This window comes from Devosia sp. Z11_6, assembly GCF_058133665.1.
On record NZ_JBYUNQ010000001.1, the window covers coordinates 281,980 to 507,298 of the forward strand.

Below are 225,319 nucleotides of genomic sequence, written 5' to 3' on the forward strand. Positions count from 1 at the left end.
CCACCGATGTCCAAGAACGATTATTCAACCGCGATCAGCCAGATCAATGCCATTCAGCGGCTGGCCAGTTTCTCAGGCGGCGCCGAGTTCCTCGACATCTATGAACGGTTTGTAGGTGAGGACGGCAAGTACGCCACCTATGGTCCAGATGTGAACGGGCAGAACGCCCGCATGCGCCGAGATGACGGCATCCATTTCTCCTCGGCAGGAGCGGACAAGCTTGCCTTTTACGTCAGCCAGTCACTGCGCACCTTTTACCGCGGTGGTGGGGTGAGCGTGGCGGTTGCCGATCCGCTCGCCGGCACCGATGCCGCGGCGATGCTGCGGCCTCCTTTTCAGGGCTTGGGGCAAATCCGGCTGCTTGAAGTGGCAGGGGCCATTATCCCGCTTAACCGCGCCCCGGCTCGCGCCGGCGATCTGTTAACGGCAACCGGTGCGCCGAGCCCCACGCCAGCGTTCACGCTCGATCAGTTGATGAATGCCCCGATGGGGCGGGTGGATGCGTTCGGCGTGGGCATCAATCCGGAAGCAGTACCAGCCGATAATGGCGCAAGCCCGCTCTAGGATCGCTACTTCAGAGCGGGCCTGATCTAATCGAGGAAACGCACCGCGCCGATATAGGGCAGGTTGCGATTGCGTTGCGCGTAATCGATGCCGTAGCCGACAACGAATTTATCGGGGATGTCGAAGCCGATCCATTTGGCGTGCACATCGGTTTCGCGGCGGCTCTGTTTGTTGAGCAGTGCACAAACCTCGACGCGCCGGGGATGGCGGGTTTGCAGGATTTCGAGCACATGCTTGAGCGTGTGGCCGGTATCAACGATGTCCTCGACCACCAGCACGTCGCGGCCCGCGATCTCGCCACGCAGATCCTTGAGGATGCGCACTTCCCGGCTCGACTGGGTGGAGTTGCCGTAGGAGGAGGCTTCCAGGAAATCCACTTCGACCGGCAGATCGAGTTCGCGCACGAGATCGGCGATGAAGATGAACGAGCCGCGCAGCAGACCCACCACGACCAGCTTGTCGGTGTCGGCGAAATGCGCCGAGATTTCCTTGGCGAGAGCTTCCACGCGGGCAGCGATGGCCTTGGCGGAAATCAGTTCGTGGACAACATAGGCCGGGGAAGTCATTGGCGGGGTCCGAAGCAGGTTGATGAGGCGGGATCGCTCCCGCCCACCAGAGTTCAGCGGGGCAGGGCGGTCTTGCCCATGAGATCGAGATCGATGGCGCGAGCGGCCTGACGACCCTCGCGAATCGCCCAGACCACGAGGGACTGACCACGCCGCATATCGCCGGCGGTGTAAACCTTCTCTACGCTGGTTTTGTAGCTGAACGTATCGGCAAACAGGTTGCCGCGCTTGTCGAGTTGCGCGCCCAGCTGGGTCAGCATACCCTCCTGGACCGGACCGGCGAAGCCGATTGCGAGCAAGACCAGATCAGCCTTGATCACGAATTCTGTGCCGGGGATCGGCTGGCGCGCGCGATCGACGCGGGCGCATTCAACGCCGGTGACCTGGCCCTTGGCATTGCCGATGATCTTCATCGTCCCAGCGGCAAATTCCCGAATGGCGCCTTCAGCCTGGGACGAAGAGGTGCGCATCTTGACCGCCCAGTTGGGCCAGTTGGTCAGCTTGTTTTCCATTTCCGGCGGCATGGGGCGCACATCAAGCTGGGTCACCGCAATGGCGCCCTGGCGGAAGGATGTGCCCACGCAGTCCGAAGCGGTGTCGCCGCCGCCCACAACGACCACATGCTTGCCCGCGGCACTCAGCACAGCGTCCTCGGGGATGGGCTCGCCACCCAGGCGCCGGTTCTGTTGCACGAGGAAAGGCATGGCAAAGTGCACGCCATTGAGTTCAACGCCTTCAGCAGAGACGTCACGCGGCTTTTCGGCGCCACCGCACAGCAGGATTGCGTCGTGACGCGCCTGCAGGTCGGATAAGGGTCGGGTAACCCCGATATTCTCGCCATAGTGGAAGGTGACGCCTTCGGCGGTCATCTGTTCGACCCGAAAGTCGATATGGTCCTTTTCCATCTTGAAGTCTGGAATGCCATAGCGCATCAGGCCGCCAGCCTTGGGCTCCCGCTCATAGAGATGCACATCGTGCCCGGCGCGCGCCAATTGCTGGGCTGCGGCCATGCCGGCCGGGCCACTGCCGACCACCGCGACCGACTTTCCGGTCTTGATGGCTGCGACCTGCGGCTTGACCCAGCCTGAGCGGATGGCCTTATCGGCGATAGCCTGTTCCACGGTCTTGATGGTGACCGGGGTGTCCTCAAGATTGAGGGTGCAGGCTTCCTCGCAGGGCGCCGGGCAGATGCGGCCGGTGAACTCGGGGAAGTTGTTGGTGGAGTGAAGGTTGCGTGAGGCTTCCTCCCAGTCCCCGTGGTAAACGAGGTCGTTGAAATCCGGAATCTGGTTGTGCACCGGGCAGCCCGTATCGCCGTGGCAGAACGGAATGCCGCAATCCATGCAGCGCGCGGCCTGATCGGCAACGCGCCCTTCGGTCATCGGGATGGTGAACTCACCAAAATGGCGCACCCGATCGGATGCCGGCTCGTAACGCGGTTCTTCGCGTTCGATCTCAAGAAAGCCTGTAACCTTGCCCATATTAAGCCTTAGCTGACCGTCTATCGATGGTCGTCAGAAGTGGATGTCGCCGTTGACGATGCCGAACCTGCCCTAGCGTACTGCTGGCGATCCGCGTCCCTGGCCGGTTACGTCCTGGCAGCTGCCGTCAACATAGGTGAAACGGCGCAGATTAGGATGCACAAAGCCGTTGGCCATCTGGCTTTTGATCGAACGCAGGGAGGCGTAGTAGTCGCGCCGGCAATCCGCCAAACTAAGTCCGGGTCGACCAAAGGTCAGCTCGATGCGCTGCTCGCCATCGGGCGACAAGAACTGAGCGACGATGGCGATTTCCTTTTCTGCAGCGGCGACGGGCCAGGTGGTCAAGCAGAGGGAAGCGGCGAGTACAACGATTCTTAACATGATCCTTGTCCCTTATTCCGCTGCCACGACGGTGTTGGTGCCGGCGCGGCGCTTTTCCATTTCAAGGATGGCGCGGCGATATTCCACCGGCATTACCTTGACGAATTTCGGCCGCATCTCGGCCCAGTGGTCCAGCACATACTTGGCGCGGGTCGAGCCGGTATAGTGCAGGTGGTTGGAGATGAGCTGGTGCAGGCGCTCATCGTCATGCTTGGTCATATCGCCTGAAATATCGACGCGGCCATGCCATTCCAGATCACCGCCATGGTGATGCAGGCGCTGCATGAGTGATTCTTCCTCCGGCACCGGCTCCAGTTCGACCATCGCCAGATTGCAGCGCGAGCGGAAGGTTTCGTCCTCGTCGAGGACATAGGCAACGCCGCCCGACATGCCGGCCGCAAAATTGCGCCCGGTCTGGCCAATGACGACAACCACGCCGCCGGTCATGTACTCGCAGCCATGATCGCCGGTGCCTTCGACGACGGCGAGGGCGCCGGAGTTGCGCACGGCGAAGCGTTCACCGGCCACGCCGCGGAAGTAGCATTCGCCCGAGATGGCACCGTAAAGCACCGTGTTGCCGACGATGATCGACTTCTCCGGGATGATGCCCGTGGTCGGGGATGGACGCACGACGATGCGCCCGCCCGAAAGACCCTTGCCGACATAGTCATTGGCATCGCCCACGAGATCGATCGAAATGCCATGGGCGAGGAAGGCGCCAAAGGCTTGGCCGGCAGTACCGGTGAGCTTGATGGAGATGGTGTCCTCAGGCAGGCCTTCGAGGCCATAGCGCTTGGCCAGGGCGCCCGACAGCATGGCGCCGGCCGAGCGGTCGCGGGAGCGGATGGGCAAGTCGATCTGCACCGCCCTGCCATGTTCGAGAGCTGGCTGGGCCAGTTCGACCAGCTTGCGATCGAGCACGGCTTCCAGGTGGTGATCCTGTCGCTCGGACTGGAACAGCGTGTCGCCGCCCAACGGCTCGGGCTTGAACAAGAGGCGCGACAGGTCGACGCCCTCGCTCTTCCAGTGCTCGGGCATGGGCTTTTGCACGATGAGGTCGGAGCGACCAACCAACTCGTTGATCGTGCGGGCGCCCAGCTGTGCCATCAGACCGCGCAGTTCTTCGGCGATGAAGAAGAAGTAGTTGATGACGTGCTCGGGCGTGCCCTTGAAGCGCTTGCGCAACACGGGATCCTGGGTGGCAACGCCAACCGGGCAGGTGTTGAGATGGCACTTGCGCATCATGATGCAGCCAGCGGCAATCAGTGGTGCGGTCGAAAAGCCGAACTCGTCGGCGCCCAGCAGGGCACCCACCAGCACATCGCGGCCGGTCTTAAGGCCGCCATCGACCTGCAGCTTGACGCGGGCGCGCAAGCGGTTGAGCACCAGGGTCTGGTGGGTTTCAGCGAGGCCGATCTCCCACGGACCGCCGGCATGCTTGAGGGAAGTCAGCGGGGACGCGCCGGTGCCGCCATCATAGCCCGAGATGGTGATGTGGTCTGCGCGCGCCTTGGCAACGCCGGCGGCCACGGTGCCGACGCCGACTTCCGAGACGAGCTTGACCGAGATATCGGCGGTCTCATTGACGTTCTTGAGATCGTAGATCAGCTGCGCCAGATCTTCGATGGAATAGATGTCGTGGTGCGGCGGGGGTGAGATCAGCCCGACGCCAGGGGTCGAGTGGCGCGTCTTGGCGACGATCCAGTCCACCTTATGGCCAGGCAACTGGCCGCCTTCGCCGGGCTTGGCACCCTGCGCGACCTTGATCTGGAGCTGGTCGGCATTGACCAGATATTCGGTGGTGACACCGAAGCGGCCGGACGCAACCTGCTTGATTGCCGAGCGCAGCGGGTTTGACGAGCCATCCTGGAGCGGCTTGTAACGGTCGGGCTCTTCGCCGCCTTCGCCCGTGTTGGACTTGCCGCCGATGCGGTTCATGGCGATGGCAAGCGTGGTATGGGCTTCGCGGCTGATCGAGCCAAAGCTCATTGCGCCGGTGACGAAGCGCTTGACCAGATCGACGGCTGGCTCGACTTCCTCAAGCGCAACGGCGGGGCCGAGAGGCTTGAAGTCGAGGAGGTGGCGAATGGCGAGATAGCCGTTCTCGGCCGTGTTCACGCGCTGCGCGAAGCTGTTGTAACGGTCCTGGGCCGTTTCGGGGCTGTCTTCGCGCGTCCGCACGGCGTGCTGCAGATCGGCCACCACATCGGGCGACCAGGCATGCTTTTCGCCACGGATGCGGTACATATATTCGCCGCCCACATCGAGCGACTTTTGCAGCACGATGTCGTCGCCGAAGGCGCCGGCATGGCGGCGGACGGTTTCCTCGGCGATCTCGAGCAGACCCACGCCTTCGATCGTGGTTGCCGTGCCAAAGAAGAAGCGCTTGACGAACTCGCTGCTGAGGCCAACTGCGTCAAAGATCTGGGCGCCGCAATAGCTCTGATAAGTCGAGATGCCCATCTTGCTCATGACCTTGAGCAGGCCCTTACCGACGCTCTTGATGTAGCGGTAAACCACTTCATGGGCGTCGACTTCGGCCGGGAACTCGCCTTCGGCATGCAGGGCCGCCAGCGCTTCGAAGGCCAGATAGGGGTTGATGGCTTCGGCGCCATAGCCAGCCAGCATGGCGAAGTGGTGCATTTCGCGCGCTTCACCGGTTTCCACAACGAGCCCCGAAGAAGTGCGCAGACCCTTGCGGATCAGGTGATGGTGCACAGCAGCGGTCGCCAGCAGCGCCGGAATGGCGATGCGTTCGGCCGAAACCAGGCGGTCCGAAAGGATGATGATGTTGAATTCGCCCCGCACCGCGGTTTCAGCAGCCTCGCAGATGGTGGCAAGCGCCGCTTCCATGCCCGCCGCGCCCTCAGCAGCCGGGTAGGTGATATCGAGGGTCTGCGTGCGGAACTCGTTGTCGGCCATGTCGCCAATGGCGCGGATCTTTTCGAGATCCTCATTGGTCAAAATGGGCTGACGCACTTCAAGGCGCTTGTGATGCGAGGCGCCTTCAAGGTCGAACAGGTTCGGCCGCGGCCCGATGAACGAGACGAGGCTCATCACCGATTCCTCGCGGATCGGATCGATGGGCGGATTGGTGACCTGGGCGAAGTTCTGCTTGAAGTAGGTGTAAAGCAGCTTGCTCTTGTCCGAGAGCGCCGAGATGGGCGTATCGGTGCCCATGGAGCCAACGGCTTCCTGACCGGTCGTCGCCATGGGCGTCATCAGCAGCTTGATGTCTTCCTGGGTGTAGCCAAAGGCCTGCATGCGGTCGAGCAGCGACTCCGAGGTGGTCGGCGCCTTGGGCTGGGTTTCGGGCAGGTCTTCGAGCACGATCTGGGTGCGGGCGAGCCAGGCCGAATAGGGATTGCGAACGGCAAGGCTCTGCTTGATCTCGTCATCAGAGATGATGCGGCCTTCTTCAAGGTCGATCAGCAGCATGCGGCCGGGCTGCAGGCGCCAGCGCTCGACAACATCTTCCTCGGGGATGTCGAGCACACCCGATTCGGAGGCCAGTACGACATGGCCTTCCTTGGTGACGAGGTAACGGGCGGGGCGAAGGCCATTGCGGTCGAGCGTTGCCACGACATAGCGGCCATCGGACAGCGACATGGCAGCGGGACCGTCCCAGGGCTCCATCAGGGCAGCATGATATTCGTAAAAGGCGCGCCGGGTGTCGTCCATCAGCGGGTTGCCGGCCCAGGCTTCGGGGATCAGCATCATGGCTGCATGGGGCAGCGAATAGCCGCCGCGCACGAGGAACTCGAGCGCGTTATCGAAGCAGGCGGTATCGGACTGGCCCTCATAGGAGATGGGCCAGATCTTGGTGATGTCTTCGCCAAACAGGGGCGAAGACACCGAGGCCTGGCGGGCAGCCATCCAGTTGACGTTACCCCGGATGGTGTTGATCTCACCATTGTGGGTGGTCATGCGATAGGGATGCGCCAGCTTCCAGGAGGGGAAGGTGTTGGTGGAAAAGCGCTGGTGCACCAAGGCAATCGCGGACTCGAAGTCCTCGTCATGCAGGTCGGGGTAGAAGGCCTTGAGCTGGTAGGCGAGGAACATGCCCTTGTAGACAATGGTGCGCGCCGACATGGACACCACGTAAAAGCCGTTGTCCGTGTCGCTTTCGGGGATCTCGCGATAAACCGTGTTGGAGATCACCTTGCGCACGATCAGGAGCTTGCGCTCGAATTCATCGATGGTGAGGCCAACCGGGCGGCCGATCACCATCTGCTCGATGATGGGCTGGGTCGCAATAACGCCGGCCGAAAGGGCGGAGTTGTCGAACGGCACGAGGCGCTCGCCGAGCAGGGTCAGTCCTTCGGCGGCGAGGCAGGCCCGCACGGTCTGAGCACAGCGGTCCCGGAGGGCGGGATCGTTGGGATAAAACAGCATGGCCACGGCGTAGAACTGCTTTTCGGGCAGCGGGAAAGGCAGAACCTTGCTGAAGAAGGCATGGGGCGTTTGAACCAGAATGCCCGCGCCATCGCCCATCAGCGGATCGGCGCCCACCGCACCGCGGTGCTCAAGGTTCTCAAGGATTTCCAGGCCCTTTTCGACCACTTCGTGGCTGGGCTTGTTCTTGATATTGGCAATCATCCCGATGCCGCAGGCATCGTGCTCATTGGCTGGATCGTAAAGACCCTGGGCCGCCGGCCGGCCGGTATTGAGAGCAACAGGGTGACCATTCTCGATCAGAGTTTTACGAGTGCTGGCTGGGCTCGTGACGGGAGAAGTGGGTCCGTTCCGGTGGAGTGCCATGGTCGTATCCTTGCTCTGTCGGCCCAAGCGGGCATGTCGCTATGTCGTGTGCATCCTGGGTGTGCCGGCAGACCAGCGGGGCGGATGCGTCGTCGTCCTCTGGTGGGCGCGTTGCTCGAGCGGGTCGTACCGGGTACGGCTCGGAAGAGCAAATACGTCCATGCGTGGGAGCGGCGCTGCATCCAAATGGCCGCTCATTCGGGCTTCGAGACTGGCCTGAACGGGCGTTCGGCGTCTCGGATTTATCCCCGCCTGTCCGTTTCCGCTAATGGCATAGCGGGCCAGCCGGATCGGCGTGCGTGCTGGCCGGGGAGACCGGGGCGACGCGTCAGAAAGGACAGACGTGCTGCCCTATCGCGGTCACAATTGCACAAATGGAAACCGGGGGTCAAGCGGGATATGAGCGGCTTGGGACAGCCAAGTAGGAAATTGCCAACTTCAGGATAGGAAAGCTGCGCTTAGGAGGTGGCGGCTCTCCGGGGAGAAGAGCCGCGTGAGCTAGGCAGACCGCGGAACGGGGGCTACTCAAGATGAGATTTAAGGAACCACAGATCCTTGTCGAGCTCGCGCGAAAAGGCGGTCAAAATATCGGCTGAAGTGGGGTCCCCGGCCTCTTCGACGGTGTCGATATCGTCGCGAATCTGGTTGGCGAGTTGGGCGTAGCGCTCAGTCAGTGCCGCAAGGTGGTCTGGGACTTTGCGAATCTCGGTGGGATAGGGCGGCAGGCTCGTGGAGGCGGCAACCACTTGGCTGGTGCCCAAGGCAATGCCATCCAGCTGCGCCACCCGTTCGGCGATCACGTCAGTATGGGTGTCGATGGCGGCGCGGAATGGATCGAGCATTTCGTGCACCGCGATGAACTGCAAGCCTTTGAGATTCCAGTGCGCCTGTTTGGTCAGCAGCGCCAGATCGATAGAGTCGGCGAGACGGGCATTGAGCAGCTCGATCACCGCGGATTTGGAGTTGGACTTCAATTCTACCGAGGGGATGGCCATGGGTTTGTCCTTGAGGTGAGGGGCAGATGGCTGCCGTGTGTTCCAAGGGAAACCGGAGTGACGCGGTGAAGTTCCGGCTGGGGGTAAATGAAAAAGCGCAGCCCGGGTGGACTGCGCTTCTTGGATCGTTCCGAACGGGTCGGATTAGTTGACCGACTGGTCCTCGATCGTAGGCTGGCTGGTGCCGCCGCTGATCTGGATGGTGCGCGGCTTCTTGCTTTCGGGCAGTTCGCGCTTCAGTTCCAGATGCAGGAGTCCGTTCTCGAGCGTGGCACCCTGAACCTCGACATAGTCGGCCAGCTGGAAGCGGAGCTCGAAAGCGCGCTCGGCAATGCCGCGATGGAGGAATTCACGAGCCTTTTCAGTGCTCTCGGCGGGCTTTGCGCCCTTCACAACCAGGCTGTTTTCCTTGGTCTCGATGGCGATATCGCCGTTGGAGAACCCAGCCACGGCAATGGAGATGCGGTAGGCATCATCGCCGGTCCGCTCGATATTGTAGGGAGGATAAGTTTTTGCTTCCTGCCCGCTCAGGGTATCGAGGCGGTTGAAGAGGCGGTCGAAGCCGACGGTGGAGCGGTAGAAGGGGGAAAAATCGATGGTCTGCATAGCACATTCTCCTGAAAGCAACGTGGTGTTCTCGACCCTTGCTATGTGGCTCCCAAAAGAGGCAAGCCGTTGATTTTGCTCGGGTGAGGTCCCCGGATAGCCGGCGGACGAGCTATATCTAGGCGCCCGGTTTGGGGGTTCAAGAGCCTTGCAAAGCGGGCGCTGCAAATTTTTTTGCCCCGCAATGGCCATGTAGATGAACGCATTCTGAACGCGGTTTTGCATCCCCGTTCAGGATGGGGGGCCCATAAGGGGGCATGTGCTGGCCAAAGCCGGCGCTACGCAACTGCGGGCTTGTCACCCGCCCCCCGCACGGGCCCGCAGCGTAAGGGAGCCAGCATCTCGCAAGAGGTGCTGGCTTTCTTTTGTCCAGCGCCTATATAAGCCCACCCCTCCGGCCGGCTTGCCTCCAGCACCGGCCCCTCCGGCATGAAGGTTCTGGCATGACCATTGTTGTGGATCCCAATGGGCCCAAACTGGCCAGCGACCCAAACAATCCGGTCCCCGAAGGGGGGCGCGTCGGGTTCTTCCGATCCCCCGACGGGGTGCGGTTGCGCTATGCGATCTGGCCCAAGGGCGTGGGGCCGCATCGGGGCACGGTGTGCCTGCTGCAGGGGCGAACCGAATTCATCGAGAAATATTTCGAGACCATCGCCGATTTCCGCTCGCGCGGCTTTGGCGTCGCGACCTTTGACTGGCGCGGGCAGGGTGGCTCGGAACGGCTGATCGGCAATCCCAAGCTGGGATATGTCGACAAGTTCTCCGATTACTGGAGTGACCTCAAAAGCTTTCACAGCGAAATCTTGCTGCCCGATTGCCCGCCGCCCTATTACCTCGTGGCCCATTCGATGGGCGGGCTCGCGGCGCTGTTTGCCGGGGTTAATGACCGGCTGATGTTCGAGCGCATCTTTTTGTCCTCGCCCATGGTGGGGCTGGAATCGCCGCCCTTCGGCACCGCGGGCGCTGCACGGATCCTGAGCGCAATGAGCTTTCTTGGGCTCGGACGGCTGCCGCTGCGGCGGCCGCAGGACAAGGCTGCCTCGAAAATGGCGTTTGCCGACAACCCGCTGACCGGGGATCCCGAGCGCTTTGCCCGGAGCATCGCGGTGCTCAAGGCCCACCCCGAACTTGAAATCGGGGCGCCAACGATCCAGTGGACGGGGGCGGCGCTGGCGGCCATGGCTGTGGCACAGCGCGATGACTTTCCCGAAAAGCTGCGGGTGCCCCTCCTGATCCTGGCGGCAGCGCGGGACCGGGTGGTCTGGACACCGGCGACCGAGGAGTTGGGCCTGCGCCTGCGCACCGGCCGGCATATGGTGGTGCCGGGGGCCCAGCATGAGCTGTTCATGGAAACCGACGCGATTCGCGCCCAGGTGTTCGCCGCCTTTGACGCGTTCATCACCGAGCAGAGCTGACCCAGGGCTCCGTCGCGCTCAGGCGCGATTCACCAGTTCGAGCGCAGCATCCAGCAGCCGGGGGGAAGCCGCGGCCACCACATTGCCCCCACCGGTGGGCTCGCTGCCGTCCCAGCAGGCAATGGCGCCGCCCGCTTCGCGGATGATCGGCACCAGGGCGGCAATGTCATAGGTGTTAAGGAAAGGCTCGACCACCAGATCGGCATGGCCGGCCGCGAGCAGGGCATAGCCATAGCAATCCATGCCGAAGCGCTGCAGACGGGTGGCGCCGGCCACAGCCTGCCATTTGGCTTGCAGCTCGGGCGTGCGGAAAAGCTCGGGCGTGGTGGTGAACACGCGGCAGGCGGCAAGCTCGGTTTGCCCTGAGCTGCGCAGGGGTGCCTGGGTCTGGCCGCGGCGATAGCTGGCCTGGCCAGGCACCGCCAAAAATGTTTCCCCGATAAAGGGTTGCGTCATGATCCCGGCGACCGCCACCCCGTCCACGGCAAAGCCGATCAGCGTGCCCCAGACGGGGGCACCCGAAATAAAGGCCCGGGTGCCATCCACGGGATCGATGATCCAGGAAAAGCGGTGCTCGCCCGTGTTGCCCCATTCCTCGCCAATGACGGCATGATCGGGAAAGGCTTCAGCGATCACCGCGCGAATGGCGGTTTCCGCTGATTTGTCGGCCTCGGTAACCGGGTCAAAACCGCCGGCGAGCTTGTTGTCGACCAGCAGGGGCGTGCGGAACAAGGGCAGGGTGCAGGCCGCGGCGGCATCGGCGGCGCGGAGCAGGGTGGCTTGGATGGCAGCGAAATCAGGCGTCATGCAGGAGGTCCGGGGCACGACCTCGTGGCTGGGGCTCACCAGGAGGTCTGGGGGAGACGCGGTGGTGGTAGCATGAAGAGGTGAGGGGAGGAACTGGGCGGCTCGTCTAACTCCGCTCCCCGCGAGACCCCTCTCGCTAAAAACACGAGGGTGCTGTTGGATCGCGGGACTTAGTCACGCCAAGGGCACAGCAAATGGGCTGGTACAAGCTCGTGTTTGTGGCACTTACCTTGTTCATGTTCTCGCCATTGGCGTTCGCCGTAGTGCTGAAACTTGCCCTAAGCTTAACAATCCAAACGCCGGATGTGCCTCTTGGATGATGTCACAGCTTAGCACCTGAGCCCAGTGACCGCTGTTTCGACCAACTATATGGCGCGGAGGTCAAACCAAGTTGGAGCCGCTCTAAACCAAGGCGCCGTTTACGTGAAGGTAGGAGGGTTCAAACTGGGCATAGGCCTGGAGCCGCTCGTAGTCCAGAATACGGATTTCTCCTTCAGCCACCTCAATCAGTCCATCATTTGCCAGCTGACGCGCCGCTAGTCGCGCGCTGGTGGAAGTGACGCCCAGCGCGTCGCCTAGCTCCGCGTCGGTAAGCGGAAGCGACAATTTGTTGTACGCGCCAAGCCCCACTGCTTGGTACCGAAGATGCAACTCGCAGATAATGTGGGCAAAGTGCTCGGCCACTTTGAGCCTTCCGGCGGCAGCAACCCAGGTGCGGTAAGTTGATGCGGTCACCAGAGTGTCACGCCAACACAGGTCAGAGAGCGTTGGAACGGCATGAAGCAAGGGCCGCAGGTCGTCGTGTGCAATGAGCGCTATATCTGCGTGCTGGTGCGCGGCCAGGGAGAAGTCCAGGCCCGGCAGCACTAAACTCTGTAAATCCGGGATATCGCCTGCAATGTGAAATCCGATAATCTGTCGCCTCCCATCAGGAAAGACCTTGAAGCTTGAGACCAGTCCAGAAAGGATCAGGATGCTGTCGGTTGGCTGTTCTCCTTCTTTACGGACGGTCTGCCCGCGCCAAACCTCACGTTCCCGAATGGGGAGGGCTGCAATCGCAGCCCGGTCCCTGGGAGAGACGGCCCCAATGCTCTGGAGGCGTCGAATCAACAAATCTGTGTGCTGCTGCATCGCGAGCGCCTTGAGAGGCTAGCAACGTCGGCGGCGAACATTCGCCACCGGACCGAACCTCTAGCTAATTCATTAAACCGCCATCCATGTCGTTACCTTAACATACCTCAATATTTGAGATTATTACTGCGGCCTTGAGCATGCTGATCTGCGTAGTCGATTAGAGAAAAGGGCTGGCCAAAACAGCCATTGCACGCCTTAGCACTATCTAATCGCCTACTTTAGGCCTATCATTACTGGATCGCAGGCCGATTTTCTTGGGCGCCTGCGGCTGAGAGTTCAATCCGCTCCCGCCTTTTATTGTGGGAGCAATGAGCATGCCTCGTTTCTTTTTTCACGTCATGGACGGCCGAGCTATTATCGACACCGTGGGTGTAGAACTGGCTGGTGTTACCGAGGCCCGCGCTGAAGCTGTGCGGGCAGCCGGCACTATCCTGAGCTCCGAGGCAACCAAGTTCTTGGAGGGACGAGGCAGGTGGTGCATGTCGGTAGCCGATGAGACGGGCGCAGTCTGTTTTACTCTCCGCTTCTCAGGTGACAACCACGAGGACTAGCCAGGCCCGTCTGGCGAATGGATGAGACCGTTCGGTTTTTCTATCATATGTTAGATACATCGGCAGTGAACGGTGGTGGGTGGGGCCGACAAAGTGAGGGGCCATGTCGCTAAACATCCTTATTCGTAAACTGGAAGGTTATGCGGCTCTGTCCGATGAAGACCGGAGCCTGGTCAGGGAGGCAGGGTCAGGCAGCCGGCTCGTTAGTGCCAAGCGCGACATCATCCGAGAAGGCGACAACCCCAGCGATGTTCATCTGGTCGCCGAAGGGCTGGCCTGTCGCTATAAAATGGATCAGAGCGGGCGTCGCCAAATCGTCGCCTACTTGTTGCCTGGCGACTTCTGTGACCTGCGTGTGCATGTTCTGGATGCAATGGATCACTCCATTGGGGCGCTGACGGACTGTCAGGTTGTCGATATCCCGCGCGAAACGATCGACAATCTTTTCGAACGCCCAGGACTGAAGCGACCACTGTGGTGGGCGACCTTGGTTGATGAGGCGACCCTGCGGGAGTGGCTGCTGAACATGGGCACCCGGGAGGCGGACCGGCGCATCGCGCACCTATTCTGCGAGATTCATGCCCGTCTCAAGGCCGTCGGCCTCGTTGCAGATGGTAGCTTCAAATTACCTGTGACGCAGGCGGACCTGGCCGATACGGTGGGACTCTCGGCTGTGCATGTTAACCGCACCCTTCAATTCCTGCGGGCCAGCGAGATGATAACCATCCGGGGCTCCGCAATCGAAATCCTCAACCACACTGCACTGGAACAGTTTGCCGGGTTCGATCCAGCGTATCTCCACATCCGCAGGCGCAACAGCGTTGATATATAAGCGCATGGGACTCTGGGCTCGGTAAAGTAGTGAACGGCAGCCGTTCAGTTCCTCGCTCCGCATCGGAGCGGTTTAGCGGCTCCCCTGTTAGTGCTCTCGACGCCGCGGTGCGCTGCCGGCGAAAACGCTGTCCATCCAGACTGGCGGTTCGCACAAAGGTATTCGTGGGCCGGTTTGATCAGGGATGACCATCCTTAAACGTCCGCTTCTCTAGAATGCGCTGAGCCGGATTGGTGGGTTGGGTGGCTGCTGGGGCAAGGGGGTAGCGGCCCGACACTGGCACTAAAGATGAAAGTGGCCGGCGGATTCAGGTTGGTAAAGTACCCGTTCGATGCGGATCTGCTGTGGGCGATCGGACACCAGCCAGTCGATGGCATGGCCCTCACCATAGCCCAGGATTGCGGCGCCGAGGTCGGAGAGCACCGATAGTTTGCCCGAGTTTTTGTCCGCGTCTTGCGGATAAACCAGCGTCACGTCGCGCTGCTCGTCGTTTAGCTGCAGCACGAGCCTGGAATTCATGGTGACGACATCGCGCGCGACGCGCCGGGGATCGACCACAACGGCTCGTTCGATCTCGTGTTCGAGGTCCACAATGGCCGGTCCTTGCTCGTAGGCCATCAGGTCCTGGAGGCGGGCTTTGTCCATCTCGGTGATGTAGATCTCGGCGGCTTCGGCCATGGCTCCGTCACGCAGGCGCTGCAGATAGCGGGCAGAGGTCATGGACAGGGCGGTGAGCCCTGGTGTTTCCCGATCGACCACAAAGCCGCAGCGCTCAAAGGCCTTGAGCGAGCGGGTGTTGTCCGGATGGATCTTGGCGATGACGGTGCGGGCGCGCATATCGAGAAAGGCGAGCTTCAGCCCTTCGCGGATGGTGCTGGCGCCGAGCCGGCGACCCCAGTTGTCGTGATCGCCGATCACCAGGACGATTTCGCAATCAGGGCCGGTCTTGACCAGGCGGACGAAGCCCACGGGCCGATCAGTGCGATCATGGGCCATGAAGAAGCGTCCGCCCTGGTTGAACAAATGGGTCAGGATCGGCAGCTGCGTTCGGTCCACGGCCTGGGTGATGAAGCGGGACACGCTGCTTGAATCACTGAGATAGCGCGTGACGCGTTCATCTTCCAACCAGCGCATCAGGATCTGGGCGTGGGTCCGCGTGATTTCCGGACGCAGCGCCACAAAAGGCTTGTTCATCTTCGCCACCTTGGTCGCAAGAATGAAAGCCTGTCACGGTGATGGCCGTGCTGGTTCTTTCGGGTCAGAGCTGAAAAACAGGAAAGCACACCATAGCAAGGATGTACCCGCCAAGGCCAGCGCCGGGGTGCTCACGCGGAGGGTCAGGCCCCGGGCTGCGACCTAGGGACGCGCATTTGCATGGCCCTGGCATCCATGTGGGGCCTGTTGCCTTATAGGTGCAGCGGCACGCCGTGCCCCCGCATCATGATGAGGAAACCAACCGTGCTAGACGAAATCTGGTCGACCGCCCTGAGTGAATTTTCGGACGTTCCAGACGTTTCGACCATTACGCGCATTGCCATGCGGTTGCTGCTCGCTGCCATGCTTGGCGGGATCCTTGGCTATGAACGTGAACGCAAAGGCAGAAGCGCAGGGGTGCGCACCCATATGCTGGTTGCCGTGGGGGCGGCGCTGTTTGTCATCGGGCCGACCCAGAGTGGCATGCCGATCGAGGATATGTCGCGGGTCTTGCAGGGCATTGTGCAGGGGATCGGCTTCCTCGGCGCCGGCGCGATTATCGTGCGCACGGCAAAGAACCAGGTGGAGGGCCTGACCACCGCCGCCAATATCTGGGCCACCGCGGGCATTGGTGTCATTGCCGGTTTGGGCCTCGAAGCAACCGCGGTCCTGTCGGCGGCTGTTATCCTCATCATCCTGGCGGCCGTGCCACTGATTTTGCCGTCAAAAGCCGATAACGGCGATAGCCAATAGGCAAGCGCCAGGCCCGGAGCGGATACGGGGGCTGGTGTGGTCTGCAGATTTTATTTACTCGCCGCTCCCTGCGGTTTATCTGCACGGTGGTGGCAGGAACATCCTTGCGGCACAAACGAGTAGGCGAAAGCGGTGAACGATAGGCCAGGGCGGGCGAAGGGAGGATCGGAGCGCGTTTCCTTCCGGCGACCACTGGTCCATGGGGGCCTCGAAACCCTCGCCGCTCACTATGTGCGCCAATCGTTCAAACCCCATTTTCACCCGCAATACCTGATTGGGGTGATCACAGCCGGCGTGCATTCGGTTTGGTGCCGGGGTGAGCAGCTCAGCGTGAGCGCGGGAACCGTCATGACCATGCGGCCAGGCGACGTGCACCACGGCAATGCGGCGGTCGAGGGTGGTTGGGGGCAACGGATGTTCTATGTCTCCGAGCAAACCATGGGGGACATCCTGGGGAATCCGGAAGGCCGCGAGGGCGTGCCCCTCCCGGACTTCAAGCTCTCCAACCGCCGTGATCCGTCCCTGTCAGCGCGGCTGGAACGCATCCACCAGGTTGTGCATGCGTCGCGGCTGGCGCTGTCCCGGGACACGGCCCTCGACGCCCTGGGGGATGTGGTGGCCAGGCTTGCCGGTAACACTGCCCAAACAGAAATGGCGATTATTCTTCCGGATCACCGCGCCCGAGACCTTGTCGACTACCTCCATGCCCATGTTGAAGAGGATGTCGGGCTCGACGTGCTGTCCTCGCTGGCCGAATTGGGTCGGCGGCAGACGATCGACTTGTTCAAGCGCCGCACCGGATTGCCGCCCCATGCCTACCATATCGGCTTGAAGGTGCGCCTAGTGCAGAACCTGCTTCGCGAAAGGCACTCGCTGGCTGCGGCGGCGGCCCAGGCGGGCTTTGCCGACCAGAGCCACATGACGCGGCACTTCACGGCCATAGTCGGCACCACACCGGCGGCTTATGCGCAGGCCTGACCGGGGCTGCACTTTTGTTCTATAGCTCGCCTGCGCCATCGCCTACCCACTGACAGCTAGACCGTGAGCCACAGTGGCGGGTCGGAGTTGAACGAGGGTAAAGACGATGACGGACAGGGTCCATGCGGCGGCAACACATGATCGCCGCTCCACCGGCTTGGCCGACCTGGCCGTGCTGGGCGTGGCGGTGGTTTGGGGGGCCAGCTACCCGGTCAGCAAAGGCGCATTGGCCTATGCGCCGGTTCTGGTCCTGATTTTCTACCGGTTTTTCGCCACTGCCTGCATCATGTCCATGCTGGCGCGGCGCGAACTGGCCTCCGCGGCGCGGGCGGACCTGGTGCGGGCTGCTGTGCTCGGCGTTATTCTAGCAGTGATCTTTATTGCCGAGATCGCAGGCCTTGCCCAGACGAGCGCAACCAATGCGGCTTTGATCATTTCCTTGAGCACGCTCTTTACTCCGTTTCTGGACTATGCGCTGGCGAGGCGCGTGCCGCCCCCCATCGTCATTCTTGGCGCGGTTATCGCCTGCGCTGGCGTTGGCTGCCTTGTGGGTGGACGGACCGCATGGTCGCCCGGGGATGGGCTTATTCTCCTTGCCGCCATGCTTCGGGCGGTCATGGTGGTTGCCACCAAGCGATTGATGGCGGGGCGCGCATTGTCGTCCGTGGCGCTGACTGCCACGCAAGCAGTTATGGTCAGTGCAGTCGCGCTGGCGATGCTTTGGAGCACTCAGGGACTTGGCGCGCTTGTTGTGGCGGCCGGCCCGAGCTTTTGGGCCAGCGTCGCCTTTCTGTCGCTGTTTTGTACGATCGCGGCGTTTTACGTCCAGAATGCTGCGGTTCGCCGGACGAGCCCGACCAGGGTTGGCTTTCTGATGGGAACCGAGCCGCTGTTCGGTTTTGCGTTAGCGCATCTCCTTTTGGCTGAGCCTGTAACCGCATCGACGCTTGTTGGTGCAGCCCTGATCGTGGCTGGGACATTCCTCGGCATGGCAGGCGAACGCCGGGAATTGATGCAGCAGGATGCCCGGGCAGGGTGACGGGTGCGGGTGAGGCGCCGGCCGGTCCGCTATTCGGCGGCGAGTTTCTGGGCGGCGGTGTGGGGGGTGAGGAGGGTGGGGAGGTCGAGAGTGATGAGGGCGGTGATCAGGTGGTCCATGAGGGAGCGCATGGTGTCAAAGCCGCTGTTTCGGTCCAAGGTCGCTTCGTTCATGTAGAGGTGGCGGCTGATTTCGATCTGGAGGGCGTGCACGCCTTGCTGGGGGCGGCCATAGGCGCGGGTGGAAAAGCCCCCGGCATAGGGGCGGTTGCGCGCAACGCGCAGGCCCGCCGCGCTGAAGATGGTTTCCACCATGTCGATCAGGGCCGGGGTGCAGGTGGTGCCATAGCGGTCGCCAAGCACAATATCGGGGCCGGAGCGGTCGCTCGGACGGTTGATGCGCGGCATGGAGTGGCAATCGATCAGCACCGCGACGCCGAAGGTGCCAACGGCTTCGTTGAGCAGCTTTTGCAGCGCGGCATGGTAGGGCTGATAAATGCCCTCGATACGCATGCGCGCGTCCTCAAGGGTCAGCCGGTCGCGATAGATGGGCTTGTTTTCGGCCACGACGCGCGCGAGCGTGCCAAGGCCGGCCGCCACGCGCGGCGAGGTGGTGTTGAACCTTGGCCCAAGGGGCTCGTCGAACATGGAGGGGTCCAGTTCCCAGGGCTCACGATTGACGTCGAGATAGGCCCGGGGGAAATGCGCCCGCAGCAGGGGAGCCCCGAGATGGGGCGCGCGGGCAAAGAGTTCGTCGACAAAAGCATCCTCGGACTGGCGGATCGAGAGATTATCGAGCCGGGTCATGGCAAGGAAGCGTTCGGGATAATTGCGGCCCGAATGGGCCGAGTTGAACACCAGGGGCGCCACGAGGCGGCGCGGCCGGATCGTTTCAAACGCTGGCTGATCCCAATAGTCGGACCGCACAGTCCCTCCCGATAGGCTTGGGCGCCGTTCTGCGACGCGGCGCCGTTTACCCCCGCAATGTGGCCCGTGGCACGCGGCTTGTCCAGTTGATCAAGATAATTGTAACGGCCAGCTGCCCGGTTTGCGTTATGGCTAACCTGGCATAAACATCCGTGGGATAATTTGCGACTCAGTGGCGAATTGGCCGGAGAGAGTGATGAGACGAATTCTGCTGGCGGAAGACGATAATGACATGCGCCAGTTTCTGACGCGGGCGTTGAAAAACGCCGGCTATGAGGTGGTTTCCTTCGATAATGGCCTTTCTGCCTATGAGCGGCTGCGCGAGGAGCCGTTTTCGCTGCTGCTGAGCGATATCGTGATGCCGGAGATGGACGGGATCGAGCTGGCGCGGCGCGCCACCGAACTCGATCCAGACCTGAAGGTGATGTTCATCACCGGCTTTGCCGCGGTGGCGCTCAACCCCGACAGTGACGCGCCCAAGGATGCTTCGGTTCTGAGCAAGCCGTTTCACCTCAAGGATCTGGTGAATGAAGTGGAGCGGCTGCTGGCCGCGTGATCAAACACGCTGGGGCGGCGCCTGAGCCGCCTTTGAATGGGGTGCTGGAATTGCCGTCGCTGCGCGCAGATCTGGGCGCAGGTGGAGGCGGAAAAGCGGGGGAGCATTTTCTCCCCAGCGACGCGCGCGAGGCCCCTTGACCACAAAGCAAGTTTTGTGGTCTATCCGCGCCATTGGGACGGCCAAGCGGCGGTTCCTTCCCGGAGAGATGGGCGTATAGCTCAGCGGGAGAGCACCTCGTTGACATCGAGGGGGTCACAAGTTCGATCCTTGTTACGCCCACCATCTCTCTAGTCTACTTCGCCGATGGCGATGGGAGTATAGCTCAGCGGGAGAGCATTCGCTTCACACGCGAAGGGTCACAAGTTCAATCCTTGTTACTCCCACCATCCGCCCCTTCTTCGCGCCGGGGCGGCCTGCAAACAGCAATGACCTGCGCTTCCGGTGCTCACGTAGTAATCTACGTTGCGCGCCGGTTCTCGGACATTACTGTTTTCGACTCGCCCCGACCCGAAGCTGGGGCGGATGGTGCGTGACGACGAGCATTGATTCGCCGGTTTCTTGATGACTGCTGTCTGCGCCTGCCCTGCAAAGGGGACAACACGCGCCGCTTGCGCCGGGGCACTTGCTTCCTCCCCCTTGAGGGGAGGGATTGAGGGAGGGGGTCGTCGTGGCGGGCACAATGCGGCCACGACGCTGACCCCACCCCAGCCCTCCCCTCAGGGGGGAGGGAGGGCAGGAGCCTCGGTTCCGGCATGTGTTGGGGAAAGAGAAAGAACTTGGCGGCAGGTTCTAGCGGCTGATGAAAAGAGCTTGCGCGGGCTGGTGGGGCGGGAGCAGAAATGGGGGATGGCAAAGCGATTTCCCCAGCTCGAATCCCACCATCACAAGTTCATTGCCGCCCAGCACATGTTCTTTACCGCTTCGGCGGCGCCGACGGGGCATGTGAACATGTCGCCGCGGAGCACCGACATGTTCCGGGTGCTCGGGGACAATGACGTGCTCTATCTCGACCGCACCGGCAGCGGCAATGAAACGGCGGCGCATCTGCGGATCGATCCGCGGCTGACCATCATGTTTTGCGCGGTAGACGGGCCGCCGCTGATTCTGCGGCTGTATGGGCAGGGGCGGGTGATCCATCGCGAGAGCGAGGAATATGCCACCCTGTTGGCCGAGCAGTTCGGGGGCGAGGCGCCGCTTGGGGCGCGGCAGATGGTGCGGCTCGAGGTCGAGCTGGTGCAGAGCTCGTGCGGCTATGGCGTGCCGCTGTTCGATTATCGCGAGGAGCGCCCGCAGATGGATAGCTGGGCGCGGGCCAAGGGCGTCGATGGCATCGAGGATTATTGGCGCGAAAAGAACCAGGTGAGCCAGGATGGCTTTCCCACGGGGCTGTTCGAGGCGCCGGTCACCTCGGCTTGAACGGCTCGGAGGGGTTGGGCCTGTCGCCAGGGCGGCTGCAGCACTATATGAAAGCCATGTTGAAATTTTGGAACAAGCGGGAGAATGGCATGGATGCTCATGCATTTCCGGTCACGCGGACCGATGAGGAATGGCGCCGGCGGCTGACGCCCGAGCAATACCAGGTGATGCGCAACCACGGCACCGAGCGGCCGGGGTCCTGCGCGCTGCTGCATGAAACGCGGGCGGGTGCGTTCACCTGCGCCGGTTGCGACCAGCCGTTGTTCGAATCGACGCTGAAGTTCGAGAGCGGCACGGGCTGGCCGAGCTTCAACGATCCGCTGCCCGGTTCGGTCGAGACCTCCGAGGATCGCTCCTACGGCATGGTGCGCACGGAGTGCCATTGCTCGCGCTGCGGCAGCCATCTGGGGCATGTGTTCCCCGATGGTCCCCCGCCCACGGGGCTACGCTATTGCATCAATGGTGTGGCGCTGAATTTTTCGCCTGCCGAATAAGACATAAGAGCCCTGGAGTGATCCGGGGCTTTTTTGTGCCCGGCCTCGGGGGCACGCCCTCGTGGTTCGAGGCTCGCGAAGAGCTCGCACCTCACCATGAGGGCTACTGGGAACTCGATGCATCAACAGGCCTCATGGAGAGGTGCGCTTTTGGCGCCTCGAACCCAAGAGGGCGTGGCCCTAAGTTCCCCTTGGTTTGGCGCGGGCGGTGGGGCGCGCCCCGGCGGGATCGTCGGGCCAGGGGTGGCGGGGATAGCGGCCCTTGAGCTCCTTGGCGACATCGCGCCAGGAGCCGGCCCAAAAGCCCGGCAGATCGCGCGTGGTCTGGATCGGGCGGTGGGCGGGCGATAGCAGCACGAGAACCAGCCGAATGCGGCCATTGGCGATGGTGGGATGGCGGGTGAGGCCAAACAGTTCCTGCACGCGAATCTCGATCGCAGGGCCGCCTTCGGCGGTGTAGTCGATGGGCACGGCATTGCCGGTCGGGGCGGTGAAATGGCTGGGCAGCAGGGCTTCGATTTCCTGGCGCCGCGCGAAGGGAAGCAGCAGATCGAGCGCGGTGCGCAGCTGTTCGCCGGTGATTTCGGAGAGTTTGGTCAACCCGTAAAGGGCGGGGGCGAGCCAAGTCGCGGCGCTGTCGGCAAGGGCCGCCGCGCTGAGGTCGGGCCACTCGTCGCCCAGCGTAGCGTGCAGGTAATTGGCGCGGGCGCGCCAGGCCTTTTGCTCGCGGCTCCAGGGAAGGGCATCAAGGCCACGCCGGGCTGCTGCTTCGGCCAGCAGGGCAGCGGCAGCTTCCGGATCATCGACGGGCACGGGTTCATCGGCGAGGCGCAGCGCACCGAGGCGCCGGGTGCGGCGCGCGCGGATGCTGGCGCTGGCCTCGTCAAAGCTGAGGGTGGTTTCGGTGGTGATCTTGTCGGCAAAGAGGGCTTCGAGCTCGGCACGCTCCAGCGCAGCGGCGGCGCGGATGCGGGCGGTGGCGGCGGCGCCGGTCAGGTCGGTGACGACGAGAAAGGGCACGGCGGCGAGAGCTTCGGTGGCGTCCATGCTGGCCTGCCGGCCATTGGCGAGGCGAAAACGGCCGCGGGCACCGGCAGCCTGGGCGACGCGGTCCGGGAAAGCGCGGGCGAGATGATGGCCGACCGATTGCGGTTCGGTGTTGTCGACGCTGCTGCCGGCGGATTTGGCCCAGCGGGTGGCGAGGGCGCGGGCATCGCGGGCGCGGGGTGAGCGATCGAGGCGAAAGCGATCGAGGCGATGGGCTAGATCGATGCCGTCGCCGCCAAGGCCGCGTTCGCCGAGCAGCACGGCCAGTTCGGCGGCGGTTTGTGCGTCGTTATCGGCGGCACCTTCGACCACCATATGGGCGAGCCGGGGATGGAGCGGCAGGCGGGCCAGGGCCTTTCCCGCGGCGGTAAGGCGGCCTGCCGCATCGAGGGCATCGAGGCTTTGCAGCAGGGCGACGGCCTCGCTCCAGGCCGGGGCGGGCGGGGGATCGAGAAAGGGGAGCTGGCTGGGATCGGCGACGCCCCAGGCGGCGAGATCGAGAGCAAAGCCGGCGAGGTCAGCCGCGAGGATTTCGGGAGTGTCGAAAGGCTGGAGCGCGGCGTTCTGGCCTTCGTTCCAGAGGCGGATGCAGTGACCGGGCGCGGTGCGGCCGGCGCGGCCACGGCGCTGATCGGCACCGGCGCGGGAGACCCGGCGGGTCTGAAGGGTGGATAGCCCGGTAGCGGGCTCATAAACGGGTACGCGTCGAAAACCGCTATCCACGACAATGCGGATGCCCTCGATGGTGAGCGAGGTTTCGGCGATGGAGGTCGCGAGCACGATCTTGCGCTGGCCGGGCGGGGCGGGCTGGATGGCGCGGTCCTGCTCGGCCGGGGTGAGCTGGCCGTAAAGCGGGGCGAGACTGGTGTGGGGCGGCAGGTGCTCGGCGAGGCGTTCGGCCGTGCGGGCGATCTCGCCCTGGCCGGGCAGGAAGACGAGCGCCGAGCCCTCATGCTCGCGCAGGGCCGCGAGGACGGCTGACGCAACGGCGTCTTCGAGGCGGGCGAGGGGATCGGGCTCGCGATATTGGGTGGTAACCGGAAAGGCGCGGCCGAGGCTTTCGATGACGGGCGCATCGTTGAGGAGGCGCGCGACGGCGGCGCCATCAACGGTGGCGGACATGACGAGGACGCGCAAATCGGGGCGAAGCGCGGCGGCATCGAGGGTGAGGGCGAGGCCGAGATCGCCATCGAGGCTGCGCTCGTGGAACTCGTCGAAGAGGACGGCGGCGATGCCGGTCAGTTCGGGATCGTCCACCAGCATGCGGGTGAAGACGCCTTCGGTGACCACTTCGATGCGGGTTTTGGGGCCAACCCGGCTATCCATGCGGACGCGATAGCCGATTGTGGCGCCGACCTCTTCGCCCAGCAGGCGCGCCATCTGGGTCGCGGCGGCGCGGGCAGCAAGCCGGCGCGGCTCAAGGACGATGATGCGGCTATCGCCGCGCCAGGGCGCATCCAGAAGGGCGAGGGGCACGCGGGTGGTCTTGCCGGCGCCGGGGGGCGCCACCAGCACGGCATAGGGGCCGGCGGCCAGCGCGTCGTGAAGGGCTGGGAGGGCTTGGTCGATAGGGAGGGGCGGCAGGGACATGGCCCGGGTTGTGGCGCATGGCGGGGCTGGGGGCAAGCGCTGCGAAAAGATGGGGGCGTGTCGGCAAGGGCGGCTGGCGAGCGTCAGAGGGAGGGGGCAGCGTGAGGCTGCCGGGGTTGTGGGGACGAAGAATGATTATTGCTGGCTGGATCATGACGGGGCTGTTGGCGCTGTTCATGCTGGGTGCGTCGGTGGCGCCAAAACTGCTGGGCTCGACGCTGGCGCTGGAGCCGCTGCAGGCGGTGGGATGGCCGCCTAAATATCTGCTGCTGATTGGGGTGATCGAGGCGGTGTGCACCGTCCTGTTTGTGATCCCACGCACTTCGCTGCTGGGGGCGGTGTTGTTGACCGGGCTGCTGGGGGCGGCGCTGGCGGCCAATCTGCGGGTGGATAATCCGCTGTTCAGCCATACGCTGTTTAGCCTCTATCTGGGGGTGTTTGCCTGGGTGGCGCTGTGGCTGCGCGAGCCGCGGATCAGGGGGGTGTTTCCGTTGACGTGAGGGTGTTTTAGCTTGGGTGGTCCCGGCACCTCGATTGTGGAGGGGCCTGAACCCCCACCCCGGCCCTCCCCTCAAGGGGGAGGGTGCGCAGACGCTCGGTGTCTGGTGTTCGCTGTGAGTTAGGGCGAGAGCGTGTTGCTGGACTGGTGACTGGCTGAGGGACCCCCTCCCTCAATCCCTCCCCTCAAGGGGGAGGGAAGGGATAGAGCCGAGAGGTGGGGCGTGTTGGGGGGCTGCAACGTCGTTGGCGTGCTGGCGTTGAGACGCGAGCAAGGCACGAACGGGGCAGCGATTGGTGGAGCGGGGGGAGATCCGGATTGGGCTATCGGGGTGGACCTATACGCCCTGGCGCGGCAATTTTTATCCTGAAGGGTTGCCGCAAAAGCGCGAACTGGCCTTTGCCGCGGTTCATTTCAATGCGCTCGAAATCAATGGCACGTTTTATGGGATGCAGACGCCCAAGTCGTTCGAGCAATGGCGCGATGCGGTTCCGGAAGGGTTTGTGTTTGCGCTCAAGGGGCCGCGCTATCTGACCCATATGCTCAAGCTCACCAATCCCGAGCCGCCGCTGGCCAATTTCTTTGCTTCGGGGCCGTTGGCGCTGGGGGAGCGGCTGGGGCCGGTGCTGTGGCAGTTTCCCGAGCGGTTTGCCTTCAACCCGGAGCGGATCGAGGCGTTTTTTCGCTTGTTGCCGCGCGACACGGCGCAGGCGGCAGAACTGGCGCGGCGGCATGACGGGCGGTTGCGGGCGCCGCCGCATTTCGGCGACGGGGTGGTGCGACCGATCCGGCACGCCATGGAAATCCGGCATCAGAGCTTTTGCGACCCGGTGTTTATCGAGCTGCTGCGGCGCTACGAGATTGCGCTGGTCTGCGCCGACACGGTGAGCTGGCCGCTGCTGATGGATGTGACGGCGGACTTTGTTTATTGCCGCCTGCATGGCTCGGAGGAGCTTTACAAGTCTGGGTATTCCCCCGCCCAGCTCGACAGCTGGGCCGAGCGGGTGCGGCGCTGGTCGCTGGGGGAGCCGACGGATGGGAACTTTGTCACCGGGCCGACTGCGGATGGGCTACGGCGCGATGTTTTTCTGTTTTTCGACAATACCGACAAGCTGATGGCGCCCGGAGATGCGCTAGGCTTGATGGCGCGACTCAGAGTGCAATGGGCACCACCCAATGCTGACGAGGCCAAGGCGGTGCGCATAGCAGCCCATTCGCGTCGAACCCTTCCACAAGTCTGAAAGGCAAATCCCATGGATCTGATCACCATCGCTAATGCGGATCTGCGCGTCTCCCTTGCGCCGATGGGGGCGGAAATGCAGTCGATCACCACCGGGGATGGCGCCGAATGGCTGTGGCATGGCGATCCGCAATTCTGGAATGGGCGGGCGCCGATCCTGTTTCCCATTGTGGGCAAGGCGCCGGACGATCAGGTGAGCATCGAGGGGCAGATGTTCGCGATGAGCCAGCATGGCTTTGCGCGGCGGAGCGTGTTTACGCTGGTTGAGCAGGGGGAGGATCACTGCCGGTTCGAGCTCAGGGCATCGGAGGTGACGCACGAGGTTTATCCGTTCGAGTTCGTGCTGGCCGTGAGTTACGGGCTCGAGGGGCGCAAGGTCGTGGTGGAAGCGGAAGTGCGCAATGCCGACGGGCGGCCGATGCCATTTGGGCTCGGGTTTCACCCCGCCTTTGCCTGGCCGCTGCCGGGCTGCGCGGGCGAGGAGCATCGCGCCGTGCTCGACAATGGGGCCGAGCCGGCGCGGGCCAAGCTTGAAGGGGGGCTGCTCGGCCCCGACATGCTGCCGTCGCCCTTCAATCGAGGTGAGCTGGTGCTGGAGCATGGGCTGTTTGATGAGGATGCACTGGTGTTTCCGGAAGGGGCGGGCAGCGGCATCCGGTTCGTGGCGGAGAGCGGGAAGGGTTTGCACTTCACCTGGAGCAATCTGCCGGCCTTTGCCCTGTGGAGCAAACCCAAGATGGAGGCGCCGTTCCTCTGCCTCGAGCCTTGGCACGGCATGGCGGCGCGGGTGGGCGCGGGACCGGCGCTCGAGGAGCGGCCGCTGACGCTGGTGCTGGAGCCGGGCGGGGTGGCTAGGTTCGGGTTTGCGGTGGAGATTTTGGGGTAGGGGAGGGTTGTCTTCGCCGACTTCGTCCGAGGTGTCGAGTTTTCGGAGACGCCTGAACCCCCACCCTCGATCCCTCCCCTCAGGGGGGAGGGAAGGCAGCGGTTGTTCGCACTTCTGGTGGCTGGGGTGAGATCTCGAGATGGGCCGCGGGTCAGGCCCGGGGTGACAATCGCGTGCTGGGCGGCGGCGGTGTAATGCCGGACAAAGATTATTCCGCGGCGGGGCGTTCGTCGATGAGGGCGTCGGGGCCGTTGGGGTCGCCGGGGGCGGTTTCGCAGTTGAGGTCGGGGAAGGCGACGACGCGGTTTTTGCGGAAATCGAGGCGAACAACGAGGAGGCCGCGTTCCTCGAACCAGGTGAGGAGGCGCCGGGCCCGGCTGGTGGAGTGGGTGCCGTAAAGGCGCGCCACCGTGGCGTCGGAAGGGCAGGGTTCGCCGGCAAGGGCGGCTTGCGCCAACACCAGAAAGACGCCCTGCACGTCGTCGGTGAGGGTTTCCGACATGGCGAGCGCGGCCTGCCAGCCATCGCTGTCGGCCAGTTCCTTTTCGGGCGCAACGCGGGCGACGGCGAGGCGGCGCTTGAAGGCGGGCAGTTCGGGCGGTTCGCCGGGCACGCGGCGGATGCGGCAGCGCACGAGAAAATCCTGATACAGCACTGCCGTGGTCCGGAAGGCCGCATCTGGGTCGCTCAAGAGTTCGACCATGATGGCATCGATCTGCGAATCGCGCTCGGCCTCATCGATCTCGGGGAACAGCGATTGCGGCGTCGGCTCGGCTTCCGGGCGCGCGCGGGCGACCTGGGCGAGCAGTTCGTTGGTCGAGGGCGGCGGTGGCGGCGCGGGGCGGCGCACCACGGGACGGGCGAGCTCGGGCTCGGCGGTGAAGATCAGCTCGGCTGCATCCACCGGGGCTTCAAAGGGAGTGAGCTTGGGGCTCGTAGAGCGGGCCGAGGTTTCCACTGTGCCGATAACGACGGGGAGCGGGCGGCGCGAAATGGCTGGGCCCAGGGCAATGAAATGGCCGCGGGCAAGGTCGCGGAACTGCTCGGCCTGGCGCTTTTCCATGCCCAAAAGATCGGCGGCGCGGGCCATGTCGATATCGAGAAAAGTGCGGCCCATGAGGAAATTGGAGGCTTCGGCGGCCACGTTCTTGGCGAGCTTGGCAAGGCGCTGGGTGGCGATGACGCCGGCGAGGCCGCGCTTGCGGCCGCGGCACATGAGGTTGGTCATGGCGCCGAGCGAAAGCTTGCGCGCTTCATCGGACACTTCGCCGCCAACGGCGGGGGCAAAGAGCTGCGCTTCATCGACGACGACGAGAACGGGATACCAGTGGTCGCGATCGGCATCAAACATGCCGCCGAGAAAGGCCGCAGCGGCGCGCATTTGCTGCTCGACATCAAGGCCTTCAAGATTGAGCACGACCGAGACGCGGTGCTGGCGGATGCGGCCGGCAATGCGGGTGAGTTCGGCCTCGGTGCGGGCGGCATCAACCACTACATGGCCGAACTTGTCGGCAAGGGTGACGAAATCGCCCTCGGGATCGATGATGCATTGCTGCACCCAAGGGGCGCTTTGCTCGAGCAGACGGCGCAGGAGGTGGGATTTGCCCGAGCCGGAATTGCCTTGCACGAGGAGACGGGTGGCGAGGAGTTCCTCGAGATCGAGCAAGGCACTTCCCTTGGAAACGCCGGCGCCAGTGGCGCCCATGTCGATCTGAACCTTCATTCCTGCTCCGGGTAGGCGCGGGTTCGTGCCGGTGGCGGGACTCGCGCATAGGGGGACGAAGGGCTTCCCTAGCATATCGGCCCGGCGATGAAAGCCGGGCCGAGCCGTTGAGTCACAGTTTCCTTTGTCGCCTCAGAGCCGCACGAGGGTGTCGACCTTGACCGGCAGGCCGGTGGCGAAGGACTGGTTGGCGGCAATGCCGGTGAGGATGGAGAGGGCGCCGTCGCGGTGATTGGCGCCATAGCCGGGCTTGGGCGTGGCATTGCCGAAGATTTCCTCGAGCATGATCTTGTCGCCGCCGCCATGGCCGCCTTCGCCGTGCTTGACCGGCACCTGGCGCGCTTCGCCGCCCAAGGGGAAGTGGTAGAGGGTCACGCCCTTAGCGGCCCCTTCGGTATCCGAGGTCGAGCCGGCATTGATGTAGGAGGTTTCGTGCACGGTGAGCTCAAGGCGCCCACCGGTGCCGTTAATGGCGACGTTGAAGCCCTCCCAAGGGGCGTAGGCATAAAGCGAATAGGTCATCACCGCCTTGTTGCGGTAGCGGACCATGACATTCATCGTGTCTTCGATGGAAATGCCGTCGCCAAAGACGTTCTGGTCGCGCTGATAGCCATCTTCCTTCTCAGCGTCCCAATAGAGGCCCTTTTGCACCGGGTTGCTGGTGAGATCGATGGCGAAGGGGTCGTTCCTAGCCGCTTCGACGCCGGTGGTGCGGGTATAGGGGGTGAAGATGCCGCGCTCTTCCCCATTGGCGCGGCCATAGAATTTGAGGTCGCCCATGCCAAAGACAGTATCGGGCTGCGAGGCCAGCCAGAAATTCACAAGGTCGAAATGGTGGGTGGACTTGTGCACCATGAGGCCCCCCGAATTGCGCTTGTCGCGGTGCCAGCGGCGGAAGTAATCGGCGCCGTGGCGGGTATCGAGCAGCCATTCGAAATGCACGGAAGTGGGGGTGCCGATGGCCCCCTCGGCGATCAGTTCGCGCAGGGCGGAATTGTGTGGGGCGTAGCGGTAGTTGAAGGTGACGCGGACCTGCTTGCCGGTGCGCTCGACGGCGTCGAGGATCGCCTGGCACTTTTCGGGGTCGGTGGTCATCGGCTTTTCGGTGATGACGTCGCAACCGGCTTCCAGCGCCGCGATGATGTAGTGGTGGTGGGTGCGATCAATGGAGGTGACGATCACCGTATCGGGCTGGTGCTCCTGGAGCATGGCGCCGAAATCGCTGGCCTTGAAGGTGGGCACGGCCTGGCCGCCCAACTCGGTTTCGATCACGCGGTTGGTGAAATCCATGCGCACCTGATTGGTGTCGCAGAGCGCCAGCAGGCGGGAATGTTCGCGATGGGGCCCGAAGATCGCTTCATAGAACATGCGGGCACGACCGCCGGTGCCCACCAGCGCGTAAGTCTTGGCCATAGGGGAAAACTCCGGTCTTGAGGTAACGAGGCTGCTTTCGCATCTACCATACAAGATTGGGGTGTGGCACTACTTCTTTTATGGCGCGCCGCGCGATATGCACTGGGAAAGCCTGGGCAGGCAGGCCCGGCGGTGGCGTGCATCCGATCCTGCCCGGAGTTGAGCAAAGCAAGTGGTGGCTGATGTGACCCAGAACGGCGAAGAAACCATGGCGCTGCGCGTCGTGCGGGCTTTGCGTGACGACATCATCACCATGGCCCTTAAGCCGGGCGATGTGATCTCGGAAAGCGATATCGCGGCCAAATATGGCGTGTCGCGCCAGCCAGTGCGCGAAGCCTTCATCCGGCTGGCGCAGCTGGGGCTGCTGCTGATCCGGCCCAAGCGGGCGACAGTGGTCAAGAAGATCTCGCCGGTCGGTGTGCGGCAATCCCGGTTCATCCGCGAGTCGATCGAAGTCGAGATCGTGCGGCGCCTGGCGGCGCAGCCGGCACCCGGCGTTCGCGCCGAGCTCGAGGCGCTATTGGCCGAGCAGGATCAGGCCTCGGTGGCCGATGATCACCGTCGCTTCCATGAGCTCGATGAGCTGTTCCACCGCGTGCTCGCGCGGCTGGCGGGGGTGGAATATGCCTGGCAACTGATCGACGATCACAAGATGCAGCTCGACCGGGTGCGCTATCTGACGCTGGGCGTGTCCTCGAGCCAGCGCGCCATTGCCGAGCACCGGCTGATCGTCGATGCGGTAGCCGATGCCGATCCGGTGGCGGCGGAAGCGGCGATGCGGGCGCATCTGGCGCGGGCCGAAGTGCTGCTGGCCCAGACCATTGCCGATTTTCCCGAATATTTCGACGAAGGCTGAACCGAGCCGGAGGCGATTGGGCTGAGGGCGGAACCGGCGCGGCGGTTGCTCGCTTTCCCCAAGCGGGTTAAGCCGGGTCAAGGCAAGGGGAGAGTGGCGATGAAACAGCGGCGATTGGGCAAGACGGGGTACCAGGTTTCCGAGATTGGCCTGGGCTGCTGGCAATTGGGTGGCGGGTTCGGGCCGGTGGGCGATGAGACCGCCAATGCCATTCTGGATGCGGCCGATGCGGCTGGCGTCAATTTCTGGGACACGGCCGATGTTTATGGCGGGGGCCTCAGCGAAAGCCGGATCGGGGCGCACGCCAAGAACCCGCAGGTGCGGGTGGCCACCAAGCTCGGGCGCGGGGGCGGCTTGTTCCCCAACAATTACAGTTTTGAGGGCGCGCGGGCGAGCCTTGAGGGTTCGGCGCGGCGGCTGGGCGTAGCGACACTGGACCTGGCGCAGCTGCATTGCGTGCCCACCGCGGTGTTGCGCGAGGGCTCGATCTTTGGCTGGATGGACCGGTTGCAGGCCGAAGGGCTGGTGCGCCACTGGGGCGCGAGCGTCGAAACCATCGAGGAAGGGCTGCTGTGCCTCGAACAGCCGGGGCTCGCGACGCTGCAGATCATTTTCAATGTGCTGCGCCAGGATGCGGCGGACGAGTTGCTGCCAAAGGCGGCGGAACGCGATGTCGGCATCATCGTGCGGCTGCCGCTGGCGAGCGGGTTGCTGTCGGGCAAGTTCAGCCGGGATACGCAATTCGAGGCGACCGACCACCGCAACTTCAACCGGGACGGAGAAGCCTTTTCGGTGGGCGAGACCTTTTCGGGCATCCCTTATGAGCGGGGGCTGGAACTGGTGCAGGAGCTCAAGGGCCTCGCGCCCGAAAGCATGCCGCTGAGCCAGTTCGCGCTGCGCTGGATCCTTGATCACCCGCAGGTCTCGACGATCATTGCGGGGGTGAGCAAGCCCGAGCAGTTGGCCGACAATGTGGCTGCCAGCGAGCAGCGGAGCCTCTTTCCCGCGCTCAATACGCGGCTCAAGGAATGGTATGAAAAGGACGTGAAGCCCGCCATTCGCGGCGGGGTTTAGCCGGGGCGACGCTCGCAAGTTGCGAGTCGGTTGAACCGCCCGAACCCCCACCCTCGATCCCTCCCCTCACGGGGGAGGGAGGCCTTGCCCCCTAGCGGATCAGGCTTGGGCTGCTTACCTTGGGGGCAATTGTCAGGCAGTCGAGTAGTCATGTTTTCCCATCCCGCCTTTGAACTGGTCCGCGACGAACGCATCGCTGACGTAGATTCCCAAGCGCTGTTGTATCGCCACAAGAAGACCGGTGCGGAGGTTCTGAGCCTCGTCAACAGCGATGAGAACAAGGTGTTCGGCGTCACCTTCAAGACGCCGCCCACCGATTCCACCGGGATCGCCCATATTCTCGAGCATTCGGTGCTGTGCGGGAGCCGGAAATATCCGGTCAAAAAGCCGTTTGTGGAGCTGATCAAGGGATCGCTCAACACTTTCCTCAACGCCATGACCTTCCCGGACAAGACCGCCTATCCGGTGGCGAGCCAGAACCTCAAGGACTTCTACAACCTTGTGGATGTGTATCTCGATGCGGTGTTTTTCCCGCTGCTAACCGAGGATACCTTTCATCAGGAAGGCTGGCATTACGAGCTAGAGGATCCCAATGCACCGCTGGTCTACAAGGGCGTGGTGTTCAACGAGATGAAGGGGGTGTTTTCCTCCCCCGATGCGGTGATGCGCGACCTGTCGCAGCGCTCGCTTTATCCCGATGTGACCTATGGCAAGTCTTCGGGCGGCGATCCCAAGGCCATTCCCGACCTGACCTTCGCGCAGTTCAAGCGCTTCCACGAGAAGTTCTACCATCCCTCCAATACGCGGGCGTTCTTTTCGGGCGACGACGATCCAGCGCAGCGGCTCGATATTCTCGACGCCTATTTCTCGCAGTTCGAGCGGGCGGAGGTCGATGCGGAAGTTGGGCTGCAGCCGCGCTTTAATGCGCCGCGCCAGCTTCACGGCACCTATGCGGGCACCAAGGATGCCGACAAGCCGCGCGATGGGATGATCTCGGTCAACTGGATGATCGATCCCCCCGCTGATCGCGAGGAAGCGCTGTCGCATGGGCTGCTGAGCTATCTGCTGGCGGGCAATCCGGCGGCGCCGCTGCGCAAGGCGCTGACCGAATCGGGTTTGGGCGAGGGCATGACGGGCGGCGGGATCGGCTCGGGGCTGCGCCAGCCCATGGCGAGCTTTGGCATGAAGGGGATCGACCCCACCAACGCGCCCAAGGTCGAAACGCTGATCGTCGATACGCTGGCCGAAATCGCCGAGCGCGGCTTTCCGAGCGAGCAGCTCGAGGCGGCGATTAATACTTTCGAGTTCTCGCTGCGCGAAAACAATACGGGCTCTTATCCGCGCGGGATGACCTATATGTTCACCGCGCTTGCGACCTGGCTGCATGGCGGGGATCCGCTGGCGCCGCTGCATTTCGAGACGGCATTGGCGGCGCTCAAGGAGAAGGCGCAAGGGGGCCATTTCGAAGGCGAAATCCGCCGGCTGTTCCTCGACAATACTCACCGCACCACGGTGACGCTCGAGGCCGATCCGGAGCAGGGGGCGCGTGAAGCGGCGGCGGAAGCCGACAAGCTCGCTCAGGTGCGCGCCGGCATGGACGAGGTGGCTATCGCAGCGACGATCAGCGAAACCGAAAAGCTCAAGCGCCTGCAGGAAACCGCCGATGATCCGGCTGATCTCGCCAAGATCCCCACCCTGACGCTGGGTGACCTTGATCGCGAGATCCGCAAGGTGCCGGTGGAAACCGGCACGATCGGGGGCGCAAAGCTGTTCTACCATGACCTGCCGACGCTCGGGATCGTTTATCTCGATCTGGGGTTCGACCTGCATGTGTTACCTGACGAGCTGCTGCCCTATCTGCCGCTGTTTGGGCGGGCGCTGCTGCAGACCGGCACGAGCAAGCAAGATTTCGTGGCGCTGACGCAGCGGATCGGGCGCAGCACGGGCGGGATCAACCAGCATCGCGGGCTTTCGGCGATGCAGGGCAGCGCCGAGACGGCGGCGTGGTTCTTCCTTTCGGGCAAGGCGGTCGCCGACAAGGTCGAGGAAATGCTCGCCATCATGGGCGATGTGCTGCTCGATGCGCGGCTGGATAACCGCGAGCGGTTCCGGCAGATGGCGCTTGAGGAAAAGGCGGGGTTTGAAGCGCGGCTGGTGCCGAGCGGCAATGCCATTGTTGATACGAGGCTCAAGGCCGGCCTGACGCAGGCGGGGGCCCTGTCCGAGCGCATGGGCGGGATCAGCTATCTGCAATTCCTGCGCGAACTTGTCGGCCGGATCGACAGCGACTGGGCGGGCGTGCAGCAGGTGCTCGAAACCATCCGCGACACGCTGTTTAACCGCCCCCATATGGTGGTCAATGTGACCACTGACGGGGCTTTGTGGAACCAGGCGCAGAGCCAGATCGGCGCGTTCACTGAGCGCCTGCCGGCGGTGGAACAGCCTTTGCAGCAATGGCCAGGGCCAATGGCGGCGCGTTCGGAAGGGCTCGTGATTCCGGCGCAGGTCAATTATGTCGGCAAGGGCGCCAACCTCCAGGCGTTGGGGTTCGAGGTTTCGGCTGCGGCGAGCGTGGCGCTCAAATATCTCAACACCACCTATCTCTGGGACAAGGTGCGGGTGCAGGGCGGCGCTTATGGCGGCTCAAGTCGGTTTGACCTGACCTCTGGCAATTTCTCATTTCTAAGCTATCGCGATCCCAATCTGCTCAAAACGGTCGATGTCTATGACGGCGCGGCCAAGGCGCTGGCGGCCGGGGTGGGCGAGAACGATTTGACGCGTTCCATCATCGGGGTGATCGGAGATATGGACGGTTACCAGTTCCCCGATGCCAAGGGCTACGGCTCGATGTGGCGGCAGCTGACCGGCACGACCGATGCGATCCGCCAGCAGCGGCGCGACGAAGTGCTCAATGCCAGCAGCAAGGATTTCGCTGAACTGGCGGAAGCCGTTGCAGCGGTGGCGAGCCATGGGCATGTGGTGGTGCTGGGCGGGGAAGCCGCTATTACTGCCGCCAATGCGCAGCGGCCGGGACTGCTCGACGTGAGCAAGGTCCTCTAGAGGACCGCGCTCGGGCGCCGGAAAAGGGATTGCTACATGTCGCAGGCTGAAGGCTCGCTGGAGCGGCTGGTGCGCAAGGTGGAAGAGCGGGCCGCCGTCGGCGAAGCGGTGTCGATCGGCACCTTGCGCAATGTCGCGGGAGCGCAGGCGGCGGGGTCGATGCTGCTGCTGCCGGCGCTGATCGTGGTCTCGCCGCTCAGCATCATTCCGGGCGTGCCCTCGCTGGTAGGGCTCAACACGGTGCTGGTCGCGGGGCAGCTGATGCTGGGGCGCAACCGTATCTGGCTGCCGGGCTGGCTGGCGCGGCGTTCGCTGGCGCCCAAGCATGTGGGCAAGCTGCTGAGCTTTTTGTATCCGGTGAGCCGGATGGCGGACGGCGTAGTGCGGCGGCGCTGGCTGGTGTTGACCGGCACCCGGGCCCGGCGACTAGGGGCAGGGGTGTGCGTGCTGATGGGCGCGATCATGCCGCTGCTGGAGTTTATTCCGCTGTCCTCGACCATCGCCGCTTCGGTGATCGCCATATTTGCGCTGGCGCTGTCGGCGCGCGACGGTTTGCTGACGCTGGTCTGGTGGGGGTGCCTTGCCGTGCTGGTGGCGCTGGGGCTGTGGCTGGCGCCGCAGGCGATCGGGCTGGTGTTCGGGGTGGACGTGCCCGATCTTGTACCGCCGCTCGAAGGCACACCGCTCGAGATCCTCGATCCGCTGCTGCCGGGGGGAGACACCTCCGAGACGCCCTGAACCTCGGAAGGGTTGGGGCGTTAGGCAGCTACCATGCCGCAGATCCTCGACAAAAACCTCCATCTCCGGGCCATCGATGCCTTTATCGATCCGTCCACGCCCAAGGCGCGGGCGATCATCACCCATGGCCATGCCGACCATGCGCGGGCCGGGCATGGCGCGGTGCTGGCGACGCCCGACACGATCGCCATCATGAAGGTGCGCTATGGCGAGGATTGCGCGGATCAGTTCCAGGCGATTCCGTTCGGCGAGCCCCTGGCGATCGACGACATAAGGATCACCTTTTACCCGGCCGGGCATATCCTGGGGAGCGCGCAGGTGCTGATCGAGCAGGATGGGCAGCGGGTGGTGGTGACGGGCGACTATAAGCGGCTCGCCGACCGCACGGCGCAACCCTATGAACTGGTGCCCTGCGATCTGCTCGTGACGGAGGCAACCTTCGGGCTGCCGGTGTTCCAGCATCCCAAGCCGCAAACCGAGATCGGGCGGCTGCTCAATTCGGTGCGCAAGAACCCCGAGCGGGCGCATCTGATCGGCTGCTATGCCTTGGGCAAGGCGCAGCGGGTGATCGGGCTGCTGCGCGATGCTGGCTATGACGCGCCGATCTATCTGCATGGGGCGATGATCCGGCTTTGTGCACTCTATGAAGAGCTTGGCGTGCCACTGGGGGATCTGCGCCCGGCAACGGGAGTGGCCAAGGCGGAGCTGGCCGGCGCGATCGTGATTGCGCCGCCTTCGGCCATTCGCGACCGCTGGAGCCGGCGCTTTCCCGATCCTGTGACCTGCCAGGCGTCGGGGTGGATGAGCGTCAAGCAGCGGGCGCGCCAGGCGCTGGTGGAATTGCCGCTGGTGATTTCGGATCATTGCGACTGGGGCGAGCTGGGGCAAACCATCCACGAGACCGAGGCGCAGACCGTGTGGGTGACGCATGGGCGCGAGGATGCGCTGGTGTATTGGTGCCGCCAGCAGGGGCTGGAGGCCGAGCCGCTCAACATCCAGGGCTTTGAGGATGATGGCGGGGAGGGCGAGGAATGAAACGCTTTGCCCAATTGCTGGAACTGCTGGCGCTGACACCCTCGCGCAATCGCAAGATCGAGGCGCTGACGCAGTATTTCCGCGAAACGCCCGACCCCGACCGCGGCTTTGCGCTGGCGGTGCTGACCGGGGCGCTGACCTTTCGCAATGTGAAGCCGGCGCTGCTCAAGGACATCGTGCTGCGCGAAGTCGATCCCGTGCTGTTCGCCATGAGCTACGATTATGTCGGGGATCTGGGGGAAACCATCGCGCTGATCTGGCCCCATCATGGCGGCGAGGGCGAGTTGCCGTCGCTCACCGACCTGATCGAATTGTTCAACACCACCTCCAAGAGCGAATTGCCCAAGCTGATCGCGGCGCTGCTGACGCGGGCGGGGATCAATGAGCGCTGGGCGGTGGTGAAGCTTGCGACGGGAGCGCTGCGGATCGGGGTGTCGGCGCGGCTGGCCAAGACAGCTCTTGCCGAAATGAGCGGGGTGCCGCTGCAGGAAATCGAGGAAGTCTGGCATGGGCTGCAGGTGCCCTATACCGAACTCTTTGCCTGGTTGAGCGGGGAGGCCGAACGGCCCGATATCGATCATGCCGCGCGGTTCCACCCGCTGATGCTGAGCAATCCGATCGATGAGGAGAAGGATCTGACCCGCTTCAAGCCCGCGGATTTTTCGGCGGAGTGGAAGTGGGACGGCATCCGGGTGCAACTAGTGCTGGGACCGGGCACGGCATCGCTGTTTTCGCGCACGGGGGACGATATTGCCGCCGCCTTCCCCGACATTGTGGAGAATGTGACCGGGCAGGCGGTGCTGGACGGGGAATTGCTGGTGGGGCGCGATTTCGAGGCGGGCTCGTTCAACGACTTGCAGCAGCGGCTCAACAAGAAAGTGGCGAGCGCCAAGCATCTCAAGGAATCGCCGGCGTTCATTCGTGTCTATGACATCTTGTTCGATGGACGCGAGGACGTACGCGCGCTGCCCTGGACCGAGCGGCGGCTACGGCTGGAGCGGTGGCTCGAGGCTAATCCGCAAACGCGGCTGGATCTGTCGCCGGTGCTGCCGTTCACCGACTGGGACGACCTGGCGCAGCAACGGCGCGAGGGGGCGGACCAGCACGGGCATGAAGGCGTGATGCTCAAGCTCAAGACCTCGCCTTATCTGCCGGGGCGGCCCAAGGGCTATTGGTTCAAGTGGAAGCGCGACCCCAATGTGGTCGATGCCATCCTGATGTATGCCCAGCGGGGGCATGGCAAGCGCAGCTCGTTTTATTCGGACTACACATTCGGGGTATGGAAGGGCAACGAGATCGTGCCGATCGGCAAGGCCTATTTCGGGTTCACCGACGAGGAACTCAAACAGCTCGACAAGTGGATCCGCACCAATACGCTGCAAAGCTTCGGGCCAGTGCGCGAGGTGCGCAAGGAGCTGGTGTTCGAGGTGGCATTCGACTCGGCGCAGGAATCGACGCGGCACAAATCGGGGGTGGCGCTGCGGTTTCCGCGCATCAACCGCATTCGCTGGGACAAGCCGGCGAACGAAGCGGCGACACTGGAAGATATGGCGGTGTTTATCGAGGCTACTTGAGCGGTTGTATAATGCTGGCATCTACGGATGGACCCCGGCTCAAGGCCGGGGTGACAGCAGTGCGTGGGAGAAAAGGGCGGAAAAACATGTCATCACGATCCAATCACCAGCGGCTATTGGGGCTGGAAGCGCAGATGCAGGCGGCGGCGGAAGCGATGGACTTCGAGGAAGCGGCGCGGCTGCGCAATGAGATTGCGCGGCTCAAGGGAGAGGGTGGTGCTCCGGGCGAGGAGGGCGAGGGCACGGTGACGGTGGGCCAGCCGCCGCCGGGCGCGATGGGCCTCGGAACGCATGTGCCGGTGCGCCAGCCACCCAAAGGCTGGGTGAAGCCGAAAAAGCCGGATCTGTTGACCAAGAACGTCAAACCGCGGGGCGGGAGTTAGCGGCGCCAGATCGTCAGCGCCGGTCGTAGTGGAAGCGGCACTGGTTGATCCACAAGACGTCGGCCTCGACGCGGTAGACCAGCCGGTGCTCCTGGGTGACCCGGCGTGACCACCAGCCCTTGTAGTTGCCCTTGAGGGGCTCGGGTTTGCCGATGCCTGAAAATGGCGAGCGGCGGCAATCCTTGATCAGCTCGTTGACCTTGGCCAGCGTATCTGGATCATTGGCCTGCCAATACTCATAGTCATCCCAACCCGGCTCGGTGAAGAGGAGCCTCATTCAGGCCAGTCGGCACTGATGCCGCGGCCCGCTTCAAAATCGGCATTCCCCTGGGCCAGCCGATCGGCATTAGCCTGGGTGCTGGAAAGGTGGATAGTTTCCTTCCAGGATTCAAATTCCTCCAGTGACATGACCACGACCGGCGGCTTGCCGCCGTTGCGCGTGACGATCAAGGGCTCGAGGTCGGTTACCACTGCATCGATGTCGGCGGCGATGTTTTTGCGGAAGTCGGAAATGGATTTGGCGCGCATGGGCTTCTCCTTGCGCTCAACGTACGCATTTACGTACAAAAATTCAACTCAGCGCTTGTGCAGCCGCTCTTCGGCGAGTTGCTTGATTTCGCGCAGTTCGGCGATGGTGAGTTCGAGGTCGGCGCGCTGCTGTTCGAGGGAGGCGAGGCGTTGCTCGACCTTGCCGGCGAGCAGGTGGAGCTGCTCGTTGCGGTCGGCATCGTAGAGGCTGAGATAATCGGAGATATCGCGCAGGGAAAAGCCGAGGCGCTTGCCGCGCAGGATCAGGATCAGGCGGGCCCGGTCGCGACGGCGGAAGATGCGGGCGGCGCCCACGCGTTCGGGCGCGAGCAGGCCCTTGGCTTCGTAGAAGCGGATGGCGCGCGTGGAAATGCCGAATTCGCGCGCCAGATCGGCGATGGCGAAGAGATCGCGGTTTTCCGGTTCGGCGCGGTTCATTTGCTCGCCGACCCGGGATGGCTTTTGGCGTATTCCGCGCGCAGCTCCTTCTTGGAAAGCTTGCCGATCAGGGTCTTGGGCAATTCATCCTTGAAGATGACCTCGCGTGGCAGCTCGATCTTGTTGAGCCTATCGGTGAGGAAGTGCTTGAGCTCGGCTTCGGTCGCGGTTTGGCCGGACTGGAGCTTGACGAAGGCGACGGGCGCTTCGCCGCGATAAGGGTCAGGAGCGCCGATGACGCTGGTTTCCTCGACCGCGGGATGGGTCAACAGGGCTTCCTCGATGACGCGCGGATAGACATTGAAGCCCGAGCAGATGATGAGGTCCTTGATGCGGTCCACGAGGAACACATAGCCGTCTTCATCGATATGGCCGACATCGCCGGTGCGCAGCCAGCCATCGCTGAAGGCTTGCGCGTCCGCTTCGGGGTCATTGTAGTAGCCGACCATGACCTGGGGCCCCTTGACCTGCAATTCGCCATCGACCCCGATGCCCACGACCTCGCCGCTGTCGACATCGACAAAGCGAATATCGGTGGCGGGCAGCGGCATGCCGATGCTCATGGGCTTGGAGGGAACGCGCAGGGCGGCGCAGCACACGACGGGCGAGGCTTCGGTGAGGCCGTAGCCTTCGGCAAGCAGCGCCTTGGACTTGGTGGAAAATTGCGCGCGCACTTCGTTGCTGAGCGGGGCGCCGCCGGAAATGGCGACCTGCAGGCTTGCCAGCTGTTCGGGCTTGACGGCAGAGGAGCGCCCGAGGGCCGCCAGCAGCGTCGGTACCGCGGGCAGGACATTGGCCTTGGTGCGGGTGAAGAGGTCCAGCAGCGCCTTGAGCTCGAAGCGGGGCAGCATGATGACGGGGGTGCCGTTGCACAGGGGCACGTTCATGCAGGCCGTCATGGCGAAGATGTGGAAAAAGGGCAGGACGGCCACGACCTTGGAGGGCGGGTAGAAGAGCTCGCAGCCCCATTTGTCGATCTGGCTCATATTGGCCGAGATATTGGCATGGGTCAGGAGTGCGCCCTTGGGCAGGCCGGTGGTGCCGCCGGTATATTGCTGAACGGCAATGTCGCGCTCGGGGTCGATGACCACCGCGTCGGGCGTTTCGCGGCGGGCGAGGAGCTTGTTGAGCGTGGTGATGCGATCGCGCGCGGGGGAGCGCTTGAGGTCGGCAAGGTCCTTGCGCTTGGCCACCGAATAGAGGACGCGCTTGGCGAGCGGCAGCGCTTCGGGGAAGTGGCAGACGACCAGCGATTTGACGTGGCCCGATGCGGCGAGGGCCTCGGCCTTGTCAAAGATCTGCTTGAGATCGAGCGTGATCATCAGCTCGGCGCCCGCATTGGCCATGATGTGGCTGAGCTCGGGGACGGTGTAGAGCGGGTTGCAGTTGACCACGGTGCCGCCGGCGCGCAGCACGGCGTAATAGGCGATTGGATAAAAGGGCGTGTTGGGCAGCATCAGCGCGACGCGGCTGCCCTTGCCGATGCCGAACTGGTGCTGCAGCGCGCCGGCCAGGGCGATGATGCTTTTCGCCAGTTCGCCAAAGCTGGTGGTGCCGCCCAGGAAATCGAGCGCGACGGCCGAGGGGTTCTTGGCGCAGCCGGCCAGCACCTGTTCGTGGACGGGGCGCGTATCGATGGTGATATCCCAGCGGATTCCCTCGGGATAATTGGCAATCCAGGGGCGAAGCGGTCCCGGCTCGGGATTGACCATATCCATTGCTGTTCTCCTCCTGCCGTCCCGCGGGTGCGTGCCCGCTTGCGGGTAGGCGCGCCCTTTCGGGGCGCCTGTTTGCCGGCAGTTTATCCCATGGGTTTACGTTAGCGTCAAACACTTGCCCGGGTTTCTGAAGGCTGCAGCGCAGGCGCTCTACGCATGGGGCGTGGAGTTGACGTTTACGTAAGGCTGGTTAGAGTGGTTAGGTGCCCGATGGTTGCGGGTGTGCCTCAAGGAGATGTTGCCGTGGCGTTGTTGCTGATTGTGCTGTCCCTGGTCGCCATCGCCGTGCTGGCCATCCGCGAAGCGCCGCTCTGGCAGTGGGGCGTGGCGGCCCTCGTGATCGGGCTGATGTCGGGCATCGATCTCGAAGTCGGTTATCGGCTGACGGGCGCGGGGCTGGTGCTGGCGCTGCTGCCCGGGATCGTGCTGCTGCTGTTGAGCCTGGCGCCGATCCGCAAGGCCTTGGTGATGCGCCCGCTTTATGGGGTGGTCAAATCCATGTTGCCGCGCGTCTCGCGGACCGAGCAGGAAGCGCTTGATGCCGGCACTGTCGGGTGGGATGCGGAGCTGTTTTCGGGGCGGCCGGACTGGAGCAAGCTGACGGCCATCCGCCCACTGACCCTGAGCGCGGAAGAGCAGGCATTTCTGGATGGGCCCACCGAGCAGGTGTGCTCGATGATCAATGACTGGGAAGCGCGGCACAATCTAGCAGATCTGTCGCCCGAGGTGTGGCAGTTCCTCAAGGACAACCGGTTCTTTGGCATGCTGATCGCCAAGGAGCATGGGGGCCTTGGGTTTTCGGCGCAGGCGCAATCCATGATCGTGTCGAAGATCGCCAGCCGCTCGGTGGCGGCGGGGATCACGGTGATGGTGCCCAATTCGCTGGGGCCGGGCGAGTTGCTGGAAAAATACGGCACATCAGAGCAGAAGGAGCGCTATCTCCGGCGGCTCGCGACGGGGCTCGAAGTGCCGTGCTTTGCGCTGACGGGCGTGCATTCAGGCTCCGATGCCGGGGGGATGCGCGATATCGGCGTTGTCACCAAGGGGATGCATGAGGGGCGCGAAGTGTTGGGGGTGCGGCTGTCCTGGGACAAGCGCTATATTACGCTCGCGCCCGTAGCGACGCTGCTGGGCCTCGCCTTCATCCTCAAGGATCCCGAGAACCTGCTGGGGAAGGGCGAGCATATCGGCATCACGCTGGCGCTGGTGCCCTCTGATCACCCCGGGGTGGAGATCGGACGGCGCCATTATCCCTCGCGGCAGGCCTTCATGAACGGGCCGACCACGGGCAAGGACGTGTTTATTCCGCTCGATTTCCTGATCGGGGGCACGGCCTATGCCGGGCAAGGCTGGCGCATGCTGATGGAATGCCTGTCCACGGGGCGGGCGATCTCGCTGCCGGCCATTGGTACGATCTCGATCAAGCAAAGCCTGCGGGTGACCTCCGCCTATGCCCGGATCCGGCGCCAATTCGGCATGCCGGTGGGGATGATGGAAGGGGTGGCCGAGCCGCTGGGGCGGATGGTCAAGAACGCCTATGTCTATGAAGCTTCGCGGCGGCTGACAGCCTCCATGGTGGATGAGGGGCAGCGGCCAGCGGTGATCTCGGCCTTGCTGAAATATCGCACCACCGAGGCGATGCGCGACACCATCGATGATGCTTTCGATATCCATGGCGGGCGGGCGATCCAGGACGGGCCGAGCAACTACCTTTTTGGGGCCTATATGGCGACGCCGGTCGCCATCACGGTCGAGGGCGCCAATATCCTTACCCGCACGCTGATGACGTTCGCACAAGGCGTGCTACGGGCGCATCCCTTCTTGTACCGGGAGATCCAGGCGGTGCAGAACCCCGACCGGGTCCAGGGGCTGGAGCAGTTCGACCAGGCTTTTGGCGGGCATACGCGCTTCATGCTGCGTAATATCGTAGCGAGTTTCCTGCATGGCGTGACCGGCGGCTCCTTTGCTTCGAGCCCAGCCGAGCATGAGGCGGGGCGCTGGTATCGGCAGCTGCATCGCTACAGCCAGTGCTTTGCGCTGGTGGCTGACTGGACCACGGTGTCGCTGGGTGGCGCGCTCAAGGCCAAGCAGCAGCTGTCGGGCCGCATGGCTGATATTTTGAGTGAGCTTTACCTCATGTCAGCGGTGCTCAAGCGCTTCGAAGATGAGGGGCGGCTGGCCGAAGATCGGGAACTGGTGGATGCGATCATGGCGGATCGCATTGCTGCCATTGAGGGCAAGTTCGGCGAGGTATTCGCCAATTTCCCCAATCGGGTCATGGCTAATGCGATGCGGGTATTGTGCTTTCCGCTGGGGCGGCATGCCCGCCCGGCAGCGGATCGGGTGAACAACCGGTATGCCCGCGCCGTGCTGCAGCCCGGCCAGTTCCGCGACCGCATGACCACGGGCGCCTATGTGTCGATGGACCCCGATGATGTCACGGGCGTGCTGGAGGATGCGCTGCTTAAGGTCACCGAGGCCGAGGAGATCGAGGCGCGGTTCGTCAAGGCCGCGCGCAAGGGGGTGATCGAGCGCCGGCTCGACCGCGACGCCATTGCCGATGCGGTAGCGGCGGGCGTTCTCAACGACAATGAAGCGGGTATCATGCGTGCAGCCGACGCGGCGACGGAACGCGCGGTGCGGGTTGATGATTTCGATCCCGACAAATTGGCAGCGGAACCGGCGCGGAGGGCAGCGGAATGATCGAAGAGCTGATGGACACCCCCATCCTGCCCTTTGAGGGCGTGACGGGCTCGTGGCGCTTCCACAAGGATGTGGAAGATATCGGCTGGCTGACCATCGATAGCCCCGATGCGCCGGTCAATACGCTCAGCACCGCCGCGATCCTCGAGCTTGAGGAGCTGATCGGGCGCATCGAGGGGATGGCCGACAGGCGCGAGCTCGTGGGGGTGGTGCTGCTTTCGGGCAAGGATAGCGGCTTTATCGCCGGCGCCGATGTGCGCGAATTCGACAAGATGGACCTGGCGCTGCTGCCAGACGCGCTGCGGCAGGCTCATAAACTGTTTGACCGGATCGAGAACCTCAAGATCCCGGTGGTTGCGGGCATTCACGGCTTTTGCCTTGGCGGCGGGCTGGAGCTGGCGCTGGCCTGCCACTACCGGATCGCGGTCAAGGACGAGAAAACCAAGCTCGGCTTTCCCGAGGTCAATCTGGGGATCTTTCCGGGTTTTGGTGGCACCGGCCGATCCATCCGCCAGGCCGGGCCGGTAGATGCCATGAACCTGATGCTCACCGGCAAGATGCTGCGGGCGGGCCCGGCGCGCGGGCTGGGGCTCGTCGACAAGCTGGTGCGCCATCGCGACAATCTGCGCTGGGAAGGGCGCAAGGCCGTGCTGCAAAAGCGCCGGTCCACCGTGGCGCCGATCACCAAGACGATCATGGCGATGGGACCGCTGCGCGGCTATGTGGCCGACAAGATGCGCCAAAAGGTCGGCAAGAAGGCCAAGCGCGAGCATTACCCGGCGCCCTATGGGCTGATCGAGCTGTTTGAAGAACACGGCAATGACTGGCGCGCGATGATTGCGGGCGAGGTGCCGGCCTTTGTGCCGCTGATGGGTTCGACCACGGCGACCAATCTGCGGCGGGTGTTCTTTTTGTCCGAGGGGCTCAAGAAGCAGGCAGCAAAGGGGCAGCAGTTCCGGCGCGTGCATGTGATCGGGGCCGGGGTGATGGGCGGGGATATTGCCGCCTGGTGCGCGCTGCGCGGCATGAGCGTGACGCTGCAGGACCTCGACATGAATCGGATCAAGCCGGCGCTGGAGCGGGGCAAGGCGCTGTTCAAGAAGCGGCTGAAGAAACGCTTCGAGGTGGATACCGCGATGTTGCGGCTGCAGGCCGATCCCGATGGCAGGGGCGTGGCGCGGGCCGATGTGGTGATCGAGGCGGTGGTGGAGGATCTGGCTATCAAGCGCCAGATTTTTGCCGAGCTCGAGACCGAGATCAAGCCGGGGGCGATCCTGGCGACCAATACCTCATCGATCGAGCTGGAGCGGATTGCGGAGGGGCTGAGTGATCCATCCCGGCTGATCGGGCTGCATTTCTTCAACCCGGTGGCCCAGTTGCCGCTGGTCGAGGTGATCCGCTCGCGCTTCAATAGCGACGAGGAGATCGGCAAGGGCGCGGCCTTTACGGTGGCGATCGGCAAGTCGCCGGTGGTGGTGAAATCGGCACCGGGCTTTCTCGTGAACCGGGTGCTGATGCCCTATATGCTGGGCGCGGTGGAGCGGGTGGAAGCGGGGGAAAGCCCCGAACTGCTCGATGCCGCGGCCGTGGCCTTCGGCATGCCGATGGGGCCGATCGAACTCATGGATACGGTGGGGCTCGATGTCGGCCAGTCGGTGGCGACGGAGCTGGGGCATGCCGTGCCCGAGGGGTCGCGCTTTGCCGAACTGGTGCGGCGCGGCAAGCTTGGGCGCAAAAGCGGGCAGGGTTTTTACAAGTGGAGCGACGGCAAGGCGCAAAAGGGTGAAACCCCGGCCCATGCCGATCTCGCAGGTTTGGGGCGTGAACTGGTCCGCCCGCTGGTCGATACAACCGAGGTTGTGCTGGCCGAGGGCGTGGTCGCCAATGCGGATCTGGCCGATATCGGGGTGGTTTTGGGCACCGGCTTTGCGCCGTTCCTGGGCGGGCCGCTGCAGGCGCGCCGGGATGGGAAGGCGTGATGGCGCTGTTTGGAGAGCAAGATGACTGAACTGCGCAAAGTCGCGATTGTGGGGTCGGCGCGGATCCCGTTTGCGCGGGGGAACACGGCCTATAGCGAGCAAACCAATCTTTCGATGCTGGCGGCGGCGCTGGGTGGTCTCGCCGACAAGTTCGGGCTCAAGGGGCAAAAGATCGATGAGGTGATCGGGGGGGCGGTGATCAGTCATAGCCGCGATTTCAACCTCGCGCGCGAAGCCTTGCTCGATGCGGGCCTATCACCGCGCACGCCTGGCACGACAATGCAGATCGCCTGCGGCACGAGCCTGCAGTCAGCGCTCAGCCTTGGGGCCAAGATCGCGACCGGCGAGATCGACAGCGCCATTGCGGCCGGTGCCGACAGCGTCAGCGACAGCCCGGTGGTATTTGGCGACAAGTTCCAGCACCGAATGATCGATCTCAACAAGGCGCGCACCACGCGCGACAAGCTTGGTGTGTTCAAGGGGTTCTCGCTCGGGGAACTGACGCCGGTGGCGCCCTCTACCCAGGAGCCGCGTACGGGGCTGTCGATGGGGCAGCATTGCGAGCTGATGGCGCGCGAATGGGGCATTACCCGGCGGGCGCAGGATGAGTGGGCGGTCGACAGCCACCGCAAGGCCGCGGCTGCCTATGACGAAGGTTTCCACAACGATCTGCTGGTGCCCTGCGCGGGGCTCGACCGCGACAACAATGTGCGGGCGGATGCCAATCTGGCCAAGATGGCGGATCTCAAGCCGGCATTCGACAAGAGTTCGGGCCATGGCACGCTGACGGCGGCGAACTCGACCCCGCTCACCGACGGGGCGGCAGCGGTGCTGCTGGCGAGCGAGGATTGGGCCCGCGAGCGCGGGCTGCCGGTGCTGGCGTATCTCACGGCCGGGCGGGTGGCGGGCAATGACTTCGCCCATGGTGAGGGCTTGTTGATGGCTCCCACGATTGCCGTTTCCGAGATGCTGGCGCGCAAGGGACTAGGCTTTGCCGATTTCGACCTGTTCGAGCTGCACGAGGCCTTTGCCGCGCAGGTGCTGTGCACGCTCAAGGCCTGGAACGATCCCGATTATTGCCGGCGCGAGCTGGGCCGCGAGGAGGTGCTAGGGCCGATCGATCCCGAGCGGATCAACCTCAAGGGATCGAGCATCGCTTATGGGCATCCCTTTGCGGCAACGGGCGCGCGCATTCTGGGGTTGACGGCCAAGATGTTGGCCGAAGGGCAGGGGCAGCGGGCCCTGCTGTCGGTCTGCACGGCAGGCGGGCAGGGCGTAGCGGCGATTGTGGAGCGGGCGGCGTGAAGGACAATGTGGTCAAGTTTCGCCGGATCGAGAAGAAGCCGGAACAGCCGCCGCGCAAACGGCGCGAGCCGCCAGCCTGGCTGCCTTTTGCACTGCTGATCGTGGTGGCGCTCGCCATATATGGAGTGCAGCGCTCAGGTATTCTCGGCGGCTAGTTCTGCACTATTTTACGAAAATTGTAATGTTGCAGCGCCTCTGCATGGCCGGGAGGGGCGTTTACTGCCGCCTATATTGTGCGAGCCGTGGTTACGTTGACGCATAGGTCAAGGTTTTGCTTGTCAGTGGGCGGAAAGGCGGTTTACCGTCCAGAAATTGACCGGCAGGTCAAAACTGCCGGTAAACAAGGCAACCGCGGCAAAGCGGGCACACAAGAATCGACATCAGGACTTCCACAAGGAGATGGGACGAGCATGAAATTCGCGCAAACTCTTAAGGCTGTGTCAGTAGCGAGCGCCATGGCGCTGCTGATGAGCAGCGCGGCCTCCGCTGTTACGCTCAACATGATGAACGGCTCCGAGCCCGGCTCGCTCGACCCGCACAAGGCCTCGGGCGACTGGGAAAACCGGATCATCGGCGACTATATCGAAGGCCTAATGGCTGAAGACGCCAATGCCGATGCCATTCCCGGCCAGGCCGAAAGCTATACCGTTTCCGAAGACGGGCTGGTTTATACCTTCAAGCTGCGCGACGGCATTCAGTGGAGCGACGGCGAGCCGGTAACGGCAGAAGACTTTGTGTTTGCCTTCCAGCGCTTGTTCAATCCCGCCACCGCCTCGGAATATGCCTATCTGCAGTTCCCCATCAAGAATGGCTCGGAACTGGCCGAAGGGGCGATCACCGATTTCAATGAACTGGGCGTCAAGGCGCTCGACGACAAGACCGTCGAGATCACGCTTGAAGGCCCGACGCCCTATTTCCTCCAGGCGCTGACCCACTACACCGCTTATCCTATTCCCAAGCATGTGGTCGACAAGGTCGGCGATGCCTGGACGGCGCCCGAGAACATCGTCGGCAATGGCCCCTACAAGATCACCGAATGGGTGCCCGGCTCCTATGTGAAGTCGGTCAAGTCGGAGACCTATTACGATGCTGCCAATGTGCAGATCGATGAGGTCAACTATTTCGTGCAGGATGACCTGGCCGCGGCCCTCGCGCGCTATCGTGCCGGCGAATACGACATCCTCGTTGATATCCCGGCTGACCAGGCCGAGTGGATCAAGACCAACCTGCCCGGGCAGGATTTCTTCGCGCCGTTCCTGGGCGTGTATTACTATGTGATCAACCAGGAAAAAGCACCCTTCGACAATGCCGAGGTGCGCAAGGCCATGTCGATGGCGATCAATCGCGACGTGATCGGCCCCGATGTGCTGGGCACGGGCGAATTGCCCGCTTATGGCTGGGTGCCCGAAGGCACTGCCAACTATGAGGGCGTCGAGCCCTATCAGCCCGAATGGATCGGTCTCTCCTATGAAGAGCGCGTGGCGCAAGCCAAGGCGATCATGGAAGGGCTGGGCTACAACGCCTCCAACTCGCTGCCGGTCCAGCTCAAGTACAACACCAATGACAACCACCAGCGCGTGGCCGTCGCCATCTCCTCCATGTGGGAGCAGATCGGGATCAAGACTGAGCTCTTCAACTCCGAAACCGCCGTGCACTATGACGCGCTGCGCGCCGGGGACTTCCAGGTCGGCCGTGCCGGCTGGCTGCTCGATTATTCCGATCCGTCCAACACGCTGGAGCTCTTGACCACCGGCATCATGCAGGATGGCCAGATGAACTGGGGCAACAACTATGGCCGTTATTCCAACCCCGAGTTCGATGCGCTGGTGAAGTCGGCCGCTGCCGAAAGCGACCTGGCCGTTCGTGCCAAGATGCTCGGCGATGCCGAAAAGATCGCCATGGATGAAACCGGTGCGATCCCGATCTACTGGTATATCGCGCAGAACGTCGTGACGCCTTCGGTCACCGGCTTTGTCAACAATGCCAAGGACATCCACCGTACGCGCTGGCTGACCAAGGCCGAATAACAATCGCGCCGGCGCCGCCCACGAGTGGCGCCGGCATCCTCCGCCTCGAGCGCACTGCGGTGCTGCTGCGGCGGACCAGAAAGGTTCACCCATGTTCGGATTTGCTTTGCGGCGCGTGCTGTCGGCTTTGCCGGTGGCGCTGATCGCCGTGACGGCGTGTTTTTTCATTTTGCGGCTGGCCCCGGGCGGTCCTTTTGACGGCGAACGCGCATTGCCGCCCCAGACGCTGGCCAATCTGCGCGCTCACTACAACCTCGACCAGCCGCTGATCAGCCAGTATTTCATCTATATCGGCCGGCTGCTGCAGGGCGATTTCGGCCCGTCGATGGTCTACAACGACTTCACGGTGTCCCAGATGCTGTGGATCGGGCTGCCCTTCACGCTGATGCTGGGTTTCACCGCCTTCATCATCGGCACGGTGGTGGGGCTGATTGCCGGCGCCATATCGGCGGTGAACCAGAACAAGTGGCCCGACTACCTGCTGGTGATGCTGGTAATGGTTGGGCTTGTCGTGCCCAATTTCCTGATCGGCAGCATCTTGCAGTTGGTGTTCGGGGTGTATCTGGGCTGGTTGCCGGCGGGCGGCTGGCAGAACGGCTCGATCGCCCATCTGGTGCTGCCCGTGGCGGTGCTGGTGCTGCCCCATGCCGGACGTACGGCGCGGCTGATGCGCGGCTCGATGATCGAGGTGCTGGGTACCAATTATGTACGCACGGCGCGCTCCAAGGGTCTGGGCACGCGGCTGATCCTGGCGCGCCACGCCATCAAGCCGGCACTCTTGCCCGTCGTGTCCTATTTGGGGCCGGGGCTGAGCTATCTGCTAACCGGCTCGCTGGTGGTGGAACAGATCTTCGCGCTGCCGGGGATCGGGAAATACTTCATCAGCGCCGCGCTCAACCGCGACTACGGCCTCGTGCTGGGAACGACCATTTTGTACATGTTTATTATTCTGGCCGTGAACCTCGTGGTTGACCTGCTTTATGCCTGGCTCGACCCCAAGGTGAGGTTGCGCTGATGGCCGGCATCACAGGCAAGGACGCCATTCTTTCCGACTATGCCAAGGCGCTGGAGGACGGCCCCAAGGGGCGGTCGCTGACGCAGGATGCGATGCGGCGCCTCGTGCGCAACAAGGCGGCGGTGGTGTCGATCTTTTTGATCGGCTTCATCATCCTCTTCGCCTTTGTCGGCCCGTATCTGCTGCCCTGGACCTATGACAAGATCGACTGGAGCGCGATCAGGAAGCCCCCCAATTTCGAGAACGGGCACTTCGCGGGCACCGACCAGAACGGGCGCGACATGCTGGCCCGTATCATGCAGGGCACGCAGATGAGCCTGATCGTGGCCGGCGTTGCTACGCTGGTTTCGGTGGTGATCGGGGTGATCTATGGCGCGGTCGCCGGCTATTTCGGCGGCAAGGTCGACGCGGTAATGATGCGCTTTGTCGATATCATGTACGCGCTGCCCTATATCCTCTTCGTCATCATTCTCGTGGTGATCTTCGGGCGCAATCCCGTGCTGCTGTTTGTGGGTATCGGGTGCCTGGAATGGCTGACCATGGCGCGGATCGTGCGCGGCCAGACCATGTCGATCAAGGAGCGCGAGTTCGTTGAGGCGGCGCGGGCGGGCGGGGCCAAGCCCTGGACCATCATCATGCGCCATATCGTGCCCAATCTGACCGGGCCGGTGGTGATCTATGCGACGCTAACTGTCCCGGAGATCATCCTCACGGAGAGTTTCCTTTCCTATCTGGGGCTGGGGGTGCAAGAGCCGCAGACATCGCTTGGAACGTTGATCTCGTTCGGCTCGCCCGTGGCGGAAACGCTGCCCTGGATGCTGATCGGCCCGGCGGTGGTGCTGGTCACCCTCCTGCTTTGCCTCACCTATATCGGGGATGGCCTGCGCGATGCGCTGGACCCCAAGGATCGCTAAGCGCTGCCCGGCTTCGTGCCGGGCGCGCCAGAAAGGCCCTGTTTGAAATGAAGCACGTACTCGACGTCCAGGATATGTCGGTCACCTTCGCGCTGCACGAAAGCGAAGTCCAGGCGGTGCGCGAGATGAATTTTACCCTCGCCCGGGGTGAAACGCTGGCTGTGGTAGGGGAAAGCGGCTCGGGCAAGAGCCAGGCCTTTCTGTCGATCATGGGCCTATTGGCCAAGAACGGGCGCGCTTCCGGGCGCGCCATGATGGGTGATGTGGACCTGCTGGCGCTGGGACCCAATGAGCTCGACCGCTATCGCGGCCGGGACATCGCGATGATCTTTCAGGATCCCATGACCTCACTCAACCCGACGCTGCGCATCCGCACGCAGTTGGCCGAGGTGTTGGTCAAGCATCGCGGGTTCGAGCAGAAGGCCGCCACCCGCGCCGCCGTCGACATGCTTGAGCGCGTCGGGATTCCTGAACCGGCCAAGCGCGCCAACAGCTTTCCCCATGAGCTGTCGGGCGGAATGCGGCAGCGCGTGATGATCGCCATGGCGCTGCTGTGCCAGCCCAAGATCCTGATTGCCGATGAGCCGACCACGGCGCTCGACGTGACGGTGCAGGCGCAGATGCTGGAGCTGTTCAAGACGCTGACCGAGGACTTCGGCACGTCGCTGGTGCTGATCACCCATGATCTGGGGGTCGTTGCCGGGGTCGCCGACCGCATGATGGTGATGTATGGCGGCCGGGCGGTGGAAAAGGGCACGGTGGACGATTTGTTCTACCATCCGCGTCACCCCTATACGCTGGGGCTGCTGCATTCGACGCCCCATATCGCCAAGCGCGCCGAGCGGCTCGACCCAATTCAGGGGCTGCCGCCAAGCCTGGAGAACCTGCCCAAGGGCTGCTCGTTCAATCCGCGCTGCGCGTTCTGCTTTGACCGGTGCCTCGAAGAGCGCCCGCCGCTGATGGATACCGGCAATGGGCGCGAGAAAGCCTGCTTTTATGAAGGCCCGATGGCCTATGGAAAGGTCGCCTGATGGACCAGACCCCGATCAACCTCCTCGAGATCAAGGATCTCAAAAAGACCTTCTCCATTTCCGTCGGCCTGTTCAGCCGCAAGCTGACGCTGACGGCGCTCGAGAACATCAACTTTTCCATCCGCAAGGGCGAGACCCTTGGCATTGTGGGGGAAAGCGGCTGCGGCAAGTCAACGCTCGGGCGCTGCATCCTGCAGCTGATTGCGCCGGACGAGGGGCAGGTGCTGTGGCTGGGGCAGGATTTGACCCGGGTGCCGGCCGAGGAAATGCGCAAGCGCCGGCAGGACCTGCAGATCATCTTCCAGGATCCGCTGGCATCGCTTAATCCGCGCATGACTGTGGGCGACATCATCGCCGATCCCTTGCGCACCTTGCGGCCCGAGCTCAACAAGGCCGAGCGGCGGGCCCGCGTGCTCAAGATCATGGCCGCGGTGGGTTTGTTGCCCGAGATGATCAACCGCTATCCGCACGAGTTTTCGGGCGGGCAGGCCCAGCGCATCGGCATTGCCCGGGCGCTGATCACCGAGCCCAAGCTCATTGTCTGCGACGAGCCGGTTTCGGCGCTGGATGTGTCGATCCAGGCGCAGATCCTCAACCTGCTCGCCGAGCTCAAGGACGAGTTCGGGCTGACCCTGATCTTCATCTCGCACAATCTGAGCGTCGTCCGGCATGTGTCCGACCGCATCCTTGTGCTCTATCTTGGGCGAATCGTGGAGCTGGCGACGGGCGACGAGATCTATGAGGATCCCAAGCACCCCTATACGCGGGCGCTGCTGACGGCGGTGCCCATTCCCGACCCCAGATTGGCGCGACAGCGCAATGTGGATGCCCTGCGGGGGGAAATCCCCTCGCCGATCAATCCGCCTTCAGGCTGCCCGTTCCGCACCCGCTGTCGCTTCGCCAAGCCTTATTGCGCGGAAAAGCGGCCAGTGCTCGAGACCATCGAGGATGGGCGGCTCGTTGCCTGCCATCGCTGGCGCGAGATCGGCGTGCCCGAGGATGCGGTGCTGGGGCACTAGGCCCGGGGAATCGGCGCCCCGGCTTGCCGAGCCTGCCGGGGTGCGCAAAGCGGTGAAAAGAGGGTGAAAACTCTGCTTGTGCCGCGTTGACAGGGCAGGGGGAAATCCCTATGAATGCCCGCAAGTTCCGGGCGCCTAGGCGCCCCTTTTGTTTGACCCGAGGATATCAAGATGAAAGTCCGCAACTCGCTGAAGGCGTTGATGACTCGCCACCGCGCGAACAAGCTCGTCCGCCGTCGCGGCCGCGTTTACATCATCAACAAGGTGGACAAGCGCTTCAAGGCCCGTCAGGGCTAAGATCTGCTTGCTGCTGCAAGTTTCTGCAAAGCCCGCCTTGTGCGGGCTTTGTCGTATCTGGGGTGTGGAAACTGAGAATCGCCCGGCCTCAAGCTGAGGGCCGGGTGGCGGTGAAGACGGCGAGCTGGGCGGCAAAGGCGCGCCGATAAGCCGGTCGCTCCTGGGCGCGCGCGAGATAGCGGCAGAGATCGGGATAATCCTCGAGGATGCCGGCGCCACTCAAGCGCAGCAGCACATGCACCAGCATCAGATCGGCGGCGCTGAACGCGCCATCAAGCCAGTCCTTGGGGCCCAGAAAGGCAGCAAGCTGGCGCAGCCGGTGGTGGATGCGATCCTTCACCAGTGGTAGGCGCTGCTGCGACCAGCTCTCGTTGCGTTCAAGGAGTTCGGCGACTTCGAGCTCGACGATGGGCGGCTCGACCGTTGAGAGGGCCGCAAACATCCAGGTAATGGCGCGGGAGCGGGCGCCCGGTTCCTCGGGCAAGAGGAGGCCGGGATGCTGCTCGGCGATGTGCAGGACGATGGCCCCCGATTCGAACAGGGTGAGCGTGCCCTCCTCGTAGGTCGGGATCTGTCCGAAGGGATGGAGGGCCAGATGGTCGGGCTCGCGCATCTGGGCAAAGGACACGAGGCGCACATGGTAGGGCTGGCCTACTTCCTCGAGCGCCCAGCGCACGCGCATGTCGCGAGCGAGGCCCGCGCCTTGGTCAGGAGAATCGGCAAAGGCGGTGATGGTGGGGATCATGGCAGGCCGGGACCGGGTTGAGGACGCGCTAGCTCGGCACGGAGCGTAATTGGCGGCACGGACGGGGACAACATGCCTCTCCCTTGCTGGTGGCCTCCAAGGACGCAGCAGGCGCCTGCCAGCCGACAATGATCGGCCGGTCGGCAGGAGCGCTTCGCGGCGCCGTTCGTTTCACCTCTGAGCAGGCACTGGTTTGTCCATGAAGCTCGCCACCCAGAACGAGGAGCTGCCATGCTGCGCATCTATACCCGGACCCAGGATCGGCTGGTGCCCTTTGAAAGCGGGCACACCGGCGTCGTGCCGATCTGGCTAGACCTGATCAGCCCGAGTGACACGGACGTGCAGGAGGTCGAGCGGCTGCTGGCCGTTGACGTGCCCAGCCGAGCCGAGATGGAGGAAATTGAGCTCTCGGCCCGGCTTTATATGGAAAATGGCGCGATTTTCATGACCCTCACGGGTCTGGCGCATCTGGACACGGAAACGCCGATCAAGACGCCGATCACCTTCATCCTCAAGAACAATTCCCTGGTCACTGTCCGTTACGCCGAGCCCACACCTTTCCTGGCCTACACCAACCGGGCGCAGCGGGCGAAGGGGGCCGTGCACGGCTCGGGCGAGGAAATCATGCTCGGGCTCATCGAAGCGATGATCGACCGCACGGCGGACGCGCTGGAGCGGATCGGCAACGAGACCGACAATTTGTCCCACGAGGTGTTCAACACCACCAAAGCCAAGGCCAACAAGAAGACGCGCAGCCTCGAAAAGGTTATTTCCCAGATCGGGCAGAAGGCTGAGCTGCTGACGATGATTCAGGAGAGCCTAGTGAGCATGTCGCGGCTCGTGACCTATTATTCGGCAGTCGAGGATACGTCCGACGACAAGGAAAGCCGCTATCTGGTTCGGCTGATCCAACGCGATGCCACTTCGCTGGGCGAGCATGCACGGGCATCGTCGGCCCGGCTGGACTTTTTGCTTAATGCGACGCTGGGCATGATCAATCTCGAGCAGAACCAGATCATCAAGATTTTTTCGGTGGCTGCCGTGGTGTTCCTGCCGCCAACCCTGGTGGCGTCGATCTATGGCATGAACTACGAGCATATGCCCGAACTCCATTGGCAGCTGGGCTATCCCTGGGCGATTGGGCTGATGGTGCTGTCGGCCTTGCTGCCGTTCCTGTATTTCAAGCGCAAGGGTTGGCTTTAGGGTTTCAGGGAACGCCAGAGTTCAGGGCGCCTGGCTTCGGCCCATTGCAGCAGCGCGTCGAGGGCGGGGCAAAGCGACTAGCTCCACGCTGTCAGCCGGCATTCGACCTTGGGTGATACCCGGTGGTGCACGAGCTTGGTGCCGATGCCGTCGACCTCATAAGAAAAGCCCGCCAAATGGCGGGCTTTGTTGTGGTGCCGTGTCGCGCGCTTAGCTGGAGCCGGCGCCGTCCTGGCGGACAAAGGCGATGCGCAGCATATTGGTGGCGCCGGGCGTGCCCAGGGGAATGCCGGCGGTGATGGCGATCCGGTCGCCAGGTCGGGCAAAGCCTTCCTGGTAGGCGATGATGCAGGCGCGATCGACCATGTCTTCAAGGCTCGCGGCGTCTTCGGTTTGCACGCAATGCACGCCCCAACAAATCGACATGCGCCGGATGGTGCGCTGATTGGGCGAGAGAAGAATGATGGGCTTGGAGGGCCGCTCGCGGGCCGCCCGGATGCCGGTGGAGCCCGAGGCGGTGTAGGTGACGATCGCCGCGAGATCGAGGGTTTCGGCGACCTGGCGGGTAGCAGCCGAGATCGCGTCGGCGGCGGTGGCCTCCGGTTCGGTCTGGGCGGCGCGGATGATGCCGCGGTAATTGGCGTCGCTTTCCACTGCCACCGCGACCTTGTTCATGGTCGCGACCGCTTCCACCGGGTACTGGCCCGAGGCGGATTCGGCCGACAGCATAATGGCGTCGGCGCCCTCGAACACGGCAATCGACACGTCCGAGACTTCGGCGCGGGTCGGCACGGGCGAGGTGATCATCGATTCCAGCATCTGCGTCGCGACCACCACGGGCTTGCCGTAGCGACGGCACATGCGGATCATGCGCTTTTGGAGCCCCGGTACGGTTTCAAGCGGCAGCTCGACGCCCAGATCGCCGCGCGCGACCATGATGGCGTCGCACAGCTTGATGATTTCCTCGAGGCGATCGATGGCCTGGGGCTTTTCGATCTTGGCCATGACGCCGGCGCGGCCCTGGACGATCTTGCGGACATCGATGATGTCCTCGGGGCGCTGCACAAAGGACAGAGCGATCCAGTCGGCCTCGGCCTTGAGGCCTTCGAGCAGGTCCTTGTGGTCCTTCTCGGTCAGGGCGCCAGTGGGCAGCAGCGTGTCGGGCAGGGACACGCCCTTTTTGTCCGACAGCTTGCCGCCATAGACGACTTCGGTTTCGATGGCGCCGTCGCCAACCTTGGTGGCGCGCAGCTGGAGCTTGCCATCATCGAGCAGCAGGCGGTCGCCCACCGAAACGCTTTCGATGATTTCCGGGTGGGGCAGGTAAACGCGCTCGACGGTGCCGGGCGTATCGGAGCTATCAAGGATGAATTTCTGGCCGGCGGTCAGCTGGATGCTGCCTTCGGCGAACTTCCACACGCGCAGCTTGGGACCCTGCAGGTCGACCAAAACGCCAAGCGGGTGGTTCAGGGTTTTTTCGACGTTGCGAATGCGCGCCACGGTCTGGTGCAGCACTTCGTGGCTGGCGTGGCTCATATTGATGCGGAACACATCGGCGCCGGCGCGCGCCAGTTCCTCGATCATCTTTTCGTCGTGGCTGGCGGGCCCGAGGGTCGCCACGATCTTCACACGTCGCATACGTCTCATAGCGTGTCCGTTCGGTTAAACTACTGGTTCGCCGGCGGAGGATCCGTCGGCGCCGGGTCCGAAGCCGGGGGCGCATCCGGGGGCGGGACCGAATTGGCGGCAGGTGAACCCGGGGAGGCCGCCGGCGCATCGATGGTCACGTCATCCGGATCAACCACAAGGGCCGGGTCTTCCAGATTTTCCTGGCTGTCCGGGCCCACCACATCGGGAGCGCCCATGTTTTCAGTCAGCTGCAAGGTCCAGTCCGTCTGGTTCTGGGTATCGATTTCAAAGAACCCGGTGCGCTCATAGCCCCGGGCGAGGCAATCCTCAACCCCGAATATCGTGAAGGTTTCGTCACGCGTGCACATGAAGACCGCGCCGTCCCAGGCGCCGCCGCCAATATCATCAACAGCATAGATGTAATAAAAGCGCCGCTCGAGATCGCCTTGGTAAAGCACCCGGCAATCACCGGACGGGGCCTGCCACCAGCCTTCGCTCATCCAGCCGCGCTCAGCCCGGTAGCCGATCGCCACAGACACCAGATTGGCGGTTTCGTTGCAGATGCGCAGATCGGCGCGAGCCGGTGCGGAAAACAGCAGGAAGCTGGAAACCAGCGCGCCGACAAGCGTCAAGCTAAGGCGAAAGAGGTACAGGAGCATGCCGGAATACATCGGGAGGACCGTTGGTGTTTGAGCGTATGGTGACCAATAGGTCAATGCATAAACAAGCCTTTGGGCGGAAATAGGCCGCGTATTGCAGAGCAATGCTCGGGCCCGTAGCGGCGTGCGGCCCAGGGACGCAGGTGTGGATTGGCGGCGAAAGCGCTTGAACCCGAACCTGTGCTGCTGTTTGAAGCAGGGTTAAAGCGAGAAGGATGTTTTTATGGCCGAAGATAGTGTTGCCCAGGACCAGCTCCGGGCGTTCGTCGAGCGCATCGAACGCATGGAAGAAGAGAAGGCAGCCATCGCCGCCGACATCAAGGAAATCTATGCCGAGGCCAAGGGCAACGGCTTTGACGTCAAGATCCTGCGGCAGATCGTTCGTATCCGCAAACAGGATGCCAATGAGCGCATGGAGCAGGAAGCCCTGCTGGAGCTCTATATGAGCGCGTTGGGCATGGTGGCGGCACCGCCGGAAGACTGAGGCCAGAACCGGCCCGCCGCCGAGCTTGTCGGCGGCAGGGCCCGATCCATTACCGAATTGCCATAGACCAGATAGCCGCCGCCATGGCGGCTTCGTCATATCCAAGAGCCCGAAGTGCTGCAGTGACGATGCCGGTGCGGTCAAGGCCGGCATCGGCATACATATCAGCCTGAGTGGCGTGTTCCACGAAACGATCGGGGATCATCAGCGGGCGGAAGCGCAGCTTGCCATCGAGCAGGCCATTGCTGGCGAGGAAGGTGGCGACATGGCTGCCAAAGCCGCCGATCGAGCCTTCTTCCAGCGTCAGCATCACATCATGGCTTTGAGCGAGCTGCGTGACGAGTTCCTCGTCTAGCGGCTTCATGAACCGCGCATCGGCAACGGTCGGGTTGAGCCCCAGGGCCGCGAGCCGGTCGGCAGCGGCCAGAGCTTCAGCCAGGCGCGTGCCCCATGAGAGAATGGCGATGGTGCTGCCGGGGCGAACAATACGACCCTTGCCAATGGGCAGGATGATGCCGCGCTCGGGCATATCGACGCCCACCCCATCGCCGCGCGGATAGCGGAAAGCAATCGGGCCGGAGTCATAAGCCACGGCCGTTGCAACCATGTGCTTGAGTTCGGCTTCGTCAGCGGCGGCCATTTGCACGATGCCGGGAATGGCGCCGAGATAGGCGGCGTCGTAGTTGCCGGCATGGGTGGGGCCATCGGCGCCGACATAGCCGGCACGATCGATAGCGAAGCGCACCGGCAGGCCCTGGATGGCGACGTCATGGACCACCTGGTCATAGGCGCGCTGCAGGAAGGTCGAATAGATCGCGCAGAACGGGCGCATGCCCTCGGTCGCGAGGCCCGCCGCAAAGGTTACAGCGTGCTGCTCGGCGATGCCGACATCAAAGATGCGGCTGGGATAGATTTCGGCAAACTTGTCGAGCCCTGTGCCAGACGGCATGGCGGCGGTAACCGCAACAATGCTGGGATCCTCGGCGGCTTCCTGGATAAGGGATTGAGCAAAAACATTGGTGTAGGAGGGCGCGTTGGAGGGCGCCTTGGCCTGGGCGCCAGTGATCACGTTGAACTTGGACACGCCGTGATATTTGTCGGCGGCGTCCTCGGCGGGCGCGTAGCCCTTGCCCTTCTTGGTGACGACGTGAATGAGGATCGGGCCTTCATCGGCATCGCGCACATTTTCGAGCACCGGCAGGAGGTGGTCGAGATTGTGCCCATCGATGGGGCCCACATAGTAAAAGCCGAGTTCCTCAAAAAGCGTGCCGCCAGTCAGCATGCCGCGCGCAAATTCCTCGGTGCGGCGCGCGGGTTCGTGCAGGAACGAGGGGAGCTTTTTGGCGATGGTCTTGGCCGCTTCGCGGGCACCGCGATAAAGCGGGCCGGATACGAGGCGTGCCAGATAGGCGCTCATGGCCCCGGTAGGCGGGGCGATCGACATGTCGTTGTCGTTGAGAATGACGATCAGGCGGGCATCCATGGCGCCCGCATTGTTCATGGCTTCATAAGCCATGCCCGCGGACATCGAGCCATCGCCGATCACGGCCACGACATTGCGCTTGGTGCCCTGAAGATCGCTGGCGACAGCCATGCCAAGACCGGCAGAAATCGAGGTGGAGGAATGCCCGGCCCCAAAGGGATCATAGGGGCTTTCGGCGCGGCGGGTGAACCCGGACAGGCCACTGCGCTGGCGCAGGGTGCGGATGCGATCGCGGCGGCCGGTCAGAACCTTATGGGGATAAGCCTGGTGGCCGACATCCCAGATCAGTCGATCATGGGGCGTGTCGAACACGGCATGGAGGGCGACTGTGAGTTCGATGACGCCAAGGGCGGAGCCCAGATGACCACCAGTCACCGAAACGGCGTCAATGACTTCGGCGCGCAACTCATCGGCAAGCTGACGCAAATCCTCGCGGGGCAGGGCGCGGAGCTCGGCAGGGGTCTGAACGGTATCGAGCAGGGGCGTCGATGGCTTATCGGCCAATGCTGGCTTCCTTTGCCGAACTAAAAGATAGCTCAAGGTTTTACGGGGCGCCGAGAGGCTTTGCAACAAGCCGGCGTGCCTCAGCCAGCCCCTCCCCGGTTGTGGAGAGGCTGGCGGGTGAGGCTAATTGGACGCGGTAAAGCGCGTATGGGTCACGGCCAGGGGCGCATTGCTGGGGGATAGCGCCACCGCAGGGGCCAGAGCCGTGGCCGTATCGACATCACGGGACTGGGCTTCAATCAAGGCGAAGTGATCGGAAGACAGCGACGCGGGCGCGACCAGAAGGGCTGCGGCATGCTCCAGATCGGGGGCGGTCAATGCGGCAGGCGTTGGCGCGGCAGAAGCCTCGTCCTTGGCAATCATGGCGGCGAGCGCCTTGGCGACAGGTTCGCTTTGCCCCTGAACCGAGTTGAAGGTCGAGGCAAAAAGCGATGCCGTGGAGTCTCGGGCGGGCTCGCCACCCAGCGAGGCGGTCTTCACACCGGCAGCGCCCAGAGGGGGCAGGTTGGGAACCGGGGCCACGGGGGCGGCGGCAACCTGGGCTGCGGTTTCCTGCTCGATGAGTTGCTGGAGCATGTCCTGTGCCTGGCCGTTCTGGCCGAGGGGCGGCAGGTAAGCCGTCATCATGTCAGGCTCAGACGAGCGGCCGGCCTGGAGCGGCGGATGCGGGAAAGGCTGGCTCAGCGCTGCCAGGGCGACCACGGCGGTTTCGCCATTGCCCGCTGGCAGAGTGGAGGCGGTCGCCATCATGAGGGTCGGCGATTTGGTGGCCGGCACTGGTGCGTTCGAGGCGGTGACAAGTTCTGCTTCTGCCAAGGGGGCGCTTCCAACCGTGGAGAAGGGCACCGGTACCTCCTGTTCGGCAACGGCGACCGTGCTCGAGGCAAGCGCGGACATGCTCGCCGGCCGCATCATCGGAATGGGGGGAGCAACGGCGACGCGGGCAGCCGCTTGCGGGGACTGAGCGGCCGCAGCTACTGATGCAACCTGCACCGGAGCGGGGGCTGGCCTGGGCGCGGGCTGGTTGTTGCCCTTGTTGCCGCCAAAGAACATGTCGACCAAAGAATTGCCGGCGCTGGCTACCTGAGTGCCCGAGCCGCCATTGCCGCAGGGCACGGCGCGGCAACGTTGCCATTCGGCCTGGGCGAGGCGATAGCCTTCCTGCGACAAGGGCTTGCCATCGGCAGGCAAGTGCATGGTCCGCCCATCGGGGAATACGTCCTTGAGCTGCGCACGGGTCATGCGTGGCCAGGCGCGGACCGAACCAGTATCAAGGTGAACAAAGGGGCTGCCCGAGCTGGGATAATAGCCAACGCCGCCGACCTGCTTGCGCATCGCGACGGCGCGCAGCTTGGACAGCGAAATGCCCGGGATAAAGAAGTCCATGGCATGGCCCTTGGTGTGCTGGGAGTTTTCGGCAACACCGGAGGAGGTCTGGCGCAACATCTTGTTGGTCGCGGGCGAGCGATAAGCGGAAACGATGTTGACGGGCTGGGTGGCCCCCACTTCCTGGTAGACTTCCCAAACCAGGTCAAACAGGCGTGGGTCCATCTTGGCTGGTTCGTTACGACGCCAATCGCGCAGGAAGCGGTTGAGCTCGTTGAGCCCGGACTGCACATACTGCCCGTTGCGCTTGAAGACGATGCGGGCCGTTTCCTTGGTGTGGGTGTAGTAGAGATAAAGGCTGCGCTCGGAGGCGGCATTGGCCGGAACCACGGCGGCCTGGCCGATCAGGAGCGAAAAACTCAGCAGCGCTGCTGCCAGGAGTCGAGTGCCACGAAGGGCCAGGTTATCCGATTTTACCGCCACACTAAACACTGCCCGGTTGAAGCTATCTGCATTTCGGATCGTACCGGCCAAGTGACTAGAGTTTGATTAACGCTAACAAAACTCGAACACGATGGCGGCCACTCACGCCAATGTTTAAAGACAAAATCCGGGCCGAACCAAGGCGAAAATGTTGACGAGCGGTTAAGGGGCGCTCGGCTCCACGGGGAACAGGGTAGAAACCCGCCGAAAAAAAAGGCGCCGGCAGAAACTGCCAGCGCCTGACCAGAGATGGTGTTGTCCGGCTCAGGGGCCGACATCGGCAATGGTTTCGGCCATCACCGGTTGAGGGAGCGCTGCGGGCGACAAGCCGAGCGCCTGGATCAGCTTGGTGTCGTGGCCGTAGATGTCGCCATAGGATTGCAGGTTGCCGTCGGCCTGGGGCCGTAGGGTAAAATAGCTGAGATGGACAGGAATCTGTTGCTCGGGGTTTACCCAGCGCTCGCTGGAGCCAAACATGGCTTCGAGGGAGGCCCGGCTGATCTTGGTTTCGTTGGCCATCAGCGCGTCGGCAAACTCCATCGGGTTCTGCACCCGCACGCAACCATGGCTGAGAGCGCGCTGGGAGCGGCTGAACAAAGCCTTTGACGGGGTATCGTGCAGATACACATCGTGCTTGTTGGGGAACAAGAACTTGATCTGGCCCAGGGCATTGCTGGGGCCGGGGCGCTGACGCACCTTGAAGGGGAACGTGTTGCCAACCGCGGACCAGTTCACCTGCCAGGGGCTGACCACGTCGCCGTTATAGATCAGGTCCATGTTCTGGGCGTCGATATAGCCCGGGTTCCGCCAGGTCTTGGGCGCAATCTCGCCTTTAACGATGGAACTGGGGACATTCCAATAGGGATTGACCACGATGTGGCGGATGTTGTCGGAAAACACCGGCGTCTGGTTCTTGACAGTGCCGACGACGACGCGGGTCGTATAGGTTTCCGCCCCGTCCCGGTTGATGGACAGGCGGAACTCGGGAATGTTGACCAGGACGTGGAAATTGCCGAGCTCGCGCGGCATCCAGCGCCAGCGCTCCATATTGGCGATGATCTGCTCACGGGTGGCGGCGTTGCCGCCGTTGAGGGCCGCGACCGTGGCAGGGCCAGCGACGCCATCAGGTTCAAGACCCAGGCCCTGCTGGAAATCCTTGACCGCCTGCACCACGCCCTGGTCATAAACCAGGGAAGCATCGGCCACGAGGCCCAGCCGCTGGCGAATCAGGGGCAGTCGCTCATCGGTCATGCCAGCCTTGAGCACGACCCCGGTCGGAATGGGGGCGGGACGATTAGTGGCATTGTCGCTGAACTTGGCCAGTGCCGCTTTAAGCGCCAGGAATTCGGGATGGGTTGGCTCGAGCTTGGCCAGCACCTTGGCCGGATCCTTGCTGGCCGCCAATTCCACAAGGAGTGCGCCGGCATCAAGGGTCTTGGGCTCGATATCGAGGTTGGCATCGACGGAGCGAGGAGCGACGCGTCCGGTATAGATGTGGGTCGCATAGCGCAGGGTCGCGGCAGAAAACGCGGTTTCGAGCGCCGCCATGGCGACAGGATCCCCGCCCGTTGCGGGAAGCTGCAGGTCAGGCGTGAGGTAATCGGCGGGATTGAGCCCTTCGGACTCGGCCCGGGCAAACAGATCGAGGATCTGCTGGGCAGCAGGTGAGAACACGACCTGCCCATTGGCCTGTTCGCTCAGCCAGATCGGCTCGAAATAGCGCTCGCCATAAAGAAAGTAGAGCTTCTGGGCTTCGGCGTAGGCGGCGGTACCGCGGCCATTGGCTGTATAGGCGGCGGACAGGCTGGCCTTGATGGTTCGCGCCAACGCGCTTTGCGCGGGAGCGATGACAATCCGGGTTGGGGTGATACTCGCTACATCCTGCGCCAGGAGGGGAAGAGGGGCGTTGGCGGCAGCAACGGCGAGAAAACAAACCAGGATCTTGTGCATTTGTGCTCCGTGTACGAGGCGTTACGCAGCCCGGCCGTGCCTCAACCCAAGGTCCGGCGGGCCGCCCCATACATCGAAAGCATAAGCATCAAATGTTAACAGGAACAATCACTCGCAATCTTGTGAGCGAGCGATGTGGCTATGGTGCAACGGTCTGCAAGGCCTTGTGGAAAGGCCCGCAATCGCCCAGCGATCCGCCATTCTGTCGAAGCTGTGCGGTTAAGCGGCGTCGTTAATCAACTGCTCCGCGAGGCCATATTCATGCAATTTGCGATAAAGGGTCGAGCGGCCAATCTTGAGTGCGCGGGCAACACGAGACATGCGCCCGCCATGGTGCTCGATGGCAAAAACGATCAAGGCCCGTTCGATCTCGGCTAGGGCCGCCACATTGCCGGATTCATCGAGGAAGCGGTCTTCGACGGGGCTGGTTTCGAGCATTTCGCGCTGGCGCGGCGGAGCGTTATCGATGTGAACCGGCGCGGCAGGCACCGGCATGGCCGCGAGTGAAAGAATGGCGGCGTCGCGCCCTTGAGCATGGGCCATGATCTGGGGGAAATCGGCGGGCTCGAGGAAGGCTTCCTCACAGAGCACGGTTGCCCGATAAACAACGTTTTCCAGCTGGCGAATATTGCCGGGCCAGGGATAGCTGGCCAGCAGTTCCAAAGCTTCGGGAGAAATGCCGAGGATGCGTTTGCCAGCTTCAGCGGCAAAGCGCGCGAGGAAGTGGTTGACCAGAGCTGGGATGTCCTCGAGCCGCTGCCGGAGCGGGGGCACGTAGATGGGTAGCACGTTGAGCCGATAATAAAGGTCCTCTCGGAACTCGCCCGATTTAGCCAGATTGAGCAGGCGGCGATTGGTCGCCGAGATCACCCGCACATTGACGCGCTCCGGGCGGGCGGCGCCCAGCGGTACGATTTCGCCATCGGCGAGAACGCGCAGCAGCCGCTCCTGGGTGGCGGGAGGCAGTTCGCCCACTTCATCGATGAAGATGGTGCCGGTATGGGCTTCGGCGAACTTGCCGGGGGTATCGGCGAGGGCCCCGGCAAAGGCGCCTTTCTTGAAGCCGAAAAGCACGGCGTCGAGTTGGGAAGGGGAGATGCTGCCGCAATTGACGCTGATGAATGGCTTGCCGGCCCGATCCCCGCTGCCCCCGATGATGCGGGCGATCAATTCCTTGCCGACGCCAGTTTCGCCTTCGATCAGCACGGGTATGGGATTGCGGGCGGCCTTGCCGCAGAGGGTCAGGACGCGGGTCATGGCGGGAGCGCGGCCGATCAGGTCGGCAGCCGAGAAGGTCCCGGCGCGGCGGCTTTGTTCGGCACGGATCGCCGCTTCCAGCGCACCCAGCTTCATGGCGTTGCGCAAGGAGATCACCAGTCGCTCGGGGGCGACCGGCTTGACGAAATAGTCCACGGCGCCGTGGCGCATGGCGCTGACCACGGTTTCCAGCGACGGGTTGGCGGTCTGCACGATCACCGGCGTGGAAAGAGCTTCCCGGCGCATGGTTTCCATCACGGCCATGCCGTCGAGGTCAGGCATCACCAGGTCAAGAATCATCGCACCCAGATTGGGGTCTTCGCGCAAGATCTGCAGGGCTTGTTCGCCGCTGGTTGCGGTGAGTGGCTTGAAGCCGGCCTGATTGGCGACTTCGGCCGTCAGCCGCAATTGCACCGGGTCATCGTCGACCACCAAAACACGCGTCATGCAAAATCCACTTCTCTTGCCAGGCGCTCGAATCGCGCTGTGCGGTTTTGTGGAAGTATGCGGCCGGCAAATTAAGACAGCATTAATCATAATGGCGGGGCGCCATATTGCGGCTGGCACGATAGGCGGCGGGCGCCCCTTTTCATCCCGTGAGGTGCTGGCTATGGTCCGCCCCTCACCAAGAACCGCGCTGGAGAACCCCGATGACCGAACAAGCCGCGAGCCAGAAGGGGCACAATCAATTGGGTACCTTGCCGGTCTGGGATCTCAACGATCTTTACCCGGGACGCGAGAGCCCTGAGTTTGCCGCCGCCTTGCAGCAGGCCAAGGATGATGCCGCGCGCTTTGAGAGCGACTACAAGGGCAAGCTCGCTGAGCTAACCCGGGCGGGCAAGCTCACCGAGGTGATCAAGCGCAGCGAAGCGCTGGCGGATCTGAGCGGGCGCATCGGCTCGTTCGCCTTTTTGCAATATGCGCAGCGATCCACCGATCCCGACCGGGCCAAGTTCATGGGCGACACCAACCAGGCGCTGACGGATCTCTCCACGCGCATTCTGTTTTTCGAGCTCGAGCTCAACCGGATCGAGGATGCCGATCTTGACGCGGCGTTTAAGCGCGATCCGGAACTGGCGCGCTACCGCACCTGGTTCGCCGAGTTGCGCAAGGCCAAGCCCTATCAGCTTGACGAAAAGCTCGAGGAGCTGTTCCACGACAAGTCGGTCACGGCCTTTTCAGCCTGGAACCGCTTGTTCGACGAGACCATGGCCAGCCTCGAATTCGAGGTCGATGGGGAGGTGCTCAAGCTTGAGGAAACCCTGCATCTGCTGTCCGAGCCCGAGGAGAAGCGGCGCGAAAGCGCGTTCCATGCCTTGGCCAAGACCTTGCGCGAGAATGGACGCTTGTTCACCCACATCACCAATGTGCTGGCCAAGGACAAGGAAATCTCCGATCGCTGGCGCGGCTTTGAGGACATCGCCGACAGCCGGCACATGGCCAATTCGGTGGAGCGCGAAGTGGTGGATGCGCTGCAATCCGCCGTCCAGGAGGCCTATCCACGGCTGTCGCACCGCTACTACAAGATGAAGGCCAAGTGGTTCGGCAAGGACCAGCTCAATGCCTGGGACCGCAATGCGCCCTTGCCGACAAGCGACGAGCGGACCTTTGATTGGGAAACCGCCAGATCCACCGTGCTGGAGGCCTATGGCCGGTTTTCGCCTGACCTGGCGGAAGTCGCAGCGCCGTTTTTCGATAGCGGATGGATCGACGCTCCAGTGGGCAATGGCAAGCTCTCGGGCGCCTTTGCTCATCCCACGGTGCCGAGTGCGCATCCCTATCTGATGCTCAACTATATGGGCCGCTCGCGCGACGTGATGACGCTGGCCCATGAGTTGGGTCACGGTGTCCATCAAAGGCTGGCGGCGGCGCAGGGGCCGATCCTGAGCAATACGCCGTTGACCCTGGCCGAGACGGCGAGTGTCTTCGGTGAGATGCTGACCTTCCGGTACCTGCTGGAAAAGACCACCGACCCCAAGCAGCGCTTTGCCCTCTTAGCCTCCAAGGTGGAGGACATGCTCAATACGGTGGTGCGGCAGATTGCCTTTTACACGTTCGAGCGGCGGGTGCACACGGCACGTCGGCAGGGCGAGCTGCGCACTGAGGAAATCAATGCCATCTGGTTGGAAGTTCAGGCGGAATCGTTGGGTGAGGGGATCATTCCCAACGAGGGCTATGACATCTTCTGGGCCTATGTGCCGCACTTCATCCACTCGCCCTTTTATGTCTATGCTTATGCCTTCGGTGACTGCCTTGTGAACTCGCTTTACGCGCAGTATGAGAAGGCCGACGAGGGCTTTGCGGAGCGGTATTTCGAGCTGTTGAAGGCTGGTGGATCCAAGCACCATACGGAACTGCTGGCGCCATTCGGGCTTGATGCCAAGGATCCGCAGTTCTGGTCGCTGGGACTTGGCATGATCGAGCGACTGATCGACGAGCTGGAAAGCACGAGCCCCTGAACGCCTCCGGGCAGATGAACACGACGAATTTCGAGGACCAAATGGCCGCAGAAGACCACCCAGCCCATTCCCACCTGCATCCACCGCTCCAGCATGAATCGGCGATGGACTATTCCCAGCATGAGTCGACCTATGCGCGCTTTGTGACGCTGGTGAAGTGGACCACGATCTCGATCGCGGCAGTGATCGTGCTGCTCTACATCTTCGTGAGGCCGTAAGCGGCAACCTGCTCTAGTAGTGCGGAGGAGGGGGTTCGGTGCGGGGATCAGCGATAAAGCCACCCGCCCGGACTTGCTCCTCCAGCACGGTAAGCCGTCGGGTGAGCCCGTCAATCACGCGCCACTGCTCGGTAATGGTGGCATTCAAGTCTTCGATGGTCTGATCCTGGAAAGCGACGCGCGTTTCCAGTGCCTCCAGACGCGCTGACGAGTCGAGCTCAGTCGTCACGATATTCTCCCAGAAGTGTACAAGCAGGGCATGGTATGGGCGGGCGTTAACGGTCCCTTCACGAGGGCGTGTTTCCCAAAAAGGAACTCCTAAGGCCCCGCGGCCATTGGTTTGCAAGAATTTAGCAACCAGTGAGAGCCAAAATGGCCACCTTCACGGCAGTTACCCACAACTTTCCTTCGCTGCTCGATGCCGATCGGCATGACGGGATTGGCGCGGGACTGAGCGCTGCCCTCCCGCTGCTGGGTCTGGTTGCTGCCTATGGTGCTGCCGAAGCGCTTGGTGTCCAGCCGGTACTGCATGCGCCGCTGGGCCTACCGGAGTGGACGGGTGCTTTGGCGCTTGCCATCAGCCTGCCGCTTTGGGGCGCTGCCCGGTGGCTGGTGGCCGGGCGTGGCTATGAAGGGCGCTCAGCGGCGCGCTGGATTGTTGCGTTGATGGTCGGCGCGATCCTTGCACCATTCCTGCTGACCGTGGCCGATCCCTTCATGAGCACGGTTGTTTCCATGGTGCTGATGCTGATCGGCCTGGCCGCCGCCGGGCGTGCCGCAAGCGTCTCGGGCCGCGCCACGCTGTTGGTGCTGCCAGGCCTTGCGTGGCTGGGCTTTGGCGCCGTGCTTGGCTTTGGCGTTGTCGCGGGCGGCTGGTCGCCACCATTTGCGGTCACCCAGGGCGGCGACGCGTAATTGATGGCAGTGGGATTGTCCCCCGCTCCATTTCGCGCGACATGATGGCAAACAACGGGCCGCGTTGGCTCAAGGATTTGCCATGTCACCTATCCTCAAAATTGATGTGTTCACCGATGTCGTGTGCCCCTGGTGCCTTGTCGGCTCCGCTCGGCTCGATCAGGCCGTGGCGGCGCTGCCTGACGACATCGACGTCATCATTGAAAATCATCCCTTTTACCTCGATGCCAATACGCCCGCCGAGGGCGTGGATGTTGGCGAAATGCTGCGCCAGCGTTATGGCCGTGATCCTGCCGAGATGTGGGAGCGAGTGGAAAGCGAAGCGCTCAAGGCAGGGATCGAGCTTGATCTCTCCCGCCAGCCGCGGATGTATCCGACGGCAAAGGCCCACACTATCACCCGGTTGAGCAAGCCGCTCGGCATTCAGCACGAATTGGCCAATGCCATAGCCGAGGCTTATTTTCTCGAGCACCGGCAGATCTTTGACGACAATGTGCTGGCCGACATTGCGGCCTCGTTCGGCTTTGACCGGGGCGATGCGCTTGATGCCATGAATGATGAGCATGAGCTGGCAATCACCCAGCAGTTGGCTGAGCAGGCGGCAGCCCAAGGCATTACCGGGGTGCCCTTCTTTGTGTTCGGCGAGAAATATGCCCTGTCCGGTGCGCAGCCCCCTGAGGTGTTCGCCCAGGCTTTGGACAAGACCATTTCGGAGTTCTAGATGCGGATTGTTGGGAGATTGGTTGCCGGGCTGGCGGTGCTGGTGGTGCTCGGCTATGCCGCGGTTGTTGGGTATATGTATTTCAACCAGCGCAGCCTGCAGTACTTCCTTGAGGGGGAGGTGACGCCACTCGAGGCGGCGGGGATCGCTGGGGCCGAAGTGGTGGCGATTCCCTCAGGCGATGGCGTGGTCAATGGCTGGTACAAGGCGCCTGAGCCGGGCAAGCCGCTGATCGTTTATTACAAGGGCAATAGCGGCAGCTTTTCGGCCGAGAATGAGCGCTTCGCACAATGGGCGTCGGAAGGCTTTGGGTTCCTAGCATTTGATTATCGCGGCTTCCCCGCTTCCCCTGGTTCGGTGAGCCAGGATGGCATTCTAACCGACGCCTTGGCCGCGTTCGATTGGGCGGCGGAGAAGGGCTATCCCATTGTTATCTGGGGGAGATCCCTGGGTTCGGGGCCGTCGACCTATGTCGCGAGTGAGCGGGATGCGGCGGCGTTGCTGCTGGAAACGCCGTTCCTGTCGGCGGTGACGGTGGCCGGGGAGCGCTATCCGATGCTGCCGGTGTACTGGGTGATGCAGGACCAGTTCCCCGTCAATGAGTGGATCGTGGATGTGGCCGAGCCGGTGCTGGTGGCGCATGGGACTGCGGACACGACGATCGATGTTAGCAATGGCGAGAGGTTATACGAGCTTGTTCCCAACAAGGATGAGCTATGGATCGAGCCGGGCGGGACCCATGTGGACCTGTGGGAGCGGGGTATCTGGCCCGAGCATGCGCGGCCGTTCTTTGAGCGGGTGGTCCCTGCAGCCGGAGGCTGAAGGGCCAAAAGCATAACGCCGCCCCGAAAGGAGCGGCGTTATGAACGCATTATGAATGAATTCTGAACGACTTAGGTGCGGGGCAGCGTGCTTGCGCTTGGGCGAGCGGGCTGACCGGGACGTGCCGTTGGAGTTGGAGCGGGCAGACCGCCTTCACGCTGGGCGCGCTTACGAGCCAGCTTGCGAGCGCGGCGCACGGCCTCGGCCTTCTGACGCGCCTTCTTCTCGGAGGGCTTCTCGTAGTAGTTGCGCAGCTTCATCTCGCGGAAGACGCCTTCGCGCTGCAGCTTCTTCTTGAGCGCGCGCAGCGCCTGATCAACGTTGTTATCGCGAACGACTACTTGCAAAGGTCAACCGCCCCTTAAAGCCTGGTGAAATATGATTGGATGGAAGCGCCGCGACCAAATAAAGCCACGTCGCCGACCAGCAGGGCCGGTCACCGTGGGGGCTCTATAGCCCAACCCCGCGGACTTGTCCACCTTTGCAAGCGAAAAAGCCCAAGTTTAGGGCCGGTCCGGCTGCAACAGGCGATTGATATGGCCCATCTTGCGACCGGGCCGCGTTTCCAGTTTGCCATAAAGGTGAGGCTGGGTGAAGCCTTGCAGCGAAGTGGGCACCCGGCCGACCTCGTCACCCACCAGATTCTCCATGACAACATCGGCGAGTCGGGCGGGATCGCCGAGCGGCCAGCCGAGAATCGCCCGGATGTGCTGCTCGAACTGATCGGTGAGGCAGACCGCCTCGGTCCAGTGACCGGAATTATGTACGCGCGGCGCGATTTCGTTCACCAGCAGGGTAGGGCGCGACTCGCCTGGGACAACAAAGAACTCGACGCCCAGCACGCCGACATAATCGAGGGCGACGACAATCGCTTTGGCGATCATGCCGGCATGCTTGGCGAGCGCGGGGGGAATCGCCGCCGGTACGGTGCTGGTCGCGAGGATGTGGTTGCGGTGCACATTCTCGGCCGGCTCGTAGCTGCGCACCTCGCCGGAAAGGCTGCGGGCAACAACGACAGAGATCTCCTGGCTGAAGGGGATGAAGGCTTCGAGCACGAGCGGCTTGGGGGCGAGCGCAGCAAAAGCCTCGGCAGCTTCGGCGCGATCACGCAGCACCCGCTGTCCCTTGCCGTCATAGCCGAGGCGGGTGGTCTTGAGCACGGCGGGCAAACCGAGCTCGGCCATGGCGGTTTGCAGTTGATCGAGTGATTCCACTGCCCGATAAGGGGCTACCGGTATGTTCTTGGAGGCAAGGAAGGCTTTTTCGGCCAGGCGGTCCTGCGACACGGCCAGTGCCTGAGCGCCCGGGCGCAGGGGCCTCCGCTCAGCGAGAAAGGCTGCAGTCGCGGCGGGGACGTTCTCGAACTCGTAGGTGATCACATCGACGGCATCGGCGAAGGCCGCGAGCGCCACTTCATCGTCATAGGCGGCGACGGTCTTGTGGGGGGTTACCTCGAAGGCGGGACTATCGGGGTCGGGGCAGTAGATGTGGGTGCGCATGCCCAGGCGACTGGCGGCAAGCGACAGCATCCGGCCGAGCTGACCACCGCCAAGGATGCCAATGGTGGTCCCGGGCGGCAGGGGCGTGGTGTCGGGCATGATCTACTCGGTGTCGGTGGGGAAAAGCGGAACGGAAGCGGTCTGGTTGGCGCGATAGGCATCGAGCCGTTCAGCAAGCTCGTCGTCATGCAACGCCAATACGGCAGCGGCGAGGAGGGCGGCGTTGATGGCGCCGGGCTCACCGATGGCGAGGGTGCCGACCGGGATGCCGCCGGGCATCTGCACAATGGACAGGAGGCTATCCTGGCCCGAAAGTGCCCTGGAGCGCACCGGCACGCCAAACACGGGCAGCGGGGTCATGGCGGCGATCATGCCGGGCAGGTGGGCGGCGCCGCCAGCGCCGGCAATGATGATCTGGAAGCCATCCGCGCGGGCTGTGGTCGCGAACTCGACCAGGCGTTCGGGCGTGCGGTGCGCGGAAACGATGCGCGCCTCATATTCCACATCGAGCGCTTCGAGCGTTTCGGCGGCAAGGCGCATGGTGGGCCAATCGGACTGGCTGCCCATGACAATCGCAACGGCTGGTTTGGTGAGCATGGCCTCGGTCCCCCCGCGGGCTGCACAAAGGCCGCTCCTAGCCCAATTGTTGCCACAACTCAAGCGGGGGAGGGGTCAGGCGATGATGTCGGGCAGGAGAATATTTTCGAGTTGGACGATGCGATCCTTGAGCGCGAGCTTGCGCTTCTTGAGCCGCTGAATCAGCATTCGGTCGGCAAAAGCCGAGCCGGTCAGGGTGTGGATGGCAGCGTCAAGATCGGCGTGTTCCTGGCGTTTCGTGGCCAGTTCAAGCCCGAGGCCGGCTTCCTGTTCCTTGGTCAGCGGCAGCATCGAACGGCGGTTCCCCCAGGGCACGCAACATTGTTCCCCATTACCCGATCCGGCGGCGTTTTGCACACGGATTTGATCGGCGGATCTATTGTCATCGACAAGTCACATTTTATCTGGAACCTTAGCGTCGTCCAGTCAGGCGTAAGGAGTTGTCATGACGACTGAAGGCCACATCGCGGCGTTGGAGCGCCGTCATCAGGAGTTGGATCGTCAGATCCAGGCGGAGCTGCAGAACAAGCCGCTCGATGATCTCACGGTGAGCGCGTTGAAGCGAAAGAAGCTCGAAATCAAGGACGAACTCTACAAATTCAATAGCGGCATGCAGTAAGCACTGCGCTCCAACACAGTTGGACCGGGAAGGCCATGGCGGGAGCTGTGGCCTTTTTTGTTGCGCTCAGAGACCGAGGAACACCGCCCGCACGCCATCCCAGATCAGCTTGAGCGCCAGGAAGAACACGAGCCCATAGGCGATCTGGTAGAAGAGGGTGACGGAGATGCGCCGCACCAGCCAGATGCCGATCAGCACGCCGGCAACGCCCACCGGGATCAGCGCGGCGGACAGGGTGAGATTCTGGACGGAGAGCTGGCCCAGGAAGAAATAGGGGATCAGCTTGGCCGAGTTCACGGCGCCAAAGAAGATGGCATTGGTGCCCGAATAAATTGGCGGCGGCAGGCGCCGGGGCAGAACATAGATCTGGAAGGGTGGGCCGCCAGTGTGGGACACAAAGCTGGTGAAGCCGGCAAAGCCGCCCCAGAACCCGCCCCATGGCGTGGAGGGTGGTAGCCCCTCGAGCTTTTTGCGCAGTGGCAAAACAGCGTCGAGCACAAAAAGCAGGGTGATGATGCCGACAAAGAGCAGCACCATGGCGTCGGAAACCACCGACCAAAGCGCCCAGCCGATCAGCGTGCCGACCGCGGCGCCGGGCAGCATGATCTTGAGAATGTGCCAGCTGAACTGCTGGCGATAGGCGTAGATGGCGATGGCGTCCATGGCCAGCAGCACTGGCAGCATCATGCCGGCGGCATCGCGGGCCGGCATGATGAGGGTGAGGAGGGGGACGCCGACAACGCCCAGGCCGCCCAGCAGGCCGGCCTTGGACAGGCCAACGATCAGAACCGCAAGGCCGGCCACTGAAACAAAGTAGAGGTCGACCATGGAGCGGAGCTGTTCGGGGCTAGAGGATTAGTTGTCGCTGTTGCTCTTGAGGGACTTGAGCTTGGAGAACACCGAGTCGGCATCGAACTCGTTGTGCTGGTCAGAAGAGCGACGCGTGCTTTCCTCGTCATTGTAGCCTTCGGCATCGGAATGACCGCGCGCACCGGAACGCGCGAGCGCTTCCTCGGCCGTCATCAGCATGGTGCCTTCCTCGGCAACTTCGGAGCCCACAACGCCCTTGGACGCGCGGCCAACTTCGAGATCGAGATCGATCTGGCTGCACAGGCCCAGCGTCACCGGATCCATAGGGGTCAGGTTGGCCGAGTTCCAGTGGGTGGATTCACGCACCGAATCGATCGTGGACTTGGTGGTGCCGACCAGACGCATGATCTGCGCGTCCTTGAGTTCGGGGTGGTTGCGCACCAGCCACTTGATGGCATTGGGGCGCTCATTGCGACGCGAAATGGGGGTATAGCGCGGGCCCTTGCGCTTGGCAGCGGCAACGCGGACCTTGGGATCGGACAGCTTGAGACGATAATTGGGATCAGCCTCGGCCTTTTCGATCTCCTCGCGGGTCAACTGGCCATTCTGAATGGGGTTCACGCCCATGATGCCGCCGGCAACGTCGCCATCGGCGATGCCTTGCACTTCGAGCGGGTGAAGCGTGCAGAAAGCTGCGATCTGCTCGAAGGACAACGCCGTGTTGTCGACGAGCCAGACAGCTGTTGCCTTGGGCATCAACAAGGGTTGGGTCATCGTCAAATCACTCCTGGTGGCGCGGCCGGTATTCCTCCGGGCCGCTCCGCCTCTTTGCTTCATGCTGAGGGGGAATGACCACAATATATGGCGTCAGGGCCTGATCCGCAATGGCTATAACGGCGGTTCCCCAGCCCCAAAGGCCGTGAGAAGCACGATCTTGCCGGCATGGGCGCGCTGTTCCATGGCCTGATGCGCCTCGGCCGCCTCCTCGAGCGGAAAGGTGGTCAGCGCCGGACGGACGAAGCCGGGACGCTCAAGCGCGGGCAGCAGATCGGCGCGGATCCGGGCGGCAATGGCCGCCTTGGTGGCCGCGCTTTGCGGGCGCAGGGTGGAGCCGGAGATGGTCAGTTGCTTGGCCATGAGCGTGCCCAAGGAAATCTTGGCGCTGCTGCCGGCAAGGGTCGCGATCTGGACGATATGGCCACCACGGGCGCTCGCGGCAATGCTGACGGCTGCCATGGCGCCGCCCAGGAGATCAACCACCCGATCAACCCCGCGCCCCTCAGTAAGCGCCAAAGCGCGCTCGGCGATATCGTCGCGCATGCGGTCAATGGTGGCCACGGCCCCCATTTTTTCGGCATAGGCCGCCTTTTCCGGCGAGGACACGACACCGATGGGGCGAGCGCCGAGAATAGCGGAGATAGCGACGGCGGCGCCGCCAATGCCACCGGCAGCGCCATGCACCAGAACGCTCATGCCCGATTCGAGCCCCGAACGCATGACGAGGGTCTGGGTGACGGTGAACCAGGTTTCGGGCAGGGCTGCCGCCTCGGGCAGGCTCCAACCATTTGGAACGGGCAAGACCTGGCCGGCGGGGACTGCGACATATTGGGCGTAACCGCCGCCATTGGTCAGGGCCATGACGCGGTCACCGACCTGCCAGCCTGACACATCGGCGCCAAGGGCCGCGATTTTCCCGGCCACTTCGAGGCCGAGCAGGGGCGACGCGCCGGGGGGTGGATCATAAACTCCACGGCGCTGGGCGAGGTCGGGCCCGTTGACGCCGGCCGCAGCAACCCGGATCAGCACGTCGCCGTTGCCACAGGCAGGCAGTGGCATTTGGATGGGCGCAAGCATTTCGGGGCCGCCCGGCTCGGTGATAGCGATGGTGGTCATGGTAGCGGGAATGGTCATGGGGCCATGCTGGCCCATGTGGCCTTGCCCGGCAAGGGGGAGCGGTTAAGCTGCCCCGGCGACAGGAAAGGACGGCAAGATGGAAGACGAGGTAAGCGGCAAGCCCAAGAGCCACGAGATCGGCAGCGTGCTGGACGCTCTTTCAGTGACGGAGCTCGAGGGGCGCATCGTTTTGCTGGAGGCTGAAATCGAGCGGCTGCGGGCCGCCATCGCCGCACGCGGGGCAACGCGCAAGGCAGCGGAGGCGGCCTTCAAGCTCTAAGAACCTGCAAAGGGGCAGGGTTAAAAAATCTTGCGCCATTAACGGGCAATTAATCCGGACGAGTTAGGGTGTTGTTATCCAGATGGTTTTTGGATCAGAGATTTCTTCCTCTGTTTGACCCCTCCCTGTAAACTTCGAGAGCCGCCCTTCGCGGCTCTTTTTCTTTTTGCCGGCCACCATTTGGCCCATTAAGGCTGCTTTTATGCTCGCGCAGCGGCAAGCGTGACGGGCAGGGTGTTTCGTCCTATCATGACGCAGTGCGAGAGCGAGGAACGAGATGGCTGAGGCTGGCGAATCCGGGCAGGCAATATCGATTGGTCCGCGCATTGTGGCTTCGGGCGGTTTCGACCTGCTGTATCGCGAAGGCATGGCGCTGATCGAAGAGGTCGCGGGCTATCTCGACGGGCATGGGCGGGCGGAAAGCCAGTTGCTGGGGCGCGAGGCCTCGTTTTTATACGCCACCGAATCCATGCGGCTGACGACCCGGCTGATGCAGCTGGCATCGTGGCTCTTGCTGCAGCGCGCCGTCAACGAAGGCGAGATCAGCAAGGAAAATGCCCGCTCCGAAAAGGAGAAGGTCAAGTTTTCGGCGACGCCGTCGCAGCGCGGAGGGCCGGGCTATGAGCTGCTGCCCGAAGCCTTGCGGCTTTATATCGACAAGGGCGACCGGCTGTTTGATCGGGTGATGCAGTTTGACCAGATGGAGCGCGGGCGGATGCCGCAGCTCGATGGCAGCGTGGCCAATGACATTGCCGACCAGTTGTCGCGCCTCAAGGCAGCGTTCGGGCGGCCCTGACGCTCAGGCACGCGGCGCCCAGAGGATCACGGCCGCGCCCAGCAGGCAGATTGCAGCGCCCAGCAGGTCCCAGCGATCGGGGCGGATTTGTTCCACCGAAGCCATGAAGACCAGCGAGGCGGCGATATAGACCCCGCCATAGATGGCAAAGGCGCGCCCGGCGCTGTCGGTGCCGGCAAGGGCCAGGAGCCAGGCAAAGCTGGCGAGTGCCAGAAGGGCGGGGAGCCAGAGCCACGCATGCCCATGGCGCCAGGCCTGCCACACGAGATAGCAGCCGCCGATCTCGAACAAAGCGGCCAGGGCAAAGAGCGAAAGGCGCATGGTGGTGTTCCGCTGCCGGGCGCAGAAACGAAAAGCCCGGCGCAAAGGCCGGGCGAATCACTTGATAAGGGGAGTGGCTTAGATGCCGAAACCCTTGAAGCGCTCCTTGAAGCGCGAAACACGGCCGCCGCGGTCGAGCAGCTGGCCCGTGCCGCCGGTCCAGGCCGGGTGGGTGTTGGGATCGATGTCGAGCTGCAGCGTGTCGCCTTCCTTGCCGTAGGTCGAACGGGTCTGGTAGGTGGTGCCGTCGGTCATCACCACGTTGATGGTGTGGTAGTCGGGGTGGATTTCGGACTTCATCGCGGTGCCTCAAATCAAACGGGCGCCGTGGCGCCCGGAGAGCATTGAACTGGTGTTGGCGGCTTCATAGCCAAAGCCGGGGCAATCCGCAAGGGCAGGGGCGGGGCTTTTTGTCCAAGCACAAAGCCGTTGCGAGCGGGTGGCCCAGTGCATATGTAAGGCCCGCCGCGCCACCGTCGGAGGCGCCGCCAAAAGAAGTGGCTGAAGCCGAGCGATGACAGATCAAGCCGTTCCGGCAAAAGCGCCAACCCAGGCCACGCCTTCCGTGCTCAAGCCAAAGCAACTGAACCCCTTGCGGCAATTGCTGCCTTTTGTGCTGCGCTATCCAACCCGGCTGGCGCTGACCGTGCTGTTCCTGTTGATTTCGGCGATCTCCTCGCTGGCGATTCCGGCGGCGCTGGGCGGGGCGATCGATGAGGGGTTTCTGGAGCAGAACCTTGCCAATGTGGGGCGCTATAGCTGGCTGATCATCGGGATCGCCGCAGTCATGGCGATCGCGAGCGGGGCCCGGTTTTACTTCATCTCCGTGTTGGGCGAGCGGGTCCTGGCCGATTTGCGGCAGGCTTCGTTCCGGCATTTGCTCAGCCTTGATGCCCGCTATTTTGACACCCACCGGGTTGGTGAGCTGACCAGCCGCCTCAATGGCGATGTGGCAACGATCCGGGGCGCGATCGGCTCGAGCTTTTCGCTGGCCCTGCGTTCAATCGTGACCATTGTGGGTGCGGTGGCGATGATGCTGCTGACCAGCCCGATGCTGACGCTGGGCGTGGTGGTGGCGGCGCCAGCAATCCTGCTCCCGGTAATCACTTATTCACGGCGCTTGCGGCGCATGTCGCGCTCGACGCAGGACCGGTTGGCCGATCTTTCGGCCATGGCGACCGAGATGCTAGGCGCGACGCGAACGGTCAAATCCTTCACCCAGGAGGGGGTGCAGGCGCGGGCCTATGATGCGCGCAGCGAGGAAAGCTTTGCCGCTGAAGTCGCCCGCCTGACGGCGCGCTCGGTGCTGGTGGGCATGGTGATCTTTTTGGGCACCTCGGCCATCGTGTTCCTGGTCTGGTGGGGTGCCCGCTCGGTGTTCGAGGGTACGGTCACGGCCGGGCAGTTGGCGCAGTTCCTGGTTTATGCGCTGATGGCATCGGGGGCTTTGACCAATGTTTCGGAAGTGCTGGGCACGCTGCAAACGGTTGCCGGTGCAACCGAGCGATTAACCGAAATTCTCTCCACCAAATCGGAGGTCCGCGAAAAGGCGAATCCGGCCAAACTGCCGCAGCCGCCGCTCGGGACGGTGGAGTTCCGCAATGTGGCGTTTTCCTATGACCCCGAAGGTGGCGAGCCCGTGCTGCATGACCTTAGCTTCAAGGTCGACGCGGGCGAAACGGTGGCCCTGGTTGGCTCGTCCGGTTCGGGCAAGTCGACAATCCTGTCGCTGTTGCAGCGGTTTTATGATGTGACGGGCGGCGCCATCCTCGTGGACGGCATCGATGTGCGCGACGTCGCCGTTTATGATCTGCGCCAGCATTTTGCCTATGTGGAGCAGGAGCCCACCATCTTTGCCGGCACCGTGGCGGACAATATCCGCTTCGGCAAACCAGAAGCCAGCATGGCGGAAGTCGAGGCCGCGGCACGGGCAGCGTTGGTGCACGATTTCGTGCTCGACCTGCCGCTTGGCTATAATGCGGTGGTTGGCGAACGGGGTGTGATGCTTTCGGGCGGGCAGAAGCAGCGGCTCGCCATTGCCCGGGCGATCCTCAAGAATGCGCCCATCCTGCTGCTCGACGAGGCCACGAGCGCGCTCGACGCACAAAGCGAGCAATTGGTGCAGCAGGCGCTGGAATACCTGATGCGCGGGCGTACCACCCTCGTGATTGCCCACCGACTGGCGACCATTCGGGATGCCGACACGATCCTCGTACTCGATAGCGGACGCATCATCGATCAGGGCACTCATGACGAGCTGGTCCTCAAGGGCGGCCGTTATGCCGAGCTGGCCAAGCTGCAGTTCCGCGTGGACTAAGGTGCGACGGGCCGTGCCCCTTGGCGCAGCTTTATGCGCCTTTTGATTGCATTTGACCCATCCGCTGCACCCGGTGTTTGCTGGTTCCTATGTAGTATGGCGGTTCCACGTCGAGAAGATTGATCCTATGGCGTCACAGAATGATCGCCGTGCCGTGCCGCGCACGGAAACCAGGCTGGCTGTCACCATTGTTCATGGTGGCGGAGTGGCCCGCGAGGACGGCGACGTCCACAATATCTCGACCATGGGCGCCAAGATCGCCGTCCAGGCGGCCCAAGCCTTACCTGAAATTTTCTACTTGCTGATGCCGGGGCACCGTCTTGAAGTGTGCAAGGTGGTGTGGCGCAACGACAACGAAATGGGCGTGGCGTTCCAAGCGTATGGGTGAGGGGCGTTGGGCGCGTGTTCGGCCCGACAGGCTGCGCCTGCGCTGGGTGCGACAGGCTGCGCGTGCGCTGGGTGCGACAGGCTGCGCGTGCGCTGGGCTTGCTGAGCGCGACACCCAGCGGGTGCGCCGGGGCGACAAACCTTTGGTTTGCGCCGGAGCGACAAACCTTTGGTTTGCGCCGGTTAGCCTTCGGTGAGCTTGAACTCGATGCGGCGGTTGCGACGATAGGCTTCTTCTGTGTCGCCGGGATCGAGCGGGGTGAATTCGCCAAAGCCGGCGGCAACAAGCCGATTGGGCGAGACGCCGCGGGTGACGAGATACTTGGCCACAGAAATGGCGCGCGACGCCGAGAGCTCCCAGTTGGAGGGGAATTGCAGGTTCGAGATCGGGCGCCGGTCGGTGTGCCCATCGATGCGCAGCACCCAGTTGATGTCGGGCGGGATTTCCGTTTCGAGCTGCAGGATGGCATCGGCAAGGGCGTCCAGGTCGGGCGTGCCTTCGGCTTGGACATTGGCCTGACCGGGATCAAACAGCACTTCAGACTGGAACACGAAGCGGTCGCCGACCACGCGCACATCGGCGCGACCTTCAAGAATTTCACGCAGGCGGCCAAAGAAATCGGATCGGTAGCGCGCCAGGTCCTGAACGCGTTGCGCCAGCGCAACGTTAAGGCGCCGGCCAAGATCGGCGATCTGGGTGCGCGATTCGGTGTCGCGAGTTTCCGACGCCTCGAGCGCGGTTTCGAGCGCGCCGATCTGGGTGCGCAAGGCCGCGAGTTGCTGGTTCAGCAAGGCAACCTGGGCGTTGGCTTCGTCGGATAGCTCCTGCGCCTCGCTTAATTCGGTCTGCAGTCCGGCTATGGTCTGGTCGCGCCCGGCAATCCCGCTGCCGATGCCGGCCAACTGCCCGGAAAGCTGCTGGTTTTCGGCCTCGGCGCCCGAAAGGGTGGCGGTGAGATTGGCGATCTGGGCGTCAAGATCCTCGGAGTTGGCGCGTTCCAACTGCAGCAGATCGGTGAGCTCGGCAATCTGGCTGTTGAGGCGGGCAAGCGCCGTGTCGCGGCCCTGCAGTTCGGTGCCCAGGAAGAACTGGGTCAGCATGAACAGCGACAGCATGAAGATGATGACGAGCAACAGGCTCGACAGGGCGTCCACAAAGCCGGGCCAGTAATTGGCTTCCTGCCGGCGGCGCGAGCGGGCTCCCGGCATTGGCTAGTTCCGCCGTTCGGTGTCGCCCTGCGACAGGACGGCTTCGATGAGTTCGCGCAGCTTCTTGTTGGTTTCGCCCTGCTCGTTGATGTGGCGGCGCAGGTCATCCTGCTCGGTGCGGATATGCTTGACGAGGCTATCGATGCCGCGGGCGAGTTCGGCCATGGCGCGAATGGCGTTCTGCGACGAGTTTTGGCTTTGCATGGAGGTGCCGAGCCGATCGATCATGGCCTGGACCTCGGCGCCGCCGACCCCCGCATTGGCCTGCATGGCCGTGACGGGATGATCAAGCTCGGTCATCGAGGTCATCCAGTCTTCGAGATCGGTATAAAAGGCATTCTGAGCCTGGCTGGTCTGCAGATCCAGGAATCCTAGGACGAGCGAGCCGGCAAGGCCGAAGAGGGACGAGGAAAAGGCGGTGCCCATGCCCGATAGTGGGGCCGACAGGCCTTCCTTGAGATTGCCGAACAGGGACGCGCTGTCGCCCGAGGTGACATCAAGCGCATTGATGACGCCCGCCACCGAGGTCACGGTTTCCAGCAAGCCATAAAAGGTGCCCATCAAGCCCAGAAAGACGAGGAGGCCCGTAAGGTAGCGCGAGGTATCCTTGGCTTCATCGAGCCGGTTGCCCACTGAATCCAGGATGGAGCGCATGGAGGAGGGCGTGATGATCGCCTCGCCGATGCGCTCGCGCAGAATGCCGGCAACAGGGGCCAGCAGGATGGGTGGCCGGACCGTCGTGACCGTGCCGTCCTGCAGCGAGTTCACCCATTTCACTTCAGGGAACAGCCGGATTACCTGCCGGAAGGACAGGAAGATGCCGACTGCCAGGGCGAAAAAGATCATCGAGTTGATGAACGGGTTGGCCCAGAAAAATGCGACGATGGTGGAATAAAGAATGGCGCCGACCAGCGCCACGATCACCAGGAAGATGAGGATCTTGACCAGGTAAACGGTGGGACTGGAAAGATGGTAGGGATCGTATCCTTGCGTCATCTCGGTTTCCGTCGCCTCACCCGTGCACGCCACAAATCATCTGCTGTGGACAGTAAAGAGCGCCAAGGGGTGTGACAACCCTGCGAGTGCTGCAATGGGGGCGGTGTAGCAGGTTTGCCGGGCTTTTCTGCGGGCGGAGGACCCGGCTGGGCGGCTTGGCTCAGGCCGTGGTGTCGGCGGGGCCCTGCAGGCCCGGTGGCGGGGTGGCTGTTTCGGCGTCCGGATCGCGGCCGTGGAAGCGGTCGAGCGTGCGCATGACGGGCGTGACGGTCAGGCCATGCAAGATGATCGAGAGCAGGACCACGAGGGAGACAATGGCCCAGAGCTGCTCGCCGCCAGCAAACTGGCCGTGATTGAGCCCATAGGCCATGTAATAGATCGAGCCGACGCCACGAATGCCGAAGAAGGCGATGGTGAGCTTTTCGCCACCCGTGGCCTTGTAGCCGATGAGGCCGACAAGGCCGGTGAGCGGGCGCACGACAAACAGGATCACGACCGCGGCGCCGATCTCGATCCAGCCGATGCGCGAGAGCAGGCCGCCCATGATGGCGCCGCCAAAACAAAGCAGCAGCACCATCATGGAAATGCGCTCGATCTGCTCGGTGATGTCGTGCATGTCGCGCTGGAAGTCGTGGTTGCGGTGGGCGTTACGCAGGGTCAGGGCGGTGACGAAGACGGCGAAAAAACCGTAGCAATGGATCAGCTCGGACACGCCATAGGACACAAAGGTCGCGGCAATGGCGATGAGGCCATCGCCTGTCTTGGCCAACGGTTCGCCGGGCACCTTGAAGGTCAGCCAGCCAAAGATGTGGCCCACGAGCCAGCCGCAGCCAAGGCCTGCCACGATTTCCCAAAGCACGTTGTAGGTCAGCCAGTTGACGAGCCAGGGCTCGCCGGTGGCGGTGGCGATGCTAAGCGCAATGGCCAGATGCACGAAGGGGAAGGCAAAGCCATCGTTGAGCCCGGCCTCGGAGGTGAGCGCGAAGCGCACGGTGTCCTCGCCGCCCTCGTGGGGCGGGCCAACCTGCACATCGGCGGCCAGCACCGGGTCGGTGGGCGCAAGCGCGGCCGCGAGCAGCAGGGCCGGGATCCAGTGTAGGCCCAGCAGGCCGGTGCCGACTCCAACAATGGCGAGGATGCCGAGAGGCATGGTGATCAGCAGCAGGCGCCAGGTGATGGCCCAGTCGCGGAAGCGAAAGACGCGGTCGATCTTGAGGCCGGCCCCCATCAGCGCGATGATCACGACGAACTCGGTAAGCCGCTCGGTGATATAGGGGTGGGCGATTGGCGAGGTGTCGATGGGCAGCCGCAGCAAGCCGACAAGGGCGGCGCCAATCGCCAGGCACACGACGGGCAGCGACAAGGGCATCCGGCGGAGCGCTAGCGGCAGCCACGCCACAAGGGCGATCAGGAGCCCGGCGCCAGTCATGGCGACGATGTAAAGGTCGGGGGCCCAGTCGTTCATGGTGGATCGCTCCCGTCCTGGCGTAGCGTCAACGCATGATAGTGCGCTTAAGTCGCAAGGCTGGAGGGGCTTTGAGCAAATATACCGGTCGTGCAGGAGCGCAACCTTGGGGCTGCCAAGAGGGTTGTGTGCCTTGTTCACCTCACTGCCGCTGATTTTGCGCAGCACGTCGACGGAATTGAGGGGAATAAGTAAGAAGATCGGCGCAATGGCTGCAGCCGACAGCAAATCCCCGGTGGAACACAACACTAATGGCCGACCCTCGTATTCTGACTGGCACCGCTGGACTTGATATCGTTTTGCGGGGTGGGCTGACGCCTGGGCGGCTGTATCTACTGGAAGGGGCGCCGGGTTCGGGCAAGACCACGATGGGCCTGCAGTTCCTGTTCGAGGGCGTGCGCCAGAACGAGAAATGCCTTTACATCACCTTGTCCGAAACCAGCGAGGAAATCGCAGCGGTGGCGGATTCACACGGTTGGACGCTGGACAAGATCGACCTGTTCGAGCTGTCCTCGGCCGCCGATGTGCTGGGCGGCGGGCGCGAGCAAACGCTGATCCATCCCTGGGAAGTGGAACTGACGGCGACAGTCGAGCTGCTGATCAAGCGGGTCGAGGAAGTGTCGCCCAAACGCGTGGTGTTCGACAGCCTGTCGGAGTTGCGGCTGCTGAGCCAGGATTCGCTGCGCTACCGCCGGCAGGTGCTGGCGCTGAAACAGTATTTTGCGGGCAAGAACATCACCGTGATCCTGGTCGATGACCTTACCGGCGGGAATGGCGTGCGCGACGCCCATCTGCATTCGTTGGCGCATGGGGTGATTACGCTTGAGCGCAATACGCTCGAGTTTGGCGCGGCGCGGCGGCGGATCGAAGTGCAAAAGATGCGCGGCATCGACTTCATCGGCGGCTTTCACGATGTCACCATCCAGCGCGGGGGCATGAAAGTGTATCCGCGCCTCATCGCCTCCCATCACCATAGTGAATTTCCCGGTACCGCGGTGCCAAGCGGGGTGCCTGAGCTCGACGCCTTGCTGGGCGGGGGGCCTTTGCGCGGCACTTGTACGCTGCTGACCGGCCCGGCGGGGGCGGGCAAATCCACCGTCTCGATCCAGTACGCGATGGCTGCCTGCGCGCGGGGCGAGGCGGTCACCATGTACCAGTTCGACGAGCGGATCGGCACGCTGATGGCGCGGGCCAGGAGCATGGGGCTCGATCCGGGCAAATTTATCCAAAGCGGTCTGCTCAAGATCGAGCAGGTCGAGCCGGCCGAAATTGCCCCGGGTGAGTTTGCCTGGCGCGTGCGCCAGGAAGTGGAGCAGCGCCAGGTCAAGGTGCTGATCATCGACAGCATGAACGGTTATCTGGTGTCCATGCCCGAGGAAAAGCAGCTGTTGCTGCAGCTGCATGAGTTGCTGGCCTATCTCAGCCAACAGGGCGTGCTGACGCTGCTGGTCAACCCGCAATCGGGGATCATGGGGACGATGAGCACCAGCCAGCTCAACATCTCCTATATCGCCGATGTGGTGCTGTTGTTCCGGTTCTTTGAAGCCGAAGGGCGGTTGCGCAAGGCCGTATCGGTGATCAAGAACCGCGGCGGCTATCACGAAGACTCCATTCGTGAATTGGCGGTGGATTCCCATGGCGTGCGGATTGGGGAACGCCTGACGGACTTCAAGGGCGTCATGACGGGCACGCCCGAATATATCGGCGCCGAAGGCCGGCTGATCGAGAGCCGCACCGATGCACAACCGGAGTGAGGTGGTCCACGTCCTGGCCCCGCTCGGACGTGATGCCCAAAGCGTGTGCTCGATCCTTGCGACCCGCAAGTTCGAGACCAATGTGGTTCATTCGCTCAACGAGCTCGGCGAGGCGCTGGGCGACGATACCGGCGCGGTGGTGCTGACCGAAGATGCCATGGTCGGGCGCGATTGGTCCGTGTTGGTCAAGGCGCTGGAAGATCAGCCGAGCTGGTCGTCCTACCCGTTCGTCTTCATCATCGGGCGGCGCAATGCCGAGTTGTCGCCCAATGCGGCGCATGCCCTGCTGCCGCCCGAGCTGAGCAATGTAATGATGCTGGAAAAGCCGATGGGCTCGGCGACACTGCTGAGTGCGGTTGCCTGGGCGCTGGGCGGGCGGCGCCGGCAGTTCCAGACGCGCGACCATCTGCGTGAACTCGAACAAAGTGCGGCGCGGCAGCGGCTGATGACGCGCGAGCTGGCGCACCGGGTCAAGAACACCATCGCGGTGCTGCAATCGATCGTGTCCCAGACCATGCGGCCATTCCCCGAAATGGGGCCGGTCAAGGACCGGCTGGTGGAACGCTTCGCCGCGCTGGCGCGGGCGCACGATCTGTTGCTGACCACCGATTTTCATAGCGCGATGTTCCGCCAGCTGGTGGTGGCGTCGGTCAGCGTGCATGATGGGGACGGCACGCATTTCACCCTGGACGGGCCCGATTTCGAGATATCGCCACAGGCGGCGCTGTCGTTTGCCTTGGTGTTCCACGAACTGGCGACCAACGCTGTCAAGTATGGGGCGCTATCGACCGCGGCAGGCCATGTGAGGGTCAGCTGGGAAGTCACGAGCGGGGAACAGCTCGAGCTGACCTGGCGCGAACAGGGCGGCCCGCCCGTGGCTGAGCCGGCGGTCAAGGGGTTTGGCTCGCGCCTGATCCGCACGACGCTGGCGGGCCTGGGGCAGGTGACCGTCGCGTACCTGCCCGACGGGCTGGATGTGCGGTTTGTCGGCCCCATGGCGGGGCTGACCTATTCGGTGGTGCCGGATTTCGTCGCCGAGGCGCTCTAGATTGGAGCGCCTTACCGGATAGCCTGCAACTGCTTGAGCAGAGCGGGCTGGAGCGCTTCGTTGCCTGCCACGATCTGGCCGTTGGCAACCGAGCCGGTGCTGCCGGCATAATCGGAAACAAAGCCGCCAGCTTCCTTGACCATCAGCAGGCCAGGCGCCACGTCCCACGGTGCCAGACCGGCTTCCCACAGCGCATCGAAGCGCCCTGAAGCCAGCCAAGCCATATCCACCGAGATGGAGCCCGACCGGCGAAGCCCGGCGATGGCGGGGTTGATGGCGGCCACCTGGCGCAGCTGCAGCGCATCATTGGCCGTGCCCTGGGTCTTGATGCCGGTGGAAACCACCGCATCGGCCAGATGGCGACGCGACGCTACACGCAGGCGCCGGCGATCATTGAGCCAGGCGCCGCCCCCCTTTTCGGCGGTATAGAGTTCGTCCATCACGGGATTGAAGATCACCGAGGCAACGATCTCGCCGCCCCGCTCAAGCGCGATGGCGCAGGCGAAGAGCGGGATGGAATGGAGGAAATTGGTGGTGCCATCGAGCGGATCGACGATCCAGCGGTGCTGGCCGTCCGTGCCGGCCACTTCGCCGCCTTCTTCCATCAGGAACGCATAGGTCGGGCGGGCCTTGCGCAGTTCATCAAAGACGATCTGTTCGGCGCGCAGATCGGCCTTGGACACGAAATCGGCGGGACCCTTGCGGGAAACCTGCAGCGACTCGACTTCGCCAAAATCCTTGGTGAGCGACTTGCCGGCCTTGATGGCGGCCGAAACCATGACATTGAGGAGAGCTGAACGAGACATGGATCAATCCGCCCGGCGCATATAGGTGGCCTCGGTGGTATCCACCACGATGCGTTCGCCCACCGCAATAAAGGGCGGCACCATGACACGCAGGCCATTGGACACGATAGCAGGCTTGAACTGGTTGGACGCGGTCTGGCCCTTTTGCACCGGATCGGCCTCGGTGACTTCGAGCACAACATTAGCGGGGAAGCGGATGCCCAAGGGGGTGTCTTCGTGCATTTCGAGCGTGATTTTCATGCCGTCTTGCAGGAAGGCTGCGCGCTCCCCGACGAATTCGCGGGGCAGCTCAACCTGCTCGAAACTGTCCTGATCCATGAAAACCAGATTGTCACCCTGCTCATAGAGATAGGTGAAATCGCGAAACTCCAGTTCGACCTGTTCGACGGTTTCAGCGGAGCGGAAACGCTCGTTGAGCTTGGTGCCGCCAAGGATGGCCTTGAGCTCTACCTGGGCATAGGCGCCGCCCTTGCCGGGCTTGACGTGGTCTACCTTGACGGCGACCCAGAGGCGGTCCTGGTGGTTGATGACGAAACCGGGGCGGACTTCGTTGCCATTGATCTTGGCCATAAACAGATGCTTTCGGTGCGCAATTGTCGGCTTGGGCCGAGCGCAGGTTATGCGATTGGCCAAAGAACGGGAGGGTCGGGCGTGGGCAGCTTTTTGCCTTAGAACGGGACGCGGTTCAAGGGCTTTGCGGTGGAGGCGCGACCAGCTCGGGAACCGGGTCCGGTCCGGGCAGCGGCGAGGAGGGGGCCGCCGCGGCCGGGGCCTGGCCTTCGTCCAGCGGGCCTGGCAAGGATGGCGCGTCGGCTGGTGGCGGCGTTTCGGGCGCCGGCTCGGCACCGGCAGGCTCAGCAGGAGCTGGGGCAGCTGGGGGGGTGGACGGCCAGAAGCGGGCGCGCTCCTCGGCGCGAGCAAGCCCTTCGGGTGAAAGCGAGACCAGGAGACGATCAAGGGAGGGATCGCTCAAGCCCTGGCGTCGGGCGAGGGCGCGGTACATGGCCGCGTCCTCAAGGTTGAGCTCAATGCCCTCGCCAACGGCCAGGAGCTTGGCAAAGCGGTTCTGCGCCACCGGATTGCCCGCTTCAGCGGCGGTGCGATACCAGCGCGCGGCTTCCTCGACGTTCTTTTCCACGCCCTGGCCAAGATAAAGCAGGGTGGCGTAGTCGATCTGGGCGGGGACAAGGCCTTGTTCGGCCGCAAGGGCGATATAGCGGGCACCCTCGACTGGATTGGGTGGGCTGCCCGCTCCTTCGATCAACATGGAGCCGTAGTCATACCGGGCTTCAGGCAATTCGGCGTCGGCGGCTTCCTTCATCAGGGTTGCGGCTGTGACAAGGCTGGGGGTGGCGTAGATGCCTTCCACATGCAGCAGCGCCATGTTGTATTTGGCGGGAATATAGCCGCCCTCAGCCGCCTTGGCGAAGAGCTCGGCGGCACGCTTGCGGTCGCGCTCGACGCCAACGCCGTCCTGATAAAGCAGTGCGAGTTCGAAGGTCGCGAGGATGTCGCCGTTGTTGGAGGCAAGCCGGTACCAACCGGCGGCACGCTCCTCGTTCTGGGCGACGCCCAAGCCCTTGGCGAAGATCTCGGCAATCAAGGTTTGTGCCGCGGCATCGCCTTTTTCGGCGCGCGGCAGCGCGTATTCGAGGGCGGTGAGGAAGTAGCCGCGCTGAAAGGCGCCAAAGGCTTCGTCCACAGGGAGGCGGGGACCGGCGTTTGCGTCGGGAGCGGTTTCGGTTTCCGGCGGCGCGGCATCTGGCGTGGGTGGCGCTTGGGTGCTGTCGCCGGGTTCGCCGGCGGGTGGCATATCGGGGGTCGCGGCCGGCTCATCGGCTGGTGGGGCGTCCGGCACAGGCGCGGGCTCGCCAGGCAATGGCGCTTCGGTCGCGGCTGTGGGTTGGCTGGTCGCCGGTGCTTCGCTCGAAGGCGGCGCGGGGCGTGGCCTGGGCTGGGGCGGCAGTTCCTGCGCCCCGGCCGAAAGGGGCAGGAGCGCTATGGCGAGTAGCAGGAGGCCCCTGATCATGCGGTTACCCCTAAGCTTTGAGCGAGTTGCGCCAGTGCCTGGGCCGGAGAGGGGGCGGACCAGATGCTGTTGCCGAGAGCCAGGAACTCGGCGCCGCGGGCATCGGCATGGCCTTCGCTCGCGGCGGGATCGTGCAGCACAGCAGGGATTTCGAAGGTTTCGGCCCACCATTGCGCCAGATCGGGTGCGGCGGCGTCGGGCTCACCATCAAGGGCACCGAACCAGAGGTAATCCACATCGAGTTCGCCCCGGACCATGGCATCGTGCCGGGTGGATACGGGGCCGGCCCCCACGATCATGGCGGGCTTTAGGGCCTTCAGAGCGGCGCGAACATCGTCCTCGTCGCCGGTGATGTGCACGCCATCGGCACCGAGGCGCTTGGCCAGGGCCCAGTCATCCTCGAGCAGCACGGCGCAGCCGGCGCCTTGGCCGATATTGATGAAGTTCTTGGCCAGCGTGGCATAATCGGCGTCGTTGCGTTGGCCGCGACGCACAAGCAGCGCCGCAACGGGCGCCGCGCTCAGCACACCCATCAGTGCGGCTGGAGCCAACTCGGGCGTTGCAGCGGCGGGCGTGAGAAGCAAAAGCTGAGGAGCCATGGGATTCCGGAACGAGGGGACGCACCGGGGTTGTGGCGCGCCATTGGGGCGACAAAAGGGTCGCTCTCCCATAAGGGCAAACGCGCCTCATGCGCAATGGCGGCAAGCAAAGGCCGGCGGCAGCGCCGCAAAGCGCTGTCGCCGGCCGAAAAGGAGGATGAGGCGCCTAGGCGGCGATGCGATCCTGTTCGTGGGTCCACTGGCCCAGTGCGGCCAGCGAGTTCATGCGGGCGCGATGGGTAAAGGCGGCCTGAGCCTGGGGAAAGTTCTCGCGGCGGCCGGCCCAGGTGCGCAGGGCAACGTTTTGCAGCGCGCGGCCATAAGAGAAGGTCAGCGGCCAGGGCAGGCCCCCGATCTTGTTCATCGCCGAAAGGTGGGAGGTGGCTTCCTCGTCGGTCTGGCCGCCCGAAAGGAAGGCGATGCCGGGAACGGCGGCTGGCACATGCTCGCGCAGCACTTCCACGGTGCGGCGGGCAACATCATCCACGGTCGGCCGATCGCGCGAATTGACGCCCGGGAGCACCATATTTGGCTTGAGCAGCATGCCGCCAAGGTCAACGCCAGCGAGGCGCAGTTCCTTGAAGACGTTCTCGAGCACATCGCCGGTGACCTGAGCGTTGCGCTCCAGCGAATGGTTGCCGGGCTCGCCATCGCCGACGACTTCGGGCTCGACGACTGGCACGATACCGGCTTCCTGGCAGAGAATGGCGTAGCGCGCCAGGGCATGGGCGTTGGCGCGGATATTGTTGCGGGTGGGGGCAATGTCATTGATGGTGATGACGGCGCGCCACTTGGCAAAGCCGGCGCCGAGGCGGGCATATTGCTCGAGGCGCTGGCGCAGGCCATCGAGGCCCTCGGTGATCTTTTCGCCGGTATCGCCGGGCATGGGGAAGGCGCCGCGATCCACCTTGATGCCGGGGATCACATCGGCATCGGCCATGATGGCACGGAACGAGGTGCCGTCGGCAGCGTGCTGTTCGAGGGTTTCCTCGGTCAGGATCACGCCCGAGATATAGTTGCGCATGGCTTCTTCGGAGCGGAAGAGCATTTCGCGGTAGTCGCGGCGCAGATCGAGCGAGTTGGGCAGGTTGATCTTGGCAAAGCGCTTGGCGATGGTGGGCTCGGACTCGTCGGCGGCAAGGATGCCTTTTCCCGGCTCCATCAATTTTTGCGCGACGGCATTGAGCGACATTGGCATGGAAGTCCCCTCAGTTTCTTTGAGGAGGAAGTTAGACTTCTGCCTTAGAAAGTCGATTAGACGAATGGTTATGCAACCAAGGTGGAGGGGTCCGAGTTGATGGACCCCTCCTGAGGTTCAGCGGGTGAGTGCCTGGACACCGGGCAGGGGCTTGCCTTCCATCCATTCAAGGAAAGCGCCGCCGGCGGTCGAAACATAGGTGAAGCTGTCCTTGACCCCGGCATGCGCGAGGGCCGCGACAGTGTCGCCGCCGCCAGCAACCGAAACGAGGCCATTGCCGCGGGTGCGCTCGGCGGCGTGCTGGGCCACGGCAACGGTGCCGGCATCAAAGGGCGTCATTTCGAAAGCGCCCAGGGGGCCATTCCACACAAGGGTCTGGGCGGCATCGATGGCAGCGTTGATCTGCTCGACCGAACGGGGGCCGACATCGAGGATCATGGCATCGGTCGGGACCGCGTCGGCGGCGACGGTCTGGTTGGCGGCATTGGCCTTGAACTCGGTGGCGACGACGCCATCAACCGGCAGGATGATGGTGCAGCCGGCGGATTGGGCGGCGTCGAGGATGCGGCGGGCCGTGTCGGCGAGGTCCTTTTCGCAGAGCGATTTGCCGATGTCATGGCCCTGGGCAAAAAGGAAGGTGTTGGCCATGCCGCCGCCGATCACCAGGGTGTCGACCCGGGTGACGAGGTTTTCGAGGAGGTCGATTTTGGAGGAGACCTTGGCGCCGCCGACCAGGGCAATAACCGGCTTTTTGGGGTTGCCGAGGCCTGCTTCCAGGGCTTCGAGCTCGGCCTGCATGGCAAGGCCAGCCGCGGCGGGCAGCAGGTGGGCGATGGCTTCGGTGGAGGCATGGGCGCGGTGAGCGGCCGAGAAGGCGTCGTTGACATAGAGGTCACCGAGGCTGGCCATGCGAGCGGCGAGTTCGGGATCGTTCTTTTCCTCGCCGGGGTGGAAGCGCGTGTTTTCGAGCACATAAACGGCGCCATCGGGGCCGGTATCGATGCCGCGCTGGGCGTTGGAGACGTCGTTCCAATCGGTCAGGATGAAGCCAACGGGTACGCCCACGGCTTCCACAATGGCGGGGACGACCTGTTCGAGCGAATAGTCGTGGTTAAACACGCCCTTGGGCCGGCCGAAATGGGAGAGGAGGATGGCCTTGCCGCCGGCTTCGGTGATGCGGCGGATGGTGGGTACCAGGCGCTCGATGCGGGTGGCATCGGTGACCTTGCCGTCAGCAACGGGCACGTTGAGGTCGGCGCGAACCAGGACGCGCTTGCCGGCGAGATCAAAGTCATCAAGGGTCTTGAAGGAGGCGGTCATGCTGGCTCCGGATCTGTGTTGCTGGGGGCGTAGCAGAGACGGGGGAAACGGGGAAGCCGCCTTGTGGGGGCTTCAGTCGGCTCGTTCGAAGAGGCCGGGATAGTCGAGCACAAGACCCTCGCCGTCGAGTTCAAGAACGCGTTCGAAGCTGCCATTGTTGCTTTGGAAGCGGAAGTGGGTGGGGTCGAGCCGGGTGTAGAGCTGTTCTTCGCGCCGAACGGTCATGTCGTCGCCATCGATCCAGGCCATGGCAAAGCGCTGCGGCTGGTTGTCGACCCAGGCGCTGCGCCAGATCGGGAGCGAATTGGTGAGCGGGGTGGGCCAGAGATCGATGTCGAGGCAGCCATTGAGGGAGGGCAGGGGTTCGGCGCGATCGTCGGACCAACTGCCGGCACCGTTGGCGAACAGTTCCAGCACCGCGCCATCGGTGCGTTCGACGCGGATGCTGCGCGCGAGGCCGGCCTCATCGAGCTTGAGGCGGTAGAAGAGGCCGTAATCGGGGGTGATCACCGTGCCCCGGATGCGGGTGCCCGAGCTAGCGGGGATGATGTGGCAGTGCTCGAGGGTGACGGGGTCGAGGCCGCGCCAGCGGATGGACTTGTTCAACATCGCTAGCCCCTGTTGCATGCCGCTCGGGCGATACTAGCCAGCAGAAGATATTGGGGCTAGCCGCCCCCACCCTTGATCCCTCCCCGCTAGGGGGAGGGTGTCGACTGAACTATCATTGACTAAGGGGCGGAAGGTTAGAGGGTCTTGGCGAGGGCGACTGTGGTGTCGCACATGCGGTTCGAGAAGCCCCATTCGTTGTCGTACCAGGACAGGACCGAAACGAAATTGCCGTCCATCACCTTGGTCTGCTCGAGCGCCATGGTGGAGGAGTGGGGGTCGTGGTTGAAGTCGATCGAGACATTGGGCTGATCGGTATAGCCCAGCACGTTCTTGAGCTCGCCATCGGCGTAGCGCTTGATCGCGTCGTTGACTTCCTGGGCCGTGACATTGCGCGAGGAGATGAACTTGAAATCGACGCAGGACACGTTGGGGGTCGGCACGCGGATCGAGACGCCGTCGAGCTTGCCCTTGAGTTCGGGCAGGACGAGGCCGATGGCCTTGGCGGCGCCGGTCGAGGTCGGGATCTGCGACAGGGCCGCAGCGCGGCCGCGATAGAGATCCTTGTGCATGGTGTCGAGGGTCGGCTGGTCACCGGTATAGGAATGGATGGTGGTCATCATCCCCTTTTCGATGCCGAATTCCTTGTGCAACACATAGGCGAGCGGCGCGAGGCAGTTGGTGGTGCACGAGGCGTTGGAAACGACCACGTGATCCTTGGTCAGCTGCTGATGGTTGATGCCGTATACCACGGTCAGGTCAGCGCCTTCCGCAGGGGCAGACACGAGCACTTTCTTGGCGCCGGCCTGCAGGTGGGCGGAGGCCTTTTCCTTGGAGGTGAAGATGCCCGTGCATTCGAGCACGATGTCGATGTTCATCTCGCGGTGGGGCAGTTCGGCCGGGTTCTTGACGGCGGTCACCTTGATGGGGCCGCGGCCCACATCGATGGTGTCGCCGGCCACGGTCACGGTGCCGGGAAAGCGGCCATGTACGCTGTCGAAGCGGATGAGGTGGGCATTGGTTTCCACCGGACCCAGATCGTTGATGGCGACCACTTCGATATCGGTGCGGCCCGACTCGATGATGGCGCGCAGGATGTTGCGGCCAATACGACCAAAGCCATTGATGGCGACGCGAACTGCCATGGGAGGCACTCCTTGAGGAGGAAGGGAAAAGGGGAGGTGGGTTCTCTTACAGCTGCGCGGTTACCGCTTCAACAATACCTTGAGGCGTGATGCCGAAGTATTCGTAGAGTTTGTCGATCGGGCCCGAAGCGCCAAAGGCATGCAGGCCGATGAACTTGCCCTTAGGACCAAGCAAGGTGCCCCAGGAGAGGCTGATGCCCGCTTCCACCGCGACGCGGGCTTTGGCCGAGCCGATGATCTCGTTCTGGTAGGCTTCATCCTGGGCGGCAAAGAGCTCCATGCAGGGCACGGACACGACGCGAGCGGAAATGCCCTGCTCGTCGAGCAGCTTCTTGCCGGCCAGCGCTATTTCGACTTCCGAGCCGGTGGCGAAGATCACGGCCTGCGCGTCGGCATCGCCGGCGAGGGTATAGGCGCCCTTGGCGGAGCGGTTTTCCTCGGTGAACTCGGTGCGCACCGTGGGCAGATTTTGACGCGACAGGGCCAGGAGCGACGGCGCGTCCTTGGTTTCCACCGCGAGTTGCCAGCATTCCAGCGCTTCCACGGCATCGGCCGGACGGAAGACGAGGAGGTTCGGAATGGCACGCAGGGCGGCGAGATGCTCGATGGGCTGGTGGGTGGGGCCGTCTTCACCCAGGCCGATGGAGTCGTGGGTCATCACATAAATGACGCGCTGGGTCATCAGCGCCGACAGGCGAATGGATGGACGGGCGTAATCGCTGAAGACGAGGAAGGTGCCCCCATAAGGGATGAGGCCCCCATGCAGCGCAATGCCGTTCATGGCCGCCGCCATGCCGTGCTCGCGAATGCCATAGCGCATGTAGCGGCCGAGGCGGTCGGTGTCGGTGAAGGGCAGAGTCTGGGTGGTGTTGGTGAGGTTGGAGCCGGTGAGATCGGCCGAGCCGCCCAGGGTTTCGGGAACGACGCCGTTGATGACTTCGAGCGCCATCTGGCTCGACTTGCGGGTTGCAACCTTGGGTTTTTCTTCGGTGAGCTTGCGCTTGTAGTCGCTGACGACCTTGGCATAGCCCTCGGGCAGATCGCCACGGAAGCGGCGGTCGAACTCCGAGCGCTGGTCAGCAGGCAGAGCCGCGAACTGCTCGGCCCAGGCGGCGCGGGCCTGGGCACCGCGAGCGCCGGCCGCGCGCCAGGCGTCCAGGGTGGCGGCCGGGATTTCAAAGGCGGGGTAGTCGATGCCGAGCGCGGCCTTGGCGCCGGCCAGTTCCTCGGCGCCCAGCGGGGAGCCGTGGACCTTTTCGGAGCCGGCCTTCTTGGGGGCGCCAAAGCCGATGGTGGTCTTGGCCGCGATCATGGTGGGCTTGTCGCTGTTGCGCGCGTCGCGCAGCGCCGCTTCGATGGCGTCCTGGTCGTGGCCATCAACGGCCACCGTGTTCCAGCCCGAGGCCTGGAAGCGGGCCAGCTGGTCGGTGGAGTCCGCGTTGGAAACCTTGCCGTCAATGGTGATGCCGTTGTTGTCCCAGATCAGCACCAGCTTGTTGAGCTTGAGGTGACCGGCGAGGGTAATGGCTTCCTGGGAGATGCCTTCCATCAGACAACCGTCACCAGCAAGCACATAGGTGTAGTGGTTCATCACGCTTTCGCCGAACTCGGCAGCGAGCTTGGCTTCTGCGATGGCCATGCCGACGGCATTGCCGACGCCCTGGCCGAGCGGGCCAGTGGTGGTTTCGATGCCTGGGGCGAAATGATATTCGGGGTGGCCAGCGGTCTTGGAGCCCAACTGGCGGAAATTCTTGATTTCCTCGATGGTCATATCCGGATAACCGGTCAGGTACAGCACCGAGTAGAGCAGCATGGAGCCGTGGCCGGCCGACAACACAAAACGGTCACGATCAGGCCATTTGTGATCGGTGGGATCGAACTTCATGATCTTGGTGAACAGCACGGTGGCAATATCCGCGCAGCCCATGGGCAGGCCGGGATGGCCGGAATTGGCCTTTTCCACCGCATCCATCGAAAGGGAGCGGATGGCGTTAGCCAGATCGTTCTGCTGGGGTGTATTGGTCATTGTCCGCTCGTTTCGGTGGCACAAAAGGCGGGACGCAAGACCGCTTGTGCCAGCGTCCCGAGGCGGGTTCGAGGCATAACAGGTTCGACCACCCTGTCAATTGCCGTGGGTGGGAAGGCCGTTGCATTAGACAGGGCGCTGGGGCACCCTGCAGGGGCTGGAATGATCGGTCGCAGAAAGTGTTGTTGGCGATGAGTGAGAGCGAACTTCAAGACGGGATCAGCGCGGCAGTAGCGCGATTTGATCGTGCCTTGGCGCGACTCGAAACCAGTTCGGCCAATCTGCAGCAGCGCATGCAACGGCTCAACCGCATCGAGGTCGATACGCAGCGACTGGTAACTGAGCGGGCTCGGCTGGCAAGCGAGCTGGACAAGACCGCGGCCAAGGCCAAGCGCCTCGACGACAGCGCCCATGAGGTGTCGCGTCGGCTTGTGGCGGCCATGGAAACCGTGCGCGAAGTGCTGGCCAAAGCGGAGTAGGCGATGCCTGAAGTCAATGTCGAGATCAATGGCCGCCGCTATCGGATGGCGTGCGAAGAAGGCCAGCAAAAACACCTGATTGGCTTGGCCAAGCGCTTTGATGGGGAGGTGGATGCGATCAAGGGAGTGGTCGGGGAAATCGGGGATACGCGCCTCACGGTAATGGCCGGGATCGCCGTGGTCGATGAACTGGCGGAAGCCGAAAAGCGCATAGCGGCGTTGCAGGCTGAAATCGAGCAGTTGAGCGCCGCCGGCCAGCAGATCGCCGGGGAAATGGATGCGCTCGAGCAGCGCTTTGCCGGCAAGCTCGAGCAGGCCGCGCGCTCGCTCGAAATTGTCGCCGGGGTGTTGGACGAAACGGCGGTCGGCCCCCAGAAATAAGTTCAGGAGCCGTTTTTCTGGACGATGCAGTTGCCTCCGGCAGCCATCAAGCGGTCGCATAGGGCGTTGGCTTCCTGCCGGGTAGGGCGGCCTACCATGGCCGAAAAGCGCAATTGACGCCCGAAATTGGGATTGCGCACGGTGATCAGCAGCAGCTTTTCCTCACCCAGCACCTTGGAAAATTTGTTTTGAGCGGTATCGAAGCGGTTGCGGGCGACTTCGCTGGTGTTGTGCTGGGCAATCAGCACGCCCCAAGGCTGCCAGGCAGCATTGGTGGTATCCAGGTTGGGAATTTTGACCGCCGAGGCCATGTCGAGGCAGGAATCGAGGAATGGGCTTTCAGGCTCGAGGGTGAAGTCGACCGGCTCGGGCGCGTCGTTGCGCCAGTAATCGGCGGGGCGGCCGGTGATTACCGAGACATAGTTGCGCGTTTCGGCTGGTAGCCCGCCGGTGCCGGCGAGATAGCGCGAGAGGCGGGCTTCGCCACCGTTGTAAGCCGCAGCGGCAAGGCCAAGATTGCCGAATTTTTCCTGCAGGAAGCCCAGATATTCGGCCGAACGGGCCAGCGCCTGGGCGGGGTCGAAGGGGTTGTCGAGTGCGCGCAGGCGGGCGGTGCCCGGCATGAACTGGGCAATGCCCTGCGCTCCGGCGGGGCTGATGGCTTGCGGATCGAAGCGGCTTTCCTGCCAGATCAGGCGGGCAAGAAACGCTTCGGGAATCTCGTAATGGTTGGAAAAGCGGGAAATGGCGCTGCAGACATCGGCGACATAGCTGGTTTCAGCGATGCAAACCGCCTCGTCATTGAGGGTGAAGCAGGAGGGGGTGGGCTCCTCGGGCTCCTCTGGATTGGCGGACTCCGCGGCGGACTGGGTTTCCACGCCAAGCGCGGCGGGCTGCGCGAGCACCATCAGGAGCAGCGCTGTCAGCCACGCCAGGGATTTCGATCGCCATGTCGGCAAAGACTTCACCAAGTTCATGTCCCGAGCGGCCCCAGAATGCACACCGCCAGAGGGCTGCGCAGGGCTAGAATGAGTTAAAGGGCGGCAGGATCCAAGACGCCATCGGATTGGTCGACATATAGCGGGTTAATTGGCCCGCCGCGATTTGCCAGATTTTGTGCTGCGCGGCCCTTTGCACCCGCCTGCGAAAGGCTTATATGTCGAGCGCTGCCCGGTGCGTGTTGGATACCAATATCCCCGGGGCCTTATCGATCCTAAAGGGAGCTGTCCCTGACCGGGCCCGTGGGCTCGGACATACGGCGCCCACCTACGTAAGTAGGTTCCCGGGATCGCCTATCCCACGGCCAGGGTGGCACCTTATTTTCGCGACAGGCAACAAAGCGCCTTATGGTTGTTGAGCGTAACGAAGACACCAAGGCGAGCTTGCGACAAGCGGCAAAGGCCCGCCGGGCGGCGCTCCCCGCCGGCGAGCGGGCCCAGGCGGCCGAGAGTGTTACCCAGCTATTTTTTTCCGAGCCTCGGTTCGGGCTCGCCCAGGTGATCGCGGGCTATTGGCCGCTGGTGGATGAGCTGGATTGCCGGCCAATTTTGCTGCGCTTGCTCGATGATGGCCGCACCGTGGTGTTGCCGGCGATAGTCCGGCCGCACGGCCCGCTGCAGATGCGAGTGTGGGAGCCGGACGCACCGCTTTACCCGGCGGGGTTCGGCACGCTCGCTCCCTCCGAACTTGCGCCTCACGCCCACCCGGACCTGGTGCTGGTGCCTCTTTTGGGCTTTGACCGGCTGGGCACCCGGCTGGGCTATGGCGGTGGTTATTATGACCGCAGCTTTGCCGAGCGGGAAGGGCGGCCACTGATGGTCGGCCTGGCTTACAGCGCGCAAGAGTTTGACGCCATTCCCCGGGACGAGCATGACATTGCGCTGGACGCTGTGATAACGGAAACCGGCATTCGACAGTTCGGCGGCAGATAATGAAATTTCTATTCTTGGGCGACGTCGTGGGCCGTGCAGGCCGCGAGGGAATTGCCGATCGCCTGCCCGGATTGATCGAGCGCTACGGCTTTGATTTTGTGGTGGTGAACGGGGAAAATGCCAGCCATGGGCGCGGGCTGACCGAGCCGCATTTCAACGGCATCCGGGCGGCCGGCGCCGATATCGTGACCCTGGGCGATCATGCCTTCGACCAGCGCGACACCATCTCGTTTATCGAGCGGGAAACGACGCTGGTGCGGCCCATCAACATGGCGCCAGGCACCCCCGGTCGCGGGGCGATGTTTATCGAGGGCCGCAACGGGCATCGGGTGCTGGTGATCAACGCGCTCGGGCGCGTGTTCATGGGGCCAGCCGATGATCCGTTCCGGGCGGTGGAAGCGGCGATCGCCGCCTGTCCGCTGGGCGAGCAGGCCGACGCAATTATCGTGGATTTTCACACCGAGGCCACTTCCGAAATCCAGGGCATGGGGCACTTTCTCGATGGGCGGGCGAGCCTGGTGGTCGGCACCCACACCCATATCCCGACGGCTGACTTGCGCATTCTCAAGGGCGGCACGGCGCTGCTGGCGGATGCGGGCATGTGCGGGGACTACGACTCGGTGATCGGGGTGGACCCCGACGAGCCGCTGAACCGGTTCCTCACCGGCATTGCCAATGGCCGGTTCACGCCAGCCGAAGGGGAAGCGACCTTGTGCGGCGTGGCGGTGGAAACCGATCCGCGCACGGGACTGGCGGTCAAGGTGCTGCCGGTGCGGGTGGGCGGGGTCTTGGCGCAGGCGTTGCCCGAGTTCTAGCCCGCTTCACATTCGCGCCGGGCTTGCCTATAACGCGCCACCACAACAACACCAGACCCCAAGGACTGACCGATGGCCGGCCATTCACATGCCAAGAACATCATGCACCGCAAAGGCAAAAGCGATGCGGTGCGTTCCAAGGTCTTTTCCAAGCTGGCGCGCGAAATCACGGTGGCGGCCAAGATGGGCATGCCCGATCCGGCTTTCAATTCCCGGTTGCGCCTGGCGGTGACCAATGCGCGCGCCCAGTCCATGCCCAAGGACAACATCGATCGCGCTATCAAGAAGGCGATCGGCAGCGACGGCGAGAACTATGACGAAATCCGCTATGAGGGCTATGGCCCAGGTGGCGTCGCGATCATCGTGGAAACGCTGACCGACAATCGCAATCGCACCGCCTCCAATGTGCGCTCCTACTTCTCCAAGAATGGCGGCGCGATGGGGGAAACCAACTCGGTCGGGTTCATGTTCGACAAGGTTGGCGAGATCACCTATCCGGCAAGCGCCGGCAGTGCCGACGAGATCATGGAAGCCGCCATCGAGGCAGGCGCCGATGACGTCGAAAGCGACGAAGAGGGCCACTATATCTACACGAGCTTTGAGGCGATGGTGGAAGTGGCCGCCGCGCTGGAAAAGGCACTGGGCGAAGCAGAATCAGTCAAGGCCGTGTGGAAGCCGCAGACCAATACCCCCATCGATGCCGACAAGGGCGCGACGCTGATGAAGTTGATCGCTACGCTCGAAGAAGACGATGACGTGCAGAATGTTTATTCCAACTTCGAGATGAGCGACGAGGCCATGGCCAAGCTGGCCGACTAAGCCTCGACAAGGTTCCTCAGGCGCGTTGCAGGGCCTGGGGGAAGAACTGATCGGCCGCGACGATCGTCACGCGATTGCGGCCGGTTTGCTTGGCGTCATAAAGGCGCTGATCGGCAATCCGGAACAATTCGGAAAAACCGATGGCGCTGCCGAACACAGCGCCACCAATGCTGACGGACAGGGCTTGTACGGTGCCGCGCGGCACAAATTCAGCTTCATTGACCGCGCTGCGGATGCGTTCGGCAATAGCGCGCGTAATGTCGGCATCGACGCCGGGCAGGAACACGCCAAATTCCTCGCCGCCCATCCGCCCCACCAGATCTCCCGCCCGCAGCACCGAGCGGATCGCCCGGGCGATCACCGTCAGGGCAAGGTCGCCGGCATCGTGGCCGAACCGATCGTTGATCGATTTGAAGTTGTCGGCGTCGATCACCAGCAAGGCACCGCCCGGGGTGCTGTCGGCGCGCGCCAACTGCGTCGTCACCTGGGCGGTGAAGGCGCCGCGATTCAGACAAGAGGTGAGGCTGTCCGTGCGGGCGACCATGCCCAGCCGGCGATTGGCAATGGCAAGGCGCCGCAGCCGCAAGCTCAGGAGAAAAAGCAGCGGCACGCCCAGGAAGATGGGTAGCACCGTAGCGCTGATCATCGCCCGTTGCAGCGCTGCACCACCTAAATTCTCAAATAGCAGGGCATTGAACCCGACGGAAACCAGGACGCAGCCCAAGGTGCCGAACACGGTCCAGCGGGTGACGCTCGACCAGGTACGTGAGCCGCTCCCCCCGATGCTATCCTGAAAAGGGCTAGCCATTGGCTACCCACCTTTCCGGGCGCTGCCCATAGGTGGTGAGCGCAGACGCGAGCGAGTGCCCAGGGCGGGGTAACGCGGTCAGGCGCGGCAATGCACAGAAGCGTCGCGGCGCCAAAGGGGCGCAGCAAACCAGGTCACAGCTCATAAGTTAATGCCCCTTCATGAACATTGCCGAACCTAGAAGGCGCTTCTTGAAAATGGGGTTTGTGCAATGGGTGGAATTTTACGCGTGTCGCTTCTTCCACAGGGCTCCGTTGCTGCTTTGTTCACTTCTGCTTGGTAGGAGAAGCGCCTTCAGGTATGGGTGAAACATGACACCACCAGTGCGAATCATCGGCATCGATCCAGGACTGCGGCGCTGCGGTTGGGGGGTAATCGAAACCCAGGGCAACAAGCTGCAATTCATCGCCTGCGGCACGGTCACTCCGCCCACGGAAGGCGAATTGGCGCAGCGCCTCGCGATCCTTTTTACGGAGTTGCTGGACCTGCTGGAGCGGTTTGCGCCCGATGAGGCGGCGGTGGAAGAAACCTTCGTGAACTCGGGACCACGCTCGGCGCTGATCCTGGGACAGGCGAGGGGGGTGGCGCTGATGACGCCGGCCCATCGCGGCATTCCGGTGGCGGAATATGCCACCAATCTCGTCAAGAAATCGATCGTGGGCACCGGGCACGCGGAAAAGGAACAGGTGGCGCTGATGGTCAAGACCTTGCTGCCCACGGCCAAGATCAAGGGCGCCGACGCGGCCGACGCACTTGCGATCGCGATCTGCCATGCCCATCACCGGGTTGCGGCGCAACGGGCACGGATGAGCGCATGATCGGCAAGCTCAAGGGTGCCGTCGACAGCTTTGGCGATGATCATGTGCTCATCGATGTGGGAGGGGTCTGCTACGAGGCCTTTTGCTCGTCGCGCACTTTGCAGGGATTGCCCCGGGTCGGGGAAGCAACCGTGGTGTTCATCGAAACCGTGGTGCGCGAAGACATGATCCGGCTTTATGGCTTTGGCAGCGAAGCCGAAAAGGGCTGGTTCAACCTCCTCATGACCGTGCAGGGCGTTGGCGCGCGGGTGGCGCTTGGGATCCTGTCCGCCCTGTCACCATCGGAATTGTCGAGCGCTATTGCACTAGGTGACAAGGCGATGATCGGGCGGGCCAATGGGGTTGGGCCCAAGCTGGCGTTGCGATTGGTGACCGAGCTCAAGGGCAAGGCGCCGCAGGGCGGGGGCATTGACGCGGGCACGCTCGGGCTGCAGACCGCCTTGGGCGAAGGAACCGCCGGCGGGAATGTAGCCGATGCGGTTTCCGCTTTGGTCAATCTGGGGTATTCGGGGGCGCAAGCTTCCGCCGCCCTGGCGCGGGTTGTGGCCCGTGAGGGGGATGATACCGCGACCGAAAAGCTGATCCGGCTGGGCCTGCGCGAGTTGAGCCAGTGATGGTCTTTCCGAGCCGCTCCGCCGCCAGCGCTGAGCCGGCGAACATGATGTTGGAGACAGCCATGGTGCTCCCGCTAACGCAAGTCAGGGCATCCGTTTGACCGATCTTACTTCTCCCGTTGCCGGGCGCGATGAGCCACTGGATGTGGCACTGCGCCCGTCCGGCTTTTCGGAATTTGTCGGGCAGGCGGCGGCGCGTGCCAATCTTGAGGTGTTCATCGAGGCCGCCAAGAAGCGCGGTGCGGCGCTCGATCATGTGTTGTTTGTGGGGCCGCCTGGCCTGGGCAAGACCACATTGGCGCAGATCATTTCGCGCGAGCTCGGCGTGGGCTTTCGCGCGACTTCTGGCCCGGTGATCGCCAAGGCTGGGGATCTGGCGGCACTCCTAACCAATCTCGAAGATCGCGATGTGCTGTTTATCGACGAGATCCACCGCCTCAACCCGGCGATTGAGGAAGTGCTGTATCCCGCCATGGAGGATTTCCAGCTTGACCTGATCATCGGGGAGGGGCCGGCGGCACGCTCGGTGCGGATCGATCTGGCGCGGTTCACACTGGTGGGCGCGACGACGCGGGCGGGCTTGTTGACCACGCCGCTGCGGGATCGCTTCGGCATTCCCGTGCGCCTCAATTTTTATACGCCCGAAGAGCTGGTGCAGATCGTGCAGCGCGGCGCCCGGCTGTTGGGCACGCCGATGGCGCCCGACGGCGCGCTGGAGATCGCGCGCCGTTCGCGCGGGACACCCCGCATTGCCGGCCGGCTGTTGCGGCGGGTAACGGATTTTGCGCTGGTCGAGGGCTCGAGCGAGATCACGCGGGCCATTGCCGACAAGGCCTTGTTGCGGCTCGACGTGGATGCCCGCGGACTCGATCAACTGGATCGGCGCTATCTGACGATGATTGCCGATTTCTATGGCGGGGGGCCCGTAGGGATCGAGACCATTGCGGCTGCGCTGAGCGAGCCGCGTGACGCGATCGAGGAGATTGTCGAGCCTTATCTGATCCAGCAAGGTTTCATACAGCGCACTTCTCGGGGGCGAATGCTGACGGGCACAGCCTTCCAGCACCTGGGCAAGAGCGTGCCGCAGGGCTTTATCGGGACGCAAGCAACCTTGTTCGAGGAGCCCGAGGAGCCGTGAGCCGGAAGATCCGCCAGATCAGCCGGTTGCGCCATGGCTGAGCCGCATGTTTTTGCTGTTCGGGTCTATTATGAGGACACCGATTTCTCCGGCAATGTGTACCATGCCGCTTACCTCAAGTTCATGGAGCGGGCGCGCACCGAGTTGCTGCGGGCGCAAGGCATCCACCATGCCGAACTGGGCCGGGAAGGGCTGGCCTTTGCCGTACGCAGCATGCAGCTCGACTTCCGGGCGGCCGCGCACATCGATGATGTGCTGCGGGTGGAAACGCTGGTGGCAGGGGCAAGCGGCGCGCGCCTGCAGTTGAGCCAAGGCGTGTGGCGCGACGCCGAACTGCTGGTCGATACCCAGGTCGTCGTGGTGGCGATCAACATGGGCGGCAAGCCGACACGGCTGCCGGCAGCACTGCGCGCCCTGGCCGATTAGCGCGGCGTGGCGTCGCATGGCGGCGGTGGGCGGTTTGTTAACCTCTTCTTGACCATAATCGGGTCACAGAAAGAGTAGTACTTGCACCGGTGCTCTCAACGCTCCGTTAGGCAAGGCTTTTCTCTTAATTTTGACAGATTTGGGCCCCATCGCCACGGGTGCACGGGCCGGCAGCAAGAGGCCAGCCAGAAGGATCACGACATGGAAGCCATGGATGCGGTGGGCGCAGTAGCGCCGCACACGGACTTATCTATTTGGGGCCTGTTCTGGGCGGCCGACTGGATCGTGAAGTCAGTGATGCTGGGCTTGCTTGCGGCCTCGGTCTGGTGCTGGGCCATTATCATAGACAAGACCCTCACTTATCGCCGCATGCAGGCGGAGATGAACCGCTTCGAGCGCACCTTCTGGTCGGGGCAATCGCTGGAGGAGCTGTACCAGCAGCAGTCCGAGCGCACTTCGGGTGGGCTGGGCGCCGTGTTTGTTGCCGCAATGAAGGAATGGAAGCGCAGCCACGAGCAGAACGCGGCTTCTTTCGTCGGCATGCAGCAGCGGCTCGACAAGGTGCTCGATGTCGCCATTTCGCGCGAAAGCGAGAACCTCGAAAAGCGTCTCGGCTTTTTGGCCACTGTTGGCTCCGCCGGCCCCTTTATCGGCCTGTTCGGCACGGTGTGGGGCATCATGAATGCGTTCACCGCCATTGCCGCGTCCTCAAATACCAATCTGGCTGTTGTGGCCGGCCCGATTGCCGAGGCGCTGTTTGCAACGGCCATTGGCCTCGTGGCCGCTATTCCCGCGGTTATCGCCTACAACAAGCTTTCCGCTGATGCGGGCAAGATGATCGGGCGGCTCGAAGGCTTTGCCGACGAGTTCTCGACCATTCTGAGCCGCCAACTCGAAGCGCGGAGCCGCTGATATGGGCATGGGCGTAGCATCGGGTGGCGGAGGCGGCGGTCGTCGTCGCCGTGGCCGCAAGAAAGCGGTGATGAGCGAAATCAACATCACGCCGATGGTGGACGTGATGCTGGTGCTGCTGATCATCTTCATGGTGGCAGCACCGATGATGACGGCTGGCGTACCAATCGACCTGCCGCGTACGGCTGCCGGCGAGCTCTCGAGCCAGACCCAGCCAATCACCGTGGCAGTCACGCCCGAGGGCGCCATCTTTGTGGGTGAGGATCCCGTCAGTGAAGCCGACCTCGTCGCGACGGTGTCGCAGCAGGCCGTCAATGGCACCGAGGATCGTATCTTTCTTCGGGGGGACACCACCGCCAATTACGGCGCGGTGATGCGGGTCATGGGGCTGCTGTCGGCTGGTGGCTACACCAAGATCGGCCTTATCACGCAACAGGAAAATTAGTCGGGCCAATGCGCACCGGTCTTGTCGCTTCCATCGCTGCCCACCTTGCCGTGCTGACGATTGGCCTGGTCAATCTCGGCATGGCCGAGCCTATGACCGTGGTGGAAGACGCCATTGCCGTGGACCTCGTCCCCATCAGCGATTTTGCGGCGATCCGCATGGGCTCGCTCAACAGCACGGTGGTGGAAACCGACACGCCAGCCGTGGTGGAATCCGATGAGCCTGCCGAGGTCGCGCAACCAACTGGGAATACGCAAGAAGACCAGCCGACGCCGCAAGAGGCTGATCGGCCGGTGCCGATGCCCGTGACCAATTCGGCGCCTCAACCCGAGACTGCACCGGTACCGGAGCCGGAGCCTGAACCCGAGCCCGTGCCCGAACCGACCCCGGCGCCCGCTCCTGCGCCAGAACCAGAACCCCTGCCTGAGCCGGAGCCCGAGCCCGAACCGCTGCCGGAGCCCGAGCCAACGCCAGCGCCGGTGCCGCCGACGCCCGCGACGCGGCCGACGCCGCCCGAGCCGGTGCCAACGCCTGAGCCAGAGCCGACGTCAGAACCCGCGCCGACGCCAGAACCCGCGCCGGAGCCAGAACCCGCGCCTGAGCCAGAACCTGCACCCGAGCCGACGCCCGAGCCCACCCCGGAGCCCGAACCCACGCCTGAGCCTGCCGAGTCGGCAGTCGCGGCGCCGGTGCCTGCATCGCGTCCAACCAATCTCGAGCAGAAGCGCCAGCAGTTTGCGGCCGCCGAAGCAGAGCGCAAGAAGCGCGAGGAAGAAGAACGCAAGCGCGTGGCGGAAGCCAAGGCCAAGTCCGAAGCCGATGCCGATGCCAAGGCCAAAGCGGAAGCCGAAGCCGAGCGCAAGCGCCAGGCTGCGGCGCAGGCAGCCGAAAAGCAGCAAGCGGGCGAGCAACTCGATGCTTCGCTGGCCGATGATATTTCGGCCATCATCAACAAGGATACTTCCACCGGCGCCACCACCGGTAGCGGCGGTTCACCGACGCTGGGCGACACTAGTGGAACCTCGGCGACGCTGAGCCAGACCGAAATCGGTGCGCTGGTCGCCAAGATCAAGCAATGCTGGAACCTGCTCCCCAATGAGCAGATCAGCAGCGCGCAGGTGGTGGTCAATATGCGGTTGAATCAGGATGGCTCGCTGGCGGATGTGCCTCGAATTGTTTCGGTTAGCGAGCAGCCTGAAGCGATCACCATTGCCCAGAAGGCCGTGAGCGCCGTGGCAGGCTGCGGGCCCTACAGCATGTTGTCGGCGGCCTCCTATGACCAATGGCAGAATATCAATGTCACGTTGCGTCCGTGACGTCCTTGAAGCGCGCCTTTCCCCGGCAAGATGCTGGTGAATGGCATGAATGGAGACTGAAATGACCCGTTTAACCCGGCGCAGCGCCCTCAAGCTCGGCGTTGCCGGCGGGCTGGCCCTCGCCACCGCCAGCACTGCCCAGGCACAGCTCAACATCACGGTCGAGGGCGCCAATTTCCAGCCACTGCCGATCGCCATCCCCGATTTTGCCTCCTCGGACCCAAGCTTTGGGCGCGAAACGGCCGAGATCGTGCGCGCCAATCTGCGCCGCTCGGGCTTGTTCCTGCCGCTCGATCCGGCGTCGTTGCCGGTACAGATCGGGGACGTCAATGCCACGCCCGATTTCAACACCTGGCGCACGGCCAATGTGACCGCGCTCGTCATGGGTGCGGTGGACCGCGGCGGCCAGATCGCGTCTTCGGTGCGCGTGTGGGATACCCAGCAGGGCGCCCAGGTCGTGGGCAAGAGCTACAACACCGATCCCAACAGTGCGCGACGCGTCGCCCATATCATTTCGGACGCCATCTATGAGGCGCTGACCGGTGGCAGCGGCTATTTCGATACCCGCGTGGTTTATGTGGCCGAAAGCGGTCCCAAGGCGAACAGGGTCAAGCGGCTCGCGATCATGGACCAGGACGGCGCCAATCCGCAGTACCTGACCGATGGGCGCACGCTGGCGCTGACGCCGCGCATCTCGGCCAACAACGATCTGATCACTTACCTCAACTTCGAGGACGGCAATCCCCAGGTTTATCTGCTGCAGTTGTCGAGCGGGCGGCAGCAGCGGCTGGCTTCGCTGGGCGCCATGACCTTTGCGCCCCGCTTCTCACCCGATGGCGGCACGGTGGCGTTTTCCGTGGAGCAGGGTGGGGCGACCAATATTTATGCCGTGAGCACGAGTGGCGGCCAGCCGGTGCAGCTCACCTCGGGCGCGGCGATCGATACGGGTCCCTCCTATTCGCCCGATGGCAGCCGGATCGTGTTTGAAAGCGATCGCGGCGGTTCGCCCCAGATCTATATGATGAGCTCGGGCGGGGGTAATCCGCAGCGCATTTCCTATGGCCAGGGCTTGTACTCGACGCCCGTCTGGTCACCCAAGGGCGATCTGATCGCCTTTACGCGCCAGTCCGGCGGGCAGTTCAATATCGGCATCATGAACCCCGATGGTTCGGGCGAGCGCATGCTGCATTCGACCTTCCATGCGGAAGGCCCGACCTGGGCCCCCAATGGCCGCGTGATCATGTTCTTCCAAGATCCCGGTGGCAATGACGGCCCCAAGCTGCAGAGTGTCGATATCTGGGGCCGCAACCTCCAGACCATCCCCACCGAAAGCTATGCTTCCGATCCGGCCTGGTCCGGGCTGCGCAGCTAAGGCGCAAGCTTCCTATCCCGCGTCCGGGGCAGCAGAGCCCCGGCGCGTTTAACCATACTACCAGTTCACCAAGCGCTGTGGCAGGAATGCCGCAGCCGGAAAAAGCCCGCGTTTCCGCCACATTCGTGCCCCGTTAAGCTTCAATTAACCACGACTTGGAACCCGGCCTTAAGAATAAGCACGGTAAATGCCGTACCTAGAATTATTGCCTTTCAGGAGCTTTTTCCGGATGCTGTCCCTTGCACCGATCACCACCGCGTTGCGCGCCGCCGCAATGCTGCTTTTCGTCGTCGCGATAGCGGCGTGTTCGCGTACGCCCGATAACGCAATGATGACCGGCGTGGGCAATCTCGGCCCGGGCGGCGGCGCGCCGGGCAGCCAGCAGGAATTCCTGGTTTCGGTTGGCGACCGCGTGTTCTTTGAAACCGACTCTTCGTCGTTGACCACCGAAGCTGCCGCGACCCTCGACAAGCAGGCCGCCTGGCTCAACCAGTACAGCAACTACCGCATCATGATCGAAGGCCATGCCGACGAGCGCGGCACCCGCGAATACAACATCGCCCTGGGCGCACGCCGCGCTTCGGTGGTGGTGAACTATCTCGTGTCGCGTGGCGTCAATGCTCAGCGCATCACCTCCAAGTCGTTCGGCAAGGAGCGCCCTGTCGCGATCTGTAACGACATCTCCTGCTGGAGCCAGAACCGCCGCGCGGTCACCGTCGTTCAATAAGTAGCGGGCCTGGTTCACCAGACCCAAATGACCCGGCCCCGGCCGGCATCCAGAAGCGCCGGACGCCCTTTGTGGCTCCGGCGCTTTGTTTTCACCAAAGTTGGCCTTTACTCGCTTTGCCTCGATCACCATGTCGGCACCCAGCGACGCAGAGAACACACACCGGAGGCTCCCCATTGAAGATCCCCCTGTTGCAATCCAAGGGCCGCACTGCCCTGGCAGCGGCCTGTGCGCTGCTGCTGGGCACGAGCCTGCAAAGCCGGGCCGAGGCGCAAGCCTTTCCACCGGCTGAGTTGGGCGGGCTGACGCTCACCAATGCGCAGCCAACTCGGGTGCACGTGGCGCAAGCGGCCGATACCGCCCAATTGGCAGTACGGGTGCAGCAGTTGGAAGAGCAGGTGCGCTCGCTCAACGGACAGATCGAAGGGCTGACTTTTCAGCTGACGCAGATGCAGACCCTGATCCAGCGGCAGGCGGAAGAAACCAACGCACGCTTGCAGGGCCTTGGCACTGACGGCGCTGCGCCTTCAGCACCTGCCCAAAGCAGCGCGGCTCCCTCGACCGAAATTCCGCCACAGGGCGTGCAGCCGCTGCCGGGAGAGGCCGAGTTCGACCCGACCTTTGATGATGGCAGCGTTGGCACTTCCGATGATCCGCTGGCCGGCACGGGGCAGGGTGGCAGTGTGGACCTCGCCACCGGCCAGCCGCTGGATTTGAGCTATGATCCGGACGCCACCGCTACCGGGGATTCCGATGCGGATGCGCAGTTCACCGCCGGCTATGAAGCCATTGTTCGCGGCGATTATGCCTTTGCCGAAGACCAGTTCAGCCAGTTCATCGAGCTATACCCTGACAATGCCCAGGCGACGGACGCCGCCAACTGGCTGGGGGAAGCGCTGATCCAGCGTGAGGCTTATGACGAGGCCGCAGAAGTGTTGCTGGACGCGTTCCAGAAAGCGCCCGACAGCCCGCGTTCGCCCGACCTGTTGCTGCGCCTCGGCGTTTCGCTTGCCGGGGCCGACGAGCGGGAAACTGCCTGCCGGACGTATGCGGAAATCGAGCGGCGCTACACGACGCTGACCCCCGCCTTTGCGGCGCGGCTCGCGGCGGAAAAGACCAAGGCCGAATGCCCACCCGCTTAATTCCGCCGCTGGACGATCCAGCAACATTGCAGGCCTTGTTTGCGGCGGTCGCCGGCGAGCAGGCCATTGGTTTGGCGGTTTCGGGCGGTGCCGACAGTTTGGCGCTGCTGCTGCTGGCGCAGCGCTGGGCGGCAAGCCTGGGTGCCGCGGCGCCGCGCTTGCAGGTTTATACCGTTAATCACGGCTTGCGCCCCGAAGCGGGGGCGGAGGTCGCGATGGTGCTCGGGGTCGCCGAACAACTGGGTGTTCGGGCTCGCGGTCTGGTTTGGACGGGCGCCAAGCCACGCACCGCCTTGCAGGAAGCGGCGCGGGCAGCGCGCTATCGCTTGATGGGCCAGGCAATGGCTGAAGACGGCGTTGAGGTGCTGCTGACGGCGCATCATCGGCTGGATCAAGCCGAAACCGTGCTGATGCGACTGGCCCATCGCAGCGGGCTTGAAGGGCTGCGCGGGATGGCCGACATGGCGGTTGTCGAGGGGGTGCGGGTGCATCGGCCCTTGCTGGGGCTCGATCCCAAGGCGCTGCACCAAGTGGTGGGCGAAGCCGGTTTGGTGCCCGCCCAAGACCCCTCCAACCAGGACGAGCATTACGAGCGGGTGCGCTGGCGCAAGGCCATGCCGCAACTCGAAGCGCTGGGCCTCGATAGCGAAACCCTCGCCTTGTTTGCCGAGCGGATGGGGGAAGCCGACCGGGCGCTGGCCCAGATGGCCGATGGCGCGTTCCAGACCATGGTGCGGCTGGATGGTTTTGGATCCGCGCGGATCGAGCGCGAGCCGCTGCTGGCGCTGAGCCCCGCCCTCGCTGTACGGGTGCTGGGACGGGTACTCAACATTGTGGGCGGACGGCAGAAGCCGCGGGCTCTCGGGCAGGTGGAACGGCTGCAGCAGGCGCTGGCATCTGGCACCCATGGCAAGGCGACGACACTGCTGGGTTGCGTGGTGCGCGAAAAGGACGGTGCCGTCGCAGTGGCGCGCGAGCCGGGGCGGGTATTGCCGCCCGATCTGGCCTTGCCGCCCGGCGCTGAGCTCGTTTGGGACGAGCGATTCCTGATCACCAATGGCTCGGACGAGCCGGGCCTCACCGCTGGCGTGTCCGATTACCTGCCGCGGCACCGGCTCGAGGAATTCCTGGGCTTCAAGGTGACCGCGCCCGCCGAAGCCATCCGCACAGCACCCATTGTCAGGGATGCACAGGGTGGCGTGTTGTCGTTGGGAGGGTGGTCGTTCGATGAGCGAATTCGTGTGCAACTGCTGGTGGACTGAGCAAGTTTGGCCGCTTTTGTCGTGAGGGAGGCGTTAACCCGTCGCGACAAAATGACTAGACGACGAGGCGCAAGGCTAGCAGCAGTGCCCTTGTAACGCCCCAATGCCGATCATACATTCGGCGCTAACACCGGCAGCTTGGTTGCGTCGGTCTCTCCGGGACAGGTTTGATGAACGGAAACTTCCGCAACTTTGCCATTTGGCTAGTTATCCTCTTTATGCTGATGGGCCTGTTCCAGGTCTTTCAGTCTTCCACCCGCTCCATTTCGGTCGCCGACAAGAGCTACAGCCAGTTCGTATCCGACGTTGAAGGCGGGCGCGTGCAAAGCGTGACCATCACCAATGACGTCGTTTCGGGCGTGCTCAATGATGGCACCCGCTTTGAAACCGTGATGCCGGCTGGCGCCGATGTGATCAGCCGCCTCGAGGATCGGGGCGTGTCGATCACGGCGCGCGCTCCCGAATCGAGCCCGTTCTGGTCAGTGCTGCTGAGCTCCTGGCTCCCGTTCATCGTCATCATCGGCGTGTGGTTCTTCTTTATCCGGCAGATGCAGGGCGGTGGCCGTGGTGGCGCGATGGGCTTTGGCAAGTCGCGCGCCAAGCTGCTGACCGAGTCGCATGGCAAAGTGACCTTCGAGGACGTCGCTGGCGTCGATGAAGCCAAGCAGGACCTCGAGGAAATCGTCGAATTCCTGCGCGATCCCGGCAAGTTCCAGCGCCTGGGCGGCCGTATTCCGCGCGGCGTGCTTCTGGTCGGCCCTCCCGGTACCGGTAAGACCTTGCTGGCCCGTTCGGTCGCCGGCGAAGCCAATGTGCCCTTCTTCACCATTTCGGGTTCCGACTTCGTGGAAATGTTCGTGGGCGTTGGCGCGAGCCGCGTGCGCGACATGTTCGAGCAGGCCAAGAAGAACGCACCCTGCATTATCTTCATCGACGAAATCGACGCCGTCGGCCGCCAGCGTGGCGCCGGTCTCGGCGGTGGTAACGACGAGCGCGAGCAAACCCTCAACCAGTTGCTGGTGGAGATGGACGGCTTTGAGGCCAATGAAGGCATCATCCTGATCGCGGCGACCAACCGCCCCGACGTGCTCGATCCCGCACTGCTGCGTCCCGGTCGCTTTGACCGCCAGGTTGTCGTCCCCAACCCCGATGTTGCGGGCCGCGAGAAGGTGCTCAAGGTCCATGTGCGCAAGGTGCCGCTGGCTCCCGATGTGGATCTGAAGGTATTGGCCCGTGGCACGCCCGGCTTTTCGGGTGCGGATCTGATGAACCTCGTCAACGAGGCGGCCCTGATGGCGGCACGGCGCAACAAGCGCTTTGTCACCCATGCCGAGTTCGAAGACGCCAAGGACAAGATCATGATGGGCGCCGAGCGCCGCACCATGGCCATGTCCGAGGACGAAAAAAAGCTTACGGCTTACCATGAAGCCGGGCACGCGATCATTGCCCTCAAGGTGGCCGGGATCGACCCCATCCACAAGGCAACGATCATTCCGCGTGGCCGTGCCTTGGGCATGGTGATGACCCTGCCTGAAAGCGACAGTTATTCGTTCAGCCGGGAAAAGGCCTTGGCACGCCTGACCATGCTGTTTGGCGGCCGCGAAGCCGAGATCTACAAGTTCGGCCCCGAGAAAGTGACCTCGGGTGCTTCGGGCGACATCCAGATGGCGACGAGCCTGGCTCGTTCCATGGTGATGGAGTGGGGCATGAGCGAAAAGCTTGGCCGCGTGCGCTACAAGTCGAGCGAGCAGGAAGTGTTCATCGGTCATTCCATGACCCAGTCCAACAATATGTCGGACGACACGGCCAAGCTGATCGACCAGGAAGTGCGCAAGCTGATCGAGGATGGCGAGCAGGCTGCCCGCGATATCATCCGCAACCATGTGGATCAGTTTGAAGCGGTGGCCCAGGCCCTGCTTGAATATGAAACGCTGACCGGCGATGAACTGCGGGCCCTGATGGATGGGCACCAGCCGGTTCGTCCGGACGACAGCGGCCCATCGGCGCCCAAGGCGTCGGGCGTCCCCGCTGCCGGCAAGTCCCCCAAGAAGCGGCCCGATGCGCCGCCCGAGGGCGGGCTGGAGCCTCAGCCCAATAGCTGAAACTGACACCAAGGGTCGCCGCGAGGCGGCCCTTTTATGTATTGCCGGTCACCGCTTTTCCGCCGAAAAGCGTCCTTAACGGTTGTGCGATAAATTATGCGCATGACAGCGCGCAGACAGGGCAAAGCAATGGCCAGAAAATATTTCGGCACTGATGGCATTCGCGGCTTGGCCAATGGCAGCAAGCTCACCCCGGAGCTGGCCCTCAAGGTGGGCATGGCTGCGGGCCAGAAATTCGTGCGCGGGGAACACCGCAATCGCGTGGTGATCGGCAAGGACACCAGGCGTTCTGGCTACATGATCGAGAACGCCCTGACCGCAGGTTTCACCGCCGTGGGCATGGATGTGTATCTGTTGGGCCCAATGCCAACACCCGCCGTTGCCATGCTGACGCGCTCGCTGCGCGCCGATCTCGGCGTGATGATTTCAGCCTCGCACAATCCCTATGATGACAACGGCATCAAGCTGTTCCGGCCCGATGGCTATAAGCTCAGCGACGAGGTCGAAGCGGAGATCGAGAGCCTCATCGACGGCGACATGAGCCAGTTCCTCGCCCATGGCCGCGAGATCGGCCGAGCGCATCGCGATGAGGAAGCGCGCACCCGCTATATCGAATACGCCAAGCGCACCCTGCCACGGAATATCGACCTGACGGGCCTGCGCGTCGTGCTCGATTGCGCCAATGGTGCGGCCTACAAGGTAGCGCCGATTGCCCTTTGGGAATTGGGTGCTGAGGTGTTCACCATTGGCGCCGAGCCTGATGGCTTCAACATCAACTACAAGGTCGGCTCCACGGCGCCTGAAGCGGTGGCAGCCAAGGTGCGTGAAGTGCGCGCCGATATCGGCATTGCGCTGGATGGCGACGCGGACCGCGTCATCATCATCGATGAAAAGGGCCAGGTGGTGGATGGCGACCAGTTCATGGCGGTAATCGCCCAGAGCTGGATGGAACGGGAAATGCTGGCCGGCGGCGGGATCGTCGCCACTGTGATGTCCAATCTTGGGCTTGAACGTTATCTCACCTCCCTGGGGCTGACGCTCGAGCGCACCCAGGTGGGTGACCGATACGTGCTTGAAGCCATGCGCACGAAGGGCTTCAATGTGGGCGGTGAACAGTCCGGCCATATCATTCTTTCCGATTTCACAACCACGGGCGACGGGCTGGTCGCGGCCCTGCAGCTGCTCGCGGTGCTCAAGCAGCGCTCCTTGCCAATTTCGGAAGTGTGCACGCGCTTTGAGAAGGTGCCGCAGCTGCTGCGCAGCGTGCGCTTCAAGACCGGCAAGCCGCTCGAGGACAAGCAGGTGATGCAGGCCGTGGCCGACGCCAAGGCAATGCTGGGTAGCGGGGGCCGGCTGGTGATCCGTGAGTCGGGCACCGAGCCGGTGATCCGGGTGATGGGCGAGGCTGACGATGCTGCTCTGGTCACCTCGGCAGTGGGGCAAATCGAGGCCGCCATTCAGGCAGTCGCCTAGGCCACAGGACAGTCACAACCGAGTTCAGAACGCCGGCTCCGTGCCGGCGTTCTTGTTTCGATAGATAATCACCAATCGTTAGGGTTAAGCCGCAGGGTTAAGCGCCTTTTAAGAATGTTGTTCGATATTGGGCGTCAATCGACTGGTGTCGTGGCAACCGAAGGACTTCTTGATCATGCGCATGCTTTCCGCTGCGGTGCTGGTGGCAGCAGCCACTGCAATCGCCGGCCCCGCACTGGCGGCCGACTTCCCCGAATACCCGCCTGTTGTTGAAATCCCGGACGTCGATTATGGCGTGCAGGGCTCGTTCTACCTGCGCGGCAGCGCGGCGGGAAATGCCTTCTGGACGAAGGAAGCCTATGGCATCGACTGCGTGATCTGCGGTGTCACTCCCGAAGAAGAAACCTTCTCCGTTGATGAAGCCGGCTACGGCTACAGCGTCGGCGCGGGTCTCGGCTTCGAGACGGGCACCGGACTGCGCTTTGACGCGACTGTCGACTACGTTTCCAATGATGGGCTGATCGCCACCGGCGACGCCGGCGATTACGAACTGGGGCTGCGCTCCACCATCGCGCTGGCCAACGTTTACTACGACTTCTCGCTGGGCGGCGATGGTTTTGGCTACAACGCTGCCGGCGGCGCCTTTGGTTATGTCGGCGCTGGTGCCGGTGCGGCCTTCAACGAATCCTCGATCGAGGCTTCCAACGGCTTCCCGGTTCCATCGGGCGAGAACACCAGCTTTGCGGCGGCCGGCATGGTCGGCGTCGGCTATGACTTCGGTGCCGTCGTTGCCGATGTGGGCTATCGCGGCGTTTACATTGCCGATCTCGACAATGGTGCCGACTTCCCCGCCAATGTTCATTCGGAGAACAACTGGCTGCACGAAGTGCGTGGCACGCTGCGCTACCGCTTCAACTGATCGTTCAGGGCGCCACAGGCGCTTGGCAGATCCGCTCTTGGCTTCGGCGCTCCCCTGGGGGCGCCGATTGCATTTGGCGGGTAACCTGTCCTCGATCCTCTGTTGTGCCTTGCAGCGGCCTGCAGCGCAAACCGGTCGTTAGCCTCGGCTGGACTGGCCGCGGGGAGTGGCTGCGGGCTTAAGCCTCGATATCGATATCCTTGGTTTCGCGCCCGAGCAGCAGGGCGATCAAGGTCAGGGCCGCCATGGCCGTGAGATAAACGCCGACCCAGAACGGGCTGCCGTCGCCGGCACTCCACAGGGCCACAGCCACAAAGGGGGCGAGGGCGGCGCCGAGGATCGAGGAGACATTGTAGGAAATGCCAGAGCCGGTATAGCGCACATTGGCGGGAAACAGCTCCGGCAGCAGCGCGCCCATTGGGCCGAAGGTCAGCCCCATCAGCGTAAAGCCGAGGATGAGCCAGGCCATGACGCCGACAAAGCCGGCGTTGAGCAAGGGCACCCAGAGCAAACCAAAGACGGCGATGGCGAGCGTCACCCAGATCAGCGTCTTGCGGCGGCCAAAGCGATCAGCCCAGGGGCCGGACACCAGGGTGAAGATGCCGAAGAACACGACGCCAACGATCATCATCAGCACAAAGGTCGAATATTGGTAGCCAAGCCCCGGCACGGCGGCGTCGATGGCGGCGCGACCATAGCTCAGCGAGAAGGTCGTCATCAGGTAGAACAGCACATAGGTCGCCAGCATGTAGAAGGTGCCGAGCACCAGCTCGCGCATATTCTGCTGCAGGACGGTGACGAGCGGCATCTTGCGGACCTGGCCGGTCTTGACCGTTTTCTCGAAGGCACTGCTTTCCACCAGGTTGAGCCGGACCCAGAGGCCGACCACCACCATCACGGCTGAAAACAGGAAGGGAATACGCCAACCCCAGTCGAGGAAGGCCAGCGAGGGGCGGGAGGGATCATCGGAGGGCAGCATGGCCGCGATGATAAGGAAGAGGCCGTTGGCGATGATGAAGCCGAGCGGGGCGCCAAGCTGGGGGAAGGTGCCGAAGAGCGCGCGCTTGCCCTTGGGTGCGTTTTCAGTGGCGACCAAGGCAGCGCCGCTCCATTCCCCGCCCAGCGCAAAGCCCTGCGCCAGCCGGAGGACCACCAGCAATGCCGGCGCCAGCCAGCCGACCATTGCATAGGTCGGTAGCACCCCGATCAGGAAGGTCGCTAGCCCCATGGTCAGCAGGGCCGCAACCAATGTGGTTTTGCGGCCCTTCCTGTCCCCGAGATGGCCAAAGAATACGGCGCCGAGCGGCCGGGCAACCATGGCGGCGCCGAATACGGCGAAGGACGCCAGAAGGGCTGTGGTCTCATTGCCGGCAGGAAAGAACAGGTGCGGGAACACCAGAACGGCCGCCGTCGCGTAGACGTAGAAGTCGTAGAACTCGATCGTGGTGCCGACCAGACTCGCGAGCAGAACGCGGGAGCGCGAATTGGCTGGTTGAGGGGAAGCAGCCGCGGAAGTCTGGGTCATGATCGAATCCAAAAAGTGCAAGGCGACGTGCCCTGCCCACTTGTCTTTCGCTCGGCTTGCCGCTGCGGCAGGGCGAGGGAAAGCAAAACTGGCCACCCCTTACTGCCAGTGCAGGCTTGCATTCAAGACCAGAGCGCCACCTGCGGCGCTTTGAACCGAACAAGATCACTCGATGGGAGGGCCTGACCGTGGGCCGTAGCGGATTGCGACATGGTTCCCCAACAGCACTTTTCGCACAACGGCATTGACGCGGAGCGGTATCAGGCATATCTGCGGCCTCAGGACATCTTGCCCTAACGCAAGACGCATAGACCTGGGAGGGTCGCTGAAGATGGCTGCAATGCCCCTGACCGCGCCGGCGGTGAAACCGGCTAATCCGAATTTTTCGTCGGGCCCCTGTGCCAAGCGTCCGGGATGGACGGTTGAAGCGCTGGCCAATGCGCTGGTGGGTCGCTCGCACCGCTCCAAGCCCGGCAAGGCGCGCATCCAGCGCGCGATCGACCTGACCCGCGAACTGCTGGAAGTCCCCGCCGACTACCGCATCGGCATCGTGCCCGCTTCCGATACCGGCGCGGTCGAGATGGCAATGTGGTCGATGCTGGGCGCGCGCGGCGTCGACATGCTCGCCTGGGAAAGCTTTGGCGAGGGCTGGGTCACCGATGTGTCCAAGCAGCTCAAGCTCGAGGATGTGCGGGTCATCAAGGCGCCCTATGGCGAGTTGCCCGACCTTGCGCAGGTCGACTTCAACCGCGACGTGGTTTTCACCTGGAATGGCACCACTTCGGGTGTGCGCGTGCCCAATGGCGACTGGATCGCTGCGGACCGTGAAGGCCTGACCATCTGCGACGCCACTTCGGCGGCCTTTGCCCAGAACCTCGATTTCGCCAAGCTCGATGTGGTGACCTTCTCTTGGCAGAAGGCGCTGGGCGGTGAGGGCGCGCATGGCGTGCTGATCCTGTCGCCGCGCGCCGTCGAGCGACTCGAGAGCTTCAAGCCCGAGCGCCCGCTGCCCAAGATCTTCCGCCTGACCAAGAACGGCAAGCTGATCGGCGAGATCTTCGAGGCTGCCACCATCAACACGCCCTCGATGCTGTGCATCGAGGACGCGATCGATGCGATGGAATGGGGTCTGGCCCAGGGCGGGCTCAAGGCCATGCAGGCGCGGGCCGATGCCAACTATGCCGTGCTGGCCGATTGGGTCGCCAAGACCCCGTGGGTCGAGTTCCTCGCCAAGGATGAAGCAACTCGCTCCAACACTTCGGTGTGCTTCTCCATCGTCGATCCGGCGGTTACGGCGCTCGACGATGCGGGGCAGGCGGCGTTTGCCAAGGCCCTTGTGGCGCGGCTCGACAAGGCCGGTGCGGCCTATGACATCGGCGCCTACAAGGACGCTCCCTCGGGTCTGCGTATCTGGGCCGGCTCGACCATCGATGCCGAGAACCTGCGGGCACTGACGCCCTGGCTCGATTGGGCCTTTGCCGAAGAGCTCAACGCGCTCAAGGCCGCCGCGGCTTAGTCGCTCAATAGCGCGACCCCTCCCTCGATCCCTCCCCTCAAAGGGGAGGGAAGACCCGGCTCACAGGCCGGTGCCGGACAAGTTCAGGCTGGGGACGGGCGGGTCGATCAGTTTTTTGCCGGCCGCTGGCCGCACCCCATTCAGGACTACAAAAATGCCCAAGGTTCTCGTTTCCGACAAACTCAGCCCTACAGCAGTGCAAATCTTCAAGGACAATGGCGTCGAGGTCGACTACCTGCCCGATCTGGGCAAGGACAAGGAAAAGCTGCTCGAGGTGATCGGGCAGTATGATGGTCTCGCGATCCGTTCGGCGACCAAGGTCACCGAAAAGGTCATCGCCGCCGCCACCAACCTCAAGGTGATCGGCCGGGCCGGTATCGGCGTCGACAATGTCGACATTCCCGCGGCGACCAAGAAGGGCATCATCGTGATGAACACGCCCTTTGGGAACTCGATCACCACCGCCGAGCACGCAATTGCCATGATGATGGCGCTCGCCCGCCAGTTGCCCGAGGCCGACGCCTCCACCCGCGCTTCCAAGTGGGAAAAGAACCGCTTCATGGGCGTTGAGGTCACCAACAAGACCCTCGGCCTGATCGGGGCGGGCAATATCGGCTCGATCGTTGCCGATCGGGCGCAGGGCCTTAAGATGAAAGTGATCGCCTATGATCCATTCCTGACCCCCGAGCGGGCGCAGGATATGGGTGTCGAAAAGGTCGATTTGGACGAGCTGCTGGCGCGCGCCGACTTCATCACGCTGCACACGCCGCTGATCGAAGCCACCCGCAACATTCTCAATGCCGAGACGCTGGCCAAGACCAAGAAGGGCGTTCGCATCATCAACTGCGCCCGTGGCGGTCTCATCGATGAAACCGCGCTTTATGATGCGCTGAAGTCGGGCCAGGTGGCCGGCGCAGCGCTCGACGTGTTCCTTGAGGAGCCGGCGCAGAACAATCCGCTGTTCGAGCTGCCCAATGTGATCTGCACCCCCCATCTGGGGGCGTCGACCACCGAAGCGCAGGAGAATGTAGCGCTGCAGGTGGCCGAGCAGATTTCGGCCTATCTGATGACGGGCGAAATCACCAATGCGCTCAACTTCCCCTCGATCTCGGCTGAGGAAGCGCCGCGCCTGACCCCGTTCATCAAGCTGGCGGAAGTGCTGGGCTCGTTTGCCGGGCAGCTGACGGAAACCGCGATCAAGTCGATCACCATCGAGTTCGAAGGCGATGTGGCCGGCATGAATACGCGGCCCATGGTGGCGGCGGCGCTCAACGGCGTGCTCAAGCCGATGATGGGCGAGGTCAACATGGTTTCGGCCCCCCAGATCGCCAAGGATCGCGGCATTGCCGTGCAGGTGACGACCCGCGAACAGCAGGGCGCCTATGAGAACTATATCCGGCTGACGGTGGCGACCGAAAAGCAGGAGCGCAGCATTGCCGGTACCGTGTTTGCCAATGGCAAGCCGCGGGTGATCCAGGTGAAGGGCATCAACATGGAAGCGGAGCTGACCCCGTCCATGCTTTATGTGACCAATGAGGACAAGCCGGGCCATATCGGCCGGCTGGGCACGCTGCTGGGCAAGCTTGGCATCAACATCGCCAACTTCAACCTGGGCCGTACCGATCCGGGGGCCGATGCCATTGCGCTGGTCTCGATCGATGGCACGCTGTCCGAGCCGCAACTGGCGGAAATCGCCCAGCTCGAAGGCGTCAAGCAGGCCAAGGCACTGCGGTTCTAAGGACCGCAAGGTTACACGGTTGGAAAGGCGGGACAGCGTGTCCCGCCTTTTTTGTTGCTGCTAGGGCAAGGCGCGCAGGGCGCCCCATTCGGCCAGGGCAATGCCGACGATGACGAGGGCGGCGGCAGCCATGTGGTAGAGCTCAAGGCGTTCGCCCAAGACCAGCACGGCAAAGGTGGCGGCAAAAATCGGGATCAGGTTGATAAACAGGCTGGCGCGGTTGGCGCCGATCAACTCGACGCCGCGCACATAGAACATCTGCGAAACGATCGAGGGCAGCACCATGGTGTAAAGCGCGATGGCCCAACCCTGGGGCGTGACCTGGGGCAAGGCGGCAAACAGCGCACCCATGCCACCGCCCAGACCGATCTGGTAGGCAATGGCGGCAACGAAGGCACCCGAACAGGTCGCGACCAGAAAGCTGATCCAGCCGGTCGGGGGCTTGTAGCGCAGGGATACCGAATAGGCGGCGTAAGCGGCGCAGGCGAGCAGAACGAGGCTGTCGCCAAAACCGATATCGAGCGCGAGGAGCCGGCCAATCTCCCCATGGGTGGCAGTGACCAGCACGCCAAAAATGGTGAGCACCGCGCCCAGGATCTGCAGCGGGCGCACCCGGGTGCGGAAGAGGGCGAAGTTCGCCAGCATGACGAAAAGGTTGATGGTCACCTGCTCGAGGGCAATGTTGATGCCGCTCGCGTGGTAGGAGGCCATATAGACCAGGATATTGAATGTAACATAGCCCACCGCGCCGTAGAATAAGTAGAGGGGCCAGCGCGACCGGATCACCGGCCAGTCGCGTTTAAGCGACGTTCGGGCGAAGGGCAGAATCAGCAGCAGGGCGCCGCCCCAGCGCAGCACGGTGAGGGTGAAGGGGTCGATATGTCCGACGGCAAGCTTGCCGGCGATGACATTGCCGCCCCAAAACATGGTGGTCAGAACCAGCAGCAGATAGGGGCGGTCCAGCAGGCGGGCGGAAATGCCGCGACTTTGGGTTATTGGCGGCTTTGTCATCGGCGCTCGGTGATGTAAGGACAATCGGACTTAGCAGGTATTCGGGTATGGTCAAACCCGGCGCCGGACAGTTGCGCGGGCCCCCGGGTTTGGGTTGCCCCCGCGCCGGCATGATTGGTGGAGTGAAGTTTTCATGGCGAATGTGGTTGTCGTCGGCTCGCAGTGGGGCGACGAGGGCAAGGGCAAGATCGTGGACTGGCTCTCCGAGCGTGCCGATGTGGTGGTGCGCTATCATGGCGGCCACAATGCCGGCCATACGCTGGTGATCGATGGCGTCAGCTACAAGCTGGCGCTGCTGCCATCTGGCCTGGTGCAAGGCAAGCTGTCGGTGATCGGCAACGGGGTGGTGGTGGATCCCCACCATTTTGTGGCCGAGATGGCCAAGCTGCGGGCGCAAGGCGTCACGATCACTCCCGATGTGCTGCGCATTGCCGACAATGCACCGCTGATCCTGTCGCTGCACCGCGAACTCGACGCCATCCGCGAAGACAGCACGTCCGGGCTCAAGATCGGTACCACCAAGCGTGGCATCGGCCCGGCCTATGAGGACAAGGTGGGTCGTCGGGCCATCCGGCTGATCGATCTGAGCCAGCCCGAAACGCTGATGCCCAAGATCGAGCGGCTGCTGACGCACCACAATGCGCTGCGCCGCGGCATGGGTCTGCCCGAGATCGAGGCCGAAACGATCCGGCAGGAGCTGATCTCGGTAGCCGACCAGATCCTGCCCTTCATGGACCAGGTCTGGCAGGTGCTTGATGAAAAGCGCAAAGCTGGCGCACGCATTCTGTTTGAGGGAGCGCAGGGTGCGCTGCTCGATAATGATCACGGCACTTATCCCTTCGTCACCTCGTCCAACACGGTGGCAGGGCAGGCTGCGGCCGGTTCCGGGCTGGGGCCAACGGCAATCGGCTATGTGCTGGGAATCACCAAGGCTTATACGACCCGCGTCGGCGAGGGCCCGTTCCCTTGCGAGCTGGATGACGAGATCGGCGAACATCTAGCCACGGTCGGTCGCGAGGTTGGCGTCAATACGGGGCGGCCGCGCCGCTGCGGCTGGTTCGATGCGGTGCTGGTGCGTCAAACCGTCAAGACTTCCGGCATTTCGGGCATTGCGCTGACCAAGCTGGACGTGCTGGACGGGCTCAAGGAAATCAAGATCTGCGTCGGCTACGAGCTGGATGGATCACGGATCGATTACTTGCCTGCCTTGATGGAGGCACAGGCGCGGGTTACGCCCATCTACGAAACCCTCGAAGGATGGTCGCAAACCACAGCCGGGGCGCGCAGCTGGTCTGAGCTGCCGGCCCAGGCGGTCAAGTATGTGCGCTATATCGAGGAACTGATCGGGGCGCCGGTTGCCATGTTGTCGACGAGCCCCGAGCGCGCCGATACTATCCTTGTGGTTGACCCGTTCCAAGATTGAGTGTTTTTGATACAACACCTGCGGCAATTGTGAGTACCAAGTAAGCTATGGCCGACTACAAGGAGCTGCTGCGCCGGGCCATCTCGGCATTGCCCGAGAATAATGGCGCGGCTCGCCGTGCGGTTTACGAAAAGGCGCGTTCGGCACTTGTGGGCCAGTTGCGGGCCATTCAGCCACCGCTGCCGGCGCGCGACATAACGCAGCATCGGCTGCAGCTGGAAGATTGTATCCGGCAGGTTGAGCAGGAAGCCAGCGAAGCCGTAATTTCGCTGCGGCGTGATTCGGTGTTCGGGCGTCCCATGGCGCAACCAGTCGAGCCGCCGGTAGCAGCACCCGAGCCGGAGCCGGAACCGGAACCCCAGCCTGAGCCAGAACCCGAACCTGAGCCCGAACCGCAGCCCCGGTTCGAGCTGAGGCCGCGCTTTGAGCCGGCACAACCAAACTATCCAGCGTTTGAGCCGGTACAGCCCGCCTATCCCCAGGCGCAAGCGGATGGCCCAGCGCGCTCCGGCACCTCGATCGAAGACATCATCGCCGATGCCGCTGAGGCGAGCGGGGCAGAGTTGGTGCGCGAGGAGGGCCCGGTCGACGTGCCCGTGGCGGTTCCAAACGAAAACGAGGCCCAGGCGGTGGTTACGCCAGTGGCCGAGAGCGAGCCTGAGTCCGTCGAGAAGATCATCAAGCCACGGGCGCGTTGGTTGCCGTCGTTCGGGCGAGCCAAGGGAGCGCGCAAGGCCGAGGCCGAAACGGCAGGCCCGAGCGAGTTGCCGAGCGACTCGCCGCTCGATGCGCCGGTGCAGGAGCCTCAGGACCAGCCGGATTCGCTTGCCGACGACAAGCCTGCCGCTGAGGAGGGTGCCCGCCGGGGAGCGTTGCTCAATTTCGCCCGCCGCACCGAACCCGCCAGCAGCATGGGACCAAGCCCCGTTGAAGCGGCACTGTCGAGTGTGCGCGAAGTCGAAGTCGAGGCGGCGCAGCCCGACACCAGTGAAGCCGAGGGCGCCATCGAGCGGGCGATCGAGACGCTGGATCGCGAAGCGCGCGGCGAAAGCCAGGCTATTCCGGCAGAGCCCACGGAGCCGGTGGTTGTGGGTCCGGCCCGGCCGGCGGTGCCCAATATGTTTGCCATGCCCGAGCGCGCCGAATTGCCGGGCGGGGCAGGCGAGGACAATTCCGACAACTTCGTGCCAGTGAGCGAGCCGCGCAGCGGCACGGGCCTGAGCATTTTCCTGATCGTTTTTGCAGTGCTTCTGGTTGGCGTGGGTGGCGCAGGCTTTTGGGCCTGGCGCGAAGGCTATGTGGACCTCAACCAGATGTTCGGGCAGGCCAGCACGGCGGTTGCCGAAGCGCCCGAGCCAGAACCTGATCTTACGACCCCAACGCTCGACCCGGTGCCGCCCAATGGCGACATTTCCGCGACCGACCAGCCGGCAGTGCCCGGCAATACGGCGACCCAGACAGCGGCCGAGCCGACTACGGCGCTCGAGGCGCTGGAAACCGAGGACCGGCTGGAGCCGACGCCCGAGCCGGTGGTTCCCGATGGGACGCAGACCAGCCTGCCCGAACTGGGTGGTGGTGCGGACGACAAGGGCGAAGAGCGGCTGCCCGGGGAAGACCCTAGTGCGGCCGTGGCGCTCAATGATCCGGCGGCATCGGTCGACCCGGCCGTGCTGTCGGGCAGCCAGTCGCTGCTGCTGGAAGCCTCCCAGGATGGCCGCACCGGTGCGGTACCGTTCTCGGGCACGATAGAGTGGCGCGAAGGGGTCGACGAGATCGGCCAGCCCACGCTGATCGGCCAGGCCAATATTCCGGCGCGCAATCTCGGGGTCGAGATGACCATTCGCAAGAATTCCGATCCGAGCCTGCCCGCGAGCCACCTGATGGAGGTGGATTTCGATGTGAGCGACACCTTTATCGGCGGCACGATTGCGGGGCTGCCGGGCGTGTTGCTCAAGGACCAGGAACTGGTGCCCGGAACGCCGCTGGTGGGGGCTTCGGCCCGCGTCGTGGGTAATTCCTACCTGTTTGCGCTGAGTGCGGCCGAGCAGGATGCCAACACCAACCAGGACCTGCTGCGCAGTCGCAAGTGGATGGATCTGGCGGTGGTGTATGGCACCGGGCGCAATGCGATCATCACCCTTGAAAAGGATGAGCAAGCGCAGGCGCTGTTCGACAAGGTCTTTGCGGCTTGGGGACAGGGGGGCAATTAGCCCCCCCGTTTGCATCCGCGTTTGGCCGGACAGAGGCCTCGTGGATTGACGCTCCGGCGGGGCTGGCTTAGCCTTGGCGTGTCTGAAACAGGTTAGGTTCGGGAAGGTTGGCCCGGCCCCCGCTTGCGGGTCCTTCCGCTGCTGCAGCGGCCCATGACGATCACGGCGCCAGCATAGGGCGGGCGCCGATCGAAAGGGCATGGACATGAAACCACGGATTTCCGTAATCACCCTGGGCGTTGGCGATCTTGAGCGCGCGGTGCGTTTTTATCGCGATGGGCTGGGCCTGCCGACGCAAGGCATTATCGGGCAGGAGTTCGAGCACGGCGCCGTCGCGTTCTTTGATCTGGCGGGCGGATTGAAGCTCGCGATCTGGGCGCAGGACGATATTGCGTTCGATACGGGCCTTGCCCGGGAGCCGGTGTCGTCCACCGCCATGACGCTCGGGCACAATGTAAGGGAACGCCACGAGGTCGACGCGATCATGGCGAGCGCCGAGGGTGCGGGCGCCGCGATCATCAAGCCCGCGCAAGACACGTTCTGGGGCGGGTATGCTGGGTATTTCCGGGATCCTGACGGGCATCTCTGGGAAGTGGTCTGGAACCCGCAATTGCTGCCGGCGGACGAATAAAGCGCCTCCTCGCGGTGGCGGCTCAGTCCGCCACCAGCTTTCGATCCGCCAGATGATAGCGCCGGCTGGCGAGGGCGAGGATATCATCATTGTGGTGGCTGACGAGGATGGTGTGCCAGCCATGCCGGACCGTCAGCGTCTTGACGAGATCGCGGATCACGGCGCGGGTTTGATCGTCGAGGGCCGAAAAGGGCTCGTCGAGCAGCAAAACCGGCCGGGCGCGTAGCAGGGTGCGGGCGAGAGCGACGCGCTGCTTTTGCCCGCCCGATAGGGTGGCGGCGGGCTGGGCGCCAATGCCGGACAAACCGACCTCCGCGAGTGCAGCTTCAACCTGACGGGTGACCTCTGCCTTGGGCGTGCGCGCGGGCAGGCCCAGGGCGATGTTGCGGCCAGCGCTCAAGTGTTCAAAGAGGCTTTCGCTTTGCAGCAGGAGGGATACCGGGCGCTGCTCGGGTGGCAGTGGCACGAGTTGCTGGCCGTCAAGCGCGATGCTGCCGGAGGTCGGCGTGAGAAAGCCGGCGAGGAGATCAAGCAGGGTGGACTTGCCCGAACCGCTGGCGCCCGACACGGCGGTGATCTCGCCGGGCGCAGCGGCGAGGGAAAAACGATAGGGCTCGGCCGTGTTGGGATAAGCAAAACAAAGCTCGTCAACGCGCAGCACGGGCGATCCTTTCGGCAAGGCGAGGCAGGCCAACAAAGGCAATGATGGTGCCGATGAGGAGAATGGCGGCAATGGCCCCTGCATCATTGTTGCGATAGGCGCCGAGCGAGCGGAACATCAGCAGCGGCAAGGTTTGGAAATCCTGGGTGCCAAATAGGGCGATGACGCCCAGATCCCCTAGCGAAAAGCAAAAGGCGAGGGCGAGCATGACGCCTAGATCCTTGCCGATCAGGGGCAGTTCCACGAGGAAGAACTGCCGCCAGCCGCTCAGCCCGAGCGAGCGGATGAGCTTGCCCCTGGTTTTCGCAATGGCTTCGAGCGGCGGCGCGAGCGTTGCCACGGCAAAGGGCAGGGCGAGGAGGCTATTGGCAAGGATCACGACAGCGGGCGCGGCCGCGGCGGGCGCAAGGCCCAGGTCGCGGACCAGCAGGAAGAAGCCCAGCGACAGCACCACGGCGGGCACGGCGAGATAGGCATAGGCCGGGATGCCAAGCACGGTGCGCAGCGGCGGGCTGCCGGTGGCGCCGCGGCCGAGGGCGAGGGCGAGCGCCAGGAGAAGGGTGAGGAGTGCCGAGGCGCTGCCGATAAGGAGGCTGGTGAGGAGCGACCACCAGAAGCTCGGCTGGGCAAGGAGGCTGCCGAGACCGGCGCCGAGGCCATCCACCAGCACGGAGAGCAAGGGCAGGCCGAAGCAGAGGGTGGCGGTGGCGAGTATCAGCCATTGCAGCAGGCGGCTGGCGGGCCCGTCGCGCCAGGTGGTGGCTGGGGAAGAACCAAAGGCGGTGGGTACCGGGGCGAGAGCCGAGGCGGCAAAGATCACCAACGCGCAAACGGCGATTTGCGTCAAGGCGAGGCGCACGGCGCCGGCGAGATCGAAATCCTGGCGGACAGCGGCGTAGATGGCGACCTCCAGCGTCTGGTTGGCGGGGCCACCGCCCAGCAGCAGCACTATAGGGAAGCTGGTGAAGGCGAGGAGAAATATGATGGCGCCGAGCCCCGGCAGGGTGCCGCGCAGGGCTGGCCAATCGATGAGGGTGAAGCGCTGCCAGGCGGATAGGGCCAGGGACTGGCCGGTCTTGAGGCGGGCGGCGGGAATGGCGTCGAGGCGGGCGAGGATGATGCGGGCGGCGAAGGCCCCATCGAGAATCACATGGGCAAAGAGAATGCCGCCGAGCCCATAGGCGGGATTGCCCAAGGGGAAGCCCAGCACGGCTTCGGCCGCGCGATTGATCCAGCCATTGCGGCCCCAGATGGCGAGGAGCCCGAAGGCCACGACCATGCCGGGAGTGACGATGGCGGATGCAAAGAAGGCGACGAGGAGATCGCGTCCGGGGAAGCGCAGACGATTGAGCGACCAGGCCAATGCCGTGCCGACCAGCAAGGAAAGCACGGTGGTGAGCCCGGCCTGGATCGAGGTCATGCGCAGGAGGTGGGCAATATCGATGCGGCTGGGGGCGGCGGCATCGGTGGCGGCGGCAAGGATGGACCAGAGGACGAGAGCAATCAGCCCGGCGATGGCAAACGCGAGGAGGGTGGCGGTGGCGATGCGCAAGGGGCGGGGTGGGAGGGTCATGGTCCGGTGGTTGGCGCTGGCCTTGGAGCGGGTTGATGGGCCTGAACCCCCACCCTGTCCCTCCCCTCAATGGGGAGGGGACGTCCGCTGATGGCGCTGGGATGGCGGAGGGTCGTGGTGTGGCTATCAGGGACTGTGTTCCCTCGATCGACCCCCTCAGTGCGCCTCCGCTCAAGGGGGAGGGGAGGCACACTGAGGGGTTCGAAGCTTGTGGCTGTCCTGGTTTCTACTGGATGGCGGCAAGCATTTCGTCGATCCAGGCGGCGCGGTTGGCTTCGAGGTCGGTGTCGCTGATCGTCAGGGTTTTGGCGGGTTGCGGGAGGGTGCCGAAGGCGGGGTTGAGGTCGGCGCCGAGGTCGACCACGGGGAACATCCAGTTGGTGGTGGGGATGATCGCCTGGGCGGCGGGGGAGGCGAGGTAGGCCAGGAACTGACGGGCGAGCTCGGGCTGGTCGGTGGAGGCGAGCATGCCGGCGACCTCGACCTGCACGATATGGCCCTCATCAAACAGCGCCGCCTTGATGGTGTGATCGTCTTCATCGACGATGTGGTAGGCGGGCGAGGTGGTGTAGGAGAGTGCCATATCGGCTTCCCCGGTCAGGAAGAGATTGTAGCTTTCCGACCAGTCGCGGGTGACGGCGAGGATATGGGGCTTGAGGCCGGCCCAGATTTCGGGGGCACGGTCGCCATAGGCGGCCTTGATCCAGAGCACGAGACCAAGGCCGGGGGTGGCCGAGCGCGGGTCCTGGATGACGATCTTGAGGTCGTCGGGGAGCGCGATCAACTCCTCGAAGGAGGCGGGCGGGGTGGCGGTGCGGTCGGTATCGTAGACAAAGGCGAAATGGGCGTAGTCGACCGGCACGAATTGCGGATCGGTCCAGGGCTCGGGGAGGGCGAGATCGCCCAGCTCCAGAGTGTGATCGGCAAAGAGGCCGGTGGCGCGGGCTTCCCCGGCGGTGGCGACGTCGAGGCCTACCACCAGATCGGCCGGGGTGGTGGCGCCTTCAAGCTGGACGCGGCGCAGGGCGCCGATGGAGGAATCGGCGGCGATGAACTCCACGGTGCAGCCGCCGCATTGGGATTCAAAGCCTTCGGCGAGCTGGGGGCCGGGGCCCCATTCGGCGGCAAAGCCATCATAGGTATAGATGGTGAGCGCGGGTGCGGTTTGGGCCAAGGCGGGCGAGGCAGCCAGTCCGAAAAGGACCGCAAGCGCCAGGTGAGTGGTGTGGACCAAGATGGTCATCCCTTCATTGGTGTGCGGCCATGAGTGAAGGGATGGGTGTCAATGGCGGGCACGAGATGCCCTTGCCATCTCGAACTTCCTCCGCCAGCATGACCTGGTTCAGGTTCAATGGGTAATTCTCAGCTCCGGCTTGACCCGGAACACCCCAGCGAGACGCCGTGATCTTATAAGAGCGCCCCCCAAGTGCAAGAGAATTTCAGCCCAGCTGCCGACGCGCCCCTGCGCTTTGCCGGACCGATCGCCATTGTGGGCGGCGGGGCGGTGGAGAGCCAAACCCTACGTGACCTCGCGGCGGCGGGAGTGACGCTGATCGGGGCCGATGGCGGGGCGGATGCGATCGGGGCGGCAGGGCTGGTGCCTGCGGCGATCATCGGGGATCTCGATTCGCTCCAGGATCGCGCCGGCTGGGAGCGGCGCACCCGGGTGTTGCACCTGCCCGAGCAGGTGACCACCGATTTCCAGAAGGCACTGCGCTCAACGCAGGCGCCGGTGACGCTGGCGCTGGGCATGACGGGCAAGCGGCTCGACCATACGCTCGCGGCACTGAGCGCGGTGCTGCAATATGCCCCCGAGCGGCACTTGCTGCTGGTGGACGAGATCGATGTGGCGCTGGCAGTGGTGGGGCCGATTAGTTTTGAGGCGGCGGCCGGGGAGCGGGTGTCGATCCATCCGCTGGTGCCGATCGGGTTCGAGCGCTCGCAGGGGCTGCTCTATCCGATGGATGGCCTGCAGCTGGCGCCGGGCGGGCTGATCGGCACCTCCAATGCGGGCCTTGGGGGTCGGATCGAGATCGTGCCGGCTGAGCGGGTGCCGTGGCTGCTGATCCTGCCCAAGGCGCGGCTCTGGGATCTCGTCCAGGCGTGCCAAAAATCCGCCCGGGCCTGATGGCCCTGCGGTTGGTGCTGCGACATGGGGCGAAGTTCGCCTCGGTGCCGGTCGTCCGGCGGGAAATAGAAGGTGAAGCAAGCTTCGCCCCTTGCTCTATCGGAGACTCTTCGGTGAGGACCGTCCGTGGCTAGACCCGTGCCAAACGCCAGAAGCCCTGAAGCTTCATGGACCGGGGGATGAAATCGGTCCCGGATCATCCTCGTCCCGAAGGAGCTTGGGCGACCCCAAACCCATCCGATATTCCCGCACCGACCGTTCGTCGCGACCGCGCAGCTTGCCCGGGAACAAGGGGGATTGTGCCTGAGGTTTTCGGGGGCGGGGATAAGTTTGTGGGGAGCGGTGATGGCCGCCCTCGTGGTTCGAGGCTGCGCTTCGCTACGCACCTCACCATGAGGGCTCCGGCACATTCCCGCTCATTCCACGCTTCCCGAGCCCTCGTGGCTCCAGGCTGCGCTTCGCTGCGCACCTCACCATGAGGGCTCCGGAGGGTAAGGGCTTTTGGGGTGGCCATGAGTATGCCGGAGGCTCGATGGGCCCCGGGCTCAAGCCTAGGCTGGCAGCGGCGGCGGGCTCGCAGGCGTAAAAAAGCCCTCGGGGGAAACCGAGGGCTGCATTGGTTGCTTGCGGCGGTCCAGCCTTATGCGGCGTTGGAGCGGGCAGCTTCGCGCACGGCGTCTTGCACCTTTTCAAAGGCGCGCACCTCGATCTGGCGGATGCGCTCGCGGCTGACATCGTATTGCTGGGCCAGCTCTTCGAGCGTCAGCGGATCTTCCTGCAGGCGGCGAGCCTGGAAGATGGCGCGCTCACGATCGTTGAGAACATCCATGGCATTGGTCAACAGACCCATGCGTTCGGAATATTCCTCGCTTTCACCCAGGGCAGTTTCCTGGCTGGGCGTGTCGTCGACGAGCCAGTCCTGCCATTCCGAGGAGCCTTCATCGGCGCGCATGGGCGAATTGAGCGAGGCATCGCCCGACAAACGCGCATTCATCGAGACCACGTCGTCCTCGGTCACATTGAGGGTGGTCGCGATCTGCTTGATCTGGTCGGGATGGAGCGAGCCGTCGTCGAGCGCGGCGATCTGACCCTTCACCTTGCGCAGGTTGAAGAACAGCCGCTTCTGGGCAGCGGTGGTGCCGATTTTCACCAGCGACCAGGAGCGCAGGACATATTCCTGGATCGCAGCCCGAATCCACCACATCGCATAGGTCGCAAGGCGGAAGCCCTTGTCGGGCTCGAAGCGCTTGACCGCGTGCATGAGCCCGACATTGCCTTCCGAGATCACCTCGGCAATGGGCAGGCCATAGCCGCGATAGCCCATGGCGATCTTGGCAACCAGGCGCAGGTGGGACGTAATAAGCCGTTGAGCAGCGGCCGGATCGGCGTGCTCCTTGTAGCGCTTGGCCAGCATGAATTCTTCATCGGGTTCCAGCATGGGGAACTTGCGAATTTCCTGAAGATAGCGGCTCAAGCCTCCTTCGGCAGAAAGGACAGGCAGATTGGTCTGGGCCATTTATGCACCCCTTTTACTTATTCCCCCGCACAGGCGGGCGGATCGATCTTCGGCCGTCCTGGCGGCCCGGCGGAAGAAGTCAGGTCATAATATATGGCGTATTGCCGCAATTGTAAGGCCGCCGAATGCAGACGAACGGTGCAGGCAGCGCAAGGGTTGCCCGTGGTGCGGGCATTAGGGGAGGGCCGGCCCGCACTTCTCGGTTACCGGCCCCCGCAAATCCTAGCGGGCGAAGGCCTTGTCATAGGGCTCGAGCGCTTCCTCGAGCGCCACAAGGTCGGGCGGGAGCGGGGCTTCAAAGAACATTTCCTCTCCGGTCACGGGATGCTCAAAGCCGAGCTCGGCGGCATGGAGGGCCTGCCGGCCTAGCGCAACAATGGGTGCGGCGACCTCGGGAGGCAGGCGGTTGATCTTGGTGGCGTAGCCCGAGGCATAAACGGTGTCGGAAACCAGGGGGTGGCCGATATGAGCCATGTGGACGCGGATCTGGTGGGTGCGGCCGGTTTCCAGCTGGCACTGGATGCGGGTGATGTCCCAGCCTTCGCCGCCAAAGCGCTGCTCGACCATGTAATGCGTGATGGCTTCGCGGCCGTCCTTGCGCACGGCCTGCTTGAGCCGATTATTGGCGTCGCGCCCGAGGGGCGCTTCAACCGTGCCCTTGGCGGTTTCAGTGGACCCCCAGACATAGGCGAGATAGGCGCGATGCAGCGGGCCGGTGCGACCATGATCGGCAAATTGCGCGGACAGATGCTGGTGGGCCAGATCGGTCTTGGCCGCGACCATGACCCCTGAGGTGTCGCGATCGAGGCGATGAACGATGCCGGGCCGGCGCACGCCACCAATGCCCTGCAGGCTCGCGCCGCAATGATAGATCAGCGCATTGACCAGGGTGCCCGAAGGGCTGCCGGGAGCAGGGTGGACCACCATGCCGACGGGCTTGTTGACCACGATCAGCTGATCATCCTCGTAGAGGATATCGAGCGGGATGTTTTCGGGCTTGGGCTCGGGATCTTCGGGCGGCGGGGCGAGGAGGGTGATTGTTTCGCCGGCCGTTACGCGATATTTGGGCTCGCTGATCGGCTGGCCGTTAAGGGATACGGCCCCGCCCAGGATCAGGTCCTTGAGGCGGCTGCGGCTGAGCGCCGGGTGTGACTTAGCCAGAACGGCATCGAGGCGGCCGCCGGCCTGTTCGGCAGTGATAGTGAATTCGACTTCGTCGCCCTCGAAGTCGTCAGCGGTTAGGTGTTCCATGAGCGATCCTTCAAATACCGGCCCGGTGGGCCAAGATGCCGAGCCGTTGTCGCCCGAAGCACAAGCCGTGCTGGGAAAGGCGCGCCGGTCGTTCGGCATCTCCATCGGCATTCTGCTGCTGGGCTTTATGGCGATTGGCTTTGCCATTGTCTATCGGGTGATGCGCGACGCACCGCCGCCCAGCATGGCCCAAACGCTGAGCGTGCCCGCCGGGGCCGAAGTGGTTTCGGCCACCACGGGCGATGGCACCATCAATGTGCTGTACCAGCTCGATGGCGCGATGGTGCTGGCGTTGTTCGACCACGGCACGGGCGAACATATCAGTTCGGTGCAGATCGTTGCGGACGGTGCGCCCCGGCTTTAGCGCCCCTGGATTTCGCGCAGCGCTGCCATACGGTCGGTGACGCTGCCGCCGCGCCTGGCTGTGGCAATGGGCCCAGGTGGTGGTGGCGCCGCAGGAGTTTCCTCGCGCCCGTCGGCAAAGCGCTGGATGCGATCAAACAGGCTTTCTTCGGCTGGCGGGGGCTGCTGGGGCGGCTCGGTATCGGCGGCGTAAACGATGCGGCTGGTATCGGCGGCAATGGCGTCGAGCTGGGCGCGCAAGGCGGTTTCGTCGAGCCGCTCGGTATCCCAATCGGCCATGATGGTGGTTTCCACATTGTTGATGCGACGATGCAACTGGCCGAGCTGGTCTTCGAGGTTGAGCTCTTCGGCAAGCGCCGGGGGCATGGTGCCATCAGCCTGGGCGGCGGTTTGCCCGGCCATGGCGTCCAGGCTGGAGCCGGCTTCGGCAATGCGCGCCTGGGCGATCTCGATGCTTTCGGCCTCTTCGAGCGCGGCTTCTTCCAGAGCCGCCTGCTCGAGCGCGGCATGCGCGTATTCGTCGCGCAGCGCCTGGATCTCGGCCGTGCGGTTTTCAAGGTCGCGCTCACGCATGCGCAGTTGCTGGGCAAGATCGGTGGTTTCGCGCTCGAGTTCGAGCACGCGATCGCGCAAGGCCGCTTCGCGGGCTTCGAGCTCGGTCATCTTGCCGACGGCGCTGTCGCGCTCGGCCCGCATGGCGCCAAATTCTGCGCGTCGGTCATTGTATTCGCCCACCTGTTCGGCGAGACGGGCGCGCAGCCCCTCGATTGTGGTTTCGAGCCGGCGCGTTTGGAGGGCGAATTCGGCGCGCAGTTGATCCTTGTCGGCACGGAATTCTGCGAGGGTGATGGGGGTCGCGGCCTCGATGCGCTTTTTGGTGAGGCGGACAGCGCGTTTCCACACCGCGGGCAGGATGGTCACGGCCAAGAGCCCGGCAAACAGCAGGCCGAGGGCGAAATACATGATGTTTTGGATCATCATCGTGCGAACTCCGGAACCAGGCCGTCCAGATGCGGTCGACAGGAAGCTGACTTAAGCGCCGCAAAGGGTAGTGGTTGGACCATTGCTTAGCGGTTCCGGTGGTCTACGTCACGAAAAAGCCGGAGGGTGCACGCCTCCGGCTCGCAGCATCTACCAAAGCGCTGATATCAGAAAGGGTTCCAGGTGGGCTGCTGGGTGAACTTGAGATAGCCGATATTAACGCCCAGCCGCGCGCCCACGCCCGAGCGGATCGGGACCATGATCGCATTGCCGTATTTGATCACGGTCATGCCGAAGCCACCCACCACATAGGCGGAGCCATCAACGCCCGCGAAGCGGCCGAACACGTCATTGGTGCTGGAGAGATTGTAGACCAGCATCATGACCTTGGAGCCATCCCCGCCAACGTCAAAGCCCAGGCTCGGGCCCTGCCAGTAGAGTGGCATTTCGCCGGCATTGCGGGTGTAGAGGCGGCCTTCGCCATAGCGGGCGCCCGCAAACAGCGCGCCGCCAGCGTCTTCGCCCAGGATGTAGCCATTGGGCAGGCCGAACTCGGAGACGGCGCGCTCAACGAGGGATGCGAGGCCCTGGGCAGCGGAGCCGAAAAACTGGTGGCCCTTGTCGACCAACTCGTCGCCGGAATAGCTGTCGCTGAGCGAGCCTTGGGCAAAGGCAGGAGCGGCGCCAGCGAGGGCGAGGAGCAGGGTCAGGGTGCAAAGCAGGCGTTTGAACATGGTGTTCCCCCTAAAACAGGCGAGCCGGGACTTCGCAAGACTTTAAAGTTTCTCGGTCATGGTTGGTCGGGCCAGCGCTGGACAAGGGCTGGCCCGTGGATCAATGATGACGCAAACCCGTAAACAAATCTTAACCATGCTTGCCTTTGTTCTGCCGCTTTTGGGGGGCGGCGCGGCACCGGCGTGGAGCCAGTCAATCAACACGGCCGTGGTAAGCGATCCCCTTACCGGGCTGGCGCTCGGGGGCATGGATCCGGTCTCCTATTTCGTGGAAAGCCAGCCGGTGCCGGGACGCAGCGAGTTCGAATATGAGTGGGGCGGGGCACCCTGGCAGTTCAGCAGCGCGGCCAACCGCGACGCCTTTGCGCGGGCGCCGCAGATCTATGCACCCCAGTTCGGGGGCCATGCGGCGATGAGCATGGCGCGCGGCTTTTTGTCGGACGGCGACCCGGCAATCTACACGGTCTTCAAGCAGCGCCTTTATCTGTTCTATTCGGCGGCGAGCCGGGAAGCTTTTCTGCTGGCGCCCAATGCCGCGGCGCGCGAGGCACAAGCCAATTGGGCGGTCTTGTCCAAATCTCTGGTCTGGCAATAGTGCTCAAGCGCAACGCCCACTAAGGTCGGCGCAAGTGATTCGAACGCGCCCCTGATGGAGAAAACCCATGGCCGATATCATCGAGCTCAAGGCAACCGACCTTGCGGCAATGTTGTGCAGCCGGGTCTGTCACGACCTGATCAACCCGATTGGGGCGATTGGCAACGGGCTTGAGGTTCTGGCCGACCCCACGCAGGGTGACATGGCTGAAGGCGCCCGCGACCTGATCGCCAGCGCCGCCAATCAAAGCCGGGCCAAGCTTGAATTTGCGCGCCTGGCTTATGGCGCCTCCTCGACGGCGGGCACCGATATCGACACGCGCGAATGCGAGCGGGTGGCGCGGATCTATTTCGAGATTGAGAAGGCTGATCTGGAGTGGCAGGTGCCGCTGATCCTGCTTCCCAAGCACAAGGCCAAGCTGTTCATGAACATGCTGCTGATCGCGGCAGGCTCGGTGCCGCGCGGCGGCACGGTTACGGCCAGTATCACTGGACCCGCCGGAGCGGAGGTGTTTGAGTTCACCTCGTACAGTGATCCCGAGAAGCGGCAAAAGACGCTGGTGCCGTCAGGCGCGGCGGGATTGCTCTCGGGCATGCCCGAAGAGGGCGCCGTGGATGCGCGCGGCATCCAGCCCTTTTATACGGGCCTGCTGGCTCGGATGACCGATATGGAGATCAGCATCGGGCTTGAGGACGGCAAGTTCTACCTGCGTGCGCTGCCCAAGCCGCCCATCCAGGAAGAAGCTGCACCCGAGGCGCTAACCATTCCGTAGGCAGTTGCCATTCATAGTTGTTTCCGAGCCTTTGGCCGGGGAAACACATTCATGAAGTCGTGCCTGATCGTCGATGACTCGAGTGTGGTGCGCAAAGTGGCGCGCCGCATTCTCGAAGACATGGACTATATTGTCGAGGAAGCCGAGGACGGGCAGGAGGCTATCGACAAATGCCGCCTCGAAATGCCCGACGCGATCCTTCTCGACTGGAGCATGCCCATCATGGGTGGGCTCGAATTCCTCAAGCATCTGCGCGGCTATGTCGGGGGCGAGCGGCCGCATGTCGTTTATTGCACGGTCGAGAACGATATTGGCGCCATTGCCATGGCGCTCAAGGCCGGCGCCAGCGACTATATGATGAAGCCCTTTGACCGGGCCTTGCTGGAAGCCAAGTTCGACCTGGACCGCGCGCTTCCGTCGGCCGAAATCGCCTAACAGCAAAAGGCCCGGGCGAGAACCGCCCGGGCCTTTTGCCGTCTTGAGTGAGCCAGCCGCGCCTAAGGGGTGCGGGTGAAGCTTGCGCCGGCAAGGACGCAATCGGGTGCTTCGCCGATGGTGAAGGCCGGGCCAGAGCCCTGGATGGGGCAGGTCATCGGGAAGGTCGCCGAGCCGATATTGCCGGTGGCATCGGTGAAGGTCAGCGCCTCGGCGGTAGCGGTGTAGCGGCCCGATACCGAGCGGCCGCGGCGGTCGGTCATGGTAAAGCTGTCGTCATCATTGAGCACCACGGCAATGCCGCCGGCGGGGCCTTCGGCATTGGCCTCGTAGCGACCCACCAGGGCGGCATTAGCGGCGTCGCGCTGGGCGGTAGCCGAGGCGATCTGGGCTTCAAGGTCCGAGAGCTCCTTGCCGCGGGCGGCCAGCGTATTGGTCAAGTCCGTCACCTGCGGCTGCAGCTGATCGCGCTGGGTCTGGTAGCTGGCGACGTCCTTGGAGAGCTGGTCGCGCTGGGACTGGAGATCGGCGATCTGGGTCTGCAGGTCCGCCAGCTGGGTGCCGCTGGTTTCGGTCTGGGCGGCAATATCGGCCAGGCGGGTCTGGATCTCGGTTTCCTGTCCGCGGGCGGCCTGCAGTTGCTGTTCGCCCTGGGCGAGCTGGCTGGTCACCGCAGCGGCTTCCTCGGTCAGCTGAGCGACGGCGGCGCGGGTTTCGGCTTCCTGGGCGCGCGCCTGTTCAAGTCGCTGGCCAATCGCGGTCATCTGCTCGTTGAGGGCCGTAACCTGGTTCTGCGCTTCTTCGCGGGCGGCTTCTGCTTCGGCGCGGCGCTGATCGCTTTGAGCGAACTCTTCCTGGATCGCCGCAATTTCAGCGCGGCGGGAATTGAGGGTTTCAGTGGTGCTGGCCAGCTCAGCACTGACGCCATCCAGTTCGCTCTGAGCAGTGTCGCGCTGGGTGGTCAGTTCGTCCAGTTGGGCCTGGGCGGCGGTGGTTTGCTCCTGGACCGCCTCGAGATCGCCGCTTGCGGTTTCGAGGTCCGCCAACTGCATCTGCAGCGCGCTACGCTCGTCGGTCAGCGCGGACACCTGGCCTTGCAGGTCGCCATTGGTTGAGCTCGAGCTGATCCAGGTTGCCAAAAAGGCAATCCAGCCGACAATGGCAATAATGAGAATGGTAAGAACGAGCGGTTCGCGAAGACGCTGCGCGAGTGAACTGTCCATGTCGTGGGCCCCCTTGATTGGGAGCTAACGATAACCGGGTTGGGGAGTTCCGCAAGAGCAAAGGCCCGGCACATCACTGCGCCGGGCCTTGCACAAGGGAAGGGGAAAGCTTAGGCGCTTTCGGAATAAAGCTCGTTCTCGTCGGGCTCGCGCAGCACATAGCCGCGGCCCCAGACGGTTTCGATGTAGTTCTTGCCGCCCGTCGCAACGCTGAGCTTCTTGCGCAGCTTGCAGATGAAGACGTCGATGATCTTGAGCTCGGGCTCGTCCATGCCGCCGTAGAGGTGGTTGAGGAACATTTCCTTGGTGAGCGTCGTGCCCTTGCGGAGCGAAAGCAGCTCCAGCATCTGGTATTCCTTGCCGGTGAGGTGCACGCGCTGGCTTTGCACTTCCACGGTCTTGGTGTCGAGATTGACGGTGAGTTCACCCGTCGAGATCACCGACTGCGCATGGCCCTTGGAGCGGCGGACAATGGCGTGGATGCGGGCCACGAGCTCGTCCTTGTGGAAGGGCTTGGTCATGTAGTCATCAGCGCCAAAGCCGAGACCACGAACCTTGTCCTCGATACCGGCCAGACCCGACAGGATCAGGATGGGCGTCTGCACCTTGGCCACGCGCAAGGTGCGCAGCACTTCATAGCCGCTCATGTCGGGCAGGTTCAGATCGAGCAGGATGATATCGTAGTCGTATAATTTGCCCAGATCGACGCCTTCCTCACCCAGATCGGTGGTGTAGACGTTGAAACTTTCGGACTTGAGCATCAACTCGATGCTCTGCGCTGTCGCGCTATCGTCCTCGATAAGGAGTACCCGCATTATATTCCCCTTGTGATTCGTTCCTGCTGGAACAGTGAAGCCAGCGGCCAATGCTCGCCCCACGTCACCCGTACTGGATATGACTGAACCCTAAGCCCAAATAGTTAACAAAGTTTAATTCCATCACGCAATACGCAAAAGCTGGTAAGGTGAATTATATCTAACTGTCTGAAACTAAACGAAAAAGTGGCCGCATTTTTCTTAAGAAAATGGTTTAAGTAGCCCGGTCAAGTGACTCGGCGGATTCAAGCATTGCAGCGCTGGCGGGGGAGTAGGGGCGCGCGGCGAAAAATCCCGCATGAAGGGGCCCTTGCGGTAGCGATAGAGCTTTTTGCTTAACGCGGGGTTACTGTTTGATTCGAGTTTTGAGCCACCGGCATCCCCACGAGAACACGTTTTCGGGAGCCGTTAAGGCGACGGGAGATCCGGCATGAAGGCGCTGATTTCAGCCATCGAGGCAATCGACGAGATTGAGGTCTTTGGCCGCGTCAAGTCCGTTCAGGGACTGCTGGTGGAAATTGTCGGCCCGGTCCGCGAGTTGCGGGTGGGCGGACGCGTGCAGATTGAAACCAGCAATGACGGGCTACTGGCCGCCGAGATCATCGGGTTCAAGGATGGCCACGCACTGTGCCTGCCCTTCGGGCAACTGGCCGGGGTTCGGCTGGGCTGCAAGGCCGTGTTCCAGCGCAGCGACGGGGCGGTGTTTCCCGCCCATGACTGGCTGGGGCGGGTGATCAATGCCAATGGCGAGCCGATCGACGGCAAGGGGCCGCTCGGGCGGGGGGCGCAGGCCTATCCGCTGCGCCAGTCACCCCTGGCGGCCCATGACCGGATGCGCGTGGGCGAGCCGCTCGACCTGGGAGTGCGGGCGCTCAATACCTTTACCACGGTTTGCGAAGGGCAGCGGCTCGGCATCTTTGCCGGATCGGGTGTCGGCAAGTCGGTGCTGATGAGCATGCTGGCGCGCAACACCAATGTGGATGTGGCGGTGATCGGGCTGATCGGCGAGCGCGGGCGCGAGGTGCACGAGTTTATCCAGGAATATCTGGGAGAGGCGGGTATCGAGGAGGCGGTGGTGGTGGTGGCGACGTCCGACGAGGCGGCGCTGATGCGCCGACAGGCAGCTTATCTGACGCTGGCCCTGAGCGAGTTCTTCCGCGATCAGGGCAAGCGGGTGCTGTGCATGATGGATAGCCTGACCCGGTTTGCCATGGCGCAGCGCGAGATCGGGCTGGCGATCGGCGAGCCACCGACGGCGAAGGGATATCCGCCGACAGTTTTCACAGAATTGCCACGATTGTTGGAACGAGCGGGTCCTGGGACAGCTTTTACCGGCTCCGTTACCGGACTCTTTACCGTTCTGGTTGAAGGTGATGATCACAATGAGCCCATAGCGGATGCCGTACGCGGCATTCTTGATGGGCACATCGTAATGGAGCGCGGGATTGCCGAACGGGGGCGTTATCCGGCGGTCAACGTGCTCCGGTCCATCTCGCGCACCATGCCAGGGTGCGTTCCGGCCTCGTTCAGGCCGGTCCTGGCAAAGGCGCGTGAACTCATGTCCATCTATTCGGACATGGAGGAGCTGATCCGGCTGGGAGCTTACCGGAAGGGATCAGATCCGAAAGTGGACCGCGCCATCGCCGTTTTTCCTGCACTCGAGGCGTTCTTGAGCCAGGAGCGGGAAGAAACGACCACGATTGCCGAGGGCTACCATATGCTCGAGGCCATTGTTGCGGAGGCGGGTGCACCGGGCTGAAAGGCCCGCTGCTCGGAGGTTTGACTTGGTGTGTAAGGAGTACAGGTCTTGAAATCGCGTAGCGAGAGCCTCATTCGGCTCAAGAAGTTCCAGGTCGACGAGAAGCGCCGCCAGGTGACGCAGATCGAAATGATGGTCAACGACTTCGAGCGCATGGCGAGCGAGCTCGACCAGCAGATCGAGATCGAGCACAGCAAGACCGGCATCTCGGATGTGGCCCATTTCGCTTATTCGACCTTCGCCAAGGCCGCCCAGATCCGGCGCGACAACCTGCTGGCTTCCGCCAATGACATGCGTGGCAAGCTTGAAAGCGCGCAGGACGCATTGGCTGAAGCGCTCGAGGATCTCAAAAAGGTCGAGCTGCTGGAGCAGCGCGAGCATCAGCGCGACGCGGTCGAACAGCTCAAGCAAGAGCAATCCGACTATGATGAAATCGGCCGGCTGCGCTTCCGCCGCTAGCCCGAGGGGCTAGGGCACGATCACCATGCGCTGCTCGTTCCGAGCGGTAGCATAGGTGGCGGGATCATAGGCCGGTTGCGCTTCGAGCTGTTCGCGCGAGGCGTTGATGAACAGATAGCGCATGCCCGCCGTATCGGCGGAAAACACCAGATTATCAAAGCCGACGGCAACCGGCTTGGCGCCGAGGCCGAGAAATCCTCCCACATCGACGATCACGGCATCGATGGCGCCTTCGGGCGTTTCGACGACATTGCCGATGGTGCCAATCTGCTCGTCATTGATGCCGTAAACCGCAATACCGCGCAGCTGATCGGCGGTTAGGCCGGACTGGTCGACTTCGCTGAAGCCGGTGCGATCGAGCGGCGCGGCTGCTTCGACGGGCGCATCAGGCTGATCGGTGGTAAGTTCGGGGTCGATGGGCGCGGCATTGGGGTCGCCATCGACCATCTGCTCCTGTTCTTCGTCCGGCGTCATCTCGGGACCGGTGGCCGCTTCGCTTTCGCTCCAGATAAACGCGGGTGCCGCGGTCAATGCTTCGGCGGTGGTGGGCAGGACCCAGCGGCGGCTGCCGTCTTCGCGCTCGATCTGCTGGAGCTGGGTGAAGTCGACGGCAACGTCTTTCTCGCCGACGCCCAGAAAGCCGCCAACGCCGAGCACTACGGCAGAAACGCCTTGGCCGGAAGTGACCACCATGTCCTTGACGGTGCCGATCTGTTCGGCGTCGTCCTCGGGCCCGGCATAAACCGTTTCGCCCAGCAGCACCGTCACCAGAATGTCCTCACCCCGGCTGGAATATCCCTCCGACAGGATCGTGGGAGGGGTAAGGCCGCTTTGCTGAAGCTGGCTTGGCGTTCCGCTGCGCGGCGTTGCAGCGGGGGACTGCGCGAGGGCCAGAGCTGCGAGCAAGAGCGCGAAAGTCGAAGCCAGGGTCAGGGGTCGTAGCATGGCGGTCTCCAGAAAGAGGCTCAAACAGAAAGGGCCGACCCAAAGGCCGGCCCTGAAGCGCTAATCCACAGGGGATTAGTTGGTGGTGGGAGCAGCCGGAGCCATGGCGCCACCGGCAGCAGGAGCGGTGCCATCGGCAGGAGCCGGGGTGGCATCGGTGTCTGCGTCAGCTGGCTCGTCTTCTTCCCAGACGAATTCAGGAGCGCTGGTCAGGGCATCAGCCGTGGTGGGAACAACCCAACGTTCGGTGTTGTCAGCAGCGATGACAAATTCGAGAACGTCGAAGGGAACGGCCACGGACTTTTCGCCAATGCCGAGGAAGCCGCCCACGCCGATCACGACGGCAGTGATCTGGCCATCCTGATTGAACACGATGTCGGTGATGTTGCCGATTTCCTCGGCGTCATCGCCAGCGGACGAATAAACGGCCTGGTCGATCAGCTGAGAGCCCAGGTTGTCGCTGTCGACGGCAACATAACCAGACGACATTTCAAAGGTTTCAACCGCAGCGCCTGGCTCAGCTTCAACAGGAGCCGGAGCATTGGCAGCCGGTGCCGGAGCCGTAGGGGCCGAAGTGGTCGCCGGTGCGGTTTCGGTGGTGGTCGTGGTGGTTTCGTTGTTGGCAGGTGCGTCGGTGCTCTGTACCGGAGTTGCGTCCTGAGCGATGGCGCCTGCAGTCATCAGTGCTGCGAATGCCGTAGTGGCCAAAAGGGTGCGGATCATTATAGGCTCCATAGGTTCATTGTTGTTATGAACAGGGCCGTGCGGTGCTAAACTTGCGAGGTGGCGCACCGTGCGGCCCTTGATGCTGTGGTAACGCAGCTGTGTGCGAGGGGTTCCCGGATTTGCCGACATTGCGTCGCAAGCCGAGCCCGCGCTGGGGCCGATACATGGGTCAAGGCGAGGCCGCGCCGGGTGCTGGCGGGACCCACAGGCCGCGGGGCTGTTGGGAGGGGAGTGAATGTGGGCGGCGCTGATAGTCGGGCCGCGCGCGATCCTCAATCGGCGAGGGCGGTGTCGCGGTCGTAGTTGCGCATGGCCCGATGGGGCATGCCACCATCCATCAATTCAGGGCCGAAGGCGACAAAGCCAAGCTTTTCGTACATGCCCAGCTTATCGGACTGCGCGGTCAGATAAAGGCGGTGCTGTCCCGCGGCGGCAGCCAGGCGGGTGGCTTCGGCCATCATCGCCTTGGCGATGCCGCGGCCGCGCCAATGCTGGCGTACGGCAACGCGGCCGATCTTGGTGTGTTCGGGCAAGGCAATGAGCCGGAGCGTGCCCACCACTTCGCCCTCCGCTACGGCGACAAGATGGGTCGCCGTCAGATCATAGCTATCGTGCTCTTCTTCCTCGGGCACCTTCTGCTCCCAGACGAAAACTTCGCGCCGCAGCGCGAAGGCCGCGTTGCAGAGGGTGGAAAAGACCGGGACGGGCAGAATGGTGAGAGGCGATTGCATAGCAGGGCCATAACTCATGTCGGCCCCGCTGGGAACTGGCTGCGTCAGTGCGCAAAGCGGCCATGCACCAGATCATGCACGAAGCTGAGCTTTTCGACCACGGCGGGGGTGAGCACAAAGGGGTAGGCGTCAGGGTGGCCCATGGCGCGATTGAGGTTGTTGAGGAGCAGGGCGAGCGGCACCCAGTCATCAACGATCCCAGTAAAATCCTGCTGGCGATACGGGTTGAAATCGGCGTCCACGGCAAGGCTTTCGTCCTGGCCCTTGGGGCGGGCGTGCACACCAAAGGCGGCGGCCATTTCCACGGTATCGGTGATGTGGAGATAATGGGCCCAGGTTTCGGCAAAATCCTCCCAGGGATGGCAGGTGGCATAGGCTGAGATATGGGTCTGGGGCCAGCCGAGCGGGGCACCATTGGCGTAATAGGTTTGCAGCGCCTTGCCATAATCGGCCCGGTCGTCACCAAAGAGGGCGCGGAAGGGCTCGATGGCAGGGGTGTTGTCGACTAAAAGGTCCCAATAGTGGTGGCCGATTTCGTGACGGAAATGGCCCAGCAAGGTGCGATAGGGCTCGCCCATCTGGGTGCGGCGCTTTTCGCGCTCAGCGTCGTCAGCTTCCACAAGGGCGATGGTGATGATGCCGTTTTCGTGCCCGGTCATCACCGGGGCGGTGCCGGCGGGTTCGTCGGCAAGGAAACGGAAGGCGAGGCCGTGCTGGGGATCTTCCCCGCGCGTTTGCAGCGGCAGCCCGAGTTCGAGCAGGGAATAGATCAGGCGCTTCTTGGCGCGCTCAATGGTTTGCCAGCGCGCGAGATTAACCGGTTCCTCAATGGGGGGAATGGTTTCGTTGTGGCGGCAGGCGGCGCAGAACACATCACCGCCCGGCGCCGCTTCGATCAGCCAGTTACAGGCGCCGTGCTGGGCATTGGCGCAGAAGACATAGGGCTGATCGGGAAAGGCGGGCGAGGTCCAGTTGCCGCCGTCGTTCTGCACCAGGGAGACCAGGGCGTTCTTGCCGGAGATATAGCCAAGTTGATGGCCACACACTTCGCAAACGGCATTTTCGAAATAGATGGTGTTGCCGCAATGGTCGCAGTTGAACAGCTTCATGGAAGGCCCCGGAGATATGCCAGGCCTCAATGATTAACGGGGTGGGCAGTTCCACCACTTGCCGCAGGCTGGAGGAGGGGGCCGGTTAAACGCTGCCAATGGTTTTGAGGCGGATGCGGGGATGCACTTCGTTCTGGCTCATCACGACGGTTTGCGGGCGGAAACGCTCGATGATGGAGCGCACATGGGGGCGGATGCCGGGAGAGGTGATCAGCACTGGCAGTTCCCCTTGCTGGGCGGCGCGTTCAAAGGCGGTTTGAATGGCGCCAATGAACTGCTGCAGCCGCGAGGGGGCCATGGCGAGGTGGCGGTTGTCGCCTTCGCCGATCATGGCCTCGGCAAAATCGCGCTCCCAGGTGGGCGACAGGGTCAGGAGCGGCAGGTTGCCGTCGGGGCCGAGATTGGCGGCACAGAGCTGACGGGCGAGGCGCGAGCGGACATGCTCGACGATCATCTGCATGGACCGACCCGGGCCGGCGATCTCGGCGACACCTTCGAGGATGGTCGAGAGGTCGCGGATGGAGATGCGCTCGTTGAGGAGGGTCTGCAGCACGCGCTGGATGCCCGAAACGGTAATGAGGCCGGGGACGATGTCCTCGATGAGCTTTTGCTGCTCCTTTGGCAGGCCGGACAGGAGCGACTGCACATTGGCGTAGCTCAGCAGGTCCGCGACATTGGCCTTGAGCACTTCGGTCAGGTGGGTGGAGATCACGGTCGAGGGATCGATGATCGACAGGCCGCGCAGTTCGGCCTCGTCGCGCAGGGCTGGCTCGATCCAGGTGGCGGGCAGACCGAAAGTGGGCTCGGTGGTGTGGTGACCGGGCAGGTCGATGGAGCGGCCCATCGGGTCCATCACCATCAGCTGGCTGGCCCAGATCTGGCCGTGGCCAGCTTCCACTTCCTTGATGCGCACCTTGTAGTCATTGGGCTCGAGCTGCATGTTGTCGAGGATGCGCACGGGCGGCATGACAAAGCCCAGTTCGGTCGCGAGCTGACGACGCAGCGCCTTGATCTGTTCGGTAAGACGGTCGGAGCCGTTTTCGTCTTCCTTGACCAGCGACAGCAGGCCATAGCCGAGTTCAAGCTTGAGTTCGTCGATCTTGAGGCTATCGGTGATCGGCACTTCAGGAGCGGGGCCGCCGGGGCTGCCGATCTGGGGCGGGTTTGCCAGCGCGGCGAGGCGCGTGGCATCGGCCTGCTTTTCGCTCTTGGTCGCAGCGGAGCGCCAAGCCAGGTAACCGACGCCGGCGGCGATGGCGAGGAACGGAATGACCGGCATGCCAGGCAGAAAGGCCAGGAGCCCCATCACGGCGGCGGACATGCCCAGGGCGCGCGGATAGCCGGTGAACTGGGCGGAAAGGGCTTTGTCGGCGGAACCCGTGACGCCAGATTTGGACACGAGAATGCCGGCGGCGGTGGACACGATGAGGGCAGGGATCTGCGAGACCAGACCATCGCCGATGGTCAGCAGCGTATAAACATTGCCAGCTTCCTGGACGGTAAGGCCTTCCTGCATCATGCCGATCACCATGCCGGCGACGACGTTGATGAAGGTGATGATGAGGCCGGCAATGGCGTCACCGCGCACGAATTTGCTGGCGCCGTCCATGTTGCCGAAAAAGGCGCTTTCGCCTTCGAGTTCGGCGCGGCGCACCTTGGCGGTGGCTTCATCGATCAGGCCCGCCGACAGATCGGCATCAATGGCCATCTGCTTGCCGGGCATAGCGTCGAGGCTGAAGCGGGCCGCCACTTCGGCGATGCGGCCCGAGCCCTTGGTAATGACAATGAAGTTGACCAGCACCAGAATGGCAAAGACCACGACGCCGATGATGAAATTGCCGCGCATCACGAAGTTGCCGAAGGCTTCGATGACATGGCCGGCGGCGTGGGTGCCGGTGTGACCTTCCGACAGGATGAGGCGGGTGGTGGCAAGGTTGAGGCCGAGCCGCAGCATGGTGGCGATCAGCAGAACCGTCGGGAAAGACGAGAATTCCAGCGGCTTCTGGATAAAGAGTGCCGTCATCAGGATCATCACGGAAAAGACGATCGAGACTGCCAGCAGCCCATCGAGCAGGAGCGGCGGCATAGGCACGATGAGAATGACGATGAGGCCCATGACCCCTGTCGCAAGGGCAATATCGCCTGAGCGCAGAGTATCGAGCACGGCCGCGCCAGTCGGCAGCTTGAAGGCCGGGCGGGTGCGCAGGGTGGGCAGCTCACTCATGCGGTGGCCTGGTCCGGGATGGTGTCGTGCTCAGCGGGAAAAGCTTGGGCAGTTTCCCAGGCCTGGGCTGCCGCCGACGCGGTGCCGAGCTGATCGGTGCTGACAGCAAGGGTCAGGGCGGCAATGATGGCCAGGGCCAAGGCCGACGGCTCGCGCGAGGCGAGTTCGGGCTTGCCCGCAAGGGGGCTCACGGGGCCCATCATGCCACGGCCCTGCGTTCACCGGGATCGGGCACCAAAGTGCCTTCATCGGAATATTGGTTGAGCTTGTTGCGCAGAGTGCGGATGGAGATGCCAAGGATATTGGCGGCGTGGGTCCGGTTGCCCAGCGTGTGATCGAGGGTGTCGAGGATCAGGTCGCGTTCCACATCGGCCACGGTGCGGCCCACAAGGGCACGGGACATGGCTTCGGCGGTTTGCGCCAGCTGGGACGAAAGGGAGCCCGCAGATGCCACTTCATGCAGGCCCATGCCGTCGGGCAGGACGATGGCGTCGGCGGTGATGCTTTCGCCCGAGGACAACAGCACGGCGCGGTGCAGCGTATTTTCGAGTTCGCGGACATTGCCCGGCCAAGGAGCGCGGACCAGGGCGTCGCGCGCATCCTCGGCGAGGCTGCGCGGCGGCAGGCCATTGGCCTTGCTGTATTTGGCCACAAAATGCTCGGACAAGGCGATGATGTCGCCCGGCCGGTCCCGCAGGGCGGGGAGCTTGAGATTGACCACGTTGAGGCGGAACAGCAGGTCTTCGCGGAAGGAGCCTTCCCGCACGGCGTCGGCGAGGTTGCGGTTGGAGGTGGCGAGGATGCGGATATCCACGGCCACCGGCTTGCCGCCGCCGACGCGATCGATCAGGCGCTCCTGAATGGCGCGCAGCAGCTTGGCCTGCAGCCGCACATCCATTTCGGAGATTTCATCGAGCAGGAGCGTGCCGCCCGAGGCTTCCTCGAACTTGCCGATGCGGCGGGCGACGGCGCCGGTGAAGGCGCCTTTCTCGTGACCAAAGAGCTCGCTTTCGAGGAGCGCCTCAGGGATGGCGGCGCAGTTGACCGAGATAAAGGGTTTTCCAGCGCGCTTGGAGCGGGAATGAACATATTTGGCGATCACTTCCTTGCCGGTGCCGGACTCGCCGGTGATGAGGATGGAAGCGTCGGAGCCCGCGATTTGGTCGGCCATTTTCACGATGCGGGCCATGGCGGGGTCGCGGAACAGGAATTCGGAGGAATCCCGAGCGACGGCGGCGATAACGGCGGCGATCAGCTCGGCATCGGGGGGCAGGGGGATGTATTCCTTGGCGCCGGCACGAATGGCGTTGACCGCGGCCGCGGCATTGGTTTCCACGCCACAGGCAACAACGGGCACGGCGATGCGCTCGGCTTCGAGCCCGCCGATGAGCCGGGCGATGTCCATCATCACATCGACCAGCAGCAGATCGGCGCCGCGGCCGGCGCGCAGCGTCGCGAGGGCAATATCGACCGAGGGGGCATGGGCGACCTTGGCGCCGCCATCCATGGCCATCTTGGTGGCGGTGCTGAGCTGGCCTTCGAGAGCTCCGACGATGAGTAGACGCATGGCGGTGCTCCCTTATTGTGGCTTGATGACTTCGGTCATGGTGACACCGAGCCGGTTTTCGACCAGCACGATTTCGCCGCGAGCGACGAGGCGGTCATTGACGAGAATCTCGACGGCTTCGCCGACCTGACGGTCGAGTTCGATGACGGTGCCGATATCCATGCGCAGCAATTGGGACACCGGCATCTTGGTGCGGCCTAATACGACGGAGATGCGCACGGGCACATCGAAGACGGCTTCGAGGTCGGCTGCGGTGCGCTCGAGATGAGCTTCGGGACCACGAGCCATGCCGCTGGCGGCGGCCATTTCCTCAAAGTTCATGTTGTCGCTGTCGTTGGGGGCGCTCATGAATGGGGTTCCTCATGGCTGATCTGCGGGTGGCCGCCCTCGAGATAGGCGGCGATGCGCCGGTCGATGTCGGTGGAAATGGAATCAAGATCGCGCACGAGGCCGCCATCGACCCATTCGAGCCGGCCGTCGCCCAGGCGCTGTTCGGGATCGCCCATGACGATCAGGCGGCCGTTAAAGCCGGAGGTGGTCATATGGGCGGTGGCAATGTCGCGCACGCCATCGGCAATATCGGGGTGGCAACGAATCACAAGGTGCGGCACGCCTTCGAGATTGGCCATGCATTCGGCGATGAGGCCCTCGAGCTCCGCGGTGGGTTCGCGGGCCAAGAGTTGCAAGGCGAGCTTGCGACCGATGCTGGCGGCCAGTTCCACCGCTTCGCGGCGGCTATTGGCGGTCGCATCGTCCAGGGCCGCGGCCATTTCGGCGCTGCGGGTAGCAAGGGTCGCCGCAGCAGCGGCGATGGTTTGCGCGGCCATGGCGGCGGCGTTCTGGGCGCCGGCGGCAAAGCCTTCGGCATAGCCCTCTTCGCGCGCTTCGGCGACCAGGCGGGCCACGAGGTCTTCGGCCATTCCGGCGCGCGGTGAGACCGCGGCAGCACTGGGGCGCTTGCCGAGGTCGAGATCGAAGGTGAAGCGAGCGTGACTGGCCATGGTGCTAAGCGATCATCTGCTCGTCGGACTTGCCCTTGAGGATGATGATCTCACCCTGAGCGGCCAAATCCTTGGCAGTGGCGACCATGCGGCCCTGGGCTTCATCGACATCCTTGAGGCGCACGGGGCCAAGCGCTTCCATGTCATCCTTGAGAAGCTTGCCGCTGCGGGCGGACATGTTCTTGAAGAAAAATTCCTTCATGGTTTCGTTGGCGCCCTTGAGGGCGAGCGCCAGCTCGGCCTTGTCCATGCGCGCCAGCAGGGTTTGCGCCGCCGAAGCATCGAGCTTGGCCAGGTCCTCGAAGGTGAACATCAGTGACTTGATGCGCTCGGCGTCCTCGCGGCTGTTTTCCTCGAGGCCGGTGATGAAGCGGGCTTCGGTCTGGCGGTCGAAGGAATTGAAGATCTCGGCCATCTGCTCGTGGCTGTCGCGGCGCTTGGTATGCGACAGGGTCGACATGAATTCGGTGCGCAGCGTGTTCTCGATCTTCTCGAGAATGTCCTTTTGCACGGGATCAAGCCCGAGCATGCGCTGGATCACGTCCATAGCGAGTGCTTCGGGCAGAACGGCGAGCACCTTGCTGGCGTGCTCAGGCGCGATCTTGGACAGCACCACGGCGATGGTCTGGGGATATTCGTTCTTGAGATAGGCGGCGAGCACGTCTTCCTGAACGTTGGAGAGCTTTTCCCACATATTGCGGCCGGCCGGGCCGCGGATTTCCTCCATGATGGAGCTGACACGATCGGAGGGGAGGAAGGACAGCAGCAGGCGTTCGGTGGTTTCGGTGTTGCCCGACAGCGAGCCATTGGCCGACACGCTGGTGACAAACTCCACCATCAACTCGTCCAGCATGGCCTGGGTGATGGGGCCGAGGCGCACCATGGCGCGGCTGAGCTGGCGGATCTCGACCTCGTCGAGCTCATCGAAGATGGGCTTGCCGTGATCGGGGCCGAGCGCAAGGAGAAGCGCTGCAGCCTTTTCGTCGCCCCTGAGCGAGCGTTGTGGCGCATCATTGCCGACCACGAGCTGCTTGCCCATGGAACCCATGGCGTCGGTGGTGTCGAGGGATTGAGAGACCAGGGCCATGGGTTATGCCGCGCTGCTCAGCCAGTCGCGCACGATCAGTGCGGCCTGCTTGGGATTTTCCTGAACCAGACTACCCACGGTCTTTAGCGTCTGGAGCTGGCTTTCGCCCAAGGTGCGGGCATTGGCCATCCAATCGGGCGCGCCGGTAACCGATTCGGGCGCTTCGATGGGCACGAGCTGACCTTCGGGGCCCAGCGCGACAGGGGCGCCCAGTTCGGCACCGGAGGGGAGGGCGAGAGGCTGGGGTTCAGGGACCAAGGCGCGCTTGAGCAGGGGGCGCAGCACGAAGAACACGAGGGCCAGGGCGATCAACAGGGTTACGGCCATTTCGGCTGCATTCATCAAGTCGTCGCGCGTGAAGTCGAGGAGACCCGCGGCGCTGTCGGTGCCCGGCAGGTTGAGCTCGGGCCGTTCGGCAAACTGCATGTTGACCACGTCGACGCTGTCGCCGCGGCTTTCCGAATAACCCACGGCCGAGCGTACCAGGGTGAGCACCTGGGCAATCTCTTCAGCCGAACGGGGGCTGTAGGTCAGATTGCCCGCGCCATCATCGGCATAAACGCCATCCACCACCACGGCGACGGAAAGGCGCTTGATGCTGCCCGCTTCGGTGACTGCAGTCTGGGTTGTCTTGGAAATTTCGTAGTTGGTGACTTCCTCGGACGTCGTGCCCTGCTCGAGCGTGCCATCGGCGGCGGTTTGGGAAGCGCCGGGAAGTTCGTTGGCGATGGTCACCTGGTTCTGATTGGCGCCGGACTGGTTCTCCTGCTCGCGCAGCTGGGTGGAGCGGACGACCTGGCCTTCGGGGTCAAAGGTCTCCGAAGTGGTGGTGGAGCGGTTGAAGTCCATCTCGGCCGCAACTTCGACGCGGGCACGGCCAACGCCAACGATGTTGGCGAGCATGTCTTCAAGGCGCGTACGGAGCCGGTTTTCGTAGCCAAGGGTTTTTTCGGCAGCTTCGCCGGCGAGGGCGCCCTGCGCGCTGTCACCGGTGCCGGAGGCGAGGAGGGTGCCGGCATCATCGACAATGGAGACGCGGGTCGGCGAGAGACCCTCGATGGCGGAGGCGACGAGGTGCTGGATGGCGCGGATTTCGCCGGCAGCCAGTTCGCCGCGCACGGACAGGACGATCGAGGCGGAAGGATCCTTGCGCTCGCGCCGGAACAATTCGCGCTCGGGCAGAACCAGGTGAACCCGGGCGGACTTGATGCGGGCCAGCGAAGAGATGGTGCGGGCGAGTTCACCTTCAAGCGCGCGAACATTGTTGATGTTCTGCACAAAGCTCGTGGCGCCAAGCGTGTTCTGCTCGTCGAAGATCTCGTAGCCAACCTGGCCGCGAGTGGGGAGCCCGGCCCCGGCGAGATCCATGCGCAGCTTGGTGATCTGCTCGCGCGGCACGAGGATGGTATCGCCTTCGCCGCGCAGCTCGAATGGGATATTGAGGGTTTGCAGTTCGGTAGTGATCGCGGACGAATCTTCCAGCGTCAGCCCGGTGTAAAGCGGCGCCAGGTTGGGCGCTGAGGCGCGCATCATCAGGAAGGCGAAGAAGCCCAACATCAGCACCGCTACGGTGGCCATGGCAGCAAGGCGCGGCAGGCCAATGCGGTTGATGAGCTGGGTCAGGTTATTCAAGTCGGTACTCGAGGTTCACGTCACCGGCGATGAAAGCTGCCGCCCGGCAAAAATTACCTAGTGTTTGGTAAACATTGTCTTAACTTGTGGGTGCCCAGCCGTTGCGCGGGCAAAAATTGCCGGACGGGAGAGCAAGTGTGTTGAAAGTGCTGGGGCGGGTCACATCCATCAATGTGCGCAAGGTCCTGTGGGCGGCCGATGAGTTGGGACTCCCCTATGAGCGGGAGGATTGGGGCCTGCCTTTGCGCGATCCCAAGGTGCCCGAGTTCCTGGCGCTCAATCCCAATGGACAGATCCCGGTGTTGATCGATGATGGATTCGTGCTGTGGGAAAGCAATGCGATCCTGATCTATCTGGCGGAAAAGGCAGGTGACGGGCGCTTGCTGCCGGGTAGGCTGCAGGAGCGGGCGCGGGTGCTGCAATGGCTGGGCTGGCAGGCGAGCGAGCTTAATCCACCCTGGGGCTATGCGGTGAATGCGCTGATCCGCAAGACGGCGGGCTATGATGATCCCGAGCAGATTGCTGCGTCACTGCGAGCCTGGGGCGACAAGATGGCGTTACTGGACGGGCATCTGGCCAAAGGCTCGCCGTTTGTGGCCGGGGCTGAGTTCAGCATTGCCGATATTGCGCTGGGCCTTTCGGTGCATCGCTGGATGAGCGTGCAGGCGGACAAGCCCGTGTTTGCAGCAGTGCGAAAGTATTATGAACGGTTGCTGGGCCGGGAGGCGGGGGCAAGATGGATGGGGGCGGAGACGCCCTAGGGGACGGGTTGCGGGCCTTGTGCCAAGAAAACAAAAAACCCGCAGGGCGGACCCGGCGGGCTTTGGTGCTCGTTATCGGTTTGGACCGGATCAGCCCTCGCGGTAATGCTGGATCCAGGTGGTCCGCAGGCCGGCAAGTCCATGCTTGTCGATGGCAGCCTGCCAGTTCAGGAACTCGTCGACGCTGAGTGTGTAGCGGTCGCAGGCCTCTTCGAGGCTGAGCAGACCACCGCGCACCGCAGCAACAACTTCGGCTTTTCGCCGAATGACCCACCTCCGCGTATTGGCGGGGGGAAGATCTGCGATCGTGAGCGGACTTCCGTCCGGTCCGATAACGTACTTAACGCGAGGACGCATCTGTACGGTCATTTTACTCTCTACTCAACCTGACCATAGGAAGGCAGAGTAGCGATGCTGACTTAAAATTCAGCTAAGGGGAAACGAACAACAGGTTAAGAATTAGAAGGAAAATCAAGGTATTCGGGACGCAAAGCGTGTCGCGACGGGTCAGGTGCCCGGCGTGGGGGTGCGCACATCCCGGACCTGGGAAAGGGGGTATTTGGAGGTGCCGATGGTCAGCAGCGGCTCCGTGCCCGAAAAGTCCACTGCGTTCACGATCCCGACCGCCGCCGTGGTGATGCCGACAGTATTTCCGCTCAGATCGGTACCGGTGATCTCGATGGAATACAACCCAGCAGGTTGAGCTAGCCCGTTGGAGCCCTTGCCGTCCCAAGCGAACTGGCCGTTGCCCGCTGGAAGCGAGCCGTTCTCGGAGTAAACGATGCTGCCGGCGGCGTTCTTGATGTTCACCTTGGCGTTCTGCACGGCGCCCGAGGCGACATAGCCCCACAGAGCCTTGCCGCCCTTGAGCTCGGAGGAGGTGCCGGCAACGGTGACTTCCTTGCCGATATAGTTGACCGCGTCGGTTTTGCCGGCGCTCTGGCTGGCCATCATCATGGCTTCAAGGAAGTCGTTGGTCTTGAGCTGCTGTTCCACGCCAGTGAACTGCACCAGTTGCTGGGTGAACTGGTTGGTATCCAGCGGCTCGAGCGGGTTCTGGTTCTTGAGCTGGGTGGTCAGGATGTTGAGGAAGGTGTCGAAATTATCGGCAATGGTGTTGCGCGAGTTGCTGATCGCACCGGCGGCAGAGGTTGCGGATATGCCATTGACAGCCATGATTGTTCCTCAGGCGATGATGTTGACGCCGCCAGCCGCAAGGCTGCCGCGGTAAAGATTGACGCTGGGAAGGGGTAGCGGGTCGGCATCGCTGCCGCTCGGGCCGGCGCCGAACGAGCCTCGGCGTTCCTGCTCCTGCCCATTGCCCTGGCGCCCGTCGCCTGGGGATGGGTTTTGCCGGAGGGAGAATTCGAGGTTGGTCTTGCTGGCATCGAGCCCGGCCTGCTGCAGGGCGCGTTCCAGGCCACGCTGGTCGCGCTGCATCAGATCGAGGGTTTCGCTCTTATCGACGATGAGGCGGGCATTGACCTGCCCCGCTGCATCGAATTCGAGCTTGACCTCGATGCGGCCGAGCTCGGGCGGATCGAGACGGATCTGGAAGTGGGAATTGCCGGCATTGGCCTGGTGCCCCAGCTCAAAGGCGAGCTGGGGCAGGTTGAGCTGTTGCTGGGTGGTCTGGTAGCCAGGCTGCACGGGACGGAGGGCGGCGGCGGCGACCTCGGCCCGGTTGAGCGCGCTGGGCAGGCTTTTGGCCGCGGCAGAATCAAGCGGGGGTTCGGCGGCAGCGGGAGTGGGCTTGGCGTCGGTTTCCGCGGTCGGCTGGCTGTCGGTGCCGAGAGCCGGGTCGGGCTCGATGCTGGGCTGCGCGAGCGTCGGTGCTGTTGGGGTCGGCGGGGTGAGAGGCGTGGCAGTGCTGGCGGCCGGGGCAGCCGGATCGGCGGGAGGGGCGCCCGGGGTGGCGCGGGTCAGCTTCGCCAACGCGTCTTCGAGCGCGGCGGCGCCGGCGGCAAGGGTCTGCTGATCAAGGCCGGGACCGGCTTGCTTGAGGCCAGCGAGCAGTGCGGCGAGCTTTTGACCCAGCTCGGGACCACCGTCGGCGGCATCGGTGCCGAGAAGCTGTTCGGCCAGCGGCGCGAGGGCATTGGCCAGCTGTTGCGCGAAATCGCTGGTCGGTTCGCCACCGGCTGCGGGCTGGGCCGGGCTGGACAGGGAAATGCCGAGCTGGTCGGCGAGCCGGCTAAGAGCGGTGCTGGCCGCACCGAGGTCGTCGCCCGCGGGAGCCTGGCCGGCGGCGAGGCTTTGGGCGATCTTGGCGAGGCTGTCGAGCAGCTGGGGCAGGGCTGGCGGTTCCGGAGTGAGAGCGGCTTCAGCTCCCACAGCCAGCCCAAGATCTTCGGCTTCGATGTCGGTTTCGCCCGCAGTTTCGAGCCCGATCTCGAGCGCCTTGCCCAGGCTCAGGTTGAAGCTCGAGGCCGATGTGGTGCTCGGCGTGGTGCCGGCATTCGCGCCGGTGAGCAGGCTGGCGAATGCGTCAAAGGGCGAAGCGGGTGCAGCGTCGGCATCGGCGGGCGAGCCAAAGCTTCGCGTGACGCTGCCTGCACCGGTTGCGACCGAAAGGGTAAGATGGGATGCCACTTTGCCGAAAAATCCTGCAACTACTCTCCCTCAGCCATGCAAGGAGCTTGCCAGTGACCGGGCTGGGCTAAGTGCTTGTTTGCGCAGAGCTGTGTTTTGGGTTCGAGGGACATGGCTCGAGCCGGGAGGGTGCATTGCGCCGCACGGGCGGCAAAAACTGCCGGGCGGCGTTGCAGCGCATTGCTGAAAGGGCTAAGAGGCGCGGGACAGTTGTCCGCTGGCCCTTGAACCCAACCGGATGCAAGAAAGATGCTGAATTCGCTTGATATCGCCAAGCGTCCGCAAGACACGCGCGTTGTTGTCGCGATGTCGGGGGGCGTGGATTCCTCGGTCGTGGCGGGCCTGCTAGCTCGGCAGGGCTATGATGTAGTTGGGGTGACGCTCCAGCTTTATGATCATGGCGAGGCCACCCATCGCAAAGGCGCGTGCTGCGCCGGGCAGGACATCCATGATGCCCGCCGGGTTGCGGCGGCGCTCGATATTCCCCATTACGTGCTGGATTATGAAGAGCGCTTCCAGCGCTCGGTCATAGCGCCTTTTGCCAATGCCTATCAGCAGGGGGAAACGCCGGTGCCGTGCATTGCCTGCAACCAGTCGGTCAAGTTCGTCGACCTGCTGGAAGTGGCCAAGGATCTTGGCGCCGATGTGCTGGCGACGGGCCATTATGTGCAGTCGCGGCTGGGCGAGGATGGGCGGCGGCAGCTGTTCCGCCCGGTCGATGGCGACCGTGACCAAACCTATTTCCTGTTTGCGACCACCCAGGCGCAGCTCGACTTCTTGCGCTTCCCGCTTGGCGGCATGAGCAAGGCTGCCGTGCGCGAGCTCGCGCGCGAAATGGGGCTCGAGATTGCCGACAAGCACGATTCGCAGGACATCTGCTTTGTGCCGCAAGGCAAATATGCCGACATCATCCGCAAGATGCATCCCGAAGCGGTAGCCGAAGGCGAGATCGTCCATCTCGATGGCCGGGTGCTGGGGCGCCATGCCGGGATCGTCAATTATACGGTGGGGCAGCGCAAGGGCCTCGGCGTGGCAGCTGCCGAGCCGCTTTATGTGATCAAGCTCGAGCACCAGACGGGGCGGGTGATTGTGGGGCCGCGCGAGGCGCTCAAGACCCATACGGTGCGGTTGCGCGATGTGAACTGGCTGGGGCCGCGGCCGCTGGCCGAAGCTGCCGCCGGCAATGGTGCACCGGTCGAGGTCAAGGTGCGCTCGACGCGCGGGCCGCAGCCGGCCGTGATCCAGATGCGCGATGGCGCGGTTTATGTGACGCTGGTGGCCGGCGAATATGGCATTTCGCCGGGCCAGGCCTGCGTGTTCTACGCCGATGACAGCGCCACGTCCGAAGTACTGGGCGGTGGGTTCATCGCGGAAGCGGTGCCGGCGGTGTTTGCCGCCTAGTTGGCGGGGGCGGGCGTTGGCTCAGTGAAGCCCTTTTGCAGGGGTATCGCGTCTTCGGGGGCGATGTTCTGTTCTGCCTCGATCGTGTCGTAGTTGCGCCATTGCACGAGATTGGTGAACACCGTCGCTGCCACCGTGATCACGGCCAGCCCGATGAAAATGGCGAGCACCCATTGGCTGGAATTGAGTTTTCGCACGGGCATGGCAGTTGCCTTTGAAAGTGGTCAACGGGGGCGCACCCCACGGGATGCGCGCCGGGTTTAGCACCTTCGCTGCGCTTTGGCTAAGGCCCTGGTGACGCGCCGCGCCAATGCGCTCTCCTCCCCGGGCGGGGAGGAGAGCTTGTGGACTGAAGCGGTTTAGACCAGGGGCTTGAGGCCCGCTTCGATGCTCGCCCGCCGGCTTTCGAGGAAAGGCGGCAGGGAAAGGCTTTCACCCAGGGTTTCCATCGGCTCGTCGGCAGCAAAGCCGGGCACGTCCGTCGCGATCTCGAACAGAATGCCATTGGGCTCGCGGAAATAAAGCGAGGTGAAGTAGAAGCGCTCGACTTCCCCGCTCGAGCGGATGCCGAACGAGTTGACATGGGCGATCCACTGCCGGAGCGTATCCTGGTCAGGCGTGCGGAAGGCCACATGGTGCACGCCGCCGGCACCGGGCCGTGCGGGGGGCAGACTTGGGTCAACCACCACGTGCAGTTCGGCGGCGGGGCCTCCGGGTCCCATCTCGAACACATGGGTTTCCCCATTGCGCTCGCGAGCGGGATAGGTGCGCACCTTGCGCATGTTCATCACCTGCGTCAGGACCACTTCGGTGCGATCGAGGCGCGGCACGGCAAGGCTGATCGGCCCAAGGCCAATGATCTGCCGCTCGGCAGGAACGGGCGACTTGGCCCAGGGCACGACCTTGTTGGCGGGATCGAGCACGAGGCGGAAGCGCTGGCCTTCGAAATCCTCGAAATCGAGCGAGGTATGACCGTTGCGTTCCTTGATGGCCGAGGTGCCGACGCCCTGCGCCTGCAGGTGCTCTTTCCACCATTGCAGGCTGTCCTCGCTACCGACGCGCAGGCCAGTGCGGCTGACAGTGTGGTTGCCGCGCTGCTCGCGGGCGGCGTCGAAATCAAAGAAGGTCAGGTCTGCGCCGGGCGAGGCCACGCCGTCACCATAGAATAGGTGGTAAGCAGTGGTGTCGTCCTGGTTGACGGTCTTCTTGATCAGCCGCATGCCCAGGGTCTGGGTATAAAACTGCAAGTTCTTGGCCGCCTGTGCGGTGACTGCGGTCAGGTGGTGGATGCCGCCAAGCTGAAGGTCCATTGGTGTTCTCCTTGGAGTGCACACGCTCGTGAGCCGAGCCTTGGTGCCGTTGCCCTCAAGATAGGTGAAGTTGCCCGGTCCCGTCAGCCCATGGCGCCATAACGGGTTGTTGCGCCTGAGCGAACAATGGAGCCCCATCGTTTCCAGGACGAGGGGGCGATCACAAGCTGGCTAGAACAGGTTTTCACGGGTGCTTTTGGTTTGTTCACGCGTTAAGACTGGCGTGAACAGATGAGGAACGTGGATGGCGGCTTTAACCCTTCGTCGCAAGCTGGCCGTGTTGTCGGACGCCGCCAAATATGATGCCTCCTGCGCTTCCAGCGGCACCGAGAAACGCAACAGCAAGGCGAGCGGCGGCATCGGTTCGACCGAGGGCAATGGCATTTGCCACTCCTATGCGCCGGACGGGCGCTGCATTTCGCTGCTCAAGCTGCTGCTGACCAATTTCTGCATCTATGAATGCAGCTATTGCATCAACCGCTCCTCGTCCAATGTGCAGCGGGCGCGCTTTTCCGTCGAGGAAGTGGTGGGACTGACCCTCGACTTCTACAAACGCAACTATATCGAGGGGCTGTTTCTGTCCTCCGGGATCATCCGCTCGCCCGACTATACGATGGAAGAAATGGTGCGGGTGGCGCGCAGCCTGCGCGAGGACCATCACTTCGCCGGCTATATCCATCTCAAGGTCATTCCCAATGCCGCGCCTGAGCTGCTGGCGGAAGCCGGGCGCTGGGCGGATCGGCTATCGACCAATATCGAGCTGCCGACCGATCTGGGGCTGGAGGCACTGGCGCCGGAGAAAAAGCCGAGCGAGATCCGCACGGCCATGGCCCGCATCCGCGGCAAGCTGGCGGAAGCCGCGCCTGAGCCAAAGACCAAAGCCGACAAGCCCAAATATGCGCCGGCGGGGCAATCCACGCAGATGATCGTGGGTGCCGATGCTGCCAATGACGAAGCCATCCTGACGCGCGCGGCGGGGCTGTATTCGGGCTACAAGCTCAAGCGGGTTTATTACTCGGCCTTTTCGCCCATTCCCGACTCCAGCGCCAAGCTGCCCCTCAAGGCGCCGCCGCTCCTGCGTGAGCACCGGCTCTACCAGGCCGATTGGCTAATCCGGTTCTATGGCTTTGACGTGCCCGAGATCGTGGCGGGCGGGGAGGGTGGGTTGCTGGACCTGGCGATCGACCCGAAGCTTGCCTGGGCGCTCAAGCATCGCGAGCGCTTTCCCGTCGATGTGAACCGCGCCGACCGCGAACTGCTGTTGCGGGTGCCGGGACTGGGGACCAAGAGCATCGAGCGGATCATCACGACGCGGCGCCACCACAGTTTGCGCCTTGAAGATGTGGCGCGCATTGTCGGCTCGATCGATGCGGTGCGCCCGTTCATCGAAGCGGTGGACTGGACGCCGGGCGGTATGACCGATGATGCAAAGCTCAAGGCCAAGCTGACGCCGCAGCCCGAACAGTTGAGCCTGTTTGCATGATTTCGGTGCGGCTGGAGAAGCGCAACGACTTTGCCGAGTGGCGGGCCAAGGCGCGGCAGTTGTTGCTGGCGGGCGTGCGGCCCGAGCAGGTGATCTGGCGGGGGCCGGGGGAAGAAAACGGGTTGTTCGAAGCGGGCGATTCCATGCTGCCAAGCGGGGAAGGGGCGGTCGGGAGCGTGCCGCCCGCCTTTATCGAGTTGGCGCAGTTGGCGATCTGCAACAATGATCCCGAGCGGTTTGCTCTGCTCTATCGCTTCTTGTGGCGCCTGCTGGAGGATCGAGGGCTGATGACGGCGGCCTCCGACCCCGATTTGCTGCGCCTAACCGGTCTGGCTTCGGCGGTCCGGCGCGACAGCCACAAGATGAAGGCGTTTGTGCGCTTCAAGGCTGTTATCGACGATAGCGGGCTCGAGCGCTTTGCCGCCTGGTTCGAGCCCGAGCATTTTATCCTTGAACGTACGGCACCGTTTTTCGAGCGCCGCTTTGCCGGCATGATCTGGGCGATCATCACGCCCTATCGCTCGGCCTTTTGGGACGGGCAGGAGCTGTTGTTCGGGCCGGGCGGGCAGAAAAGCGACGTGCCCGAGGATGATGCGGTCGAGGGCGACTGGAAGACCTATTTCGCCTCCATCTTCAATCCTGCGCGGCTCAAGATCGGCGCGATGAAGGGGGAGATGCCGATGAAATACTGGCGCAACCTGCCCGAGGCCGAACTCATTGCTCCCATGATCCGAGGTGCCAGAGAAGCGGAGCGGGAAATGATCGAGCGGGTTTCGAGCCAACCACCGGCACGGCATCTGCGGCGCCCGACAGAGGCGCCGGCAGTCCAGGATGGGGAGCGCGAGGTCGCCTCGCTCGCCGAGGCACGCGCGGCCGTGCAGGAATGCCGGCGCTGCCCGCTGTTCGAATTTGCAACGCAAGCGGTGTTCGGGGAAGGACCCGAAGCCGCCGACGTGATGTTTGTTGGCGAGCAGCCGGGCGACCAGGAGGATCTGGCGGGGCAGCCCTTCGTGGGGCCAGCGGGCAAGGTGCTGGATGCCGCGATTGAAAAGGTGGGGATCGACCGCGAGCAGGTCTATGTCACCAATGCAGTCAAGCATTTCAAGTTCGAGCCGCGCGGCAAGCGGCGCATCCACCAAAAGCCCAATGGGGGCGAGGTGGAGGCGTGCCGATTCTGGCTCAATCTGGAGCGGGCGTTCGTTAAGCCCAAGGTGATCGTGGCGCTGGGCGCCACGGCGGCGTCGAGCCTGTTGGGGAAAGCGGCAACGATTTCACGGCTGCGCGGTGCGCCGATCACCATGGATGATGGCACGATGCTGTTTGTGACCAATCATCCCTCCTATTTGCTGCGCATTCCCGAGCGGGAGCGCCAGGAAGAAGAGCGGGCCAAGTTCGAGGCGGACCTCGTTTTGGTGCGCGACGCGATCGAGCGGGTCAGAACAGCGCAGAACTCAGTTGCGTCACACACTTGACAGCGCCGCTCGCCAAAACTAGGTATTCGCGCATCGGCCTTATCGAGGCTGAGCCGTGAGGCGGAGTAGCTCAGTTGGTTAGAGCAGCGGAATCATAATCCGTGTGTCCCCAGTTCAAATCTGGGCTTCGCTACCAATCAAAACCCCCGGGCAACCGGGGGTTTTTTGTTGCCTTCTGTCCGGATGGTGTGCCGGGCCCATCACTTGCCGGCCAGGAGGGGGAAGATGGTTTCGCCTTCCACCATGGTCACGCCGATTTCGAGTTGCTGCACGGCGCGCTCGCCGTCCATATGATGCACCAGAAGCCGCACCGCCCCCCGGCCGATCGCTTCGCGATCCACCCGTGCCGTACTCAGGCGGGGGGTGGCCATGCCGGCGATGGGCAGATCATCAAAGCCGATAATGGAAAAGCCGGGTGGGAGCGGGCTTTCGGGACCGTACAGGCCCTCCAGCATCTCCACGGCCGCAATGTCATTCCAGATAAAGGCGGCGGTTACATCGTGCTTGCCCCCGAGGATGTCGCGCAGCAATTCGCCGGTCTTGCGCTGATCGGTGCTGACGATGATCCCGGTGGCGCCGGGGATCATGGCGACGGCCTGCTCGAAACCGCGCTGACGCTGCCGGATGGTGGGGCGATGGCTGTGGGTGTAGTGCAAAATCCGACGGTGCCCGGCATCCAGCAGCCGCTGCGTTGCCCGGAAGGCGCCATATTGATTGGCGGGGGCGACCGAGCTCACCCGCATCTGCGGGTCGCTGCCATTGACCAGCACCACGGGTATGTCGGCCTCGACGGACCAGGCGGCCAATTCGTCCCAGGCGTCGATCCCGGCCAGCAGGACCCCATCGGCATCGGCCTGCTTGATCTGCTTTTTAATGAGGTCCAGCGTGACCGCCGCTTCATTGACCAGCCGGACATCGAGCGCCATGCCCAATGCGGCCGCCTGTTCGCGCATGCCTTCGAGGATGCCGAAGTAAAAGCCCGACAAACCGCTGGTTGCGCTGCCCAGCGGTACGAGGGCGACGGCGCGCCGCCCGCCCAGCGCCGGCGCGGGGCTGCGCTTGGGGCGATAGCCCAAGGTTTGCGCCATCCGCCGGACATCGGCGCGCACCGCTTCGCTGATGCCTGCTTCATTGGCCAAGGCACGCGACACCGTGCTGACGGAAACGCCCAGACGTTCGGCAATGGCGGCCTGACTGGCCCGAGGCTTTGTAATCATGCGCAACCCTCTTTGGGGCTTTTGCAATATTTGCGTTTCTTGACATAATCAAGCGGCGCCGGGTTTTGCTGCACCTACTGCCATATCGAGGAGGCTCAGCCCTCGCTTGACCATAGCGGTGGGGTGACTGACTTTCGCGGGGGGTGAGCAGACGGACGGAGCTCTGCGGCAGTTTTCCCCAGCCTATGTCCTTGCCCGCAAACGACTAATGAACAAACTTGCGTAATTTGCACCGTTTGCGCAAAGAGGTTGATCTAACGGAGTGCGCCGCCTAGCTTGCATAGGTGTCGGAAGACGCCCGATCGGCAGTGGACGATCGCAGGGAGGGGCGCGTGGATCTACGAAGGTGGAATGTCAGGCATGTGCGGATGGTGCTGGAAAGCGCCACGGCATTTGCCCCGTTCCCCAGGGCTGGCGATGCCGGCCTAGAGTCGATTGCAAAAGAGGTGGGCAGCGAAGCCATCGGACAGTTGCATGAGGCCGCCCGCGCCGATGCCGAGGCGCCCATTCCCCAGCTGCCGGCCGAGCTTTATCTCGATTTCATGCGTACGGGCCGACGTGAGGGTTATGAAGATGCCCAGCGCGCACGCCGCAATATGCTATACCGCCTGACACTGGCCGAATGGCTGGGCGGCGAGGGCGCGTTCGTTGCCGCCGCGGAAAACCTACTCTGGGCGCGGCTGGAAGAAACCAACTGGGCCTGGCCCGCCCATGCGCGGGTGCTGGATTATCCCGACAGGCCGACGCTTGATCTGGCGGCCGCGATGACGGCGCTTGATCTGGCGGAAGCCGATTTTCTGCTCGGTGAGCAGCTGAGCCCGCAGCTGCGCGCGCGCATCCGCAGCGAAGTCGAGCGCCGCGCCATCGCTCCGTTTCTCGAGCGCAACGATCATTGGTGGCTGCACACCACGCCCGAGCGGCAGGTCAATAACTGGACGGCGGTGTGCGTGGCGGGCGTCGTGGGGGCAGCCTGCTATCTGGAACCGGATCTCGACCGGCTGGCGGCGATCATTACGCGGGGGCTGCACAGTCTCGCCGATTATCTCGAAACCTTTGATCGTCAGGGCGGCTCCAGCGAGGGGCCGGATTACTGGTCCTATGGCTTTGGTAATTTCGTGGCGCTGGCCCACTTGCTGCACGAGCGGACCGGCGGCGCCATTGATCTGCTGGATGACCCGCTGGTGCGCGAGATCGCGCAGTTTCCGCTGCGCACCGTGCTGACCCAGGGCGTGTGGGCGAGCTTTTCGGATTCCGACAGCAATCCGCAATTCCATCCCGGTTTGCTGTCGCACCTGGCGGCGCGCATGGATTTGGTGGAACTGACCGAGCTGGGTACTGCCAATAATTTTGTGGTGGCGGGGTTCAATCAGTTTGCCTGGCCCTTGCGCCAATATGCCTGGCCGCTGCCCGCCAGCAACCGTGTGTTCGGCGGCGGCCGGCATGACTGGTTCGAGGAGATGGCCTGGATGGTCAGCCGGCTCGATCCGGACGATCCCGGCTCGCTGCGCCTTGCCGCCAAGGGTGGGCACAATGACGAGATGCACAACCAGAACGATGTGGGTTCCTTCATGGTGGTGAGCGGAGGCCAGGTAGTGCTGACCGATCCGGGCCGAGGACGCTATTCCAAGGCCTATTTCGGACCCGAGCGGTACGAGAACCTGATGGCGTCCTCGCGCGGACACAGCGTGCCGGTGGTCGCGGGTCTGGCGCAGGCGGAAGGGCGGGAGCATTCGGCCATCGTGCTGCAGCATAGCCATACGGACCAAGAGGATCGGCTGGAGCTGGAGATGGCCGGCGCCTATCCCGCCAAGGCCGGATTGCAAACCCTGCGGCGCAAGCTGGCCTTTGATCGCACCACGCCCGGCGGGCGGGTGCTGCTGGAAGACAGTTTTAAGTTTGCCCAGGGAACAGGCGATTTTGCATCCGTACTGGTGACGCCGATGGCGGTTGCGGCCGAGCCGGGTGCCATCCTGATTGGGCGGCCGGGAGCCGGTGTTCGGGTTGCCTATGAGGCTGATGCGCTCGAGGTCGCGTTCGACCGGCATGCGCAGGCGGAAAAGCAATACCAGCCCGCGGTCGATCTTATCCGTGTCGTGTTCACGCCCCGGCAGCAAGACCGGGAAGGACGCGTCACGCTCGCCATCTCGCCGTTCGCATGAACGCGAGTGCTGCTCGCCGAGCAGAACCATCGGGGCGGGGGCCGGGAGGATTGGCCGCCAGCCAGACGTGATTGCCAGGGCACTGAACCCTGGCTGAGGGAGGATTGGGATGAGGAAAGACCGACTTCTTGGCTTAACCGGCAGCGTGGCCATGGCCGCCTTGCTGGTTGCGGCGAGCCCGGCCTGGGCGCAGCAGCAGGCTCCGGTGTTTGATGCAAGGGTGGAAAGCGGCGAACTGCCGCCGGTGGCCGAGCGCCTGCCGGCCGAGCCGCAAGTGGTGGAAGCCGAGAGCATCGGCACCTATGGCGGCACCTGGCGCATGGGCATGCGCGGGGGCGGCGACAATGGCATGGTCGTCAAGACCGTTGCCTATGAGGGGCTCGTGCGCTTCGACCGCAATTGGCAGGAGGTGAAGCCCAATCTTGCCGTCGCCTGGGAAGCCAGCGAGGACGGCAAGGAATATACGTTCACCCTGCGCGAAGGGGTCAAGTGGTCGGACGGAACGCCCTTTACCAGCGACGACATCGCCTTTGCGGTGGAGCTCTACCAGGATCCGGACTATCCCGCCTCGAGCTGGATCGACAATCCCAACAACAAGATGAGCATCGAGGTCATCGACCCCGTCACCTTCAAGCTCATCTTCGAAAAGCCCAATGGCATGTTGCTGGACCAGATGGCTGGCACCGACGGGCTGCACATCACCTCGCTGCAAAAGGCGTATTGCAGCCAGTTCTACCCCAAATACAACGAGAATGCCGGAGCTGAAGCCGAAGCGGCAGGCTTTACGAGCTGGGCTCTGCGGATGGAAGATCGCTGCGCCTGGGGCTGGGAAACCATCCGCTTCGCCAATCCCGACCTGCCCACGCTGTATGCCTGGACCATCGAAACGCCCTATACGGCCAACAATGCGCGCGTCACCTGGCAGCGCAATCCTTATTACTGGAAGGTCGATACCGAGGGTAACCAGCTGCCCTATATCGACACGCTCGAAATGCGGGTGAGCGAAAGCACCGAAGAGCTGACGTTGCTGGCGCTCAATGGCGAGATCGACTTCCAGGAACGCCACATCACCACCAACGTCAACAAGCCGTTGTTCTTTGATGGGCAGGAGCAGGGCGGCTACCATCTGGGGGAGGTGATCCCGTCCACCTCCAACACGATGGCAATCCAGCTAAACCTCAATCACAACGACCCGGTAAAGCGCGCGCTGTTCCAGAACAAGGACTTCCGTATCGGCCTGTCGCATGCGATCGACCGCGCAGAGATTATCGATGTGGTGTTTACCGGGCAGGGCGAACCCTACCAAGTGGCGCCACGCCCACAATCGCCGCTTTATAACGAGCAGTTGGCCAAGCAATATACCGAGTTCGATCCCGAGCTTGCTGCCCAGCATCTCGATGCCGCCGGGCTGACGCAGACAAATGGCGACGGCATTCGCCGGATGAGCAATGGCCAGCCCGTTGCCATCAACATGGACGTGATTTCGGCGCTGAGGCCCGAATGGATCGACATGCTCGAAATCCTGCAGCTGCAGCTTGGGGCTGCCGGCATCAAGCTCGACATCAACAATATCGACCGGACGCTGTTCTACGAAAAGCGGCCAGGCAATGAATATGACGCGCAGATCTGGGCGGGCGACGGCGGGCTCGAAGTGATCCAGGAGCCGCGCTACTACTTCCCGTTCAGCGCGGAGTCCGTATGGGCCTATAAGTGGCAGGCCTGGTACAATGGTACCGAGACCGAGATCGCCGAAGAGCCGGCCGACTGGGCCAAGCAGCAGATGGAACTCTATACCGAGCTGCGCGCCACGCCCGATGCCGAGCAGCGCAATGAGCTGATGCGGCAGATCCTCGCCATCACCCAGGAGCAGTTCCCGGTGATCGGGGTCAGCCTGATGCCGGACGGCTATTCCATCATCAAGAACAATCTGCGCAACGCGCCAGAAAGCATGTTCAACGCCTGGCTGTTCCCGACGCCGGCGCCGATGGATCCACCCACCTGGTATTTCGAATAAGCGGGCTTCCTCCGACCCGCTTCATCCCCCCGCGGTGCTCCCATGCCGCGAGGGGAACCTCAAACGAAATCAAGAGAGGAGTGCCATGCTCCAGTTCGTGCTGAGCCGCATCATCGCCACGGTGCTGACGCTGTTCGCGATTTCCATGGTCGCGTTCGCCATTATCCAGCTGCCGCCCGGCGATTACCTCACCACCTATATCGCCTCGCTGGCGGCGACCGGCGAACAGGTCGATCCCCGGGTGATCGCCAATCTGCGGGCGCAGTACGGCCTGGGCGAGCCATTCTATGTGCAATACTGGAAATGGGTCAGCGGGCTGCTGCGCGGTGATTTCGGGCAGAGCTTTGAATGGCGGCGGCCGGTGACGGAACTGATCTGGGGGCGCCTCGGCAACTCGATCCTGATCGAGGGCATGGCGGTCGTGTTCATGTGGCTCGTGGCCCTGCCGATCGGCATCTATGCGGCGGTGCGCAAATATTCGCTGGGCGATTACCTCGCCACAATCGGCGGATTTATCGGCCTTGCCGTCCCCAATTTCCTCTTCGCGCTGATCCTCATGTACCTCGCCTTCACCTGGTTCGGCACCACGCTGGGCGGGCTGTATTCGGCGGGCTTCGAAAACGCGCGCTGGAGCCCAGCCAAGGTCTGGGACTTCTTCAGCCATGCCTGGGCGCCGATCCTGGTGCTCGCCACTGCCGGCACGGCCGAACTGATCCGTATCCTGCGCGCCAACCTGCTTGATGAGCTTAAAAAGCCATATGTGGTGACCGCCCGGGCCAAGGGGCTGCCCGAATGGAAGGTGATCCTCAAATATCCGGTGCGGCTGGCGCTTAACCCGCTGATCTCCACGATAGGCTGGCTGTTGCCGGCGCTGGTGTCAGGTTCGGTGATCGTGTCGGTGGTGATGAACCTTCCCACGGCGGGGCCGATGCTGCTGCGCTCGCTGACGACGCAGGACATGTATCTGGCGGGCGCCATCATCCTGCTGTTGAGCGTGCTGACCGTGATCGGCACGGTGATCTCCGACATCCTCCTCGCGCTGATCGATCCGCGCATCCGTTACGGGGGCAAGTGAGCCATGGCCCTTGAAACCATGCAACTCGAGGTTGCCCGCACTGCGGCTCGTCCCGTGCGCGAAAGCCAGTTCGGGCTGATGTGGCGGCGCTTCAAGCGCCACAAGCTCGCGGTGGTGAGCCTGTGGATCGTGGGGGCGTTCTACCTTGTGGCGGTTTTCGCGGAGTTCCTCGCGCCACTCGACCCGTCGGCCTATAGCGCCCGCTATACCTATGCGCCGCCCCAGGGCCTGCACTTCTTCGCTCAGGAAGAGGACGGCAGCTGGTATGTCGGGCCCTATGTTTATGGCTACAAGACCGAGATCGACCCGGTGGCGCTGCGCCGCACCTTCGTGATCGACGAGGAAGTGCGGCTGCCCGTGCGGTTTTTTGCACCGAGCGAGCCCTATCTGCTGGCCGGGTTCTTTCCGGTGTCGCTCAAGCTGATCGGGGTCGAGAACCCGCGTGATCCGCTCTACATTATGGGCGCCGACCGGCTCGGGCGGGACCTGCTGAGCCGACTGATCCACGGCACCCGCATTTCCCTCTCGATCGGGCTGGCTGGCGTCACGCTGAGCCTGTTCTTTGGCATCGTGATCGGGGGCTTTGCCGGTTATTACGGCGGCTGGTTCGATAGCGCGGTGATGCGGGTGGTGGAGTTCATCCGCTCCATGCCCACGATCCCGCTCTGGCTGGGGCTAGCGGCGGCGCTGCCGCGCGACTGGTCGGCGCTCCAGACCTATTTCGCCATTACGCTGATCCTGAGCCTCATCGGCTGGACGGAGCTGGCCCGGGTGGTGCGGGGCCGGTTCCTTTCCCTGCGTACCGAGGATTTCGTGACGGCGGCGCGCCTCGACGGCGCCAGCGACTGGCGCATCGTCACCCGGCACATGGTGCCCAGCTTCACCAGCCATATCATTGCCGCCGCGACCCTCGCGGTGCCCGGAATGATCCTGGCGGAAACCGCGCTGTCGTTCCTCGGGCTGGGATTGCAGGCGCCCATCGTGAGCTGGGGCACCTTGCTACAGGACGCCCAGAATATCCGCACGCTGGCCAGCGCGCCCTGGCTGCTGGCGCCGGGGCTGTGCGTCGTCATCGTCATCTTGTCCATGAACTTTTTCGGAGACGGCCTTCGTGATGCCGCAGATCCCCATGGCCGCTGAACCCATCCTGTCCATCGCCGACATGTCGATCGTTTTCACCTCGCCCGACGAAGCGCCCATTGAAGCGGTGCGGCAGGTGGACCTGACGCTGACGCCCGGCAAGACGCTGGCGCTGGTGGGGGAAAGCGGCTGCGGCAAGTCGGTGACCGCGCGGGCGGTGCTGCGCCTGCTCGATGCCAATGCGCAGATCCAACGCGGCAGCATCAGCTTTGCGCCGCCGGGCGAGGCGCCTGTCGATATTGCCAAGCTCAAGCAGGACAGCCTGCCGCTGCGCGCCATCCGCGGCAACCAGATCTCGATGATCTTCCAAGAGCCGATGAGTTCGCTTTCGCCCGTGCATACGATCGGGGACCAGATCGACGAGATGATGCTGCTCCATGAGGGCCTCAAGCCCAAGGCGGCGCGCGAGCGTACGGTGGCGCTGCTCGACCAGGTGGGGATACCGGGAGCGCGCGAGCGGGCCGATGCCTATCCGTTTCAGCTTTCGGGCGGGTTGCGGCAGCGCGCGATGATCGCGATGGCGCTCGCCTGCAAGCCGCAGATCCTGATTGCCGACGAGCCGACCACCGCGCTCGATGTGACGACGCAGGCGCAGATCCTCGATCTTTTGCGCCAGCTGCAGGCGGATTTCGGCATGGCGATGCTGTTCATCACCCACGATTTGGGCGTCGTCGCCGAGATCGCCGATGAAGTTGCGGTGATGTATCTGGGAGATGTGGTGGAGCAGGGAAGCGTCTTTGACGTCTTTGCCGCCCCCAAGCACCCCTATACCCAGGCGCTGATGCGCTCCATTCCCAAGCTCGCGCGCAAGGCGCAGCGGGAACGGCTGAGCCCAATCAAGGGGGCGGTGCCGGCACCCAAGGACCGGCCGGAAGGCTGCGCCTTCACCAGCCGCTGCCCCCACGCCTTTGAGCCCTGCCCGACGGTGCGGCCGGCGTGCACTGCGGTGGGCAACGGGCATCATGCGCGCTGTCATTTGTTGACTCCCGTGCGGGTGGAGGAGCCAGCATGAGTCGGTTGCTGAGCGTCGAGAACCTCTCCAAGCAGTTCACGCTTGGGGGCGGGTTGTGGGGCAAGGAGCGGCGGCTCGATGCCCTGACCGAGATCAATCTCGAAGTCGAGGCGGGCGAAACGCTCGCCATCGTGGGGGAAAGCGGCTGCGGCAAGACTACGCTGGGGCGCTGCATCATCGCCGCCCAGCCCGTGACCGAGGGGAAGGTGGTGTATCACCCAAAGGCCGGGCAGTCGGTGGAACTGACAGCGCTGAGCAAGCGGGAGATCAAGCCGTGGCGGCAGGACATCCGCATGATCTTCCAGGATCCGATGAGTTCGCTCAATCCCAACATGCGGGTGTTCGACATCGTGGCCGAACCCTTGCGCATCCACAAGATCTGCAAGGGGCGCGAGCTTGAGGAGCGGGTGATTTCGACGCTGGAAAAGGTCGGCATTCCCGCTGAAGCGGTGGGGCGGTTCCCGCATGCCTTTTCGGGTGGGCAGCGGCAACGCATCGGCATTGCGCGGGCGCTGGTGCTCGACCCAAAGCTTGTTATTGCCGACGAAGCGGTCTCGGCGCTCGATGTGTCGATCCAGGCGCAGGTGCTCAACCTGCTCGATGACCTTAAGAGCGAGTTCGGGCTGACCTATATCTTCATCAGCCACGATCTTGGGGTGGTGAACTACATCGCCGACCGCGTGGTGGTGATGTATCTCGGGCATGTGGTGGAAAACGCGCCAACCGAGATGCTCTTCGAGCGGCCGCGCCATCCCTATACCGAGCTGCTGCTCGAAGCGCTGCCCATTGCCGATCCGACCCGGCGCAAGCCGCGCAAGAGCGAAGTGCGCGGGGAAATCCCCTATCTCGGCAATCGCCCCACGGGGTGCCCGTTCCACACCCGCTGCAAATATGCCCAGGAGGTCTGCCGCACCGACAAGCCGGCGCTGCGCCCGATCAATGGCACGGCGCAGCAGGCCGCCTGCCACTTCGCCGAAGAGCTTGAGCTGAAGGGCGCCTATGAGGCTGCCCGGCACAGCGCACGGGAGATGGCGCATGCCCGGTGATCGCAGGCCTTGCCCCACCCACCGAACGGCACCGTACCCGACGCGGCAGGGTGGGAGGGAGTGATGGAAGCCAGGAGATCCGGGCTTTCTTCCCCCGCCCTTGATCCCTCCCCGCAAGGGGAAGGGCCTCGACTGACAACACAGCTCACGCCGAGCGCACAATCAGAGATACCAAGCCAAATGACCTATGACCCCGTGACGGCCAATCCGCTGCATGGCAATCCGCTCCAGTCGCGGGCCGATGTGGAAACGGCATTGCACGACCTGTTCAATCCGCTGCTGCCCTTTTTCTCGGAAGGGGGCGCGCGGGTGCGGCTCGATGCGACCGCCGGCCATTTTGACCGCGCGGCAGCTGACCTGGAAGGCTTTGCGCGCCCGCTCTGGGGGCTGACCCCGCTGGCAGCCGGCGGCGGCTCGTTCGACTACTGGGCGCTTTATCGGCAGGGCCTGGCCAATGGCACCGATCCCGAGCACCCCGAATATTGGGGCACGATCCATTCAACCGAACAGCGCATGGTGGAATTGGCGGCGATCGGCTTTACCATACGAATGGTGCCGCAACTGGTGTGGGAGCCGCTCGACCAGCGCGCCAAGGACAATCTCGCGGCCTATCTGCTCCATGCCCGCAAGTTCGATTATGCCGACAATAACTGGAAGTTCTTCCGCATCCTCGTGGATCTGGGGCTCGAGGAATGCGGGGTAGAGTTCGACCGCGCGCTGACCGAGCAATATCTCGAGGAACTCGATGGTTTCTACCTTGGGGATGGCTGGTATCGCGACGGCAATATCCGGCGCATCGACCACTACATTCCCTTTGCCATGCATTTTTATGGCCTGATTTATGCCAAGCTGGCGCGGGGCGACGAGGCGCGGGTGGCCGCCTACAAGGAACGCGCGGCGCTGTTTGCCCGGGATATCCGGCACTGGTTCGATGAGGACGGCGGCACGCTCGCTTTTGGCCGGAGCCTGACCTATCGCTTCGCCTGTGGCGGCTTTTGGGGTGCGCTGGCCTTTGCCGATGTGGAGGCACTGCCCTGGGGCGAGATCAAGGGTCAGTTCATGCGCCATCTGCGCTGGTGGGCCGACAAGCCGATCGCCAATCGGGACGGCGTGCTGTCGGTCGGCTATGGCTACCCCAATCTTTTCATGTCCGAGAGCTATAATTCGGCAGGCTCGCCTTATTGGGCGCTCAAGGCCTTCTTGCCACTGGCACTGCCGGAAGACCATCCATTCTGGACGGCCGAGGAGACGGAAGCCGTCACCGACAACGCACCTGTGCCTCTCAAGCATCCCGGCATGGTGATGATGCATACACCAGGCAATGTGGTGGCGCTGTCGTCGGGCCAGCAGAATTGGCAGATGCGCCAGGGCAGCGAGAAATACGCCAAGTTCGTATATTCCAGCCGCTACGCTTTTTCTGTCGAGGTGGATGAGCGCGCCTACCATATGGGAGCATTTGATGGGGCGCTCGCCTTTTCCGATGACGGGCGGCATTACCGGGTGCGCGAAGCCAATGAGGTTGCGCAGATCGCGGGTAATACGCTGTTTGCGCGCTGGAAGCCCTGGAGCGATGTGACGGTCGAGACCTGGTTGGTGCCGGCCAATCCCTGGTATATCCGGGTGCACCGGATCACGACGCGGCGCGCGCTGCATGCGACCGAAGGGGGCTTTGCCATTGCCCGGGCAGATTCCAATGCCGACACCTATATCGACGAGCCCGGACGCGGCGCCGCAATCAACCCGACCGATATCAGTGCCATTGTCGATCTTTCGGGCCGGCGTGAAGGACGGGCGCACCGAGCCTTCCCCAACACCAACCTTATTGTGGCCAAGACGATCGTGCCCCAGTTGCGGGGCGAGATCCCCGCGGGCACGACAGTGCTGGTGACGGCGGTGTTGGCGCTCCCAACCGGCGATCGGGCCCAAGCTGCCCTAGGCGATGTGCCGGCGGCGCCCGATATCGCCGAACTCGAAGCCTTGTTTGCCCGCGAGGGCGTCGACGTCAGCGCCATCCTGGTGCCGGAGCGGTTCTGATGGTTCCCAAACTCGCCTTTGCCATGGCGGCCGACAAGACCCGGCATGTGTTTGACGAGGCAGCGCTGGCGCGCCTGGCGCGCTGCTGCGAGATCGTGCGTCTCGCGCCGCTGGAGGACTTTGCCAGCCCCGAAGCACGCGCCGTGCTGGGGGAGGTCGAGGTGCTGGTGACCGGGTGGGGCTGCTCGCCGGTCACGCCCGAAGTGGTGCGCGCCGCCCCCAAGCTCAGGTTGATCGCCCACGCTGCCGGGACCGTCAAATTCACCATCGACCAATCTGTCTACCAAGCCGGGATCAAGGTCACCCATGCGGCCGACGCCAATGCGGTGCCGGTGGCCGAATTTACCCTTGCCGCGATCATCTTTGCCAATAAGCGGGTGTTCGAGCTGCGCGACCGCTATCGGGCCGAGCCGAGCCGGCGCAGCAGCTATGCCCTGATGGATGAGCCGATCGGCAATTTCCGCCGCACGGTTGGGCTAATCGGGGCGTCGCGGATCGGTAGGCGGGTGGCCAAAATGTTGGAGAGCCTTGATGTTTCCGTGCTCATCTGTGACCCGTTTGTGCGGCCCGGCGATCCGCTGCTGCACCAGGCGGAGCTGGTTGGTCTCGACACGCTGATGGCGCGATCGGACGTCGTTTCGGTGCATGCGCCATCGCTGCCTTCGACAAAGGGGATGATCGGGGCGCGCCAGTTCAGACTGATGAAGGACGGGGCGGCGTTCATCAACACGGCGCGTGGGGCGCTGGTGGAGGAAGCGGCGATGATTGCCGAGCTGCAAACAGGGCGTATTCATGCGGTGATCGATGTCACCGACCCGGAAATTCCGGCGCTTGGCTCGCCGCTCTACGATCTGCCCAATGTGTTTCTGACGCCGCATGTGGCGGGGGCAATCGGCACCGAGCGGCTGCGGCTGGGGGAAATGGCGGTGGAGGAAGTGGAGCGGTTCGTGGCAGGCCAGCAGATGCAGTTCGAGATCGAGCCAGCCTTGCTGGAGCGATTGGCGTGATGACCGGCACTACCGGATTGTGGCGCGGCGGCGCAGGCCAGTTGCGGGATAGAGGCTGATGGACCGCTATCAAACGTCTGAAGACAACGAACACGAGGCCCGGCTGCAGTTCCTGACCTGGGAGCGCAAGCAGGTCGATATTGAGGCACCCGAGCACCGGGCTCGCCAGGCGCAACTGGAGCGGGTGGCGGGCGCGATCTTCCACCCCAGCGCCTATGTCGCGGCGGAAGCGGCGATCTTCACCAGCCATCTGGTGCTGGGCGAGGCGAGTTGGATCGCAGGGCATGCGTTGGTGCGCGGCGATGTGGAGTTCGGCGCGCATGCAACGGTCAATCCCTATGCGATGATCTCGGGCAAGGTGCGCTGCGGGGATGGGGTGCGGATAGCGAGCCATGTCTCAATTGTCGGCTTCAACCACGGCTTTGATGATCCCGCGGTGCCGATTCATACCCAGGCGCACGAAAGTCTCGGCATCACCATCGAGGATGATGTGTGGATCGGAGCCAATGCGGTGGTGCTGGACGGGGTTCGGGTGGGCCGGGGCGCGGTGATTGCGGCCGGAGCGGTGGTCAGCAAGGATGTTCCTCCAATGGCCATTGTCGCGGGCGTGCCCGCCAAGGTAATGCGCTATCGCGGGCAACCGGCCAAGCGCGATGCCGCAACGGCGCTGGAGCGGCTGGGTGTGGCGGCCAAGGCGCAGTTGCATGAGGTGCTGGAGCGTTATCGCGACGGCGGGGATTTCCTGTCCCGTGAGGCCGATGGACAAGTGCGGCGCAGCGCCAGGCACCGCAATGATGCCATTGAGCTCGCGGCAGGGTTCGATGAGCTGCCCGAGGGGTTGGATCAGGCGATGACGCTCGCCGAGTTGCAGGCGTTGCAGGATCCTGCAACCGGGCTGTTTCCCGATCCGCATCGGCCTTTGGCGGCTGGGCAGGCGCTGCGGGACGATGGGCTGGCGCTCTATAATGTCCTCTCGGTGGGGTACGCGATTGAGGTTCTGGGCGGGCAGCCGCTGCACCCGATTGCGGCAGTGGAACTGGGGGCGGTGGAGCTGTGCGATTGGCTGGAAAGCCTGAGCTGGCGCGAGCGGGCCTGGAGCGCGGGCGCGGCGGTGGATGCGATTGGCACCGCGCTGTATTTCAACGCACGCTACCACACCACCGGACGGGCGCGCGAAACGCTGTTCGGCTGGCTGGCCCTGAAGCAGGATCGGGCGAGCGGGCTTTGGGGTTTGCCGACGGCGGCAGAAGGCTTGTTGCAGCCGGTGAACGGATTTTACCGGCTGACGCGGGGCACTTATGGGCAGTGTGGGCTGCCGGTGCCCAATGCAGAGCGGGCGATAGACTCGGTGCTGTTGAACTATCACAATTACGGGGGCTTTTCTGGGGCGACTTACACGGCCTGCAACCTGCTCGATACGGTGCATCCGCTGTGGCTTTTTCTCAAGCAAACCGATTATCGCCGGCACGAGGCGGAGGCGATTGCCCGCAAGGTGATCGGGCGCGCCGAGGAGCGCTGGGTCGGCGGTCAGGGGTTTGCCTTCGCCGATGGGCAGGCGCCGAGCCTGCAGGGCACGGAGATGTGGCTATCGGTGTTGCATCTGGCGGCTGACCTGCTGGGCATTGCCGACAGTTTTGCCTTCGTGCCCAAGGGCGTGCACCGCACTCTCGCTGTGGGGTTAGGGCTATGAAGCGGGCGCTGGTGGTTTGGGGCGGAATGGAGCTGCATACGCCCGAACGGGGAGCGCATGTGGTCCGCGAACTGCTGGAGGCGGAGGGCTTTGCCGTTGACGTGACGCCGGATTATGACGCGTTGGGCGCCGAAGATGTGGGCCGCAATGACGTTGTCGTGCCGGTGATCACCGATGGGACGCTGGCGCCGGAGAAAATGGCGCGGCTGATCGCGGCGGTGCGGGCGGGGACGGGGCTTGCGGGGTACCATATGGGGCTCGCCACCAGTTTTCGTGCCTCGGTGCCGTTCCGCTATGCGGCGAGCTGTTATTGGGTGCAGCATCCGGGCAATATCATCACCTATCGGGTGGATGTGACGGACAGCGAGCACCCGATCACTGCGGGGATCGAGAGCTTCGAGCACACATCCGAGCAGTATTACCTGAACTATGACCCGGCGGTGGAGGTGTTGGCGACGACGACGTTTTCGGGAGAGTTTCACCCTTGGCGCAAGAATGTGGTGATGCCGGTGGTGTTCACCACGATGCACGACCAGGGCAGGATATTTTATTCTTCGCTGGGGCACACCGCCGATGAGCTGGCGGCGGGTCCGGTACGCGAAATCCTGCGGCGAGGGCTGCTTTGGGCGACGCGCTAGTGGGGGGCAGGGAAGGATTGGGCTTTACGGTTGGCGCGGCTTGGCTATATCAACATTCTTGATATCGTTACCACAGTGAGCGCCTGCCAATGGCCGGAAATTTCCTCGTCGTCGACCCTCAGCAGGACATGGCCGTGATCCGGGGGCTGGCTTCGCCGGTGCGGGCGCAGATCCTCAAGATCCTGCAAGGGGGGGCGCTCAACGTCAACGAAATTGCGGCGCGGCTGGAGCTGCCGCAATCAACGGTGTCGACCAATGTGCAGATCCTCGAGGAAGCGGGGTTGATCGCAACCGAGGCGCAAAAGGCGCGCAAGGGCAGCCAGAAGATTTGCCGCTCAACCTTTGAGGAAGTGCTGATCCGCTTCAAGGAGCCCTCGGCGCAGATCAGCGACAAGACCATCGAAGTATCCATGCCGCTGGGGCTTTATACGGGGTTCGAGGTGACCGCGCCTTGTGGAATTTGCTCAAGCGAGGGGGTGATCGGGCTCCTCGATGTACCCGATACATTTCTTGATCCAGACCGGATGAAAGCGGGGCTGTTGTGGCTGACGCGCGGGTATGTGGAATACCAGTTTCCCAACAATTCCAAGCTGACGCGAGGAGAAGTTGAAGCGATCGAGATTTCGCTTGAGCTGTCCTCGGAAGTGCCAGGCACGTCGGCCGATTGGCCCTCCGACATTACGGTAACGCTTAACGGCAAGGCGGTGGGCACCTGGACCAGTCCCGGCGATTTCGGCGACAAGCGCGGGGTTTATACCCCGCAATGGTGGAAGCTCAAGGGCAGCCAATACGGCAAGCTCAAGACCTGGCGAACCTCGGCAGAAGGCACGTTTGTCGATGGGGTGCGGATCTCGCCAGTAACGCTGGATGACCTCGACCTGACTTCGCACCATTCCATTCGCGTGCGGATTGGCGTCGAGGAAAGCGCCCATCATCCCGGTGGTATGAATATCTTCGGGCGCGGCTTTGGCAATTATGACCAGGACATCGTGCTGCGGTTGATTTTGCGCTAGCGCGCCGCTTCCCGGTTGACGCCGGACCGCTTCTTGGCTCTAGTAACCGGAAGTTCTGATACAAATCAGATAATCGGCACAAAAGGGAGAGAGTTGTGCGCGCCAGCGTTATTGCCAACCGGGACTATGTGATTTCCGAGATCGACGATCGAATCTACGGAGCGTTTCTCGAGCATCTTGGCCGGGCCATTTATTCGGGCATCTATGAGCCCGATCATCCAACCGCTGACAAGAACGGCATGCGGGCCGATGTGGCCGAGCTGGTCCGGGCACTCGATGTGCCGATGGTGCGCTATCCCGGGGGCAATTTCGTTTCAGCCTATAACTGGGAAGACGGGATCGGCCCCCGCGAGCAACGACCCACGCGGCTGGACTTGGCCTGGCACACTTCGGAGAGTAACCAGGTCGGCATTCACGAATTTGCCGACTGGTGCGAGACGGTTGGCACCCAGATGATGCTGGCAGTCAATCTGGGTTCGCGCGGGCTCGAGGAAGCGCGTAATTTCGTTGAATACGTGAACGGGCCGACGGGCAGCTATTGGGGGGATCTGCGCAAGAAGAACGGACGGGCGGACCCTTGGGACGTCAAGATGTGGTGCCTCGGCAATGAGATGGACGGGCCTTGGCAGATCGGCCACAAAACAGCGGACGAATATGGGCGCCTCGCCAGTGAAACCGCCAAGGCGCTGCGCGCTTTTGACAGTTCGCTCGAACTCATCGCCTGCGGGTCATCGCACTCCAACATGCCCACATATCCCGAGTGGGAGCGGGTGGTGCTGGAGCACACCTATGAAACGGTCGACCACATCTCGCTGCATATGTATTCGTCCAATTACGACAAGCACACGCCCGGTTACCTGGCGCACAATGTCAAGCTCGAGGCCTATATCAGCACGGTTGCCGCCACGATCGACTATGTAAAGGCCAAGAAGTGCAGCAAGCGCCAGGTGACGATCGCGTTTGATGAGTGGAATGTCTGGTATCATTCGCGCAAGCAGGACCGGGCGATCCTGGACGGCAAGCATGGCTGGCCGCATGCGCCAGCGCTGCTGGAAGACATCTATAATTTTGAGGATGTGCTGCAGGTCGGGTGTTGCCTCAACACCTTTATCCGCAAGTCCGATGTGGTCAAGCTCGCCTGCATTGCCCAACTGGTCAATGTTATTGCTCCGATCATGACTGAGCCGGGCGGCAGGTCCTGGAAGCAGACCACCTATTATCCGCTCTATTTCGCATCCATGTTCGGACGGGGCCGGGCGCTTAACCTCGTCGCTCGCTGCCCCAGCTACGAAGTCGAACTGATTGGGGAAATCCCATATCTCGATGTGGCCGGGGTGGAAGACGAGGCCGAGGGCACGCTCACTTTCTTCATCGTCAACCGCAACGGCGAGGAGGAACTCGACGTCGAGCTGTCCTTGCAAGGCTACCGCGATGCAAGGGTGCTCGAGCACCAGGTGATGACGCACGACGATCTCAACGCCGTCAACACTGCAGCAAACCCGGATAATGTAACCCCAAGACAAGGGCAGGGCGCAGTTGCGGGGGAGGACAAGTTGAGTGTGAGCCTTCCGCCGCATTCCTATCAGATGGTGCGGGTCAGCGTCGCTCGCGGTTAGAATCAGGTTTTCGGGTATGTATCGGGCAAATGGTTGACAGGAGTAACTCTTAATATAGCATGAAGGTTGGGGCTGTTGAGGAACGCCCCTTTGGGAGGAGATTATGCGAAACTGGAAGACGCTTCTGGCGTCGGTTGCTTTTGCGTCCCTTGCGGTGGGCAGTTTAGCCACGGCGCAGGACACAGCGCCCGCCGCGCCACCGCTCAACGACTTTCCGCGTAACGAGACCTTGATCCTGCAAAACCCGGAAGCAACTATCCGGAATCCCGGTTGGTTCAACATCTGGGTGAATGCCGGAGGCGGGCTCAGCACGGGTCTACAGCAGCTGGCAATGGACACGTTGTGGTTCATCGATCCCGATGCGGGTCTCGATGGTGCCATCTACGACACGCTCGCTACCGGGCCGGCCGAATATAATGACGACTTCACCGAGATGACCGTGCGGCTGCGCGAGGGCATAAAATGGAGCGACGGCGAGGATTTCAACGCCGACGACGTGGTGTTCACGGTCGAGACGCAGAAGAACACGCCCGGCATGGTGTGGAGCGGCGCATTCTCCACCCAGGTGGAAACAGTCGAGGCGATTGACCCCTACACCGTCAAGTTCACGCTCAAAGCACCCAATTCGCGCTTCCACTCTGTCTTTTCAGTGCGCTGGAACGGGGCCTGGATCATGCCCGAGCATGTGTTCAGCCAAGTCGACAATGTGCTCGAATTCGACTTCAACCCACCCGTAACGCTAGGTGCTTATACCCTCAACAGCTTTGATCCCAATGGCACCTGGTATATCTGGGACAAGCGCGAGGATTGGCAGAACACAACGCTGGGCCTCGTGGGCGAACCCACGCCCGAACACGTCGTGTACCGCAACAATATCAATATCGATAACCGGCTGATCGAGATGCGAAATGGCAATCTCGACATGATCCACGATCTTTCGCCCGAAGGCACCTTCTCCATCATCGCCGAGGACGAGAACGCCAAGGGCTGGTTCCCGGGCTTCCCCTATGCTCATCCGGACCCGACGCTGCCCAGCGTGATCTTCAACACGCAAAACGAGAAGTTCCAGGATAGGCGCGTGCGCTGGGCCCTGGCACTAATGCTGGACGCACGGGCAATCTCCATGGCCAGCTATCGGGGCGCAGCAACGCTGTCGCCCATCGCTATTCCGCCCACCGGCACCCATCCGCAGGACTATCATGGGCCGATGCAGCAATGGCTGATCGACTATCAGCTCGATACCGGCAGCCGCACCATCCAGCCCTATGATCCCAATGTCGGCTTGCAGATCGCTGAAATGGTTCGCCCGCAATATGGTGACCAGGTGCCGACCGACGAGGGGGCCATCCGCAACGCCTTTGGCTATGGCTGGTGGAAGCAGGATGTGCAGGCGGCAACCGAGCTGCTGGAAGCGGCCGGGTTTACCCGCAACGGCAACCAGTGGATGATGCCGGATGGGCAACCCTTTGCCTTTACCCTGCTGATCCCGTCCGATGGCGTGATCAATCGCGCCGGCACCATGGTCGCCCAGAACTGGAACCACAATGGGGTGCAGGTGGAACTGCAGGTGGCGTCCGACCATGCTGATCTGCGCAATGCTGGCCGCTACGACAGCTATATCTGGTGGAGCGTGGAAAGCTGGGGCGGCCATCCCGACCTGTCTTACTTCCTTGACAGCTGGCACTCACAGTTCGTTGCGCCCCCGGGCGAAGTGCAGCCCGCCCGCAACTGGCAGCGCTGGAGCGATCCGCGGCTCGATGAGATCATCGAAAAGATCCGCGTCATCGACTTCAACGATCCCAAGAATGTGGAATACGGACAGGAGTTCGTCCGGCTGATGGTGGACGAAATGCCCATCATCCCGCTGATGAGTTACAACGTGTTCTCGGTGGTGTCGGAGCGCTATTGGACGGGCTATCCCAATTCGGAGAACCCCTATGCCAACCCGGTCAACAACTGGGCGAACTCGCGCTACATCCTGACCCAGTTAAAGCCCGTGGCGGGCAACTGACGCCCTGCGCTCAACCATGCCGACGGCGGGTTTACGCCCGCCGTCCGGCCCGCAGCGAATTGTCGGCTTGAACCGGGACCGTGCCAAACCTTGCTTCCATCAATTGGAGGGAGCGGCGGGACCTTCAGCAAGAGATCCGCCTATGACCGGCTACCTATCCTTCGTGCTTAAACGCATTTTGCAGCTGATCGGGGTGATCGCGGCCGGCATTTCGGCGAGTTTTTTTATCACCCATTTGTCGCCGGTCAATCCGGTGGACCAGGCAGTTGATCGCATCACGGCGCGCTCGGGTTTCCGGCCTGATGCCATTGCCGAACTCCGGGCGGCGCTGACGGAGCTTTACGGCACCGACGCGCCGCTGATAACGCAGTTTTTCAGCTTCTGGGGGCGCCTGCTCCAGGGTGATCTGGGGCCTTCGCTGATCGCCTTTCCTACGCCCGCCATGGACCTGGTTATGCGCGCCTTGCCCTGGACGGCGGGCCTGCTGGCCGTAACGGTGATCATCACCTGGGTCGTAGGCAATCTGCTAGGGGGCCTGGCTGGTTACTATCAGAACAACCGCTTCCTCAAGGCGTTCGGTATCCTGACCATGGGGCTGCAGCCGATCCCGTATTATATCGTGGCGTTTATCCTCCTCATCATCTTCGGGTTCGTGTGGCCGGTGCTGCCCATTTCAGGCGGCTTTGCCATGAATGTCCGGATGGGCTGGAGCTGGGAATTCGCCTTTTCGGTGCTCCAGCATGCCATCTTGCCCGCGACCTCGCTGGTCCTGGTGGGAATTGGTACCTGGTTTTTGGGCATGCGGGCGCTGGTGTCCAATGTGGTGACCGAGGACTATGTCACCTATGCCGAACTCGCCGGCGTGCGGCCGGGACGTATCGTGAGCTCATATGTTCTGCGCAATGCCATGATCCCGCAGTTGACGGGGTTGGCGATGAGCCTGGGCGGAATATTTTCGGGCACGGTGATCACCGAGGAGGTGTTCAATTATCCCGGGCTGGGCTCGCTGCTGATCGATGCGGTCAATGGCGGCGACTATGGCCTGGTGCTGGCGGTATCGTCGGTGTCGATCGCGGCGGTGGGGATCGCGATCCTTGCTATCGATCTCTTGTATCCCGTGCTCGATCCACGCGTAAAAGCGGAGTAGCCAGCCATGTTTGCCGTGCTGCGCGACCTCATCCGCTACAACATCGAATTTGCCATTGGTCTGGTGCTGGTGGGGATCATCGTTCTTTATGCCTGCCTGAGCTTTTTCTCCCCGGTCGATCCCACCCAGATCTATCTGGCTATCCCGGACCAGCCGCCTTCGGCCCAATATTGGTTCGGCACCAATTCGCGCGGGCAGGACATGTTCTGGAACCTCAGCTTCGCCTTTCGCAACACGCTGACTTTCGGGTTGATCGTGGCGGCGATCTCGCGAGTGATCTCGATTACCGTGGGGCTGCTGTCAGGCTATCTTGGGGGGTGGGTCGACCGCGTGCTGATGTTCATCAACGACATCTTCGTGGCGGTGCCGTCCTTTCCGGTGCTGGTGCTGTTTTACTTCGTGATGCGTTCGGGGCTCAATACCTACACCCTGGCCGCCGTCATGGCGGTGCTGGGCTGGGCCTATGATGCGCGGCTGATCCGCTCGGTGACGCTGAGCCTGAAACATCGCGAATTTACCCGCCATGCCCGCTATTCAGGGATGTCGACACCCAAGATCTTGCTGCAGGAACACCTGCCTTATGTCATGCCGATCATCTTTGCGACGGCGATGGCCAACATGATCTGGTCGATCGGCATGGAGGTGACGCTGGCGGTGCTGGGGTTCACTAATATCAACATCCCCACCGTCGGCACGACGCTGTATTGGGCCAACAACCATTCGGCGATGGTGGTGGGCACCTGGTGGTGGCTGGTGATCCCGGTGGTGCTGATCGTCATCACCTTCATTGGGCTCTTCCTGCTAGCCGTGTCCCTCAACGAATATATCGATCCGCGCAGCCGGCTGCGGCGGATGGGAGCTTAGCCATGAGCGAGGACCTGCTCACCGTTCGGGGGCTTAAGGCCTATTACCAGATGAATTATTTCGGCGTGCGCCGGGAAGTCCGGGCGGTGGACGACATCACCATGAGCGTGCGCCGCAACGAGGTTTATGGCATTGCGGGGGAAAGCTCTTCGGGCAAGACGAGCTTCATCAAGGTGCTGGCGGCGGCGATCCGGCCGCCGCTGCGCATCATCGAGGGGGTGGTGCGCTATGACTTCGATGGGCTCACCGTCGATGTGGCGAGTGCCGACAAGGCGCAGATTGAGGCGATCCGCTGGCGGTATCTGTCCTATATCATGCAGGGCTCGATGAGCGTGCTTAACCCAGTGCGCCGGATCGGCAAGATCTTCGATGATTATGCCGCCCGCCCGCTGGGCCTCAAGGGCGACGAGTTGCGCGAGCGGGTGGTGACGCATCTGGGGCGCCTGAAGCTCGGGCCCGAGGTGCTCAATGCTTACCCACATGAATTATCGGGCGGGATGCGCCAGCGGGTTACCATCGGGCTGGCGACAGTGTGCCACCCGCAGTTCATCATCGCCGACGAGCCGACCACAGCACTCGATGTGGTTGTGCAAAAGGAAGTGCTCGGGCTGATCCGGGAAATCCAGCAGGAGATGGGCTCTTCCGTGGTGTTCGTGACTCATGACATGAGCGTTCATGCCAATGTCGCTGATCGTGTCGGGATCATCTATGCCGGCCGGCTTGTGGAAGAGGGGCCGACCCGGCAGATGTTCTTCCAACCCAAGCACCCCTATACCGCCCATCTGGTGGCAAGCCTGCCGCGCATCGGCGACACGGTGCAGCGGCCGGCGCTCGAGGGGAGGCCACCCAATCTAGCGGAGCCGCCGTCTGGGTGCCGGTTCAATCCGCGCTGCCCCTTGGCGGTGGACAAATGCCGGCAGGAGGCGCCACCCCTTGAAACGGTCGCGCCCGACCACCGCACGGCTTGCTGGCGCTGGCGCGATGTGGAGCCGCTCGTCGCGCCAGCCGTCAAGCTAAGGGAGCCGGCATGAGCGATCTTCTCGACGTCAGCCATGTCAGCAAGCGCTATGCGATGGGCGGGCTGTTTGGCCGCAAAATGGTCGACGCGGTTCAGGGTGCCAGTTTTTCGCTCGCGCTCGACAAGCCCGAAATCTTTACCGTGATCGGGGAAAGCGGATCAGGCAAAACGACGCTGGCTCGCATGATCCTGGGGCTGGAAACCCCCACGAGCGGGGAAATCCGCTTTCGCGGCAAGACGATCAGCCATCATGTGAGCCGCGCCGAGCGGCAGGCCTTCATGGCCAAGGTGCAGCCCGTGTTCCAAAACCCGTTCGAAGCGTTTAACCCGCTCAAGCGGGTCGATCGTTACCTGGAGTCCACGGCGCGGCAGTTCCTTGGGTTGAGGCAGCGTGGGGAGATCGATGCCGCTATGGACGAGGCGCTGCAAAAGGTCGGGCTGAGCCTTGCGGAAGTGCGAGGCCGGTTCCCCCATGAGTTGAGCGGGGGACAGTTGCAGCGGGCGGCAATCGCGCGGGCGCTGATCCCCAATCCGGCGCTGCTGATCGCCGACGAGCCCGTCAGCATGGTGGACGCGTCGCTGCGCATGTCGATCGTCAACCTGCTGCGCTCCCTGCGTGACGACTTCCGGGTGTCGGTGATCTACATCACCCACGACCTCGCTACGGCCTATTATATTTCGGACCGCCTGATCATCATGCAAAAGGGCATGGTGGTCGAAATGGGGCCAGCCCGAGTGGTGCTGGATGCACCCGAGCATCCCTATTCACGGCTGCTCAAGGCCTCGGTGCTCGATCCAGCCGATGCGGGTGACGGGCAGCTCGAACCGGCCCGGGACTTAATGGAGCTAAGCCAGAGGGCTCTCAGCGACAGGGGCAAGTTGCTCGAGCGTCCCGATGGGCGGCTGGTGCGCAGCCCCGAACTGGTAGCGGGTTAGCCCTGCGGAGCAGGGGCGCGGTCCTGCCGTCAGGCGGGGCGGGGTATGCTAGGGAGTGGGCCTAGTTGAACTCAAGTCCGGATGCCGATGTCCCGCACCGAACGCCTGCTTGATCTGCTGCAATTGCTGCGCAATCGGCGCAGCCCCGTTGCGGGTGAGCAGTTGGCACAGGAACTGCGTATTTCGATCCGCACTCTGTATCGCGATATCGCGACACTGCAGGCGCAGGGGGCCGATATCCGTGGTGAGCCCGGGCTCGGTTATGTGCTGCGGCCCGGCTTTACCCTGCCGCCGCTGATGTTCTCGGCTGAGGAGATCGAGGCGCTGGTGCTCGGGTCGCGCTGGGTGGAGCAGCGTCGCGAGGACCCGAGGCTGAGCGCGGCGGCGGCGAGCCTTTTAAGTAAAGTCAGCGCCGTCTTGCCTGACACCATCCGCGATGCTGTGGAAGCGACGAGCCTCCTCGTCGCGCGCAGCGATGTGGTGCCTACTATTGTGGATCTGGGAGCGATCCGTGCCGCTATTCGGGGCCAGAACAAGCTCGCACTGCCTATGACAAAGGTGATGGCGCCGGCTCCGAGCGCGTCGTTTGGCCCTTCGCCGTGGCGTTCTTCGAGCACGTGCGGGTGGTGCTGGCCTGGTGCGAGCTGCGGCAGGATTTCCGGGCATTCCGGCTCGATCGGATCACGCGGCTCGACGTGCTGCCCGACCGATACGCGGCGCGGCGCGCGGCGCTTCTCAAGCAGTGGCGAGAGCGCGAAGGAATCCGCCACCCCGACCCTGCCGGAAACTGACAGTCCGGTGCCGTAGGTCTGGCTCCAGCCAAAAAGGAGCTAGACGATGCGTGTGTTGAATTATCTGTTGCTGGCGGTGGCCGATACCGAAGCGAGCGCCGAGCTGTACCAGAAGCTGCTGGGCGTCGCGCCGGTGCAGAACCGGTCGGGATTTGCCTTGTTCGTGCTGCCCAGCGGCATGAAGATCGGGCTTTGGGCCAAGGACCAGATCCAGCCGGCGCCCAAGCCGGTGGGCGGCAGCGAGATCTCCTTTACCGAAGGCAGCCGCGAGGACTTGCTGGCCACTTACCGACACTGGCAGGCGCTGGGCCTGACCGTCCTGCAGGAGCCGGTCGAGCTGCCCTTCGGCTTCACCTTTGTCGCCGAAGATACCGATGGGCACCGGCTCCGCCCGTTTGTGCCGGCTGCCAGGCCAAGCTGAGGTGTAAGCGTGTTCTGGCGCCGGTGGGCGGCGCCAGAGCAAGGGCAAGGGGTTAGACCGTGGCCCAGCCGCCCGATTTCTCGCTGACAAAAATGGCATCGAGCACTTTCATCGAGCTGATTGCGTCCTCGACTCCCCAGGGCAGGGGCTGTTCGCCAAGCACGGCAAGGGCGAAGGCTTCGGCCTGTTCGGTATATTGATCGCAGGCGGGCAGGATTTCACGCCGGGCGAGGGAGCCATCAAATGGCGCGCCGGTGTCGACCGTGATTGCCGTCCGCTCGTTGGCGGGAGCGTTGTAGGGGACGATGATTTCAAGCTTTGCCTTGGTGCCCAGCACCGTAACGCTCTGCTCGCCGGTGAGCTGGGTCGAACAGACGAAATTGAGCTGCCGGCCACCGCCGAAATCCATCAGGACGCTGGCCAGGCGGTCGGTGCCGAATTGCGGATCGCGCTCGACGAGGGACACGACCCGCTGCGGTTCGGCCTCAAACAGGAAGCGGCCGGTCGTGACTGGATAGCAGCCGATATCCATAATGCCGCCGCCGCCGATATCGGCCTGGTTGCGCACATTGGCGGGGTCGGCGTTGAAGTAGGTGAAAACTGCATTGATGGCGCGCACCTCGCCCAGTTCGCCCGAGCGGATGATCTCGCGTGCCCGCAGCCATTGCGGATGAAAGCGGATCATGAAGGCTTCGAGCACGATGCGGTCGGATGGGATCTGGCGCAGCTGTTCGGCCTCGGCAGCCGAGAGAGCAATGGGCTTTTCGCAGAGCACATGCTTGCCCGCCTGGGCGGCAGCCAGGGTCATAGGGACATGGAGGTGATTGGGCAGCGGGTTGTAGATCGCGTCGATGTCGGGATCGGCAAAAAGCTCCTCGTAAGAGCCATAAGCCTTGGGAATACCCAGCTTTGCCGCGGCAGCCTGGGCCTTGCCGAGGTCACGCGAAGCGATGGCGACGACCTCCGAATGGGCCGAGCGCATGATGGCGGGCGTCACCTTTTCCATGCCGATATTAGCCGTCGACAAAATGCCCCAACGAATCTTCTTCAACGGCTCTCTCCTTGCCTGGTGGTTCTTAAGTCTTGCGTCACGCATGGCCGCCAAGAGGCAGCCGGCAAGCGCCCAACTGCGCGGAAGTGATAGCGGGTGGCCGTGGCCGCGCCAAGCTCTGTTCAAGCCGGCACTGCCCCCGTTGACAAAGGGCCCCCTCAGATTGACCATGACGACAAGTCGACCGAGGAGTGGTCGGTCACGCGCAAGGTCGCGACGGGGGGATGAATGGAAATTCGGCACGGGCTGCGCGACGATGTTGCCACGCGGTGGTCAGGCGGCATTTGCTGCAAGGCGGGGGCGTAACATGGCCCGCATCGCCTATTTGACCGCTATCGATTTTGGCGCGGGGGAGATAGCAAACTTGCCGGCGGCCTTGGCTGAGCTCAAGGTTACCCGGCCGCTGCTGGTGTCGGATCGCGGTATTGCTACTTCTGGCCTGTTGGCGCGGGTGGAGAGCTTGCTTCCCGATGGGAGCGCAGTGTTTCTTGATACGCCGCCCAACCCCACCGAAGGGGCGGTCGATGCGGCGCTCGTGGCGTATCGAGCCGGCAATTGCGATGGCGTTGTGGCGCTGGGCGGGGGATCGCCCATTGATCTGGCCAAGGGCGTGGCGCTGCTCGCGACCCATCCAGGTAGTCTCGAGCAATATGCGGCGATTTATGGCGGGCTGGAGCGGATCACCCCCGCGGTGGCGCCGACAATTGCTATTCCCACGACGGCCGGAACCGGCGCGGAAGTGGGCCGGGCGGCGCTGCTGACACTGGAGGATGGACGCAAGCTTGGCATCATCAGCCCGCATCTGATCCCGCGTTGCGCCATTTGCGACCCCGAGCTGACGCTGGGGCTGCCGCCTCACCTGACGGCGGCGACGGGGCTCGATGCATTGTCCCACTGCATCGAAACGTTCTTTTCTCCGCGCTTCAATCCAACAGCCGAGGCCATCGCGCTCGACGGGGCGGGGCGGGTCTGGCGCAATCTGCCGCTGGCCTTTGCCAATGGGGCAGATATTGGGGCGCGCACCGAGGTGATGCTTGGGGCGCTGCATGGCGGGCTCTCGTTCCAGAAGGGCTTGGGGGCAGTGCATTCACTGAGCCACGCTCTAGGCGGATTGAAGGATCTCAGCCTTCATCATGGCACACTGAATGCCATCCTGATGCCGCTCGTGGTCCGGTTCAACGCGCCTGCTGTGGCCGACAAGCTCAAGCGGCTCAAAGCGGCAATGGGGCTCGGCCCAGATGAAGATCTTGCCGATACGCTCGAGGCGCTAAATCGCTCATTTGGTCTGCCGCCGGGGCTCGCGCAGATGGGCCTGAGCCGTGACCAGTTTGATTGGGTCATCGAGCGGGCACTCGCCGATCACAGCCATCCCACCAATCCACGGGAGGCGTCAGCCGAGGACTATCGCGCCATTCTGGAAGCGGCCATGGCGGATGGTGCAGTCACCCAATCCGCTTAACGGCCCCGGGATCGGGTCTAGACAACACCCAAGTTTTTGCGGGCGCCAAGCGCGCCTGCGTGGAGGAAAGCCGAGCAATGTACAGCACCATGAACGGTTCAGCCCATCCCCTGGCGCCGCCCGAGATTGCGGTCAAGGCGGTGCCCGATGATGAGCGGGTGTGGGTGCCGCAGGCGGAGGGGGTTTGGTTTCGGCCGCTGATGCTCAATACTCTGGTGGGGCAATGGTGCAATTTGTTGCGGGTGCGCCGCTCAGGGGTACTATCGCGTCACCTGCATCCCAACCCGGTGCATGGCTATGTGATCAAGGGGCGCTGGCATTATCGCGAGCATGACTGGGTGGCCGAGACCGGCTCGTATGTGTTCGAGCCGCCCGGCGAAGTCCATACCTTGCTGGTGCCCGAGGATGTGGAGGAGATGATCACCTTCTTCAACATCACTGGCTCCATGGTTTATCTCGACGAGAACAACCAGCATATCGGCTACGAGGACGTGTTCACCAAGATCGACATGTGCCGCGCCCATTACGAGAAGGTGGGACTGGGAGCCGATTATGTCGACCAGTTCGTCCGCTGAGCCCATGAGCTACGACTGGGCCCGCGGGTGGTATGCGGGCAAGCGGGTGCTGGTGACCGGGGGGACCTCGGGGATCGGGGCGGCGGTGGCGCGGGCGTTTGCGCTTTCGGGTGCCCACGTCACTGCGACGGGCGTGGCGCAGCGCGAGATCGATGCGCTGTCCGGGGATGCGGATTTTGCCGGGGCGGAACTGGGCCTCCTCGATGTGCGCGATGCCGCGGCCATCGGAGAGCTCGTGGGCAAGCTGCCGGCGCTCGATATCCTCGTCAATTGCGCGGGGATGATCCGGCGGGGCGAGGAACTGGATCCAGAGGTGTTCGAGCAGGTGCTTGACGTCAATCTTAATGGCACGATGCGAATGTGTTCGGCGGCGCGGCCGCTGCTGGCGGCAGTGGGGCAGGGGAGCATCGTTAATCTTGCGTCCATGCTGTCGTTTTTCGGCGGGGGATTGGTGCCGGGTTATGCGGCGAGCAAGGGTGGCGTCAACCAGCTGACCAAATCGCTCGCCATTGCCTTTGCCAAGGACGGCATCCGCGTCAATGCGGTGGCGCCGGGCTGGATCGCAACGCCCCTGACGAAGGCGCTGCGCGATGATCCTGCGCGTTCGGACCCGATCCTGGCGCGCACGCCGATGGGGCGGTGGGGTCGGCCGGAGGACGTCGCCAATGCGGTGCTCTATCTCTGCTCGCCGGCAGCCGGGTTTGTCACCGGATCAACCCTTGTCGTGGATGGCGGCTATTCGATTAGCTGAGCTGCTGCAGAGACTTAACTCAGGGGCATGCGGAAGGTGAAGCGGGTGGCTTGGGCGTCGGAATGGACGTCGATCTTGCCGCCATGGGCTTCGGCGATCTGCGCGGCGATATAGAGGCCGAGGCCCAGCCCTTCGGCATTGCTGCGCACTTGGCCGCGATGGAAGGCCTTGAACAAGTGCTCCATCATCTCGGGAGGGATGGGTTCGCTGGCGTTGATCACCGATAGCGCGAGGATGGCTTCGTCTTCCAGTTTAACTTGGACGTGGATCGGCTGGTCGTCGGCGCCGTGGGTAATGGCGTTGCCGAGCAGGTTGGAAAACATCTGAGCGATGCGGTGATGGTCGACCTTGATAGCGCGGGGAATGTCGATCTCCGCGTCAATCACGCGCGCCGGATTGGCGGCGCGGATTTCGTCAACCACTTGTTCCAGCGTAGGTTTTAGCGGTCTTTCGGCGTCGATGTTGAGGGCGATGCCGCCGCCTAGACGACTGCGCGCCAGATCCAGCACGTTGTCGATCAGGCCGCTCATGCGGGTGACGCTGTTCTTCATCAGGCGCAGGATGACCGGGGTTTTTTCAGTCCAGGCGCCTTCGCGCAGCAGGATATTGGCGCCGCCGTCGATGGCGGCGAGGGGGTTGCGCAGGTCGTGGCCGAGCACGGCGATGAATTGTTCGCGCAGGTCGGAATTGGCTTGCTGATCGGTGGCGCGGGTTTCGGCGGCGGCGAGTTTGTCTTCGGCTTCAAGGTGATAGGCGAGAAGCTCGGCAAAAAGGGTGAGCGTGCCGATCACCTGGGGGTTGTTGACCTCAGCCGGTTCAGGATGGATGGCGCAAAGTGTTCCGAAGAACCGGCCATCGGGCATGGTAATGGGCACAGAGATATAGCTCTTGAGGCCATAGATCTGCGGTGTGTGGTGGGAAGAATAAACCGGATCTTCCGCGACATTGTCGATCGCTATGACTTGCCGGTGCTGGCGGATTTCGTGGCAGAGCGTCGTTTCTACCTTGAGTTCACCACCCGCGGGAAGGCCAAAGCCAATATTGTCAAGGACCTGGCAAGCAACCCAGCGGTCTTCCGTAACGCGGGCGACGGCGGCAAAGCCCATGCCGGTGGCGCGGCAAACGACGTCGAGGATGGTGGGGACGGCGCCAATTCTTTGAACAGCATCAACGTCTTGCTGGAAGTCGTGGGCCATGTTTACTCGCGGCTAGTTTTGGACAGCACGGTGTCGCATGACGCTCGATCGTGTCGTCGCAACATGGTCAGAAACTATATTAGCGCGAAACTTGCCAGTGTCGAGAGTCGGCGAAAGGGGCTCCTGGTCACGTTATTGCCATGAAGATGAACGGGTTCTGAACGGCCCTAGACTGCTATTGGAGGGTGAGCAGCAGTCCGGCAAGGAGACGACCGCGCGGCACCACGGAATCGAGCAGGATGTGCTCGGTCAATTGATGGGCATCGGCTCCCAATGGTCCGAGGCAATCGAGGGTCGGGACACCCAGCGCGCCGGTGATGTTGCCGTCCGAGCCGCCGAACATCATGTCGTGACCGAATGGAAGGTCGAGCGGGTCGGCGAGGGTGCGGGCTTGCTGCCAAAGCGCGTGGTCGGCGGCGGTCGGGGTCCAGAGCGGGCGGTTGGAGAAGCGGATGACTTCGCCGCGCTCGCCCATCTCTTCTTGGACGATGCGCACGAGCTGGTGGTAGACGTCTTCTAGGAGGTCGAGAGTCTTGGCCGTGGAGACGAGGCCGATCGTGCCTTCGGTGGGGATGATGGCGACGTGCTGGCCGGCCTGGATATAGTTGACGGTGAGCGAGCGGCCGGGCTGGGCCAGGGCTTCGACGCGCGGCACGATGCGGGCGAGGCCGGAGAGGGCGGACACGCCGATGCCGGGCTCGATCAGGGCGTGGCTGGATTTGCCATAGGTGCGGATGCGGAAGCGCGCGACGGGGTAGCGGCCGACGGCGAGATTGCCGCTGGTGTCGCCGCCTTCAACCACGAGCACGAAGCGCTGGTCGCGGGCGATGCGCTCGATCAGCGGGCGGCTGAAAGGGCTGCCCGATTCTTCGTCCGAGACGAGGAGCATGCGGACGGGCAGGTGGAAATTGGCGCCGCCTTCGCGCAGCAGGCGCAGCACTTCGAGGGCGAGATAGTTGCCGCTCTTCATGTCGTAAAGACCGGGGCCATAGGCCTTGTTGCCGTCCTGGCGCCAGCTGAGCGGGCCGGCGAGGGTGCCGATAGGATGGACGGTATCGAGATGGCCGAGGAGGAGGATGCCCGGGCGCGGGTCCTCGGGATTGAAATCAGCATAAAGGCAATCGCCAAAGCCCTTGTCGCCGGGGAAGCGCTCGAGGGTCGCGCCCATGCTCTGCATGTGCGTGGCTGCCAGATCCATCATGCGATTGACGGCGGCGGCATCCCAGGAGGGGCTTTCGCATTCGACCCATGGGCGCACGCCTGCAAGGATGGCTCCGGCGTCGAGGGGGAGGGTGGTGTAGTCCATGGGTAAAGAAGGGCCCGAGATGAGGGAGGGTTAGCGGGAAAGCACGAGTTCGAGCGCGTCGACCGTCGGACCGGTAGGGCGGAACTCGAGGCCGACGGGGCCATCGTAGCCGGCGCGCCCCAGCCAATCGAGCTTGCCCTGCCAATCCATCTCGCCGCTGCCGGGCTCGTTGCGGCCGGGGGCGTCAGCGAGGTGGACGTGAGCGATGCGATCGAGCCGGCCGTCGAGCACACTGGCGATGTTCTCGCCCATCACGGCCGAATGGTAGATGTCATAGAGGAGGCGCACATGGCGGCTGCCAACGGCATCGACGATATCGAGCCCTTCAACCGTGGAATGGAGGAAATAGCCGGCGTGATCCACCAAGGTGTTGAGCGGCTCGAGCGCCAGAATGATGTTGGCGCGCTCCAGCAGGGGAGCGGCGCGGCGCAGCACAGTGCCGATGGCGTCGTGCTGTTCGGCCCGAGTGAGGCTATCGATCTCGTTGCCGGCCTGGGCAATGAGAAGCGGCGCGCCCAAGCGCTGGGCGGTGGCGATGCTGTCCTCGAGCCCGAGGAGAAACTCGGCGTGGCGCGTGGGATCGGTCAGCGGGATCATGGGTTCGGCGACGATGCCCGAGAGCGCAACCCCATGCTTGCGCAGCGCCGCTTCCACCGCATCGAGATCCTTGTTGGTCCAGCGCCAGAATTCCACCAGATCAAAGCCGGCTGACCGGGCCAGGGCGATGCGGGCGGTGAAATCGGCGGTTTCGGGAACAAACAGCATTTCGAGGCAGGCGGAAAAGCGCATGGGCTAAGGCTCCTTGGCGACGAATTGCGGGGGCTGGAAAGCGGTAATGGGCGGCAACTCGCCAATAAAGCGCTCTACCTGCACCAGCGCGCTTTGGGCGGCGCAGCCCTGGCTCAAGCTCGAGGCGCCGATATCCTGGGTGACGGCATTGGGGTTGCCATGCTTGTCGAGGGTGCCGATCTCGCCGGGAACCAGCGGATCATACCAGGCGCCGGTGGCGATCTGGACGACGCCGGGGCGGATGGCGTCGCTGACGACGAGACCGGCAAGGAAAGCGCCGCGATCATTGAAGACGCGCACCACATCACCATGGGCAAGGCCGCGCGTGGTGGCATCGGCGAGGTTCATGGTGAGAGGTTCGCGGCCGTTGATCTTGGATTCGCGGCTGACGACGCCATGATCGTACTGGCTATGGAGGCGTGTGCTGGGCTGGTTGGAGAGGAGATGGAGGGGATAGGTCTGGGCGCGCGGGGCGCCAAGCCATTCGCGCGGTTCACGCCATTCCGGGGTGCCCGGAAAATCGGGCAGGTGGAAGCCCGCGATCTTGGTCGAGGTCATCTCGATCAGGCCCGAGGGCGTGTTGAGGGGGAAATCCTCGGGATCCTTGCGGAAGCTTTCGAGCATGATCGTATCCTGCTCGGGGGCGGGCAGATCAAAGAGCCCTTCTTCCCAGAACTGCTCGAAGGGCGGCAGGGTGATGCCGAAGACCTCGGCGCGGGGGCGGCATTCCTCGTAGAGCACTTCGAGCCATTGCTCGGCGGTGCGGCCTTCGCGCAGTTGCTCGGCAAAGCCGAGGCGCTCGGCAATGCCGCTGAAGATATCGTAGTCGTCCCTGGCTTCGCCGACAGGATCGGCAACGCGCTTCATGGCGACCATGAAGCGGTCGAGCGAGGCGCTGCCGATATCGTTGCGTTCAAGGGTTGTCGTGGCGGGCAAGACGATATCGGAGAACTTGGCGTGCGGCGTCCAGAAGCTCTCATTGATGATGGTCACTTCGGGGCGGCGCCAGGCCTCGATCAGCTTGTTGAGGTCCTGGTGGTGGTGGAAGATGTTGCCACCGCACCAGTAAACCAGCTGGATATCGGGATAGGTAAAGCTGCCGCCATCATAGGTGAAGGACCCACCGGGATTGAGCAGCATGTCGGAGACGCGGGCCACCGGGATGAAGGTGGTGACCGGGTTGGTGCCCTGGGGCAGGCGGGGGCCCGAAAAAGGGAAGCGGCCCGAGCCGACGCTTTGCATGCAGGCATAGCCAACGCCAAAGCCGCCGCCGGGCAGGCCGATCTGGCCCAGCAGCACGGCAAGGTTGACGGCCATCCAATAGGGCAATTCACCATTTTCGGCGCGCTGCAGCGACCAGGCGACATTGATCATGGTGCGCCCCTTGGCCATGCGGCGGGCGAGCGCGGTGATGATGTCGGCAGGGATGTCGCAGAGCGGGGCGGCCCAGGCGGGGGTCTTGTGCTGGTTGTCGGCGGCGCCAAAGAGATAATCGCGCAGCTGCTCGAAGCCGACGCTGTGGCTTTCGACAAAGGCCTGGTCGTGCAGGTCTTCGGCGATCAGCACATAGGCTAGCGCGAGCATCAGGGCAGTGTCGGAGCCAGGCCGGATCGGCAGCCATTCGCAGCCCTCGGCATCGGTCAGGTCGGAGCGGCTCGGGCTGACATTGACGAACTGGGTTTTGCCGGCCGCCATTCGGCGCAGGGCTTCGCGCACCACATGGTCGCTCGCGCCACCCGGATTGACCTGGGTGTTCTTGGCGGGCAGGCCGCCAAAGGCGATGAAGAGGTCGGTATGCTCGGCCAGATTGTTCCAATCGGTATGGCCCTGGGACAGCTCGCCCCAAGGCGCGACCACATGGGGCAGGATCACGCGGGCGGCGGCGAGGGAGTAGCTGTCGACGCTGTCGACATAGCCGCCGGTGAGGCGAAAGAAGCGGTTGAACTGGCTTTGGGCGTGGTGGAAGCGGCCGGCGCTCGACCAGCCATAGGAGCCGCCGTAAAAACTCTCATTGCCGTATTGCTCGCGCACGCGGGCGATGTGGTGCGCCGTGATGTTGAAGGCTTCGTCCCAGGGCACTTCCACAAAGGGTTCTCGCCCACGGCGTTCGCGCGAGGCGGCGCCCGATTTGAGGAAACCGGCGCGGATGGCCGGGCGGCGGATGCGGGCGGGCGCATCGCGGCCGGAGGTGAGGGAGCGGCTGAGGAGGGAGGGGTCGCGGTCCCAGGGAGCCGGGGTCAGTTCCACCGTCCCGCCGGTGTTCTTTGCCTCGTACACGCCCCAATGGGTCGAGGTATAGGCCATGCCGTACTCTCCGCGCTGCTGCGGATCAGCGTTCCGCAGCCTCAGTTTATTTCTTTTGATAATCAAACCTATTTTGGGGAGTTGTCAAACCGTTCTTTGAGGTTTCCGGGGATGGATTTTCCACAGGGCAGGCGACGGTTCAGGCGCAGGTGCGCCGGTTCGAGCCGCGCAACGGAGGCGAGATTTACTGGATTTTACCCGGTTCAGCGCACGTTTCAGCCGGTTTCAAAGCGATACCGACTCTGGTGCTCTCGCGCTGGCTAGTTTTGTAGCAGCAGAAAAATTGCACTAAAAGCAAGCAGGCCCGATTGACAGCCACGCTCAGCCGGTCAATCAATAATCCTACACTCCAACAAATTATGGGGTGCGCAGTTTTTGGATGTCACGACCGGCCAGCAAAAGGTTTAACCCATGTCCAGCAGATCCAAGTTTCTTGCCGTATCCCTCCTCGCGCTGTCGGTCGCGGCCGGCATCGCGCCCGCTTCGGCCCAGCAGGTGCCCGAGTTCTGGCACTATATGGGCGTCGGCGGCGAGTATGATGGCGTCAAAGCCATGATTGCCGAGATCAACAAGCAGAACCCGGACGCCCCGGTCACCGAGCGGGTGATCCCGGGCCATACCCAAGGCTTGCGCCAGCAGGTGCAGGTGTCGCTGATGGGTGGCACCCCGCCGATGGCCTACCAGTTCAACTCGGGCTATGACCTGACCCAGGTGGCCAATTCGGGCCGCATCCTCGACATCGAAGATGTGTGGCAGGATATCCGGGGTGACGAGATTTTCCCCGAAGGGCTGCGCCGGATCATCACCTTTGATGGCGTGCACACTGCGCTGCCGATTTCGCTGAGCATCGTCAATGACGTGTTCTACAACAAGGCGCTGTTTGAAAAGCTCAACCTGACCCCGCCCACGACCTGGGAAGAGTGGAACACGGTGTGCGAAACGCTCGAGGCCAACAATGTAGCGTGCCTTGGCAATTCGGCGGGCTGGCCCTGGAGCTTTTACAACTTCTATGCGCCGCTGCTGAGCGTTGTGGGCGAAGAGGGCTATTGGCAGTTTGCCCGCGGGGAGCTGTCCTGGACCGGCCCCGAAATGCGCGAAGCCTTCGAGATCTTCCGCGAGAACTATGCCGAGCATTATGCGCCCAACTGGACGGCGGCCGCCTGGGCTGACAGCTCGGACCAGCTGATGCGCGGCGAGATCGGCATGTATCAGGCCGGCAACTGGATTTCGGGCTATATGAAGGGCCGCGGCTGGACGCCGGGCGAGGATTACGACTTCTTTGTCGCGCCGGGCACGGAGGACCAGTCGATCTTCCAGACCGATACGGTGGTGGTGCTCAAGGGCGACCTGCAGGAGCAGGGCAAGCAGTTCGTGCGCTCGGTGGTGTCGGTGGAAGCGCAAACCGCGTTCAACCAGCCCAAGGGTTCGCTCGCGCCCAATGTGGAAGTGTCCACCGACATCTATGACGTGATCGGCAAGCGCGAAGCGGAGCGGTTCGCCACCATGGCACTGCCCAGCCTCATGATCCTGTTGCCGGTGGATTACCGCATGGCGATCGGCACCGAGATCGAGAAATACGCGGCCAATCCCACGCCGGAAGGGCTCGAGACTTCGCTTGAAATGCTCGAGCAGATGCGCCTCTCGATGGCGGGCCAGAAGCTGTTCTACGCCTGGTGATGACACAAGGCCCCCGCTCCGGCGGGGGGCCGATCGTCCGGCGCGCGCGGGCGCCGGGTTGGGAATGCAGGAAGGGGCCAGTCATGGGCGGACTTGATTTCAGAGCCAGGCGCAACCTGGTTTATGCGCTGTTCTTGCTGGGTCCGATCGCGTTGTTTATCGCCGCCTTCATTTACCCGGTGATCGATACGATCTGGCTGTCGCTGCATTCCTGGGACGGAATGTCGGTGGAGCGGCAATGGGTTGGACTGGCGAACTTCCAGCAGATCCTCAACCAGCCGCGCACCATGCATGCGCTGTTCAACAATTTCCAGTGGCTGATCTATTTCCTGGTGCTGCCCACGATCGTGGGGCTGGGGCTCGCGCTCTTGCTCGATAGCGACGTCAAGGGCGCCTATATTTTCCGGACCATCTTCTTTTTGCCCTTCACCATCACGACCGTGGCGGTGGCGTCGGCCTGGCGGTGGCTGTATCGGCCGACGACGGGGCTGTTCTCGACCGTGCTTAACAGTCTGGGGCTGTCGGAGTGGAACCAGAACTGGCTGGGCGACCCGCAGATCGTGACCTATTCGATCATGGCGGCCTCGCTTTGGGCGTGGAGCGGGTTCACCTTCCTCATCTACTTTGCCGGGCTGCGGAACCTGCCCACCGAATATATCGAGGCAGCGCGGATCGATGGGGCGTCGCCCTGGACGATCCTCACCAAAATCAAGCTGCCGCTGCTCTTGCCCTCGACGGTCGTCGTGCTGGGGATTGCCGGCGTCGACTCCATGCGCGTCTTCGATATCGTCTGGTCCATGACCCAGGGCGGGCCGTTTGAATCGAGCTATGTGCTGGCGGTCGATATGTACGAGACCTCGTTCTCGCGCTTCCAGATGGGGCAGGGCGCGGCGATCGCGGTGCTGCTGCTGGTGCTCGCGGCCATCGTGGTGATGCCCTATGTTTATTACATGTCCACCCAGGTCGAGGAGGTGCGCGAATGAGCGCCTTTGCCGTCCGTCGCCCTGCGTTTTCCACCGGGCTGCGCTATTTCATCCTCGTCGTGCTGGCGATCCTGTATCTGACGCCGCTGCTGATGGCGTTCAATGCCAGCCTCAAGAGCCCGGCCGAAATCCCCTATTCGCTGCAATTGCCGAGCGAAATCTATTGGCAGAACTATACCGAGGGCTGGGAGCGGATCGGGCGCTCGGTGTGGAACAGTTTCCTCATCACCATCCCCTCGGTCGTGCTGTCGGTGTTTGTGGGCTCGCTGGCGGCGTATCCGCTGTCGCAGGTCAATATCCCGGGCGGGCGCGTCGTCTATTTGCTGATCCTCGCCGGGATGCTCGTGCCCTATCAGGCGGTGCAGATCCCGCTGTTCATGATCATGCGCTCGCTCGGGCTCTACAACACCATTCCGGGGATGTGGCTGGTCCATACCGCCTATGGTCTGCCCTTCGTAACGTTTTTCATGCGCAACTATTTTGCGACGGTGCCCCGCTCGATGTTCGAGGCGGCGCAGCTCGATGGCTGCGGGCCGGCGGGGTATTTCTTCAAGATCCTGCTGCCCGCATCGGTGTCGGGGCTGGCGGCGATCGCCATCGTGCAGAGCCGGTCGGCCTGGAATGACCTGTTCTTCGGGCTGACCCTCACCAGCGGGCAGAACAGCCCGGCGCCGGTCAGCCTTTATGCCATGATCGGCGGGCTTGACGTGGATGACGGCCCGATGATGGCGGCGACGATCATTTCGATCGTGCCGATGATGATTGCATTCCTGCTGTTCCAGAAGGCATTCACGCGGGGCCTGTTGGGTGGCTCGTCAAAATGATGACCCATTCCCCGGCTGCCTCGCCACGCCCGCCCGAGAGGGACTAGCTCATGCATCCATCTGTTGTTCGCCAGATCCATGCCTCGCGCATCTTCCATGCGATCCGGCTCAATCCCAATGCCTCGCAGCGCGAGATCGCCGACAAGGCCGAGACGGACAAGTCGACGGTCTCGGCGATCCTCAAGGATTTCGAAGCCATCGGGCTGATCGAGCGCGCCACCAAGGTCGCGGGCAAGGGTCGCGGGCGGCCCGGGGAGCGGATTTCCATTTCGGCCAATGGGGGCCTCCTGGTCGGGGTGCATCCGGTACCCGGCGAGATCAGCTATGTGGTGACGGGGCTCGATGGGGCGCCGCTGGGGCAGGTGACGCGCACGCTGCCGCATCGCTCTGAACTTGCGGCCGAATTGCGCGCAGGGATCGGCGAGCTCGTGGCCAGCATCGGGCGCAGCATGAATGAAGTGCGGGCCGTCGGCGTGTCGGTGCCGGGCCTGGTGGGGCGCGACGGGCACCTCGCCCATTCGCCGAACCTGGGTTGGCGCGACCTCGAGCTGCGCAGCCTGCTCGACAACGCCGTCGAGGCGTCGCTCTACATCGACAACAACTGCAATGCCGATGCGATGGCCGAATATCTGTTCGGCAGTGCCGCGGAGGACGAGACCTTCATTTATCTCGACAGCTCCTCGGGCGTGGGCGCGGGGCTGTTTCTCGATGGGGCGCTGTTTCGCGGCCATGGCGGCTATGCCGGCGAGTTCGGCCACACCAAGATCGTGCCCAATGGGCGGCTCTGCCGCTGCGGCAATACCGGGTGCCTGTCGGCTTATGTGTCGGATTTCGCGCTGGCGCAGCGGCTGCAGCAGGACGGGGTGCAGGTGTCCTCGACCGCCGAGCTGCTCAACCTCGCCGAAGCGGGCAACGAGCTGGCGCTGCATGTGCTGGCTGAAATGGGCAGTTATCTCGGGATCGGGGTGTCCAACCTCATCAATATCTTCGATCCGCCGCGGGTGATCCTCGGGGGGAGTCTGGCGCGGCTGGCGCCCTTTATCCGCAACTCGATGATCCACGCCGTCGAGGAGCTGGCGCTGCCCGCAGCGCTGCAGGATTGCCGGATCGAATTCTCGAGCCTCAGCACCAACAATGTGCCGCTGGGCGGGGTCGCCCTGGCGCTGGAAGGCTGCACCAATTTTTCGGGCGCCAAGGCGCCGCTCTGGCATGCGCCCAGCGCTGCCGACCCATCTGCCGCAGAATCTGCGGCGAGCTGAAAGGACCTTTATTGATGACCATTGCCCTTCGTTCCATTGCCGCGCCGGCCATTGAGGTTCCCCTGCAGCAGCCCGCCATTCCGGGCGCGACCTATGCGGCGCGGTGCAACGAGGCCTATCGGCGTGCCGGCCATGATTGGCTCGTGATCTATGCCGACCGCGAGCATAACGCCAATATCATGTTCATGTCGGGCTTTGATCCGCGCTTCGAGGAGGCCCTGCTGCTGCTGGGCCCGGGCGAGCAGCGCATCTTCGTCGTGGGCAATGAGGATGAAAGCTATACCGCCATTTCCCCGCTGCCTGGCAAGCAAGTGGTGCTGGCCCAGTCGATGAGCCTGTTGGCCCAGGACCGCTCGCGACGCCCAAGTGTCGAGGCGGTGCTGCGTGAATGCGGCATCAAGAGCGGCGACAGCGTGGGGGTTGTCGGGTGGAAGTATTTCGAGGGGACGGAATGGGACGGCGAGGAGCCGGGCCTGTTCGTGCCCGCTTACCTGCCGATCCTCCTGAAGCGGATCACCGGGCAGAGCCCGGCGGAAGCCACTCCGGTGCTGATGCATGAAACCGAAGGCCTGCGCTCGGTGGTGGATGCCGACCAGATCGCCGCCTATGAATGGGGCGCGGCGCGCGCCTCGGCAGCGGTGTGGCGCATGGTGACGGGTATCCAGGCCGGGGACAGCGAATTGCTGGCGGCGAGCCGCATGGGCTATGCCGGCGAGCCGATGAACTGCCACCCCATGCTGACCACCAGCGATGCTACGGGGCCGGTGATCGGGCTCTCGAGCCCAACCGGGCGCATCATCGGCAAGGGCAATGGCATTTCGGCGGCGGTGAGCTTTTGGGGTGGGCTCGCGTCACGCGCCGGGCTCGTTACCGACCATGACGAGGCGTTCCTCGCCACCGCCAAGAGCTATTTCGAGGGCCTGATCACCTGGTATGAGACGGCCGATCTCGGGGTCACCGGTGGCGAAATCCATGATGCGGTGACCGGCGCGCTGGCGCGCGGCGGCCTGGGTTCAGCGCTCAACCCGGGGCACCTGACGGGCCATGACGAATGGCTGAACTCGCCGGTGCGGCCGGGCTCTCAAAGCCGGATCGCTTCGGGCATGCCATTCCAGATCGACGTGATCCCGGTGCCGATGCCCAATGGCTGGGCGCTCAACTGCGAAGATGCGGTGACCTTTGCCGATGCCAAGCTGCGCGAAGAGCTCCGGACGCGCCATCCGCAGGTCTTTGCCCGCATCGAGCAGCGCCGCGCCTTTATGCGCGACGAGCTCGGGGTCGCCATTCACGATGCCATCCTGCCGATGTCCTCGACCCCGCTCTGCCTGCCGCCCTTCTGGCTGGCGTCCAACATGCTGCTGGCTCGCGCCTAAGCTCTCACACGAAGGAGCCGACATGGCCCATCTTTCGATCCGCAACCTGACCAAGTCCTACCAGACCTTTCAGGCCGTCCGGGGCATCGATCTCGAAATCGCCGACAGCGAGTTCGTGGCGCTGGTGGGACCCTCGGGTTGCGGTAAATCCACGACACTGCGCATGATCGCGGGGCTCGAAACCATTTCGGGTGGCGAGATCCGCATCGACGACAAGACCATCAACGATGTCGAGCCGGGGCGACGCGACATCGCCATGGTGTTCCAGAACTATGCGCTTTATCCGCATATGACGGTTTACGACAACATCGCCTTTGGCTTGCGACAACGACGCATGCCCAAGGCGGAAGTGGCGGCGCGAGTGGCGGAAGCCGCGCGGGTGCTCGAGATCGAGCCACTGCTCAAACGCAAGCCGCGCATGCTGTCGGGCGGGCAGCGCCAGCGCGTGGCCATGGGACGCGCCATTGTGCGCAACCCCAAAGTGTTTCTGTTCGACGAGCCGCTGAGCAACCTCGACGCCAAGCTGCGCGTGCAGATGCGTACCGAGATCAAGCGGCTGCACCAGCAGATCCCGACCACCACGGTTTATGTGACCCATGACCAGATCGAGGCCATGACCATGGCCGACCGGGTGGTGGTGATGAATAATGGCATGATCGAGCAGGCGGGGCCGCCCCAGGAACTCTATAACCGGCCGGTGAGCCGGTTCGTGGCGGGCTTTATCGGCTCGCCGGCAATGAACTTCCTCAATGGCCGGCTGGCGGCCGAGGGTGACGGGCTGTTCGTGCAGCTGCCGGGCGAGCAGCGGCTCGCCGTGCCGGCGTCGCGCCGGGATGCCTATGCGCCATTTGCCGGGCGCGACGTGGTGCTAGGGCTGCGGCCCGAAGCCTTCAGCAATGTGCATGACCGCCCCAATACCGCGGCGCTCAGCGGGACCGTGGATCTGGTGGAGCCGCTGGGGGCCGAGACGCTGCTTTATATGCGGGTGGGCACGGAAAATGTCTGTGCGCGGGTGGCGCCTTCCTATCAAGCCGCACCCAAGCAGACGATTGCCCTCACCGTCGACATGGACAGCATGCACCTGATCGATCCCGCGACCGACAAGGTCATCTACTGATGGCGGGGACAACCGCACTCAAGGTGATCGACGCGGCGACGGTGGAGCGATTGCTGGATTATCCATCGCTGGTGGCAAAACTACGGGAGGCGTTTTTGGCGCCACCCACCGCGCCGAGCCGGCAGGCCGTGCCGATCGAAGCGGCACCGGGCCAGACGGCGGGCACGCTGCTGGTGATGCCGGCAGTGCGGCCGGGAAAGCTGATCGGGGTCAAGCTCGTGACCGTTTTGCCTGAACTCGGCAACCGACCGGGTGGGGCACTGCGGGCGATCTATATGGTGCTCGATGCCGCGAGCGGCGAGCCGCTGGGCACGATCGACGGCCACGCGCTGACAACGCGGCGCACGGCCGCCGCTTCGGTGTTGGCCGCTTCGGTGCTGGCCAATCCCGAGCCCGAAACCCTCCTTGTGGTGGGCACCGGGAGCGTGGCCGAAGCACTGGCGGAGGCCTATTGGGCGGTGTTGCGGCCAAAGCGGGTGCTGATCTGGGGGCGCAACACGGGCAAGGCCGAGGCGCTGGCCGCGAGCCTCCATGCGCGCGGGATTGCCGCGAGCGCGGCCGGGGAATTGGCCGAGGCCGTGGGGCAGGCGCAGATCGTTTCAGCGGCGACGCTGGCGCGCGAGCCCATTATTCTGGGCGAGCAGGTGCGGCCGGGCACGCATATTGACCTCGTCGGCGGGTTCCGCCGCGACATGCGCGAAAGCGATGATGCCCTGGTGCGCAGGGCGCGGGTGGTGGTCGACGTGCCGCACACAAAAACCGAAACCGGCGACATCGCCCAGCCCATAGCGGCTGGTGTGCTGGATGCAGCTGACGTAACGGAGCTGGCCGAATTGCTGGGCGAAGCGCCGCGTTGGCGGCGGGCGCCGGAGGATATCACCCTGTTCAAATCGGCGGGGCATGCCCTCGAAGATCTGGCGGGGGCGGAATTGGTGATGGAGCGCCTGGGCGCCGAGGAGATCGCATGATCAAGCGAATGGAAATGGGCAAGCGCATGAGCCAGGCCGTGGTGCATGGCGGGGTCGTGTATCTGGCCGGGCAGGTGGCCGAGGATACGAGCCTCGATATCGTGGGGCAAACCGAGCAGGCGCTGGCGGCAGTGGAGCGGTTGCTGGCGGAGGCCGGGGGCAGCAAGGCGCAGCTGCTGACGATGGCGGTGTATCTCGCCGATATTGGTGACTTCGCTGGGATGAACAGCGTTTATGACAGCTGGATCGATCCGGACAACAAGCCGACACGCGCCTGCGTGCAGGCGCTGCTGGCGGACCCCGGCTACAAGGTCGAGTTCGTGGCGACCGCGGCGGTCGCATAAGGCTAAAGAAAAGCCCGCTGGTGCTGCCAGCGGGTTTTTTTTGTTGGGGCGGTTAGCCGGCTTGGCTAGCCGGCCTGGGCCATCAGGGTGGCGTTGCCGCCGGCGGCTGTGGTGTCGATGCAGACATGGCGTTCCACGACGAGGCGCAGGGCGTCGTCCTTGCTGGTTACGAGCGGCAGGATGGGGCCGCTGCGCTGGCTCAGGGCCTGGCGGATGGCGCCGAGCTGGCTGTCCGCGCCGAAATAAGCCACCGCATCAAAGGTCTGGGCGTGCTGGAGCACGTCGAGGTCGAGTTCGGCCAGAAGGGCGGTGTTGCCGAGCGTGGCGGCCAGATTGGCCTGGGCCTGCTGATCGGCCGGGGTGGGGCCAAGGCAGAGCACGGTGCCGCGCGGGCTCACATGCATGACGTTGGACTCCCCGGTGGGGCCGGGCAGGGGGAGGGGCATGGTCTTGCCCTCGGGAGCACCGATGGTGAAGCGGGGCAGATAATGCGGGCCGCCCGCCTTGGGGCCGGTGCCCGAAAGGCCCTCGCCGCCAAAGGGCTGCGAGCCGACCACGGCGCCGATCTGGTTGCGGTTGACATAGATATTGCCGGCCTGGACGGCGCTGGACACGAGACGCACCCGCGAGGAAATGCGGGTGTGCAGCCCAAAGGTCAGCCCGTAGCCCGAGCGGTTGATGGCGGCGATGACGGCGTCGAGCTCAGTGGCCTTGAAGGTCGCGACATGGAGCACCGGGCCAAAGATCTCTTCGGCCAGCGCCTCGATGCTGGGCACGCGTAGCACGGCGGGGGCGACAAAGGTGCCGCCGATTGGGGTGGGCAGGCGATGGATGAGGTTGCCCGCGCGCGCAAAGCTCTCGATATGCGCTTCGATCTTACTGCGGGCGGTCTCATCGATGACCGGGCCGATATCGGTGCTGAGGTGCCAGGGATCGCCCAGGGTCAGCTCGTCCATGGCGCCCTTGAGCATTTCGAGGGTCCGCTCGGCCGCTTCTTCCTGCACGTAAAGCACGCGCAGGGCCGAGCAGCGCTGGCCGGCGGACTGGAAGGCGGAGGCGATGATGTCGCGCACGGCCTGTTCGGGCAGGGCGGTGGAGTCAACGATCATGGCGTTGAGGCCACCGGTTTCGGCAATGAGGGGCGCGGTGGGGGCCAGATTGGCGGCCATGGCCCCATCGATCCGGCGGGCGGTGGCGATGGAGCCGGTGAAGACGACGCCGGCAATGGCGGGGTGGGAGGTGAGAGCCGTGCCGACTTCGCCGGCGCCGGTGAGGAGTTGGATGGCGTCGCGGGGGATGCCGGCTTCGTGCATCAGCTGGATCGCGCGGAAGGCGATGAGCGGGGTTTGGGGCGCGGGCTTGGCCAGCACCGGATTGCCCGCCACCAGCGCGGCCGCGATCTGGCCGGTGAAGATGGCGAGGGGGAAGTTCCAGGGCGAGATGGCGGTGAAGGGGCCGCGGGGTGCGCCCAGGGACTGCCGTTCGGCGCCCCGGGCATAGTAGCGCAGGAAGTCGACGGCTTCGCGGACTTCCGCCACGGCGTCAGCCCAGGTCTTGCCGGCTTCACGGGTGAGGAGGGCAAAGAACTCGGCGCGATTGGCTTCATAGAGATCGGCGACGGCGCGCAAGAGCTCGGCGCGGCGGGCGACGGGCTCCCTGGACCAGCCGGAGTGGGTGGCCGCGGCGATGGCGCCTTCGATCTCGTGCGGGAGGGCCTCGACCACGGTGCCCAGAATGTCGGCTGGTTTGGCGGGATTGGTCAGGGTTTTCGCCTGGGCGCCGGGGGCGGCATCGTTGGCGAGCGCGGTCAGGGCGTGGGCGTGCCACTGGGTGGTGGCAAAGGCGTCGCGGGCCGCCTCGGCGGCGGGGAAGGCGACGGGGTCGGTGAGATCGAGCCCGGCCGAGTTGCGGCGGGGGGCAAAGATATTGGCCGGCGCGGGGATGGCCGGATTGGGGATGGCGTCGCCTAAGGCGAGGAGCTTGGCAATGGGGTCCTCGGCCACCACAGCGGCGGGGATGTTCTCGTCGGCGATCTGGTAGACAAAGGAGCCGTTGGCGCCGTTTTCGAGGAGGCGCCGGACGAGATAGGCGAGCAGGTCCTTGTGGGCGCCGACCGGGGCATAGATGCGGGTGCGGGTGCCGTGGGCGGTGCGCAGCACTTCGTGGAGGCGCTCGCCCATGCCATGGAGGCGCTGGAACTCGAAGCTCTCCTTGGGCTTGCCGGCTTGGGCGGCGAGATGGAGGACCGCGGCGGCCGTGTGGGCGTTGTGGGTGGCAAATTGCGGGTAGATCGCCTCGGCCGCAAGGAGCTTGCGGGCGGCGGCGATGTAGCTGACATCTGTCGCAGCCTTGCGGGTGAAGACGGGATAGCCATCGAGCCCCAGCACCTGGGCGCGCTTGATTTCGGCGTCCCAATAGGCGCCCTTTACGAGGCGCACCATGATGCGGCGATCGAGCGAACGGGCGGTGGCATCGAGCCAATCGATGAGGGGCAGGACGCGCTTGCCATAGGCCTGGACCACGACGCCAAAGCCGTCCCAGCCGGCCAATTCGGGCGTGGCGAGCACTTCGGCGATGATGTCGAGCGACAGATCGAGCCGGTCGGCTTCCTCGGCATCGATGTTGAAGCCCATATTGGCGGCCCGGGCGGCGAGCGCCAATTGCCGAGTCGTGGCAACCAGTTCGCTCATCACCCTCTCGCGCTGCGCGAACTCGTAGCGGGGGTGAAGGGCCGAAAGCTTGACCGAAATGCCGGGATTGTCGCGCACGGACGGGGCGGTGCAACGGGGGGCCAAGGTGGCGATGGCGCGGCTATACGCTTCCGCATACCGCTCGGCATCGGCGGAGGTGCGGGCGGCTTCGCCCAGCATGTCATAGGAATAGCGGTAGCCCAGAGCCTCGGGCTTGCGGGCATTGGTGATGGCTTCGTCGATGGTGCGGCCAAAGACGAACTGGGAGCCCAGCAGGCGCATGGCCTGACCGACGGCGGTGCGGATCACCGGTTCGCCCAGGCGCGCGACGGCACGATGAAGCGCGTTTTTGGGCCCGACTTCGGGGTCGCCCAGCACATCGGCGGTGAGGCTGAGGGCCCAGGAGGAGAAGTTGACGAGCTGGTTGGAGGAGCCGCCGAAATGGCTGGCCCAATCGGAGCCACCTACCTTGTCGTGGATGAGGGCATCAACGGTTTCAGCGTCGGGGACACGCAGCAGCGCTTCGGCCAGCGACATCAGGGCCACGCCCTCGTCCGTGGCCAGACCATATTCGGCAAGGAAGGATTCCATGAGCCCAAGCCGGTTGCCGGTGCGCACGGTCGCCACCAGCTTTTCGGCCTGGGCCGAGATCGCGCTGCGCTCGGCAGGGGACAGGCCGGTATCGGCAATCAGCTGCCCAACGAGAGCAGTCTCGTCGGCCAGATTGCGGGCGTGAAGAGTTTGGCGGGCAGCAGCGATTTCAGACAATTGGGGGGCTCCAGGGCAACCCTTCCCGGTCGAGTATCTCGGCCGGACGGCAGGTAGAAGATAATGCTGCGCCTAAAGGCATTTCGCCCGATATGGTGGCTCGATCCGGCCTAATGCAATATAGTTGGGGCAGCTTCTAGGAGAAACGCCTGTGAACCTTGCCGATCACGACGCATTGGACCCGATCGACCGTCGCATCCTGCACGAGCTGGCGCAGAACGGACGGATCAGCGTGGCCGAGTTGAGCCGGCGGGTGAATTTGAGCAAGACGCCGTGCCAGGCGCGGATCAAGCGACTGGAGGATGCCAAATACATCCTGGGCTATCGCGCGGTGATCAATCCGGACCGGATGGGCTTGCCGCATGTGGCTTTTGTGGAGGTCAAGCTCAGCGATACGCGCAAGGCGGCGCTCAACGCCTTCAACAAGGCAGTGCGCGCCATTCCCGAAGTGGAGCAGGCGCATATGATCGCCTCGAGCTTTGATTACCTGCTCAAGGTGCGCACCAAGGATATCGCCGATTATCGCGAAGTGCTGGGCGAGCGCATCAGCAGCCTGCCCCATGTCGCCCATACCAGCACGCATGTGTCGATGGAGGCGGTCAAGGATCAGGCGGAATAGGGCACGGAAGGGCGGAGCGCCTGGTGCCCGAGACCGGACCGGCCTCGGGCAGGTTGGAACAAATGCAGCGGTGATGACCATCGGCAATGGGGAGGCTTGCCGGTGGTCAGGGTCGGGTGGTTCAGGACTTCCAGTACCGCGCCAGTGTGGTTGGCGTATGCATGTTGCCGTAGAGATAGGCCCAGAACTCGGCGTGGCGTTCCTTGGGAACAGTCTTCCAAAGGTCGTGCACCGCCATGTCGCCGCACCAATAGGAATAAACAAAGGGTGCGCGCAGCCCATGGCGCAGGAAGCGCAATTTGGACTTAATGGCGTGAAGCTCCTCAAAGCTCTGTTCGGCCATGATCGGCGCGATCAAATCGGCCGACATGTTGTCGTTGTGCAGCATCCAGGCGGCATTGCAGCGCAGGGCGGCGCGCATGCGCTGGAGGGCGACGGCCAGTTCGTCCTCGGGGGTTTCCACCCAATCGATGAAGAAGAGGCCGTTGTCGGCAATGCCCTCAAACAGCGCGCTGCTGGCTGAGCTGGTAACGACCTGCGCGCCATCGAGCGGCATGGTGCCTTCGGCCACATATTGCTGGCGCAGGGCGAGGTGCACGAGGTGTCCGGGAAAGGCTTCGTGGCAGGCCAGGTGCTTGAGGGCATAGGTCGTGTAGGGATGGTCGAGGTTGAGATACTGCTTGCGCGCGGGAAAATCGCAATAGGCCGAGAAGGGCACATCGCGCAGCTCCTGGGGCTCGATCCATTCATGGCGGAAATCATACATGCGGGCGCTGACCCGCTCGCGCACCACCTTGGTCAGCTCGCGCATGGTGTCGATGACCTGGTCGGCCGGAACGCGAACCGAGGCTTCCCAGCGGCGCACATCGGCTGAAATGTCGCCGGTCCACTGACCAATCTCGATCAGCTTGTCGCGGATAGTGTCCCGATAGGCCTCGATGATCGCGGGTGGCACCTTGGTGGTTTCCACCCGGATCTGGCGGCGCACCCGATCCGCAAAGGAAATGGGCGCTCCCTCGAAGGTGGTCACCAGGGCGAGGAGCGAGTCGACCATTTCCAGCAGGTAGTCGCGGCGCAGATCGCTTTCTGCCTCGGCGGGAATGCGCGCCTGCAGCGCTTCGAGCGCGGCGCGCGCTTCGGCGTAATCGCGCAAGGGGCGGGGCGCCACATCGGCGACTGCAACCGGGATCAGCCCCTCGCGATCCAGAAAGCCAGCAGCGGTGTTGTGGCTGCGGTAAAGAGCATCAAGGCCGGCGGTCAGTTCGGCCAGTTCGCGTCCAAGTTTCATTGGGTCAGTCCTCGGCAAATAGGATGGCGCTACTGATGCCCGGCCACGGGCTTGGGCCGGTAGGGCGCTTCGATTTCGGCAATATCCTGGTCGGTCAGCTTGAGGCTGAGCGCGGCTACCGCATCGTCGAACTGGGTGAGGCGCGACACGCCGATGATCGGAGCGGTGATGCCGGGGCGGCTCGCGACCCAGGCATAGGCAACCTGCGCCATGGGGCAGTTGTGCCGTTCGGCGACGGCCTTGACGGCGGCCGCGACCTGATCGTCCTGCGCCTTGGTCGCCTCATAGAGCGCGGTGGCGGTGCGATCGGTCTGGGCGCGGGTGCTGCCCTTGCCGTCTTCGCCGCGCTTGCCGGCCAGAACGCCGCGGGCCAGCGGGCTCCAGGGAATGACTCCGACCCCTTCGGAGCGGCAGAGGGGCAGCATTTCGCGCTCTTCCTCGCGATAGATCAGATTGTAGTGCGGCTGCATGGAGATGAACTGCGCCCAGCCGTGCTGGCGCTGCAGGCCCAGGGCCTTCATGAACTGCCAGGCATGCATGGAGGAGGCGCCGAGATAGCGCACCTTGCCGACGCGGACGAGATCGTTGAGGGCGTCGAGCGTTTCCTCGAGCGGCGTTTCGTAGTCGAAGCGGTGCAGCTGGTAGAGGTCGATGTAATCGGTGCCGAGGCGGCGCAGGCTGCCATCCACCGATTCGAAGATGTGCTTGCGCGACAGGCCCCGGTCATTGGGGTCCTGGCTCATGGGATTGTAGAGCTTGCTGGCGAGCACCAGCTTGTGGCGGGGGTGATCGGCGAGGGCGCGGCCCAGCACTTCCTCGCTGGCGCCCAGGGAATACATGTCGGCGGTATCGAAGAAATTGATCCCGAGTTCGAGCGCGCGGCCGATGATGGGGCGGGAATTCTCCTCGTCAAGGACCCAAGGGGCCCAGCTGGGGGAGCCAAAGGTCATGCAGCCCAAGGCCAGACGAGAGATTTTGAGGCCGGATCGGCCGAGATTGACATATTCCATTAGTACACCCTTTTCGCGCCCGCGGGTTCGGAGTCCAACACACAGCCGACTGGCGGCGCGCGTTGAAGCTTAGAGAACACCGAAAATCAGCCGGTGCAAGCGCAAAGCTTTGCTTAGCGACTAGGCATTAAGTTGCTGTGGATAAAAAACGTGCGGCCCCATTGTGTTTCGGGAGAGAGTTGATACGGTCTGGGTGTATCGCTTGGATAGTACACATGTTCCGTATCGACGCATCCAGCATAGACAAGTCGCTGCCAGTCCCGGTCGGCACGCAGCTGCATGGGCTTTTGACCTATGCGCTGGCCTTTGGCGGGATCCCCTATGGCAGCAAGCTGCAGTCGGTGCGCCAGCTCGCTGCGGAACTGGGCATTGCCCCGATGACGGTGAGCCAGGTGTATCAGCGGCTCCGCGATGCCGGGCTTGTCGAGATGCGCCAGGGGCTCGGGGCGTTTTCTGCTCGTGATCCGAAAAAGACCAGTTCGGGCGGTGACCTGCCGGTAAGCGCGCTGCGCGCCGATATCGAGATCCTGATCAGCAAGGCCGAAAAGCTCGGCGTTTCCCCCATGGCACTGGTGTCGATGATCAATGCGCAGTCGCAGTTGCGTAAGCCCAAGACAGGGTTGCGGCTGGTGTTCGTGGCGATTTTTGAAGAGCCGGGGCGGGACTATGTGTCCCAGATCAAGCCGGTGCTGGGCGCCACTGACCAGGTGCAGATCCTGACGCTGGATACGCTTAAAGTGTCCGAGGACGCGCGCCGCGTTGCGCTCGATGCCGATCTGGTGCTGACCTTCGTCAATCGCGAAGCCGAAGTGCGTGCGCTGGTTCCGGCGGCGCGCCTGCTGGGGTTGCGGTTCATTCCATCGGAAAAAACGCGGCAGGCGCTGGCCGGGCTCGATCCGCGCATGCGGGTGGCTGCGGTCACCTATTTCCCCGAATATATCGCGATAATGCGGCCCAGCGTGCGCGAGTTTGCGCCCCACATTGCCGACATCAAGGTGACCTGGTCGGCAGCGGCGGACATTTCCGAGACAATCGCGCAGTGCGATGCGGTGATTTATGCCTCGGGCGCCGATCACGTGATCGATTTGGTGGGACCGGGCAAGCCGTGTTTCGAATTTCGGCATGCGCCCGATCAAGGGGCGTTGGAAAGCGTGCTCGTGCCGTGCCTGGCCGAGCTGCGCCAGAACAAGATTGCCGGAAACGAGCCCCATGGGGCGCGGGAGCGGCAGCCCGTTGCGCGCGCCAAATAGATTGTACCGCCAACAGATTAGACACGACTGAGGGAGAAAAGAATGAAGCAGTTTTTATTGACGACCAGCGCCATTGTGGCACTGAGCTTTATGCCGCTGGGTGTGGCCGTCGCGCAGGACGCCGACACGCTGGTGGTGGGCGTGGATGTGGATGCCGGCACGCTTGATGCGCGCCTGACCCGCGACACCACAGCATTCCGTGCCGCCGACCTGATCTATTCGGGCCTCGTGACCATCACGCCCAGCCTGCAAGCCGAGCCCGACCTGGCGGAAAGCTGGGAAACGCCTGATCCGCAGACCTTTATTTTCCACCTGCGCGAGGGCCTCAAGTTCTCGGACGGCACGCCCCTCACGGCCGACGATGTGGTGTTCACCTACCAGTCGCTGATCAATCCCGACTTCAACTCGCCGATGCGCGCGCTTTATACGCCGATCGCGAGTGTCGAGAAGGTCGATGACCGAACAGTCAAGTTCGTGCTGAGCGCGCCTTATGCGCCGTTGCTGTCCTATCTCGATGTCGGCATCGTGCCGCAGGAGCTGGTGGAAGCTGGGCGCGATATTGCGGCCGAGCCCATTGGCGCGGGCCCGATGAAGCTCGTCAGCTGGAACCGTGGCGCCGAGATCGTGCTCGAAGCCAATCCGGAGTACTGGGCCGGCGCTCCGGCAGTCGAGAATGTCACGATGCGGCTGATCGCGGACAATTCCTCGCGGGCGCAGGCGTTCGAAGCGGGGGATCTGGACGTGATCCAGTCGCCGCTCTCGCCGCAGGATATTACCCGCCTGGCCGCCGATGACCGGTTCGGCAATGTGGTTATCCCGGGCCTGGCCGTGACCTATGTCAACTTCAACGCCAATGACCCGCTGCTCGCCGATCCCAAGATGCGCCGGGCGTTTTCGATGCTGATCGACCAGCAGACCATCGTCAATGACATCTACCAGGGCGCTGATGCCGTCGCCAATTCGGTGATCCTGCCCTCGTCCTGGGCGTATTCGGCTGAAGTGCAGCAGCCGCAGTTTGATCCCGAAGGCGCCAAGGCGCTGTTTGCTGAACTGGGCTGGACCGACAGCAATTCGGACGGGTTCCTCGACAAGAATGGCCAGCCGCTGACGGTGACGCTCTCGACCCACAGCGAAGACCCCAATCGCGTGCAGACCATTGAATATATGCAGGCGATCTTTGCCCAGGCGGGCGTGGATGCGCAGGCGCAGATCAGCGATTGGCCGACCTTTTCGACCAATTATGTGCAAAAGAGCCAGCACCAGATCGCGCTGCTGGGTTGGGTCAACATCGTTGATCCCGACCGGCTGTTGTTTGCGCAGCTGACCACGGGTGGCGGCAATAACTGGGGCGGCTACAGCAATCCCAAGGTGGATGAACTGCTCCAGGCCGGGCGCTCGTCGCTGGACCAGGCGGCCCGCACTCAGGCTTACCAGGAAGCGGCCACGATCCTTGCCGAAGAGGTGCCGTACTACATCGTTTCCTACCAGGGCTATCAGCTGTTCTATGCCAAGGACCTGCCCGGCACGGTTGAGGCCACACCGCGTGGCAATCTGCGCGGCCTGATCGGCATGCCAAGCTAAGTCGGATTCGTTCCCGCGGCCGGCGCTCCCGTGCCGGTCGCATTCTGCCACCGAGGGAAATGTCATGGGTTTTTCGCAGCGCCTGAGCGCCCAGTATTATGCCGATCTGCACCGCGATATGCGTGCCCGCATGGCGGCGGACGGGATCGACCTGCTGCTGCTCGATGCCAATGACGACATCATCTATACCACCGGCTTTTCCCATTATACGACCGAGCGCCCGGTGGTGTTCGCGCTGACACAAGACAGCGCCTATCTGCTGGTGCCAGAGCTGGAGCGTCATCATGCGCTCGACCAGCAGGCGGCGGCGGAGCTCGTTGTTTATTTCGAATTTCCGGGCCGTGACCGTCCCTTCGATGTGCTGGGCCGCGCCATTGGCAATATCGGTGGCGTCGTTGGCCATTCCGGCGGCATTTCGCTGGCGCGGGTGCCCCAGATCGCTGCTGCCTTCCCCAATGCGCGCGTGCTCGCTTCCAACATCGTCAGCCAGATGCGCGTTCTCAAACGCCCTGAAGAAGTGGCGTTGATGCGTGAGGCGGGGCGTATCTCCGATTCCATGGTGGCGGCCGGGGTGGAACTGATCGCTGAGGCCCTGCGCGGCAATGGCGAGATGCCCACCGAGATCGAGCTCGAAGCCCATGTTATTCGCCATGCGCTCGACACTATGTATCGCGAGCATGACAATGTGATGCTGGTGCAGGGCATTGCCGGCGGGCTCGTTTATGCGGGCGCCCGCTCGGCCTTTCCCCATGGCATGCCATCGGGGCACCGGCCGCAGCGCGGGGAAAGCATCATCCTGTCGCTGGGCTGCCGGGTTGGGGGACGCGCGGCCGAAAGCGAGCGCACCTTCATCCTAGGCGAGCCGAGCCCCGAGCAGGAGCGCTATTACACCATCGCGCAAAAAGCCCAGCAGATTGGCCGCGAGGGCCTTGTCGCGGGCGCTACCTGCGCCTCGGCCGACGATGCGGCGCTGGGTTACATCAAAGGCGAGGGCGTCGGCGAATACTGCCTGCATCGGGTCGGACACGGCATGGGCGTGATGTTCCACGAGCCGCCTTGGGTGGAGGGCGGGGACGACACGATCATGCAGCCCGGCATGGTGTTTTCCTCCGAGCCGGCGCTTTACGTGCAGGGCCTGGGGGGCTTTCGCATCTCCGACACAGTGCTCGTCACCGAAGCCGGGCCCGATAGCTTGACGCATTATCCGCGCGAGCTCGCGCAAATCGTTATCGGCTGAGGGCAGGGCAGGTGCTGGCTTATATCACCCGGCGATTGCTGTTGTTGATCCCAACCGCAATCGGCATCGTCATTCTGACTTTTGGCCTGCTGTTGCTGGTGCCGGGCGATCCCGCCTCGGTGCTGCTGGGGCAGAACGCGACGCCCGAAACAGTGGCGAGCCTGCGCACGGCCATGGGGTTGGATGATCCCTGGTTTATCCGGCTGTGGGATTACTTCGTGGCGCTGCTGCATGGCGACATGGGGCAGTCGATCTTCCAGACCCAGCCTGTCAGCACCATCATCGCTGGCCGTCTCGGCGCAACGCTGGAATTGGCGGTGGTGGCGCTGGTATTGTCCATCATCATCGGGATGACGCTTGGCGTGGTTGCGGCCATGCGGCAGGGCTCGATCATCGACACCGCGGCGATGTTGTTTGCACAGCTGGGCGTTTCCATGCCGATCTACTGGCTGGGGCTGCTCTTGATGCTGGCCTTTGCGGTAGTGCTGGGCTGGTTGCCGGCGGTGGGCCGGGGCGAGCCCTTGCCGATGGCGCTGATTGCCGCGCTGAGCGGGCGGCCCGGCGTGCTGCTCGACTCGTTGTCTCACATCCTGCTGCCCGCATTGGCGCTTGCCGCCAATACGTCGGCGATCATCTCCCGGCTGGTGCGGACCTCCATGCTCGAAGTGCTGCGCGAGGATTTCGTGCGCACCGCCTATGCCAAGGGTTTGCGGCGCGGCCGCGTGGTCGTGCGCCATGCGCTGCGCAATGCGCTGCTGCCGGTGATCTCGGTGATCGGGCTGCGCTTCGGCGCCTTGCTGGGCGGAGCGGTGCTGGTGGAATCCATCTTTGCCTGGCCGGGGCTCGGGCAGCTGACGATCGGGGCAATCGCGCAACGCGACCTGCCGCTGATCCAGGGCATCGTGCTGACCTTTGCCATCATCTATGCGCTGGTGAACCTCGTGGTTGACCTGCTTTACGCCGCGGTTGATCCGCGGATCCGGTTGGGGTGATCCGATGCGTATTCCCAAGATCTTCCGCAACACTTCGCTTGTCGTGGGCGCGCTGATTACGCTGTTCATCGTGCTTTGCGCTGTTCTGGCGCCCTATATGGCTACCCACGGCGTTGAGCAGATGGATATGCGCAACCGCTTTGCCGGGCCTACGGCCGAGCACTGGCTGGGCACGGACAATTTCGGGCGGGACCTGTGGTCGCGCCTCGTGTTCGGGGCGCAGGTGTCGCTGTCCGTAGCATTGATGTCGGTCGGCGGGGCCGTGGTGATCGGCACCACGGTTGGGCTGGTTGCCGGCTATTTCGGCGGCTGGGTCGACCTGCTGTTGATGCGGATCACCGACATCTTTCTCGGCTTCCCCGCCATTGTCCTTGCGCTGGCGATCATCGCGGTGCTGGGGCCTGGGATCTACAATATCTCGCTGGCGCTGGTGATCGTGTTCTGGACCGAATATGCGCGAGTGGTGCGGGCAACGACGCTGGTGCTGCGCGAGCAGAACTATGTGCAGGCAGCCCGCGCGCTCGGGGCTTCGCCGCTCCGCATCATCTTCCGGGAAATCCTGCCCAATGCGCTGGGGCCAATCATCGTGCTGGCTTCGCTGGGGCTGGGCACCGCGATCATTGCTGAATCGGCGCTCTCGTTTCTCGGCTTCGGGCTGCCGCCCCCAACTCCAACCTGGGGCTGGACGCTCTCCTATGGCACCCGCTTCATTCGCGACGAGCCCTGGCTCTCCATCATCGCGGGCGCGACCATCATGGTCACGGTGCTGGGCTTCAATCTGCTTGGCGACGGGTTGCGCGACATTCTCGACCCACGCCAGCTCAGCCGCTCGGCTGGCAACAAGTAACCAATCTTTCTGCGAACAAAGGACTACCCAATGGTCAAGGCGATCAACAAGCTCCGCCCCAAATTCACCACCCATGCCGATGGCAGCGACGCCGTGCTGTTCATGCACGAACTGGTGGGCGAAGAGGACGGGCCGACCGTTGGCATCTGCGCTTCAATTCATGGCAATGAAAACACCGGCTCGCAGGCCATTCTCGAGCTTTACCGGCAGATCAAGGACGTCAAGCTCAAGGGCCGCATCATCCTGCTGCCGGTGGCCAATCCGCGCTCCTTTGCGGTCAATCACCGTCACAACCCGCTGGACCAGCTGAACCTGAACCGTGAGTTCCCTGGCGATCCGCGCGGCCCTTATTCGCAGCAGCTGGCCCATGCGCTGGCAGAGGAGTTCTTTGCCAAGCTCGACTTCAATCTTGACCTGCATTCGGGCACTGACCGGCCGACGGTTGACTATGTTTATATCTGGAACGACGAGCCGCTCTCGCGCGCCTTTGGCTCCAAGATCCTGTATCGCCCGGTGAGCGGCAAGGCGGGCACGGTTTATGCGGGTACCAGCAAGAGCGTGTCGATGGACCGGCATGGCACCAAGGTGGTCACCATCGAGTTGGGTGGCGGCATTGTCGACCAGACCCCCTATGTGGAGCGCACCGTCGCGGGGCTCCTCAACCAGCTGCGCGTGATTGGCTCCATCGAGGGCGAGGTGATGCCCAATCCCCAGCAGGTGGTGGTGACCGAACTTGCCGGCATCCGGCCAAAGCATGGCGGCTGGCTCGAGCCCCTGGCGCCGGCCAATGGCGAGATCATCAAGGGCGGCAGCCTGCTGGGCCGTGTGGTCAGCCCCTATGACTTCGAGACCATCGAGGAGATCGTAACCCCGTTCGAGAACGGCATCATGGTCATGCAGCACCTGACGCGCAATCTCGTGGAAGCGGGTGACTATGGCTTCATGGTCGGCAATCTCGACGGCGCCGAGCAATAGCCAGTTCGCGCCGCGCCCCGCAAAAGGAACAACGCCAATGAGCCCAACACCCGCCCCGATTGCTGCCGAGCCCGTGCTGGCCGTTGCGGACCTCGAAGTGCGCATTCGCGGCGAGCATGGCTCATTCGCTGTTGTTTCGGAAATGGCGCTGACGGTGTCGCCCGGCGAAACCGTCTGCATCGTGGGTGAATCAGGGTGCGGCAAGTCGATGACGGCGCTGTCGTTGCTGCGCCTCCTGCCGGAGGCGGCTTATGTCGCCTCGGGGCAGATCCACATCAATGGCGAGGATTTCCTCGCCATGGGTGAGCGGCGCGTGGAGGATTTCCGGGGCGAGCAGATCGCCATGATCTTCCAGGAGCCACTGACCGCGCTCAACCCGGTGCTGACCATCGGCGAGCAGATCGCCGAGGCCGTGCGGCAGCACCGCAAGATCAGCCATCGCGATGCCATGGCGCGGGCGATCGAGACCTTGCAACTGGTGCAGATGCCCGACCCCAAGCGGCGGGCCCGGCAATATCCGCACCAGCTTTCGGGCGGCATGCGGCAGCGCGCCATGATCGCTTTGGCGCTGGCCTGCGATCCGCGCATCATCGTGGCCGACGAGCCGACCACGGCGCTGGACGTGACCATCCAGGCACAGATCCTGGGTTTGATCTCGGACCTGCAGGAGCGACTGGGCACGGCGCTGGTGCTGATCACCCATGACCTGGGCGTAGTGGCCGAGGTCGCCGACCGGGTGGTGGTGATGTATGCGGGGCGCCGGGTGGAGGAAGCCAGTGTTTATGACCTCTTCGATCGACCCATCCACCCCTATACGCTGGGCCTGATGGGGGCCATTCCGCGCTCGGTGCCGGGCCAGCAGATCGGCGAGCGGCTGGTGGATATTGCCGGCACGGTGCCTCCGCTCTGGGACTTGCCGAAGGGCTGTGCCTTTGCGCCGCGCTGTCCGCGCGCTTCGCAGCGGTGCTTCGAAGAACGTCCGCCCCTGGTCGAGAAGCGCCCCGGTCACCTGGCCGCTTGTTGGGAACATGTTGATGCTTGATAACGCTTCGCCGCTCCTCGCCGTTGAAAATCTCGAAGTGCATTTTCCGGTTCGCGCCGGGATCCTCCAGCGCCAGGTGGGCGCCGTCAAAGCCGTGGATGGGGTGAGTTTTGCCATCGGACGGGGCGAAACGCTGTCGCTGGTGGGGGAATCGGGCTGTGGCAAGTCGACAACCGGCCTCGCGCTGATGGGGCTGGTATCCCCCACGGGCGGGCGCGTGTCGTTTGATGGCCAGGAGATCACGACCTTTAACCGCCGCACGCTGCGCGATTATCGCCGGCGCATGCAGATCGTGTTCCAGGACCCGTTCTCCTCGCTTAATCCGCGCCAGCGCATCCGGCAGGCGATCCGGGCGCCGCTCGATATCCACGGCATTGGCACGCCGGCCGAACGAGATGCCGAAGTGCGGCGGCTGATGGACCGGGTTGGGCTGCGGCCCGACCAGGCCGACAATTTCCCGCACCAGTTTTCCGGCGGGCAACGCCAGCGCATCGGGATTGCGCGCGCCTTGGCGCTCAAGCCCGATATCATCGTGTGCGACGAGCCGGTGTCGGCGCTCGACGTGTCGGTGCAGGCGCAGATCCTCAACCTGTTGGGTGATCTGCAAAAGGATCTGGGCGTGTCGTTTCTGTTCATCTCGCACGATCTGGGCGTGGTGGAGCATATCTCGCACCGCGTGGCGGTGATGTATTTGGGCAAGATCGTCGAGCTCGCGCCCAAGGCACCCATCTTTGCCGCGCCGGTGCACCCTTATACCGAATTGCTGATGCGCTCGGCGCCAAGCCTTGATCCGCGCCAGCGGCATCGGTTCAGCGCCAGCAGCGATGACATGCCGAGCGCCATCAACAAGCCTTCGGGCTGCCCGTTCCATACGCGCTGCCCGCTTGCGACCGAAATCTGCAAGACGCAGGAGCCGGCGCTCACGCCGCGGGGCGAGGACCGCTTCGCCGCCTGCCACCACCGCTAGAGCGAGAGTAATTCGATGAACCAGCCCATTCTTTTGACCGGCGGGCGCGTGCTCGATACCGAGGCCGGCGCCTTGCGTGACAACCTGCAAGTGCTGGTTGACGGCAAGCGGATCGTTGCGGTGGGGGAGAGCATCGAGGCGCCGTCGCAGGCGCGGCGGGTGGAGCTCAATGGCGCCACGCTGATGCCGGGGCTCATCGACTGCCATGTGCATGTGGTGGCGGAAAGCCTCGATCTCTGGTCCAACATGGTGGCCCCGTCCTCGCTGGCCGGGCTGCGCTCGGCGCGGGTGATGGAAGAAGCGCTGCAACGCGGCTTCACCACCCTGCGCGACCTTGGTGGCGCTGATCATGGCCTCGTTCGGGGCGTGGAGGAGGGGCTGATCGACGGCCCGCGCCTCGTTATTTGCGGCAAGGGGCTGACCACGACCGGCGGGCATGCCGATCTGCGTCCGCGCACCGATGCCCGGCCGGGGATGATGTCGGACCGGCTGGGCTCGATGGGCCTGATTGCCGATGGCGTTGACGAGGTGCGGGCGGCCTGCCGGACCATGATCAAGGAAGGCGCCCGGTTCATCAAGGTAATGGCCAATGGCGGGGTGTCTTCGCCCAACGATCCCATTCACTCCATCCAGTATTCGCGCGACGAGATCGCCGCGATGGTGGAGGAGGCCGAAAACGCCGGGCTTTATGTCTCTGCCCATGTTTACACCGATGCTGCAATCCGGCGCTGCGTGGAACTGGGGGTGCATTCGCTCGAGCACTGCAATCTGATCACGCGCGAAACCGCCGAGATGGCCGCGAAGCGCGGGTGCATCGCGGTCCCAACGTTGGTGGCCTATGAGGCGCTGTGGCTGGAGGGCAAGGCGCTCGGGCTGGGAGAGGCGGAGTTCGCCAAGATCGATACGGTGCGCCAGGGTGGGCTCGCGTCCCTCGCCATCATGCGCGATGCCGGCTTGCCGATGGCCTTTGGCTCGGATCTGTTGGGGCAGTTGCGCGCATATCATGCCCGCGAGTTCGGGCTCTTGGCGGAGGTGCTTACCCCGGCCGAGATCATCCAGTCGGCCACGCTGGTTGGAGCGCGACTTTGCGGCATGGCAGGCGAACTGGGCACAATTTCACCGGGAGCTCTCGCCGATCTGCTGGTGGTGAATGGTGATCCGCTCAGCGACATCGAAGTGCTGGGCAAGCCTGAGAACCTGGCGCTGATCATGCGCGATGGCGCTGTATTCAAGGACGAGTTCGCCAGGGCTTGAGCAGGCCAGGCAGGTCCCGAGACTGCGGCCGCTAGAAGTGTTCGCCGGGGCGGAAGGGGCCGAAGCGGGTGCCTGCGGTGACGAGGAAGGCGGTGGACCAGCCGATCATCAAAAAGCCGGTGACGCCTTCGAGGGCCGCAAGCAGGCGCCAGGAAGGGGCGGGGACAACATCGCCGAAGCCAACGGTGGAATAGGTGATGGTGGAGAGATAGAGCGAGGTGTCGAAATCCGGCGCAACGCCAACCGCCCAGAAGCAAAAGGCCCAGAGCCAGATTTCAACCGTGGCAACGGCAAACAGGCCGAGCACGACGCCAACCATGAGCCCGATGCGGTGGTGTGAGCGGGCCAGCCGGAAGCGTTTGGCGAGCCCCGTTGCGGTCCGGGTGATGGAGATCAACCCCAGGACGTGGATCAAGACCGTGGCGGCGATCAGCCCGGTTCCGAGCGCGAGAATAGAGATCGAAGCTGGCATGGTGGGGGTTCGGTGTGTTGGTCGATGTCGGCCGAACTAGGCAGGGCTGGCCGACCTTAGTCAATCGCCGCGAGACATGGGCGGGTGAATTGGTTCCTGTTGGAGGTGGTAACAAAACAGTTTTGACTATTTGCGACCGCCTTTACACCGACTTCTCCGCGGCGGTGATGGTGTCAGTACTATTTTGCTGTGCACCCTAGAAATTGTGGCAGACGATCTTTGCTGCCGCAAGTTATAGGGGCGGAACAGCTAGTATAGGGCGGGGTTGTTTGGGCATCATCTTCCCGAAAGGAGAACACATGCACAGACGTACCATTATGGCCGGCACTGCCGCCCTTGCTTTGTTGCCAATGGCTGGCATTGCCTTTGCCCAGACCTCGAGTGTCGACCAGGCCAAGCTGCCGGCGCTGATGGGCGGCGACTATGCGACCGCCACCAGCAAGCTGGCGGCGCAAAAGGCTACCAACCGTTCGGTCAAGACCTTTGCCGAGCTTGAAATCGCCGAGCAGGCGGCTGTTGCCGAAGCCTTTGGCTCCGAGCCCGGTGCTGCGGGCCTTAGCGAAGAGCACGCGGCAAAGCTGGCAGCACTTGAAGCTGCCGATGGCGCCGAGTTCGACGCGATGTATATCGATGGCCAGATCGAGGGCCATGAAGAGCTGCTCAAGATCCACCAGACCTATGCCAAGAATGGCGATGATCCAATGGCGCGTGGCGCGTCCATGGTCGGGGTTACCGGCATCCAGACGCATCTGGTGATGCTGAACTCGATCCGCAATTCGCTCACATAAGCTCCCGATTGCCGAGTTTTGTCGAAAGGCTCCGTCTGCGCGACGGAGCCTTTTTTGTTGCAGGCTAGAGCGCGCCGGCGAGATAGCGCTCGAGCGTTGCGGAAGTGCCGTGCTGCCAGAGGCTGTTGAGCGCCGTGCCGAAGGCGGCGGCGAAAGCCGGGTTGCGGCCGAGATCGCCATAGATATCGCCCATGCTGAGCCAGGCTTGTGGGTCGGTTTTGGCGAGGGCAGCCTGTTGGGTGAGGCGATCCCAGGAGGGATCGTTGGGCGCGATGGTGGCGCCGCTATCGGTGGTGCCAAAGCAATAGCGGCACCAAAGGGCCGACACCAGCGCGAGCCCGGTAACGGATTGGCCGGCGGCCACCCGATCCATGGCGGTCGGGATGATGAATTTGGGCTGGCGGTTGGAGCCATCGAGCGCAAGGCGGCGAATGGTGTCGCCGATCTTGGGATTGGCGAAGCGGCGCTGGCAGAGCGCGAAATAGTCGCCCAGATCGGTGTCGGGCACCGGGGGGACAACGGGGATGATTTCGTCCTGTTCGACCTTCGCGAGGAAGGCCGCGACGAGGGGATGTTCCATGGCTTCGTGCACGAAATGCACGTCGAGCAGGCCCGCGGGATAGGCGATGGTGGCGTGGCCGCCGTTGAGGATGCGGATCTTCATGTGCTCGTAGGGCGCGACATCGTCGACGAACTGCACGCCGACCGTTTCGAGCGCCGGGCGGCCGGCAGGGAAATTATCCTCCAGCACCCATTGGCGGAAGCTTTCGCAGAAGACAGGCCAATTATCCTCGATGCCGAACTGCTCGAGCAGCAGCGCGCGTTCGCGCTCGGAGGTGGCGGGGGTGATGCGATCGACCATGCTATTGGGGAAGGCAACGGCGGTGCGCACCCATTGGGCAAGGGCCGGGTCGACGAGTTCGGCAAGGCCCGCCACGGCATTTTGGGTGACATGGCCGTTGCCCGGAATGTTGTCGCAGCTCATCACGGTGAAGGGGGCAATGCCGGCGTTGCGGCGGGCGAGGAGGCCGGCAAGGATCAGCCCGAATGTCGTGCGGGGTGCATCCATATGGGCGGCGTCATAGACGATATCGGGGTGGGTCGGATCGAAGCGCTGGGAGGCCGGATCAATGTAATAGCCGCCTTCGGTGATGGTGAGCGAGACGATGCGCGTGGCCGGGTTGGCGAGGCGGGCAAAGATCGTGGCGCTGTGGCCGGGCTGGATGTAGTCGATCATGGCGCCGGTGACGCGGGCGGAACTGTGGTCGGCTTCCTGCTCCACCACGGTGGTCAGCCAATCCTGGGCCCCGAGCTTTTGCCGGACGGCTTCATCGGCCTCGCGCACGCTGGCGCCGATCAGCGCCCAATCATGGTCGCGACCGGTGGCAAAGAGATCATCGAGATAAACCGCCTGGTGGGCGCGGTGGAAGTTGCCGACGCCGAAATGCACGATGCCAGGGATGAGGGCGGCGCGATCATAGGCGGGGACAGACGCCGTGGAGAGGGTGGAGAGGGTGGCGGCGGAAAGCTTGGTGGTCATATCTGGTCCTCGATGCCTCGGCGGGCGGTTCCTCCGGCAAAGAGGGGCCGGGGTCGCGCTGATGTCGCGTAGCATTGGCCGACCCCACCCTCAATCCCTCCCGGAAGAGGATCGGCGGCGAAGGCCCACGCCATTAGGCGCTGGCTAGATGGCTGCACCGGCCGCATCGAAGCGGTAGATGCGGGTCGGATCGGGGGCAAGATAAACCTCGTCGCCATGGCTGAAGATCTGCTCGCCATCGGTGCGCACGGTCATGAGGCCCATGCCTTCGAGATGGACATGCAGGAACGTGTCGGAGCCCAGCTGTTCGGCGACCCCGACAACGCCGCGCCAGCCGCCGGGCAGGGGGGTGGTGCTGATGGCGAAGTGTTCGGGGCGGATGCCGATGGAATGGGCGTCGTGCTTGCCCGCTTCCGGGCCGTCGATGAAGTTCATCTTGGGCGAGCCGATGAAGCCGGCGACAAAGCGGTTGGCGGGGCGCTTGTAGAGCTCGAGCGGGGAGCCGAACTGTTCGACCTTGCCGGCATTGAGCACGACAATGCGGTCGGCCATGGTCATGGCTTCGACCTGGTCGTGGGTGACGTAAACCATGGTGGTCTTGAGCTGCTGGTGCAGTTCGGTGATCTCGAGGCGCATGTTGACGCGCAGGGCGGCGTCGAGATTGGAGAGCGGCTCGTCAAAGAGAAAGGCCTTGGGCTCGCGGACGATGGCGCGGCCGATGGCGACGCGCTGGCGCTGGCCGCCCGAGAGGGCGCGGGGGCGGCGGTCGAGATAGGAGGAGAGGTTGAGGGTGCGGGCGGCGTATTCGACCTTTTGCTCGATCACCTCCTTGGGCGCCTTGGCCATTTTGAGGGGGAAGGCGATGTTGTCGCGCACGGTCATGTGCGGATAAAGCGCGTAGCTCTGGAACACCATGGCGAGGCCGCGGCGGGCCGGGGGCGCCTTGGTCATGTCCTGCCCGTCAAGCAGGATGCGGCCGCCCGTCGTATCCTCAAGCCCCGCGATCAGGCGCAGCAGCGTGGACTTGCCGCAGCCGGAGGGGCCGACAAAGACCACGAACTCGCCTTCGCGGATATCGAGGGAGATATCGGGGATGACATGCACATCGCCGAAGGATTTCTGGACGTGTTCGAGGGTGATGGAGCCCATTTTTCAGTGGTCCTTCGCCTGCGCAGTGTTTCGGGCTGTTTGCTCCCTCCCCCCTTGAGGGGGAGGGTTGGGGTGGGGGGTGGTGCGGTGGGTCACTGAGGGACCCCCTCCCTCGATCCCTCCCCTCAGGGGGGAGGGAAGGGCAGGAGCCGATGGATTCGTGAGGAGGACAAACATCATTTCACCGCTCCGAAGGTGAGGCCGCGGACGAGTTGTTTTTGGCTGAACCAGCCCAGGAGCAGGATGGGGGCGATGGCAAGGAGCGAGGCGGCGGAGAGTTTGGCGAGGAACAGGCCCTGGGGCGAGGAGAAGGAGGAGATGAAGGCGGTCAGCGTGCCGGCGCGGCCCGAGGTCAGGGTGATGCTCCAGAAGGCTTCGTTCCAGGCGAGGATGACGTTGAGCAGGAGCGTCGAGGCAATGCCGGGCACGGCCATGGGCACGAGGACATGGACGATCTCGTTCCAGAGCTCGGCGCCATCCATGCGCGAGGCTTCGAGGATATCGACCGGGATTTCCTTGAAGTAGGTGTAGAGCATCCAGATGATGATGGGCAGGTTGATCAGGGTCATGATGATCGTGAGCCCATGCACGGTGTCGAGCAGGCGCAGGTCACGAAAGATCAGGTAGATCGGGATGAGGACGCC

Annotated in this window: 207 protein-coding genes, 3 tRNA genes, 1 other RNA gene, 1 pseudogene and 1 riboswitch (2 of these 213 running past the window's edge); of the genes and pseudogenes, 124 read left to right on the forward strand and 88 right to left on the reverse strand. The window is 63.5% G+C overall.

All coding sequences use genetic code 11. The annotated features are described in order from the left end of the window. A protein-coding gene (locus AC3YMN_RS01330) for an SGNH/GDSL hydrolase family protein (RefSeq protein ID WP_489888648.1) crosses the window boundary here: on the forward strand, positions 1–564 show its 3' end. Its footprint begins 678 nt before the window's first position; only the last 564 of its 1,242 coding nucleotides appear in the window; the start codon falls outside the window, past its left edge; it ends in the stop codon at positions 562–564. A gap of 26 nt (positions 565–590) precedes the next feature. On the opposite strand, the gene hpt is transcribed toward AC3YMN_RS01330, so the two are convergent. The 6 genes from hpt to AC3YMN_RS01360 all read right to left on the reverse strand — a co-directional run bounded on the left by hpt (position 591) and on the right by AC3YMN_RS01360 (position 9,354). Further along, complete coding sequence (gene hpt, locus AC3YMN_RS01335) at positions 591–1,130, reverse strand: hypoxanthine phosphoribosyltransferase (RefSeq protein ID WP_489888649.1); 540 nt, start codon at positions 1,128–1,130, stop codon at positions 591–593. 53 nt (positions 1,131–1,183) lie between these two features. Next, entirely contained in the window at positions 1,184–2,611 is a 1,428-nt protein-coding gene (locus AC3YMN_RS01340; protein ID WP_489888650.1) for a glutamate synthase subunit beta, read from the reverse strand. A gap of 72 nt (positions 2,612–2,683) precedes the next feature. Continuing rightward, complete coding sequence (locus AC3YMN_RS01345) at positions 2,684–2,992, reverse strand: hypothetical protein (protein ID WP_172124242.1); 309 nt, start codon at positions 2,990–2,992, stop codon at positions 2,684–2,686. Positions 2,993–3,004: 12 nt separating this feature from the next. Beyond that, the gene (gene gltB / locus AC3YMN_RS01350; RefSeq protein WP_489888651.1) at positions 3,005–7,753 is read right to left on the reverse strand and encodes a glutamate synthase large subunit; all 4,749 of its coding nucleotides are present in this window, start codon (positions 7,751–7,753) and stop codon (positions 3,005–3,007) included. Between the two features lie 521 nt (positions 7,754–8,274). Continuing rightward, the gene (dps, locus tag AC3YMN_RS01355) at positions 8,275–8,748 is read right to left on the reverse strand and encodes a DNA starvation/stationary phase protection protein Dps (protein WP_127754045.1); all 474 of its coding nucleotides are present in this window, start codon (positions 8,746–8,748) and stop codon (positions 8,275–8,277) included. Positions 8,749–8,892: 144 nt separating this feature from the next. After that, a complete protein-coding gene (locus AC3YMN_RS01360; RefSeq protein WP_127754044.1) occupies positions 8,893–9,354 on the reverse strand; it encodes an Hsp20 family protein in 462 nt (153 codons plus the stop codon). Positions 9,355–9,797: 443 nt separating this feature from the next. Here AC3YMN_RS01360 and AC3YMN_RS01365 point away from each other — a divergent pair, with 443 nt between their 5' ends. Then, positions 9,798–10,769, forward strand: a complete 972-nt coding sequence (locus tag AC3YMN_RS01365) for an alpha/beta hydrolase (protein ID WP_489888652.1) — start codon at positions 9,798–9,800, stop codon at positions 10,767–10,769. Positions 10,770–10,787: 18 nt separating this feature from the next. Here AC3YMN_RS01365 and hisN read toward each other — a convergent pair whose 3' ends face one another. Both hisN and AC3YMN_RS01375 read right to left on the reverse strand, forming a co-directional pair. Further along, positions 10,788–11,576, reverse strand: a complete 789-nt coding sequence (gene hisN / locus AC3YMN_RS01370) for a histidinol-phosphatase (RefSeq protein WP_489888653.1) — start codon at positions 11,574–11,576, stop codon at positions 10,788–10,790. 402 nt (positions 11,577–11,978) lie between these two features. Beyond that, positions 11,979–12,707: a Crp/Fnr family transcriptional regulator gene (locus AC3YMN_RS01375; protein ID WP_489888654.1), complete on the reverse strand. Its 729-nt coding sequence runs from the start codon at positions 12,705–12,707 to the stop codon at positions 11,979–11,981. A gap of 317 nt (positions 12,708–13,024) precedes the next feature. Here AC3YMN_RS01375 and AC3YMN_RS01380 point away from each other — a divergent pair, with 317 nt between their 5' ends. Both AC3YMN_RS01380 and AC3YMN_RS01385 read left to right on the forward strand, forming a co-directional pair. Beyond that, positions 13,025–13,261: a DUF6894 family protein gene (locus AC3YMN_RS01380; protein ID WP_489888655.1), complete on the forward strand. Its 237-nt coding sequence runs from the start codon at positions 13,025–13,027 to the stop codon at positions 13,259–13,261. A 103-nt stretch (positions 13,262–13,364) separates the two neighbouring features. Further along, entirely contained in the window at positions 13,365–14,093 is a 729-nt protein-coding gene (locus AC3YMN_RS01385; RefSeq protein WP_172124230.1) for a Crp/Fnr family transcriptional regulator, read from the forward strand. Positions 14,094–14,375: 282 nt separating this feature from the next. Here the strand turns inward: AC3YMN_RS01385 and AC3YMN_RS01390 are convergent, their stop codons facing one another. Continuing rightward, on the reverse strand, positions 14,376–15,287 hold the full coding sequence (locus AC3YMN_RS01390) for a bifunctional GNAT family N-acetyltransferase/nucleoside diphosphate kinase regulator (RefSeq protein WP_489888656.1): 912 nt from the start codon (positions 15,285–15,287) through the stop codon (positions 14,376–14,378). A gap of 264 nt (positions 15,288–15,551) precedes the next feature. Here AC3YMN_RS01390 and AC3YMN_RS01395 point away from each other — a divergent pair, with 264 nt between their 5' ends. From AC3YMN_RS01395 to AC3YMN_RS01405, 3 genes are all read left to right on the forward strand, one after another. Beyond that, a complete protein-coding gene (locus tag AC3YMN_RS01395) occupies positions 15,552–16,040 on the forward strand; it encodes an MgtC/SapB family protein (RefSeq protein ID WP_349236715.1) in 489 nt (162 codons plus the stop codon). Positions 16,041–16,172: 132 nt separating this feature from the next. Beyond that, positions 16,173–17,018: an AraC family ligand binding domain-containing protein gene (locus tag AC3YMN_RS01400; protein ID WP_489888657.1), complete on the forward strand. Its 846-nt coding sequence runs from the start codon at positions 16,173–16,175 to the stop codon at positions 17,016–17,018. 106 nt (positions 17,019–17,124) lie between these two features. After that, the gene (locus tag AC3YMN_RS01405; RefSeq protein WP_489888658.1) at positions 17,125–18,057 is read left to right on the forward strand and encodes a DMT family transporter; all 933 of its coding nucleotides are present in this window, start codon (positions 17,125–17,127) and stop codon (positions 18,055–18,057) included. 29 nt (positions 18,058–18,086) lie between these two features. On the opposite strand, the gene AC3YMN_RS01410 is transcribed toward AC3YMN_RS01405, so the two are convergent. Continuing rightward, the gene (locus AC3YMN_RS01410; RefSeq protein WP_127754036.1) at positions 18,087–18,983 is read right to left on the reverse strand and encodes an N-formylglutamate amidohydrolase; all 897 of its coding nucleotides are present in this window, start codon (positions 18,981–18,983) and stop codon (positions 18,087–18,089) included. 196 nt (positions 18,984–19,179) lie between these two features. Here AC3YMN_RS01410 and cpdR point away from each other — a divergent pair, with 196 nt between their 5' ends. The 5 genes from cpdR to msrB all read left to right on the forward strand — a co-directional run bounded on the left by cpdR (position 19,180) and on the right by msrB (position 21,452). Further along, positions 19,180–19,539 (forward strand): cell cycle two-component system response regulator CpdR, encoded by a 360-nt coding sequence (gene cpdR / locus AC3YMN_RS01415; protein ID WP_127754035.1) that lies wholly within the window; start codon positions 19,180–19,182, stop codon positions 19,537–19,539. A 210-nt stretch (positions 19,540–19,749) separates the two neighbouring features. Further along, positions 19,750–19,824, forward strand: a tRNA-Val gene (locus AC3YMN_RS01420). 29 nt (positions 19,825–19,853) lie between these two features. Next, a tRNA-Val gene (locus tag AC3YMN_RS01425) sits at positions 19,854–19,928 on the forward strand. Positions 19,929–20,388: 460 nt separating this feature from the next. Then, on the forward strand, positions 20,389–20,958 hold the full coding sequence (locus AC3YMN_RS01430; RefSeq protein WP_127754034.1) for a pyridoxamine 5'-phosphate oxidase family protein: 570 nt from the start codon (positions 20,389–20,391) through the stop codon (positions 20,956–20,958). Positions 20,959–21,047: 89 nt separating this feature from the next. Further along, positions 21,048–21,452, forward strand: coding sequence for a peptide-methionine (R)-S-oxide reductase MsrB (gene msrB, locus AC3YMN_RS01435; RefSeq protein ID WP_489888659.1), 405 nt, complete (start codon positions 21,048–21,050; stop codon positions 21,450–21,452). Positions 21,453–21,632: 180 nt separating this feature from the next. Here the strand turns inward: msrB and hrpB are convergent, their stop codons facing one another. After that, complete coding sequence (gene hrpB / locus AC3YMN_RS01440) at positions 21,633–24,089, reverse strand: ATP-dependent helicase HrpB (protein WP_489888660.1); 2,457 nt, start codon at positions 24,087–24,089, stop codon at positions 21,633–21,635. A 131-nt stretch (positions 24,090–24,220) separates the two neighbouring features. On the opposite strand from hrpB, the gene AC3YMN_RS01445 reads away from it, so the two are divergent. The 3 genes from AC3YMN_RS01445 to AC3YMN_RS01455 all read left to right on the forward strand — a co-directional run bounded on the left by AC3YMN_RS01445 (position 24,221) and on the right by AC3YMN_RS01455 (position 26,714). Then, positions 24,221–24,589: a DoxX family protein gene (locus AC3YMN_RS01445; protein ID WP_127754031.1), complete on the forward strand. Its 369-nt coding sequence runs from the start codon at positions 24,221–24,223 to the stop codon at positions 24,587–24,589. 292 nt (positions 24,590–24,881) lie between these two features. Further along, on the forward strand, positions 24,882–25,829 hold the full coding sequence (locus AC3YMN_RS01450) for a DUF72 domain-containing protein (protein WP_489888661.1): 948 nt from the start codon (positions 24,882–24,884) through the stop codon (positions 25,827–25,829). Between the two features lie 12 nt (positions 25,830–25,841). Further along, positions 25,842–26,714, forward strand: a complete 873-nt coding sequence (locus tag AC3YMN_RS01455; RefSeq protein WP_489888662.1) for an aldose 1-epimerase family protein — start codon at positions 25,842–25,844, stop codon at positions 26,712–26,714. Positions 26,715–26,922: 208 nt separating this feature from the next. Here AC3YMN_RS01455 and AC3YMN_RS01460 read toward each other — a convergent pair whose 3' ends face one another. Together AC3YMN_RS01460 and AC3YMN_RS01465 are read right to left on the reverse strand one after the other, a co-directional pair. Beyond that, positions 26,923–28,437 carry a helicase HerA domain-containing protein gene (locus AC3YMN_RS01460; RefSeq protein WP_489888663.1) on the reverse strand — a complete coding sequence of 505 codons (1,515 nt, stop codon included), beginning with the start codon at positions 28,435–28,437 and terminating at the stop codon, positions 26,923–26,925. A gap of 132 nt (positions 28,438–28,569) precedes the next feature. Then, complete coding sequence (locus AC3YMN_RS01465; protein WP_489888664.1) at positions 28,570–29,850, reverse strand: Gfo/Idh/MocA family oxidoreductase; 1,281 nt, start codon at positions 29,848–29,850, stop codon at positions 28,570–28,572. Between the two features lie 175 nt (positions 29,851–30,025). Here AC3YMN_RS01465 and AC3YMN_RS01470 point away from each other — a divergent pair, with 175 nt between their 5' ends. The 7 genes from AC3YMN_RS01470 (at position 30,026) to AC3YMN_RS01500 (ending at position 38,570) form a co-directional block, all read left to right on the forward strand. Next, positions 30,026–30,706 (forward strand): GntR family transcriptional regulator, encoded by a 681-nt coding sequence (locus AC3YMN_RS01470; RefSeq protein WP_489888665.1) that lies wholly within the window; start codon positions 30,026–30,028, stop codon positions 30,704–30,706. 99 nt (positions 30,707–30,805) lie between these two features. After that, complete coding sequence (locus AC3YMN_RS01475) at positions 30,806–31,780, forward strand: aldo/keto reductase (protein WP_489888666.1); 975 nt, start codon at positions 30,806–30,808, stop codon at positions 31,778–31,780. 150 nt (positions 31,781–31,930) lie between these two features. After that, the gene (locus AC3YMN_RS01480) at positions 31,931–34,840 is read left to right on the forward strand and encodes an insulinase family protein (protein WP_489888667.1); all 2,910 of its coding nucleotides are present in this window, start codon (positions 31,931–31,933) and stop codon (positions 34,838–34,840) included. Between the two features lie 36 nt (positions 34,841–34,876). After that, on the forward strand, positions 34,877–35,578 hold the full coding sequence (locus tag AC3YMN_RS01485) for an exopolysaccharide biosynthesis protein (RefSeq protein WP_489888668.1): 702 nt from the start codon (positions 34,877–34,879) through the stop codon (positions 35,576–35,578). 33 nt (positions 35,579–35,611) lie between these two features. After that, a complete protein-coding gene (locus AC3YMN_RS01490; RefSeq protein WP_489888669.1) occupies positions 35,612–36,613 on the forward strand; it encodes a ligase-associated DNA damage response exonuclease in 1,002 nt (333 codons plus the stop codon). Then, positions 36,610–38,187, forward strand: coding sequence for a cisplatin damage response ATP-dependent DNA ligase (locus tag AC3YMN_RS01495; protein ID WP_489888670.1), 1,578 nt, complete (start codon positions 36,610–36,612; stop codon positions 38,185–38,187). Before AC3YMN_RS01490 ends, AC3YMN_RS01495 begins: the two co-directional genes overlap by 4 nt. 86 nt (positions 38,188–38,273) lie before the next feature. After that, positions 38,274–38,570 carry a UvrB/UvrC motif-containing protein gene (locus AC3YMN_RS01500; protein WP_489888671.1) on the forward strand — a complete coding sequence of 99 codons (297 nt, stop codon included), beginning with the start codon at positions 38,274–38,276 and terminating at the stop codon, positions 38,568–38,570. 13 nt (positions 38,571–38,583) lie between these two features. On the opposite strand, the gene AC3YMN_RS01505 is transcribed toward AC3YMN_RS01500, so the two are convergent. The 4 genes from AC3YMN_RS01505 to AC3YMN_RS01520 are packed head-to-tail and all read right to left on the reverse strand — an operon-like array spanning position 38,584 to position 41,254. Further along, positions 38,584–38,847: a Txe/YoeB family addiction module toxin gene (locus AC3YMN_RS01505; protein WP_489888672.1), complete on the reverse strand. Its 264-nt coding sequence runs from the start codon at positions 38,845–38,847 to the stop codon at positions 38,584–38,586. Beyond that, complete coding sequence (locus tag AC3YMN_RS01510) at positions 38,844–39,098, reverse strand: type II toxin-antitoxin system Phd/YefM family antitoxin (RefSeq protein ID WP_489888673.1); 255 nt, start codon at positions 39,096–39,098, stop codon at positions 38,844–38,846. Before AC3YMN_RS01510 ends, AC3YMN_RS01505 begins: the two co-directional genes overlap by 4 nt. Before the next feature lie 48 nt (positions 39,099–39,146). Then, positions 39,147–39,536, reverse strand: coding sequence for a MerR family DNA-binding protein (locus AC3YMN_RS01515; RefSeq protein ID WP_127754017.1), 390 nt, complete (start codon positions 39,534–39,536; stop codon positions 39,147–39,149). After that, positions 39,533–41,254: a long-chain-fatty-acid--CoA ligase gene (locus AC3YMN_RS01520; protein WP_489888674.1), complete on the reverse strand. Its 1,722-nt coding sequence runs from the start codon at positions 41,252–41,254 to the stop codon at positions 39,533–39,535. Before AC3YMN_RS01520 ends, AC3YMN_RS01515 begins: the two co-directional genes overlap by 4 nt. Before the next feature lie 243 nt (positions 41,255–41,497). On the opposite strand from AC3YMN_RS01520, the gene AC3YMN_RS01525 reads away from it, so the two are divergent. The 10 genes from AC3YMN_RS01525 to ykgO all read left to right on the forward strand — a co-directional run bounded on the left by AC3YMN_RS01525 (position 41,498) and on the right by ykgO (position 53,544). Then, positions 41,498–43,957, forward strand: coding sequence for an acyl-CoA dehydrogenase (locus AC3YMN_RS01525; RefSeq protein ID WP_489888675.1), 2,460 nt, complete (start codon positions 41,498–41,500; stop codon positions 43,955–43,957). Then, positions 43,954–45,936, forward strand: coding sequence for a 3-hydroxyacyl-CoA dehydrogenase NAD-binding domain-containing protein (locus AC3YMN_RS01530; protein ID WP_489888676.1), 1,983 nt, complete (start codon positions 43,954–43,956; stop codon positions 45,934–45,936). Before AC3YMN_RS01525 ends, AC3YMN_RS01530 begins: the two co-directional genes overlap by 4 nt. Positions 45,937–45,957: 21 nt before the next feature. Then, positions 45,958–47,241, forward strand: a complete 1,284-nt coding sequence (locus AC3YMN_RS01535) for an acetyl-CoA C-acetyltransferase (RefSeq protein WP_489888677.1) — start codon at positions 45,958–45,960, stop codon at positions 47,239–47,241. Then, the gene (locus AC3YMN_RS01540; protein WP_164854869.1) at positions 47,238–47,396 is read left to right on the forward strand and encodes a hypothetical protein; all 159 of its coding nucleotides are present in this window, start codon (positions 47,238–47,240) and stop codon (positions 47,394–47,396) included. The genes AC3YMN_RS01535 and AC3YMN_RS01540 overlap by 4 nt, the downstream gene beginning before the upstream one ends. Before the next feature lie 255 nt (positions 47,397–47,651). Then, positions 47,652–49,268, forward strand: coding sequence for a peptide ABC transporter substrate-binding protein (locus tag AC3YMN_RS01545; RefSeq protein WP_489888678.1), 1,617 nt, complete (start codon positions 47,652–47,654; stop codon positions 49,266–49,268). 91 nt (positions 49,269–49,359) lie between these two features. Next, positions 49,360–50,283, forward strand: a complete 924-nt coding sequence (locus AC3YMN_RS01550) for an ABC transporter permease subunit (RefSeq protein WP_172124182.1) — start codon at positions 49,360–49,362, stop codon at positions 50,281–50,283. Then, positions 50,283–51,197: an ABC transporter permease gene (locus tag AC3YMN_RS01555; protein WP_127754011.1), complete on the forward strand. Its 915-nt coding sequence runs from the start codon at positions 50,283–50,285 to the stop codon at positions 51,195–51,197. Before AC3YMN_RS01550 ends, AC3YMN_RS01555 begins: the two co-directional genes overlap by 1 nt. A 47-nt stretch (positions 51,198–51,244) precedes the next feature. Beyond that, positions 51,245–52,228: an ABC transporter ATP-binding protein gene (locus AC3YMN_RS01560; protein WP_489888679.1), complete on the forward strand. Its 984-nt coding sequence runs from the start codon at positions 51,245–51,247 to the stop codon at positions 52,226–52,228. Beyond that, positions 52,228–53,247, forward strand: a complete 1,020-nt coding sequence (locus AC3YMN_RS01565) for an ABC transporter ATP-binding protein (protein ID WP_489888680.1) — start codon at positions 52,228–52,230, stop codon at positions 53,245–53,247. Before AC3YMN_RS01560 ends, AC3YMN_RS01565 begins: the two co-directional genes overlap by 1 nt. 171 nt (positions 53,248–53,418) lie before the next feature. Further along, a complete protein-coding gene (ykgO, locus tag AC3YMN_RS01570) occupies positions 53,419–53,544 on the forward strand; it encodes a type B 50S ribosomal protein L36 (RefSeq protein ID WP_046139985.1) in 126 nt (41 codons plus the stop codon). Positions 53,545–53,632: 88 nt separating this feature from the next. On the opposite strand, the gene AC3YMN_RS01575 is transcribed toward ykgO, so the two are convergent. Beyond that, positions 53,633–54,289: a glutathione S-transferase family protein gene (locus AC3YMN_RS01575; protein ID WP_489888681.1), complete on the reverse strand. Its 657-nt coding sequence runs from the start codon at positions 54,287–54,289 to the stop codon at positions 53,633–53,635. 231 nt (positions 54,290–54,520) lie between these two features. Here AC3YMN_RS01575 and AC3YMN_RS01580 point away from each other — a divergent pair, with 231 nt between their 5' ends. Further along, positions 54,521–55,492, forward strand: coding sequence for a magnesium transporter CorA family protein (locus AC3YMN_RS01580; RefSeq protein WP_489888682.1), 972 nt, complete (start codon positions 54,521–54,523; stop codon positions 55,490–55,492). Between the two features lie 210 nt (positions 55,493–55,702). Here AC3YMN_RS01580 and pyk read toward each other — a convergent pair whose 3' ends face one another. Together pyk and AC3YMN_RS01590 are read right to left on the reverse strand one after the other, a co-directional pair. Continuing rightward, the gene (pyk, locus tag AC3YMN_RS01585) at positions 55,703–57,139 is read right to left on the reverse strand and encodes a pyruvate kinase (RefSeq protein ID WP_127754006.1); all 1,437 of its coding nucleotides are present in this window, start codon (positions 57,137–57,139) and stop codon (positions 55,703–55,705) included. Positions 57,140–57,159: 20 nt separating this feature from the next. Beyond that, positions 57,160–57,780 (reverse strand): DUF1036 domain-containing protein, encoded by a 621-nt coding sequence (locus AC3YMN_RS01590; RefSeq protein ID WP_248307066.1) that lies wholly within the window; start codon positions 57,778–57,780, stop codon positions 57,160–57,162. A 223-nt stretch (positions 57,781–58,003) separates the two neighbouring features. Here AC3YMN_RS01590 and AC3YMN_RS01595 point away from each other — a divergent pair, with 223 nt between their 5' ends. After that, positions 58,004–58,264 carry a DUF2312 domain-containing protein gene (locus tag AC3YMN_RS01595; protein WP_127754004.1) on the forward strand — a complete coding sequence of 87 codons (261 nt, stop codon included), beginning with the start codon at positions 58,004–58,006 and terminating at the stop codon, positions 58,262–58,264. Positions 58,265–58,313: 49 nt separating this feature from the next. On the opposite strand, the gene dxs is transcribed toward AC3YMN_RS01595, so the two are convergent. The 4 genes from dxs to AC3YMN_RS01615 form a co-directional block, all read right to left on the reverse strand. Further along, on the reverse strand, positions 58,314–60,251 hold the full coding sequence (dxs, locus tag AC3YMN_RS01600; RefSeq protein WP_489888683.1) for a 1-deoxy-D-xylulose-5-phosphate synthase: 1,938 nt from the start codon (positions 60,249–60,251) through the stop codon (positions 58,314–58,316). 123 nt (positions 60,252–60,374) lie between these two features. Next, positions 60,375–62,060, reverse strand: a complete 1,686-nt coding sequence (mepK, locus tag AC3YMN_RS01605) for a peptidoglycan L,D-endopeptidase MepK (protein ID WP_489888684.1) — start codon at positions 62,058–62,060, stop codon at positions 60,375–60,377. 264 nt (positions 62,061–62,324) lie between these two features. Then, positions 62,325–64,010, reverse strand: a complete 1,686-nt coding sequence (locus AC3YMN_RS01610; RefSeq protein ID WP_489888685.1) for a L,D-transpeptidase family protein — start codon at positions 64,008–64,010, stop codon at positions 62,325–62,327. Between the two features lie 219 nt (positions 64,011–64,229). Then, a complete protein-coding gene (locus tag AC3YMN_RS01615; RefSeq protein WP_489888686.1) occupies positions 64,230–65,714 on the reverse strand; it encodes a sigma-54-dependent transcriptional regulator in 1,485 nt (494 codons plus the stop codon). 203 nt (positions 65,715–65,917) lie between these two features. Between AC3YMN_RS01615 and AC3YMN_RS01620 the strand changes: the two genes are divergently transcribed. Together AC3YMN_RS01620 and AC3YMN_RS01625 are read left to right on the forward strand one after the other, a co-directional pair. Beyond that, entirely contained in the window at positions 65,918–67,726 is a 1,809-nt protein-coding gene (locus AC3YMN_RS01620; protein WP_489888687.1) for a M3 family oligoendopeptidase, read from the forward strand. A gap of 41 nt (positions 67,727–67,767) precedes the next feature. Next, positions 67,768–67,944, forward strand: coding sequence for an aa3-type cytochrome c oxidase subunit IV (locus AC3YMN_RS01625; RefSeq protein WP_127753998.1), 177 nt, complete (start codon positions 67,768–67,770; stop codon positions 67,942–67,944). A gap of 13 nt (positions 67,945–67,957) precedes the next feature. Here the strand turns inward: AC3YMN_RS01625 and AC3YMN_RS01630 are convergent, their stop codons facing one another. Further along, positions 67,958–68,173, reverse strand: coding sequence for a SlyX family protein (locus AC3YMN_RS01630; protein ID WP_489888688.1), 216 nt, complete (start codon positions 68,171–68,173; stop codon positions 67,958–67,960). Positions 68,174–68,316: 143 nt separating this feature from the next. Between AC3YMN_RS01630 and AC3YMN_RS01635 the strand changes: the two genes are divergently transcribed. From AC3YMN_RS01635 to AC3YMN_RS01645, 3 genes are all read left to right on the forward strand, one after another. Next, positions 68,317–68,859 (forward strand): tryptophan-rich sensory protein, encoded by a 543-nt coding sequence (locus AC3YMN_RS01635; protein WP_127753996.1) that lies wholly within the window; start codon positions 68,317–68,319, stop codon positions 68,857–68,859. Between the two features lie 82 nt (positions 68,860–68,941). Beyond that, positions 68,942–69,580: a DsbA family oxidoreductase gene (locus AC3YMN_RS01640; protein ID WP_172124162.1), complete on the forward strand. Its 639-nt coding sequence runs from the start codon at positions 68,942–68,944 to the stop codon at positions 69,578–69,580. Further along, on the forward strand, positions 69,581–70,402 hold the full coding sequence (locus AC3YMN_RS01645; RefSeq protein ID WP_489888689.1) for an alpha/beta hydrolase: 822 nt from the start codon (positions 69,581–69,583) through the stop codon (positions 70,400–70,402). 71 nt (positions 70,403–70,473) lie between these two features. Here the strand turns inward: AC3YMN_RS01645 and rpsU are convergent, their stop codons facing one another. From rpsU to AC3YMN_RS01665, 4 genes are all read right to left on the reverse strand, one after another. After that, complete coding sequence (gene rpsU / locus AC3YMN_RS01650) at positions 70,474–70,749, reverse strand: 30S ribosomal protein S21 (RefSeq protein WP_127753993.1); 276 nt, start codon at positions 70,747–70,749, stop codon at positions 70,474–70,476. A gap of 156 nt (positions 70,750–70,905) precedes the next feature. Further along, complete coding sequence (locus tag AC3YMN_RS01655) at positions 70,906–72,000, reverse strand: 5-(carboxyamino)imidazole ribonucleotide synthase (RefSeq protein WP_489888690.1); 1,095 nt, start codon at positions 71,998–72,000, stop codon at positions 70,906–70,908. A 3-nt stretch (positions 72,001–72,003) separates the two neighbouring features. Then, the gene (purE, locus tag AC3YMN_RS01660) at positions 72,004–72,498 is read right to left on the reverse strand and encodes a 5-(carboxyamino)imidazole ribonucleotide mutase (RefSeq protein ID WP_489888691.1); all 495 of its coding nucleotides are present in this window, start codon (positions 72,496–72,498) and stop codon (positions 72,004–72,006) included. A gap of 75 nt (positions 72,499–72,573) precedes the next feature. Next, the gene (locus AC3YMN_RS01665) at positions 72,574–72,789 is read right to left on the reverse strand and encodes a YdcH family protein (RefSeq protein WP_127753990.1); all 216 of its coding nucleotides are present in this window, start codon (positions 72,787–72,789) and stop codon (positions 72,574–72,576) included. A 154-nt stretch (positions 72,790–72,943) separates the two neighbouring features. On the opposite strand from AC3YMN_RS01665, the gene AC3YMN_RS01670 reads away from it, so the two are divergent. Further along, positions 72,944–73,117 (forward strand): YdcH family protein, encoded by a 174-nt coding sequence (locus AC3YMN_RS01670; RefSeq protein ID WP_127753989.1) that lies wholly within the window; start codon positions 72,944–72,946, stop codon positions 73,115–73,117. Between the two features lie 66 nt (positions 73,118–73,183). On the opposite strand, the gene AC3YMN_RS01675 is transcribed toward AC3YMN_RS01670, so the two are convergent. The 3 genes from AC3YMN_RS01675 to AC3YMN_RS01685 all read right to left on the reverse strand — a co-directional run bounded on the left by AC3YMN_RS01675 (position 73,184) and on the right by AC3YMN_RS01685 (position 75,838). After that, positions 73,184–73,945, reverse strand: coding sequence for a sulfite exporter TauE/SafE family protein (locus AC3YMN_RS01675; RefSeq protein WP_489888692.1), 762 nt, complete (start codon positions 73,943–73,945; stop codon positions 73,184–73,186). A 27-nt stretch (positions 73,946–73,972) separates the two neighbouring features. Beyond that, positions 73,973–74,701: a DUF1013 domain-containing protein gene (locus AC3YMN_RS01680; protein WP_127753987.1), complete on the reverse strand. Its 729-nt coding sequence runs from the start codon at positions 74,699–74,701 to the stop codon at positions 73,973–73,975. A 114-nt stretch (positions 74,702–74,815) separates the two neighbouring features. Continuing rightward, complete coding sequence (locus AC3YMN_RS01685; protein ID WP_489888693.1) at positions 74,816–75,838, reverse strand: NAD(P)H-quinone oxidoreductase; 1,023 nt, start codon at positions 75,836–75,838, stop codon at positions 74,816–74,818. Between the two features lie 79 nt (positions 75,839–75,917). On the opposite strand from AC3YMN_RS01685, the gene AC3YMN_RS01690 reads away from it, so the two are divergent. Further along, positions 75,918–76,100, forward strand: coding sequence for a DUF1192 domain-containing protein (locus AC3YMN_RS01690; protein ID WP_127753985.1), 183 nt, complete (start codon positions 75,918–75,920; stop codon positions 76,098–76,100). Positions 76,101–76,377: 277 nt separating this feature from the next. Then, entirely contained in the window at positions 76,378–76,896 is a 519-nt protein-coding gene (gene rcdA / locus AC3YMN_RS01695) for a protease adaptor protein RcdA (protein ID WP_127753984.1), read from the forward strand. A 3-nt stretch (positions 76,897–76,899) separates the two neighbouring features. Here the strand turns inward: rcdA and AC3YMN_RS01700 are convergent, their stop codons facing one another. Then, positions 76,900–77,217 (reverse strand): YnfA family protein, encoded by a 318-nt coding sequence (locus AC3YMN_RS01700; RefSeq protein ID WP_489888694.1) that lies wholly within the window; start codon positions 77,215–77,217, stop codon positions 76,900–76,902. Between the two features lie 78 nt (positions 77,218–77,295). Then, complete coding sequence (gene rpmE / locus AC3YMN_RS01705) at positions 77,296–77,517, reverse strand: 50S ribosomal protein L31 (protein ID WP_127753982.1); 222 nt, start codon at positions 77,515–77,517, stop codon at positions 77,296–77,298. Positions 77,518–77,731: 214 nt separating this feature from the next. On the opposite strand from rpmE, the gene AC3YMN_RS01710 reads away from it, so the two are divergent. Next, positions 77,732–79,534: an ABC transporter transmembrane domain-containing protein gene (locus tag AC3YMN_RS01710; protein WP_489888695.1), complete on the forward strand. Its 1,803-nt coding sequence runs from the start codon at positions 77,732–77,734 to the stop codon at positions 79,532–79,534. Between the two features lie 127 nt (positions 79,535–79,661). Then, on the forward strand, positions 79,662–79,922 hold the full coding sequence (locus tag AC3YMN_RS01715) for a PilZ domain-containing protein (protein ID WP_127753980.1): 261 nt from the start codon (positions 79,662–79,664) through the stop codon (positions 79,920–79,922). A gap of 182 nt (positions 79,923–80,104) precedes the next feature. On the opposite strand, the gene AC3YMN_RS01720 is transcribed toward AC3YMN_RS01715, so the two are convergent. The 3 genes from AC3YMN_RS01720 to AC3YMN_RS01730 form a co-directional block, all read right to left on the reverse strand. Next, a complete protein-coding gene (locus tag AC3YMN_RS01720) occupies positions 80,105–81,130 on the reverse strand; it encodes a peptidoglycan -binding protein (protein ID WP_127753979.1) in 1,026 nt (341 codons plus the stop codon). Between the two features lie 3 nt (positions 81,131–81,133). Next, entirely contained in the window at positions 81,134–82,126 is a 993-nt protein-coding gene (locus AC3YMN_RS01725) for a flagellar motor protein MotA (protein WP_127753978.1), read from the reverse strand. A 160-nt stretch (positions 82,127–82,286) separates the two neighbouring features. Next, positions 82,287–83,591 carry a cation:proton antiporter gene (locus AC3YMN_RS01730; protein ID WP_489888696.1) on the reverse strand — a complete coding sequence of 435 codons (1,305 nt, stop codon included), beginning with the start codon at positions 83,589–83,591 and terminating at the stop codon, positions 82,287–82,289. 251 nt (positions 83,592–83,842) lie between these two features. Between AC3YMN_RS01730 and AC3YMN_RS01735 the strand changes: the two genes are divergently transcribed. Together AC3YMN_RS01735 and AC3YMN_RS01740 are read left to right on the forward strand one after the other, a co-directional pair. After that, entirely contained in the window at positions 83,843–85,345 is a 1,503-nt protein-coding gene (locus tag AC3YMN_RS01735; RefSeq protein WP_489888697.1) for an ATPase domain-containing protein, read from the forward strand. Next, positions 85,329–86,393 (forward strand): sensor histidine kinase, encoded by a 1,065-nt coding sequence (locus AC3YMN_RS01740; RefSeq protein ID WP_489888698.1) that lies wholly within the window; start codon positions 85,329–85,331, stop codon positions 86,391–86,393. Before AC3YMN_RS01735 ends, AC3YMN_RS01740 begins: the two co-directional genes overlap by 17 nt. Before the next feature lie 11 nt (positions 86,394–86,404). Here AC3YMN_RS01740 and AC3YMN_RS01745 read toward each other — a convergent pair whose 3' ends face one another. From AC3YMN_RS01745 to tkt, 9 genes are all read right to left on the reverse strand, one after another. Continuing rightward, the gene (locus AC3YMN_RS01745) at positions 86,405–87,199 is read right to left on the reverse strand and encodes an inositol monophosphatase family protein (RefSeq protein WP_127753974.1); all 795 of its coding nucleotides are present in this window, start codon (positions 87,197–87,199) and stop codon (positions 86,405–86,407) included. Positions 87,200–87,202: 3 nt separating this feature from the next. Next, entirely contained in the window at positions 87,203–87,769 is a 567-nt protein-coding gene (efp, locus tag AC3YMN_RS01750; RefSeq protein WP_127753973.1) for an elongation factor P, read from the reverse strand. Positions 87,770–87,884: 115 nt separating this feature from the next. Next, entirely contained in the window at positions 87,885–89,228 is a 1,344-nt protein-coding gene (locus AC3YMN_RS01755) for a tetratricopeptide repeat protein (protein WP_489888699.1), read from the reverse strand. Beyond that, positions 89,225–89,827 carry a thiamine phosphate synthase gene (locus tag AC3YMN_RS01760; RefSeq protein ID WP_489888700.1) on the reverse strand — a complete coding sequence of 201 codons (603 nt, stop codon included), beginning with the start codon at positions 89,825–89,827 and terminating at the stop codon, positions 89,225–89,227. Before AC3YMN_RS01760 ends, AC3YMN_RS01755 begins: the two co-directional genes overlap by 4 nt. 166 nt (positions 89,828–89,993) lie before the next feature. Further along, entirely contained in the window at positions 89,994–91,025 is a 1,032-nt protein-coding gene (locus AC3YMN_RS01765) for a class I fructose-bisphosphate aldolase (protein ID WP_489888701.1), read from the reverse strand. A 117-nt stretch (positions 91,026–91,142) separates the two neighbouring features. Then, complete coding sequence (locus AC3YMN_RS01770; protein WP_489888702.1) at positions 91,143–92,345, reverse strand: phosphoglycerate kinase; 1,203 nt, start codon at positions 92,343–92,345, stop codon at positions 91,143–91,145. Positions 92,346–92,417: 72 nt separating this feature from the next. Beyond that, positions 92,418–92,954 (reverse strand): putative glycolipid-binding domain-containing protein, encoded by a 537-nt coding sequence (locus AC3YMN_RS01775; protein WP_489888703.1) that lies wholly within the window; start codon positions 92,952–92,954, stop codon positions 92,418–92,420. A 134-nt stretch (positions 92,955–93,088) separates the two neighbouring features. Beyond that, positions 93,089–94,096, reverse strand: coding sequence for a type I glyceraldehyde-3-phosphate dehydrogenase (gene gap / locus AC3YMN_RS01780; RefSeq protein ID WP_489888704.1), 1,008 nt, complete (start codon positions 94,094–94,096; stop codon positions 93,089–93,091). 46 nt (positions 94,097–94,142) lie between these two features. Continuing rightward, complete coding sequence (gene tkt / locus AC3YMN_RS01785; protein ID WP_489888705.1) at positions 94,143–96,122, reverse strand: transketolase; 1,980 nt, start codon at positions 96,120–96,122, stop codon at positions 94,143–94,145. Positions 96,123–96,313: 191 nt separating this feature from the next. Between tkt and AC3YMN_RS01790 the strand changes: the two genes are divergently transcribed. Further along, on the forward strand, positions 96,314–96,601 hold the full coding sequence (locus AC3YMN_RS01790) for a DUF4164 family protein (protein WP_127753966.1): 288 nt from the start codon (positions 96,314–96,316) through the stop codon (positions 96,599–96,601). Between the two features lie 3 nt (positions 96,602–96,604). After that, entirely contained in the window at positions 96,605–96,982 is a 378-nt protein-coding gene (locus tag AC3YMN_RS01795) for a cell division protein ZapA (RefSeq protein WP_127753965.1), read from the forward strand. Positions 96,983–96,984: 2 nt separating this feature from the next. Here the strand turns inward: AC3YMN_RS01795 and AC3YMN_RS01800 are convergent, their stop codons facing one another. Continuing rightward, on the reverse strand, positions 96,985–97,941 hold the full coding sequence (locus AC3YMN_RS01800; protein WP_489888707.1) for a lytic transglycosylase domain-containing protein: 957 nt from the start codon (positions 97,939–97,941) through the stop codon (positions 96,985–96,987). A gap of 201 nt (positions 97,942–98,142) precedes the next feature. Here AC3YMN_RS01800 and ssrS point away from each other — a divergent pair. From ssrS to AC3YMN_RS01820, 4 genes are all read left to right on the forward strand, one after another. Next, positions 98,143–98,301, forward strand: a non-coding RNA gene (gene ssrS / locus AC3YMN_RS01805) — 6S RNA. A 27-nt stretch (positions 98,302–98,328) separates the two neighbouring features. After that, entirely contained in the window at positions 98,329–98,913 is a 585-nt protein-coding gene (locus AC3YMN_RS01810) for a 5-formyltetrahydrofolate cyclo-ligase (protein WP_489888708.1), read from the forward strand. Further along, complete coding sequence (locus AC3YMN_RS01815) at positions 98,913–99,728, forward strand: TIGR00282 family metallophosphoesterase (protein ID WP_489888709.1); 816 nt, start codon at positions 98,913–98,915, stop codon at positions 99,726–99,728. The genes AC3YMN_RS01810 and AC3YMN_RS01815 overlap by 1 nt, the downstream gene beginning before the upstream one ends. Positions 99,729–99,800: 72 nt before the next feature. After that, positions 99,801–100,547 (forward strand): YebC/PmpR family DNA-binding transcriptional regulator, encoded by a 747-nt coding sequence (locus AC3YMN_RS01820; RefSeq protein ID WP_489888710.1) that lies wholly within the window; start codon positions 99,801–99,803, stop codon positions 100,545–100,547. A gap of 16 nt (positions 100,548–100,563) precedes the next feature. Here the strand turns inward: AC3YMN_RS01820 and AC3YMN_RS01825 are convergent, their stop codons facing one another. Beyond that, a complete protein-coding gene (locus tag AC3YMN_RS01825) occupies positions 100,564–101,355 on the reverse strand; it encodes a GGDEF domain-containing protein (RefSeq protein WP_489888711.1) in 792 nt (263 codons plus the stop codon). A 311-nt stretch (positions 101,356–101,666) separates the two neighbouring features. Between AC3YMN_RS01825 and ruvC the strand changes: the two genes are divergently transcribed. The 14 genes from ruvC (at position 101,667) to AC3YMN_RS01895 (ending at position 116,021) form a co-directional block, all read left to right on the forward strand. Beyond that, a complete protein-coding gene (gene ruvC / locus AC3YMN_RS01830) occupies positions 101,667–102,173 on the forward strand; it encodes a crossover junction endodeoxyribonuclease RuvC (protein ID WP_127753959.1) in 507 nt (168 codons plus the stop codon). Further along, complete coding sequence (ruvA, locus tag AC3YMN_RS01835) at positions 102,170–102,787, forward strand: Holliday junction branch migration protein RuvA (protein WP_489888712.1); 618 nt, start codon at positions 102,170–102,172, stop codon at positions 102,785–102,787. Before ruvC ends, ruvA begins: the two co-directional genes overlap by 4 nt. A 97-nt stretch (positions 102,788–102,884) precedes the next feature. Next, positions 102,885–103,925 carry a Holliday junction branch migration DNA helicase RuvB gene (gene ruvB / locus AC3YMN_RS01840; protein WP_127753957.1) on the forward strand — a complete coding sequence of 347 codons (1,041 nt, stop codon included), beginning with the start codon at positions 102,885–102,887 and terminating at the stop codon, positions 103,923–103,925. A 33-nt stretch (positions 103,926–103,958) separates the two neighbouring features. Further along, on the forward strand, positions 103,959–104,351 hold the full coding sequence (gene ybgC, locus AC3YMN_RS01845) for a tol-pal system-associated acyl-CoA thioesterase (RefSeq protein WP_489888713.1): 393 nt from the start codon (positions 103,959–103,961) through the stop codon (positions 104,349–104,351). 210 nt (positions 104,352–104,561) lie between these two features. Next, entirely contained in the window at positions 104,562–105,263 is a 702-nt protein-coding gene (gene tolQ / locus AC3YMN_RS01850; protein WP_127755285.1) for a protein TolQ, read from the forward strand. Between the two features lies 1 nt (position 105,264). Beyond that, positions 105,265–105,708: a protein TolR gene (gene tolR / locus AC3YMN_RS01855; protein ID WP_172124115.1), complete on the forward strand. Its 444-nt coding sequence runs from the start codon at positions 105,265–105,267 to the stop codon at positions 105,706–105,708. Between the two features lie 8 nt (positions 105,709–105,716). After that, a complete protein-coding gene (locus AC3YMN_RS01860; protein ID WP_489888714.1) occupies positions 105,717–107,024 on the forward strand; it encodes a hypothetical protein in 1,308 nt (435 codons plus the stop codon). Between the two features lie 61 nt (positions 107,025–107,085). Further along, a complete protein-coding gene (gene tolB, locus AC3YMN_RS01865; RefSeq protein ID WP_489888715.1) occupies positions 107,086–108,396 on the forward strand; it encodes a Tol-Pal system beta propeller repeat protein TolB in 1,311 nt (436 codons plus the stop codon). A gap of 229 nt (positions 108,397–108,625) precedes the next feature. Beyond that, a complete protein-coding gene (gene pal / locus AC3YMN_RS01870; protein ID WP_127753953.1) occupies positions 108,626–109,123 on the forward strand; it encodes a peptidoglycan-associated lipoprotein Pal in 498 nt (165 codons plus the stop codon). Positions 109,124–109,299: 176 nt separating this feature from the next. After that, positions 109,300–110,265, forward strand: coding sequence for a tol-pal system protein YbgF (gene ybgF, locus AC3YMN_RS01875; protein ID WP_489888716.1), 966 nt, complete (start codon positions 109,300–109,302; stop codon positions 110,263–110,265). Further along, positions 110,250–111,527, forward strand: coding sequence for a tRNA lysidine(34) synthetase TilS (gene tilS / locus AC3YMN_RS01880; RefSeq protein WP_489888717.1), 1,278 nt, complete (start codon positions 110,250–110,252; stop codon positions 111,525–111,527). The genes ybgF and tilS overlap by 16 nt, the downstream gene beginning before the upstream one ends. 170 nt (positions 111,528–111,697) lie before the next feature. Further along, on the forward strand, positions 111,698–113,629 hold the full coding sequence (ftsH, locus tag AC3YMN_RS01885; RefSeq protein ID WP_127753950.1) for an ATP-dependent zinc metalloprotease FtsH: 1,932 nt from the start codon (positions 111,698–111,700) through the stop codon (positions 113,627–113,629). 129 nt (positions 113,630–113,758) lie between these two features. Further along, positions 113,759–115,102, forward strand: coding sequence for a phosphoglucosamine mutase (gene glmM / locus AC3YMN_RS01890; protein WP_172124109.1), 1,344 nt, complete (start codon positions 113,759–113,761; stop codon positions 115,100–115,102). Between the two features lie 175 nt (positions 115,103–115,277). Beyond that, positions 115,278–116,021, forward strand: a complete 744-nt coding sequence (locus AC3YMN_RS01895) for an outer membrane protein (protein WP_127753948.1) — start codon at positions 115,278–115,280, stop codon at positions 116,019–116,021. Between the two features lie 178 nt (positions 116,022–116,199). Here AC3YMN_RS01895 and AC3YMN_RS01900 read toward each other — a convergent pair whose 3' ends face one another. Beyond that, complete coding sequence (locus AC3YMN_RS01900; RefSeq protein ID WP_489888718.1) at positions 116,200–117,546, reverse strand: MFS transporter; 1,347 nt, start codon at positions 117,544–117,546, stop codon at positions 116,200–116,202. A 340-nt stretch (positions 117,547–117,886) separates the two neighbouring features. On the opposite strand from AC3YMN_RS01900, the gene AC3YMN_RS01905 reads away from it, so the two are divergent. Both AC3YMN_RS01905 and serA read left to right on the forward strand, forming a co-directional pair. Beyond that, a complete protein-coding gene (locus AC3YMN_RS01905; RefSeq protein ID WP_489889183.1) occupies positions 117,887–119,062 on the forward strand; it encodes a phosphoserine transaminase in 1,176 nt (391 codons plus the stop codon). A 154-nt stretch (positions 119,063–119,216) separates the two neighbouring features. Next, positions 119,217–120,800: a phosphoglycerate dehydrogenase gene (gene serA / locus AC3YMN_RS01910; protein WP_489888719.1), complete on the forward strand. Its 1,584-nt coding sequence runs from the start codon at positions 119,217–119,219 to the stop codon at positions 120,798–120,800. A 60-nt stretch (positions 120,801–120,860) separates the two neighbouring features. Here the strand turns inward: serA and AC3YMN_RS01915 are convergent, their stop codons facing one another. Next, positions 120,861–121,811 (reverse strand): DMT family transporter, encoded by a 951-nt coding sequence (locus AC3YMN_RS01915; RefSeq protein ID WP_489888720.1) that lies wholly within the window; start codon positions 121,809–121,811, stop codon positions 120,861–120,863. A 133-nt stretch (positions 121,812–121,944) separates the two neighbouring features. Between AC3YMN_RS01915 and AC3YMN_RS01920 the strand changes: the two genes are divergently transcribed. The 3 genes from AC3YMN_RS01920 (at position 121,945) to AC3YMN_RS01930 (ending at position 126,075) form a co-directional block, all read left to right on the forward strand. Next, complete coding sequence (locus AC3YMN_RS01920) at positions 121,945–123,234, forward strand: adenylosuccinate synthase (protein ID WP_489888721.1); 1,290 nt, start codon at positions 121,945–121,947, stop codon at positions 123,232–123,234. A 47-nt stretch (positions 123,235–123,281) separates the two neighbouring features. Further along, positions 123,282–125,444: a RodZ family helix-turn-helix domain-containing protein gene (locus AC3YMN_RS01925; protein ID WP_489888722.1), complete on the forward strand. Its 2,163-nt coding sequence runs from the start codon at positions 123,282–123,284 to the stop codon at positions 125,442–125,444. Positions 125,445–125,649: 205 nt separating this feature from the next. Beyond that, positions 125,650–126,075, forward strand: a complete 426-nt coding sequence (locus tag AC3YMN_RS01930) for a VOC family protein (protein ID WP_489888723.1) — start codon at positions 125,650–125,652, stop codon at positions 126,073–126,075. Between the two features lie 22 nt (positions 126,076–126,097). Here AC3YMN_RS01930 and AC3YMN_RS01935 read toward each other — a convergent pair whose 3' ends face one another. From AC3YMN_RS01935 to thiB, 3 genes are all read right to left on the reverse strand, one after another. Further along, positions 126,098–126,736, reverse strand: a complete 639-nt coding sequence (locus tag AC3YMN_RS01935) for an ATP-binding cassette domain-containing protein (protein ID WP_489888724.1) — start codon at positions 126,734–126,736, stop codon at positions 126,098–126,100. After that, complete coding sequence (locus AC3YMN_RS01940; protein WP_489888725.1) at positions 126,723–128,309, reverse strand: ABC transporter permease family protein; 1,587 nt, start codon at positions 128,307–128,309, stop codon at positions 126,723–126,725. The genes AC3YMN_RS01935 and AC3YMN_RS01940 overlap by 14 nt, the downstream gene beginning before the upstream one ends. A 226-nt stretch (positions 128,310–128,535) precedes the next feature. After that, positions 128,536–129,552 carry a thiamine ABC transporter substrate binding subunit gene (gene thiB / locus AC3YMN_RS01945; protein WP_489888726.1) on the reverse strand — a complete coding sequence of 339 codons (1,017 nt, stop codon included), beginning with the start codon at positions 129,550–129,552 and terminating at the stop codon, positions 128,536–128,538. A gap of 57 nt (positions 129,553–129,609) precedes the next feature. Further along, a riboswitch (TPP riboswitch) is annotated at positions 129,610–129,710 on the reverse strand. Positions 129,711–129,735: 25 nt separating this feature from the next. Here thiB and AC3YMN_RS01950 point away from each other — a divergent pair. After that, positions 129,736–130,437: a thiamine diphosphokinase gene (locus AC3YMN_RS01950; RefSeq protein WP_489888727.1), complete on the forward strand. Its 702-nt coding sequence runs from the start codon at positions 129,736–129,738 to the stop codon at positions 130,435–130,437. A 640-nt stretch (positions 130,438–131,077) separates the two neighbouring features. Here AC3YMN_RS01950 and rpoH read toward each other — a convergent pair. Beyond that, on the reverse strand, positions 131,078–131,953 hold the full coding sequence (gene rpoH / locus AC3YMN_RS01955) for an RNA polymerase sigma factor RpoH (protein ID WP_127753938.1): 876 nt from the start codon (positions 131,951–131,953) through the stop codon (positions 131,078–131,080). Between the two features lie 222 nt (positions 131,954–132,175). Next, the gene (locus AC3YMN_RS01960) at positions 132,176–133,204 is read right to left on the reverse strand and encodes an RluA family pseudouridine synthase (protein ID WP_489888728.1); all 1,029 of its coding nucleotides are present in this window, start codon (positions 133,202–133,204) and stop codon (positions 132,176–132,178) included. Between AC3YMN_RS01960 and AC3YMN_RS01965 the strand changes: the two genes are divergently transcribed. Continuing rightward, positions 133,203–133,568: a DUF6476 family protein gene (locus AC3YMN_RS01965; RefSeq protein WP_489888729.1), complete on the forward strand. Its 366-nt coding sequence runs from the start codon at positions 133,203–133,205 to the stop codon at positions 133,566–133,568. The two genes, AC3YMN_RS01960 and AC3YMN_RS01965, sit on opposite strands and share 2 nt — an antisense overlap. Here AC3YMN_RS01965 and AC3YMN_RS01970 read toward each other — a convergent pair. After that, the gene (locus AC3YMN_RS01970) at positions 133,565–134,548 is read right to left on the reverse strand and encodes a hypothetical protein (protein ID WP_489888730.1); all 984 of its coding nucleotides are present in this window, start codon (positions 134,546–134,548) and stop codon (positions 133,565–133,567) included. The two genes, AC3YMN_RS01965 and AC3YMN_RS01970, sit on opposite strands and share 4 nt — an antisense overlap. A 167-nt stretch (positions 134,549–134,715) precedes the next feature. After that, positions 134,716–135,282 (reverse strand): DUF1134 domain-containing protein, encoded by a 567-nt coding sequence (locus tag AC3YMN_RS01975; RefSeq protein ID WP_489888731.1) that lies wholly within the window; start codon positions 135,280–135,282, stop codon positions 134,716–134,718. A gap of 136 nt (positions 135,283–135,418) precedes the next feature. Here AC3YMN_RS01975 and AC3YMN_RS01980 point away from each other — a divergent pair, with 136 nt between their 5' ends. The 3 genes from AC3YMN_RS01980 to AC3YMN_RS01990 all read left to right on the forward strand — a co-directional run bounded on the left by AC3YMN_RS01980 (position 135,419) and on the right by AC3YMN_RS01990 (position 137,084). After that, complete coding sequence (locus AC3YMN_RS01980; protein ID WP_172124089.1) at positions 135,419–135,877, forward strand: YHS domain-containing (seleno)protein; 459 nt, start codon at positions 135,419–135,421, stop codon at positions 135,875–135,877. Positions 135,878–135,944: 67 nt separating this feature from the next. Next, complete coding sequence (gene chpT, locus AC3YMN_RS01985) at positions 135,945–136,649, forward strand: histidine phosphotransferase ChpT (RefSeq protein ID WP_172124087.1); 705 nt, start codon at positions 135,945–135,947, stop codon at positions 136,647–136,649. 51 nt (positions 136,650–136,700) lie between these two features. Beyond that, entirely contained in the window at positions 136,701–137,084 is a 384-nt protein-coding gene (locus AC3YMN_RS01990; protein WP_127753931.1) for a response regulator, read from the forward strand. A gap of 62 nt (positions 137,085–137,146) precedes the next feature. On the opposite strand, the gene AC3YMN_RS01995 is transcribed toward AC3YMN_RS01990, so the two are convergent. Together AC3YMN_RS01995 and ctrA are read right to left on the reverse strand one after the other, a co-directional pair. After that, the gene (locus AC3YMN_RS01995; protein ID WP_489888732.1) at positions 137,147–138,307 is read right to left on the reverse strand and encodes a hypothetical protein; all 1,161 of its coding nucleotides are present in this window, start codon (positions 138,305–138,307) and stop codon (positions 137,147–137,149) included. 110 nt (positions 138,308–138,417) lie between these two features. Then, on the reverse strand, positions 138,418–139,122 hold the full coding sequence (gene ctrA / locus AC3YMN_RS02000; RefSeq protein WP_127753929.1) for a response regulator transcription factor CtrA: 705 nt from the start codon (positions 139,120–139,122) through the stop codon (positions 138,418–138,420). 430 nt (positions 139,123–139,552) lie between these two features. Here ctrA and fliI point away from each other — a divergent pair, with 430 nt between their 5' ends. Then, positions 139,553–140,881 carry a flagellar protein export ATPase FliI gene (gene fliI / locus AC3YMN_RS02005; RefSeq protein WP_489888733.1) on the forward strand — a complete coding sequence of 443 codons (1,329 nt, stop codon included), beginning with the start codon at positions 139,553–139,555 and terminating at the stop codon, positions 140,879–140,881. 48 nt (positions 140,882–140,929) lie between these two features. After that, positions 140,930–141,340, forward strand: a complete 411-nt coding sequence (fliJ, locus tag AC3YMN_RS02010; protein ID WP_127753927.1) for a flagellar export protein FliJ — start codon at positions 140,930–140,932, stop codon at positions 141,338–141,340. Between the two features lie 9 nt (positions 141,341–141,349). Here fliJ and AC3YMN_RS02015 read toward each other — a convergent pair whose 3' ends face one another. The 11 genes from AC3YMN_RS02015 to fliF all read right to left on the reverse strand — a co-directional run bounded on the left by AC3YMN_RS02015 (position 141,350) and on the right by fliF (position 152,362). Next, the gene (locus tag AC3YMN_RS02015) at positions 141,350–142,285 is read right to left on the reverse strand and encodes a PRC-barrel domain-containing protein (protein ID WP_489888734.1); all 936 of its coding nucleotides are present in this window, start codon (positions 142,283–142,285) and stop codon (positions 141,350–141,352) included. 75 nt (positions 142,286–142,360) lie between these two features. After that, entirely contained in the window at positions 142,361–143,008 is a 648-nt protein-coding gene (locus AC3YMN_RS02020) for a PRC-barrel domain-containing protein (RefSeq protein WP_489888735.1), read from the reverse strand. A 275-nt stretch (positions 143,009–143,283) separates the two neighbouring features. Beyond that, positions 143,284–143,742, reverse strand: coding sequence for a GNAT family N-acetyltransferase (locus AC3YMN_RS02025; protein ID WP_489888736.1), 459 nt, complete (start codon positions 143,740–143,742; stop codon positions 143,284–143,286). Positions 143,743–143,786: 44 nt separating this feature from the next. Continuing rightward, positions 143,787–144,851, reverse strand: coding sequence for a zinc-binding metallopeptidase family protein (locus AC3YMN_RS02030; protein WP_489888737.1), 1,065 nt, complete (start codon positions 144,849–144,851; stop codon positions 143,787–143,789). Positions 144,852–144,936: 85 nt separating this feature from the next. Continuing rightward, a complete protein-coding gene (flhA, locus tag AC3YMN_RS02035; RefSeq protein ID WP_489888738.1) occupies positions 144,937–147,075 on the reverse strand; it encodes a flagellar biosynthesis protein FlhA in 2,139 nt (712 codons plus the stop codon). Continuing rightward, positions 147,072–147,266, reverse strand: a complete 195-nt coding sequence (locus tag AC3YMN_RS02040) for a hypothetical protein (RefSeq protein WP_127753921.1) — start codon at positions 147,264–147,266, stop codon at positions 147,072–147,074. The genes flhA and AC3YMN_RS02040 overlap by 4 nt, the downstream gene beginning before the upstream one ends. A gap of 8 nt (positions 147,267–147,274) precedes the next feature. Further along, positions 147,275–148,642, reverse strand: coding sequence for a sigma-54-dependent transcriptional regulator FlbD (flbD, locus tag AC3YMN_RS02045; RefSeq protein ID WP_127753920.1), 1,368 nt, complete (start codon positions 148,640–148,642; stop codon positions 147,275–147,277). Between the two features lie 12 nt (positions 148,643–148,654). Beyond that, positions 148,655–148,948, reverse strand: coding sequence for a flagellar motor switch protein FliN (gene fliN / locus AC3YMN_RS02050; RefSeq protein ID WP_248307110.1), 294 nt, complete (start codon positions 148,946–148,948; stop codon positions 148,655–148,657). A 38-nt stretch (positions 148,949–148,986) separates the two neighbouring features. Beyond that, entirely contained in the window at positions 148,987–149,643 is a 657-nt protein-coding gene (locus AC3YMN_RS02055; RefSeq protein WP_172124069.1) for a FliH/SctL family protein, read from the reverse strand. Positions 149,644–149,647: 4 nt separating this feature from the next. Next, positions 149,648–150,730: a flagellar motor switch protein FliG gene (fliG, locus tag AC3YMN_RS02060; protein WP_489888739.1), complete on the reverse strand. Its 1,083-nt coding sequence runs from the start codon at positions 150,728–150,730 to the stop codon at positions 149,648–149,650. A gap of 3 nt (positions 150,731–150,733) precedes the next feature. Continuing rightward, on the reverse strand, positions 150,734–152,362 hold the full coding sequence (gene fliF, locus AC3YMN_RS02065; RefSeq protein ID WP_172124067.1) for a flagellar basal-body MS-ring/collar protein FliF: 1,629 nt from the start codon (positions 152,360–152,362) through the stop codon (positions 150,734–150,736). 137 nt (positions 152,363–152,499) lie between these two features. Here fliF and AC3YMN_RS02070 point away from each other — a divergent pair, with 137 nt between their 5' ends. After that, positions 152,500–153,123, forward strand: coding sequence for a glutathione S-transferase family protein (locus AC3YMN_RS02070; protein WP_489888740.1), 624 nt, complete (start codon positions 152,500–152,502; stop codon positions 153,121–153,123). 90 nt (positions 153,124–153,213) lie between these two features. On the opposite strand, the gene sciP is transcribed toward AC3YMN_RS02070, so the two are convergent. From sciP to AC3YMN_RS02085, 3 genes are all read right to left on the reverse strand, one after another. Further along, positions 153,214–153,492: a CtrA inhibitor SciP gene (sciP, locus tag AC3YMN_RS02075; RefSeq protein WP_035102845.1), complete on the reverse strand. Its 279-nt coding sequence runs from the start codon at positions 153,490–153,492 to the stop codon at positions 153,214–153,216. 138 nt (positions 153,493–153,630) lie between these two features. After that, a complete protein-coding gene (locus AC3YMN_RS02080) occupies positions 153,631–154,299 on the reverse strand; it encodes a flagellar hook assembly protein FlgD (RefSeq protein WP_127753916.1) in 669 nt (222 codons plus the stop codon). 9 nt (positions 154,300–154,308) lie between these two features. After that, positions 154,309–155,715, reverse strand: a complete 1,407-nt coding sequence (locus AC3YMN_RS02085; protein ID WP_489888741.1) for a flagellar hook-length control protein FliK — start codon at positions 155,713–155,715, stop codon at positions 154,309–154,311. Between the two features lie 249 nt (positions 155,716–155,964). On the opposite strand from AC3YMN_RS02085, the gene mnmA reads away from it, so the two are divergent. Further along, entirely contained in the window at positions 155,965–157,116 is a 1,152-nt protein-coding gene (gene mnmA, locus AC3YMN_RS02090) for a tRNA 2-thiouridine(34) synthase MnmA (protein WP_489888742.1), read from the forward strand. On the opposite strand, the gene AC3YMN_RS02095 is transcribed toward mnmA, so the two are convergent. Both AC3YMN_RS02095 and AC3YMN_RS02100 read right to left on the reverse strand, forming a co-directional pair. Then, positions 157,113–157,319, reverse strand: a complete 207-nt coding sequence (locus tag AC3YMN_RS02095; protein ID WP_172124057.1) for a hypothetical protein — start codon at positions 157,317–157,319, stop codon at positions 157,113–157,115. The two genes, mnmA and AC3YMN_RS02095, sit on opposite strands and share 4 nt — an antisense overlap. Before the next feature lie 156 nt (positions 157,320–157,475). Continuing rightward, positions 157,476–158,426: a ring-cleaving dioxygenase gene (locus AC3YMN_RS02100; RefSeq protein WP_489888743.1), complete on the reverse strand. Its 951-nt coding sequence runs from the start codon at positions 158,424–158,426 to the stop codon at positions 157,476–157,478. Between the two features lie 244 nt (positions 158,427–158,670). On the opposite strand from AC3YMN_RS02100, the gene AC3YMN_RS02105 reads away from it, so the two are divergent. From AC3YMN_RS02105 to AC3YMN_RS02115, 3 genes are all read left to right on the forward strand, one after another. Beyond that, positions 158,671–159,909, forward strand: a complete 1,239-nt coding sequence (locus AC3YMN_RS02105) for a putative DNA modification/repair radical SAM protein (RefSeq protein ID WP_489888744.1) — start codon at positions 158,671–158,673, stop codon at positions 159,907–159,909. Next, positions 159,906–161,381 carry a UdgX family uracil-DNA binding protein gene (locus AC3YMN_RS02110; RefSeq protein WP_489888745.1) on the forward strand — a complete coding sequence of 492 codons (1,476 nt, stop codon included), beginning with the start codon at positions 159,906–159,908 and terminating at the stop codon, positions 161,379–161,381. Before AC3YMN_RS02105 ends, AC3YMN_RS02110 begins: the two co-directional genes overlap by 4 nt. Before the next feature lie 59 nt (positions 161,382–161,440). Continuing rightward, positions 161,441–161,517: transfer RNA gene (locus tag AC3YMN_RS02115), tRNA-Met, on the forward strand. A gap of 64 nt (positions 161,518–161,581) precedes the next feature. Here the strand turns inward: AC3YMN_RS02115 and AC3YMN_RS02120 are convergent. Beyond that, positions 161,582–162,598 carry a LacI family DNA-binding transcriptional regulator gene (locus AC3YMN_RS02120; protein WP_489888746.1) on the reverse strand — a complete coding sequence of 339 codons (1,017 nt, stop codon included), beginning with the start codon at positions 162,596–162,598 and terminating at the stop codon, positions 161,582–161,584. A gap of 332 nt (positions 162,599–162,930) precedes the next feature. Here AC3YMN_RS02120 and AC3YMN_RS02125 point away from each other — a divergent pair, with 332 nt between their 5' ends. The 19 genes and pseudogenes from AC3YMN_RS02125 to AC3YMN_RS02215 all read left to right on the forward strand — a co-directional run bounded on the left by AC3YMN_RS02125 (position 162,931) and on the right by AC3YMN_RS02215 (position 186,230). Further along, positions 162,931–164,757, forward strand: a complete 1,827-nt coding sequence (locus AC3YMN_RS02125) for a heparinase II/III domain-containing protein (RefSeq protein WP_489888747.1) — start codon at positions 162,931–162,933, stop codon at positions 164,755–164,757. A 109-nt stretch (positions 164,758–164,866) separates the two neighbouring features. Next, positions 164,867–166,771 carry an ABC transporter substrate-binding protein gene (locus tag AC3YMN_RS02130; RefSeq protein ID WP_489888748.1) on the forward strand — a complete coding sequence of 635 codons (1,905 nt, stop codon included), beginning with the start codon at positions 164,867–164,869 and terminating at the stop codon, positions 166,769–166,771. Positions 166,772–166,856: 85 nt separating this feature from the next. After that, the gene (locus AC3YMN_RS02135) at positions 166,857–167,846 is read left to right on the forward strand and encodes an ABC transporter permease (RefSeq protein ID WP_489888749.1); all 990 of its coding nucleotides are present in this window, start codon (positions 166,857–166,859) and stop codon (positions 167,844–167,846) included. Between the two features lie 3 nt (positions 167,847–167,849). Beyond that, positions 167,850–168,986, forward strand: a complete 1,137-nt coding sequence (locus AC3YMN_RS02140) for an ABC transporter permease (RefSeq protein WP_489888750.1) — start codon at positions 167,850–167,852, stop codon at positions 168,984–168,986. After that, on the forward strand, positions 168,970–169,998 hold the full coding sequence (locus tag AC3YMN_RS02145) for an ABC transporter ATP-binding protein (protein WP_489889184.1): 1,029 nt from the start codon (positions 168,970–168,972) through the stop codon (positions 169,996–169,998). The genes AC3YMN_RS02140 and AC3YMN_RS02145 overlap by 17 nt, the downstream gene beginning before the upstream one ends. Further along, on the forward strand, positions 169,995–171,044 hold the full coding sequence (locus AC3YMN_RS02150; protein ID WP_489888751.1) for an ABC transporter ATP-binding protein: 1,050 nt from the start codon (positions 169,995–169,997) through the stop codon (positions 171,042–171,044). The genes AC3YMN_RS02145 and AC3YMN_RS02150 overlap by 4 nt, the downstream gene beginning before the upstream one ends. A gap of 180 nt (positions 171,045–171,224) precedes the next feature. Then, entirely contained in the window at positions 171,225–173,078 is a 1,854-nt protein-coding gene (locus AC3YMN_RS02155) for a DUF2264 domain-containing protein (RefSeq protein ID WP_489888752.1), read from the forward strand. Beyond that, positions 173,075–174,085 (forward strand): hydroxyacid dehydrogenase, encoded by a 1,011-nt coding sequence (locus AC3YMN_RS02160; protein ID WP_489889185.1) that lies wholly within the window; start codon positions 173,075–173,077, stop codon positions 174,083–174,085. Before AC3YMN_RS02155 ends, AC3YMN_RS02160 begins: the two co-directional genes overlap by 4 nt. Before the next feature lie 58 nt (positions 174,086–174,143). Beyond that, positions 174,144–175,775 carry an acyltransferase gene (locus AC3YMN_RS02165; protein WP_489888753.1) on the forward strand — a complete coding sequence of 544 codons (1,632 nt, stop codon included), beginning with the start codon at positions 174,144–174,146 and terminating at the stop codon, positions 175,773–175,775. After that, complete coding sequence (locus AC3YMN_RS02170; protein WP_489888754.1) at positions 175,772–176,413, forward strand: ThuA domain-containing protein; 642 nt, start codon at positions 175,772–175,774, stop codon at positions 176,411–176,413. Before AC3YMN_RS02165 ends, AC3YMN_RS02170 begins: the two co-directional genes overlap by 4 nt. An 89-nt stretch (positions 176,414–176,502) precedes the next feature. Further along, a complete protein-coding gene (locus AC3YMN_RS02175; RefSeq protein ID WP_489888755.1) occupies positions 176,503–177,426 on the forward strand; it encodes an ArsR/SmtB family transcription factor in 924 nt (307 codons plus the stop codon). 95 nt (positions 177,427–177,521) lie between these two features. Then, positions 177,522–179,042, forward strand: a complete 1,521-nt coding sequence (arfA, locus tag AC3YMN_RS02180; protein ID WP_489888756.1) for an arabinosylfuranosidase ArfA — start codon at positions 177,522–177,524, stop codon at positions 179,040–179,042. A 103-nt stretch (positions 179,043–179,145) separates the two neighbouring features. Continuing rightward, the gene (locus AC3YMN_RS02185; protein ID WP_489888757.1) at positions 179,146–181,053 is read left to right on the forward strand and encodes an ABC transporter substrate-binding protein; all 1,908 of its coding nucleotides are present in this window, start codon (positions 179,146–179,148) and stop codon (positions 181,051–181,053) included. Between the two features lie 142 nt (positions 181,054–181,195). Continuing rightward, positions 181,196–182,200, forward strand: a complete 1,005-nt coding sequence (locus tag AC3YMN_RS02190; RefSeq protein WP_489888758.1) for an ABC transporter permease — start codon at positions 181,196–181,198, stop codon at positions 182,198–182,200. 6 nt (positions 182,201–182,206) lie between these two features. Next, a complete protein-coding gene (locus tag AC3YMN_RS02195; protein ID WP_127753873.1) occupies positions 182,207–183,064 on the forward strand; it encodes an ABC transporter permease in 858 nt (285 codons plus the stop codon). A gap of 2 nt (positions 183,065–183,066) precedes the next feature. Further along, entirely contained in the window at positions 183,067–184,095 is a 1,029-nt protein-coding gene (locus tag AC3YMN_RS02200; RefSeq protein ID WP_489888759.1) for an ABC transporter ATP-binding protein, read from the forward strand. Continuing rightward, positions 184,092–185,018 (forward strand): ABC transporter ATP-binding protein, encoded by a 927-nt coding sequence (locus AC3YMN_RS02205; protein WP_489888760.1) that lies wholly within the window; start codon positions 184,092–184,094, stop codon positions 185,016–185,018. Before AC3YMN_RS02200 ends, AC3YMN_RS02205 begins: the two co-directional genes overlap by 4 nt. An 87-nt stretch (positions 185,019–185,105) precedes the next feature. Further along, positions 185,106–185,809, forward strand: a pseudogene (locus AC3YMN_RS02210) (helix-turn-helix transcriptional regulator). Between the two features lie 46 nt (positions 185,810–185,855). Further along, positions 185,856–186,230 (forward strand): VOC family protein, encoded by a 375-nt coding sequence (locus AC3YMN_RS02215; protein WP_489888761.1) that lies wholly within the window; start codon positions 185,856–185,858, stop codon positions 186,228–186,230. 52 nt (positions 186,231–186,282) lie between these two features. On the opposite strand, the gene AC3YMN_RS02220 is transcribed toward AC3YMN_RS02215, so the two are convergent. Next, positions 186,283–187,281: a Gfo/Idh/MocA family protein gene (locus AC3YMN_RS02220; protein ID WP_489888762.1), complete on the reverse strand. Its 999-nt coding sequence runs from the start codon at positions 187,279–187,281 to the stop codon at positions 186,283–186,285. A 307-nt stretch (positions 187,282–187,588) separates the two neighbouring features. Here AC3YMN_RS02220 and AC3YMN_RS02225 point away from each other — a divergent pair, with 307 nt between their 5' ends. The 3 genes from AC3YMN_RS02225 to AC3YMN_RS02235 all read left to right on the forward strand — a co-directional run bounded on the left by AC3YMN_RS02225 (position 187,589) and on the right by AC3YMN_RS02235 (position 190,066). After that, positions 187,589–188,740 (forward strand): iron-containing alcohol dehydrogenase, encoded by a 1,152-nt coding sequence (locus tag AC3YMN_RS02225; RefSeq protein ID WP_489888763.1) that lies wholly within the window; start codon positions 187,589–187,591, stop codon positions 188,738–188,740. A gap of 77 nt (positions 188,741–188,817) precedes the next feature. Continuing rightward, entirely contained in the window at positions 188,818–189,315 is a 498-nt protein-coding gene (locus tag AC3YMN_RS02230; protein WP_489888764.1) for a 2,4'-dihydroxyacetophenone dioxygenase family protein, read from the forward strand. Next, positions 189,293–190,066 carry an SDR family NAD(P)-dependent oxidoreductase gene (locus AC3YMN_RS02235; protein ID WP_489888765.1) on the forward strand — a complete coding sequence of 258 codons (774 nt, stop codon included), beginning with the start codon at positions 189,293–189,295 and terminating at the stop codon, positions 190,064–190,066. The genes AC3YMN_RS02230 and AC3YMN_RS02235 overlap by 23 nt, the downstream gene beginning before the upstream one ends. A 14-nt stretch (positions 190,067–190,080) precedes the next feature. Here AC3YMN_RS02235 and AC3YMN_RS02240 read toward each other — a convergent pair whose 3' ends face one another. The 4 genes from AC3YMN_RS02240 to AC3YMN_RS02255 form a co-directional block, all read right to left on the reverse strand. Beyond that, positions 190,081–191,262, reverse strand: coding sequence for a GAF domain-containing sensor histidine kinase (locus AC3YMN_RS02240; protein WP_489888766.1), 1,182 nt, complete (start codon positions 191,260–191,262; stop codon positions 190,081–190,083). Positions 191,263–191,437: 175 nt separating this feature from the next. Continuing rightward, positions 191,438–192,568 (reverse strand): M20/M25/M40 family metallo-hydrolase, encoded by a 1,131-nt coding sequence (locus AC3YMN_RS02245; RefSeq protein ID WP_489888767.1) that lies wholly within the window; start codon positions 192,566–192,568, stop codon positions 191,438–191,440. Positions 192,569–192,598: 30 nt separating this feature from the next. Further along, a complete protein-coding gene (locus AC3YMN_RS02250) occupies positions 192,599–193,357 on the reverse strand; it encodes a hydroxypyruvate isomerase family protein (RefSeq protein WP_489888768.1) in 759 nt (252 codons plus the stop codon). A gap of 3 nt (positions 193,358–193,360) precedes the next feature. Next, complete coding sequence (locus AC3YMN_RS02255) at positions 193,361–195,661, reverse strand: molybdopterin-dependent oxidoreductase (RefSeq protein ID WP_489888769.1); 2,301 nt, start codon at positions 195,659–195,661, stop codon at positions 193,361–193,363. A 411-nt stretch (positions 195,662–196,072) separates the two neighbouring features. Between AC3YMN_RS02255 and AC3YMN_RS02260 the strand changes: the two genes are divergently transcribed. The 8 genes from AC3YMN_RS02260 to AC3YMN_RS02295 all read left to right on the forward strand — a co-directional run bounded on the left by AC3YMN_RS02260 (position 196,073) and on the right by AC3YMN_RS02295 (position 204,206). Continuing rightward, positions 196,073–197,338, forward strand: a complete 1,266-nt coding sequence (locus tag AC3YMN_RS02260) for an ABC transporter substrate-binding protein (protein WP_489888770.1) — start codon at positions 196,073–196,075, stop codon at positions 197,336–197,338. 83 nt (positions 197,339–197,421) lie between these two features. Continuing rightward, complete coding sequence (locus AC3YMN_RS02265) at positions 197,422–198,321, forward strand: carbohydrate ABC transporter permease (protein WP_172124017.1); 900 nt, start codon at positions 197,422–197,424, stop codon at positions 198,319–198,321. Next, entirely contained in the window at positions 198,318–199,145 is an 828-nt protein-coding gene (locus AC3YMN_RS02270) for a carbohydrate ABC transporter permease (RefSeq protein WP_489888771.1), read from the forward strand. Before AC3YMN_RS02265 ends, AC3YMN_RS02270 begins: the two co-directional genes overlap by 4 nt. Before the next feature lie 50 nt (positions 199,146–199,195). Then, entirely contained in the window at positions 199,196–200,404 is a 1,209-nt protein-coding gene (locus tag AC3YMN_RS02275; RefSeq protein WP_127753859.1) for an ROK family transcriptional regulator, read from the forward strand. Positions 200,405–200,418: 14 nt separating this feature from the next. Then, positions 200,419–201,777 carry a Xaa-Pro aminopeptidase gene (locus AC3YMN_RS02280; protein WP_489888772.1) on the forward strand — a complete coding sequence of 453 codons (1,359 nt, stop codon included), beginning with the start codon at positions 200,419–200,421 and terminating at the stop codon, positions 201,775–201,777. A gap of 22 nt (positions 201,778–201,799) precedes the next feature. Continuing rightward, complete coding sequence (locus tag AC3YMN_RS02285) at positions 201,800–202,894, forward strand: ABC transporter ATP-binding protein (protein ID WP_489888773.1); 1,095 nt, start codon at positions 201,800–201,802, stop codon at positions 202,892–202,894. Beyond that, positions 202,894–203,862: a bifunctional Delta(1)-pyrroline-2-carboxylate/Delta(1)-piperideine-2-carboxylate reductase gene (locus AC3YMN_RS02290; protein ID WP_489888774.1), complete on the forward strand. Its 969-nt coding sequence runs from the start codon at positions 202,894–202,896 to the stop codon at positions 203,860–203,862. Before AC3YMN_RS02285 ends, AC3YMN_RS02290 begins: the two co-directional genes overlap by 1 nt. After that, entirely contained in the window at positions 203,859–204,206 is a 348-nt protein-coding gene (locus AC3YMN_RS02295) for a RidA family protein (RefSeq protein WP_489888775.1), read from the forward strand. The genes AC3YMN_RS02290 and AC3YMN_RS02295 overlap by 4 nt, the downstream gene beginning before the upstream one ends. 65 nt (positions 204,207–204,271) lie before the next feature. Here the strand turns inward: AC3YMN_RS02295 and putA are convergent, their stop codons facing one another. After that, positions 204,272–207,664, reverse strand: coding sequence for a bifunctional proline dehydrogenase/L-glutamate gamma-semialdehyde dehydrogenase PutA (gene putA / locus AC3YMN_RS02300; RefSeq protein WP_489888776.1), 3,393 nt, complete (start codon positions 207,662–207,664; stop codon positions 204,272–204,274). A 151-nt stretch (positions 207,665–207,815) separates the two neighbouring features. Here putA and AC3YMN_RS02305 point away from each other — a divergent pair, with 151 nt between their 5' ends. Next, complete coding sequence (locus AC3YMN_RS02305) at positions 207,816–208,283, forward strand: Lrp/AsnC family transcriptional regulator (protein WP_248305107.1); 468 nt, start codon at positions 207,816–207,818, stop codon at positions 208,281–208,283. Between the two features lie 121 nt (positions 208,284–208,404). On the opposite strand, the gene AC3YMN_RS02310 is transcribed toward AC3YMN_RS02305, so the two are convergent. Continuing rightward, positions 208,405–209,571, reverse strand: coding sequence for a hypothetical protein (locus tag AC3YMN_RS02310; protein WP_172124006.1), 1,167 nt, complete (start codon positions 209,569–209,571; stop codon positions 208,405–208,407). Between the two features lie 29 nt (positions 209,572–209,600). After that, on the reverse strand, positions 209,601–210,581 hold the full coding sequence (locus AC3YMN_RS02315) for an aldo/keto reductase (protein ID WP_489888777.1): 981 nt from the start codon (positions 210,579–210,581) through the stop codon (positions 209,601–209,603). 215 nt (positions 210,582–210,796) lie between these two features. Between AC3YMN_RS02315 and AC3YMN_RS02320 the strand changes: the two genes are divergently transcribed. From AC3YMN_RS02320 to AC3YMN_RS02360, 9 genes are all read left to right on the forward strand, one after another. After that, positions 210,797–211,831 (forward strand): GntR family transcriptional regulator, encoded by a 1,035-nt coding sequence (locus tag AC3YMN_RS02320; RefSeq protein WP_489888778.1) that lies wholly within the window; start codon positions 210,797–210,799, stop codon positions 211,829–211,831. A 42-nt stretch (positions 211,832–211,873) separates the two neighbouring features. Next, on the forward strand, positions 211,874–213,412 hold the full coding sequence (locus tag AC3YMN_RS02325; protein WP_489888779.1) for an ABC transporter substrate-binding protein: 1,539 nt from the start codon (positions 211,874–211,876) through the stop codon (positions 213,410–213,412). 64 nt (positions 213,413–213,476) lie between these two features. Continuing rightward, positions 213,477–214,649, forward strand: coding sequence for a M24 family metallopeptidase (locus AC3YMN_RS02330; RefSeq protein ID WP_489888780.1), 1,173 nt, complete (start codon positions 213,477–213,479; stop codon positions 214,647–214,649). A gap of 11 nt (positions 214,650–214,660) precedes the next feature. After that, positions 214,661–215,641: an ABC transporter permease gene (locus AC3YMN_RS02335; protein ID WP_489888781.1), complete on the forward strand. Its 981-nt coding sequence runs from the start codon at positions 214,661–214,663 to the stop codon at positions 215,639–215,641. 4 nt (positions 215,642–215,645) lie between these two features. Beyond that, a complete protein-coding gene (locus AC3YMN_RS02340) occupies positions 215,646–216,488 on the forward strand; it encodes an ABC transporter permease (RefSeq protein ID WP_127753847.1) in 843 nt (280 codons plus the stop codon). 30 nt (positions 216,489–216,518) lie between these two features. Further along, on the forward strand, positions 216,519–217,463 hold the full coding sequence (locus AC3YMN_RS02345) for a succinylglutamate desuccinylase/aspartoacylase family protein (protein ID WP_127753846.1): 945 nt from the start codon (positions 216,519–216,521) through the stop codon (positions 217,461–217,463). Positions 217,464–217,500: 37 nt separating this feature from the next. Beyond that, entirely contained in the window at positions 217,501–218,505 is a 1,005-nt protein-coding gene (locus AC3YMN_RS02350) for an ABC transporter ATP-binding protein (RefSeq protein WP_127753845.1), read from the forward strand. Next, positions 218,498–219,472, forward strand: coding sequence for an ABC transporter ATP-binding protein (locus AC3YMN_RS02355; protein ID WP_172123994.1), 975 nt, complete (start codon positions 218,498–218,500; stop codon positions 219,470–219,472). The genes AC3YMN_RS02350 and AC3YMN_RS02355 overlap by 8 nt, the downstream gene beginning before the upstream one ends. A gap of 15 nt (positions 219,473–219,487) precedes the next feature. After that, entirely contained in the window at positions 219,488–220,726 is a 1,239-nt protein-coding gene (locus tag AC3YMN_RS02360) for a metal-dependent hydrolase family protein (protein ID WP_489888782.1), read from the forward strand. A gap of 31 nt (positions 220,727–220,757) precedes the next feature. On the opposite strand, the gene AC3YMN_RS02365 is transcribed toward AC3YMN_RS02360, so the two are convergent. Then, positions 220,758–221,198: a potassium channel family protein gene (locus tag AC3YMN_RS02365; RefSeq protein ID WP_127753842.1), complete on the reverse strand. Its 441-nt coding sequence runs from the start codon at positions 221,196–221,198 to the stop codon at positions 220,758–220,760. Between the two features lie 299 nt (positions 221,199–221,497). Between AC3YMN_RS02365 and AC3YMN_RS02370 the strand changes: the two genes are divergently transcribed. Continuing rightward, on the forward strand, positions 221,498–221,986 hold the full coding sequence (locus tag AC3YMN_RS02370; RefSeq protein WP_164854857.1) for a DUF4142 domain-containing protein: 489 nt from the start codon (positions 221,498–221,500) through the stop codon (positions 221,984–221,986). Positions 221,987–222,050: 64 nt separating this feature from the next. On the opposite strand, the gene AC3YMN_RS02375 is transcribed toward AC3YMN_RS02370, so the two are convergent. The 3 genes from AC3YMN_RS02375 to AC3YMN_RS02385 form a co-directional block, all read right to left on the reverse strand. Further along, positions 222,051–223,526, reverse strand: a complete 1,476-nt coding sequence (locus AC3YMN_RS02375) for a mannitol dehydrogenase family protein (RefSeq protein WP_489888783.1) — start codon at positions 223,524–223,526, stop codon at positions 222,051–222,053. Positions 223,527–223,670: 144 nt separating this feature from the next. Then, positions 223,671–224,675 carry an ABC transporter ATP-binding protein gene (locus AC3YMN_RS02380; protein WP_489888784.1) on the reverse strand — a complete coding sequence of 335 codons (1,005 nt, stop codon included), beginning with the start codon at positions 224,673–224,675 and terminating at the stop codon, positions 223,671–223,673. Positions 224,676–224,851: 176 nt separating this feature from the next. Continuing rightward, positions 224,852–225,319: the 3' portion of a carbohydrate ABC transporter permease gene (locus AC3YMN_RS02385; protein WP_172123982.1), read on the reverse strand. It continues 363 nt past the right edge of the window; only the last 468 of its 831 coding nucleotides appear in the window; the start codon falls outside the window, past its right edge; its stop codon occupies positions 224,852–224,854.

What these genes read in the sequence shown, in the direction of transcription:
- AC3YMN_RS01975 (WP_489888731.1), bottom strand. Translation starts at nt 135,282, where the DNA reads ATGTTCAAACGCCTGCTTTGCACCCTGACCCTGCTCCTCGCCCTCGCT.
- AC3YMN_RS02020 (WP_489888735.1), bottom strand. Translation starts at nt 143,008, where the DNA reads ATGATCCGCACCCTTTTGGCCACTACGGCATTCGCAGCACTGATGACT.
- AC3YMN_RS01530 (WP_489888676.1), top strand. Translation starts at nt 43,954, where the DNA reads ATGATCGAAGAGCTGATGGACACCCCCATCCTGCCCTTTGAGGGCGTG.
- AC3YMN_RS01770 (WP_489888702.1), bottom strand. Translation starts at nt 92,345, where the DNA reads ATGACCGCCTCCTTCAAGACCCTTGATGACTTTGATCTCGCCGGCAAG.
- AC3YMN_RS01475 (WP_489888666.1), top strand. Translation starts at nt 30,806, where the DNA reads ATGAAACAGCGGCGATTGGGCAAGACGGGGTACCAGGTTTCCGAGATT.
- AC3YMN_RS01755 (WP_489888699.1), bottom strand. Translation starts at nt 89,228, where the DNA reads ATGATCAGGGGCCTCCTGCTACTCGCCATAGCGCTCCTGCCCCTTTCG.
- flbD (WP_127753920.1), bottom strand. Translation starts at nt 148,642, where the DNA reads ATGCGTCTACTCATCGTCGGAGCTCTCGAAGGCCAGCTCAGCACCGCC.
- AC3YMN_RS01565 (WP_489888680.1), top strand. Translation starts at nt 52,228, where the DNA reads ATGGACCAGACCCCGATCAACCTCCTCGAGATCAAGGATCTCAAAAAG.
- AC3YMN_RS01900 (WP_489888718.1), bottom strand. Translation starts at nt 117,546, where the DNA reads ATGACCCAGACTTCCGCGGCTGCTTCCCCTCAACCAGCCAATTCGCGC.
- AC3YMN_RS01665 (WP_127753990.1), bottom strand. Translation starts at nt 72,789, where the DNA reads ATGCTGCCGCTGACCAAGGAACAGGAAGCCGGCCTCGGGCTTGAACTG.
- AC3YMN_RS02025 (WP_489888736.1), bottom strand. Translation starts at nt 143,742, where the DNA reads ATGCAATCGCCTCTCACCATTCTGCCCGTCCCGGTCTTTTCCACCCTC.
- AC3YMN_RS02365 (WP_127753842.1), bottom strand. Translation starts at nt 221,198, where the DNA reads ATGCCAGCTTCGATCTCTATTCTCGCGCTCGGAACCGGGCTGATCGCC.
- AC3YMN_RS01510 (WP_489888673.1), bottom strand. Translation starts at nt 39,098, where the DNA reads ATGCGCGCCAAATCCATTTCCGACTTCCGCAAAAACATCGCCGCCGAC.
- AC3YMN_RS01345 (WP_172124242.1), bottom strand. Translation starts at nt 2,992, where the DNA reads ATGTTAAGAATCGTTGTACTCGCCGCTTCCCTCTGCTTGACCACCTGG.
- AC3YMN_RS02055 (WP_172124069.1), bottom strand. Translation starts at nt 149,643, where the DNA reads ATGGCCAGTCACGCTCGCTTCACCTTCGATCTCGACCTCGGCAAGCGC.
- AC3YMN_RS01595 (WP_127754004.1), top strand. Translation starts at nt 58,004, where the DNA reads ATGGCCGAAGATAGTGTTGCCCAGGACCAGCTCCGGGCGTTCGTCGAG.
- rpmE (WP_127753982.1), bottom strand. Translation starts at nt 77,517, where the DNA reads ATGAAGTCCGAAATCCACCCCGACTACCACACCATCAACGTGGTGATG.
- AC3YMN_RS02230 (WP_489888764.1), top strand. Translation starts at nt 188,818, where the DNA reads ATGTACAGCACCATGAACGGTTCAGCCCATCCCCTGGCGCCGCCCGAG.
- AC3YMN_RS01990 (WP_127753931.1), top strand. Translation starts at nt 136,701, where the DNA reads ATGAAGTCGTGCCTGATCGTCGATGACTCGAGTGTGGTGCGCAAAGTG.
- AC3YMN_RS01405 (WP_489888658.1), top strand. Translation starts at nt 17,125, where the DNA reads ATGACGGACAGGGTCCATGCGGCGGCAACACATGATCGCCGCTCCACC.
- AC3YMN_RS01860 (WP_489888714.1), top strand. Translation starts at nt 105,717, where the DNA reads ATGCGCACCGGTCTTGTCGCTTCCATCGCTGCCCACCTTGCCGTGCTG.
- AC3YMN_RS01685 (WP_489888693.1), bottom strand. Translation starts at nt 75,838, where the DNA reads ATGACCATTCCCGCTACCATGACCACCATCGCTATCACCGAGCCGGGC.
- tilS (WP_489888717.1), top strand. Translation starts at nt 110,250, where the DNA reads ATGCCCACCCGCTTAATTCCGCCGCTGGACGATCCAGCAACATTGCAG.
- AC3YMN_RS02185 (WP_489888757.1), top strand. Translation starts at nt 179,146, where the DNA reads ATGCGAAACTGGAAGACGCTTCTGGCGTCGGTTGCTTTTGCGTCCCTT.
- AC3YMN_RS01645 (WP_489888689.1), top strand. Translation starts at nt 69,581, where the DNA reads ATGCGGATTGTTGGGAGATTGGTTGCCGGGCTGGCGGTGCTGGTGGTG.
- AC3YMN_RS02340 (WP_127753847.1), top strand. Translation starts at nt 215,646, where the DNA reads ATGCGTATTCCCAAGATCTTCCGCAACACTTCGCTTGTCGTGGGCGCG.
- AC3YMN_RS02030 (WP_489888737.1), bottom strand. Translation starts at nt 144,851, where the DNA reads ATGAAGCTGTTCAACTGCGACCATTGCGGCAACACCATCTATTTCGAA.
- AC3YMN_RS01940 (WP_489888725.1), bottom strand. Translation starts at nt 128,309, where the DNA reads ATGACCCTCCCACCCCGCCCCTTGCGCATCGCCACCGCCACCCTCCTC.
- AC3YMN_RS02370 (WP_164854857.1), top strand. Translation starts at nt 221,498, where the DNA reads ATGCACAGACGTACCATTATGGCCGGCACTGCCGCCCTTGCTTTGTTG.
- AC3YMN_RS01700 (WP_489888694.1), bottom strand. Translation starts at nt 77,217, where the DNA reads ATGCGCCTTTCGCTCTTTGCCCTGGCCGCTTTGTTCGAGATCGGCGGC.
- AC3YMN_RS02190 (WP_489888758.1), top strand. Translation starts at nt 181,196, where the DNA reads ATGACCGGCTACCTATCCTTCGTGCTTAAACGCATTTTGCAGCTGATC.
- AC3YMN_RS01485 (WP_489888668.1), top strand. Translation starts at nt 34,877, where the DNA reads ATGTCGCAGGCTGAAGGCTCGCTGGAGCGGCTGGTGCGCAAGGTGGAA.
- AC3YMN_RS01655 (WP_489888690.1), bottom strand. Translation starts at nt 72,000, where the DNA reads ATGCCCGACACCACGCCCCTGCCGCCCGGGACCACCATTGGCATCCTT.
- AC3YMN_RS02225 (WP_489888763.1), top strand. Translation starts at nt 187,589, where the DNA reads ATGGCCCGCATCGCCTATTTGACCGCTATCGATTTTGGCGCGGGGGAG.
- AC3YMN_RS02140 (WP_489888750.1), top strand. Translation starts at nt 167,850, where the DNA reads ATGGCCCTTGAAACCATGCAACTCGAGGTTGCCCGCACTGCGGCTCGT.
- AC3YMN_RS02215 (WP_489888761.1), top strand. Translation starts at nt 185,856, where the DNA reads ATGCGTGTGTTGAATTATCTGTTGCTGGCGGTGGCCGATACCGAAGCG.
- AC3YMN_RS02275 (WP_127753859.1), top strand. Translation starts at nt 199,196, where the DNA reads ATGCATCCATCTGTTGTTCGCCAGATCCATGCCTCGCGCATCTTCCAT.
- AC3YMN_RS02255 (WP_489888769.1), bottom strand. Translation starts at nt 195,661, where the DNA reads ATGGCCTATACCTCGACCCATTGGGGCGTGTACGAGGCAAAGAACACC.
- AC3YMN_RS01465 (WP_489888664.1), bottom strand. Translation starts at nt 29,850, where the DNA reads ATGGCCAAGACTTACGCGCTGGTGGGCACCGGCGGTCGTGCCCGCATG.
- AC3YMN_RS02170 (WP_489888754.1), top strand. Translation starts at nt 175,772, where the DNA reads ATGAAGCGGGCGCTGGTGGTTTGGGGCGGAATGGAGCTGCATACGCCC.
- mnmA (WP_489888742.1), top strand. Translation starts at nt 155,965, where the DNA reads ATGCTGAATTCGCTTGATATCGCCAAGCGTCCGCAAGACACGCGCGTT.
- AC3YMN_RS02245 (WP_489888767.1), bottom strand. Translation starts at nt 192,568, where the DNA reads ATGGACTACACCACCCTCCCCCTCGACGCCGGAGCCATCCTTGCAGGC.
- ftsH (WP_127753950.1), top strand. Translation starts at nt 111,698, where the DNA reads ATGAACGGAAACTTCCGCAACTTTGCCATTTGGCTAGTTATCCTCTTT.
- ykgO (WP_046139985.1), top strand. Translation starts at nt 53,419, where the DNA reads ATGAAAGTCCGCAACTCGCTGAAGGCGTTGATGACTCGCCACCGCGCG.
- AC3YMN_RS02295 (WP_489888775.1), top strand. Translation starts at nt 203,859, where the DNA reads ATGATCAAGCGAATGGAAATGGGCAAGCGCATGAGCCAGGCCGTGGTG.
- AC3YMN_RS02150 (WP_489888751.1), top strand. Translation starts at nt 169,995, where the DNA reads ATGAGTCGGTTGCTGAGCGTCGAGAACCTCTCCAAGCAGTTCACGCTT.
- AC3YMN_RS01375 (WP_489888654.1), bottom strand. Translation starts at nt 12,707, where the DNA reads ATGCAGCAGCACACAGATTTGTTGATTCGACGCCTCCAGAGCATTGGG.
- rpoH (WP_127753938.1), bottom strand. Translation starts at nt 131,953, where the DNA reads ATGGCCCAGACCAATCTGCCTGTCCTTTCTGCCGAAGGAGGCTTGAGC.
- AC3YMN_RS02345 (WP_127753846.1), top strand. Translation starts at nt 216,519, where the DNA reads ATGGTCAAGGCGATCAACAAGCTCCGCCCCAAATTCACCACCCATGCC.
- AC3YMN_RS01390 (WP_489888656.1), bottom strand. Translation starts at nt 15,287, where the DNA reads ATGAACAAGCCTTTTGTGGCGCTGCGTCCGGAAATCACGCGGACCCAC.
- pal (WP_127753953.1), top strand. Translation starts at nt 108,626, where the DNA reads ATGCTGTCCCTTGCACCGATCACCACCGCGTTGCGCGCCGCCGCAATG.
- AC3YMN_RS02015 (WP_489888734.1), bottom strand. Translation starts at nt 142,285, where the DNA reads ATGCTACGACCCCTGACCCTGGCTTCGACTTTCGCGCTCTTGCTCGCA.
- msrB (WP_489888659.1), top strand. Translation starts at nt 21,048, where the DNA reads ATGGATGCTCATGCATTTCCGGTCACGCGGACCGATGAGGAATGGCGC.
- AC3YMN_RS01680 (WP_127753987.1), bottom strand. Translation starts at nt 74,701, where the DNA reads ATGACCCAACCCTTGTTGATGCCCAAGGCAACAGCTGTCTGGCTCGTC.
- AC3YMN_RS01385 (WP_172124230.1), top strand. Translation starts at nt 13,365, where the DNA reads ATGTCGCTAAACATCCTTATTCGTAAACTGGAAGGTTATGCGGCTCTG.
- AC3YMN_RS01715 (WP_127753980.1), top strand. Translation starts at nt 79,662, where the DNA reads ATGGCGTCACAGAATGATCGCCGTGCCGTGCCGCGCACGGAAACCAGG.
- AC3YMN_RS01725 (WP_127753978.1), bottom strand. Translation starts at nt 82,126, where the DNA reads ATGACGCAAGGATACGATCCCTACCATCTTTCCAGTCCCACCGTTTAC.
- AC3YMN_RS02360 (WP_489888782.1), top strand. Translation starts at nt 219,488, where the DNA reads ATGAACCAGCCCATTCTTTTGACCGGCGGGCGCGTGCTCGATACCGAG.
- AC3YMN_RS01810 (WP_489888708.1), top strand. Translation starts at nt 98,329, where the DNA reads ATGGTTGTTGAGCGTAACGAAGACACCAAGGCGAGCTTGCGACAAGCG.
- AC3YMN_RS02355 (WP_172123994.1), top strand. Translation starts at nt 218,498, where the DNA reads ATGCTTGATAACGCTTCGCCGCTCCTCGCCGTTGAAAATCTCGAAGTG.
- tolR (WP_172124115.1), top strand. Translation starts at nt 105,265, where the DNA reads ATGGGCATGGGCGTAGCATCGGGTGGCGGAGGCGGCGGTCGTCGTCGC.
- AC3YMN_RS02095 (WP_172124057.1), bottom strand. Translation starts at nt 157,319, where the DNA reads ATGCCCGTGCGAAAACTCAATTCCAGCCAATGGGTGCTCGCCATTTTC.
- sciP (WP_035102845.1), bottom strand. Translation starts at nt 153,492, where the DNA reads ATGACCGTACAGATGCGTCCTCGCGTTAAGTACGTTATCGGACCGGAC.
- tkt (WP_489888705.1), bottom strand. Translation starts at nt 96,122, where the DNA reads ATGACCAATACACCCCAGCAGAACGATCTGGCTAACGCCATCCGCTCC.
- AC3YMN_RS02130 (WP_489888748.1), top strand. Translation starts at nt 164,867, where the DNA reads ATGAGGAAAGACCGACTTCTTGGCTTAACCGGCAGCGTGGCCATGGCC.
- hpt (WP_489888649.1), bottom strand. Translation starts at nt 1,130, where the DNA reads ATGACTTCCCCGGCCTATGTTGTCCACGAACTGATTTCCGCCAAGGCC.
- cpdR (WP_127754035.1), top strand. Translation starts at nt 19,180, where the DNA reads ATGAGACGAATTCTGCTGGCGGAAGACGATAATGACATGCGCCAGTTT.
- AC3YMN_RS02235 (WP_489888765.1), top strand. Translation starts at nt 189,293, where the DNA reads ATGTCGACCAGTTCGTCCGCTGAGCCCATGAGCTACGACTGGGCCCGC.
- hisN (WP_489888653.1), bottom strand. Translation starts at nt 11,576, where the DNA reads ATGACGCCTGATTTCGCTGCCATCCAAGCCACCCTGCTCCGCGCCGCC.
- AC3YMN_RS02270 (WP_489888771.1), top strand. Translation starts at nt 198,318, where the DNA reads ATGAGCGCCTTTGCCGTCCGTCGCCCTGCGTTTTCCACCGGGCTGCGC.
- AC3YMN_RS02165 (WP_489888753.1), top strand. Translation starts at nt 174,144, where the DNA reads ATGGACCGCTATCAAACGTCTGAAGACAACGAACACGAGGCCCGGCTG.
- AC3YMN_RS01590 (WP_248307066.1), bottom strand. Translation starts at nt 57,780, where the DNA reads ATGCTCCTGTACCTCTTTCGCCTTAGCTTGACGCTTGTCGGCGCGCTG.
- AC3YMN_RS01970 (WP_489888730.1), bottom strand. Translation starts at nt 134,548, where the DNA reads ATGATGATCCAAAACATCATGTATTTCGCCCTCGGCCTGCTGTTTGCC.
- AC3YMN_RS01740 (WP_489888698.1), top strand. Translation starts at nt 85,329, where the DNA reads ATGCACAACCGGAGTGAGGTGGTCCACGTCCTGGCCCCGCTCGGACGT.
- fliN (WP_248307110.1), bottom strand. Translation starts at nt 148,948, where the DNA reads ATGGCCGCCGCCAGCGGCATGGCTCGTGGTCCCGAAGCTCATCTCGAG.
- AC3YMN_RS01625 (WP_127753998.1), top strand. Translation starts at nt 67,768, where the DNA reads ATGGCCGCAGAAGACCACCCAGCCCATTCCCACCTGCATCCACCGCTC.
- AC3YMN_RS02205 (WP_489888760.1), top strand. Translation starts at nt 184,092, where the DNA reads ATGAGCGATCTTCTCGACGTCAGCCATGTCAGCAAGCGCTATGCGATG.
- fliG (WP_489888739.1), bottom strand. Translation starts at nt 150,730, where the DNA reads ATGGCCCTGGTCTCTCAATCCCTCGACACCACCGACGCCATGGGTTCC.
- gap (WP_489888704.1), bottom strand. Translation starts at nt 94,096, where the DNA reads ATGGCAGTTCGCGTCGCCATCAATGGCTTTGGTCGTATTGGCCGCAAC.
- AC3YMN_RS01730 (WP_489888696.1), bottom strand. Translation starts at nt 83,591, where the DNA reads ATGAACGACTGGGCCCCCGACCTTTACATCGTCGCCATGACTGGCGCC.
- serA (WP_489888719.1), top strand. Translation starts at nt 119,217, where the DNA reads ATGCCCAAGGTTCTCGTTTCCGACAAACTCAGCCCTACAGCAGTGCAA.
- glmM (WP_172124109.1), top strand. Translation starts at nt 113,759, where the DNA reads ATGGCCAGAAAATATTTCGGCACTGATGGCATTCGCGGCTTGGCCAAT.
- AC3YMN_RS02250 (WP_489888768.1), bottom strand. Translation starts at nt 193,357, where the DNA reads ATGCGCTTTTCCGCCTGCCTCGAAATGCTGTTTGTTCCCGAAACCGCC.
- AC3YMN_RS01825 (WP_489888711.1), bottom strand. Translation starts at nt 101,355, where the DNA reads ATGGCTAGCCCTTTTCAGGATAGCATCGGGGGGAGCGGCTCACGTACC.
- AC3YMN_RS01610 (WP_489888685.1), bottom strand. Translation starts at nt 64,010, where the DNA reads ATGCACAAGATCCTGGTTTGTTTTCTCGCCGTTGCTGCCGCCAACGCC.
- AC3YMN_RS01615 (WP_489888686.1), bottom strand. Translation starts at nt 65,714, where the DNA reads ATGACGCGTGTTTTGGTGGTCGACGATGACCCGGTGCAATTGCGGCTG.
- AC3YMN_RS01930 (WP_489888723.1), top strand. Translation starts at nt 125,650, where the DNA reads ATGAAACCACGGATTTCCGTAATCACCCTGGGCGTTGGCGATCTTGAG.
- AC3YMN_RS01380 (WP_489888655.1), top strand. Translation starts at nt 13,025, where the DNA reads ATGCCTCGTTTCTTTTTTCACGTCATGGACGGCCGAGCTATTATCGAC.
- AC3YMN_RS01580 (WP_489888682.1), top strand. Translation starts at nt 54,521, where the DNA reads ATGCTGCGCATCTATACCCGGACCCAGGATCGGCTGGTGCCCTTTGAA.
- AC3YMN_RS01545 (WP_489888678.1), top strand. Translation starts at nt 47,652, where the DNA reads ATGAAATTCGCGCAAACTCTTAAGGCTGTGTCAGTAGCGAGCGCCATG.
- AC3YMN_RS01820 (WP_489888710.1), top strand. Translation starts at nt 99,801, where the DNA reads ATGGCCGGCCATTCACATGCCAAGAACATCATGCACCGCAAAGGCAAA.
- AC3YMN_RS01795 (WP_127753965.1), top strand. Translation starts at nt 96,605, where the DNA reads ATGCCTGAAGTCAATGTCGAGATCAATGGCCGCCGCTATCGGATGGCG.
- ruvA (WP_489888712.1), top strand. Translation starts at nt 102,170, where the DNA reads ATGATCGGCAAGCTCAAGGGTGCCGTCGACAGCTTTGGCGATGATCAT.
- AC3YMN_RS02285 (WP_489888773.1), top strand. Translation starts at nt 201,800, where the DNA reads ATGGCCCATCTTTCGATCCGCAACCTGACCAAGTCCTACCAGACCTTT.
- AC3YMN_RS02380 (WP_489888784.1), bottom strand. Translation starts at nt 224,675, where the DNA reads ATGGGCTCCATCACCCTCGAACACGTCCAGAAATCCTTCGGCGATGTG.
- AC3YMN_RS01535 (WP_489888677.1), top strand. Translation starts at nt 45,958, where the DNA reads ATGACTGAACTGCGCAAAGTCGCGATTGTGGGGTCGGCGCGGATCCCG.
- hrpB (WP_489888660.1), bottom strand. Translation starts at nt 24,089, where the DNA reads ATGTCCCTGCCGCCCCTCCCTATCGACCAAGCCCTCCCAGCCCTTCAC.
- AC3YMN_RS01720 (WP_127753979.1), bottom strand. Translation starts at nt 81,130, where the DNA reads ATGCCGGGAGCCCGCTCGCGCCGCCGGCAGGAAGCCAATTACTGGCCC.
- AC3YMN_RS01980 (WP_172124089.1), top strand. Translation starts at nt 135,419, where the DNA reads ATGCTTGCCTTTGTTCTGCCGCTTTTGGGGGGCGGCGCGGCACCGGCG.
- AC3YMN_RS01760 (WP_489888700.1), bottom strand. Translation starts at nt 89,827, where the DNA reads ATGGCTCCTCAGCTTTTGCTTCTCACGCCCGCCGCTGCAACGCCCGAG.
- AC3YMN_RS01560 (WP_489888679.1), top strand. Translation starts at nt 51,245, where the DNA reads ATGAAGCACGTACTCGACGTCCAGGATATGTCGGTCACCTTCGCGCTG.
- AC3YMN_RS01690 (WP_127753985.1), top strand. Translation starts at nt 75,918, where the DNA reads ATGGAAGACGAGGTAAGCGGCAAGCCCAAGAGCCACGAGATCGGCAGC.
- AC3YMN_RS01895 (WP_127753948.1), top strand. Translation starts at nt 115,278, where the DNA reads ATGCGCATGCTTTCCGCTGCGGTGCTGGTGGCAGCAGCCACTGCAATC.
- AC3YMN_RS02290 (WP_489888774.1), top strand. Translation starts at nt 202,894, where the DNA reads ATGGCGGGGACAACCGCACTCAAGGTGATCGACGCGGCGACGGTGGAG.
- AC3YMN_RS01640 (WP_172124162.1), top strand. Translation starts at nt 68,942, where the DNA reads ATGTCACCTATCCTCAAAATTGATGTGTTCACCGATGTCGTGTGCCCC.
- AC3YMN_RS01965 (WP_489888729.1), top strand. Translation starts at nt 133,203, where the DNA reads ATGAGCGATCCTTCAAATACCGGCCCGGTGGGCCAAGATGCCGAGCCG.
- AC3YMN_RS01775 (WP_489888703.1), bottom strand. Translation starts at nt 92,954, where the DNA reads ATGTTGAACAAGTCCATCCGCTGGCGCGGCCTCGACCCCGTCACCCTC.
- AC3YMN_RS01515 (WP_127754017.1), bottom strand. Translation starts at nt 39,536, where the DNA reads ATGAACCGCGCCGAACCGGAAAACCGCGATCTCTTCGCCATCGCCGAT.
- AC3YMN_RS01500 (WP_489888671.1), top strand. Translation starts at nt 38,274, where the DNA reads ATGTCATCACGATCCAATCACCAGCGGCTATTGGGGCTGGAAGCGCAG.
- AC3YMN_RS02260 (WP_489888770.1), top strand. Translation starts at nt 196,073, where the DNA reads ATGTCCAGCAGATCCAAGTTTCTTGCCGTATCCCTCCTCGCGCTGTCG.
- AC3YMN_RS02265 (WP_172124017.1), top strand. Translation starts at nt 197,422, where the DNA reads ATGGGCGGACTTGATTTCAGAGCCAGGCGCAACCTGGTTTATGCGCTG.
- AC3YMN_RS01340 (WP_489888650.1), bottom strand. Translation starts at nt 2,611, where the DNA reads ATGGGCAAGGTTACAGGCTTTCTTGAGATCGAACGCGAAGAACCGCGT.
- AC3YMN_RS01620 (WP_489888687.1), top strand. Translation starts at nt 65,918, where the DNA reads ATGACCGAACAAGCCGCGAGCCAGAAGGGGCACAATCAATTGGGTACC.
- ctrA (WP_127753929.1), bottom strand. Translation starts at nt 139,122, where the DNA reads ATGCGGGTACTCCTTATCGAGGACGATAGCGCGACAGCGCAGAGCATC.
- gltB (WP_489888651.1), bottom strand. Translation starts at nt 7,753, where the DNA reads ATGGCACTCCACCGGAACGGACCCACTTCTCCCGTCACGAGCCCAGCC.
- flhA (WP_489888738.1), bottom strand. Translation starts at nt 147,075, where the DNA reads ATGAGTGAGCTGCCCACCCTGCGCACCCGCCCGGCCTTCAAGCTGCCG.
- AC3YMN_RS01445 (WP_127754031.1), top strand. Translation starts at nt 24,221, where the DNA reads ATGATTATTGCTGGCTGGATCATGACGGGGCTGTTGGCGCTGTTCATG.
- tolQ (WP_127755285.1), top strand. Translation starts at nt 104,562, where the DNA reads ATGGATGCGGTGGGCGCAGTAGCGCCGCACACGGACTTATCTATTTGG.
- AC3YMN_RS01745 (WP_127753974.1), bottom strand. Translation starts at nt 87,199, where the DNA reads ATGTCTCGTTCAGCTCTCCTCAATGTCATGGTTTCGGCCGCCATCAAG.
- AC3YMN_RS01490 (WP_489888669.1), top strand. Translation starts at nt 35,612, where the DNA reads ATGCCGCAGATCCTCGACAAAAACCTCCATCTCCGGGCCATCGATGCC.
- AC3YMN_RS01995 (WP_489888732.1), bottom strand. Translation starts at nt 138,307, where the DNA reads ATGGACAGTTCACTCGCGCAGCGTCTTCGCGAACCGCTCGTTCTTACC.
- AC3YMN_RS02375 (WP_489888783.1), bottom strand. Translation starts at nt 223,526, where the DNA reads ATGACCACCAAGCTTTCCGCCGCCACCCTCTCCACCCTCTCCACGGCG.
- tolB (WP_489888715.1), top strand. Translation starts at nt 107,086, where the DNA reads ATGACCCGTTTAACCCGGCGCAGCGCCCTCAAGCTCGGCGTTGCCGGC.
- AC3YMN_RS01505 (WP_489888672.1), bottom strand. Translation starts at nt 38,847, where the DNA reads ATGAGGCTCCTCTTCACCGAGCCGGGTTGGGATGACTATGAGTATTGG.
- AC3YMN_RS02195 (WP_127753873.1), top strand. Translation starts at nt 182,207, where the DNA reads ATGTTTGCCGTGCTGCGCGACCTCATCCGCTACAACATCGAATTTGCC.
- AC3YMN_RS01915 (WP_489888720.1), bottom strand. Translation starts at nt 121,811, where the DNA reads ATGACAAAGCCGCCAATAACCCAAAGTCGCGGCATTTCCGCCCGCCTG.
- AC3YMN_RS02200 (WP_489888759.1), top strand. Translation starts at nt 183,067, where the DNA reads ATGAGCGAGGACCTGCTCACCGTTCGGGGGCTTAAGGCCTATTACCAG.
- ruvC (WP_127753959.1), top strand. Translation starts at nt 101,667, where the DNA reads ATGACACCACCAGTGCGAATCATCGGCATCGATCCAGGACTGCGGCGC.
- AC3YMN_RS01555 (WP_127754011.1), top strand. Translation starts at nt 50,283, where the DNA reads ATGGCCGGCATCACAGGCAAGGACGCCATTCTTTCCGACTATGCCAAG.
- AC3YMN_RS02100 (WP_489888743.1), bottom strand. Translation starts at nt 158,426, where the DNA reads ATGGACCTTCAGCTTGGCGGCATCCACCACCTGACCGCAGTCACCGCA.
- rcdA (WP_127753984.1), top strand. Translation starts at nt 76,378, where the DNA reads ATGGCTGAGGCTGGCGAATCCGGGCAGGCAATATCGATTGGTCCGCGC.
- AC3YMN_RS01550 (WP_172124182.1), top strand. Translation starts at nt 49,360, where the DNA reads ATGTTCGGATTTGCTTTGCGGCGCGTGCTGTCGGCTTTGCCGGTGGCG.
- AC3YMN_RS01480 (WP_489888667.1), top strand. Translation starts at nt 31,931, where the DNA reads ATGTTTTCCCATCCCGCCTTTGAACTGGTCCGCGACGAACGCATCGCT.
- AC3YMN_RS01520 (WP_489888674.1), bottom strand. Translation starts at nt 41,254, where the DNA reads ATGGATATGGTCAATCCCGAGCCGGGACCGCTTCGCCCCTGGATTGCC.
- AC3YMN_RS01710 (WP_489888695.1), top strand. Translation starts at nt 77,732, where the DNA reads ATGACAGATCAAGCCGTTCCGGCAAAAGCGCCAACCCAGGCCACGCCT.
- AC3YMN_RS02280 (WP_489888772.1), top strand. Translation starts at nt 200,419, where the DNA reads ATGACCATTGCCCTTCGTTCCATTGCCGCGCCGGCCATTGAGGTTCCC.
- AC3YMN_RS02330 (WP_489888780.1), top strand. Translation starts at nt 213,477, where the DNA reads ATGGGTTTTTCGCAGCGCCTGAGCGCCCAGTATTATGCCGATCTGCAC.
- AC3YMN_RS02350 (WP_127753845.1), top strand. Translation starts at nt 217,501, where the DNA reads ATGAGCCCAACACCCGCCCCGATTGCTGCCGAGCCCGTGCTGGCCGTT.
- AC3YMN_RS02310 (WP_172124006.1), bottom strand. Translation starts at nt 209,571, where the DNA reads ATGAAACTTGGACGCGAACTGGCCGAACTGACCGCCGGCCTTGATGCT.
- AC3YMN_RS01635 (WP_127753996.1), top strand. Translation starts at nt 68,317, where the DNA reads ATGGCCACCTTCACGGCAGTTACCCACAACTTTCCTTCGCTGCTCGAT.
- AC3YMN_RS01765 (WP_489888701.1), bottom strand. Translation starts at nt 91,025, where the DNA reads ATGCCAATGTCGCTCAATGCCGTCGCGCAAAAATTGATGGAGCCGGGA.
- fliI (WP_489888733.1), top strand. Translation starts at nt 139,553, where the DNA reads ATGAAGGCGCTGATTTCAGCCATCGAGGCAATCGACGAGATTGAGGTC.
- AC3YMN_RS02175 (WP_489888755.1), top strand. Translation starts at nt 176,503, where the DNA reads ATGGCCGGAAATTTCCTCGTCGTCGACCCTCAGCAGGACATGGCCGTG.
- AC3YMN_RS01365 (WP_489888652.1), top strand. Translation starts at nt 9,798, where the DNA reads ATGACCATTGTTGTGGATCCCAATGGGCCCAAACTGGCCAGCGACCCA.
- AC3YMN_RS02325 (WP_489888779.1), top strand. Translation starts at nt 211,874, where the DNA reads ATGAAGCAGTTTTTATTGACGACCAGCGCCATTGTGGCACTGAGCTTT.
- AC3YMN_RS02135 (WP_489888749.1), top strand. Translation starts at nt 166,857, where the DNA reads ATGCTCCAGTTCGTGCTGAGCCGCATCATCGCCACGGTGCTGACGCTG.
- ybgC (WP_489888713.1), top strand. Translation starts at nt 103,959, where the DNA reads ATGGCTGAGCCGCATGTTTTTGCTGTTCGGGTCTATTATGAGGACACC.
- AC3YMN_RS01815 (WP_489888709.1), top strand. Translation starts at nt 98,913, where the DNA reads ATGAAATTTCTATTCTTGGGCGACGTCGTGGGCCGTGCAGGCCGCGAG.
- AC3YMN_RS02320 (WP_489888778.1), top strand. Translation starts at nt 210,797, where the DNA reads ATGTTCCGTATCGACGCATCCAGCATAGACAAGTCGCTGCCAGTCCCG.
- AC3YMN_RS01495 (WP_489888670.1), top strand. Translation starts at nt 36,610, where the DNA reads ATGAAACGCTTTGCCCAATTGCTGGAACTGCTGGCGCTGACACCCTCG.
- AC3YMN_RS01455 (WP_489888662.1), top strand. Translation starts at nt 25,842, where the DNA reads ATGGATCTGATCACCATCGCTAATGCGGATCTGCGCGTCTCCCTTGCG.
- chpT (WP_172124087.1), top strand. Translation starts at nt 135,945, where the DNA reads ATGGCCGATATCATCGAGCTCAAGGCAACCGACCTTGCGGCAATGTTG.
- AC3YMN_RS01790 (WP_127753966.1), top strand. Translation starts at nt 96,314, where the DNA reads ATGAGTGAGAGCGAACTTCAAGACGGGATCAGCGCGGCAGTAGCGCGA.
- AC3YMN_RS01360 (WP_127754044.1), bottom strand. Translation starts at nt 9,354, where the DNA reads ATGCAGACCATCGATTTTTCCCCCTTCTACCGCTCCACCGTCGGCTTC.
- AC3YMN_RS01575 (WP_489888681.1), bottom strand. Translation starts at nt 54,289, where the DNA reads ATGATCCCCACCATCACCGCCTTTGCCGATTCTCCTGACCAAGGCGCG.
- thiB (WP_489888726.1), bottom strand. Translation starts at nt 129,552, where the DNA reads ATGACCATCTTGGTCCACACCACTCACCTGGCGCTTGCGGTCCTTTTC.
- AC3YMN_RS01960 (WP_489888728.1), bottom strand. Translation starts at nt 133,204, where the DNA reads ATGGAACACCTAACCGCTGACGACTTCGAGGGCGACGAAGTCGAATTC.
- AC3YMN_RS01925 (WP_489888722.1), top strand. Translation starts at nt 123,282, where the DNA reads ATGGCCGACTACAAGGAGCTGCTGCGCCGGGCCATCTCGGCATTGCCC.
- AC3YMN_RS02110 (WP_489888745.1), top strand. Translation starts at nt 159,906, where the DNA reads ATGATTTCGGTGCGGCTGGAGAAGCGCAACGACTTTGCCGAGTGGCGG.
- purE (WP_489888691.1), bottom strand. Translation starts at nt 72,498, where the DNA reads ATGCTCACCAAACCAGCCGTTGCGATTGTCATGGGCAGCCAGTCCGAT.
- AC3YMN_RS01670 (WP_127753989.1), top strand. Translation starts at nt 72,944, where the DNA reads ATGACGACTGAAGGCCACATCGCGGCGTTGGAGCGCCGTCATCAGGAG.
- AC3YMN_RS02120 (WP_489888746.1), bottom strand. Translation starts at nt 162,598, where the DNA reads ATGATTACAAAGCCTCGGGCCAGTCAGGCCGCCATTGCCGAACGTCTG.
- AC3YMN_RS02240 (WP_489888766.1), bottom strand. Translation starts at nt 191,262, where the DNA reads ATGGCCCACGACTTCCAGCAAGACGTTGATGCTGTTCAAAGAATTGGC.
- AC3YMN_RS01675 (WP_489888692.1), bottom strand. Translation starts at nt 73,945, where the DNA reads ATGGTCGACCTCTACTTTGTTTCAGTGGCCGGCCTTGCGGTTCTGATC.
- AC3YMN_RS01905 (WP_489889183.1), top strand. Translation starts at nt 117,887, where the DNA reads ATGCCCCTGACCGCGCCGGCGGTGAAACCGGCTAATCCGAATTTTTCG.
- AC3YMN_RS02155 (WP_489888752.1), top strand. Translation starts at nt 171,225, where the DNA reads ATGACCTATGACCCCGTGACGGCCAATCCGCTGCATGGCAATCCGCTC.
- AC3YMN_RS02105 (WP_489888744.1), top strand. Translation starts at nt 158,671, where the DNA reads ATGGCGGCTTTAACCCTTCGTCGCAAGCTGGCCGTGTTGTCGGACGCC.
- AC3YMN_RS01430 (WP_127754034.1), top strand. Translation starts at nt 20,389, where the DNA reads ATGGCAAAGCGATTTCCCCAGCTCGAATCCCACCATCACAAGTTCATT.
- efp (WP_127753973.1), bottom strand. Translation starts at nt 87,769, where the DNA reads ATGGCCAAGATCAATGGCAACGAAGTCCGCCCCGGTTTCGTCATCAAC.
- AC3YMN_RS01460 (WP_489888663.1), bottom strand. Translation starts at nt 28,437, where the DNA reads ATGAAGGTTCAGATCGACATGGGCGCCACTGGCGCCGGCGTTTCCAAG.
- AC3YMN_RS02315 (WP_489888777.1), bottom strand. Translation starts at nt 210,581, where the DNA reads ATGGAATATGTCAATCTCGGCCGATCCGGCCTCAAAATCTCTCGTCTG.
- AC3YMN_RS01735 (WP_489888697.1), top strand. Translation starts at nt 83,843, where the DNA reads ATGGCCGACCCTCGTATTCTGACTGGCACCGCTGGACTTGATATCGTT.
- pyk (WP_127754006.1), bottom strand. Translation starts at nt 57,139, where the DNA reads ATGAGACGTATGCGACGTGTGAAGATCGTGGCGACCCTCGGGCCCGCC.
- AC3YMN_RS01920 (WP_489888721.1), top strand. Translation starts at nt 121,945, where the DNA reads ATGGCGAATGTGGTTGTCGTCGGCTCGCAGTGGGGCGACGAGGGCAAG.
- dps (WP_127754045.1), bottom strand. Translation starts at nt 8,748, where the DNA reads ATGGCCATCCCCTCGGTAGAATTGAAGTCCAACTCCAAATCCGCGGTG.
- AC3YMN_RS02080 (WP_127753916.1), bottom strand. Translation starts at nt 154,299, where the DNA reads ATGGCTGTCAATGGCATATCCGCAACCTCTGCCGCCGGTGCGATCAGC.